The following is a 230,686-nucleotide window of genomic DNA, read 5'->3' as shown; positions in this document are numbered from 1 at the left end:
GCAGCCCACCTCGCAGGGGCAGCCGGCGATGACGCCCAGGGTCCGCTCCAACAGTTCCTCGGCCTGGTCAAAGGCCTGGAATGACAGGCCAACGCCACCGGGTGTGCCATCGTAGACAAAGACCGCCGCCGCCCCCACCTGGGGGTGAAACGGGGTCGAAATACCGCCCAGATCGTTGCGATCGGTCATGACAAGCAGCGGCAGGATGCCTATGGCCGCGTGCTCCAGGGCATGGATGCCACCCATGAAATGCATGTATTCGTCCTCGGCGCGGCGCTGCACCCCACGCGGAATCTCCATCCACAGGCCCTCGGTCTCGAAGGTCAGGGGTGGCAGGTCCAGCGGCACCAGCGTCAGCAGCCTGCCACCGCGTGTACGGCGCTTGTCATAGCCCGTGACGTGCTCGGTGACCTTGAGCCGGCCCTTGAACACACGCATGCCCCAGGCCGAGCGCACACCGTCAATGGACAGAATCTCCGTGGTCTTTTCCGTGCGCACCCGCGTGTAGTAGTCCACCTTGGCCGGGACCACACGCACCGTGCGCCCGCCAATGTCCAGATCATCCACCACATAGGTCTTGCCCCGGTGCAGGTACACGGCCCCGGGATGCGTCTCCTTGTAGGCCCGCTGCTCGTCGATCTGGCCCACGCTGACTTCCTTGGCCGGGTCGGCACCCCCGTTGTCCTGCCCGATGCGGGTCGTAATCTGGAACTGTCCGCCCGAACCGCGCAGATCCACCTCGTAATGGGGACGCTTGCGGTGGGAGTGAATGGTGTCGCCATCCGCGGAGAACAGCAACTTGCCCCGCAACTCCAGGTCGCGCACGATGGGCACTATCCCGTCCTCGGCAAGCCACGGCTCATCTGGCCTCATAGCCAGTTCAGCCGCTGCGCAGACAAGGTGTTTCTCAACGATCTTGGGGTTGTACGGATTGAGCACCGCCTGCTCGGGGGGGCGGGCAAAAAAGTCCTGCGGATTGCGCATGAAATACTGGTCCAGCTGATCTTCGCCCGCGATGAGCGCCACAGCGGATTCCTGCTGCGCCCGACCCACGCGTCCGCCACGTTGCAGGGTCTGCATGATGGTGCCGGGGTAGCCCACCAGAATACACAAATCCAGGCTGCCGATGTCGATGCCCAATTCCAGCGCGCTGGTGGAGATCACTGCCAGCAGATCGCCGCTGGCCATGCGTTCCTCGATGTCGCGGCGTTCCTCGGGCAGGAATCCGGCGCGATAGGCGCTGATCTTGCCCTTGTACTTGCCCGCCCGCTCCGAGGCCCACATGGCGATGAGCTCCGTCATCTTGCGCGAGCCCGTGTAAACAATGGTTCGCATCCCACGCGACAACGCGGCCTTGAGCATCAGAATCGCCACCTGCGACGGACTGTCAGCCATGGTCTGGGCCGGATTCAGGAACAAAAAATGGCGTGCCCCCTGAGGAGCACCACTCTCGGTGACGCCTTCGACCTCGACCCCAGTCAATTGGGCCGCCAGCTCGCGGGGGTTGCCCACTGTGGCCGATAAAAACGCAAAGGCCGGGTCCGCGCCGTAACGGCGACAGACACGTTTCAGCCTGCGAAAGACCTGGGCCATGTGCGAGCCAAGCACCCCGCGATAGGTGTGCACCTCGTCCACCACGATGTGCGTCAGTCCCGCAAAGAACGCCGCCCAGTTCTCATGATAGGGCATGAGCGCCAGGTGCAGCATCTCCGGGTTGGTCAAGAGCACATTGGGTGGGGTCTCTCGGATCTTCTTGCGGAACCATGCCGTTGTATCGCCGTCGTAGATGGCCGCCGTGGGCCGAGTGTCCTTGGGCCAGGCTGCCACCAGCTCCTCGAAGCCCTTCAACTGGTCCTGGGCCAGGGCCTTCAAGGGAAACAGATACAGGGCGCGGCTGTCCGGGTTTGCCAGGACCTGCTCGATGACGGGCAGATTGTAGATCAGAGTCTTGCCACTGGCCGTGGGTGTGGCCGCCACCACGCTACGCCCGCTTCTGAGCACGTCCATGGACCGGGCCTGATGCGAATACAACTGCTCGATGCCGCGCTCGTGCAGCACGCGCTCCACGGTCACGGGCCAAGCGCGGCGGCACTGGCCGTACTCGGCCTCGCGCGCAGGCATAATCTCGTGGTGCGCCACCAGATGCCCCATGCGTTCCGACGCCTTGAGCGCCTCGATGTATTCGCGGATGTCGGCCATGAAACCTTTCGGGAGGGAAGGGAAAAGGGTGAGTTTTGAATATTGCCGGGGAAGGGGCCTTTTTGAGGAAAAGGCCCCTTCCCCGGACCCCATCCCCAAAACCTTTCTCTATTTCAATCAATACTACTCAAACCGTTATCTGGTGAGGGCTGATAGCCGATTCGAGGTAGCTTTTCATATCATCTTCTTCCTGCCACCCTGGCGCAAGCTGCAACGAGGATCATGCCACTAAAAGCTTAAGCGAATCTCCTCTTCACGGGGCGCTCAAAAACTTTGCTTGCAAGACCGCAAGCGAAGGAATTTCAGCGCCCCACCTTAACGCTCTGCAATAACAGTCTCGAACTCCGGCGCATCGATGATGTTCTTCTTGACCGCACACAAATTCATCGCCTTCAAAATCGCGCCCTTGTACTTCTCGGGGAACCCCTCGGGCAGGGTCAGTTCCAGGGTCATCTTGTCCATGTGAAAGGGCTTGTCCGTGAACTCGCACACCGCGCGCAGCTTCATGCCCTCGATGGGAATCTCGCGGTTCTCGCAGAAGCGCACGGCATAGACAGCCGAACAGGTTGCCACCGAGGCCATGAGCAGACCAAAGGGCGTGGGGCCGCTATCCTGCCCACCTTCGTCCCTGGACTGGTCGGTGCGGATGACATGGTCGCCAATCTTGGCTTCGATGGCCACGCCACCTGCAAAGCTCACATCAAAGGTCTTTGTGCTTGTGCCGGACATGGTACTCCCTACTTCTTCTTGGCCTTGGGGCTGGACTTGGCCGATTTGGTGGCTGTCCTGCGCTTGGCGGACTTGACCGTGCTTTTGCGCGGTGCGGTTTTGGCTGTCGCTTTCTTGGGCTTGGGCGGGGCTTCGGACTCTGCCTTGGAAGGTGCCGCATCCTTGGCCGGACTGGTGATCTGCACCTCCACGCCTTCGGTGGAGCCGTGCACCAGCTGGCAGACCTCCGCCAGGGCCTTAAGCGGGTCCTTGTGCTGGAAGATGGGGCGGCCCATGGTCACGCCCGAGGCTCCGGCCTCCATGGCCTCGGCAATCATCTTTTTGGCGGCCTTCCAATTGGGCTGGGCAGGGCCTCCGGTAATGAACACAGGCACAGGGCAGGTGGCCACGCCCATGGCAAAGCTTTGCTTGTCCCCGGAATAGGGCACACAGACCACATCCGCGCCCAACTCGCCGCCCAGACGGATGCAATGCGTGATCAAGCTGGGGTCCAGCTCGTTCACGATCTGCCCGCCGCGTGCATAGATCACGGCCATGACCGGGATGCCCATGGCATGGGCCTCGTCGGTGACCATGCCGAAGTCCTGCAACATGCGGTCTTCCAGGTCGTTGCCGATGTTCACGTGCATGGACACCGCATCCGCCCCCAGGCGCAGGGCCTCGTTCACGGAGCAGACAAGGCTCTGATTATAGGTGGGCAAACCATGCTTGGTGCCAGCGGACAGATGCACGAACACATTCTTGTCCAGGCTCAGGCTGCCCACGGAAGCCCGCGCCAGTCCCTTGTTCAGCACCACACCCTGCACGGGCAGATGCTTCATGCCCTCGATGAGTAGTGGAATCTCGGTCAGTCCGGGAATCATGCCTTCGCTCACGCCGTGGTCCAACGCCAGAATGACGGATTTTGCGCTCTGCGGATGAAACAGGCGACCCAGTCGCCGCATGGTACCGATCATGGTTGTTCCTTTGAGTTTGATAATGGTCCGAATGGGACGATGAACCTCTTCCTTGGCCTATCCTTGGACAGGGCAGCAGGGACGTACCGAGGTCCTTGACTCAGTTCAACCGAAAAGCCCGCACAGGTCAACCGGAGACACTCCCATCGGGTTGCCTCGGCCGGGGAGATGCCCTAGTGTCCCTGCTTTCCAAGAATCATCGCAACCAAGAGAAGCCGCCATGTTCATCGTACTCCTGAACTACAAGGTTCCGCTGGAAACCATCGATCAACATCTACCAGCGCACATTGAATATCTGAAGCAGCAATACGAACTGGGTACGTTCATGGCCTCGGGCCGCCGCGTACCGCGCACCGGCGGAGTCATCCTGGCCCAGGCCGAAAGTAAAGAAGCCCTGCTGGAACAGTTGGCACTGGACCCGTTTTCCAGGCATGATCTGGCAGAGTATGACATCATCGAATTCATCCCCGGCATGACCTGCCCTGAACTGACGTTTCTAGCCACCAGCTAGAGCAGCCAAAAAGAGGCTAAAAGACCATGGATATCCATAATAAAGGCAAGATTTTCGTCACCTGCGCCCGAGGGCTGCAACCCTTTCTGGCCGATGAAATGCGCGCCCTTGGCGTCAAACCCGAGGCCGAGCAACCGGGTGGTCTGCTGGCCAACGGGACCCTTGCCGACTGCATGCGCCTGAATCTCTGGCTGCGCACCGCGCACCGCGTGTTGTTCCAGCTGCACCGCTTCCAGGCCACCAATCCCGACGAGCTGTTCAACCAACTGCTGCCCCTGCACTGGGAAGACATCATCGCCGAGGACGGCTATCTGTCCGTGGAATCCAGCGTGGACAACAAATCCGTGCGTGACTCGCGCTTTGCCAACGTTCGCGTCAAGGACGCGGTGGTGGACCGCATCGCAGAGGTCAAGGGCCGCCGCCCGGACTCCGGGCCGGACAAGACCGGGGTTGTGCTGTTCCTGCATTGGAAACACCGCGACGCGACCCTGTACCTGGACACCTCGGGCACGCCCCTGTCCATGCGCGGCTATCGTTTGCAGCCGCACAAGGCCCCCATGCGCGAGACCTTGGCCGCCGCCTGCCTGCTGGCTGCAAACTACAACGGCAAGGGCATGCTCCTGAATCCCATGTGCGGCTCCGGGACCCTGGCCATCGAGGGCGCCCTGATCGCCACGGGCACGGCTCCGGGCCTGTTCCGATCGAACTTCGGCTTCCAGCACGTACTCGGGCACGATGAGGGAAGTTGGGAAGCCCTGCGCACCGAAGCCCGCAGCAAGATGCGCCCGACCACGGCCCAGCGCATCATCGCCACGGACAACGACCCCGCTGCCATCGCCGCAGCACGAGACAACGCTGCCGAGGCGGGCATGGCCGAATGCATCGAATTCGATATCTGCGACTTCCGTGAATCATCGGTACCGGAACCCGCCAAACGCGCCCTGAACCTCTTGATCTGCAACCCCGAGTACGGCAAGCGCATGGGCGACGAGGCCAAGCTTGAGGAAACCTACAAGGCGCTGGGCGACTTCCTGAAACAGCATTGCCAAGGCTACATGGGCGGTATCTTCACCGGCAACATGAAGCTGGCCAAGCGCATCGGCCTGCGCACCGCCAAACGCGTGCCGCTCATGAACGGCCCTATCGACTGCCGCCTGCTGCTGTTCGAACTGTATGCAGGGACGCGCAAACAGAAAGAACCGAATCCGGACAGTCAATAAACAGGGCTGTTTGCCTCACCACAAAACATGGGCTACAGTCCGCCCGCAAGGGGGGACTATCATGCTCAAATATCTACTCAATTATGTAATTATTTCACTGATTGCAGGGTGCCTTGCGTGCCCTGCACTTGGCGATGACGTGGTCATTGAAAAAGGTGACGGCCCAGTCAAAATTACAATTCGTAATACGAAACCCAAGCCCCCATCTTCCGCGCCCAAAGCAACAGGAAGCCCCCAGCAAAGCACGGGCACGGCCAATGCTGCACCTCTGGATCAACAGACCACCATCAAGATCATCGAAGAAGTGCTGGCCAAGTACTCCGCCAACAACAAGTATTCGGAACTGACGGAAACCCAGTGCAAGCAGATGAGCGAGGCCATTTGGTATCGACTGCGGGTCAAGGGCATCGATGTGCGCCTTGCTGCGGGCAACGTCGGCCGAAGGATCACGGGCCTGGGCTTTGCCCTATACGCCTCCCTGGCCAATCACGCCTGGGTCATGGCCAAGACCCCGGAGAAGGGCTGGCTGGCTCTGGAATGCACCAACGGAAGCATTGTGGAGCGCAAGGAAAACGACCTCTATTATACCGGAGGGGTCTTTTTTGCCACGCCCGAGGCGGTCTACCGCTTCGATGGTCTTCGGCGGAACATCATTAATTCAGCCAAGCGATATGAAACCCTGGCAGCCAAATGGAACAAAACCTACGCGGACAGACGGATCAAGCCCGGAAGCGAACTGGCACAACGCGCAGACGCCGAAAAGAAAACCGTTCTCAAAATCCATGAACAGCTCAACAAACACGTCGCCAATCTCGAAAGCCTCTACAACAGTGCACAGGCGATCAAATAGCCGCCACAGCCATCCGAGGCGTCAGACCATCTCTCCCCGCTCGCCCTCTGTCAGTTCAGGACAGCCTCTTCCTTCGTGCTTGCGCCCCAGCCCATCGAGGCATCAGGACGTGAATCGGGCGGACCAAGGCCGCCCGAAATGAACGAACCAGCCCCGGCAACAAGTGCCGAAGCCCAAGAAATACAAACCCTGCTTAACCAACGGCCTGTATGGCCTGATAACCATTTCTTCACACTCCAGGGGAGAGGAGGAGCCCAGAGGATGTTTCGGGGGCTTGCCCCCCCACCTCCTTTGGTCCCGCTGAAGGCGACCCTATGGAATCAACGCCCAAGCCGTACATCCGCGAAGGCGGCCTCCTCCTCAAGCAAAAGAAAAACCGCCCACGCTTTCTGCGCAGGCGGCCCGAAACTTCAGCCAAACCCGTATTCCATCACGCCGACGGCGCTCGGGGCTACTGCCCCGTCAAATTGTACTTCTTCAGCTTATACTGCAACAGCGACTTGGATATTCCCAATGAGTCCGCAGCTTTGACCTTGACGAAATCGCTTTTTGCCAAGGCCCGGCGCACCAGCGCCGCCTCAATCTTCTCCAGGGTATCGGCCAGATTCAGTTTTGCAGGCATCATATCCACCGCGCTCTTGAACTGGGATTCCTCGTCACGCACCTCGGCGGGCAGATCATCCACACTCACGGTCTCGCCACCGGCCAACACCACGCAGCGCTCCACCACGTTCTGCAACTGGCGCACGTTGCCCGGCCACTCGTAGGTCGCCAGATAATCCAGAGCCTCAGCAGAAAAACCCGTGATGCGGCTATCGTTTTCCTTGGCGTACTTGTCCAGAAAATGTGTAGCCAGCATGGGGATGTCCTCGCGCCGTTCACGCAGCGGCGGCATCTGAACCTGAACCACGTTCAGACGATAGAACAGGTCCTCACGGAAAGTGCCGTTTTCCACGGCCTTGGTCAGATCCGCGTTGGTGGCAGCCACAATCCTGATATCGACCTCGATCTCCTTGGCTCCACCCACGCGCTCGAAACGTCGCTCCTGCAATACTCGCAACAGCTTGACCTGCAACTCGGCCGACAACTCGCCGATCTCGTCCAGGAACAGGGTCCCGCCATTGGCCAGCTCGAATCGCCCGCGGCGGCTGGCCACGGCTCCGGTAAACGAGCCCTTTTCATGGCCGAACAGCTCGCTCTCCAGCACGCCGGGGTTGAGCGCCATGCAGTTCACGGAAACAAAGGGCTCATCCTTGCGCGGCGAGGCAAAATGAATGGCCCGGGCCACCAACTCCTTACCAGTGCCGGATTCACCTTGAATCAGCACAGTGCTTCGGCTGGGGGCGGCCTTGTCGACCATGGTCAGGACGCCACGCATGGCCTTGGAACGGCCAATGATGTTGTGCAGGCCGTAGCGCTCTTCCAGGTTCTCGCGCAGCAACCTGTTCTGCTGCTGCATCCTGGCCATCTTGGCGGCCTTGTCCAACGACAGGAGCAGCTCCTCGTTGGAAAAAGGCTTGGTAATGTAATCAAAGGCTCCCAGACGCATGGCCTCCACAGCAGATTCGATGCTGCCAAAGGCGGTCATGATCATCACCGGGATGTGCGGATAGTTCCGATGCACGTGTTCCAGCACTTCCTGGCCCGTTAAGCCCGGCATCTTCATGTCCGTGACCACGATATCCACCTCGGACTCTTCCAGATAGGCCAGCCCCAACTCGGGATCGTGCAACGCCGTGACGTTGTATCCCGCATCGGAAAGCAGCGCATCCAGGATGAGCAGGTAGTTCTTTTCGTCGTCCAGCACGAGGACATTGCTCGACATTTCTAGTGCTCCCTATCCTTTTTCAAAGCGGACGGTCACTTGTGCGCCGCCCTGGCTTGCATTGGCAAAATCGATCTCGGCCCCATGGCTATCCAGAATATTGACCACAATGGCCAGGCCCAGCCCGGTGCCGCTGTCCTTGGTGGTAAAGAACGGGTCGGCCAGCTTTTCCATGACCTCGGGGGCAAAGCCCGTGCCCTGGTCCGTGAACTTCAGGCAGACCTCGCGCCGGGTGACCTCACCTTCGATGCGCAATTCGCCGCCGTCTTTCATGGCCTGCATGGCATTGACCACAATGTTGTACACCGCCCGGTACAACAAATCCTTGTCGCCCTTGACCATCATGTTCGCCGGATACTCGCACACAAAGTCCACACGGGCTTCCTGGGCTTTCTGATCCAGGAAAACCCGAGCCTGCTCCAGAACCTGCGACAAGTCCACCGGGTCCCGGCGAGGGGTTTTGGGCCGGGCATAGTCCAGAAAATCGTTCACGGTCTGGGACAGACGTTTGATCTCATCGAACATAACCTGAATGATCTGAACCCGTGAGGCGTTCTCAACCTTGGCCTTCTTGAGCAGCAGTTCGGCGCTGGACTGGATGATGCCCAGCGGATTCCTGATCTCATGGGCGATGCCCGCCACCACGCGGCCCATGCTGGCTAGCTTCTCGGATTGGAGCAGCTCGCGCTCCAGCCCCTGCACTTTGGTCACGCGCTGGGCATTGATGGCGTCGGCCCGGCGGATGAAGAGCACCAGCATGAAAAACAGCACAAGTGCGGTGCCCGAAGAGATGGCAGTGATGACCCACTGGAAGTTTACTGCGGCCTTGAAGTCTCCGGTGATGTCCTGAGTGAACTCCAGAATGCCCATGATCTGCACGCCCGGACCGCCCTGGAACAGGCTGCGCTCCGTCTTCAGGGGATAGGTCATGCGCATGATCACGCTTTCGGGTTCCATGTCCAGGCGGAACATGGACCAAAAGGGCGAGACCTTGGAAATGATCTCGAAGCTGTGCTGTTCGGTCTTCAGGGCGTTGGTCACGGCGCTGCCGGCCAGATCCTCGCGCCCCACCAATTCCTCGTTGGTGGAATAGGACACCACCTTGTTGATGTCATAGACCCGAAGCTCCAGCACGTGCTGCCCATGGATGGTATCAGTGACCACCGTATCCATCTGGCGGTACTGTTCTTCGTTCTTCAGACCGATGTAGCCATAGCGCAGCACCGTGGGCACCGTGAACCGCTGGAAGATCTGGTGATTCAGGTTCTCGGCCAGGAGCTGGGCAAACTCGCGCTGCTTGGCCAGCAGCGATTCGCGGGCCGTGTTGGCGATCAGTACCGACATCATCAGGGTCGTGCCCAGAATCAGCACCAGCGAACTCCATGAAAGGAACTTCACCAGCTGGAATGGCCGGGCCGGATCGGAGAATGGCGATACTGTTTTCTTCAACACATGCCTCGCTTGGGTCGTCCGCCTAGGGCAGGATGACCTCGCCCACCTTGTTCAGGGCTGTGATCAGGGTTTCGTCGTCCAGGGCGTAGGAGAACCGCACGCAGCGGTCGTCGCCAAAGGCCGCACCGGGCACCGAGGCTACACCTGCCTCTTCCAGAAGCACGGTACACATGGTCGTGGAGTCGGGCATCTTCTCATTGTACAGGGCGCTGACGTCCGGGAAGATGTAGAACGCACCGTCGGGCCGGGGGCAGACCACACCGGGCCAGGTCGCGACAATCTCCATGGCCTTATCGCGGCGACGCATAAAGGCTTCGTTCATGGTTGCCATGAAGTCCCGGGGGCCATTGAGAGCCGCCAGGGCTGCCTTCTGAGTGATGGAGTTGACGTTGGAGGTGCTCTGGCCCTGTATCTTGCTCATGGCCTTGATCAGGTCTGGATGCGCCAGCACAAAACCCAGTCGCCAACCAGTCATGGCAAAGCTCTTGGACAGGCCGTTAACCACCGCCACATGCTCGGGATGCTTTTCCCACAGCGGAGCCAGAGAGACCGGTTCGGCCGGGGCGTAGATCAGGCGGTCGTAGATCTCATCGGAAATCACAAACACGTCATGGTCCACGGCCCACTGGGCCAGGGCATAGAGCTCGGCCTCGGTGTATTGCACACCCGTGGGGTTGGACGGCGAGTTGAGTAGCAGCATCTTCACATCGGCCGTGTAGGCCGCGTCCAGGTCCTCGGGCGTGATCTTGAAGCCCTTGTCCGCGCCGGCAGGCACGATGACAGGCTCGGCGTCGGCCAGTTTGACCATGGCCGGATAGCTGACCCAATACGGACCGGGAATGAGCACCTTGTCGCCGGGATTGAGAAGCGCCTGCATGATATTATACAGGGCCTGCTTGCCGCCGTTGGTGACCATGGTCGCTTCAAGGGTGGCTTTCGTTCCGTAATACGAATTGAAATATTCAGCCACGGCAGTGCGCAGCTCGGGGATGCCAGGAACCTGCGTATAGCGCGTGAAACCCTCGTCCAGCGCTGCTTTGGCCGCATCACAGATATGCTGAGGTGTACCGAAGTCCGGCTCGCCCACGGACAGGCTGATGATCTCGCGCCCCTGAGCACGCAGGTCCATGGCCTTGGCACTGATGGTCAAGGTCGCCGACGGTTTGATCCTGGAAAGTTTGTTGGAAATCCTCATGTCCCCACCTGATAGCATAAAAATTTCTGTCGATACTCGATCCGAAACCTTGGAAACCCCACGTTCCAATTCGTTCGTTCTTAGGGTAAATTCCCACGAAGGTAAATGGTTGCAGGCCTCGCGTCCAACCTGCCTGTTTCCGCCCCTCACACCAAAACAGGTTCTGACCAATATGACCGATATTCTGCTGCCCTTTCCGGACGGCTGCGTCACAGGCCGCTTCATCCGCCGTGTCAAACGTTTTAGCGTGGAAACCGACGTGAATGGTGAGTCCGTATGGGCACATACAAACAATTCCGGCTCCATGCTGGGACTGCTTCGGCCCGGGTCCGGGGCCTTTCTGTCTCCGGCCCCCAATCCCAAACGCAAGCTGAAATGGACACTGGAAACACTGACTCTGGACGACGTGACCGTGGGCGTAAACACGCTGACTCCCAACCGGCTGCTGAAGGCAGCGCATCTGGCCGGGGCGCTGCCCGAGACACGCGGCTACACCGAGTTCAGGGCCGAGGCCAAGATCGGCGACTCAAGGCTGGACGCCCGTCTGGAAGGCCCCGAAGGCACGCTCTATGTGGAGGCCAAGAACGTGACGTTGGTGGAGGACGACATCGCCATTTTCCCCGATGCCGTCACTACACGCGGGCAAAAGCATTTGCGTGAACTCATCGAACTAGCTGGACAGGGAATCCGCGTGGCTTCGTTCTATCTCATTCAACGCGACGACTGCTCCTGCTTCGGCATGGCGGATATGGTGGACCCGGAATTTGCACGGCTGTTCTGGGAGGCCAAAGAGGCGGGCGTGGAGATCTGGCCGTATCTGGCCGAGGTGACGGAACAAGGCATTGGCCTGGTCAGAAAACTGCCTTTGGCAGAACGGCGATAATCTCGTACTGGCGGCGTTGCTGCGAACGAACTCAAGAACCTCGCATAGGCTTACTATGCGTCGGTCCTTGATTCATTCTTGCGCCTTCCCAATACGATTTCTCCCCGCTCTGCTCAGCTACCGCCCCACTTGTTTAAAAAAATTTCTACACCCTGCTCTCCCTTCCTCCTTCACCCCACCCTCAACGACCACATCATCGCCCCACTTCATCGGGCCATGAGCCACGGCGAAGGCGGACCTTGGCCGCCTGAAGCAAGTGACGAGGCCCGGCAACAAGACCTGCAGCGCCCTAGAGAAACCATTGCAAAACCATTGCCCTGTATGGCCTGATAACCTCTCTGCATAAACTGCTGGGGGGAGGGTGGAGTCCAGAGGAGGTTCCGGGGGGAAAGGTCGCGCCAGCGACCGCCACCCACACCTCCTCTGGTCACGCGAAGCAGGACACCTGAAATAAATATCACCGGACCTCATCCGCGCAGGCGGCCATCAAAATACCAAACGGAGTTCATTCGCGAAGCACACCCTCTCTGTTCCCGCTGAAAGCGGCCTTATGGATTCAGCACCTCCAGCGTACATCCGCATAGGCGGCCCCGACTTTCTCCACTGTTTCCTCTTTCGACAAATAAAAAACGGAGCGCATTCACTGCACTCCGCCCTTCAAAATCGTGTGGCAACACCACAATCGCGCCCCCATGGGCGCCCTTTAATTACATACCCCGCCTCATCTCATCAATCTTCTGATCAGTCCTGTACTGCGAGAGGGCGTAGACCGACCACAAGGCGGCAGGAAGCCAACCAATGAGCGTCAGCTGCAACAGCAGACAGATGATGCCCTGCAAGGGCTTACCAATGGTAAAAAACTGCAGCCAGGGCAGAAAGATCGCAAGAATCAGACGCATGGTTCCTCCTGATCGTCCGTGGGGTGATGCGCGCAAGCTAACAATTCCCCGACATCATTTCAATATTTTCACCCAGCCCCAAAGGCCGAAAAAAAGCAGGGCCGCTCGTGCAGCCCCGCCGTGTCTTTTCTTTCAGCCGCAGACTGTGCCTATTGGTACAGCTTCAGCTTGTCACCGGGGTAGATGCGCGACGAATCCATGCCGTTCCACTGGCGGATGCTCTGCTCCGAGACCCGAAAGCGTTTGGCAATGGCATACAAAGTATCACCGCGACGGACCTTGTAGGTGATCACCTGCTTGGCCTGCTCGGCCTGCTCGGCAGTGCGGAGCGTAGCCGTGGACGATTGATCCGGAATATAAAGACGCTGGCCGATCTTCAGCGAAGAGCGACTGGACAGGCCATTGGCCTTGGCCAGAGTGCCCACGGTGGTGCCGTAATGCTTGGCCACGGACCACAGTGAGTCGCCACTGTGAACAACATAGTTGGAGCGCGACTGAGCCAGTTGGCGAACGTTGGAGTCCGCAGTCACAGGCTGGGTGGCCTTGGCCACAGTCTGAATGGCCAGGGTCTTTCCACCGGGGATGGTCAAGGTCTGGCCCATGCGCAGGCGGGCCTTGCTGGACAGACCATTGGCCGCTGCCAGCTTGCTGACTGTGGTCTTGTGGGCCTTGGCGATGGACCACAGGGAATCTCCGCTGCCCACCACGTACTGGCCTTTGGTGTTGACCTTGCCCGCCAGCACATTCGTCGCATTCTTGGAGCGGGCTTTGCGCTGGCTCTTGATCTGCGCTGCGGTCAGCCTGGTCTCACCCTTACCGGGAATCTTCAAAGACTGACCAGGGCGCAGCAGATTGGAGCGCTTATTATTATAGCCCTTGAGCACTGCGATGGGCACACCGAAGCGACGGGAAATGCGGTACCAGGAGTCACCCTTGCGCACTTTATAAAAACTGTAATAGGCCTTGTATTCCTTGCGCTCGGCACTGGCCAGATACGCCTGGGCGGCCTCGGCCTTGTCCGTGGGCACATAGACAGTGCTCTTTTCATTGGGATGGCTACCCGGCTCGGCATAGGCCGGATTGAAATCCTTGAACTGCTGCCAGGAGAGACCGCTGACCTTGGCAACCTCGCGCAGATCCGTGCGCGGCGGCACATTGACCTGGGCCACGGTGTCGGGTGCGCTCCAGTCCAAGGGCTTGAAGCCCAGAGATTCCAGATTCTGCACGATCTTGATCACCGCCAGCAGCTTGGGCACGTACAGACGGGTTTCCTTGGGCAGGTAATACAGCCTGCGCCCCCGGCGCCAGCGGTTGGTCTTCATCTGGGACAGTTCGAAGAAATCCTCGCAACCGCTCTTCTTGATGGCGCGGCCCACTCGGCCTTCGCCAGCATTGTAGGCGGCCAGGGCCAGATACCAGTCCCCGAACTCCTCGTGCAGCACGGTCAGGTAATCCGCTGCGGCATGGGTGGCTTTATAGGGATCATAGCGCTCATCGACCCACCAACCCACTTCCAGACCAAATTTGCGACCCGTATAGGGCATGAACTGCCACATGCCCTTGGCCCCGGCGCGGGAGCCGGCACGCGGGTTATAACCGCTCTCCACAAAAGGCAAATAGACCAGATCATGCGGCAGCCCGCGCTCGGCAAACACCCGGCGCACGTAAGGCAGATACTTGGCCGAACGTTCCAGCCAACGCTCAAAGTTCTTGCGGCCTTTCTTGTGGTGAGTAAAATACTTGAAGAACGAGCGGACTTCCTTGGTATCGTGCTGGCCCAGATCAAAGCTGATCTCGGGCTCGGATTCCAAGGCCTCTTCTTCCTGTGGGGTCAGGGGTGTGCCGTCCTCGGCCAGGGCCAGGGCTTCGGCTGCTTCCTGCTCCACGGCGTCCAGTCCGGAAGCGTCTTCCGGGGCAATGGCAACTTCAGGGGCATCCGCAGGCTGTTCGGACAGGGCCTGGTTCTGCTTATCAACGGGCTTTTTCACGCAGCCTGCCGGGGCAAGCAGCATAAAGAGCACCAAAATCATCGGTGCCAGTCGTTTGAAACTCTCTGGATTCATGCTCGTTCCATGTGTATGTGTGTGGCGAACAGGGTGACAAAACACCCCATTGTCGCACTGTAACTCTAGGTTCTATCTAAAGAATATCTAGCTTCCGTCAAGAAAATCTTACTGTATCAACGGTTCCAGGGTGGGTTTTAGCCCTTGATCTGGAACCGAAAAAACAAGGATGTCAATATATTGTGACAAATCGCGATAAAAAAACAGACGATCAGGCCATTGTGCCCGGGCGCAAGCCCGTTTTGGAGTTGATCGATGCCTCTCCCGAGAAGATCGATACGGTTTTCCTGCAACAGGGTGCCCATGGCAAGGAAATCGCTGCCATTGTCGAGCGCTGCAAGGCCGGACACATCCGGTTCCGCAACATGCCGCGCCACGAGCTGGACAAAATCTATCCGGGCAACACCCAGGGCGTTGTGGCGCGTCTGGCTTCCCAGGGCTTCATGGACCTCGAAACCCTGCTGGACCAGACCGTGGACGCGCCCCTGCCTGTGCTGGTGGCGCTGGACCAAGTGCAGGACCCCGGCAATGTCGGGACCCTGGCGCGAACCCTGTATGCCCTTGGCGGGGCCGGGCTCATCGTTCCCAAAGACCGCACCGCCTACCTTGGCGGAGCCGCACAGAAAGCCAGTGCCGGGGCTCTGGCCAAGCTGCCGGTGTCCAAGGTCGTGAACCTGGCACGGGCTCTGGATCAATGCCTGGACCGGGGTTTTGACGTCGTCGCCACAACCCTTGGCCCCAAAGCAACCAACATGTATGAGGCCCGGTTGTCAACTCCGACCGTGTTGGTCCTGGGCAACGAGGAAAAGGGCGTACGCCCCAATGTCTTGAAGCGCGCCACGCAAGAACTGACCATCCCCCTGGCCAGACCCTTTGATTCATTGAATGTTGCCCAGGCCGGAGCCATCGTGCTTGCCGAATACGCCAGAAGGCAACGGGATTAAGACTCGAATCAGTTCTTCAGAAAAGATTATCAGGCCCCGCCAGTCATGGACTGCGGGGCTTTTTGTTTTGGATCTTTGATCGAGGCTGGCTCAACCCCAAAGGCTACCGAAATAGTCCCCTTATGAGAATTGGAACAGGCTGATGCTGTGCTGCTCCTACCTGCCCGTCATCACGACAAAGACACCCATAATCCGATAATAGATTTCGGTATTATTTGTGCAGTTTCATTCAGTCAGGCAATTAATTCCCACAAGAAAATGGGGGCAACCATGATCCAACCCATCCAGTCCGGATATGCACCGCAATCCATAGGCACAGACTATGCTGTCCAGAACAGGCAATCACCTCAGCAGGCTATACAGCATGGTGACTCGGTCAATCTTTCCGATTCTGCCCATCTCATTTCAAGCTTCTTTGCAGATCTGGGTGTTGAGTACACTCCCGGCGAAGGCGTTTCGTTGGACGCCCTTGAAGCTGGTCTCAACAAGTCGCAGGACAAGCTAAAATCCGACATTGGTGCCCTGTTTATTCAATACGGGATTTCCACGACTCCCCCCGTGGAACTGACCTCGGATGGTGAGGGTAAAATCCGCGTCAAGGGCGACCATCCCCAGAAGGATCAAATCGAGCAACTGTTTGCGAATAGACCGGAGCTGGCCAATGATTTCAGAAAGGTGAGTGGACTCTCCAGCCTTGTGGAGGCCGGGAAAGAATATCTGGAATTTGCCGAAGCCTATGCCAAAGACGCCTATGCGGCAGTGGCGCAATACAGCCACTTGTTCAATAATATGGAATCAGAGTCTTTCAGCATGATCTTTGGTGAGGATGAGGAGCAGGCTGAAGTATAATTTGTTCTCCTTTGGCAAGCTTCAGCGGGCTAGAGGACACTGAAGGACATGCCCCAAGATGATCCTCCATTATTCATCACGTTTATCGTTTATCAGGCCCCGTCAGTCATGGACTGCGGGGCTTTTTTGATTTGGAAAGGAGAGATGAATTATATTGGAGGAATTGCGGTCTTCTGCGCGAAATACACGGACGGTTTTTCTGTTGGCGACTTTGCGGGAGACCGCCTGCGCGGAACAAATATTGTGGAACTCCCCCAGGTGTCCTGCTTCGCCTGACCAGAGGAGATATGGGGGGGGTCGCTTCGCGACAGATGCCCCGATTAATTTAAATGGCACGATTGGATTGAGAAGCAAAATAACGAGCCTGCCTTTTGCCTTTCGGAGGGTGTTTTGGGATGGGCGAAGACAAGGCGCGAAAGGGCGGCAGGCTAGAGTTGTATTGCTCATACGCGAGAGTCTGACCGCCCTTGCAGCAACAAAGCCTACGTGCGTTCCCGGACAGCCGATAATCAACCGCCTAGCCATACTTGGCGATATATGCCCCCACATCAAACTTCCGCCGACACCCATTCTCGTTCATGTAGCGCACCTTTCCGTACACGGGGCGTTCCTTCCACGGTCGGTCATGGATACCCGCCATGGACCAGAGCACGCCCACATAGCCATTGGGGTCGCGTCCATCCAGTTGATAGCGGTCGTTCAAGGTCAGGGCGGTCATGAAAGCCTGTTCCGGGCTGATCGACCATTCCAGAATCTTCTTGGCCCAGAACATGCGCATGTACCCGTGCATGAAGCCCGTACTCACCATCTGCATCTGCGCCGCGTTCCAAAGGTCGGAGTGGGTCTCGGCCCGTTCGAATTGCTCAAGGGTGTAGAGGTACGGTCGCGGGTCGTCGCGATGATCGTCCAAGGTCTTGATGGCCCATTCGGGCGCTGCGGCAAGGGTTTCGTACTGCGGATTATACAAGCAGAAGTTGTCACTCAACTCGCGGCGCACTACCAGCTGTTCCAGAAAATTCTCGGCGTTCTCATCCCGAGCCCGGCGCGCCGTCTCCAACGCCACGCGCTGGGCCGAAAGTTGCCCGAAATGAAGATAGGCCGATAGCTTGGACACGGCATCGGCGTTGGGGTCGTTGCTGGCCTCGGCATAGCGCAACAACCTTTCATCCAAAAAGGTTACCAGACCATGCAGGCCGTGGCTTTCGCCCGAAGGTAAAGCCACAGGTCCAACCCCTTCGTCCACACGCAATAGAGCCCTCGCCGTGGTCCAGTCCGGACCCGGTAGCTCCAGCGACTTTGCGCAGGGTTCAAGCTCCGGGAAATCCTCCAGATACTCGGGCAGCAGGCGATGGATCTTGGGACGGATGGTGCGCGCGGCGTATTCCTGCTTGTCCGAAGTCACCCAGGCGGGCACCACATTGTGTGCGTCCACCTGCAACAACGGAATATCAACGCGTGAAGCCACGGCCTTCAGCCACTGGCCCTTGATACGCAAGGGGTCGAAGTCCGTAACCAGCAGCCCCGCGCCGATCTGTTCGCACAAGGCCGGAAGCTCCTGCGCTGGGTCGCCCATGAGTAATGCAAAGGGAATATTCATCTCACGCAGGTCGTGGGCGGTCTGTTCCAACCCCTTGAGCATGAAGTCATAATGGCGCAGGGTCGCACCCGGATAGGACGGCACCAGACAGAAGGCCACCACCAGCGCACGATTGCTGCCCGCCAGTTCACGAGCATGGATCAGCGCCCAGTTGTCTCGGCTTCGTTGGTCACGACTCATCCAGTAGACCACCGGTCCACCGGAATCTTCCCCCTGAGCCACGATGCGCGCCCGGGACGGGTTCATGGTCACGATCCGTTCTCCGGAGGCTCCAGACGGCATTTCACGGCCTGTGGAGGCACGGGCTTGGGGCCTTCAAGGATGGTGCAATGGGTCTTGCTGGCTATATTGGCGATCATGCCCCTGAAAACCAGACCATGCAGGGGATAGACGGCCCACCAATACAGCAGTCCAGCCACGCCTCGCGGCAGGAACTTGGCAGTGACCGTGAGCTCTGTATGTCCGGTACCCAATTGGGCCAGGGCAAATTCCAGCAATGCCTCGCCGGGCAGCTTCATCTCTGCCAGTAGCAACAAACGATCCGGCGGTTCCACATCCAGCACGCGCCAGAAGTCCAATGCATCACCCACGGCAATGGTCTTGGGGTCGCGCCTGCCCCGGCGCAGGCCTACCCCACCAACGATGGAATCCAGCCAGCCGCGCAGCTTCCAGAGTCTGTTGCCATAATACCAGCCCGTATCACCACCAATGGAGGACACGCGATCCCACAATTCCTCGGGACAGCCCTCCAGCCGCACCCGGTAGGAATCCGAAAGCACCGTGCCTCCGGCATAGGAGGCATCACCCTGCACAGCCCATTCGGGCGGGGTCAGAGCGCCAGCGTCAGACCAGGACGTGTCCACCACATGCTGCTCCACCTTTTCCAGGGCCCGGCGAATGGCTGTCCGACAGTCCACCAACTCCCGAGGCATGATCTCACGGATGCGATAATCGCGGCACACGGCGCGGTTGCGCAGGCCCATGATCAGCGGCTTGGCCAACGACACGGGAATGGGCGAGACCAGCCCCAGCCAGTGCGAACTTAGCCAAGGGGTCAGGATTGGCACGGGAATGATCAGCCTTTTGCGCAGCCCGGCTTCCTCGGCATACATCTGGAACAGCTTCTCGTAGGTCTCGATGAAGGGTCCGCCAATATCATAGTCCTGTCCGATGGTTGCCGGATGATCCAGACAACCTGCAAGATAGCCCAGCACATCGCGGATGCTGATGGGCTGCGACTCGGTGCGTACCCATTTGGGGGTCAGCATTACGGGCAGGCGGTCCACCAGATAGCGCAGCAGCTCGAAGGAAGCGCTGCCCGAACCCAGGATTACGGCGGCGCGCAGCACGGTCACGGGTACAGGGCCGTCATGGAGAATATCTGCCACTTCGGCTCGCGACCGGAGATGCTCGGAGAGGTTGGGGTCTTTGGGGGTTATGCCCCCCAGGTAGATAATCCGCTCCACTCCGGCCTCTGTGGCGGCCTCGACCATATTGCTGGCAGCCTGGCGGTCCTGCTCCGCATAATCGCTGTTCTTGGAAACCATGGAGTGAATCAGATAATACGCGGATTTGCAGCCCTTGAGCGCAGCCACCAACGAGGCCTTGTCCATAACGTCGGCCTTGGTGATTTCCAGATTTTCATGGTGACCCCAGGAGCGGCAGTGAAGCTTGGTGGCACTGCGCCCCACGGCACGCACGTTCCAGCCCTTTTCCAGCAGCGTGGGCACCAGTCGGCCGCCAACGTAACCGGTAGCCCCAAGCACGGCCACGAGTCCCTTCTCGCAGGCCGGACCTGATTGGACCTCCCTGTCGGGATCGACCCGTGTATGGGCCTGTGCATCGCTTCGCGTCGTGGAGACCGAATCAGACATGATTCCTCAGCTTGAGTTCCATGGGGTGCAGGTTCAGATACCACTGCTCACGCAGATATGGATTGTTGTACTTGCGTACATAGTGGTTAAGCAGGGTCATGGGCACGATGAGTGGAGTCAGTCCCTTGTGATAATGCCCGATGACTTCCAGCAGTTCCTGCTTTTCATCGGCGCTGAGCTGCTTCTTGAAATGACCAACACAATGGGTCAGGGCATTGACGTTTTTCTTGACCGTAGAGCGGTAGGTCAGGCCCTTGGTCAGCAGCTCAAAATAGTCATTCAGCACATCGCCCAATTCCCGCTCAGCGGCGTGGGCCACCAGCCGCCCCATCTCCCGGTACAGCTGCTCATTGTGTACGCGTAACAGAAGCTTATGCCGGGTGTGGAAGTCAACCAGTGCTCCGCGTGAAGCCCCGGCAGCGAGCATGTCTCGCCAGCGCTTGAGGGTGAATATGCGCACGATGAAATTCTCGCGAATACCGGCGTCATGCAGGCGTCCATCATCCTCGAAGGGCAGACTCGGGAAATGATCCATGACCATCCGAGCCCAGATGCCCGTGCCCGTATACAGAGGTTGGCCCGTTTCCTGCCAAACCTTGATCCCGCGCATGCCGTTGGAGGGCGAGCCGTGCTTGAACACATAGCCGCAGAGGTCTTCGGATTCCAGCTGAGCAAGGCGCTTTTTGCCCCAGTCGTGCATGATCTTCGTCCAGTCCTTGGCGCTCTTGGTACCCACAAGCCGAGGCGATTTCTCCTCACCTACCAGGCGTACGGTTTCACGCGGGATGGACATGCCGCATTCCACCTCGGGGCAGACGGGCACCCACTGAACATACTGGCCCAATTCATCGCGCAGGAAACGGTCCAGCTTATGGCCCCCGTTCCAACGCACATCCTTGCCGAGTAGACACATGGCAATGCCAATTCGTATTTTTTCCATACCTAAAGCATACCCCATATACAGGGGCAGGAGCAATGGGGTGGGAAAAATGTGCTGAGCACGCTTATTGGAGGCCGACTGCGCGGATGAGCGACGGTGCGATTGAATCCAGGTGGGTGTCCGCTGTTAGCGGGATCAAATATTGTGAGGGGGAGTTCTTGGACTTAATCAGTTGCACCTGACGACTTGCCTGGAGTCATCCACCCGGTAGGTGGGGACACCCTTATCGAGCATCAAATGTTTCAGCTCTTCGTAATCATTTCCGTTCAGAATCAGCAAATTGACGACACATTTTCCATTCAGAATAATCCCGCAGTAATTGAATGAATCTGCCTGCACCAAGAGTTTCATGGTGGCATTCACCCCTTTCTTGATCCATTTCCCGAATCTGCAACGCTTTTGAATCTGACGCTCAAAGAAAGCAATGTCGAAATCCACTTCCCCCTTCCATTGCCCCAGACATCCTCCCGGGGAAGGGATGCATGAACCATGTCCATCGATGAAATGACTTAATTCCTGAATCGAACAAATTTCATAAGAACTCTCCCCACACACGATGTCACTTGTCTTGCTAAACCTGAGGATACGAGGTTTTTTTTGCACAAGATCACGCAGGCAAAACCACACGCAAAATGCAATGAAAACAGAGGCGATGAGCAACGTCCACACCCCATGAGCAGACATCCCCACTGACCACAGAATGACAAGGACAAGAAGCAGCAGGGCAAAGACATAGCCACCAAAAATGGCGCACGCCAAATTATTATAGTCCTTGATCTCCAGATAGTCTGGCTCTTGGCTCGAATCCATGAGTCCCCCCCAAATAGACACATCACAAACGCGTTTATTGAGCGACTTCGCGCAGTGAATCAAAATCGAATGTTCGATGATAATCTAAAGAATACTCCCAATGCAAGTTTCAATGGCAAATGAAGAAAGCAGACACAATCAAAAAGCAACTTCAATGCATACGAATACAAGGCGTAAGGAAAAGGCAGAATCAAAGCGCATAACCAATGCGCGAGATTTTGCCTTATATGGATCACATCTGAGTTGCAAGTGAAGAGTAAGCTCGATGACTCACTCATTCTTCACCTAACGCAGCAATGCGTACTTTTCAGCCATTTTTACTGAAGATGTTTGAGGCGGGCCTGTATAACCTTGGGATTGGGATAGGTCTCGCGAATGGATTCCAGCAGTTCCCGGGCGCGAGGAATGTCGCCATCGGCTTCGGCCAGTTCGGCCAGCAAATAAGCGGACAGGGCTTTCAATTCAGGGTCGGCGTTTTCCAGGGCCAGCAGCTTTTCCAACCAGGCATGGGACTGTTCCTTGTTCTTCAGAAAACTGTAGGCCTGGGCCAATTCGTACATGCACTGAGCGCGCGAGGCATCGTCCGGGGCAACTTCCATGCAGGACAACATGGAATCCTTGGCCATGGCATAGCGCCCCTGGAACTGATAAATCTTGCCCAAATTCCAGTGCACTTCCCAGGCCTTTTCCTTGAGGACATGTTCCTGGTCAATGAGTTTGATCCAGGTCTCGGAGGCCTTGTCCCAATCGCGCAGATCCGTATACACGCGAGCGAGCCGCCAGAGAATTCCGGCGGCCCGTTCGGTGTTTTCGGTATATTCCAGATATGCAGATTCCAGCAGGGCCGAGCCTTTGCGCTGATCGCCAACAACGGTCAACGAGATCTCGGCCAAGCGCTGCCAGGCCTGCCATCGCCCATCACCCTGAGGATTGGCCTCCAGGTAACGCTCATACAGACTTTCGGCCCGCAGATAGTTGCCTCCGGCGTATTCCTGGTTGGCCTGCCTGAGCATGCCGTCCTCGGAGGCCTGGGAACAACCCATCAGGGCAAGGGCGAAAAGCAGACAGATGAATCTACGCATCGTCCTTGCTATTCTTCACTTCATCGATTTCGTCGTCGCGAACCAGGTCGAATCCAGCCACGCTGCCGCCTTCATTCATGGTCACCAGTCGTACGCCCTGAGTGGCCCTGCCAACCTTACGAACATCGCCAGCCGCCATGCGGATGACCTTGTTCTGGCTGGTCAGCAGGATGATCTCGTTGGACAGGTCCACCATGATCGCGCCAATCAGGCCACCGGTCTTGGGTGTGGTCTTCATGGTGATGATGCCCTTACCACCGCGGGTCTGGATGCGGTAGAGGTCATAGCTGGTGCGCTTTCCATACCCGTTTTCGGAGATGGTCAGGATATCGCGGGTTTCGTCTTCCTTGGCCACCACTCCGGCAACGACCTCGTCATTGCCGCGCAGGGCAATACCCTTCACTCCGGCAGTACCACGGCCCATGGGACGGGCATCCTGGCACTTGAAGCGGATGGCGAAACCATTGCTGGTGACCAGCACGGCCTCGTCGTCATTGCCGATCTCGGTAACCTGCAGCAGTTCGTCGCCATCCTTCACATTCACGGCAATGATGCCCGTGGTGCGACAGTTGGCATACTGCTCGGTTGCCGTGCGCTTGATCATGCCCTTCTTGGTGATGAACAGGAAATAACGCTCGGGTTCGAAGTCACGCACCGTAAGCGCGTAGACCACGGACTCGTCCTTGCCCAGGGGCAGCAGGTTGTTGATATGCGCACCCTTGGCCGTCCGACTGCCTTCGGGAATCTGATGGACCTTCATCCGGTACATGCGTCCATTGTTTGTGAACAGCATGAGATGCTGGTGATTGGAGGTCACCAGGAAGTTCAGGATAAAGTCACCATCAGAGGTATGCACACCGAAGATGCCCTTGCCGCCGCGCTTCTGGGCCGAGTAGTTGGCCAGATCCGTGCGTTTGATGTAGCCGCGACGCGACAGGGTGATGACCACCGGGCTGTCGGGAATAAGATCCTCAATGTCGATGCCACACAGGTCGTCGGTGATAATCTCGGATTTGCGGGGAGTAGCGAAGGTGGTCTTCAGCTTGTCCAGCTCTTCCTTGATCACACCACGCAGGATTTCGGGCTTTTCGAGGATGCTCTTCAGGTATTCGATGGTCTTCAACAGCTCGGTGTATTCTTCCACCAGCTTGTCATATTCCATGTTGGTCAAACGCTGCAGGCGCATGTCCAGAATGGCCTGGGACTGTTTGTCGGAGAGACCGAAGCGCTCGTTCAGTGCAAGCTTGGCATCCTGCGGCGTCGACGACGCACGGATGATCTTGACCACTTCATCGATGTTATCCAGGGCGATACGCAGGCCTTCCAGGATATGCGCACGGGCCTCTGACTTCTCCAGATCGAACATGGTGCGGCGGGTGATGACCTCGCTGCGATGATCCAGGAAGTGGGTCAGGATTTCCTTCAGATTCAACAGCTGTGGACGGTTGTTGACCACCGCCATCATGTTGAAACCGAACGAGGTCTCCAGGGCCGTGAACTTGTAGAGAGTGTTGATCACGATATCCGGGATCACGCCTCTCTTCAGATCAATGACAATGCGGATACCCTTGCGGTCCGACTCGTCACGCAGGTCCGAGACGCCGTCGATGCGTTTTTCGTGCACCAGTTGAGCAATCTTCTCCACCAGGGTGGATTTGTTCAGGGCATAGGGAATCTCGGTGATGACGATGGACTGGAGATCCTTCTTGCGGTCCTCCACGGACAGCTTGCCGCGAATCTTCACGGAGCCGCGACCGGTCTTGTAGGCGTCAATCATGCTGTCGCCAGCATAGACAAACCCGCCGGTGGGGAAGTCCGGCCCCTTGACGTGGGCCAGCAGCTCATCCACCGAGCACTGCCTGTTCTCCAGAATCACCAGCAGCGCATCAATCAACTCGCCCAGATTATGGGGCGGGATATTGGTGGCCATACCGACCGCGATACCCGTGGAGCCGTTCAAGAGCAGGTTGGGGACCTTGGTGGGCAGGACCGTGGGCTCCTGCATGGAGTTGTCGTAGTTGGGCCTGAAATCAACGGTCTTCTTCTCGATATCCGAGAGGAATTCACCGGCCAGACGCGACATGCGGGCTTCGGTGTAACGCATGGCTGCCGCGGCGTCGCCGTCAATGGAACCAAAGTTACCCTGGCCATCCACAAGGGGATCGCGCATGGAGAAACTCTGCGCCATGCGGACCAAGGCGTCGTAGACAGCCGAGTCACCGTGGGGGTGATATTTACCGATGACATCACCGACCACACGGGCGGATTTCTTGTAGGGCCGAGTATAGGAGTTACCCAACTCGTGCTGCGCGAACATAATCCTACGGTGAACGGGCTTCAAGCCATCGCGCACATCGGGGATTGCTCGTCCGATGATGACCGACAGCGAATACTCAAGGTAGGATTTTTGAATTTCCTTTTCGATGCTGATCGTGGATTCCACTCTCTAACCTCGTTTTTTTGAGGAACTCTTTGCAGATTTCCGCACTATTGGAGGGACAGCCGGACAAACACTCGTTTCCGGCCCGCTACAGGCGTTCCCGTCCGCTTTAGATATCAAGATCATCAACCATCAAGGCGTTGCGTTCGATGAACTCGCGCCGCGGTTCCACCTGGTCACCCATCAGCGCAATGAACAGGTCATTGGCCTCGGCAGCATCATCCACGTTGACCTGCAACATGGTGCGCTGCTCGGGATTCATGGTGGTGTCCCACAACTGATCGGGGTTCATTTCACCCAGACCTTTGTAGCGCTGGAACCCAAGGCCCTTATGCGCCTCGTTCAGCACGGCCTCATAGAGATCGAACAGGCTCTTGTAGGTCGTTCTCTCATCCTTGGAGACCAGGGTCAGGTCAAAGCCGCCGCACTGTTCCTTGATGTCGTAGAGTTTGTCGAAGGCCTGCTTGTAGATCTTGGAGTTGAAGAACTCCACACCAATCCGGGTGCGGTGGCCCTTCATGTCCTCGAAGGTCACAAAGCGGCGATGTTCCACACCGTCGTCACTGACCTCCACCGTGGAGCTGAATCCCTTGGTGGCCAAATGCTTCTCAAAGGCGATCCACTCACCGTTGGAGATGGACTGCGGAGTCAGCTTGGTCTCGAAAGCCAGCATGCTCATGAACAGCACATTGGCAATGCTCATGTTTTCGGCTTCATTGAGTCTGGCCCGCAGGAACTTGATCTTGTCCATCAACCTGACCAGATTGGATTTGCGGAAGACCTTGTCATCCGCGCCAAAAACCTCCACTTCACCGGCCACGCGCCCCATCAGGAACTGATGATATTCCTCATCGTCCTTGATGTACTTCTCCCATTTGCCCTTGTGCAGGCGATACAGGGGAGGCTGCGCGATATACAGGTGCCCACGCTCGATGAGCTCGGGGTACTGACGGAAGAAGAAGGTCAGAAGCAACGTCCGGATATGCGCTCCGTCCACGTCCGCGTCAGTCATGATCACGATCTTGTGGTAACGCAGTTTGTCGTAGTCCGTATCGTGCTCACCAATGCCCGCACCCATGGCCGTGATCATGGCCTTGATTTCCTTGTTGCCCAGCATCTTGTCGAAGCGGGTTTTCTCCACGTTCAGGATCTTGCCTCGAAGAGGAAGAATGGCCTGGATGCGCGGATCGCGGCCCTGCTTGGCAGAGCCACCTGCAGAATCACCCTCAACGATGAACAACTCGGATTCCTCGGGCTTCTTGGTCTGACAGTCAGCCAGCTTGCCGGGTAGCGAGTTGTCGGACAATGCGCCCTTGCGGCGGACCAGATCCTTGGCCTTGCGGGCAGCTTCGCGGGCACGGGCTGCGTCCACGGTCTTCTCAATGATGGCTTTCACGTCCTTGGGATTTTCCTGGAAGAACGTGTTCAGGCGATCATAGACAATACCCGAGACCATACCAACAACTTCGGAGTTACCGAGTTTGGTCTTGGTCTGGCCCTCGAACTGAGGACTGGGCAGTTTAATGCTGATGACCGCGCCTAAGCCTTCACGGACGTCATCACCAGAAAGCTTGACCTTGAGCTTCTTGGGCAGGTCGGAATTCTGGACGTAGGTGTTGATGGCGCGGGTCAGGGCAGCCTTGAAGCCCTGCAAGTGCGTACCGCCTTCCTTGGTGCGAATGTTGTTCGCAAAGGTCAGTACGTTTTCCTTGTAGGAAGAGTTGTACTGCAAGGCGAATTCCATGGTCATGCCATCGGCTTCGCCCATGGCGTGGACGATCTCGTGCACACCACCGGAACCGGAGTTGATGTCCTTGACGAACTGAACGATACCACCTTCATATTTGAAGGTTTCACGCTGCTGGGTGCGTTCGTCGCGGAAATCAATCTCAAGGCCGGAGTTCAGATACGCCAGTTCCTGGAATCGCTTGCGCAGGACGTTGTATTCGAACTGGTTGACCTCAAATATTTCCTCATCAGGCCGAAAACGGACAATGGTTCCCGTTTCCAGGGAGGTATCGATGTTTTTCAACTCGCACTGTGGCACACCGCGTTCGTAGCTCTGGAAGTATTTCTGACCGTCGCGATTGACGGTGACTTCCAGATACTCAGACAAGGCGTTCACAACGGAGACGCCAACACCGTGCAATCCACCGGAAACCTTGTAGGAATCATTATCGAATTTACCACCGGCATGGAGCACGGTCATAACGACTTCAACGGCCGGACGTTTTTCCTTGGGATGGATATCTACGGGAATACCACGGCCATTATCCATGACCGTGACCGAGTTATCCATATGCAGATTGACGATGACCTTGTCGCAATAGCCGGCCATGGCTTCATCAATGGCATTATCCACGACTTCATACACCAGGTGGTGCAGTCCGCGGATATCCGTGGAGCCAATGTACATGGCAGGACGCTTCCGAACGGCGGAAAGCCCTTCGAGAATCGTGATGCTGTCTGCGTTGTATGAGTTTTTAGTACCGTTTTGCGTCACTTGCTCGTTCCCCTTTACTGGGTGTTTTCCTCGCTATAGTACGTCTCTTCCACGATCTTCATGGGCATGATGATGACCTGATAATCGGCATCATCGGCGCCCACGACGCCGCAGGGTCCTTCGGCACCGGTCAGCTTGAAAGTTACCTTTTCGGATTGGAAATGATTCAGAATCTCGATCAGGTTACGTGTGGGAAAGGCAATCCTTTCCAGGCCACCGGAGAAAGTCACTTCCAACGATTCCGATGCGGTACCTACATCCTGCCCCTGGCTGTGCAAGGTCAATTCCTCGCCGCCAAATCGGAAGTAGGTGCAACGGTTATTGTCGGTATTGAAAATGATGATGCGTTCCAGGGCATCAATCAGCTCCAGGCGGTCAGCTACCAACTCGGTAATGCCATCCTCGTTGATCTTGGACAGGAACGTGTTGTAATCCGGGTACTGATAGAAGGACAGCGGCAGGCTGAACAACTCCTTCTTGTCCGCAGTCCGGAAGAACAGGCGCTTCTCATCGATGTTCAACTCGATCTCATCAGCGGTCAGCCATTTCTTGAGCTCGGTAATGTACTTCTTCTGAATCAGGACCCCACCTTCGGGCAGCAGATTCTTCAGATCATCATGGAGAAAACGGGACATGGCGAACTGATGACCATTCAGGCCGCAGGTCTCGATATGCTCCGTGCTCTTGGAAGGCGTCAGATTCATGCAGGCAATGGCCTCCATGGTATCCTCATCGCTGATGCAGTAGGCCGTCCTGTCGATGAGCTCCTGCATGAGATCCCCAGACCAGAAAACGGAATTCTCTTCGGGAAATTCCGAAAAATCCTGAAACCAGCTGGTTTCATTGGTGGGCAGCTTGTATTTGCGACTACCCTGCTGAATGGCCAGAAACTGTCCATCCTGATCTGCCTTGAGTACAATCTGTCCGGGAGGCAGCTTGCGAATCAGATCATAGAAAGAACGACCCTGGACACCCACCAACCCCTCTTCCACGATCTCGGCATTGTATTGCCCGCAGAATTCAAGGTTCGAGTCCGTGGACATGATTTTCAGGGTTCCACCTTCCACCTTCAACCAGATGGTCCGCAAAAATGCGGCTCCGGTTTTTGCCGGAATAATGCTGGCGGATTTGGAGAGCCCCTCAATGATGTCATCTCGGAAAACTTTCAGGAACATCGTCAACTCCTTCTTCTTACTAAGAAATATAAAGAGTTTGTAGTAATAGTAAGCTCGTTACTTCTGTTCGTAACAGGCTCAACCTTCTGTTTTTACTGTAATATTTATGATTACGGCTGTCGGTTTCGTTTTTGCTAACCTGGCTGTTTGGAACATCCCTCATTCTGGCTAGGCTTTTGCGAGACATTTTTTCTTCAGTACGGACAGCAGATTTTTCATTTCCGAATTAGATACCTGTAATTTATTAACTTTTTTAACGGCATACAACGCTGTCGAATGGTCACGGTTTCCGAACATGCGGCCCAGTGCCGGATAGGAACTTCCAATCAATTCGCGGCATAGATACATGGCAACCTGTCGGGCCTGAACCACTTGGTGGTGCCGCCTGCTGCCGACCAGGTCTTTGCGATCAACCTCGAAATGTTCGGATACGGTGTCCAGAATAACGTCGGGCCTAATGTGCTTTTTGGCTGTTCCTGCGGTCTGCGCCAGGATCTGTTCGAAGTCACGGTCAGTGAACGTTTTGTTCACAAACTCCTTATATGCGTAAAATTTAAGGAGAATTCCCTGTAGAAAACGCAGGTCCGTAAAGCGCTGGGCCAGGGTGAGGACCTGCTCGCGGGTCAGGGAAATACTCTTGACTCGGCAGTACTGCTCAATGGTCCGCACACGGATATCCAGGTCCGGACGCTTCAGATTAACGATAAGTCCCCACTCCAGGCGCGACTTGAGTTTGGGATCAAGGAATTCATAAGATGGCAATTTATCCGAACAGCAGAAGATCATCTGCTGCTTGTGATCATAGAAGTAGTTGAACAGGGTAATCAGCTCGGACTGGAAATTATTGTATTTTCTGATCTGCTGAAATTCATCAACAAACAGGAAACGGAATTTGCAGATGTGCTTGCGCGCTGCAAAGACATCACCACCGAAATGGCCGTGATAGAGGTTGTAGAGGTCCTCCATATTGCCGAAAAAGACCATCTCGGGGTTGAACTTCTTGCAGACTTCATTGGCCACAGCCTTCAAGAGGTGTGTCTTGCCCGAACCCGCCTCACCACTAACGATGAACGGGTTGAATATGATATCGTTCTGCTTGGCCACTTCCTTGGCCGTGGTCAGCGGAAAGAAATTTTTCTTGTTGGTGATGAAGGCATCGAAGGTGAACTGGTGACCAAAGGGGAAATCGATGGATTTTGAATGTCTATCCTGCTGCTCAAGTTCACCTTGGGCAGCACCCGAATGGGCGTAATTGAGCACATAACCAGACCCCAGGAACTGATGAAGCTCCTGCTCGAATCTGCCCTGGACTGAATCGGAAAACCACTTGGAGAAAAAAGCGTGGGGAAATCCGATGTTCAGGCGCTTTTCCTCTTCACTAAGATCAAGGCGAAGCGGATCATACCACTGCTTCAGTTCCTGATTTGAGTAGGATTTTTGGAGGTGTTGCCTAAGTGTATCCTTCAAGGTCTGACTCATGATTTTCCGGTGCTGCGGGACATTTCGGATGCCACTGTTGAAAAGTGTGTTAAAAGTATAATAAAAACAGCCTAATAGGCTGTAAAAAAATCATGCCCAAATTACTCGATGTATATACCTTAGAATAGGGCTAAAGCCAAGGGAAAAGCGCCTGAAACCCAGGCTCTTCATGAGCTGGGAAAAAAAAGCGTTTGCCATTGAGATCGAATTTCTTCACCATTGTCGGTCCGGACTGATCCGGCAACCCGTCAGAGGAGAAAAACATGGGTAAAACATACGCTGTCACCAAGACCATCCAGGAAATCAACGCGAAGATCAAAAGCGGCAAAGCCGTGGTCCTCAACGCTGAGGAAATGATCGAGATGGTGCGCAAGAGCGGTAAGGAAAAGGCTGCTCAGGAAGTGGACGTTGTTACCACAGGTACCTTTTCGCCCATGTGTTCCAGCGGGATGCTGTTCAATATCGGGCAGAAGAATCCGCCGGTCATCAAATGTTCCAACGCCTGGCTCAATGGTGTGCCCTGCTATGGTGGGCTGGCTGCAGTGGATTCGTACTGCGGTGCCACCGAGTCCACCGAAGACGATCCGCTGAACAAGGTCTATCCCGGCCAGTTCAAATACGGCGGAGGTCATGTCATCGAAGACCTGATCCGAGGCAAGGCCGTGCATCTGAAGGCCAATGGCTATGGCACCGACTGCTACCCGCGCAAGGAGATCGACAAGGATATCACCCTGGCCGATCTGCCTCATGCCTCGCTTCTGAATCCGCGTAACTGTTACCAGAATTACAATGCGGCCGTGAACCTGACCAGCCGCATCATTTATACGTATATGGGCCCTTTGAAGCCCAACGCCCGTAACTGCAACTTTGCCACGGCCGGTCAGATTTCGCCGTTGTTCAACGATCCGTATCTGTCCACCATCGGATTGGGGACCAGGATTTTCATCGGCGGAGCCATCGGTTATGTGCTTGGCGAGGGCACCCAGCACAATCCCAAGCCCAAGCGCAACGAACGCGGCATTCCCCTGTCTCCGGCAGGAACGCTGATGCTCAAGGGTGATATGAAGAAGATGGACGCCCGTTATGTGCGCGGTGTGTCCATTGTGGGTTACGGTTGTTCCCTGGCTCTGGGCGTGGGGATTCCCATCCCCATTCTGAACGAGGAGATGGCCTGGTTCACGGGTGTGTCCGATGCCGACATTCAGATGCCGGTCAAGGATTACGGCTATGACTACCCCAATGGCCTGCCCCGTACGCTGAAGCATGTGACCTTCGAGGAACTGAAGTCCGGTGAGTTCGAACTCAACGGCCAGCAGGTTCATGCCGTGCCTATTACCAGTTACGCACGTTCCCTTGAGATCGCCAATGAACTCAAATCCTGGATCGAGGATGGCAAGTTCCTGCTCAGCGAGCCTCAGGAGCCCATTCTGTCCGAATAAGACGGTGCTGACATCGTAGATATAGGGGACCCCCGCCATGGGAGGTCCCCTTTTTTATTGATCTCGCAGGAATCGGTTGTCAGGTAGGATCGTATTGGTCAAGGCAGGGGAAACAGGGCAGGATGCTGATCATGATCACCCCCGAACAGAAGAACAAGCTGCATCGGCTGGAATATGCCCTCTCGGACATCGAACGCGGTGTGATTGCCGTATCCGGGGGGCTGGATAGTCGTCTGTTGGCCTTTGTGGCGCATCGGGCAGACTTGGACATGCATTGTGTGCACTTATCCGGTCCTCACGTCCCCAGGAGCGAAACACAGTGGGCTGAGCAGTGGCTGCGGAAGCTTGGCCTGGCCTTCACCGTACTCTCCATTGACCCGCTGAGCCATCCGTCGGTTTCGAGTAATGGCCGGGATCGTTGCTATCACTGCAAGCGACTGCTTTTTTCCGCTGTTCGTGACCGATTTCCTGGGGCCGCACTCATGGATGGCAGCAACGCCACCGATCAGCAGGGCTATAGACCAGGGCTACGTGCCTTGGAGGAACTCGGAATACAGAGTCCCTTTGCCGAAAGCAGCATAACCAAGGACGATATTCGGGCCATGGCGCTGTTCATCGGCCTTGATCAGCCCGTTCAACCCGCCACGCCCTGTCTGTTGACCCGACTGCCCTATGATGCACCAGTCCTGGCGCGAGATCTGGAGCGCATCGCTCGTCTTGAAGATGAGTGCCGTGCGTTGGGATTTATGGACTTTCGGGTCCGGCTTGTGGATGGGCACTGCGTGCTCTTTGCCCATGAGGACAATATGGGGCGAATCCCGCCGCAGGGGCTGGCAGTAAACTGGGTCACGAAAGTAAGTGGATATTGGGATCAGCAGCGATAGAAACGGCGTGGCGGAACCCCACAATGATCAAGCAAAATCGTTATTTGAACCAGTCATTAACCAATTGATACGGGCTGTTCCATGCGGGGAGATTGGTTATTATCTCGCCTGACCCCAGTACTATTTTCCAGGCATGAAGATACATCTTTTGGGTGCGTGTCTTGAATCCGTATTTGCTATCTCCGATGATGGGCAACCCGCGTGAGGCGAGCTGAAGGCGGATCTGATGGGTGCGTCCGGTGCGCAAATCGATTTCCAGGAGTGAGCGACCGTCATCGCTGGTCAGGCAGCGGGCCAGAGCCAGAGCCGTTTTGCCCGAACCGATCGTCATGCGCTCATGTCCGTGGGCTCCGGTTTTGTCCATCTCGTCCTGCATCTCGAGAACCGTGCCGGGTTCCACGCTACCCTGAACCCAGGCCAGATAGAACTTGCCGATACTGTGTTCGGCAAAGCCCTGTTGCAGGTTGCGCAGGGCCTCGAAGCTTGCTCCGCACAGCAGAATGCCGGAGGTGTCGCGGTCCAGGCGATGGGCGGGTGTGGGAGTGAAGTCGGCCTCGGCAAACTGAGCTCGCAAGCGCTCGGAAACGGCGTCGGAGTGTCCGGTGCCGGGCTGTACGGGCAGGCCTGCGGGTTTGGCCACAGCCAGCAGGCCTTTCTCCCGGAAGATAATTTCAAGAGGTACGCCAGCCGGAGTTTGCATGCGTTCCTGGACCCGGATGGGTGGGATACGTACATCCTGACCCGCGCTGAGCCGGTCAAAGGGCTTGGCCCGGCCTTTGTCCACCCGAACTTCACCTTTGCGGATGATGCGCATGAGCAGTGATTGCGGCACATCCGGACCCAGCCTGCGACGCAGGAAGTTCAGAAGCTTCTGCCCGCCCTCGTCGGCGCTGACTATGATGTGTTGGACCTTGGGCATCTGCTGCTTCTATCGCAGGGCGAGGTTGGCGTCGAGTGTTGGCAGATGCCCAGTGAACAGGGGGAATGGAGAATGGTTTTGCGTAAAAAACGGGAGATCACACCCAAAGGCTGGTGCGGCAGTCACTGGGTGCTGTGCCGGAAATGTACGGATGGAGCACAGGCTGGAGACTGAAGTTAATGGATGTGCGCGGGCAGGAACAGGACCAGCTGCGGGAAGAGCATCAGCAGGCCGATGCAGATCAGGTAGGCCACCATGAAGTAGGAGATACCCTTGAAGATGCGCTGGATGGGCGTGCCCGGTGCCATGCTCGAGACGATGAATGCGGTCACTCCCACGGGTGGGGTCACTGCCCCCATGGTGGTCACGATGGTCACCAGCACGGCAAACCACATGGGGTCGTAGCCCATGGCCTGGGCCACGGGAAAGAAGATGGGGATGGTGATCAGCAACAGGGCCAGGGCATCCATGATGGCGCCGCCGATGATGTAGATCAGGCAGATGACCAGAATGACGACGAAATTCGGGATATCGAGGCTGGCGACCCAGCCTGCCATCTCGAAGGGCAGCCGGGTTACGGCCAAAAATCGTCCGAAGAGTACTGCACCGGCCACGATCATGAAGATCATGCAGGCTGTGCGCAGGGTGTCACTGATGGCTAGCACAAAGCGCTTCCAGGTCAGTTGCCGGGAAACAAGGCTGATGAAGAGGGCAATGGCCGACCCGGCGGCACCGGCTTCGGACGGAGTGAATAGTCCGGCAAACAGCCCGCCCATGACCAGGCCGAACAGCACCAGCATTTCGATGGATCCGGGCAATGACCGGATCTTTTCTCCCCAGGTCGTCCGAGGGCCGGCAGGGGCCCAATCCGGATGGCGGCGGCAGATGACATGGACCGTAAGCAGGAACAGGAGCATCAGCAGCATGCCCGGGATGATGCTGGCCCAGAACAGTTTGGCGATGGATTGTCCGGTCTGCAGGCCGATGATGATCAGCACCACGGACGGAGGAATGACGACGCCCAGTGTTGCGCCCACGGACACGGCTCCGGTGGAAAGCGTGTCGTTGTAATTGTACTTCTTCATCTCCGGCAGGGCCACGGTGCTCATGGTGGCGGCGGTGGCCGTATTGGACCCGGAGATGGCCGAGAATCCGGCGCAGGCCAGGATGGTGGACATGGCCAGTCCGCCCTGCACCTGTCCGGTCCAGGTGTAGGCTGCCTTGTACAACCGCTTATTGACCCCACATTGGAAACAGATCTGGCCCATGAAGATGAACAGCGGGATCACGGTCAGCCCGTATGAAGAGAAGACCTGCCAGAGTTCCGTACCCAGCATGCCCATGGCGGCTTTGGTGTTGATGACGTGGGCAAAACCGATGAAGCCGACGATGCCCATGGCAAAACCCACGGGCATGCGCAGCAGAAAAAGGATGGCCAACAGGGCCAGGATGCCCAGGATGCCGACGGTCACGAGGCTCATGTGGGTTCCTTCCAGTCGGCCAGGGCTTTCAGACAATCGGTGAGCAGGTTCAAGGCAAGCACGGCACTGCCAAAGGCCACGGCATAGACGAAACCATGAAACGGAATGTTCAGGTCCGAGGACAACTCCCCGAATTCGATGAGTGAGGAGGCGTAGGCGCAGGTCTTCCATGCGATGAGGCTGAAGAATGCGGCACAGGCCAGATTGGTGAAGGCATCGATGTATCGATCCACGACCGGGGGAAATTTGCCTGCAAGCATGGTCAGGGCGATGTGCCCTTTTCTCATCTGTGTGGCGGCCAGGGCAAAGGCACTGACAATGGCCCCGAAGAATCCCATCAGTTCATAGGTGCCGCGGATGGGTGCACTCATGGCCCCACGCATGAACATGTTGGCGCAGGCCAAAGCGACCATGGCCGTGAGCATGACCCCGCCGGCAATGAGCAGGAACCTGGAAAGGAACCGGCCCAGGGCGTCGAGGAGTTGGATGACTGTGCTCATGGGGGTGTTCATGGGAGCCTTAGTGGATGGAAAAAAGCGCCGGAGGACTTGCGTCCTCCGGCGCGGGGGATTCGTTTAACGAGAAGGCTAGTGGTCGTATTTGGCCTTCAGCGCCAGGACTTCGGCCAGTACGTCATCGGCGGCAATGCCCTTGGCTTCGGCCTTTGTCTTCCAGCCGTCGATCATCACGGTCAGCTTCTGCTTGGCCTTGGCGGCTTCTGCTGCGGGCAACTGGGCAACTTCGATGCCGTACTTGTTTTTGGACCATTCGATGGACTCGCGCACATGGGCGTCCAGGTATTTACCGGTCCATTCGGCCTGTTCGGCACCAAGCTCGTCCAGTACTTTCTTCACGTCGGGGGACAGGGCGTTGTAGCTGTCCAGATTCATGATCACCGCAAAGGGGTAGACCACGAAGTTGGTCACGGTCTGGTACTTGAGGTGCTCGGCGAAGTTGAAGTCCTTGAGCATGTCGAAGGAGGACAGGATACCCTTGATCAGACCTTTCTGCAGGGCCTCGGGGGCCTCGGAGGCAGGCATGGAGACAGGGGTGGCTCCGAGCAGTTCAAGGACCTTGGACGCGCCGCCTGAGGCACGTATTTCCAAACCCTTCAGATCATCCAGGGATGAGATGGGCTTCTTGCACATGATGTTGGACGGAGCCGAGGTGAACATGGTCAGCACCTTGACCCGGGCGAATTCCTTGGGCTGGCGCTTGGCGTACAGTTCCCACTGGGAGACACTGGCCGCGGTGGCGCTGGTGAAGCCCACGGGCTGTTCGAAGACGCTCATCATGGGGAACACGCCGGGCTGATAGGCCAGGCTGATGCAACCGATGTCGGCCTGGCCCTGAATCACACCACTCCACATGTTCTTGGCACCCAACAGGGTGGAACCGGGATAGGTCTGGATGTCCACCTTGCCTGCCGTGCGCGTTTCAACTTCCTTGGCCCAGCGTTCCATCTGGATGCAGGGGAAGGTGGGTGCGGGCGGGAAATTGGCGTAGGACAGGCTGACCTCGGCGGCAGCAGCAGGAGTCGGCCACCAACAGGCAATGGCTGTCAAAGCAATGGCAGTAAGCATCAGGGACAATGTCCTGACGGGGCTCATGGCTGTGAGGGTCGTGGCCTGCATGGTGGTTCTCCTGGTTTCGTCGTGTTCAGGTTAATTGGGTTACTCGGCTTCTCTGTCGAGCTTCGTGTTGGTCTTGGACATATCCAGCGGATAGGCCGTGACCGTGGTCCTGCGGGCCTTGATGCCCGTGGCACCGGGGTGCGTATTCAGACAGACGTACATGTCTTGCACGCCATCGTTATTGAGGTCACCCAGACCGTAGTCAACCACGCTGCCCTTGATGCGGCGGGTCTTCCAGGCCAGGGACATGCCCACGCCATCCCAGAACAGGGAGTGAATTTCGCCGTTGGGGAAGAAGCGATAGCTCTTGAAGAATTGGGCTGCGGTGGAGATATTCTTGTTGACCAGAATCTCATTCACGCCGTCGCCATCCAGGTCGCTGATGATCAGGCGCAGCGGGATGTAGTACCAGTTGGTGAACTGGTCCTTGTTGGTGCTGAAGCCCTTGATGGTGTCAGGGATCTCGAAGCCGATGGCAGATCCGGCATATTGATCGTAGGTCACAGTCTGGAGGTCGAAACGCGGGGTGTAGACTTCGATGCGGTCCTCGTTGTTGACCTGCAGCACCTTGTACTCATCACCCTTGGTGGGCAGATAGGTGAAGTTGAAGACATTGGAGTCTTCGGGCAGGGGCACGCGGGTACCCAGAGTGAACTTGCCGCCGATCTTGGTGACTTCGTACACATCACCCACCAGGACGTTGGTCTCGGTGACCTTCTGTCCCACCAGTGTGGGCTGGAACAGGGGTGGCAGCTTGGCAACACGCAGGAACAGCGGAAGATGGGCTTCGGTGACGACAAGCTTGTCGTTTTCGAAATTCAGGATAAAGGAATCGGCCTTCTCGCTGTAGTAACCGGAGATGATGATCTCCTGCTTGCCATCATGATTGATGTCCAGCAGGCTGATATTCAGCAACTCGGTCCGGCCTCCGGGTCTGACTTCGTCAAGCTTCACGAATTTTTCGTCGGCCACGCGGTAAACATAGACCGCATGCTTGGAGATGAAGATCAACTCGTTCACGCCGTCGCCGTCAGGGTCGCCCACGATCATGCCGCGCGAGACAAAGGGCAGGGACGGGCTGCGCCAGCGGCCAGGAGAGTCGGTGCCACCCTGGTAGCGGAACTGCGGGTTGATGTAGAATTCCTGGGTCGGACTGGTCTCGTTATGGATCAGGTCCGGATTCATGCGGTTGATCTGTTCGGAATCGGCCTGGGCTTCGGGCTCGGGGCGTTTGAAGACCCTGGCGCTGATGGCCTTGGCGGTCTTTTCCAGGCTGGGGATCAAGCCACTGATGGAGGTCTGGTCGCTTGCGGGCCAGGTGCTACCGTCAGGTCCGGTGGTGCGCACATCCACGCTGCACTGGTCGCCCATGATGGTTACGCTGCCCCAGACCAGATAGTCGCTGCCCACGCTGGAGCGGGCGGCCACGGCCTGGCTGTCGGAGGTCGGAGCCGTGGTGGTTTCCAGCTTGTCCTTGCCGATATGCTGGAAGTGATCCTCCCAGGTCAGCCTGGAAATCATCATGTCCTGAATACCGCGGGACAGGTAGGCGTACTTGTCCGGGCCGTTGATGGTAAACGGCGTGACGGCAAAGGATTTGGCGGGCTCCTGGGCCCGGACACTCATGGGGGTCATCAGGATGAGAGCCGTGAAAACCGCGGCCAGGATGCGGAAACAAGCCATGTATGCAGCTCCTTGTCGATGGATTGGTGAACGTCTGTTCACTTCATAATCCAAGGCGTTTGTGAAAAGATATGTCCAAAATGTAAATAAATGTGATGTTCCGGGGGTCGGTCCGGTTCATTCCATATAAAATGAAGACCCTGTGTAGCACCTTCTTCATCGGGACGCAAAGTAATCCTGACCCAGCGGATGGGGGGCAAAAGCGTTGTGCTCCGTGGCATTCGAGGCTACCTTTGCCGCTGGCCGGGATCATTGGCCAGAAGGATAATCAAAACAATCATGAACGATTCTGCAATACATCAAGGGCGGACATTCCGCTTGGCCTGTCTGCCACAAGAGGCCGATCTGGCAGACGAATTGCTCAGGGCTCAGGGCTATTCCTGGGCCTCCGAGCCGTTTTCGCCTCTGGCCCGGCGTGTGGTTGACGAGCCTGTTCCCTTGGGCTCCAGCCTGGCGGCCTCCTTTGGCCTGATTTATATTCAGGACAAGTCCTCCATGCTGCCCCCGCTGCTGTTGAACCCGACTCCCGGGCAGCCGGTATTGGACATGTGTGCCAGCCCTGGTGGCAAGACCAGTCTGCTGGGCCTGCTTGCCGGACGCGAGGGGTTTGTGCTGGGCAATGAGCCCAACCGTTCCCGCCTGGAAACCCTTCGTCGCAACCTGCATCGCATGAATTCCGTTTGCAGTGCCACTTGCTGTGAATCAGGCGAGAAGATGCCTCTGGTGTCTGAATCATGGCCCGCCATCCTGCTGGACCCTCCCTGCTCGGGCTGGGGCACGGTGGACAAGAATCCGGGCGTGATGACCATCTGGCGTGAAGAAAAAACCGAGCCCCTGGTCCGTCTGCAGCGCGAGCTTCTGGCTCATGCCGCCGACTTATTGGTCCCCGGCGGTGTGCTGATGTATTCCACCTGCACCACCAATCCGCGTGAGAACGAGGAACAGGCCCGTTACGCCATGGATGAACTGGGGCTTGTGCTCGATCCCATCACCCCGCCCGAAGGCTTTGGCGCCGATCCCACAAGTATTCCCGGCACCGAGGGCGTGTTCCGGGTGGATGGTCAGGCCTCAGGCAGTCAGGGATTTTTCCTGTCCCGCTTCATCAAGCCGGGCAATCCCGATGATGCCGTCCGTCCAGAAACCGCAGAGCTTCCGGGCCGTGCCCTGTCCAGCGCCGAGCAACAGGCTTGTGCCGAGGCTGGGGTTCAGGCCGAAACTCTGCCCCCGGGCCTGATGATGCGCTTCAAGGACAACGTCTTTTTCGTGCACGACCACGCCCGAGCCCTGTTGCCTGCGGCCTTGCGCTGGCAGGGCTATCTGCTGGGTAAATTCACGGGACCCCGCTTCCGCCCCCATCCCCGCGTGCGCGCTCTGCTGCCCACCTCAGGCGCTCCGGTGCTCGATACCTCCGAGGTGGCCGAGATCGAACGCTTGTTATCTGGGCAGAGCCTTCCTGCACCGGGCAAGGGCAAATTCGCGGTATTAGCGTTCAAAGGCGCTCCACTCGCTCGTCTCACCATCAAGGGGGCCCGCGTCCTGTGGTCGGATCGCTGACCGCCGTGATGAGCAGCGGGCATCTGCGGCGTTACTGCAAGCGTCCCCCGACTCTCACGTATGTGTGGATACGCTTCGAGCCGGGGCCGTTTTTGCGCCTGGCATCTCCCCACTGTTGACCACGATCTCGGACCCTTTTCTCTGTCTAGGGTAAGTCTTTTGGGATATAAATGCCTTGCTCGGCCTATGTCAGAACCTATGATTTGTATGGTTTGATAACCATGTTGATATCACATTAGGTGGGTGGAATTGGGCTGTCTGTTTTTTATAGTTAAGGTGTTGAACATGAAAAAAGCCCCTGCTTTCACAGGGGCTTTATAGTTACTTGTTGCCATTCACATCCTTGATCGGCGGGATGCTGTTGCCGTTGGCACCGCTGTCACCGCCACCGCCGTCGGGTCTGGGACCACGACGTCTGGGGCGGCGCCTGCGGCGCCGTTTGGGCTTTGGCTTATCTTCGCCCTCGGGGGCGGCGGATTTGTCTTGCGCGGGCTGTTTGCCCTGCACAGGCTGCTTGGCCTGGGCGGGTTGCCTGCGCGTGTTTTGCCTGGAACCCTGATCGTCGGACTGTTCACGGCGTTGGCGAGGCTGGTCACCCCGTGCAGCGGGTTTGCCCGGTCGCCTGCGGCCACGGCTGCGCTTGGCACTGCCATCCCGTTCCCTGTCCTGACCGGATGAACGCTCGGTTCGGGGAGGGGTGGTGCGAGCAGGGGCAGGACTGGGGGGAGTCACTGGTGCGGTGGTCAGGGTACCCTGGTAGATGTCGTCCAGGAGCATGGCAATCAGTGCCAGGCCGTCCTCGGATTCGCCCAGGATTTTTGCCAGTCCCACGGTGCGCACCAGACGTTCGCGCTGCACGTTGTCCAGGCCACGCAGGCGGGCCTCGAGCAGGGCTGTCATGCGCTCGGTGATGATGCCCTGAACGTCTTCGTCCGTGGGCAGCTCACGTTTGTCGAAGTTGATCTTGTACATCTTGCCGATGCGTTCCAGCGCAAACTTCTCCATGACGTCCACCAGCGAGATGACCTCGCCCGAGGCTCCGGCGCGTCCAGTGCGTCCGGCGCGGTGGATATAGACCTCGTGGTCTTCGGGAGGCTCGTACAGGAAAACGTGGGAGAGGTCCGGGATGTCGATGCCGCGAGCGGCCACGTCCGTGACCACCAGGAAGCGCAGATTGCCCTGGCGGATGCGGTTCAGAACATGCTCGCGCTTGTTCTGGGCCAGATCACCGGACAGTTCGTCGGCATCGTAGCCGAAGCGCTGCAGCACGGCGGTAATGTAATGCACATTCTGCTTGGTATTGCAGAAGATGAAGGCCGAGGTCGGGTTTTCCATTTCGATGATCCGCACCAGGGCGCGGTCTTTCTCCATGGGTTTGACCTCGTAATAGGAATGCGGGGTCTCGGCGATATGCACATTGGAGTGCGACAGACTGAGCAGCTGGGGATTGTCCATGAAGTCACCGGCCAGTCGCATCACGTGCGGCGGATAGGTGGCTGAGGTCATGAACATGTTGACCTTGCGCCCCGGCATATAGCTCTGGACCTGCTTCATGTCCTGATAGAACCCGATGGACAGCATGCGGTCGGCTTCGTCAAAGACCAGAATTTGAATGTCATCCAGAGTCAGGGAGCGACGCAGCAGGTGGTCCAGCACACGGCCCGGGGTTCCCACCACCAGGTGTGCGCCTTCGCGCAGGGCATCCAGCTGCGGTCCGTAACCCGTTCCGCCGTAGACCGAAGCCACGCGCATCCCGGCATCACCGGTCAGGAGCTGGGCCTCGCGGGCAACCTGCTGGGCCAGTTCGCGGGTGGGGACAAGCACCAGGGCCTGGCATTGGGCCAGGCTGGTATCCACGCGGTCCAGAATGGGTAGCAGGAACGAACCCGTCTTGCCGCTGCCGGTGCGTGACTGAATCATCAGGTCGCGCCGAGCCATCAGGTACGGCATGGACAGGGCCTGCACGGGCATCAATTTGTCCCATCCGGCATGCACGCAGGCTTCGCGCAGGCGTTCGGGCAGTTGCTCCAACGTCATTTCGGGCAGAGCATTGTCGGGCTCCATCACCTCGTCGGGGCGGGTCTCTGCAAATTGCTGGGTATAGGAAGCTCGCTCGGCAGCAGGCTCCACTGCGACCGGGGTCTCTTCAGGTACTTCCTCGAAGGTGAACTCCATCTCCGGTTTGTCGTCGGTCACAGGGGCCTTGGGAGTGGGTCTTGGCTTGGCAGGGGCACGCCTGGGGGCGGGCTTCGGTTTCGCGGCCGGGCGTGAGGGAGCCTTCGCTTCTCTGTTTTCGGGTGTCTCGGCAGGAGCCGGTGTCCCATCAGCAGAAGTCTGAGCCTCGCTTGCGGGGCGCTCTTCGGTCATTGGCTTGGCCTTGGACCGTGGGCGTCTTTTGCGCGGTGGGCGCTTCTTTTTTTCCGGAGCAGGGGTCTGTTCGTCCTGGGAGCGGGGGGCCTCGGCGTTGTCCGCGGCCCGCACGGCCTCGTCAGACCGGGGCTCCTGCGTTTCTCTCGAGGCGTCTTTCTGCGGACGCTGGGGCTTTTTCGGGGATCCCGCCTTCTTGGGGCTCAACCCAAAAATACTGCCTTTTTCTGTCATCTGTCCTTTTTCCTCCTTGGACGTTTGGGCACTGCAACTCCCTATCTGCCACGGTTCTCATGCTTTGGCTAGTCACAGCTGACAGTGCCGGGTCGCATAAAGCTGCTTTGCATTTCATCGAAGTGATGCGTAACTAGTGGTACGTTGACAAATCGTCATCAGCTTGTATTTCGATTTGAAGGAGGTTCCACATGCCACGCAAGGTCCGATCAGTGAGGGTTCCCGAAGAACTGGAGAAGCTTGACCTGTCAGGGATCGTTCACGAATGCGAGCGCTATCTGCGTGATCTGGAAAGTGCCACACTCCTGAAAATGGAAGGAAATCAGGAGGCCGCAGAAGCGTTGATCAAGACCCGCCGGGCCGATCTGGGCCGCAAGGTCGGGCTCAAGGTCTGGGAGGCTCGGGTGGCCTATGGCGAAAAACGCCGCGCCGGGAGCAGCTCTGATTAGTCCTTCGTCCTTCAGTTCATTAAAAGATCAGGCTGTTCATGAAGCAACAAGGCGGATTCGTGCTTTGTGTCCTGTCCGTTATGGCAATTGAGCCACGGCAGGCATCTGGGGCAGCACTGCCTCGGCCTTAAGTTCCGAATAGACCTTGGCGGTGCCCGGCATGCCGCGGGTCTCCTCGGTCTTGACCAGGAGTCCGTCCGAGGTGCGGTACCAGTAATAGGATTTCCAGAACAGGCCCTGAAACCCCGGTACCGTGTATTTGTATTTTACGGTCTCGCAGGGCTTTCCGCCAATCATCAGAGTCTCGGTCTCCTGTCGAATCGCCACAAGGGTGATCACCCGCTCTTCCTCGGGTTTGGTCACGATGAATGCGCTTTTTTCCTTCCCTGCCAGCACAGCATCCCGCAACAGGAGCACCGATCCATACCACAGCCCGTCAGCTTCAAAGCTCTTGTCCATGGGCTTGTTGTCCAGTGTTCCCGTCAGTCGCAGTCCGCCGTCTTCACGTCGGAAGGTCAAATGATCTCCAGTGGCGGGGTTGTCAAAGTCCTCGACCTGTGTGTCCAGGTCGTCATCGGTCACGATGACGCGCTTGATGCCCTGATTGAAGAGCACGATGCGGTAGCCACTGGGTGTCTTCTCCACCAGATATTCCTTGGTGCTTGTCACATCCCCGGTCCGTTCCTCGTACATCAGGCGAACGGATTGGCCGCTGAAGGCCTGAGCCGGTGCGGAAGCGTATAGCACGCATAGTGCAAGGATGAGTAGGGAAAGGATATGGCGCATGGGTGGTGGCTCCGGAAACTGTGCCCGGAAACAAACAACCGGACTGCAAAGAGGGATGCTCACCCCAACCCGGTTTGTCAAGTCTGGTGGGGCATGCAGCGCCTTTGAATATTGATTTGTGCTGAGGGGGATTAAAGGCGTTTGAGACCGTGCGGCAATATCTGTTTTCAATAAAGCGACCGAGTCTCTAACGGCTTCAAAGGAATGCAGGTGCAAGGCGTAAGGAACCATCAAGATCGCTGCGTACTCCACGTACGTGAGTTTGGCTCCTTTAAGATATTTGAAACGGTGCGGTAATACCTGTTTTCAATAGTGGGATAGTCTAGTGCTGATAGCGGTCCAAAAGGGCACAGATGCGAGGCGCAAGAAAACGCCAAGACCGATGCGTACTCCAGGTACGTGAGGGTTTGGCGTTTTCGCAGGAACGAAGCAGATGTGCCCTTTTGGGCCGCTAGCCATTGTCGGCGTCAAAGAGACTCATGAACTTGCGGTCAATGTAATCCTTGATCCAGAAGGCCGGCTTTCCACCAAAGACAAGCCCCCATTTGACGAAGATGCCGGTGCCGTCACCCAGGTTGAAGACCAGCAGGTACTTGCCCCCTGTATCAAAGGGAATCAGCTCCCGCCCTTCCAGTTGCGCGGCAAGGTTGTGGACCAGCACCGGGTGCTGACGCACGGCATAGACCCCGACCTTGTCCAGAGGCTGATCCGCGAAGTGGATGCAGTCACCCCCGCCGAAGATTTCGGGATGATCCACGCATTGCAGGGAGCGGTTTACAGTAAGGCCGCCATCGGGGCCGGTGGGCAGATTGCTGTCCGCAAACAGGGTTGGTGGGCGAACGCCCAGCGCCAGGAAGATGACGTCGGTTTCATGCTCTTCGCCTGATTGCAGGATCACCTTTCCGGTCTCTGTCTTTTGGGCGTAACCGGACTCCAGAACCTTGATGCCGCGTTTGGCGAAGTTGCCCAGAACCATGCCCCGGATGCGTTCGGGCAGGTTGCGCAGGAATTTCTTTCCGGCAAAGACTGTGACTTCGGGGATTCGGTTATCAACCCTTACGGAACGGGCGTTCCCGGCAACCTCCAGAGCTGCGGGACCACCACCCACCACGGCCACACGCACAGGCCCCTTGGCCAGAAGTTCCTCGATGCGTTCGCGCCCGATCCACAGGTTCTGGATGGGTTTGACCGTGAACACGTCCTTGCTCTGTTCGGCGCTGTCCTCGGGGGTGGGGATCACGCTGCCCGCGTTGAAGGACAGCACGTCATAGTTCACGCTGTCCCCGGAGGCCAGATGCACGGTGCGGGTGTTCGCATCCACGGAGACCATGCGGTCCTCGATGAACGTGCCGCCCCGGGCCGTGACCATGGCCTTGACCGGAAAGCGGATTTCCTTGGGGCTGTAAGCACCGCCCAGCACACCGGGGCCCATGCCCGAGTAATAATGCTGCGGGGTGGGGTTGATGAGGGTGACCTTGTGCCCCTGCTCCACGATCTTGCCGATATCGAACAGCACGCCAGCGTGGGCGTGGCCGCCGCCAATGAGTACGAGATTTCCCATGGTTCAGACTCCCTTGATGAATAACCCCATTTGTATAGGAAGTTGAGCCCGAGGAAAACAGTTTTGCGAGAAAAGAGTATTGGCTGAGCCCGGAGATTGGACCGCAAAAGGAAAAACCCCCGTCTTCACGTTGAAGACGGGGGCAGGAGTGTGGAAAACCGGGGCAGGCTTTAGAGGGCCTGTTCCGGGGTAATGCTGTCGATGCCCAGGGCCTCGCCCACGGCCGGACAGGTCAGGACGCCGTCCTTGGTGCTCAGGCCGCGCAGCAGAGCGCCGTCAAGTTTCAGGGCGTCCACGCCCTTGTCTGCCAGCTTGATGGCGTAGGGCAGAGTCTGGTTGGTCAGGGCAAAAGTCGAGGTGCGGGGCACAGCGCCGGGCATGTTGGTCACGCCGTAGTGCACAACGCCATCCACCACATAGGTGGGGTCCTTGTGGGTGGTGGGCTTGATGGTCTCGATGCAACCGCCCTGGTCAATGGCAACGTCCACGACCACGGAACCTTCCTTCATGGTCTTGATCATGTCGGCGGTGACCAGCTTGGGGGCCTTGGCACCGGGGATGAGCACCGCGCCCACCAGGAGGTCGGCGTAGGCCACGGCCTTGCGGATGTTGGGCTCGGTGGAGGTGATGGTCATGATGCGGCCGGCAAAGACATCGTCCAGGTACTGCAGGCGACGGTGATTGATATCGATCATGGTGACCTGTGCGCCAAGGCCCATGGCCATTTTGGCGGCATTGGTACCGACCACGCCAGCGCCCAGCACAACCACGGAGGCAGGGGCCACACCGGGAACGCCACCCAGCAGTACGCCGCGTCCACCCTGGGGTTTTTCCAGGAAGCGTGCGCCTTCCTGGGTGGCCATGCGGCCTGCAACCTCGGACATGGGGGTCAGAAGCGGCAGGGAGCCGTCGGGCAGCTGCACGGTCTCGTAGGCAACGGAGGTGGTACCGGCGCCCAGCAGGGCCTTGGTCAGGGCATCCTCAGCGGCCAGGTGCAGGTAGGTAAACAGCAGCAGATCCTTGCGCAGGAATCCGTATTCCTCGGCAATGGGTTCCTTGACCTTGACCACCATTTCGGCGCCCCAGGCCTCTTCGCGGGAGACGAGCTTGGCACCGGCTGCGGTGTATTCCTCGTCCTTCAGGCCGCTGCCCAGGCCGGCACCGGCCTCGATCAGTACTTCGTGGCCGCGGCGGACCAGGGTTTCTGCGCCACCGGGGGTCATGGCAACACGGTTTTCCAGAGTTTTGATTTCTTTGGGGACTCCGATAATCATGGCTGCATCCTCGCTCTTCTGAATTTTTTAAGAAAAAGTATACTACGTTTTACGACTTGGGGCACGCCCCGGCCGCCGTTGACGGCTATTTGAACAAATGCTCGCGCACAGCGCTGGGCAGCGGAACCCATTTGCGTTTGGCCTTCATGACCACAAAGGATTCCGAGGAACTGACTCCGCCCATGTCGGAGAGGTCTTCATTGATGAATGTATAGAGGTCGTCGGTGCCCTGAGTCAGCACGACTTCGGCCACGATGTCGTAGCGGCCCGTGACCACGGCCACCCAGTTGACCCGGTCCAGATCCGCGATGCGTTCCATCATGTCGTCCATCTTGCTGTGGGTCTGGACGTTGATGCCCACCAGAGCGATCTCCAGACCTTTGACCTTAAAGGGGTCAACAAGCCCGACGATCTTCAGGACTCCGGCGCTGATCAGGTTTTTCATGCGGGTGCGTACGGTGGGGCTGGTCACGCCCAGGCGTTCGGAAACTTTGCCAGCAGAGAGCTGGCCGTCTTCGGCAAGCACCGAGAGGAGCTTGCTGTCCTGGGTGCTGAGGTCGAGGAGTTGGTTCTTTTTCATGCCTTGTCCTAGTGAGGTTGTCGGCCTAAATTATCTAATTTGAAAAAACCAATGTCTATTTCTATCTAAACGAGAAATATATTGTCAATATATTTTCGTTCTACTTGTTTTCAATGGCAGGAATCACGTGCTTTTCAGGGCAGGTGATTTTTGAGACAGTAAGATCATGAAAATCGACGTGAAATGTTTTGCCACACTGGCCAAGTTCCAGCCCGAGGTTTCCGATGGCTATGAAGCCAAGGATGGGGCCACCATTGCCGAGCTGATCGATGTCCTTGGCATCGACCCCGCAGAGGTGAAGATCATCTTTTTGAACGGGAAGCACAGCGCGCCCGAGGTGGTCATTGCCCCGGGTGACCGGGTGGGCCTGTTCCCCGCCGTGGGCGGGGGCTGATCATGCCTGGACCAGAGGAGCTTGTGCGGCGCGCTGCGGGGCGTGTCGTGGATGCCCGCAGGCCGGATGGGACCGCGTATCGCAGCCTGCCCGAGGACGTGGGCAAGGTGCTGGCCAGCGAGCTGGGTCTGCCCCTGCGTGAGATTCAGGCCCTGTGTCTGGATGCCGGGATCGTGCCCGAGCGCTATGCGCGCAACCTGAATGCCCATTCCATGCCGCAGCAGGCGCGCCTGCTGCGCAGCCGGGCCGTGGTGGTAGGGCTGGGTGGCCTTGGGGGCCACGTGCTGGACACTCTGTGTCGCATGGGCGTGGGGCGGATTGCTGCCGCGGATGGGGACTCGTTCGAGCAGAGCAATCTGAATCGCCAGTTGTTGTCGTCTGCTGCGACTCTGGGGCAACCCAAGGCTCAGGCCGCGTTGGAGCGCGCTGCACAGATCAACCCCGCAGTGGAGCTGCACGCCGAGCAGGTCTTTTGGGACGAGCGGGCCATGGAATCCATCCTGACGGGTGCCGATATCGTGGTGGATGCCCTGGGTGGATTGGACGACCGTCCGGCCTTGGCGCGGGCGGCCACAGGAGCCGGAGTGCCACTGGTCACGGCGGCCATTGCCGGCCATTCCGGGTATGTCGCCACAGTATTGCCCGGTGAAGCAGGTCCCACAGCCCTGATTGGCACTGGCGCCGCCGCCGAGGACACCCTGGGCAGCCCTGCCCCGGCCGTGGCCATAGCCGCCAATCTGCAATGCGCCGAGGCCCTGCGCATATTGGGTGGAGATAAGCCGGTGCTGGCGGGGAAGATGCTTGTCTTCGATCTCGTCGACATGACCTTCGAAACCATGCAAATCGCTTAGAACGAGTCGTCTACTTTGTTGCTTCGCATGATTCAAATCCTCGCATAGCGCTCACTATGCGTCGGCCTTGGATCACGCTTGCGCCGCGTATCCGACCCCTTTTAAGCGATTTGCAAGGCTAGTGGTGTGTCGCTGAAAAAGGGGTGTCTGCGGCGTTACTTCTCGTTCTTCAAAATCTTGCATATGTTCTTATATGCGTCGATCTTTAAGCCCTCTCGTGCCTTGTATTCAATCCTTTTTGAGCGATCTGCTTCACGCCTTGGGCTGTCGTATACTTTGTTGCTTCGCGTGATTCAAATCCACATAGATATCAGGTGATAGTCTCGCGCCATTTATCCGTATGACTTGATGGTTCACCTTGTGGATGCGACGCTATTCTCTCGTTTCCTTTGCATGCTGAATGATATTGAAGTCCCAGCCGAGGATATGGTCCACCAACCAGGTCTTGAGAAAGACGTGAACCTCACGGGCGGGAGGCTGCCTGTTCAGGAGTTCGTCCAGGCGTCCCTCAATCTCGGCAAGCAGCCGTTGGTGTTCCCGTTTGTGGTCTTCAAGGTGGGGGAAATGGATGCGCGCCATGTAGGCCTCTTCGCATTCGAAGTGGGTGTCAGCGTAGTCGCGTAGCCCACGCAGGCATTCGTCAATCACCTCCGCTCCTTTTCCGGCTTTCATGGCCTCCGTAAAATCATTGATGATTCCGATCAGACTCATGTGCTGGTGGTCAATCTTGGGCTCTCCTGTAGCCAGCAGGTCGTTCCAGATGATTGTTGGCATGGCGCAGACACTCCTTGGCGAGGGTGATCAATGCTCAAAATAAATATGCACGGATTGCAGTTTCCATGCAAGAATTTGACTGTTTGCCATGGGTGCAGGTTTGGTGGGGTCATGAATGGGGCCGAACTTCTTGAGTAGAAGCCAGGAGTGTGACGGTTGATGTCCGCAAGTTGCGGCGGCTATCTTTGGTTGGATCGACTCCGGTTACCCCCTGCGCAGGCCGCGCAGGAACGCGATGCGCGCTTCGTCGCCAAGTTCGGTAGTGGGCGTGGCCAGCCGTGTCAGGGCGGCGACGTTGTTGCCGCGTGGTGTGACCGTGGGGGTCAGGGTCAGGGTTTGTGCGGGCAGGGTCTGCACTGTGAGTAGCCAAAGTCCTCCGCGCTGGATCCAGTCGCCACCGGGACCAAGGCGTGCGGCTAGCATCCCAACGGTCAGTCCCGGCACTCCGAGATATTCGCCCTGAGCGTTTTGCGTGACCACGGGCAGTTCCAGAAAATCTTCGGCAGGCACTGGGCGTGCACCAGGTTTTGGTTCCGGTCCCAATGGTTGCAGGGCATAGCGCTCGTATTCCCCGGATCGGGTGCGGATGCGCACCACGCGCTGGGGGCGCTCGAGGGATGGCTTCTGCAATTCAATGCTCGGAGGCGTATCCGATTTCTGGTTGGTCTCGGCTGTGGCCTTTGATGGCTGTGCAGTCTGTTCTCGGAGAGTGTCAGGGAATGGTTGTTCAGCGGGGTTGGAGGCTGTCTGTCCGTTCTGCCGTTTCAGGGCGCGCAACTCTTCCAGCAGCTTGGGGTGCCCATGCATTTGACCCAATTGTTGGCCCAGGCGTTGCTCAAGCCGTTCAAGTCGGTCGGCAGTGCGGCGTTGGGTTTGCAGCAATTCATGTACGCTACGGGTCAGTTCGGTCAGGGTTTCGCTGTCCGCGCCTGTGGGCAGCTGTGCTGCGCTTCGGCCCGTCCAGGGCAGGGTTTCTTCAAGCAACTCTCGAATTTCAGCGGACGAGAGCCCTTTGCTGTAGCCATCACGAATGATTCGGCAGGCCTCCAGAGCTTCGGGTGCGAAGCGCAGGGGCTTGCCCCGGCTCAAGAGGGGCAGGCTTGCGGGGAACTTCCGACGCCAGCTTTTGATGGTGGGAACAGAGACGCCAAGCGCGGAAGCGAGGTCTTTATAAGTATTATAATCGGTATTCATCGATATCGCCAAGAAGCCTTTGTGATGAGGGTTAGTGCTTAACGATATTCTCATCGTTATCTATGGTCAAGGGGCTGGTTGGCCGCCGCTGTACTTTTGAGGCCCTCCCCGCTCCCGCCTGTTTCCGGTTCTATTGTGCGCCGAGGTTTTCAGCGCGATGCATCGGATAATGGATTGCCTGAACGACTTTGAAATACTTGCTTTTCCATGGGGAGCCGTGCAGAACTTTGCGCATGGATTCTCTCTGGACTGATTTCATTACAGGCTGTGTTTTGGGCTTTTGGGCGGGGATGTCACCCGGGCCTTTGATGACATTGGTGGTGACCGAGGCCGTCAGGGGTGGTGCCCGTGCCGGTCTGCGCGTGGCCGCCGCGCCGCTGATTACGGATTTCCCCATTGTGGCGCTTTCTGTATTCGTGCTGGCGCAGATGGCGCACATGGCCGGAGTGCTTGGTGCCGTGTCTCTGGCTGGTGGGTGTTTCATCCTGCTCCTGGCCTGGGAGACCTGGAAGGCCAGACCGCCGCAGCCCATGCAGCAGTCCGATCTGTCCCGTTCCTTGAGAAAGGGAGTGATCACTAATTTTCTGAGTCCGCACCCGTACCTGTTCTGGATGACTGTAGGTTCCCCCTTGCTGCTCAAGGGCTGGTCCCGAGAGCCAGCAGCGCCCTTTCTGCTTCTGGCAGGATTTTATCTCTGTCTGGTGGGAGCCAAGATTTCCGTGGCTCTGCTGGTGGGGCGGTCCCGCAATTTTCTACAGGGGCGGACTTATACCCTGGTTTTACGCTTCATGGCTGCGGTGCTGCTGCTGTTTGCACTGATGTTCTTCAGGGACGGATGGAGACTGTTGACGGCCGGAACGCTTTAACTGGGCCACTTCAAGACCTGCGCAGTACCTTCACTCGCTAGCGAAGCGCGGATTAACAGTGTGTTTTTTGTGTGAATTGTTACAGGGTGTTTGCGTAACTTTTGAAAACGATTTATGGACTTTGCATGTCGAAACCCCGGATTCTCATTGTTGACGACAGCGTCACCATCCGCAAAGCGCTCCTGAAGCAGCTCAAGAACCTCGATGCCGAGGTCACTCAGGCCGTGGACGGAGTCAAGGGCTTGGAAGCTGCCAATGCCGGAGAGTTCGACCTCATCATTTCCGATGTGGATATGCCGAACATGAACGGCTTCGACATGTGCCAGAAGATCAAGTCCGATCCCAAGACCGGCACCATGCCCGTCCTTATTCTGAGCTCCCGAGACCGCGACGAGGATATCGAACGCGGTTTCCGTGTGGGGGCAGACGGATATCTGACCAAGTCCGGCGGGCCCGGCCAGTTTCTGAACAATGTGCGCGATTTTCTGGACAAGATGGACATCATTCGCGATCGGCGCATGCTGGTGGTGGATGATTCGCCGCTGATCCGCAAGAAAGTCTGTGGCAGCCTGAAGAAGGTGGGCTACAAGGTCATGGAGGCTGAGAATGGTCGCCAGGCTTTGGATATCCTTAATTCCGATACCAAGATCGATCTGATCATCAGCGACATCGACATGCCGGTCATGGATGGCTTGCAATTCGCCAAGGAACTCCAGTCTCAACCGCACCTGAAAATGCTGCCTCTGCTCATCATGAGTTCCCAGGATGATCGGGCCATGATTCGGCGCATGTACCAGCTGGGTGCATCGGCCTATATGGTCAAGCCCTTCAGCATGGAGCAGTTGCAGCATTCCGTGGAAAAGTTGCTCTCCGACCATTTCCAGAATCTGTTGCTGGAAAAGGAACGCCTGCGCCACGAACATAGCATGATGCTCAGCTCCATCACCAGCCTGATTCAGGCTTTGGAAGCGCGCGACGTGTATACCCGCGGCCATTCCGAGGCCGTTGCCGAGATCGCCGTGGGCATGGGATCGGTCATGGGCTTTGCCCCGGATGAGTTGGAAAGCCTGGAGATCGCCGCCAGGCTGCACGACCTGGGCAAGATCGGCATTCCCGACAGCGTGCTCCTGAAACCCGGCAAGCTTACGGTCAAGGAATACGAGGTCATCAAGACCCACCCCACCATCGGTGCCGAAATCCTGAAGCCCATCCCGAGCATGGAGCAGCTGATTCCCGCCGTGCTCTCGCACCACGAGCGCATGGACGGCAAGGGCTACCCCTATGGCATCAAGGGAGACAAGATTCCGCTCTGGGCGCGGATCATTGCCGTGGGAGATATTTATCATGCTCTGACGAGCAATCGCCCTTACCGCGATCCCATGCCCGAGGAGCGCGTGTTGCAGATCATCGACGACGCCCGGGTCGGGCATCTGTGCCCCAACTGCGTCGATGTGTTTCTGAAGTTCATCGAACAATAAGGTGGGCGGTACGCCCCAATTCCCGCGCTGAGTTCGTTTCTTCAAGCCGACTCAAATCCTCGCGTATTTGAATACGCGTCGGGCTTGGTCGCCTTTTGCGCCTGCTCAGCCCGGTTTTGGAGCGCACCGCCGAATTGGAGTCGTTTCGTTGGGCTTTTTGTTTTCACGTGGCTGGCCACGGCCTCGCACTCAATGCCCTGATCGCCTTCGGCGGAACCAGAGGAGGTGTGGGTGGACGGTCGCGTTGCTCCCTTTCCCCCCGGAACCTCCTCTGGACTCCTCCCCTCCCCCCGATAGTTGTTGATGTGGCCTTTCAGGCCTTGGTGGCTGGTGGTTTTGCAGCATCAGCAACAGGGTGGCGACAACCTCATAGCCGGGGCTAGGCGTTCATCTCGGGCGGCTGTAATCCGCTCTCATCACGCCCAATGCCCCGACGAGGTGGCGGGATTGAGTAGGCGGATACTTGATTGGGGAGTTGAGGAAGGTTGAGTGACCTGTGAGAGAAGGATTGAGGCTGCGCTGTCGTTTGCTGTGGGGCGGTCATGGTCCGCCCCGGCAATCGACGATGCGCAGATGATTGTCCTTAGATTGTATGAAGAATCTTGAGATGATTCTTGAATTACGGAAGTTCAGAGAGGGCTGGTGGCAAGCGTGATGAGGAATGATTGTTCCGGGCAGCCTGCCTTAGAAGCCGTACTGTTGATACTGCCGGTCGCGGCGGTTTATGAGCTGCATATAGCGGTAGTTGCCCTTGACCTGCGCTTCCTCGAACAGCTGCAAACCCTTGCCGTGGCAGCGCTCGCAGGCGTCGATGGGAATCTCGATGCCCACGGACAGCGGATTCACCGTGGACCACGATTCGATCTTCAGCACGCCCGGGCAGTTGTCGCACATCATCACCGATTCCACCTGCGATTCACTGATGCCGTCGGTGTCGTAGAAGATGTCTTTGTGGCGCACGAAAAAGCCTTCGGAGACCTCGCCCTTCATCTTGTCCCGCGGCGGGTTGAAGTACAGTTCGCGGGTTTCGGCAGAGAGGCGTTTGATGTAGTCCGTGACCTTTTGCGGCTGACGCAGGGCCTCGGCATTGAAGTTCGGCTCGCGCACCCCGGAATAATCCACCCCGGCCATGGCCAGACAGATTCCCAGATTCACATAGGGCAGCGCGCCTTGGATGGCGTAGCCACCTTCCAGCACCGCCAGGTCCGGGTTGAGCTTCTGGTTGAGCAAGGCATAGCCCTGAGCCGAGAAGTTCATGTTGGTGATGGGGTCGGTGTAGTGATTGTCCTGCCCGGCGGAGTTGATGATCAGGTCGGGTTTGAAATGCTCCAGGATGGGCAGGATGGTGTGATCCACCACATGCAGAAAGCCCTCGTCACTGGTGCCCGGAGGCAGCGGGATATTGATGGTCTTGCCCAGCGCGCCGGGTCCGCCCAGATCCTTGGGGAAGCCCGTGCCCGGATAGATGGTGCGCCCGTCCTGATGCAGGGAAATGAACAGGGTGTTGGGGTCGTGCCAGTAGATGTCCTGTGTACCGTCGCCGTGGTGGCAGTCCGTATCGATGATGGCGACCCGCTTTTGGCCGTAGGTCTCGCGGATCCACTCCAGCATGATGGCTTCGATGTTCATGTTGCAGAAGCCGCGGTTGCCGTGCACGAATTTCATGGCGTGGTGGCCGGGGGGGCGCACCAGGGCAAAGGCCTTTTCCTCTTCTTTTTCCATGACCAGCCGTGCGGCCTTGATGGCCCCGCCAGCCGAGATCAAATGCGACTTGGTGGCAATGCTGGCAACGTCTGGCAGGCAGAAATGGGTGCGCTCCACATCCTCGTGGCTGGCAACCTCGGGCTTGTATTCGGTGATGCCGTCGATATCGAACAGCCCTTCCTCACGCAATTGATCCTGCGTGTAGAGCAGGCGTTCCTCGCGCTCGGGGTGCGTGGGGCTGATGGCCCAGTCATAGGCAGGGAAGAAGACTATTCCTAATCTGTTCTTGGCTTCTAGCATCTATACTCCGGTGGGGCGTTGAAACTCTCCCGCTGACTTTGTTGCTCCGTCACTTTCAAATCCTCACATAGGTTTACTATGCTGCGGCTTGAAAGCAACGAAGCGCCGTGCCAGCGTGATTTTTGAACGCCCCTTGAAGAATCGGTTTGCGTTGCTATTGAACCCGGATTCCACGGCAAAGTGCCACGGAAGTCAACACTCTGATATGTGAGTGGTTAGAACCGATGGGTGAATGGCTTGAATGGGTGTTGTGTTGATATAGTCTTTGGATTTGGACACTCGGGGCATAAGGCATGAGCCGTGCGGATTGGAGCCGCACGAGTGAAGCAGCCAGCCCCGGCAACACGCCCCGCAACTTTAGATAGAAAAAGCCTCGCCAAACGAGAGTTGGCGAGGCTTGATAGTCTTTTGGGCTGAACTCCAGGGGGGAGGGCGGCGAAGTTCAGAGGAGGTTCCGGTGCAATACGTCCCAATTCCCGTACTGATGGTGTTGCTTCGGGTCGTTCAAACTCTCGGATAGATCGACTATCCCTCGAGCTTGAGCTTGCCTCGCGCCGGGCCAGTCCAGTTTTGGAACGTATTGCGGATGCCGGAGGCTTTGCGGCCATCTCCCCCCCAACCTTCTCTGGTCCCGCTGAAGGCGGACGCCTTGAGGCATCTCCACCAAGGTAAATCCGCGCAGGCGGCCCCCAATTAATAACGAGGGCGAAAGCCCTATTTCTTCGCCATATCCCCCAACTGAATCTTCAGGGCGTTGCAGGAGATGCGAATCTCCCTGAGGGACTGCGACAATGATGCCGTCAGCAGCACCAGGCCCACGGTGAACAGCGCTTTGCCCGGAATCTGCCAGCCCAGGAACAGGGCAAAAATGCACAGTACAAAGCACAGCAGCGCACCCATGGAGAATCCCTGCATGGATCGGAGCAACTCCACCCGGCGGTTCAGATTATCGATCTGTTCACGCACGCGTGGGTCATTGTCTGCCTCGTAGCGTTGGTGCAGGCCGCGAATCAGCGAGGCCAGACCCAGAAAACGGTTGGTGTAAACCAGCATCATCAGAGTGATGGCCGGGAACATGATTGCTGGGGTCGTCAGGGTGATATCCATAATTTCGTCTCCGATAAGATTATTGTTTGTGCAATCAATCAAAACTCCGATGCACAAGGCGGGTTAATGACTCCGCTTTACTCAAAAGTCAATTCTCTGATATGTTGGGCCACTTGTTTGAGTTGGGCATAGAATATCAGACATGGTGGATTATAGGAATGGCGATTGACAGCAAGGATAATGACGTTTCTGCACTACTTGCGAAAATTGAGGATTTGCAGGAACGCCTTGAAGATGCCGAGGCGCAGGCGGCTGTGGCCAGCGCTTCGGGCATGTCCCCGGACGAGGCCGCCAGAAAATTCCGATTTATCGCCGATTCATCGCGCGATTTCATGACCCTGATCAATGCGGACTACGAATATGAAGCCGCCAACGCCGCCTATCTCGAAGCCGCAGGTTTCTCCGTGGAACAGCTTGTGGGCCGCAGCGTGGCGGAGGTCTGGGGCGGGGCCGCAATATTCGAGGAGACCATCAAGCCCTGTCTGGACAAGGCCTTTGCCGGTGAGCACACCGGATACGAGACCTGGTTCGATTTTCACGCCCGGGGGCGCGGATATTTCAGCGTCACCTATTCTCCCTACGTCTCCGACAGTGGCGAGATCACTCATGTGGCGGTTATCTCTCATGACATGACCCAATGGAAGTTGACCAAGGATGCCTTGCAGCTTCAGGAGCGACGCTTCAAGTCCATCGTCGACACCATCCCCGACCTGATCTACCGCCTGGACAACGAAGGACGCGTCACCTTCGTCAACAAGGCCATCGTCAACTACGGCTACACTCCCGAAGAGGTTGTGGGCAGGCATATTCTGGAGCTTGTACATCCCGAAGACCGCAAGCAGGCCATGCATAGGGTGGACGAACGCCGCACCGGAGACAGGCGGACCAGCAGCCTTGAACTCAGGCTGATGACCAAGGCCGGAACTCTGGTGGACATGGAGTTGCGTACCGACCGCCTGCAGCCCGAACCGATCCTGCTGTTTGATGCCGAGGGAGTGTACGAGGGAGTCACGCCCGTGCCCGAGGCCTTTGCCGGGACCCAGGGCATGGCCCGGGACGTGACCGAGGCCCGCCGTGCGGAGCAGCTGCACCGCGAGCGCGAGACCCTGTACCGGGTGATGTTCGAGAACACTGGCACGGGCATGGCCAGCATCGGCTCGGATGGAACAATCATCAAGATCAACAGCAAGTTCAAGGAGATCTGCGGCTGGACCAACGAGACGGTGGCAGGCACCAACTTTCTGCAATACGTGGCCCCGGAGCACAGGACGTTTGCCGGTACCAACCATCAGCGGCGTCAGATGGGCGAGGACGTGCCCTCGGAATACGAGCTGGACCTGCTGTCCAAGGATGGTCAGGTCATCCACGCCTTTGTGCAGGTGGGGTTGTTGCCCGAATCCGGGCAGACCATTGTCTCGGTGGTGGACATTACCCAGCGCGTGCGGACCGAGGAAGAATTGCGCCGTGCGCGCGACGTGGCCGAGCAGGCCAACCGCATCAAGAACGAATTTCTGGCCAATATGAGCCACGAGGTGCGCACCCCGCTCAACGGTATTCTGGGTATGGCCGAACTGGTAATGCTGGGCGAGCTGGACGAGGATCAACTCGAAAGCATCGAGATGATTCGTGAGTCCGGGCGCAATCTGTTGGCGATCCTCAACGATCTGTTGGATATCTCGAAGATCGAGGCCGGCCGGCTGGAAACCGAAAAGCGCGAATTCTCCCTGTCCGATGTATTGCGACAGGTCCAGACACATTTCGGGACTCAGGCCGCGCGCCAGGGACTTGAGTTTGACATCCAGCGCGATCCCGACGCCCCGGATGCCCTGCTGGGGGATGATGTCCGCATCCGGCAGGTGCTGTTCAATCTGGTGGGCAATTCCCTGAAATTTACCGACGAAGGGAGCATCATCGTCCGGGTTGACCGGTTGGACACCTCGGCCTCGGACGGGGCGCTGCGGCTATTGTTCTGCGTCGAAGACACGGGCATCGGCATCTCGGATGAATTCCAGCATGTGGTCTTTGAGCCTTTCACCCAGGCTGACGGGTCGTTTACCCGCAAGTATCAGGGCACGGGGTTGGGGCTGGGCATCGTCAAGCGCCTGGTGACGCTGATGGAAGGCTCGGTGACCGTGGATAGTGCCGAGGGCCAGGGTACCAGTGTGTATTTCAGTTTGCCCGTGACCCCGGCTCGCGAGGAGCCCATGGTGCCGCAGGGCCAGCTTATGATCAACGATCTGCCCAGACTCAGGGTGCTGGTGGCCGAAGACAACACCGTGAACCGTATCTATGCGGAGCGGGTGCTGGCGGAGATGGGCCACACAGTCTCGAGTGTTTCCAACGGGCGCGAGGCGGTACAGGCCTTGAGCCAGGAGCGCTTTGATCTGGTGTTCATGGACATTTCCATGCCCGAGATGGATGGCCTGGAGGCGACCCAACTGATTCGCGAAAGCAGCAACGGCATTCTCGATCCCAAGGTGCCTATCGTGGCCATGACCGCCCACGCCATGAAGGGCGACCGCGAGCGGTTCATGCAGGCTGGGATGGATGGTTATGTGGCCAAGCCCATGGAGCGCGATGATCTGGTCATGACCATCCTGCGGGTGCTGTCACGCTCCGTCATGGGGGTGTCCGGATAGACCGGCTCGGGGGGAGAGTCTGATTGATTTGGTTGATGCGTTGGAAATGCAAAAAGCCCCCCGAATTTCGGGGGCTTTGTTGTGTTATAAAGAGCACTGAATCTTCTAATATATTGTGTGCTAGACCCGGGCCCGGGTCACGATGCCGGGTTGGATCTGGCATTTGACGCGGATGTTGCGGCCCACTGTGCCGTGGTCATCCACCATGTTGAAGGAGCCGGATTCGGAAATCTCCGGTTCCGCTGCGGTTTCCCCTCCTCCCATGCCGACCAGGTAATCCTTGAGGGCTTTCTCGGCGTCGCGCTCGGCCTGTTCCAGCGTGTAGCTGGCCGGGATATCCGTGGCGATGCCCAGGCCAGGGATGAACATCCGTTTTTTCTGGGTATCTGCAAACAGCTCCACATCCATGGTGGTCCTGGTCAGGGCCGCGCCAATGGCGTTGGCCACGGCAAAGTGTGCGGGCAGGGTCACGGGCACGCCCAACACCTCTTCCAGTTGCGGTCCCATGGCCTGTGCCGGGCCGCCCATCAGAGAATAGCGCTTGGGGCGCACGGTTTTACCCTTCAGGAGTTCCAGAATGGTGTACACGGGGCGGTCGTTGAGTTCGTCCACCAGATCATTGGCCGCAGCCACAATCTTGTCGCGGGCGTTGTCCACGGCGCGCCGGGCCAGCACCTCGGGTGCCAGGTCGGACAGCTCTGCCAGCTTGCGGATACCACGGCGCGAGGCCTCCACATCGCCGAAGGCGGACAGCCCCAGCGTGTTCAGAGCATCGGTCAGGGCCGGGGAACAGGCTTGTCCTTTGGCGATCTTGCTGTTGCCGCAGGTGGCCAGTGCCGGGCCCTTGCGGTCCGGTCCCACGGTGACCATACCTTCGGAATTGACGCGAATGACCGAATCGCCACCCACGCCGATGGAGCGGATCTTCAAGGATTTGACAAGGGTGGGGTAGGAACCAACGGTCATGCCCTGATCCTCGATCACGGGCGAGCCATCGGCAAACACGGCAATGTCAGTGGTGGTGCCGCCGATATCCAGCAGCACGCTGTCGTCACGCGGATCGCACAGGGCGATCATGCCCATCACGCTGGCGGCTGGTCCTGAGAGAATCGTCTCGATGGGGCGGCGACGCGACACGGCCAGAGGCAGAGTGCCACCATCGGCCTTGAGGATGTTGATTTCGGCTTTCAGGCCACGCCCTGTAAGGCTTTCTTGCATGGCCCAGGCAAAGTCATTGTAGGTTCGCCAGACCGCGCTGTTGAAATAGGCTGTGGCTACCCGGCGTGGAAAATTGAGCACCCCGGACACGCCGTGGCCCATGGTCACGAAGTCCGCAGCGTGGCCCACGGCTCCGGCCATGGCGCGTTCGTGGTCCGGGTTGCGGGTGGAGAATTTGCCCACCGCCGCAAAGACCTTGATGCCCGCCTGTTCCATGGACAGGGCCACTTCCTCCAACTGTTGTTCATCCGGGGCCATGACCTCGGTTCCGCGATGGTCCACGGCTCCGGCCACCACGTGATAGTGCCCGCCCACGCGGTAGTTTTCCGGGTCGATGCCCGGACCGGTGGAGACCAGCACGCCCACGTCTTCGATTTTGTTTTCGACGATGGCGTTGGTGGACAGGGTCGTGGACAGGTTGACCGAGCGGATCTGCGCCGGGTCCATACCGGTGAGCACGGCGTCCAGTGCGCCCTGAATGGAGGAGAGCAGATCGTCGTGATCCGTGGGGATCTTGGCTTCGGCCACTACCCGGCCATCGTCCAGAATGACCGTGTCGGTATGGGTGCCACCAACATCGATTCCAAGCAGCATATCGTATCCTTTTATCGGCAAAAGTCGTTTTCAGCCGTCAATATGTATCAGGATTCAAAGCGGTACGGAAGATTTTCAGGTGAACGGCATCGTTGGGGCGGTCAGTGACGTGGGAGCGTTGAAAATGCCCCGCTGGCGGTGTCTAGATAGGCGTCGGTCTTGGTTGCTTCTCGCGCCTAGCCAGCGGTGCTTTTTAACGCTTTGATTGCTGGTGGGGGCCGCCGGCGGTGTGTTTTCAACCCTTTGCTCGCCTTCGGCGTGATCAGAGGAGGTTGGGGGGCGCATTGGACCGGAACCCTCTCTGGACTCCGCCCTCCCCCCTTGAGTCGATGACGGTTGCTTATCAGGCCATGTGGGATAAGGGTTTTGACTCGATTGTAGCAGGGGGTGTTCTTGCTTGCTGCCGGGGCTGACCGTCTGTTTGGAGCGGCCTTGGTCTGCACGGTCTACGTCCAATGCCCGATAGGCAGGGAGAATGCTGTATGTGGTTTGGTCCTGCTCTCGTAGCAGTTAGAGATGCGGCAACAGAAGAGGTGTCAGAGGTTACAACGCAGTCAGTACGGAAATGGGGAGGCACTGCGCATAAGTGTCGGCTAGCCGACAGTCAGGGGCTTCCCCTCATTGGTAGCTCCGTGTATGGAAGTGGATAAGTAAGGATAGGAGCACATTATGGGTATGAAATTCCTTGAGGAAAATCTCCTTCATTATCTACGGCGTCCCGAATTCGCTGAGCTGCGCGAGGCCTTTCACACCCGTACCTACGCCAAGGGCAGCATCATCTACAGCCCGGGTGAAAAAGAGAATCTGGTTTTCATTGTCTCCACGGGTCGAGTACGCGTTTATCTGGCTTACGAGGACAAGGAATTCAATCTGGGCATTCTGGGCCATGGCGATATCTACAGCTCGCATACTGAAACCTTTGTTCAGGCTCTGGATGACGTCGAATTGCAGGTTATCGACGTCAAGGTCTTTCGGCGGCGCATGGTGGGTGACCCGGAGGTCACCAAGGCCATGGTGCGCGTACTGGGCAACATCCTGCGAGCCTCCTTTTCCATTATCGATGGTCTGGTCTTCAAGGACGCCAACTGCCGCCTCATTGCTCTGCTGGTGACCGAGGCCCGTCGCCACGGCATCATCGCAGAGGACGGGGTGCGTGTGGACCTCGACCTGCCCGTGGAACAGCTGGCGCGCCTGATCGGGGCCACCCGCCAGACCGTCTCTACCCTGCTCAACGATCTGGTGCGAGCCGGGCTGATCTGCAAGCTCTCCCGGGGCCAATACCTGATCCCTGATGTCGAGGCGCTGGATGCTTCGGCTGAGGGTGCCTCCTGCCGCTGATTTTCCGCATTATTCCTGCTGATTCCTGTCAATTCTTGAGTGAAGAACCTCGTTTGTCGGCTGGCTGACATACGTGATCATTTTGGTGGGCTATATTCCGTGCAAGACAGGGATTTCCCGGTGGTTCGGAGTGTCCGGTTCCGGGATGAAGTATCGACCTTCAGCAGGAGGCCACGACCATGGCAAAAGAATTGAAGCCACCCCAAGAGCTTTCCATCTGGGAAGACGCTCAAAAAATGATCGAAAAGGCGCGTCGGGACGGCGTTGAAACCGTCTGGGACCGTTATGAGCAGCAGAGCCCGCACTGTACATTCTGCGAGTTGGGCCTGACCTGCAAGAATTGCAACATGGGCCCCTGCCGCATCAGTCCCAAAGAGGGTGGCAAGATGCAGCGCGGTGTGTGCGGAGCCGACGCCCATGTGATTGTGGCCCGCAACTTTGGTCGGTTTGTGGCTGGTGGAGCAGCCGGACATTCGGACCATGGCCGGGACCTGATCGAGGTTCTGGAGGCCATCGTCGAGGGCAAGGCTCCGGGCTACCAGATCAGTGATGAAGCCAAGCTCAGGCGGGTTTCTGCGGAACTGGGCATCAACGTCGATGGCCGGGACGTTATGGACGTGGCTCGGGATTTGATGGATATCTGCTATGCCGATTTTGGCAGCCGCAAGAAAGAGGTGGGATTCACCTGCCGCGTCCCCGAAAAGCGCAAGGAAATCTGGCGCAAACTGGGCATCATGCCCCGTGGTGTGGACCGCGAAATCGCGGAGATGATGCACCGCACACACATGGGTTGCGACAACGACGCCCCCAACACCCTGCTCCATGCGGCCCGGACCTCCCTGGCCGACGGCTGGGCCGGGTCCATGATCGGCACCGAACTGTCTGACATCATCTTCGGCACCCCCGCTCCTTCGGCATCACGCGCCAATCTCGGCGTGCTCAAGGCCGATCATGTCAACCTGCTGGTGCACGGCCACAACCCCGTTGTCTCCGAGATGGTGCTGGCTGCCGCGCGCGAGCCGGAAATGATCGCCAAGGCCAAGGCCGCCGGCGCGGCGGGCATCAATATCGGTGGCCTGTGCTGTACCGGTAACGAATTGCTCATGCGTCAGGGCATCCCCATGGCGGGCAACCATCTGATGACCGAATTGGCCATTGTCACTGGTGCGGTGGACGCCATGGTGGTCGATTACCAGTGCATCATGCCCAGCCTGGTGCAGACCGCTGCCTGTTATCACACCAAGTTCATCACCACTGCGGACAAGGCCAAATTCACCGGAGCCACCCACGTCAGTTTCCATCCGGACAATGCTGTTAAACAGGCCCGGGTTGTCGTGGAGATGGCCATTGAGGCCTATGAGCGCCGCGATCAGGGCCGGGTCGAGATCCCCTGTGAGCCAGTGGACATCACCACCGGTTTCTCCATCGAGGCCCTGCTCTCTGCCTTGGGCGGGACCCTGGACCCGGTGCTGGATGCCGTCAAAGCCGGCAAGATTCGTGGTTTCACCGCCATCGTGGGTTGCAACAACCCGCGCATCAAGCACGACTCCGCCAATGTCGGGCTGGCCAAGGCCCTGATCAAGAAGGACATCCTGGTCCTGGCCACGGGCTGTGTGACCACCGCTGCGGGCAAGGCCGGGCTGCTGATGCCTGAAGGCGCGTCCATGGCCGGTCCGGGCTTGCAGGAAGTCTGTGGCGCGCTTGGCATCCCGCCCGTGCTGCACATGGGCTCCTGCGTGGACAACTCGCGCGTGATCCAGCTCTGCGCGGCCATCGCCAATGCTCTGGGCGTGGATATCTCGGACCTGCCGGTCTGGGGTGCCTCGCCGGAATGGTACTCCGAGAAGGCCGTGGCCATCGGTCTGTATTGTGTGGCCTCGGGTATCCCGGTGCAGATCGGTACCCCGCCGCACATCACCGGCTCCGACGTGGTCACCAATCTGGCCCTGTCCGGGCTGGAAGACCTTGTGGGCGCAGCCTTCCTGGTGGAAGCCGATCCCGAGAAGGCCGCAGACATCATGGACGAGCGCATCAAGGCCAAGCGCAAGGCCCTGGGCCTGTCCGAATAGCGAAGAACCTCCGGGGCCGGGGGGAGACTCCCGGCCCTGTTCTCTGGCGCTTAGCCAAGGAGGACAACGTGAAGATTGCATTTGCAGGCAAGGGCGGCGTGGGCAAAACCACGCTGGCCGCCTGGACCGCCGATCTGCTGGCCCGGCAGGGCAAGAACGTGTGGATGGTGGATGCGGATACGGCCCTGTCGTTGGGTCAGGCTTCCGGTCTGGCTGCCGGGGCTTTGCCACAGCCGCTGATTCTGCGCGAGGATCTGGTGCGCGAGCGCATCGGCTCCGGCATCATCGACCTGAACCCGGCGGTGGATGATCTGCCCGAGAAGCTCTGCGTGGACGTGCCCGGTGATGGTCCGGGCCGCAAGCGGCTGCTCGTGATGGGTACGGTCACGGGTGCGGGCGGCGGCTGCGCCTGCGGGGCCAATGCCCTACTCAAGGCTCTCCTGTCGCATATCGTGCTGGACCGTGATGAATGGGTGCTGGTGGACCTGGAAGCCGGAGTGGAACACCTGGGACGCGGGACCATTCAGGGCGTGGACGCTCTGGTGGTGGTCAGCGAGCCCAGCCACCGTGGGCTGGAGACCGCTGCCTCCATTGGGCGCATGGCTGGTGATCTGGGGCTGGAAAACCAGATTCTGGCCCTGAACCGTTTCTCCGGGGGCGAGATTCCGGCCCTGCCGGGTTTGCCCGAGACCGTTTTTAATCTTCCCTATTTTCAGGGGCTTGCCGCCAAGCAATTGACGGATGCCTCGGTGCTGGGGCTGCCTGAGATCGCTCAGGTGGATGCATTGGTCATGAATTTACTGACAGCCCTCGCCAGCGGAGCCAAGGCCCAGGCCGCATAGTTCGGCTTTTCTGACGGGAACAACACATGCTCTGTCGCTGCCGTGCAGCGGCGGGGATTGCCAGAGCTCTTGGAATCGGATTTCCCGTGAAACGGGATCGATTGCCACACGTCTGGTTGCCACAGGTCCGGTGGTCGAAAGGCTACCGGGCCTTGTGGTGTCTGGGTTCCGGGCAAGCCCGGAGAGATGGGAAGGGGCAGCTGATGAAGAGTACGCTTGATGTGCCTGCCTGAAAGAGTGATGGTAAAATGAGCAGCTAATAAACTGTGATTGTTTCAATATCTTTGAAAACGGGCTATCGTAGAGATCGAAATCAGAATCAATGGTTCAAAACCTTCTTCAGGAGCACGACATGGAACTCATTCGCATCATCATCTCTGTACTCATTCCCCCTGTGGGTGCCTTTCTCAAGGTTGGCCTGGGCCTGCATTTCTGGATCAACCTGATTCTGACCCTGTGCGGTTATGTGCCGGGGTTGGTGCATGTGATCTGGTTGCTGGTGCGCAAGTAGTGCCGAGCGTTTCTATAGAATTGTAAAAGCACCGCGTTTGTTGAGTCGTGGCCTGTGATTTTCGATATCAAACGATGAGTTTGATTCAATTACACAGGAGACATGTCCGTGAAAAACATCCTGCTCGCGCTTTGCGTATTGGCTATTTGTGCCACCTCGGCCCTGGCTCAGCCTGGTGGCGGTGGTAAGCGTAAGGGGCCGCCTCCAGAAGCGTTTACGGCGTGTGAAGGGAAGAGCGCTGGCGATACGGCCTCCTTCACATCCCCCCGGGGCGACGAAGTCACAGGTATCTGTGTTGAACAGAATGGGAAAATGGTCCTGCGGCCCGACAATCCTCCGGAAAGAGGGAAGAAAAAGCAGTAGGCAAACCCTTTTGGTCCAGCATCAAATGGCCTTGGGTTTGAGTTGATCAGAGTTTCTGGTCGAATCAAATCCTGAGACTATTTGTGTTGTATTCTGTTTGGTCCGCCTTCGCGGAGGCGCGCCGGTGGGATAGCTTTTAGGTGTCCGCTTCGCTCGGACCAAAGGGTGTGTGGGGGGCGCGAGCAAAGCTCGCTTTCCCCCCGGAACACCCTCTGGACTCCGCCCTCCCCCCTTGAGTTTGGTTGGAATGCCTATCAGGCCGCATCAGGTCTAGATTTCGCTTAACTTTCTTCTCCCTGATTGTTCCCCGCGTCGACGGGCCTCGCCACTTGCTTCGGGCGGTCTTGGTCCGCCCTTCGCCGTGGCTAATGGCCCGATGAGGTGGGGTGCAGATGCGTGCGCGAAGAATGGGGGTGGAAGAGTAGGGAGGGAGCAAGCCGGGGGATGAATCCAGGGCGGGGCTGGCGCGCTTGCCGCGGGCGGCCATGGTCCGTCCGCGGCAAGCGGCCTGATGCCCCGAAACGGGGCGTTGGAACGGTTATACTCCTGCGGCTCCAAGTATACCGAAGAAGATGGCGGCCGCGCCTGCGATGTATGCAGGCAGGTAGAGGGTTGATGCTGTGAAGAGTATCTTTGGAATGTTGCTGAAGTAGGATGACCGCTTGAGTATGATAAACTGGACAATATAGAGTGCCGTGGAAGTGATCATCGTCTGCCGAATGTCGAACCAGTTTTTGTCCGCGTGAAGGTAGTACGATGCGATCCATGATGTGGCCGAAATGATGGATATGGCCAAGCAGAAATATATGGATTTTCTTTTGTGGTGATGGAATGTCAACGGCATGAGTCGAGTGCTTAGTGACACAACGAAAAGGGCTGACGCGTAAGCATCAGCCCTTTTGATTCTTTATTGCTTCGACCTTTGCCGAAGGGGTGTTCAGGCGCTGTTCTCTTTATGCCTTTTGAAGGGCGTTCAAAAACCGCGAGGGGTAGGCGCAAGGGTAAACCAAGATCGATGCGTATGAATAATACGCGAGAGTTTGGTTTTGCCGCAGCAACACCGCCATCGCGGGAATTTCAATGCCCTTCCCTACTCCTCGCCGTCACTCATATCCATATCTTCAGTATACTTGCACTTCTTGTTCGGACAGCCCAGGTGCTTGCCCTTGGCGCGGGTGGTCTTCAGCTCCAGGATGGGTGAATCGCATTCCGGGCACGGCTTTTCCACGGGCTTGTTCCACAGGGCGTAGTCGCAATCCGGGTAGCGGTTGCAGGAATAGAAGACCTTGCCCCGGCGCGAGGATTTTTCCACCAGCTCGCCCTGCTCGCACTTGGGGCATTTGACTCCCGTGGAGAACGGCTCGGCATAGGTGCAGTCCGGGTAGTTGTTGCAGGCGATGAAGCGGCTGCCCGTGCGGGCGTGCTTGATGACCAGATCCCCGCCGCAGTCCGGGCAGGAGCGTCCGGTTTTTTCGGGCTCGGCGCGGGTATGCTCCACGATCTCGATCTGGCCCTGCTCGTCGCGCTTGAAGTTCTTGGTGTTTTTGCAGTCCGGATAGCCCGAGCAGGCCAAAAACGTTCCGGCCCGGCCAAACTTGATGACCATGGGCTTGCTGCAGACTTCGCAGACGATATCCGTTTCCAGCCCGGCCTTGACGCGCTTCATGTTGGTGCGCGCCTCTTCCAGAGTGGGGTAGAAATCCTTGGTGAATCCGCTCAGCAGCTTGATCCAGTCCTGCTTGCCTTCGGCCACGGCGTCCAGGCCTTCCTCCATGGTCGCGGTAAAGCCCACGTCCATCAGAGTGATGAAGTGCTCGGTCAGCTGGTCGCTGACCGTGGTGCCCAGGTCCGTGGGGCCAAAGCGCTTGTTCGTGAGTTCCACGTACTCGCGGCCCACGATGGTAGAGATAATGGAGGCATAGGTGGACGGACGCCCGATGCCTTTCTCTTCCAGTTCCTTGACCAGCGAGGCTTCGGAGTAGCGCGGCGGCGGCTGGGTGAACTTCTGTTCCTTGGTGAACTCGGCCAGCTTCAGTTCCTGGCCCTCGGTCAGTTTGGGCAGTTCGTTGGTCTCGTCATCCGGGCTCTGACCAAAGACCTTCAGGAAGCCGGGGAACAGCATGCGTTCGCCCTTGGCGCGCCACATGGTATTGCCTGCGGCAACGTCCACGGTGGTATCCCAGAACTTGGCCATGGCCATCTGCGAGGCCACGAATCGTCGCCAGATGATTTTGTACAGTTGGAACTGGTCGGCAGGCAGGCTGCCTTGCACTTCCTCGGGGGTGATGGTCACGTCAACGGGCCGGATGGCTTCGTGCGCGTCCTGTGCCGAAGACTTGGTCTTGAAGACCCTGGCCTTGGGCGGATAGAAATCCTCGCCGTACTGCTCCAGGATGAATTCCCGGGCGCTGTCGCGGGCATCGTCGGCAATGCGAACGGAGTCGGTACGCATGTAGGTGATCAGTGCGGTAGTGCCCCGGATGCCCAGCTCAACACCTTCGTACAGGCGCTGGGCCGCGCTCATGGTCTTCTTGGCGGAATAGCCCAGACGGCGGTTGGCGTCCTGCTGCAGGGTGGAGGTGATATAGGGCGGCGCAGGGCTGCGCTTGCGCTCCTTCTCGGCCACCTTCTGCACCACAAAGGGGTTGGATTTGACCGTGGTCTCCACGGCTTCGGCCTCGTCAGCAGAGCCCACGGCGGCCTTCTTGCCGCCGATCTTGGCCAGGTCGGACATGAATGGAGGCGGGTTCTCACCCTCCAGGGAGGCCTTGAGCACCCAGTATTCCTCGGGGATGAAGGCCAGACGTTCCTTTTCGCGGTCCACGATGAGCCGTAGCGCCACGGACTGCACGCGCCCGGCGGAGATGCCGCTCTTGACCTTCTTCCAGAGCAGGGGCGAGACCTTGTAGCCCACCAGCCTGTCCAGAATGCGCCGTGCCTGCTGTGAATTGAACAGATTTTCGTTCAGCTCACGCGGGTGTTCCAGTGCTTCGCGCACGGCTCGCGCCGTGATTTCGTTGAACTGGATACGGTGGATATCCTGGTTCTTGTCCTTGATCAGCTCGGCCACGTGCCAGGCAATCGCCTCGCCCTCGCGGTCCGGGTCAGGCGCCAGGTAGACAGATTCCGCCTTGGCCGCTGCATCGAGCAGCCGATTGACGATCTTCTCCTTGCCGCCGATGACGCGGTATTCAGGCTCGAAGCTGTCTTCGTCCACACCCAGTGCTTTGGGCGGCAGGTCGCGGACGTGGCCTACGGAAGCCTCGACCGCATAATCGCGGCCCAGGAACTTCTTGATGGTCTTCACCTTGGCGGGTGACTCAACGATAATTAGGTTTTTACTCATAACGTGTCGGTCCGTAGCTGATGGGTGGCTTCAAGGCAAGCCTTGCTTTTCGGGATGAATTGGTGGACTTTTCCGTGCCGAGACACGAATGTATAGGATATAGCATCCGGGAGGCGCGTCAACCCGACGCGTTCAGTGGGTGTATAACAGGGATTGATCATTACGGAAATGGATAATCATATGGACACGAGTGAAGGCCTTTACAGGTGCGGGACTGTTGTGCTTTTGGGACCTCCCAACGCGGGAAAATCCACATTGCTCAATACTTTCCTTGGTCAGAAATTGGCCATTGTCACCCCCAAGCCGCAGACAACCCGTAATCAGATTACGGGCATCCTGACCGACGACGACAGCCAGATCATCTTTCTGGATACCCCGGGCGTGCACCGCATGCGCGGGCGCATGAACCGTTTTCTGCTGCAATCGGCCTGGGCCGGGGTGGAAGCTGCCGACTGCATTGTGATCATGGCCGATGCGGACCTCTACTCGCGCAAGCCGCAGCTGTTGGCGCGTGAGCTGGACCCCATCGTCAAGGGCGTGCAGCGCGCGCATCAGCCCGTGTATGTGGCCTTGAACAAGATCGATCTGGTCAGGGACAAGGCCGCCTTGCTGCCGTTGATGCAGGTCCTGGGCGAGATGTGGCCCGAGGCCGGAATCCTCCCCATTTCCGCATCCAAGGGCAAAGGCCTGGACGAATTGCTGGCCACGGTCAAGAAACACCTGCCCGAAGGTCCGCCCATGTTCCCCGAGGATCAGTTGTCCACCGTTCCCCTGCGCTTCATGGCGGCGGAGACCATCCGCGAGAAACTGTTCATGAGTCTGAAGCAGGAACTGCCCTACTCCACGGCCGTTGAGATCGAACAGTGGGACGAGGACGAGAACGGGCTGATTCGTATCGGGGCGCTGATCTGGGTGGCCCGCGACAACCACAAGGCCATGGTCATCGGCAAGGGTGGTCAGAATCTGAAGGAAATCGGCAGGGCCTCGCGTCTGGAGCTGAAGCAGTTGCTGGGCGGCAAGGTGCATCTTGAGATGTGGGTCAAGGTCCGGCGCGACTGGACCGAGGATTCCAACTTCCTGCGTACCATAGGCCTGGGTGAATAATCCGGGGCCGGGTATTGGAGTTGAGGGCCGGATGAATTCGTCTGTGGATTATTGGGGTTACGCTGGCCTGACACTTTTCTTTTAGCTGTAACGTGCATAAATAATTGCTTATATTGGTGCTTAGCGCCCCGGGCGGCAGGATGTGCCCGGAAATGCTGGTTTTTTGACGCCGACCCCAGGCCCGAAGGGTGCAATCTGCCGTTGGCTGGATGGTTCGGTTCGTTTTCAGGCTCACAAGGAACAGGTGATGGAACACAACGTAGACGGACAGGCCATTCGTGACCGGCTGGTTGAAACCAGGGGTATGATCGACGATGCTGCCAAGGCCTCGGGGCGCTCTCCCGAAGACGTGACCCTGGTCGCCATCTCCAAGCTGCATCCCGCGCAGGCCGTGGCAGAAGCGGCTTTGGCCGGACAGCGCCACTTTGGCGAGAACTATATTCAGGAGGCCCTGGCCAAGCAGGATGAGCTGGCCCATCTTGACCTGTCCTGGCATTTCACGGGCAAGTTGCAGAGCAACAAGGCCAAGTTTGTGCCCGGTCGTTTCGACCTGTTGCATACCATCGACAAGCTTAAATTGGCCCAGGCTTTGCATAAAAAGCTCTCGGCAGCCTGCGCCCCCAGACAGGACGTGTTGATCGAGGTCAATCTGGCACTGGAAAGCCAGAAGGCAGGAGTCGCCGAACAAGACCTTCCGGAGTTGGCCGAAGAGCTTCTCCGGATGGGGAGTATGAACCTTACCGGGTTGATGCTCCTCCCGCCGTTCGATCTCGATCCTGAAGAGCGCCGCCCGTTGTTCGCCCGTTTGCGCGAACTGCGAGACGGGCTTGAAGTCCGCCTGGGGATGAAACTGCCGGTCCTGTCCATGGGCATGACCGACGACTTTACACAGGCAGTGAGGGAAGGGGCCAGTCTGGTGCGTGTGGGTACACGCATCTTCGGCACAAGGCCCGTACGCACCTAACAGGAGCTTTGAGGGATCTTCCATGGATTTAGCAACCGTTATCGGATTAGTGCTCTCCCTGGGGCTGGTGGCCGCGGCAATCGTGACCGGCGGCAGCCCTGTGGTGTTCATTTCCGTGCCTTCCCTGCTGATTGTTGTGGGTGGCACCATCGGCGCGACCATGGTCAACTATCCTCTGGATAAGATCCTGGGCACCGTGGGCGTGCTGAAAAAGACCTTCTTCTCCTCCCTGGAGAGCCCAGCCGACATCATCGAAAAGTTCATGGACTACGCCAACCGCGCCCGCCGCGAAGGCATCCTGTCCCTGGAGCCGGTGATCAAGCAGCTGGACGACTTCTATCTGCGCAAGGGCCTGCAATTGACTGTGGACGGCCTGGAACCGCAGACCATCCAGGAGATTCTGGAAACCGAGATCGCCTATCTGGAGGCACGCCATGAGGTCGGTGCGGAAATATCCGCAACCCTTGGCATGTTTGCCCCGGCCATGGGCATGATCGGTACGGTTATCGGGCTGGTGCAGATGCTCCAGACCATGGATGACCCCAGTTCCATTGGCCCGGCCATGGCCGTGGCGCTGATCACGACATTTTATGGCGCTGTCCTGGCGAACCTTGTCTTCAACCCCATGGCGGGAAAATTGAAGACAAGAAGCAAGGAAGAGGTGCTTTTGAAGGAGATGGTGATGCAGGGTATCCTGTCCATCTCCAAGGGTGAAAACCCCCGGATCATTGAAGAGAAGCTGTCCAGCTTCCTGCCGCCCAGAGACAGGAAACAGGAAGTCGGCTAGGCGCCGGGGCGCGGGGATACACGCATGGGTGCTAGGAAGGAAAAGGTCAAAGAGCCTGAGGGGCAGCCTGCATGGCTGGTCACCTTCTCGGATATGATGACCCTGATGCTGACCTTCTTCGTGCTTTTGGTCTCCATGAGCGTCATGGATGAGCGCCGCAAGCTGGTGGTCATCGGATCCATCATCGGAACCTTTGGCGTCGGCAAGAACAGCTTCGAGGTTCTTTCTCAGAAAGATCGCAAGCTCACCGTGGAGCCCGGTCCCATGGAGCTGGACAGTATCAACGATCTGGAGCCGCTCAAGGAGATGATTTGGGAGGACGTGGACGAGGATCTGAATTTTGCCTCCAACAAGTTCGTGCAGGTCTTTTCCATCCCCGATGATGTGCTCTTCGAGCCCGGTGGTTATGAGATCAGCCCCGGTGGACGACAGATTCTGGAAGCCGCCCTGCCCGTGTTTCTGCAGGTTCAGGTGCCGCTCTTGCTGGCCGGACACACCTCCAGCCTGCGCGACGAGGAAGGCACCGCATTCCGGGTGGAGGACATGAAGGACACCATGGATTCGTCCTGGAGATTGTCTTTCCATCGAGTGATGAAGGTCTACAAGCTGCTGGTTGATGCGGGCATGGACCCCGGTCTGCTGCGGGTCGAGGCCTTCGGGCGGTTCCACCCCCGCTACGGGGCGCTGACCGCCAAGAACCGTCGCCGCAATCGCCGGGTGGATATCATCCTGGACAAGCGCAACGCGCAGTGGATCGACCGTCTGGGCATGTTGCGTCAGCGCGAAAAGGATGAGGATTTCAAGTACAAGGACTTCATCTTCCGGTTTGAGGACCGGGAGAAGCCGCAGGGGCAGTAGGAGGCCGGAGCCGTGGCACGCAAGAAGAAGAAAAGCGCAGGAGTGGCGGGAGACGCCTGGCTGGTGACCTTCGGGGATCTGGTGACGCTCTTGTTGACGTTTTTCGTGCTGCTGCTCAGTATGTCATCCATGGACAAGAGCGTCCTGACCAAGATCACGTTTTTTTCGGATGACCTGGGGCAACTCTCCGTGCGAAGTGCCGGACGCATCCCCCAGCGGATCAAGATGATTGTCCAGGCTCTGGAAAAGCCCTGGGAGATCCTTGAAAAAAAGGAACGTCTGAAGGATATGTTTTTCCCTGACGACGTGATTCCGCCGGAGATCAGCCGCAGTACGCTGATGGAGAATCTGGAGATCATGCAGCGGCCCGAGGGCGTGGCCCTGGTGCTGACCGACAAGCTGCTGTTCCCCTCCGGAGGTTCAGAGCTGAACCCGGCAGCCAAGCAATTGCTCTCGGTGGTGGGCGAGGTCATGGGATTTATGGATGCGCCGGTCAATGTCTCCGGCTACAGTGACGCCGTGGGCGGAGACTCGGAGGCCAATTATCGCCTCTCCGGGGAACGGGCACTGTCCGTGATGGAATTTTTTCTGGAACTGGGCCTGCGCAATGAACGGTTCTCGGTATCCGGCTACGGCCCCAACTGGGCTCTGGCCGACAATACCACCGAACTGGGACGCAGCCAGAACAGACGAGTGGAAATTTTGCTGAAGACGACCCCGTGGCTCGGGGCTTACGTCAGATAGATTACCAACCCTCAAGGAGTCGATCGTGGCCGATGAACAAATGGAAGCCCCCAAGGAAGAACAGAAGAAAAGCGGCAAGCTGAAGTGGATCATAATCGCCGTGGTGATTCTGGCCCTGCTCGGCGGTGGCGGATTCATGTTCAAGGACAAGATCATGGGCATGATCGGCATGGGACCGGACAAGACCGAACAGGCGGCTGGCGAGAATGGTGAACAGCAGGACCCCCTGGCCGAAGGCGAGATGGACCCTCAGGATACCGTGCTGGTTTCCCTGCCGACGTTTGTGGTCAACCTGGCCGACCCCTTGGGGCGGCGCTATCTGAAGCTGACCCTGGATGTGGAACTGCGCAACCAGGAAGCTGCGGACAAGCTGGCCAAGAACGAGCCCAAGGTGCGCGACGCCGTGATTCTGCTGCTTTCGAGCAAGACCTTTGCGGATTTGTCGTCCATCGAGAACAAGCTCGGGTTGAAGGATGAAATCGTCAAACGTTTGAACCAGATCGTGGGCGGCTCCAATGTGCTCAGGGTCTATTTTACGGAATTGGTCGTCCAGTAGACGGATTTGTTAGCAAGAGAACCCTAACGAAAGGGGATCGATAATGTCCGATGATAAAGATCAGGATGCTTTGGCTGAAGAGTGGGCTTCTGCACTTGAGGAAAGTGGGGATGACGACGCTGCGGCAGATGCCATGGCTATGATGTCCGACGGTGGTGGAGCTGCTCCCGCCGACGCCGGTGGGGTCGATGACGACGCCCTGGCTGATGAATGGGCTGCCGCCCTGGCCACCGAGGAAGAGGAGTCCATCCAGAAGGAGAAGTCTCAGGGCGCCCTGGCGGCCCAGAGCACGGACGCCATGTTCAAGGACCTGACTGACGAGGCCAAGGCCCCCAGGCCCGACGGCACCAAGCGTGATCTGGATTTCATTCTGGATATCCCGCTGGATGTCTCCGCCGAGCTGGGCCGCACCAAGCTGCTGATCAACGAACTGTTGCAGTTGGGTCAGGGGTCGGTCATCGAATTGAACAAGCTGGCAGGTGAACCGCTGGAGATCTACGTCAACGGCAAGTTGGTGGCTCGCGGCGAGGCCGTGGTCATCAACGAGAAGTTCGGTGTGCGTCTGACGGATATCATCAGCCCCATCGAACGCGTCAAGCAACTCGCCTAGAGGTGGTCATGAACTTCCGTCACGTTGTTCGGGCCACCCGTGTCTGGGGTGCTGTCGCTGTCGTTCTGCTGACGCCTGCCATCTGCATGGCCGAGAAGGCTGCGGCCACCGTCAATGATCTGCCAACCACCCCCAGTCTGGGTGGCGAGGCCCTGAAAGTGGCGGGCATCTTGTGCCTGATGCTGGCCTTCATCTTCGCCGGGTTCTGGTTGCTGAAACGCTACGGACACCGCGCAGGGCTTGGGCTTTTGTCCCAAAACGATTTGAAGATGGAAGGCCAATTGGCCCTGGGACCCAAAAAGTATGTCGTCGTGGTCCGCTTCTTGAATAAGCGGATGGTGTTGGGAGTGACCGACTCTCACATCAACCTGCTGACCGAGATGGATGCCGGACATGACGATGACTCAGAAACTGACTTCACCCAGAGCCTGGAAGAGGCTCGCTCCAAGGACCGTACTCCTTAGCCTAGGGCTGCTGGCCCTGTTTGCGGGCCTTGCCTTTGCCCAGGATACCATTCCAAATCTGCAGCTGACGCTCTCCGGCGGTGAGACCGAGCCCGAGAAGATTTCGATCCTGCTGGAGATCCTGTTCCTGATGACCGTGCTTTCGGTGGCTCCTGCCATCGTACTGACGGCCACATCATTCACACGCATCATCATCGTCTTTTCCTTCCTCAGGCAGGCCATGGGCACCAACCAGATGCCCCCGACCCAGGTCCTGGCGGCCCTTGCCATTTTCATGACGGGGATCATCATGCTGCCTGTGGGTACGGCCATCAATGATACTGCGTTGCAGCCGTATCTGAATGAGGAAATCGGCTTCAGGCAGGCCATCAGCAATGCCGAGCAGCCCCTGCGGGGTTTTCTGTTCAAGCACACCCGCGAGAAGGACCTGTCGATTTTCTACACCATCACCAAGCTGGATCGCCCCCATGACAAATCCGAAGTCCCGACGCCGCTGCTCATCGCTTCCTTTGTGATCAGCGAGCTGAAGACTGGCTTTACCATTGGGTTCCTGATCTACATACCATTTCTGATTCTGGATATGGTGGTCGCCTCCATCCTGCTCGCCATGGGTATGATGATGCTGCCACCGGTCATGATATCGATGCCGTTCAAGTTGTTGTTATTCGTCATGGTGGATGGCTGGAACCTGCTCACCGGTGCTTTGGTGAACAGTTTCGCCCTTTGACCGCAGATTTACAGGAGCCTTAGTTATGACCCCCGAATTCGTTATCGGCTTTGCCAAGCAGGCCATTGAGATGGCGCTGATGATCGCGCTGCCCATGCTTGGTGTGGGCCTAACCGTGGGTATTACGATCTCCGTGCTGCAGGCAGCCACCCAGATTCAGGAGATGACGCTGACGTTTATTCCAAAGATCGTCGCGATCTTTCTGGCGCTGCTTGTGGCGTTCCCCTGGATCATGGACAAGATGGTGACTTACACCCGTGAATTGTTTTTGAATCTGCCAAATTACATTCATGGTGGATAAGATGAATTGAGATGACCCTTGCGGGATGCGGTGAGTTGTTGCGCCGGGTCCTGAGAGATTGATAGTGGTTTCCCTACGCCCCTGCATGGATGGTCCATGCAGGGGCGCCGTGTTTTTGGCGAATGTTCTTCTGCAAAGTGTTCAAAATTTTTGTTGGCTAGGCGTGAAATGCAAACAAGACCGAAGCGTATATGTTTAATACGCGAGGGTTTGTTTGTGCTGAAACAACGCCACCAGCTGAGCATTTTCAGTGCTTTGCAAGAGTGATGGGGGGGGTGATCAGGTCGTATTGGGGCAATTTGTGAAAGTGGGCTGGGGCCGCCTGCGCGGGTAGGCGATGGAGGTCTTTATGAAGGTGTCCTGCTTCGCGTGACTCGCTAGTTACCCGCTCTCGCGGATTCGCGATGGGGGCGCTACCGCAGGTGTCCGCTTCGCTCGGACCAGAGGAGATGTGGGTGGACGGTCGCAAAGCGACCTCTCCCCCCGGAACCTCCTCTGGACTCCACCCTCCCCCCTGTCAGTTAGGACGAATGGCTATCGGACCTTGCAGCACAATGGTTAAGCTTATGATGGAGCAGGGTGTTGATGGGCATGTTGCCGGGGCTGGGCGCTTCGTGCGGTCGGCCATGGTCCGACCTTCTCGCGGCTTGATGCCCCGACGAGATCGGTATCGTGCGTAAGGGGTGATGATGCCATTCAGGAATAAGTGTACCGGCTGCGTCAAGCGTCAGGTAAATACTATCTCTGTACACTCTTTGCACAGCTTAATAATATCCCCAAGGATGTGATTCGTAGTAAGGCGAAATCTGTCTACTTGTTATGTATTTTTTAATTATTTTATTTATCTTATTTTCGTGTTGCTTATGGAAGGCAACGATTAAATCTGTTCCAATGATGTCGTAACGACTATGTCGTGAGCATATAGCTGTAAATAATATACTAATATATATTTCAAGGTCTCGTTTTTTTAATTTTGGTAGTTGATCATGTATATAGTACGTATATTTTGATTCTGTGAATTCTATACCGGTTACGTTATCATCAAAAGCTTCCCAATTAATTGTGTCACCTTCATATCCTAAATATCTATAGTAATGGTTTATTAAATTTTCAGGCGTGTCTAGATCGCTGCTGATGTGTATGGAGAAGGAATCGTCTTCCTTTTTGAATTCATCATTGTAATATGTAAATATTTTTTTGTATTGTGTTTTTGCGTTTATTGAGATTTTACCATAATTCAATGCATAGTAGATTGGCCAATGACAACTAATATACAGCTTTCTCAGTGGTCCTCTATAGTATTGGTTTAGGATGAACCCGTAACAATTGTAATATATGTTAGTCATTAGTTTCAGCATGCTACGTGTTTATAGTTTTTTAAGTATTTGATCAACCTCGTTTGTGTTGCTCTCTTTTCCATTTTGCCCCTTTGGTGTGCGCGTGATAATCGATCTATTCACTTCGCAAGACTGGAGAGAGGAATGAGTCAGAAGATCGTCATGCCCGAGGGTGGGAAGAAGTTATTCGGGATCATCGGGCATCCATTGGGGCACACGATGAGTCCGCCTTTGCACAATTGGGGATTCGAGACCATCGGGTTCGAGGGCGAGTATCGCGCCTTCCCCACAACGCCGGACGAGTTGCCAGCGTTCATGGAGCAGGTGCGCTCACTGCCCATCTCCGGCTTATCCGTAACCATTCCTCACAAGGTGGCTGTTCAGCCGTTTTTGGATGGTCTGTCTGAGCGAGTTTTAGCGGTTGGGGCGACTAACACCCTCTATTGGAGTGGAAAACGCCTCCTGGGCGAGAATACGGACGTTTACGGCTTCATGGCACCTTTGACTCAACTCGCCACCCGGCCCAAATCGGCTCTGGTGCTCGGAGCGGGCGGTGCAGCCCGTGCCGTGATAGCCGGACTGCTCGAAATCGGGGTGTCCGAGATCGTGGTCAGCAATCGCAGTGCGGATAAGGCAACCGACCTTGCTGCGGAGTTTTCGGTGAATACTCACGACTGGACCGACCGCCAAAGCGTACAAGCCGAGCTCATCGTCAACACCACGCCGCTTGGGATGAAGGGCGAGCGTGTGGACCAGAATCCCCTGCCTCATGAATTGTGCCTGTCACACAATCAGACGCTTTACGATTTGGTCTATAATCCGACGCGCACAAAATTTTTGCAGCAGGGCGAAGAAAATGGCTGTCGCACCATCGATGGCCTGACCATGTTCGTGCATCAGGCGGTGGAGCAGTTCCGACTCTGGACCGGACAGACCTTTGATCTGGGTGAAGCCCGCAAGCTCATCACCGGGATGCTCGCCCAATCATAATTCGTCAGGTGGAGTACATACATTTCCCCCACTCCTTTTCTGTCTTCCGATTATTACATGTTAAAGCCCCCCGAACGGAATCTCCGTTCGGGGGGCTTTTTTATAAAGGTTCTTGGAAAGGGAGAGGGGTTCGGGGAGAGGGAATAACCTTCTTTCCCAAGAAGGTTGTCTCTCTCCCTGAATTCTCTTGTGTCCCTTTCTCTACGCCATGGCCTTGGCAGCGATCTCGGCCCCGGCATCAATGGCATTGCCATTGGCGGGGATGAGTTTGGCATAGCGCGGGGAGATGACGTTTGTCAGTGCGTCCTTCACGGCCTGCACCGGCATCACGCCCGTGGCCTGCACATAGGCACCGATGGCAACCATGTTGGCCATGCGGGTGTTGCCCAGCTTGTCCGCTGTTTCGTTACAGGGCACGAAGATGGACTTGATGCGTTCGGTCTCGGCCAGTTCCGGCTCGATGAGCGAGGAGTTGACGATGGAGATGCCTCCGTCCGCCATACGCGGCTGGAACTTGTCCAGAGACGGGCGGTTCATGAGGACCAGGCTCATGGGCGTGCGGATGATGGGGGAGCCGATCTCATCCTCGGAGACGACCACGGTGCAGTTGGCGGTGCCGCCACGCATCTCGGGGCCGTAAACGGGGATATAGGTCACGGACAGGCCCTGGTTCATACCGGCATAGGCCAGCAGATTGCCGATGAGCATCACGCCCTGTCCGCCGAATCCGGCAATGATGACGTCTTGGTACAACATCTATTTGCCCTCCTTTTCGGCGAGCTTGTCGGCGTACACGCCCAGTGGGAAGTAGGGCAGCAGCTCTTCTTCCACACGCTCGTTGGCGGCGATGGGAGTCATCTTCCAGTTGGTGGGGCAGGTGGCCACGAACTCCACGAAGCTGAAGCCGTTGCCGTCCACCTGGCACTGGAAGGCTTTCTTGACTGCCTTCTTGGCCTTGTTGATGTTCTTGACGTTGTTCACGGCTACGCGTTCGCAGTAGGTCACGCCACCGAGCATGCCGATGATTTCACTCATCTTGATGGGCATGCCTTCGCGTTCTTCGCAGCGGCCGCCCGGGCAGGTGGTGGTGGCCTGACCGATCATGGTGGTCGGGGCCATTTGGCCGCCGGTCATGCCATAGACCGTGTTGTTGACGAAGATCACGGTGATGTTCTCGCCACGGTTGGCGGCGTGCATGATTTCGGCCATGCCGATGGAGGCCAGGTCGCCGTCGCCCTGATAGGAGAACACGATCTTGTCGGGACGGGCGCGTTTGACGCCGGTGGCCACCGCCGGGGCGCGGCCATGCGGGGCCTCGACAGCGTCCACATTGATATAGTTGTAGAGGAACACCGAGCAACCGATGGAACCGATGGCGATGGTGTTTTCGGCCAGACCCAGCTCATCGATGACCTCGGCCACGATGCGGTGGGCGGTGCCGTGCTGACAACCGGGACAGTAGTGCGTCGGTCGGTCGATGAGGACCTCGGACGGTTCGAATACGAGTTTTTCTTCGGCCATGAGTTAACCCTCCAGGCTCTTGAGGATGGGCTCCTCGAAATCGTCGGGGTTGGGCAGTTCGCCGGGCATGACGCCGAAGAAGTCGGAGTCGACCTTGGTACGAAGTGCAAGGCGCACATCATCGACCATCTGGCCGCAGTTGTGCTCGATGGTCAGGAAACGCTTGCCCTGTTCGGCCAGTTTGACCAACGGCTCATCCGGGAAGGGGTAGAGGGTAATGGGCCTGAACAGGCCAACCTTCTTACCCTGGGCGCGCAGTTTGCGCACAGCGGATTTGGCGATGCGGGCGATGGAGCCATAAGCACAGATGACCAGATCCGCATCTTCGGTCTCAAAGGACTCGTAGCGGATTTCAGCCTTCATGCGCTCGTACTTGGCCATCAGGTTCCGGTTCTGGTCGGCCAGGGCGCCTTCTTCCAGGAACAGGGATTTGATCAGGCGCTTTTCGCGGCCCTTGTTGCCGGTCAGGCACCAGGTCTCGGCGTTGTCGTCGACCTTCTTGCCCTCGTGCGGGATGATGGGTTCCTTCATCTGGCCCAGGATCGCATCGCCCAGAATCATGACCGGGTTGCGGTATTTGAAGGCCAGGTCAAAGGCTTCCATGGTCAGGTCATAGGCTTCCTGACAGGTGGCCGGGGCCAGCACCAGCAGGCGATAGTCGCCATGACCACCACCACGGGTGGACTGGTAGTAGTCGCCCTGTGCCGGGCCGATGTCGCCCAGGCCCGGGCCGCCACGGTTCATGTTGACCAGCACGGCAGGCAGTTCGGAGCCGGCCATGTAGGAGATGGCTTCCTGCTTGAGCGACATGCCCGGGCTGGATGAAGAGGTCAGGCAGCGCACGCCTGCTGCGGCAGCGCCAAGCAGCATGTTTGCAGCGGCCACTTCGCTCTCGGCCTGCACGAAATCACCGCCACACTCGAACATGGCCTTGGACATCATCTCGGGGATGTCGTTCTGGGGGGTGATGGGGTAGCCGAAGAAGCACTTGCAGCCAGCGGCGATGGCGCCGTAGCCGATGGCCTCGTTGCCCTTGATGAATTTGCGTTCAGGAGTCTTGCTGGACATGGCTTACTCCTTCGCCTTGGTTTTTTTCGTCTTGTAGACGGTGATGCAGAAGTCGGGGCACATCTTCCCGCAGGAGGCACAGCCGATACAGTCATCCATATTGGTGACTTCCACGACCTTGTAGCCCTGCTGGTTGAATCTGTCCGACTGGACAATGATCTCCTGAGGACAGACCGTGGTGCAGAGCAGGCAGCCCTTGCAGCGGTCTTCCCGGATGACGATTCGTGACATAGAAATCTCCTTGAAATTCGTTGCCGGAGTTCAATAGTCGATCTCACGGAATGGGACGGTGTGGTCCCTAGAGGATGAGCATGGCGTCGCCGTAGGAGAAGAAGCGGAAGTCGTTTTCCAGAGCTGTTTTGTACGCCGAAAGAGTAGCCTCACGTCCGATGAGAGCGGAAACCATAATAAGGAGCGATGATTCTGGCAAATGGAAATTGGTCAGCAGTTTATCCGCAACCTTGAATTCGTAGCCGGGGGTGATGTAAATCTCCGTCCAGCCTGCATAGGGGGCGATATCTCCCACGGCGGCATAGGCGCCTTCCAGGGTACGCACGCTGGTGGTGCCCACGGCCAGCACGGGCCGACCCTGGGCCTTGGCATTGGCCACAGCCAGGGCAGTGTCGGCTGAGATTTCGATATATTCCTTGTGCATGGAATGGTTGCGGATGTCCGCCTCGCGCACGGGCGAGAAGGTCCCATACCCTACATAGAGGGTCACCTCGGCCCATTCAATGCCTCGTTCAGCCAGAGACTGGCGAACCTCGGGAGTGAAGTGCAGTCCGGCGGTGGGGGCGGCCACGGAGCCCAGTTTGTCGTCTTCGGCGTAGATGGTCTGGTAGCGCTTGGCATCCTCGGCGGTATCCGGGCGCTTGATGTAGGGCGGCAGGGGGTAATGCCCGAGTTCGCAGAACAGGCCGGCCAGTTCACCTTGCCAGTACAGCCGCACCCGGCTTTTGCCAAAATCGCCACGGGTGATGACTTCGAGCCTGAACTGATCTGAGAAGACGATGTTCTGTCCGGTCTTTGGGGGCTTGCTGGCTCGGAGCAGGCCTTCGACCTCGGCACTGGACCAATCGCCTTGGGTTTCAGCGGTTTCCATGAGCAGCGGTAGCGGGGTCAGCAGCAGGAATTCCACCTTGCCGCCGGTCTCCTTGGAGCCGTAGATGCGCGCCGGGAGGACTTTTGAGTTATTGGCCACGAGCAGTGCGTTGTCTGGAATGAGATCGGCAAGTTTCGCGAAAGTGCTGATTTCAAGTTCACCGCTTTCGCGGTTGACCACCAGCAATTTAGAAAGGTCCCTTTTCTGGGCCGGGGATTGGGCAATGGATTCCTCGGGCAACTCATAGCGGTAGGATTTCAGGAGATAATCTTGTTCGTTCACAGTAACCATCTTGATTTCATGAAATTAGTTGTTGTGTTGTCTGGTGCTGGGGCGCATATTCAACGGGCCTGCGTCCTGTGATTTCTCGCCTCAGGGAAAATTGCAGTTTGCGCCAAGCTCGGGTAAGCTAACTCGCTCAATTACAGACAATACGCCGTGACCGTCGAAACGGCGGGCAAAAGTCATCCTGAAGGAGGAGACATGCATAAAATTTTTATGATCACCCTGGCAATGGTTTCCTTGTTAGTCCTTGGTGGTTGCGAGTCCGCACTGCAAAGCCACGGCGAGAACGCCCCGGCAAAATCCACGCAGTCCATGAGCAAACCTGTTGGCATGTATCAGGAATTTGATGATGTGCTGATTCCCAACGACATGGACCTGGATAACAAGGCTTCCTTTGTCTTCGAGACCCCGCAGTTCAAGACCGGCATCGTGACCTACAAGGGCCGTGTGGACGCCGTGTCTCTGGCGAACTTCTTCGAGAAGGAACTGCCCAAGGACAACTGGCGCCTGCGCAGCAAGATGAAGTACAACCGCACCATCATGGTTTTCGAAAAGCCTGATCGTGATTGCATCATCAATATCATCGACGAGACCTTCAATACCATCGTTGAAATCATGGTCGCCCCCAGGCAGGATTCCGGTGCTGTTCCTCAGGAAGTACGCACTGCCCCCATGGAAGAGAACCTGCCGCAATAGCGAGGGATCATGCAACCGCATCTGGCGTTCACCAACTTTCTCGGCAAGCGCATCCATCTGGGTGTGTGCGGGAGTATATCTGCGTTCAAATCGCTGGAGCTCTTGCGTATGCTCCAGCGAACGGGTGCGCATCTGAGCGCCACAGTGACGCCTTCAGCCGCGCGGTTTGTCACGGCCTTGTCCTTCGAGGCCCTTGGAGCCGCTCCTGTCTATGGGGATATGTTCGACCATCGCGATGCTGTGTTCGGGCATCTGGACCCCGGTCAGGACGCGGATGGCTTTGTGGTTGCCCCGGCAACGGCCAATGCCCTTGCCAAACTGGCCTGTGGACTGGCGGATGATATGTTGTCCTGCCAGGCGCTGGCTTTCCCCGGCTCTTTGGTCATTGCCCCGGCCATGAATCCACGCCTCTGGAACGCTGCGGCAACCCAGGAAAACTTGGCCAAGTTGAAAGAGCGTGGGCACGTCTGCATCGAACCGGAATGTGGCGACATGGCCTGTGGCGAAGAGGGCCGGGGCCGGTTCCCGCAACTGGAGAGCATCTACCTGCAAGCCCTGAAGGCCGTGACCAAGCAGGACATGGCCGGGCGCAAGGTCCTGATTACTTTGGGCCCGACTCGCGAGGCTTTTGATTGCGTGCGTTTCTGGAGCAATCCTTCATCCGGCACCATGGGTGCTGCCATTGCCGTTGCGGCCTGGTTGCGTGGGGCTGAGGTGACTGCGGTTTGTGGCCCTGTGAACCTCTGGTTGCCCGAGGGCATAAACCGCATCGATGTGACCACTGCCCGTGAAATGTTCGATGCCGCTTCTGAAAATTTCCCCAGTGTCGATGCCGCCTGCTTTACCGCTGCGGTGGCCGACTACCGACCCGCCAACCCGCAGCAAGACAAATTCAAGAAGGAACAGGGTGGGTTGAACGTCGAATTCAAGGCCAATCCCGATATCCTGAAGACACTGGGGAGCCAGAAAACCGACCGACAATTCCTGATCGGCTTTGCGGCTGAATCTTCCGACATCGAAGGCAACTGCCATAAGAAGCTCAGCGCTAAAAATCTCGATCTCATCGTGGGCAATGATGTGACGGCCGAGGGCTGCGGGTTTGGAAAAGCGACCAACGGAGTGACCGTTGTTGACGCCAAGGGCCGCTCGGAGAGCTGGCCTGTGTTGCCCAAGTCAGAGGTTGGCTGGAGGATATGGGATTGGATGCTTGGTCTTTAGATCTCTCTGAAGATCTCCGCTGCTGGGGAAACCAGGGACTGCGTTCCATCTTGTGCGAACAGGATGTTTCCGCTTTAAAAGTTTCACGTGAAACAGAGTCTTCCTCTGCTCCCGTGGCCTCTTCCTCGGCTGAACCACCCCGTGCGCCGTCCCCACAAAAGTCAGCCCCGACCAGGTCTTGGAAGGCTCCTGCTAAGCAGCCCCGGGCCCCACATGCGGTGACCACACCGGCCCCGACGCTGAAGCCTTCAAGTTCTCCTGTTCAAGTGCCCAGCGGCGATAGCAGTGATCTGACTGTGTTTCCCTATGAGCAATTCAGATCGCGCCTGCGTGTGCCGAGTCGGACCGTGTGGACCTACTGGGAGCTCGGGCAGGATTTTGGAGACAACCCCATGGACGAACGTCGTGAACTGTTCCGTAAGATCCTGCATTTTCTGAAGTGGCCAACCGGAAGCGTCACTTTCTGGCCCCATAGTTTTGAGCATGACAAGGCCTTGATTGCCCAGCCCGGACAGTTTTGGAAAGGCGTGCGCGAAGCACAGGCTAGTGGTGTTGTCGTGTTTGGTCAGCAGGCCTTCAAGACCCTGTTCCCCCGTGAAAGTTTCCATTATTCCAGCTTTGATCATAATGGTCGAAAGATTACCGTGTTGCCTGGGCCAGTAGAAATGCTTGCTGGTGACATGGATGCCAAGCGTTTGGTTTGGAATACCCTCAAAGCTTACCAGTTCTGATTTACAACCCTCCCTATCCCTTCTGTATTAATTCCTTTATACTTGCTGCTCGACGTTTTCTTCTGTGCTTGAATTCATCTCTGTACACGGAGACGGGTGATGGTGAATATGCAGCGGATTTCCCTCATTTTGTTGATGATTTTACTGATCCTAGGTTTCTTTGACCGTGGACGGGCGCAAGAGCAGGAGGTACTTCCACTACCTTCTCAGACTGTGTTGGTCTTTGAACTCGGCGGTGGCATTACACCAGCAACGGTGGATGCTCTTGACGCAGCCATTACTCTCGCTGAATCAGAAGCCTCGGTTTGCTTGCTGATCGAGTTGGACACTCCTGGAGGACTTGTGGACTCCATGCGCAGCATGGTTCAGCGTATTCTGAGCAGCAGGGTGCCTGTCGTGGTCTGGGTTGGCCCTGGAGGTGCACGGGCTGCCTCTGCCGGAGTGTTTCTTGTTGCGGCATCCCATGTGGCAGCCATGTCTCCGCAGTCCACCATGGGTGCAGCCAGTCCCGTGGGGATGGGGGGCAAGGAGATTGAATCCACCATCAAGACCAAGGTCGTGAATGATCTGGCCAGTCTTGTAAGAAGTCTGGCTGAATCCAGAAATCGTAATGCCCGCTGGTATGAAGAGTCCGTTGAGGATGCCGTGAGTATCACTGCTCAGGAAGCTGTGATGAGCGGTGTTGTGGAGTATATTGCATCGGATTCTAATGATTTCATGACTCAGATTGCCGCAACCGGAGGCATTGCGTTCAATGGTTCACGGGTCCCTTTTGAGGGCGCCAACCTCAAGTTCAAGAGTTTCGATCCAGGCTTCAGGCATCATGTTCTTTCATGGCTGCTGCAACCTCAGATTGCCTATCTGCTATTGTTGGGTGGCATTGCCGGACTGTTCTTTGAGTTTACCACTCCTGGAGCTGTTTTTCCCGGCGTTTTCGGAGGGATGTGCCTGTTGTTGGGTTTGTATGCCATGTCCGTTTTACCCACCAATGTCGCCGGCGTACTGCTGATACTGTTTGCCCTGATCCTGCTTGTGCTTGAGGTCTATGTGACCAGCTTCGGCATGCTCGGTATTTCCGCGCTGGTGGCCCTGTTCTTTGGATCAACGATCCTGTTCAGCCCCGGCCACGGCGTTTCGCCTTTGCCCTTGTCGCTCATTGCGTCCACGGTTGCCTCTGTGGCCATACTGATGGGAGTATGTATGGTGTTGATCGTGAAGGTTCAACGCAGCCGTTCTCAGGGTGGAACTGAGGCCATGACTGAAGAAGTGGCGACTGTCCGGGTATGGAGTTCAGGCCGGGGCCGGGTTTTCGTGCGTGGCGAATCCTGGAAGGCGGCAGGACCGGATTCATTGAGGGTTGGTGACAGGGTTCGCATCGTTAGCGTGAAGGGCTTGACGCTCAGCGTTGAGCTTTATGAAACAGATTAGAAATTCCGGAGGAGATCATGTTCACATTTCTACCTGCAGCCGTGTTGATCATACTATTTCTAGCTGCCTCCCTTCGTGTTTTGAATGAGTACGAACGCGGAGTCATCTTCCGTTTGGGGCGCATCATCAAGGCCAAGGGGCCTGGTCTGATCATTCTGATTCCCGTTGTCGATCGCATGGTCCGCGTCAGCCTGCGGGTCATTACTCTGGATGTGCCGAATCAGGATGTCATCACCAAGGACAACGTGAGTATCAAGGTCAATGCTGTTGTCTATTTTCGGGTGGTGGACCCTGTCCGGTCCATAATCGATGTTGAGGACTATATGTACGCGACCTCACAGCTTGCGCAGACGACACTGCGCAGTGTCTGCGGTGGGGTGGAGCTGGATGAAATCCTTGCTCATCGCGATAAGGTCAACAATCGTATTCAGGAGATTCTCGATCAGCATACGGACCCCTGGGGCATCAAGGTGGGGACCGTCGAGGTCAAGTATATCGATCTTCCGCAGGAAATGCAGAGAGCAATGGCCAAGCAGGCAGAGGCGGAACGTGAACGCCGGGCCAAGGTCATCAATGCTGAAGGAGAATTCCAGGCAGCGGATAAGCTGGCTCAGGCTGCAGATATTATCGGCAAGTCACCGGGAGCATTGCAACTCCGATATCTACAGACCATGCGAGAGATGGCGGCAGAAAGCCAAAATTCGACTGTTTTGCCCATTCCTCTTGATTTTTTAGGCATGAACTGGAAGGCTCCCGTTTCCAAAGAATAATGATATGAGTGAATGTTTCATGTGAAACAATAAGAGCTTTCCATGAAGCATGACCTTTTTTCTGAAATATTTTAACCGATCAAGGATGAACATGAAAATTCTCGTCACCGGAGCTGCCGGGTTCATCGGTTCTCACCTTTCCAAGCGCTTCTTGAGTGAAGGTCATGAGGTTGTCGGTCTCGATTGCCTGAATGACTACTATTCGGTGGAACTGAAAATGGCTCGTTTGGCACGGATAGAATCCGAGCCCGGATTCACCCATGTCAATATCGAACTGCAAGACGATGCCGCCATGGACAAGATGTTTGCCGAGCATAAGTTCACCCATGTCGTGAACCTGGCTGCCCAGGCAGGTGTGCGCTACAGCATCGAGAATCCTCGTTCCTACATTCAGTCCAATTCCGTGGGCTTTTTGAATATCCTCGAAGGCTGCCGCCATCATGGGGTACAGCACTGTGTGTTTGCTTCATCCAGTTCTGTCTATGGCCTGAATACGGACATGCCGTTCTCGGTTCACGACAATGTGGATCACCCCATCAGCCTGTACGCTGCCACGAAGAAGAGCAACGAACTGATGGCTCACTCCTATAGCTATCTCTACAATCTGCCCTGTACTGGTCTCAGATTTTTCACGGTCTACGGACCTTGGGGCAGGCCGGACATGGCGCTTTTCCTGTTCACCAAGGCCATCCTCGAGGGCAAACCCATCAATGTCTTCAACCACGGCAAGATGCGCCGCGACTTTACCTACATTGATGACATCGTCGAGGGCGTGGTGCGTGTGACCAAGAGAACTGCTCGGGCCAACCCCGAGTGGGATGGTGCCAATCCCGATCCCAGTTCTTCTCCCTCTCCATACAAGATCTACAACATCGGCAATAATAATGTTGAGGAGCTTGGGCGCTACATTGAAGTGCTTGAAGACAAGCTCGGCATGAAAGCTGAAAAGAATTACATGGATATGCAACCTGGTGATGTTCCAGCTACTTACGCCAATGTTGACGACCTGGTCGAAGATGTTGACTTCAAGCCTAATACCTCCATTGAAGAGGGCATCGGCAATTTTGTTGATTGGTACAGAGACTATTATAAGGTCTAACGCATTGACACTACTCGCCAGGGTTCGGTATGGATGCTTCTATCTCGAACCCTGGTTTTTTTAACTTCAATTTTCGTGAGCGGTCATGCAGTCAGCATTTGCAAACATCTGGTTTCGTTTTCTTCACTGGCCGCTTTCAAATCATTGCATCAAGTTTGCTTGTTGAATTCACCGCTGAGCCTCGGCTGTAGCGGTTGAGTCAGTCTTGTGCCCTTGGCAAAGGCTGTGATCGGGGAGAGATGAACCACTGGCTGGAAAGTTACAGTTAATGTTTCCCGTGAAACAATTTCCGAGACCCAGGAGAGTGCGACGTGGCGCGAGTGATTGTTATCGCTAACCAGAAGGGCGGAGTTGGTAAGACAACCACTGCGGTGAATCTGGCTGCCAGCTTGGCGGTCATGGAAAAGAACGTGCTGGTGGTGGACTGCGATCCGCAGGCCAACGCTTCGAGCGGGTTCGGTATTTTCCCCGAGAATGTGAAAGAGAATCTGTATACCGTGCTGGGTGATCCTGGCCGTGTGCATGATGCGATCTACAAGACAAAGATCCCTTATCTTTCACTCTTGCCCTCGCATCAGGATCTTGTGGCTGCGGATCTGGATCTGGTGAATCAGTCCCGCAGAGAATTCTTTTTGAAGAATCTGCTGGCTCCCTTGAATGGTGATTACGAGTTCATCATCATGGATTGCCCGCCGTCACTGGGGCTCATCACCTTGAACGCCCTGTGTGCGGCGCGCGAGGTTCTGGTGCCCCTGCAGTGCGAGTACTATGCCCTGGAGGGTATCGCCAAGCTCCTGCAGACTTATGGTTTGGTGCGTAAGCGTCTGAATCCGAACATCAGGTTGCTGGGGGTGGTGCTGACCATGTTTGATGGTCGCAACCGTCTGGCTCATCAGGTGAAAAATGAGATTCGCAGGACCTTCCCGGATTATCTGATGGAGACCATTGTGCCGCGTAATGTGCGTCTGTCCGAAGCGCCAAGTTTCGGCAAGCCGGTGATCGGGTACGATATCAAGTCTGCGGGTGCTCTGGCCTATTTGCAGTTGGCCAAGGAAGTGGTCAACCGGAAAGCCAGTTAGTTTTTTGATGTCGTCATACGATGTGATGACAGCGCAGGAGAAACCCCTTGGGGTCCCTCCTGCGAGAACGAAATCATGATGACCGGATGGGCAGAACTATTCGGTGTAAGGAACGGTTTCGCTTTTCAGGCCGTCTTTGAAATGTTTTTTCATGATGCGGGCCTGGCAGGTTTGACATTCAAAAGTCGTCAATCCGCCAAGGCTGGCAGCTTTTAAGCGAAAGAGCCGGGGGGCGTCTTTCTGCCAGTCGTCGGTATGTGCACCACAGTGGTCGCAGTCCACGTCCATGGTCAGAGGGTAGGGCAAGTCCCAGTAGTCAATGAAGCACTGCCAATCTTCCATGGGTTCGGGAAAGACGTCGGGCGCAGCGGCGGGTTCGTCGCAGAGTTCGGAAAGTATAGGTTGTAATTGGTCCTTGGCCTGCTCCCAGAGTTCTGGGGAAATCCAGACGCCGGCACAGTCGCCGTTGTCATCGAACAGGGTCAGGTAGGGTTTTTCAGATAACATGTCGCCTCCTATGGGATAGCGCTTGCATCATGCGACGCAGGCGTGGGCGATTAGACAGAAGCGACAACCTTTTTGTCAAGGAGAGTGCGTATGGCTTCTGCACAGCGTGGATTGGGACGAGGGCTTGATGCCTTGTTATCGGGCTTTGGGGATGACCCCTCAGCTCCCGAGGTTGTGCTTGTCCCCATCGATAAGATTCGGGCAAATCCCAATCAGCCGCGCAGAGACTTCGAAGTGGAGGCTCTGAATGAGCTGGCGGATTCCATCCGCACCAGTGGCATTCTGCAGCCGATTCTTGTGCGCCCGATTCAGGGCGAGGAGTTTTTGTATGAGCTTGTGGCTGGCGAACGCCGCTGGCGTGCTTCGCAGATTGCAGAGCAGCCGGAGATGCCTGCCATCGTCCGCCATTTGGACGACCAGGAAACCCTGGCCATTGCGCTCATCGAGAACCTGCAGCGCGAGGATCTGAACCCCATTGAAGAGGCGCTCGGCTTAAAGCGTCTTCAGGAGCAGTTTGATCTGACTCAGGAAGACCTTGCCGAACGTGTGGGCAAGAGCCGCTCTGCCATTGCCAATACTCTGCGCCTGACGCAGCTGCCCGACGCCATTCAGATGGATATCCGGCGCGGCAACATGAGTGCCGGTCATGGCCGATCCCTGCTGGCGGTGAGTGATGCAGAGGCCCAGGAAGAGTTCCGGATGCGCGTCCTGAACAAGGGCATGTCTGTGCGCGAGGCCGAGGCCATGGCTGCGTACTGGAAGCGCACCGGTGATTTGCCGGGCGACAATGGTACTCCGACCATCGTGCGTAAACCCGGAGCTCCGAAGCCCGTCTCCAATGAGGTTTTGGAACTTGGCCGGCGCATCACCCATGTGGTCGGTGCCAAGGCCATGGTTTCCGGAGCTCTGAACAAGGGCCAGATCATCCTGAAATACGGTAGCCCTGAGGAATTGAATGTCCTGCTCAATTTGCTGGGCGTGAACGAACCAGAAATCCCTGCCGTGCCCGAAGAAGATGGGCCCGAGGTTCCGGGGATTGCCGAGATGCTGAAATAGTCACCCAAGAGTTGAGAAACTACATGACAGATAGAAAAAAACTGCTCGATGCGCTGCCCAGGCTTGCCGGCGGCAAAGTCCTGATCATTGGCGATCTTGTGCTGGACCACTATGTGGTTGGCCAGGTGGCGCGTATTTCACCGGAGGCACCGGTGCCCGTGGTTCACGTGGAGCAGGAACGCTATATTCTTGGTGGTGCGGGCAACGTGGCACGCAACATCAAGGCACTCGGTGGCGAGCCCACCATTGTTGGTATCTGCGGTATGGATACCGATGGAGAACGCATGCGACGCCTGCTGCGTGAGGCCGGGGTCACTGCCCATGCGGTTTGTGATTCTGAACGTCCTACGATTCGTAAGACACGCATCGTGGCCCAGAATCAGCAGGTGGTCCGTGTGGACTACGAAAAGACCCATGTCATGTCCGACGGTGTGACCGAGCAGTTGTTCGATTATATCCGTGACGAAGTGCATGAGGCCGGGGTGATCATCCTTTCTGATTACGGCAAGGGACTGGTCACCGCAGCGTTTATGGAACGCCTGTGGAAGCTTTTGGATTCCATGGAAAACAGGCCGCAGGTCTTTGTGGATCCCAAGACCCGTAACTTCGACCTGTATCAGGGCGTGGACCTGCTGACCCCAAACAGCAAGGAAGCTCAGGAAGGGGCCGGGATCGAGCTGGAGACCGCTGACAAGCATTCAGTGCTGCGCACCGGTCTGAAGATATTCAAGAAACTCAAGAATGCGAATTTGCTGATCACCCTCGGCCCCAAGGGCATGGCCCTGTTCCAGGGACCGGAACATGTGACGCACATCCCCACGGCGGCACGTAAGGTCTTCGATGTCACTGGTGCAGGCGATACGGTTATTGCCATGTTGGGCTTGGCGGTTGCCAGGGGGCTGGATCTGATTACGGCTTGTGAGTTGGCCAACCTTGCAGCCGGAATCGTGGTTGCCGAGGTTGGTACGGCTTCGGCCACTGTGGATGACATCCGGCAGCTATTGGAAGAGGGTTGCGAGTTGCCGCCCCGGAGCAGCTGGTTTGGAGAGGCCGATTAGCATGCAGAGGGCTTCTACAGAGTTCATTTTCCGCATAGTGGTCGTCTGATTTTGCTGCTCAGAGCCTTAATTCCGTCTAAACGTACCTACCCCTCCCTGAACCCCGTTGAGCAGCTCTGTGGCCGTGTCACGGCTTTTGGGCTGTATCCGGGGGGGGCAACACAGAATCAATGTGGAAGTCTGACATGGGCTTTTTGAAAATCATTGACGAGGTCGCTGAACAGGCCATCAGAAAAGCTCAGGAGCGGGGCGAGTTCGACGCCCTTCCCGGCCGGGGTAAACCGTTGGTTTTCGAGGACGATTCCTTTGTGCCCGAAGACTTGCGCATGGCCTATAAGATTCTCCGCAATTCCGGTCATGTACCCCCTGAAATCCAGCAGGAAAAAGACATTCAGCGGGCTGTTGATCTCTTGGAAGCCGCCCCGGACGAGCAGACCCGCCTCAGGCAGATGGAGAAACTCAATCTGCTGGTTGTCAAGATCAATATGGGGCGCAGGCGTCCCATTCAACTGGAAAAGAAGGAGTATTACTACGACAAGGTCGTAGGCAAGGTCAGGGTCTCGGGCCAGGAGAACGACTGACTCTTTTTATGACTTCATGTTCATTTGACGACAAAGTCCACCTGCCCTCTGGCGGGTGGACTTTGTTATTTGAGTATGGTTGTGCGCTGTGCGGGGAGGGGATCAGGTAGGTTGTGGCCTGGGGGTATCAGGTGGCCGGAAGCTTGATGATGAATTTGGCGCCCTTGCCGGGTTCGGACTCCACGCTGAAGGTGCCGCCATGGTTCTGGGTGATAATGAAATAGGATACCGAGAGGCCCAATCCAGTCCCGAGCCCCGGAGGTTTGGTGGTGTAGAAGGGCTCGAAGATGCGTTTGCGAACGTCTTCGCTCAGGCCCGGACCGTTGTCCTCGACTTCAAACACGGAAAATCCTGGTTCCAGACGGCTTCGCAGAATGATGCGAGGTGGATTGTCAGTCTGGTCCGAGTCAGCCATGGCATAGGCAGCGTTTTGCAACAGATTCAGCACAACCTGCTCAATCTCCATCTCTGTGCAGGAGATGGTCACTGGTTCGGGGTGAAATTGTCGTTGGATATCGATCCGGCGGAAATCATATTTCTTCTTCAGGTCGTAATCGCTGGAGGCCAGCTCCACAGCATGATCCACAAGGGCATTGAGGTCACAGACCTTGCGCCGGGACTCGCTGCCCCGGCTGAAATTGAGCATGTTGCGTACGATTTTGGCGGCACGTTCACCTGAGTCCCTGATGCCGTCGAGCATTCTGAGCAATCCCCTGTCCAGCATGTAGCCGCGTACAGCTTCGAGAGTGGTTCCCTGGGCCTCGGCGGCCTTGATATTGGCCGTGAGGTCGGGGGAGAGGCGTCGCTCAATGTTTTGGGCACCCTGTAGGATGCCACCCAAGGGGTTATTGATTTCATGGGCCATGCCTGCGGCCAGGCCTCCCACGGAGATCATTTTCTCGGTCTGAACGATGATTTCTTCGATGCGCACTCGCTCAGACACGTCATCCACCCGCACCACGGCACCGGCGGAACCGCCGTCGTAACCAACGGCCAGCGGGTAGACCACCACGTTTTCATAGATGGCGATTCCATCTTTGTTGCGCACCCGCTTATGTATTTCGCGAACCTTGCCTTCCCGGATGGAGGCCAGAATCATTTCCATGTCACTGGCAAGTTCGGGAAAAGCTTCGTCCAGCCTTCTTCCTTTGATCTGATCAGCAATTTTTCCAGAGGCTTGAGCAGCTTTATCGTTCCAAAGGGTGACGACGCCGAAATGGTCCACACCGATGAGGACCGATGGCATGGAGTTGACGATGCCTTCCACATAGCTTTGGGAAGCCTGGAGTTTGGCAACCATTTCTTCCATGGCCTGGCCCACGATGTTCAGTTCATTGATGCGTACGGGCTGGAAACGGGCCTGGGTGTCTCCTGAGCGGACTTTGTTCGTGTAGTCCAGAAGTCTGTTCAGAGATGGCCGGGTCACACGATGAATAAGCAGGATTGTTCCCAGGAAGAAGACAATGGACAGGGTAATGGTGAAGGCGCCCTTGTGCATGTATGCATTCGTGATGCTGGTGGGGGTGAGATCGGCAATGGCAATGCCGCAGACCAATGGTGCCGGAAACGAGGGCAGGGCAAGGGGCCTGAAAGAAGCAATGAGCTCTCCTGGCAGGCGCACAAAGTCTTCCTGTATGACTCGCTTTCCGAGTTCCCGGATTTCCCTGGTCGCTGCACTGTCTTCAAGGCTAGTGGAGGCCAGGATGCGACCATCTTCAAGCAGTATGATTTCGCGGGATTCCGTGCTCGAGCGGATGCCTTCCACAAGGGTGAAGTTGTCTCCGAGAACGATTCCACCAAAGAGCGTTCCAATCACCTTGCCCGTGTCCTGTCGGACGAGGGGAACGGCGCTCACGAGCATGGTCAGGGAACGGTTATTGGTTTGCAAATGCAGTACAGCCCCGGAAGGAGCGAGGCTCTGCTTGTGTTCGGCGATTAATGGCAGGAAAGGGGACACATCAAGAAAGGGGGCACTGGCGTCGGCCCATATTGTATTATTCTCTGCCGTTGCCATGAACAAAATATCGAGAGAGGAGTCGGTTTGATCCCAGACCACACGGCCAAGTTCAGTCTCCGTGGCGGCCTTTTTTCCGGAATGGATTTTTGAAAGAACCCTGTCCGAGACAGCGATGTGGCTCAGGTTGGCATTGATGAGATCCAGCCTGTGCGTAAGGACGTTACGGGCAATGGTAAAACGTTGGTCAAAATCGAGAAGAAGCTGGGCGTTAACGGCCTTGATGGCGGTATCGTAGGTCCATATCAGTAAGGCCGTCGCAAAAATGACCAGGGTTGCGGAAAGATAGAGCCCGAGAAGGGAGGACAGACTTTGCTGTCGGGGGGACGCCATAGTTCTACCTGCCTGAATAGCGGAAGGCACGAGCCTTGAGTTGTTCGATGTCCAAGGGTGAGATGCCCTTTTCCACCAGTACGAAATCACCGGAATAGATCGTGGGGACAAGCTCCGGTTTGCCCTCAGCATCCAGGCGGATGGCCTCGGCCATGGCCACACCATTGTCGTCGTTCATGCGCATGACTGTGACGTCCAACTCGCCAGCCAGTATGGCTTCAAGTTCGGCGCTGCCGCCTCCCCAGCCATTGATCATTACCTGGTCTGTCTTTCCGGTTTCGCGCAGGGCGTCGATGGCCCCGAGGGCCACCGAAGTGGAACAGGCATAAAGGAAGGCAATGTCGTGTTCTTCAAGGATAGCCAGAGTGGCCTTGCGGGCTTTTTCCTGATTGCCGTCAGTGAAGTAGGCCGCAGCCAGACTTGGGCCTTGTCCTTGCTCCATGAAGCGCGCAAAGGTCTTGCCGCGCATGTCGCTGACATAGCCTGGTCCGAAGAACAGCAGGCCGTATTGTCCGTTATGGGTCTTGGACAGGAAATAGTCGGCCAGGATTCTGGAACCGATGATGTGATCAAAGCCCACATAGAGAAAGGGCTGCTTTCCTTCCCACATGCGCAGTGGAGTGGTGATGTTCTGGAGGATGATCTTGGGGCGGCCCTTGGTAATCAGGCGGCTGAGCAGATGCCTGTGCTGCATGGCATCCAGTGTGAAAACGAGATAGTCAGGGTCGCTTTTTAATGCTTCCTTGAGCTGCATTTGCTGGAGCCGTGTGTCCACCACGGGCTTGGAGAAATATTCACTGAGCTGATATTTGATGCCAACTTCATCCATCCGGTTGCGAAAGGATTTGAGGCTGCGCATCCAGTAATCCGAGACTTGAAGTCCGGGATAGACAAAGGCAATTTTGACGGGCTGTTGCTGTACGCTATGGTGGATGGCCGTGCCTGGCGCTGCCACGAGTTGCTGGAATTCATCCATCACCCGCATCTGTTCGGGGTGGAGATCCAAAAACTCATTGACGGTCATGTAAGGGGAAGGAGGTTGCTCTGCCCGGCAGACATCAGGTGCAAGAAATAACCAGGCAATGGCCAGTATGCAGATGATGATGGAAAGCGGTTTCATAGCTCGGTATCCTCCACGACGCACGGGGCAACCCATTGGGCAATCTCTCTCTCTCGAAAAATGAGGATAACATACGCGGATTCAAATCAACAGATGATAGTGTTGGATAATTCTGGCCCTTTACGGACAAAAGGGCCGATTGTGGTGCGCAATTGGAAGAGCCTTGAAGGTGAGGCAATGGAAAAGGCCACCCGTCGTATGACGGATGGCCTTGGAGAGTCATGTTGAATCCGTTTACTGGATGACCAATCGGGAGATGAACAGCAGTGCGAGAATATAGAGCAGCGCCGGGATTTCCTTGCTGCGTCCGGTGAGCAGCTTCAGGGCCACATACGCCAGTATGCCAAAGACGATGCCTTCGGAGATGGAGAAGGTGAAGGGCATCAGCACGATGGTCAGAAAGGCTGGAATGGAGTCGGTAAAGTCGTCCATATTGATTTCGAATATGGGCTTGAGCATGAACAGTCCCACCACGATCAGGGCCGAGGCTGTGGCCTGGGCCGGAATCAGCAGGAAGATGGGGGCCAACAGCAGCGAAACCATGAACAGCACGGCCACGGTCAGGGCCGTCAGTCCGGTGCGGCCACCCTGGGCCACGCCCGAGGCACTTTCCACATAGGTCGTGACCGTAGAGGTGCCCAGCAGGGAGCCCAGAGTGGTGCCCACGGCATCGGCAAACAGAGCCTGTCGGGCGCGTGGCACCTGACCTTTGCTGTCCAGCATGCCGGCATTGGCGGAAACGCCGATCAGGGTGCCCACGGTGTCAAACATGTCTACGAACAGGAAGGTGAACAGGATTACGGCCATGTCAAAGGTCAGGATCTGGTGGAACTGAATCTTGAACAGTAGGGGTTCCAGGCTGGGTACGGAGAATAAATGCGAAGCGTCGAAATCGGCGATTTGGGTCACACCCAGAGGGATGCCCACCGCAGTGGCGGCCAGGATGCCATAGAGGAGCGCGCCACGGACCTTTTTGGCCAGCAGCACGCCAGTCACGGCCAGACCGAAGAAGGCCACCAGCGGGCCGGGTGCGGTGACATCGCCCAGCTTGACCAGAGTTGGCTCAAAGCCGGTCACGATACCTGCGTTCTTGAAGCCGATCAGGGCAACGAACAGGCCAATCCCGCCGGAGATGGCCTTTTTGATGGGCAGCGGCATGCAGTGCACGATGGCCTCGCGCAGTTTGGTGGCTGTAAGCAGCAGGAAGATCAGACCTTCCAGAAACACGGCAGTCAGGGCCATCTGCCAGGTGTGGCCCATGGACAGAACCACGGTGTAGGCAAAAAAGGCATTGAGGCCCATGCCCGGAGCCAGGGCAAAGGGCAGTCTGGCGTACAGGGCCATGACCAGGGTTGCTATGGATGAGGCCACGGCTGTGGCGGTGAACACGGCTCCGGCATCCATCCCGGTGGTGCTGAGCACGCCAGGGTTAACCGCCAGGATATAGGCCATGGTCATGAAGGTGGTCAGACCCGCCATGATTTCGGTGCGCACTGACGTGCCTGCCTCGGCCAGATGGAAATATCGTTCCAGAATGCCGCTTCCGGGCATGGACGGTTGATTCATTGCTTCGTTTCTCCGCTTGGTTGGTGAAGGAATATGCCGAGGCCCATCAGGACGCGGTGCAGACCCCGAGGGGGCTGAAACTGCAAACTACGAACAGACCGGTTTCGGTTACGTTGAGCTCCGGGATCATCGGAAGACTCAGAAAATAGTAATTGTTTCGCAGAGATTGTCGTGATTCACGAAATCCCTTTGAACATGCCTCAATCATGGGGTCAGAGCAAGATGCCGGGCAATTGGAAGGGATTGTCCGCATCTTCCACGCAATAGGAAAGCCCTTGACTGGCAAGGGCTGATAACCAATTCGAAAGGGGGATTTCTGCTGTTTTAACCCGTGCGTGTCAACCGTGCGGCATAGAAGAATTCATTCAGTGGCGAATCCGGGGGTGTCTGCCACTGCATGTCCAACCCGAACTCACTGTGACGGCTCATGAATTCCTGGACGCGTTGTTCATTCTCGGCTGGATTCAGGGTGCAGGTCACGTAGGCCAGGATGCCGCCGGGAGCCAGGTGCAGGGCAGCATTGTCCAGGATTTTGTCCTGGAGCGCAGCCAGTTTGATCAGGTCGTTGGGCTGGCGCTTCAATTTGGCGTCCGGGCGGCGTGAGAGCACACCCAGCCCGGAGCAGGGCGCGTCCACCAGAATAGCAGGAACAGGTTCATTGAGCGGAGCAGGGCGGTCGGCTCTGACGCGGGCGGCAATGACGCCGGGAACGTCCAGCCGCTGCAACTCGCGCTTCAGGCCGCGCAAGCGAGCCATACTGGGGTCCGAGGCCAGGATGGGACCACCGCCGGCATCGGCCAGAAGCAGGGTCTTGCCACCGCGTCCGCAGCAGGCGTCCCACAGGGGGCGTGGCCAGTTGTCGCAACCCAGAGCAAGCATGGCCTGTTGTCCGGCCAGGCTTTGGCGCAGCACACCGCCGGACTCGAGCAGTTCATGAAAGTCTTCGGGAGTGCGGTTCAGGGCGATGCCGCTGGGGGTGGCATCCAGGCAATGGTCCGAGAAGGTCCACTGCTCCAGCAGTTTGGCGGTCTCGGGGACTCCGGGGCGAAACCGCAGGCCTAATGGAGCTGCTTTGGTGGTGGCAGCAAGATAGTGTTCGGTGTCCTGGTCGCCGTAGCTGTCACACCATAGGTCCGTGAGCCAGCGCGGGGTGGCGTAATAATGCGCCATGAAGGCCCGCTGGTTCGGGGTTCCTGTGCGGTAGAATTCCGGGTCCGAGGCACTGTCTCCCAGGTCCACGATTTTGCGCAGCACGGCGTTGGCCACATTGGCCAGCCCCGGATTGATGCTTGCCTTGATGTGCTCCACGCACCAGTCCACCGAGGCATAGGCCGGGACCTTGTCCAGTTGTGTGATTTCGTAGGCCGCCAGTGACAGGGCCATGCGCATCAGAACGGGCAGGCCGTCGGGGCGGGTGAGATAATGGGCCAGCAGGAAGTCCAGGCGCAGCTTCAGGCGCAGGGTACCGTAGGCCAGTTCGGTGGCCAGGGCTGCATCGCGTCCCACAAGGGGTTCCTGACCGCGTTTTGGCGTCAGGGCAGAGTCCAGGGCGGCCTGGATATCCGCGCCCTTGAGGCAGGCCGTGAGGGCGTCCAGAGCCGCGCGCCTGGCCGGGGGCAGGGCGTTATGAAAATTTGGTCGACGGGACATGGTGGTTCCTAGCGGCTTGGCGCGGGGTTGGTGGCCATGGGCAGCACCGTGGGAGCAGGGGGATCGATGAGAAAGCGTTGCAGGGCCTGCTCCAGATCATGCATGGGCACTCCGGTATCCAGGCACGGGCCGTGCGGGCGCAGGTTCATGACGCCAAACACGGGCAGGGGATAGGTGTCCTGAATACCGCTGGACAGATCGCGCTCGCAGGCCACGGCGATGATCAGCCGGGGCCGGGTCTGGACCACGATGCGCCGGGCGATGGTGCCCCCCGTGGCAATGGCCAAATGAACACCGTATCGCTCTGAGATTTCGAGAAGTTCCTTGATGGGGCATTTGCCGCAGCGCTTGCAGTTGTTGATATCGTAGGTCAGGCGCATGTCGCAGCGGCTATTCTGCAGGCAGTGGGGCATGAGCAGCAGGATTTGCTCGGGCGTGTAGCGTCCTGCCTCGGTCAGCACCAATTCGTTGTTGACCTTGATGAAGGACGAGCGCACCCGCTCCTTGCTGATACTCAGGATTTTTCCGAGCAACACCATCAGTGGCAGGAAAATCTTGATGGTCAGGCCGCGCAGGCGTCGCGTCAGGGGCAGACTGCGACCCAGCAGGATATTCAGGACCAGGCCCAGCGAGGCCCAGCCCACGATACCCACCAGGACGGCCAGGGCCAGTCCAAGAACCCAGGGGGCCGTAGGATGAATCTGTGCCAGCCCGATGTAGGGGATGACCCAGAGCAGAACCAGCAGGCCGCAAATCAGAATCGAGGCTCCGGTGATGAGTCCGATGAACAGGCGCTTGCGGGCGCTCCCTGCGGTCCTGTCGAGGTGATCAAAGGCCTCGACGCGAGATTCCTTGGCAGTCATGGGCAGTGGTCTATCCATTTTGTAATACTAGAGGTAATACATTCTCGTGAGTCCCAATAAAGACTCTGGCGATGATCATGGATTTGAGCAGCAGGCATGGAAAAAGTCAATGTTCGTCACCCGGTTAAAGCTAGGCGTCATCCTCATCCGGGCAGACGACGTTGGGGCAGTTGTCCAGATAGCCGCAGGCAAAGGCCTCGGCCGTGAGCAGTTTCTTGCCCGCAGGCTTGAGCGAGGGCACGAGATAGGCCTTGTCCGTACAGGCAATGGCCAGCATGCCCTCGCAGATGCCAAGGATGGTTCCGGGCTCGGGCTGTGGCTCGGGCAGCGTAAAACCGACACTGCCTGGGGTCAGGACCAGACGCTGTTCCTTCTTGCCCGTGCGCTGGTCACCGGACCAGGTGAAATAGGCTCCGGGCCAGGGATGCATGGCCCGTGCACGATTGTGCACGTCCTGAGCGGGCTGGTTCCAGTGGATTTCGCCTTCGTGTTTTTCCAGTTTGGCGGCGTAGGTGGCCTTGGCATCGTTCTGGGGGATGCGCACAAGCTTGTTCTGACCTTTGCGTTCCAGGGCTTCCACCAGCAGCTTTCCACCCAGTTCGGCCAATTCGTCGTGCAGGGTCTCCGCTGTATCGTCCTTGCCAATGAACAGGGATCGGGCAAAGAGGATGTCGCCGGTGTCCATGCCCGCATCCATCTGCATGATGGTGATGCCCGTGGCGGCTTCATCATTCATGATGGCACGTTGGATGGGTGCGGCGCCGCGGTATTTGGGCAGCAGCGAACCATGGACGTTGATGGCGCCCTCGCGGGGGATGTCCAGTACCCGTTGGGGCAGGATCAGGCCATAGGCAGCAACGATCAGCAGGTCCGGGGCAAGGACCGCGAGTTCCTCCACGGCCTTGTCGGCCTTGAAGTTCTCGGGTTGCAGCACGGGGATATCGTGCTCCATGGCAAAGACCTTCACATCCGAAGGCTTGCACTTGCGGCCACGGCCGCAGGGGCGGTCGGGCTGGGTGTAGACGGCGACGATCTCGGCGCCGTCCCAGGCATGAAGATGCTCCAGGGAGATCCGGGCAAATTCCGGTGTCCCCATGAAGACGATTCTTAGTTTGCCTTCACCTTGTCCTGCTGACGCAGCCATTTTTTCACCTTCTTGTCGTACAGGGACCGCTTGAGGCGGCTGATATGGTCAATGAACAGGACGCCATCAAGATGGTCGAGTTCGTGCTGCAGGCAGATGGCCATCATTTCATCGGCTTCGATGGTGATGTCGTTGCCATCCAGGTCCTGAGCCGTGACCGTGACCCGTTCTGCGCGCTTGACCTTGGCCCGCAGGGCGGCAACGGACAGGCAGCCTTCCTCGGTTTCCACGGTGTCACTGCTTTTTTCGGTGATCACGGGGTTGACCAGGTAGCGCAGGTCGCCGCGTACATCGGGTCCTGTAATATCAATAACTACAAAACGGATGGACTCGCCCACCTGCGGGGCTGCCAGGCCAATACCTTCGCTGGCGTACATGGTCTCGGCCATGTCCTCGGCCAGCTTCCTGAGTTCCGGTGTAATGGCCTCGACCGGCTGGGCCTTCTGGGCCAGAACCGGGTCAGGGTAGACTCGTAGTTCAAGCTTCATATATTCTCCTCGTGCCAGGTACCACAAGGGCTGATAACCTGTTGCACCGGACTAGTCCTTTTTCTTTTCCCGTACTTTGATGTGTAGCTCGCGCAACTGTTTGGCGGCTACGGCACTGGGGGCTTCGGTCATCACGCAGGTGGCCTTCTGGGTCTTGGGGAAGGCAATGACCTCGCGGATGGACGAAGAGCCCGTCAAAATCATGATAAGACGGTCCAGGCCGAAGGCAATGCCTCCGTGCGGGGGAGCGCCGAATTCCAGAGCGTCCAGCAGGAAGCCGAACTTGGCGCGGGCTTCCTCTTCGCCGATGCCCAGGGCCTCGAACATGGCCTGCTGCATCTGCTGGGAGTGGATGCGGATGGAACCACCGCCGATTTCGCTGCCGTTCAGGACCATGTCATAGGCATTGGACAGGACCTTGCCCGGATCGGCCTTGAGCGCCTCGACCCCGCCCACTGGGGCGGTGAAGGGGTGGTGCAGGGCCACGTAGCGTTTGGCTTCGGCGTCGTATTCCAGCAGCGGGAAGTCCGTGACCCACAAGGGGTTGAAGGTCTTGTCGTCGATCAGGCCCAGACGCTTGGCAAGCTCGTTTCTGAGCTGGCCCAAGGCGGTGTTGACCATCTCGGCAGGACCGGCCTGGAAGAAGATGATGTCTCCCACCTGCATGTTCAGGCTCTCGGACAGGCCCTTTTTTTCGTCATCGGAGAAGAATTTGACGATGGGTGACTGCCACTCGCCATCTTCCTTGACCTTGATCCAGGCCAGGCCCTTGGCCTCGTAAATCTTGACGAATTCGGTCAGGCCGTCGATTTCCTTGCGCGACATGGAGGCGCCGCCCTCGACGCGCATGCCCTTGACCAATTCGGCGCTGCCAAAGAGCTTGAAATCACTGCCCTTGACCACTTCGGTGACGTCGATGAGCTTCATGTCGAAGCGGGTGTCGGGCTTGTCCAGACCGTAATCGCCGATGGCCTGGGCGTAGGTCATGCGGGGGAAGGGGTTGGGCAGGTCGACATCCACGGTCTCCTTGAACAGCCTGCGGATCATGCGCTCGGCCATGTCCATGACCTGTTCCTGATCCACGAAGCTCATCTCGCAGTCGATCTGTGTGAACTCGGGCTGGCGGTCGGCGCGCAGGTCTTCGTCGCGGAAGCAGCGCACAACCTGGTAGTAACGCTCCATGCCCGAGACCATGAGCAGCTGCTTGAACAACTGGGGCGACTGGGGCAGGGCGTAGAATTCACCGTCATTGACCCTGCTGGGCACCAGGAAGTCGCGTGCACCCTCGGGGGTGGACTTGGTCAGGATCGGGGTCTCGATCTCCAGAAAGGTCTCTTCGTCCAGGAAGCGGCGGACGCTCTGTACGGCCTTGTGGCGCAGGATGAAGTTGCGCGCCAGTTTGGGGCGACGCAGGTCGAGATAGCGATACTTGAGACGCAGGTTCTCGGAGGCATCCAGGCGATCCTCGATGGCAAAGGGCGTGGTGCGGGCGGTGTTCAGGAGTTTCCACTCGGAGATGACCACTTCGATATCGCCGGTGACCATGCCCTTGTTGTGCATGCCGTCAGGACGCTCGCGCACAAGGCCCTTCACGGCCAGAACATATTCGGTGCGCAGGATGTGAGCCTGGGCATGGGCCTCTTCGTTGTGCTCGGGAGAGAAGACGACCTGGGTCAGGCCATTGCGGTCACGCAGGTCGATGAAGATCAACCCGCCATGGTCGCGACGATACTGGGCCCAGCCCATGAGGCAGACCTCGTCGCCGATATTGTCGGCGGTCAGCTCGCAACAGGTGTGGGTGCGCTGCCAATCTCCGAGGTCGGAAATGTACTTCTGGTGTTCCAACTGAACGTCGTAAGTCTCTTCCATGGGGGGTGTCCTTCTTCGCTTTCGATGTCGCAATGGGCCATGGTTGTCACCCTCTTGTCAATGGCCCCTATGAGGGCCGCTGAGCGCTTTTTGCCTCCCTGGTGATGCAGGGGCCGGAAAATCCGGGAAAACGCGGTACGGGGCGAATATGGCCGTTGCCTGATGCTTGTTGTAATAGTTAATTATATTAGCAGCTTATCGCGTGCAGCCCTGAAATTCTAACTGTCTTTATCGATTAGAAAATTTCTAAACTTTATTTAGGAAATCTATTGTCTCTGTGAGGGGTATGACTGTCTGCTCGCCGGTCTCCAGATTCTTGACGGTCAGGGTATCGTCTGCCAGTTCCGCTTCGCCCAGAATCAGGCAGTAGCGTGCACCGGACTTGTCGGCTGCGCGCATGCGGCTTTTCATGCTGCCGCTGGCGAATCCGGTCTGGCCTTGCAGCCCGGCATCACGCAGGGATTGGGCCAGTTGCAGGGCCGGGGTCGGGCCGTTCTCGTCCAGCACCGCGATGTAGAAGTCCGGTCTGGCGGGTTCTGCGTCCGGGGTCAGCATGGCCAAACGCTCCATGCCGATGGCAAAGCCCGTGGCGGGCACGTCCGCGCCGCCCAGCTGCTTGATCAGGCCATCGTAGCGGCCGCCGCCGGCAACAGCGGTCTGCGACCCGATATCCGTGGAGGTGACCTCGAAGGTCAGGCCCACGTAATAGTCCAGCCCGCGCACCAGCCTCGGGTTCTTGACATAGTCCACCTTGGCGCCGTCCAGAATCCTGAGCACTTCCTCGTAGGAGGTGCGGCAACCGTTGCAGAGGTGATCCTCGATGCTCGGGGCGTCCTTGGTCAGCTCGCGGCAGCGCTCGACCTTGCAGTCCAGCACGCGCAGGGGGTTGGACTCGCTGCGACGTTTGCAGTCGTCGCACAGTTCGTCATACCCGGTGAGATTCTTGAAAAAGTCAGTCAGGGCCTGGCGATGCACGGGGCGGCATTCGCGGCAGCCCAGGGAGTTGACCTCGAAGGTCAGCTGCTTCATGCCCAGTTCACGCAGGTAGGTGTAGAGCATCAGCACCAATTCGGCGTCGGCCTGGGGCTCGCTGGGGCCGATCATCTCCACGTCCAGTTGATGGAACTGGCGCATGCGTCCCTTTTGAGGGCGCTCGTAGCGGAACATGGGGCCGAAGGTGAAGACCTTGGTCACCTTGCCCGGGGCGTGCAGCTTGTTCTCGATATAGGCGCGCATCAGTCCGGCAGTGGCCTCGGGGCGCAGGGTCAGGCTGCGGCCCTTGCGGTCGGGGAAGGTGTACATTTCCTTCTGCACCACGTCGGTTTCCTCGCCAATGGAGCGGGAAAACAACTGGGTCTTCTCGATGATGGGGGTGCGGACCTCATCATAGCCGTAACGGAAGAAGACCTTGCGGGCGGTGTCCTCGAGGAGGGCGAACTTGGTGCTCTCGGGCGGGAAGAGATCGGCCACGCCCTTGATTTTCTGAATTTTGCTCATTGTGTGTGCGTATCGTCTTTGGTTCTAGGGTTCCAAACAATGTCCAAGCCGCATGGAGTTAGTCCATAGCGGCCTAAATGTCAAAACCGACGATCTATTCTAGTGATATTGAGCTGTGCTTACGCCGTTGACTTGGCGAAGGAATAGAGCGGGGTCAAAGGGCGCTGGCCGGCAAAGTCCACGCGGATGGCACCATAGGCCCCAAGGCCAAGCGGATAGACCAGTCCGTTGAGCCAGTTCCAGGGCGGGGTGGCGCGCCAGGTCCAGACCGGACCCGGCAGCACGGAGCCGCATTTGATGGGTTTGTTGCCAAGAGCCTCGGAGATCAGGCGGCGCATCTCCAAACAGGAATACCAGCGGGCCTCGATGAACGCACCCTCATTGCCCTTCCAGGGCCAGCAGGAGGTGCAGCGTGCTCGGCGGTAGAGGGAGTAGCGGTTCAAAAAGCCGATGATCACCCCGTATTTGGCTACCCGTTTGGCTTCGCGCAGGGCCGTGAGCGGGTCCTCGCAGAATTCCAGGACCGTAAGCAGGGAGGCGTAGTCGAATTCGTCGTCACTAAAGGGCAGATGTTCAGCCTTGCCCAGATGGTAGGAGGCATGAGGTCCAAGTCTACGCCGCGCTGCGCCCAGCATATCCGGGGAGTCGTCCAGGCCGGTGATGTCGAAGCCCATTTCCCAGAACAGCTTCATGAAGATGCCTGGCCCACTGCCTATGTCCAGCAGGGTGTTTCCCCGGCGCGGCCATGGTGAAGCCAGCCGTTCCAGAAGACGGCGCTCCTGCACCAGCGCGAACGAACCCTGTGTGGATTCGAACCACGCTTCATAGCGGTCTACCGCGCTGCCGTCCCATCTGGCCATGCGTTTTGGCTCCGGAGTTGTAGGAGGCCTTGCCTGCTCTGGGTTATAGAGAAAAGCTAAACATTTTCAAATAGATATCAATGGCTCATTATCACCTGAATAACGCCATGTAGCAACCTGTTTTGGAGGCTGCGAGGGTGACTACTGCACGCTGCCGAACAAATGGGAGGGGACGCAAGGCCCCCTCCAGATGAACCGCTATTTGTATCTCGCCCCCTGAGCCGCAGAGCGTACTTGTCTGCTGTAGCGTCTGAGCAGCGGAGAATTGAGGACCTTTTCGGGCATGACCAGTGCTTCACGGCGCTTGTCCAGTTCGGTCTCGTCCACCAGAAGCTCCAGTTTGCGGGCCGGGATATCGATCTCGATCATGTCGCCTTCCTGAACCAGACCGATCACGCCACCGTCTGCCGCTTCGGGCGAGACATGACCAATGGCCGCGCCGCGCGTTCCGCCGGAAAAACGGCCGTCGGTGATGAGCGCCACATCTGCACCCAGCCCCATGCCGGCGATATTGGCCGTGGGCGAGAGCATCTCGCGCATGCCGGGACCGCCACGCGGGCCCTCATAGCGAATGACGACTGCGTCACCCTTTTCGATCTTGTTGTTCAGGATGGCCTCGCCAGCCAGTTCCTCGGAGTCGAAGACCCGGGCTCGCGCCGTACGCTGCATCATCTCCGGGGCCACGGCGGATTGTTTGACCACAGCTCCGTCAGGGGCAAGGTTGCCGCGCAGAACGGCGATGCCGCCTTCCTTGGAATAGGGTTTGTCGATGGGCCGGATGACCTCATAGTCTCTGACCACGGCGGACAGGCTGCGCAGGTTGTCTCCCACGGACTGGCCGGTGACGGTCAGGGCATCGAGGTTGAGCAGGTCATGCTTGGCCAGTTCACTCATCACGGCTGGGATGCCACCGGCGCGGTGCAGGTCCTCCAGGTGATGGGGGCCTGCCGGAGAAAGTTTGCACAGGTTGGGGGTCTTTTTGCTGACCTGGTTGAAGATATCCAGGGTCAGATCCAGATCGGCCTCGGCAAAGATGGCGGGCAGGTGCAGCACCGTGTTGGTGGAGCAGCCCAGAGCCATGTCCAAGGTTACGGCATTGGCCACGGACTGTTCGGTGACGATGTCCCGCGGTTTGATGTCCTTGGCCAAGAGGTCCATGACGCGCATGCCTGCGGTCTTGGCCAGGCGCACGCGCTCGGCAGTCACGGCCGGGATGGTGCCGTTGCCGGGCAGGGCCAGACCGATAGTCTCGGACAGGCAGTTCATGGAGTTGGCCGTGAACATGCCCGAACAGGAACCGCAACCCGGACAGGCACACTGCTCCAGGCGCGACAGCTCGGCCTCGTCGATCTCGCCACGCTTGGCGCGGCCCACACCCTCGAACACGCTGATCAGATCGCTACCCTGGGGACCGGCCATCATGGGCCCGCCCGAAACAACCACGGCCGGGATGTTCAAGCGCAGTGCAGCCATGAGCATGGCGGGGACAACCTTGTCGCAGTTGGGGATCAGCACCAATGCGTCAAAGGGATGCGCTGTGGCCATGATCTCGATGGAATCGGCAATGATTTCACGCGAGGGCAGCGAAAAATGCATCCCTGCATGGTTCATGGCGATGCCATCGCAGACGCCGATGACGGGAAATTCCAGAGGTACGCCGCCAGCATGCCGCACGCCTTCTTTGACCGCCTTGGCGATGGTGTGCAGGTGGATGTGTCCGGGCACGACCTCGTTGGCGGAGTTGACCACGCCGATCAGCGGGCGGTCCATTTCTTCTGCAGTCAATCCGAGGGCATAGAGCAGGGAACGGTGAGGGGCTTTTTCCAGCCCTTTGGTAATTTTATCGCTTCGCATAAAATGCTGTCTCCAGTGGATCAAGTTAATCGGACGACTACGATAAAATCCTTTGCCCGGTTGTTCAAGGAGTAATAATCGATTGTGGGTTGGAAATGAGAATGAGCAAGGCTGATCAGGTGTCCATCTCCCAGAGGATCTGGATGAAGGTGCCCTTGTCCGGTGCCGAGTGGATGGAGAAGACGCCACCGGTCATTTCGGCGCGTTCCTGCATGCTGGGCAGGCCCAGACCGCCTGGAACTCCGGGGGTGGGGCCAATGGTCAGGGTATCGAAGCCCTGCCCATTGTCGCGGATGGCCAGTCTGAGGTGCCCATCGCGCCGATCCAGAGCCACGGAGACGCTATCTCCCCTGCTGTGTTTGGCCGCATTGTACAGGCCTTCCTGCACGATACGCAGCAAGACCCCGGCCAGCGCGTCGGGAATATTCTCGTTTTGGAGGGAGATGACCTTGTTTACAGTGATCGTGGGATAGATTTTCTTGAAGTCACTCAGAAACGCATCCAAGGCCACCAGCAGTCCGAAATCCTGCAGGGTGGACGGGTACAGGGCCTCCTGCATCATGCGGATGCGATCCACCAGGGATTTGGCCAGCCCTGCCGCGCTGATAAGCCATTTGCGCAGGCTGTGGTCACCGTTTTCACCCAGATCATAGAGGGCGTTGTCCAGGCCGACCTTGATGGCCAGGAGCGGTTGCCCGAGATCATCATGGATCTCGCTGGCAAAGCGTTTGCGCTGTTCATCCTGCTCGCGGAACAATTCCGCCGAAAGGCGCTTCAGGCGCTGGCGGCTTTCGTCCAGATCGCTATTGAGAAGCATGCAGGACAGGGCGTCGGTCACGCGCCCGCTGATGTCACGAAGCAGATGCTGTTCCTGAGGCGACCATTCGCGCTCGAAACTGCAATGATGCAGGCCCAGGAGCCACGGATCGCCGACATCGGGATGCAGGGAGATGAGCATGGCGGATTTGGCGCTGGCGTGTTCTCTGGCTTCCTGAGGGACATTATTGCCGTGGTCTGGGTGCAGGATCAGCGGCTCGTCCCGCTCAAGGGCCAGGCGGTTGTTGTCCACAATATTTTCGGTGGCGGGCAGATCGGCATCGGCGGGGAAAGTGATGGGGAAATCAGGATGGCAGGACCGATACGGAACCCTGAAAGAGGGACTGTCGGGAGTGCAGGGGTACATCAACCAGGCCTGATCCGCATCAAAGGCTTGGCGGATGGCGTCCACAACCCGGGACATGACCGCATCCAGGCCTCGACCCTTGCGGATGGCTTCCTCGATCAGATTGATTTTTTCGAGATGTCTGAGATCCGCCACTCCGGACGGCCCCTGATCCGGCTGAAATCTGGCCATGAGTTTCAGTTGCTGCCTGAGTTCGGCAAGCTCAAAGAGCAACTGTTCTCGCGGTTTGTCCTGATCTGGAGTCGATTGTACCATGATGTGCCTCGATTTCGGCATTGCACAGGGGCAAGGTGGTTTATTGACCTGTTTATGCTATCCTGCTGCACACTGTTGTCAATTCGTGAATTCCCTGCCTCTATGGCTGATCTCATTTTGCCGGGGCAGGTTTCATTTGACCCACCTCGCTCAAGTGCTATAGGGGCGCCATGCCAACACTGATATTGAAGAAAGGACGAGAGAAATCATTGCTGCGCCGCCATCCGTGGATATTTTCCGGGGCCGTGCAGAAAGTGGAAGGTTCTCCCAAGATCGGCGAGACCGTGGACGTTGTTTCGGCCAGCGGAGGCTGGTTGGCCTCGGCGGCCTATTCGCCGGAGTCACAGATTCAGGCCCGGGTCTGGACCTTTGATCGCAAGACCACCGCTGACTCCGAATTTTTCAGGGCCAGAATCGGTGATTGCATTGCGGCTCGTCGCACTCAGGGGCTGGATATCCCCGAGGGGGCCTGCCGCCTGATTGGGGCCGAGTCCGATGGCTTGCCCGGCGTGGTTGTGGATCGCTACGGGGATTGGCTTTCGGGCCAGTTCATGAGCGCTGGCGCCGAGCGCCACAAGGGTGATATCGCCGCTGCCATGCTGGAGTTGACCGGCTGCAAGGGCTTTTGGGATCGTTCCGACTCTGATATCCGCGCCAAGGAAGGGCTGGTGCCTCACTCCGGCCTGCTCTTGGGTGACGAACCACCCGAGTTTGTGGAGATCGACGAACGCCCGGCCAGATTCCTGGTGGATATCCGCAACGGGCACAAGACCGGATACTATCTGGACCAGCGCGACAACCGCCGCGCCGTGGGCGCGCATTGTCAGGGCCAGGACGTGCTGAACTGTTTCTCCTACACCGGTGGTTTCGGCGTCACGGCGCTCTTGGGCGGTGCGGCCAGTTGCCTCAACCTCGATGTTTCGGCCCCGGCTCTGGATCTGGCCCGGCGCAATGTGGAGCTCAATGGCCTGTCCGGCGAGAACGTGGAGTACCGCGTGGCCGATGTGTTTGCGGCCTTGCGTGAGTATCGCGACGAGAATCGGACCTTCGACGTGATCGTACTTGATCCGCCCAAATTCGTGGAGTCGCGTAATCAGTTGCAACAGGCCTGTCGGGGCTACAAGGATATCAACCTGTCCGCGCTCAGGCTGCTCAGGCCCGGTGGATTGCTGTTCACCTTCTCCTGTTCGGGATTGATCAGTGATGATCTGTTCCAGAAGGTGGTGGCGGGTGCTGCTCTGGATGCCGGGCGTGATGCGCGCATCGTGCGTCGGTTTACCCAGGCTCCGGATCATCCTGTGGCGCTTAATTTCCCTGAGGGCAGCTACTTGAAAGGTCTCTTGGTCCAAGTTATGTAACAGACCGCTGAAAAACAGCCGTCTGCTTCGTTGCTGTGAAAGAATTCAAAATCTTACGTATTGTTAATACGCTGCGATCTTGAATTTTTCTTGCGCCTCGCATCCTACCGTTTTTGAACGGTCTGAAGAGAAATACGATTTAAAATTTTGATTGGAGAAAGAGTATGTCGGAACAAGACAAAAGCTATGAAGAAAGCATTGGCAGCGATATCTTCAACATGATCACGTCCGCCAAGCAGAGTGGTCTGGACTTGGATAATGGTTTCCAGAACGAGCCTTTGTCCACGCCCAAGATGACCATTCGCTACCTGTTCTACGGGAAGAAAGCGCTGACGGCATTGCCCATGCCAAATGACGTCAAAAAGCAGCTCAGGACCGCCAATGTTTTGGGCATGATCGAAGTGAATGGTAAGCCCGTGGGCATTCATCTGATCTGTGTCTTTGCCAAGCCCTTTGGCGATGTTGCCAGCGAGCAGGAATCCATTGCCGCCCTGCAACCCAAGGGCCTCACCGCCTTTGCCACCCAACTCAAGCAGGTCATGGCCGATGAGTTCAAGCAGGCCGAGCAGGATGCACAGTCCGGGGACAAGACCGTTCACTAGCCGTTGCTCGGCTTTTATTGAAATGCGTCTTGTATTTGCCCTCCCCCGGGAAAACCGTTAGTTTTCCGGGCGTATGTCTACGCCAATGGTCCAGGCCCGGCACGTGTCGCATAACTTCGGCACACACTGGGCACTGAAGAATGTCAGTTTCTCCCTGAACAAGGGAGAGTTCCTGTTCCTGTCCGGCCCGTCCGGGGCGGGCAAGACCACGTTGCTCCGGCTGCTGTATGCCTCGCTGCCCCTTGTGCGCGGTCAGGCCGAGGTGGCCGGATTCCAGCTCAAGGACCTGTCTGGTCGGCATGTGGTGCAACTGCGCCGTCAGGTCAGCGTCGTCTTTCAGGACTTCAAGATTTTGAAGGACCGCACCGTGGCGGCCAACGTCGCGTTGCCCCTGGAGGTGCGCGGCATGCCTGCGCGTATCGCCACCAAAAGGGTCAATGCCGTGCTGCGCAGCCTGGGGCTGGAGAAAAAGGCCCTGTGCCGCTGCTCCGAGCTTTCAGGCGGTGAACAGCAGCGCGTGGCCATTGCCCGGGCCATTGTCATCAATCCGCAGTTGCTGCTGGCCGACGAGCCCACCGGCAATCTGGATCGCGATCTGGCCATGCATCTCATGGAAGTTTTCAAACAGTTCCATACCTTTGGTACCACCGTGATTCTGGCGACCCACAACCGGGATGTGGTGGAGAGTGTGCCGGGTGCCAAGCGCCTGGAGCTCGTGGACGGGCATGTGACCAATGCCAACTGGCAGGCCCCGGACCTGGAGATTGCCCAGACCTCTGAACTGCCCAACAGTCGCCCGGGCTGCGGCCCCGACAGCCACAAAGGCGGGAGGCAGTAATGGGCATGCTCATGCGGCTCATTGTGCGTGGATTTTCTGACCTTACGCGCAACCCTCTGGCTCAGGTCATGACGCTGATGGCCGTCACCCTCACGGCTTTTCTGGCCGGGTTGTTTCTGCTGTTCGTGGTCAATCTGAATCAGGAATTGTCCTCGGCCAAGGGGCGTTTTGTCTTTCAGGTCTACTGGCAGGCGGACGCGGACATGGCCGTGGTCAAGAAGCAGTGGCAGGAGTTCCAGACTCTGGACGGTCTGCTGTCCATGAAGACATTTACCCCGGATGAGGCTCTGGCCGATCTTGCCCGCTCTCTGGAGGGCGGTGAAACCCAGATCAAGGGATTGACCGGGGATAGCCCTCTGCCTGCCACGGCGGTGCTGCACTTTGCCTCGCCAGCGGGCGATCCCGAGGCCTTCACCCAGAACATCCTGTCGCGCATTGCGGGCAAGCGCTTCGTGCAGGACGTGCATTACAGCACCATGCAGTTGGGGCTGGCCAAGGCCTGGAAGTCATTTGCGCGCACGGTGCTCTGGCCGCTCATCGCCTGTTTGGGGCTGGTGGGTGCGCTCATCGTTTCCAATACCTTGCGCCTGTCGCTCATCTCGCGGCGCGATGAAGTTGAAATCCTGCAGCTGGTAGGCGCAGGCCGCTGGTACATCCAACTGCCGCTGGTGGTGGGTGGGGCGACCCTGGGCCTTGTGGGTGGCGTATTGTCCCTGGGCATGCTCAAGGGGGTGCAACTGGCCCTGGCTGATCTGTTCAACACCCCACCACTGAATCTATCCATCAGCTTTCTGCCTGTGGAATACGCGGTGGGTCTTGCGGTGGGTATGGCCTTGGTGGGCGCTGCCTCCTCGCTGATGGCCCTGCGCCAGTAGTCCCCGTCGTCCAGCCTAGGGGCGTCGTTTGCTGCCCTGCTGAATCTCTTTCTTTCCGGACAGGGATGTCCCCTTTTTTCATGGCAATCATCGCATTTCGGCGCTCAGTGCGGTCAGGCCTGCGAGCTGGGCGCTGTGGTTGAATATGAATTGGTTGTCTTGTTTGGTTGGCATTGTACTGACCCGATTGCTATCATGTCTCTTTTTTTACAACAGCTCCTATTGAAAAACTTGGACGAAATTGCTCAATTTGAGTGATTTAGTAATTCAGTACCCTGCGGGGCGGCCAAGAACGATCGATAACCGTTTGTTGACATGTCAACAATGAGGGGGTGTGGAGAATGGAAAGGTCGGGGGGATGGGGAAGAGGGTTTGGGCGAGGAGGGACGGGAGATCTTTTGCAAAAGGCACCGTCCCTCCTCGTTCAAGAATAGTTTTTGCGGTCAGCCTTCCACGGCGATCACCGCGCAGACGGTGGGGCCGTGCACGCCCTTGACCACGATCTTTTCGATGTCCGCGGTGGAGCTGGGGCCGGTGATGATGTGCATGGCCGAGGGCAACAGCCCGTCGGCGCGCGTCAGCGAGCGGACAAAGGCCGGAAGCTTCGGGATGGTGGGCACGGCGCGACCGGGCAGGGCCAGGGCGATGTGCACGGGCGGGAGCAGCGATGTCTGGCGTGGGGTGCTGGCTCCTGCAGTGACGATGACCGAACCGGATTCGGGCAGCACGGCCTCGGCACTGGTAATGCCCACATCCGTCCCTGCGCGTTCGGCCAGAGGGGCGTCATGGGCAATGACAGTGATCTTCAGCTCGGCCAGAATTTCAGCCAGACCCAAAGCGTCCAGATCGTGGTGATCCCAGACCAGGGCACTCGTGGCGCCCAGTTCCTTGAGCATGGCCTTCAGTTCGTTGCGGGCGTTCTCAAGGTCCTTCACGGGCACGTAGCGCACACCGCGCAGTTCGGCACGCTCACGCATCAGTTTCCAGTTGTCCTTGCCGTGAGCCCTGGCTCTGGAAGAACGGGCGTGGCGGGGGCAGCTGCCATGGCCTACGCCGCGACGCAGGGCGTCCAGAATGTATTCACGTGCGCTCATGATCGTCCTCCCTGCCGGGTTGTCTTGCCGGGTTTCCACGTCTTGGAGAAAGGCTCCTTGAAGCTGGGCAGGCGGCGTTTGCGTGCCCACAGGGACAGGGCCTTGCCAATACCGGGCATGCGGCGGGCCAGCTTCAGGTTCGGGTCCAGGGTGCGGGCCACGGTGGTGGCCGCTTTCCAGGCCCGTGGGCTGGCCGTGAGCCGGGCAAAGGCCGCTGCTGCCAACGGGGGCAGCGGCGATTGGGTATCGGCATGGCGCGCACGCAGTTTCATCAGCAGGCGTGGGTGATCGATGCGCACAGGGCAGGCATCACGGCAGGCCCCACAGGTGGTGCAGAAGTAGGGGAACTGCGCATAGGGGTTGTCCACGCCCTGAGCCTCGGCCAAAAGTGGTGCGAGGATGGAGCCCATGGGGCCGGAATAGGTTCCCGGGAAGGCCAGACCGCCCACGCGGATATAGGCCGGACAGAAATTGAAACAGGCCCCACAGCGGATGCAGTTAAGGATGGGGCGCATCTCGGGGTCGGCCAGGACCTTGGAGCGACCATTGTCCAGCAGCACCAGATGAAAGACCTCCGCCCCGTCGGTCTCGTCCTCGCGGCGTGGCCCGGTGATGAGCGAGGTGTACGACGACAGCACCTGTCCGGTGCACGAGCGAGGCAGCACCGCCAGGATGGCGGCCATATCCTCCATGCTCTGCACCGCCTTCTCCAGGCTGGCCACGGCCACATGCACCCGGGGCAGGGTGGTGCTCATGCGGATGTTGCCCTCGTTTTCGATGAGGACAACGGTCCCGGTCTCGGCTACCAGCATATTGGCGCCGGTGATGCCCATGTCGGCCTCAAGGAATTTTTCGCGCAGGGCGCGCCGGGCCATGAGAGTCAGTGTGGGGATGTCGTCGGTGATGGGTTCGCCCAGATGCTCGTGGAAGAGCTCAGAGACCTCGTGGCGGTTCTTGTGCAGGGCCGGGCCCACGATATGCGAGGGTTTTTCGTCGGCCAGCTGTACGATCCACTCGCCCAGGTCCGTTTCATTGACCTCAATGCCCTGGGATTCGAGCAGATGGTTCAGCCCGGTTTCTTCGGTCACCATGGACTTGCCCTTGACCACGGCCTTGACCCCTTCGGCCCTGGCGATGTCGGCCACGATGGCATTGGCTTCGGCCCCGGTTCTGGCCCAGTGCACGTGCCCGCCTGCGGCGATGACGTTTTCTTCCAGCATTTCCAGAATAGCGGGCAGGTTCTCCAGGCAGCGTCGTTTGACCTCTTCGGCGCGATCGCGCGCGGCCTCGGGATCGGGCAGGGTGTCCATGCCGTCGGCCCGGCTCTGGCGGAAGATGCGGGCGGCGTTTTTCAGTGTCTTGCGCAGCCTCTTGTCGGCCACGGCCTGTTCGCAGCGGGTGGTGAATGGTCCGGTCATCCTCATGCGCCCACCCCCGAGTCCAGAACCTGTGCGATATGCAGCACGGGTTGCTTGGCTTTGAGTTTTTCCAGTCCGCCGCGGATGTTCAACAGGCAGCTGGGTTCCGCTGTGACCACGATGTCGGCCTGACAGGACAGGATGTCGTCGATCTTGTCTTCCAGAATAGCCTCGGACACGGCAGCGTGCTGTACGGAAAAAGGGCCACCGAAGCCGCAGCATTCGTCGGCAAATTCAAGTTCCACACGGGTCAGTCCGCCCACGGCGTCCAGCAGGGCGCGGGGCTGATCCTTGACCCCCAGGCTGCGGCCCACCTGACAGGAATCGTGATAGGCGGCGCGGGCCACATAGTTGGCATCCACGTCGGTCACGCCCAGCACGTCCACCAGATATTCGCAGAATTCAAAGGTCCGCTGGCCCAGAGCCCTGGCACGCTCGCGCATGCCGGGATCGTTTTCGAACAACTCGGCATAGCTGTGGCGCATCATGTGTACGCAGGACCCGGAAGGGGCCACGACCACATCGGCGTTTTCGAATAGGGTCAGATGGCGGCGCGCAACCTCGCGTGCCTCGTCCAGGCGTCCCGATTTATACACGGGCTGGCCGCAGCAGGTCTGGCCCTTTGGCATGTGCAGGTCAACGCCCAGGCGCGTCAGTACATTGGCGCAGGCCTGACCAACCTCGGGCAGGAACTGGTCCACAAGACAGGGAATGAATAAATTTACTGTAGGCATAGATTCTCCAAGGCGGCGATTATGACCCCTTGGGCTGGCATGTCAATATCTGCGGTCTATGGAGACAGTGCCAAAGGTCTTCCGTGCACTGGACCCGACATGAAAATTCGGTATACTCTGCCTGTAATCTGTTCATTATTCGGGAGAATCGTATGTGGGAAGCCTTTGTAGAACTGAACCCTGTCATGCAGGCGCTGTTGGCCACATGTTTTACGTGGGGCTTGACCGGTGCTGGCGCAGCGGTGGTTTTTCTGACCAAGAATGTGAGTAAACTGACCCTTGATGTGATGCTTGGGTTTGCCGCGGGCGTGATGATTGCCGCCAGTTACTGGTCGCTCTTGGCCCCGGCCATCGAGATGAGCGAACATTTGGGGTTCTGGTCATTCGTACCTGCTGCCATCGGCTTTGTGGGGGGAGCAATATTTTTGCGAGTGGTGGATATGTTCCTGCCACATCTGCATTTGAATACCCCCACCAGCGAGGCCGAGGGCATACCAACCAACTGGAAACGCAGCACGCTTCTGGTGGTGGCCATCACCCTGCACAACATCCCCGAGGGGTTGGCCGTGGGCGTGGCCTTCGGGGCCGTGGCTGCGGGCATGGATTCTGCGACTCTGGCCGGGGCCATGGCTCTGGCTCTGGGTATCGGCATCCAGAATTTTCCCGAGGGCACGGCCGTGTCCGTACCGCTGCGGCGCGAAGGCATGAGTCGGTCCAAGGCTTTTTTGTATGGTCAGGCTTCGGGCATGGTGGAGCCCATCGCGGGTGTGATCGGCGCGGCGGCAGTGCTCTATGCCCAGCCCATTCTGCCTTATGCTCTGGCCTTTGCCGCCGGAGCCATGATCTTCGTCTCCGTGGAGGAGGTCATCCCGGAATCCCAGTCCTCAGGTAACGGTGATTGGGCAACCATGGGGGTGATCATGGGGTTTACCGTGATGATGAGTCTGGATGTGGCTTTAGGGTAAGGACGCCCCAGAGGGGCTGATTGCGGTGTTGCTTCGTGCTGACCGGACCCTCATGTATTGGCATATACACATCGGCCCCGGCCAGCCCTCGCGCCTCGCTTTCGCACCCTTTGCGACGTCCTCAGGCTGGGAGCTGCCCCAGAGGGGGCGCTGCGGGAATGTTGAAAACCTCGCCTATGTCTGAATAGGCGTCGGTCTTAACATCCCTTGTTTTTACCATCCGACTCCTCATGAACGGCCCACGAGACCGGAACATCAAGAAACGAAAGCCAGGTTCGGTGTAAGTCGATCCTGGCTTTTTTGCGCCTTGCTTTCGTACTCTTAGTGGCGGTCTGAAAATCGCGCACGAGAGCATGCCTCTTCTCTATGCTGCGATGACCCCATGATCCCACAAGATTTTGAGGCCGATGCAGATGAGCACAGTGCCACCGAGCAACTCGGCGTATTTGCCTATGTTTTGTGCCTTGGCGGCGGTTTTGCCGAGATGAAGGCCAGCTGTCGTGAAGAGTAGAGCGACGATGCCAATGATCAGGGACGGCCACCACACGGAGACTCCCAACATGGAGAGGCTGAGCCCCACCGCGAGTGCGTCAATGCTGGTCGCGATGGAAAGAACGATCAGGGTCATGCCCTTGGTCGGGTCCTTTCGGGAGTCTTCGTCATCCTCAAAAGCTTCCCGGATCATCTTGTATCCGATGTAGGCAAGCAGGGCGAAAGCGATCCAGTGGTCATATGCCTCAATATAGGAGCGGACCGTAGCGCCCAGAAACCAGCCGAGTATGGGCATGAGTGCCTGAAACAGCCCGAAGTGCCATGCCAGCCGGAACGTTTGGCGTGGGCTGACAGATTTGAGCGTAATGCCGGTTGCAATCGCGACAGCGAAGGCGTCCATGGCAAGGGCGATGGCTATGGTGATGAGTGCTATATTTCCCATGTGTTGTTCCTTAACTCGAATTTTGACAGAGCTACATACGGTCCTTGGCATACACAAGCATTTTCTCAGCATTGCTTTGATTGAAAGGGATGATCAAGCATATGGCAGTGGAGCGATCAGCGTATCGTCTGATGAAGTGAGGAGCGCAATCGGTAATTCGCGGAATTACTCTTTGGACGTTCGGACCGCCGCAGACCCTCACCTCATGATTGTGGTCCCGGCCATGCTTTGCTATCTTCGGCGCCCCGATGCGGGGCAGCAGCCAGCGCCACTTGGCGACGGTCGCCCGCTCGCCGGGCTCAATAATCAACAATTGCCGGATACTCAGCGATGGTCTTTTCCTCGTCAGCCTTTCTCTTCTTTTTTCTGCCCCTGGTGCTCTTGGGCTACTACCTGCTGCCCGTCCGGCTGAAGAATCTGTTCCTGCTTGTCTCAAGTTTGGGCTTCTATGCCTGGGGCGAGGTCTTCTACGTCCTGGTGATGTTGGCCTCCATCGGTGTGAACTACGGCTCCGGGTTGCTGCTGGCGCGTGCCGCCACCCCCCGTGGCAAAAAACTGGTGCTTGGCGGGGCCGTGGTCTTCAACCTCGGGCTGCTGGGTTGGTTCAAGTACGGCGGTTTTGTGGTGGAAAACCTCAACACCGTGCTTGCCATGATCGGCCAGCAACCGTTGCCCGCCCTGCAACTGCATCTGCCCATCGGTATCTCGTTCTTCACCTTCCAGGCCATGTCCTATGTCATCGACCTCTATCGCAACGAGGTCGAGGTTCAGCGCAACCCCGTGAATCTGGCCCTGTACATCAGCCTGTTTCCACAGCTCATTGCCGGACCCATCGTGCGCTATCACGACGTGGCGGCGCAGCTTCGCCAGCGGCGGGTGACCCTGGACGGCTTCTCCGAGGGGGTGCAGCGCTTCATCATCGGTCTGGGCAAGAAGATGCTGTTGGCCAACACCCTAGGCGAGGTGGCGGATCAGATCATGGCCGTGGCCCCCGCCGAACTGTCGGCTCCGGTGGCCTGGCTGGGCATCGGCTGTTACGCCTTGCAGATCTATTTCGATTTCTCGGGCTATTCCGACATGGCCATCGGCCTGGGCCGGATGTTCGGGTTCCATTTTCTGGAGAACTTCAACTACCCCTACATCGCCACCTCCATTCGCGGCTTCTGGCGGCGTTGGCACATCTCGCTGTCCTCGTGGTTCCGTGATTATCTCTACATCCCTCTGGGCGGCAGCCGGGTGGCTCCCTGGCGTGTCATGCTCAATCTCTGGGTCGTGTTCCTGCTCTGCGGCCTGTGGCACGGCGCAAGCTGGAACTTCGTGATCTGGGGCGCGCTGCACGGCCTGTTCCTGGTGCTGGAGCGGACTCGCTTCGGCCTCTGGTTGGACCGCTGCTGGCGGCCCGTGCGCCATGCCTATGTGCTGGTGGTGGTGCTGGTGGCCTGGGTCTTCTTCCGGGTCGAGGCCTTGCCCGATGCCCTGGACTACATCGGTGCCATGGCCGGGTTGGGCGGGGTCACCGCCAAGACCATGGCCGCAGGCACGTATCTGCCCATGGAAAAGAAACTGATGCTCTATGCCGGGGTGCTGCTCTCCATCCCGTGGGCGTTGGTGCTGGCCTGGGTGCGTGAAAACTTTTCCGGGCGTTATCCGGCTCTACTGCGCACACCCCCGAGCTGGGGCCTCGATACGGTCCAGACCCTGGCCCTGATGAGCATTCTGTTCCTGTCGCTGCTGCATGTGGCCTCCGCCACGTACAATCCTTTTATCTACTTCAGGTTCTAGGCATGCGCAGCAACATTCAATCATCACTGGCAAAGCGATTGCGCGTGGGGCTGTTTCTGGCGGCCCTGTTCCTGCCCTTTGGCGGGCTGGTGCTGAATTGGAACACCACGGTCTCTCTGGAGGAGAAGCGCGATCTGGCCCCATTGCCGGAGGTGCCCTCCGGTCTGGCCGAGCTTGCCGAACTGCCGCGCGGGATGGAAAAATTCATCAGCGATCACTTTGGGTTCCGGCAGGAGCTGAGCAGCCTCTACAACCTGATCCAGTTGCGGGTGCTGGCGCCCAAGCCGTCGCGCTGGGTCGTGTCCGGAGACGATGACTGGCTCTACATGGGACAGTCGGTTTCCTATGCCCGCAAGAATGCGCCCCTGTCTGCCAAGCGTTTGGAGGCCTGGGCAACCTTGCTCCGGGCCAAGCGCGACTGGCTGACTCGGCGCGGGGTGCGCTACGTCTTCACGGTGGCCCCCAGCAAGCCCTCGATTTATTCGTCCCAGATTCCCCAGGACCTGGCCCCGGCACCGGTCTCGGCTTTGGATCAGCTGAACGGCGTGCTTACCGGGCAGAGTGACATCCCCTGGATCGACCTCAAATCCATGCTGCTGGAGCAGGTTGCAACGCGGCAGGTCTATCACAAGACGGACACCCACTGGAACGACACCGGGGCGGCGCTGGCTGCCTCTGCCGTGCTGCGTCGGGCGGCCATGCCGGGCGTGACTCCGCCGGGGCTGGATGACTTCAGGCGCAGGTCCGTGTCGGGCATCGGTCTGGATCTGGCCAAGATGCTGGGGCTGCAATACATGCTGACTGAGGACTACGAAGTGCTCAGCCCCTTGGGGTCAAGCCCCGTCGCCATCCGCGATCGCACCTATCTGGGGCGCGACTGGGGGCCGTATCCGGCGCGTCTGTTCAGCACTGCCGGGCGCTCCGGTCGGGTCGCCATTGTGGGGGATTCCTTTGTCATGGCCACGACCTTCACCGATCGCATTGCCGAGCAGTTCGCCACAGGGGTGGGGGTGCATCGCGACAAGCTGTCGCCTGACTCCCCGCAGGATTTGGAACTACTGATCAAAGCGGTTCAGCCTGACCTGATCGTGGAGGAGTTGGTGGAACGCAATCTGATCCGCTTCGCACCCGACCCCAAGCCTTTTCTGGAGGCCCTGGCCGTTCAGTAGGGCAGAGCCAGAGAACGCTCTTTTTGCATGCTTATTGGGTGCATAGACCGATCTGCGGGGGTGATGGGGTTCCAAGGCCTTGAGTTCTTGCTTCGCGCTGAGCGAAGTGGGGGGCTGGCGCTCAGAAATCAAGAGAGCAGCGATGGAACTCTGGGGGGCATTCGCTATCCAGCCACGGGTGGGCGTGCAGTCTCCTCGGTCCCTTTGGGCACGCCGCAGGCGAAAAGCTTTGATAAGTATGCTTGGGCTGGCGATTTCCATAGTTTTTGAGTTCATCCAATGCAAAGAGGCCGATCTGAGCCGGTTGTCTACGGTGGGGTCAACAAGGTGCTAAAAGGCAAATTCATGAAGCCATTGTAGTTTTCTTTATTTGTAGATTCCTACTTTCACTTTGCTGGAGCGAATCGTTTGCGACAACCCCGAAGAGGCTGAAACCGAATGCTGCAGGAATCGCCCAAAGGCTCAGTTAAATACGGTTGAGTACTCTATGTAGTTGACTTGCTTGTATATATGGCAAATAATTGAATTTGAGTTAAAGTGACAAATAACCTGAATAGCATGTGGGATTGATATGATTAATCTAGTCAAACTAACGTGGTGCTTGTTTATATTGTCAGCGTGTTTCGGTTGTGTGCCTAAAAACGCCTCGCAATCTGTGAATAGCGCAGACTCAGTGTCCGTTCAGCAGGAACTCGATTTGAAAGTATACACGCTAGAGCTTATTTCGGCCCCGAAGACTGTCCGCTTTTTCGGGGAAGGATGTACACTTCTTGCTGGTAGTCCTACTCATGTGAGCATTCTTGATTTCAACCAATCTGGCAGTGTCGAGTTTTCCAAAGACAACACGTCGTATGCCTTCTCTGCAAAGTCAAACACGCTTGCATTGGGACAGTCCGGTGGATTGATCCAGATTTTCGACACTGCAACCGGTAAACGACGTGAAGTGCTCAAGGGGGGAGCGACTCCAAAGAAAATCAAGATATCTCTAAATGGTGACTTCCTTGCTGCAGCAAACGGAAACGGAACATCTCTTATAAATCTTAACATAGGAAAAACAGAACATCACTTTCCTGGCGGCGGCTGGCAGTTTGGACAATTCCATTTTTCACCAGATGAACGATATTTTGCAGCAGGAGTCCGCAAATCAGAATCTTCGCTGCAGCACACGGTGTATCAATATGATCTTTCTACAAAGACAATTGATCGTGAGTTTTCAATCGAAGGGACAATCACTCAGCTCCTCTTCTCTCCTAATGGCGAAAAACTTTTAGTTTCAACCACCGATCCCGGAGGAATTGCCTACGAAACTCGACTTCATCTTTTCGATACGGCAAGTGGCAAGGAATTATTTCAATGGGAAAGTGATGAAGGCATCGTTGATGTAGTTTTTTCGCCTAACAGCAAGGTATTGGCTATTGGCACTGCGGCAGGTGCACTCATACAAAATGGGGTTGTTCGCTTGCTTGATGCAAATAATGGCACTGAGAAGGACCGTTTCATGCTGGACAACGTTGTGGTTGATTTAGACATGTCCCCAGATGGACAGCTTGTTTCCGTTGTCTCAGGAACATACAGTATGTGGAAGAAGAAAGCTGTTGTGTTTATATACAATATGAATGAACATCGAATTGTATATAATCTAAATTCGAAAGAATTTTTCAATATGAACAGTTTTTCATCAGATGGACGCTTTCTTGTTGTAGGGGGAAGGGGATCTTCTGTACAACTTCTTGAGTTCAAAAAGAACTGAACGACACGTCAAGCATATAGCACTTGTAACAAGCTGATATTTATTAAAGGCTTAAGGTCATTTGCAAAGAGGCCGGAAGCATCTGCTTCCGGCCTCTTCGGTTGTGCGGTGTGCAAAAGGCGGGAGTTAGTCGCCCATGATTTCGTGGTAGCCGTCGATGAGCACGTCGATGACGGCGGGGTCGGCCAGGGTGGAGGTGTCGCCGAATTCGTCGAACACGCCCGCGGCGATCTTGCGCAGTACGCGGCGCATGATCTTGCCTGAGCGGGTTTTGGGCAGCCCCTCGGCGAACTGGATGGCCTCGGGCGAGGCGATGGGTCCGATCTCCTTGCGCACGTGGGTCCGAAGCTCGACGATCAGTTCGTCGGACTCTTCGATCCCGGCAGAGAGAGTGACGTAGGCGTAGATGGACTCGCCCTTGATGTCATGCGGCATGCCCACGACTGCGGCCTCGGCCACGGCGGGGTGCGAGACCAGAGCGGATTCGATCTCTGCGGTGCCCATGCGGTGACCGGAGACGTTGATCACGTCGTCCAGGCGACCCATGACCCAGAAGTAACCGTCCTCGTCACGACGTGCGCCGTCACCGGACTCGTACATGCCGGGGAAGCGTTCGAAGTAGGTGGACTTGTAACGGTCGGGGTTGCGGTACACGCCGCGCAGCATGCCCGGCCAGGGCTTGCGGATAACCAGGTTGCCGCCCTCGTTGGCGGGGACCTCGACACCTTCGGAGTCCACGATGGCGGCATCGATGCCGGGCAGTGGACGGGTGCAGGAACCCGGCTTCAGGGTGGTGGCATACGGCATGGGAGACATCATGATGCCGCCGGTCTCGGTCTGCCACCAGGTGTCAACGATGGGCAGCTTACTGGCACCGATGTGCTCGTGATACCACATCCAGGCCTCGGGGTTGATGGGCTCGCCCACGGAACCCAGAACGCGCAGCGAGCTCATGTCATGCTTCTGCGTCCATTCCACGCCTTCGCGCATCAGTGCGCGGATGACGGTGGGGGCGGTGTAGAAGATATTGACCTTGAATTTATCCACGATCTGCCAGAAGCGGTCCGGGGCCGGGTAGCTGGGCACGCCCTCGAACATCAGGGAGGTGCCGCCGTTGGCCAGCGGGCCGTAGACGATATAGCTGTGACCGGTGACCCAGCCGATGTCGGCGGTGCACCAGTAAACGTCGTTGTCCTGCATGTCGAAGACGTACTGCATGGTGGAAGCCACGTACGTCAGGTAACCGCCGGTGGTGTGCACGACGCCCTTGGGCTTGCCCGTGGAACCGGAGGTGTAGAGGATGAACAGGTTGTCCTCGGCGTTCATCTTCTCGGGCTCGACAAAGCCCAGATCATCGGCAGCCATTTCGTCGTTCCACCAAGTGTCGCGGCCGCTCTGCATGGGGGCGTCGGACCCTGCGCGGTTCACAACAACACAGCTGGAAACGGTGGGGCAGTCCTTCAGGGCTTCGTCGGCATTGGGCTTCAAGGGGATGGTTCGCCCGGCGCGCAGCACGGCGTCGGCAGTGACCAGCACCTTGGCTTCGCAGTCCTGAATGCGGTTCTGCAGGCTCATGGCCGAGAATCCGGCAAAGACGATGGAGTGCATGGCGCCAATGCGGGCGCAGGCGAGCATGGCAATGGAAAGCTCGGGAACCATGGGCAGATACAGGGCCACGCGGTCGCCGCGTTTCACGCCTTTCTTCTTCAGCACGGAGGCGAACTTGTTCACCTCGTCATGCAGCATCTGATAGGTGTAGACCTTGACGTCCTCGTCGGGCTCGCCCTGCCAGATGATGGCAGCCTTGTTGCGGCGGCCATCGGTCAGATGGCGGTCCAGGCAGTTGTAGGCGACGTTGAGGGTGCCGTCCTCGAACCACTTGACCTCGGGCTTGTTCAGGTCGCTGGTGGAGCCCTTGGTGGGGTCCTTGAACCAGGTCAGCAGGTCCTTGGTGCGGTTCAGCCAGAAGCCGTCCGGGTCGTCCATGGACTGCTTGTACAGGGCCTCATATTCATCGATGCTCTTGACCCAGGCCTTGTCCTGGCCTTCGGTTGGTGGCTCGAAGAGTCGTTTTTCCTGCATCATGCTCTGAATTTTGCTCTGCTCGCTCATTCGGATCTCCCTTATTTTGGTCGTTAAAATATCGGCATCGTTGAATAAGATGCGCCGCGGGCCTGTTCTGGGCGGGCGGCGTGGCCGGTGGCGGTCTCCGGCTTTGGCCGGGGGATTGCTTCGCCTCAAAGAGTACACGTTTTATAAGGGGTTGGAAAATCGAAGGGCAGAATTTTTTGGTAAACGGCATGAAATGGTGGTATGAACGGACGCGTGCTTGATTGCGCGACTATACGCATGCGGCGAACGGTCGAAATCGGGCAGTGAGCCGCCCGAGAGATGCCAGAACAGTGACTAAAAGGTCCCGGAACTCCACCGGAACCCTGCGAGGCCGACGCCCGAATGAATCTCACGAATCTCTCCACAATGTTCAAGCCCAACTCCGTGGCCGTTATCGGCGCAACGGAGGAGCAGGGTCACCCCGGCGCCGTGATCATGAAGAACCTGCTTGCCAGCAAGTTCATCGGCCCCATCATCCCCGTGCACGACACCCTGTCGCAGGTCTATGGACTCCCCGTCTATCGCGAGATCGACACGTTGCCCCTGACCCCTGATCTGGCCATCATCTGCTCGGCCCCCGAGACCGTGCCCGACTACGTGTTGCAGCTGGGGCGGCGCGGTGTGTCCGGTGCCGTGATCCTGGGCAACGGGTTCGAGGACCTGCCCCCGGACGTCTGCACCATGCTGGAGAACGCCATTCTCGGTGCCGCCCGGCAAACGGACCTCCGCTTTCTGGGGCCGGATTCCATCGGGTTCCTGTCCCCCTCCGTGGGCATCAACGCCAGCCTCGGGCATACAGATATCACGTCTGGGCGTGTGGCCTTCATCACGGAATCCGACTCCCTGTTCACCACGGTCCTGGACTGGGCCAAGAACCGGGGCATCGGGTTCTCGCATTTCATTTCTCTGGGCAAGAAGCTGGACTTCGGCTTTGGCGAGTTGCTGGATTTCCTGAACTCCGACCCCGGCACCCGCGCAGTGCTGCTGTATGTGGAGGAAATCCGCAACGCCCGCGCCTTCCTTTCCGCCGCACGGGCCACGGCCCGCAACAAGCCGCTCTTGGTCATCAAGGCCGGGCGCACGCCCGAGGCCTCGCGCCTCATCGCCCGCTACCGTGGCGGCCAGCAGGGCTGGGACGCCGTCTACGAGGCCGCCTTCCGCCGTTCAGGCATGTTGCGCGTGCCGGACATCGATTCCCTGTTCGACAGCGTGGAGACCATTGTCCGCACCAAGCCCATGAAGGGCGAGCGGCTGGCGATCCTCGCCAATGGCAAAAGCCCCGGCATCCTCGTGCAGGACATGATCATCGAGGGCGGCGGCAAGATGGCCGTGCTGGAAGAGGAAACCCGCACCCAGCTTCTGGAACTGCTGGAAGTGGAGTCCGGTGGCCCGGCCAAGCATTTTCTGGATGCCGAGAACCCCGTCAATATCACGGCACATGCCCCGCCCGAGCGTTACGCCGAGGCCCTGAAGATTCTGTTGAAGGCCAAGGGTGTGGACGCGGTGCTGGTGCTGCGCGTGCCCTCGCCGCTGGTGGATGGTCAGGAGGTCGCCCATGCCGTGGCCAAGGCCTCGCGCCGGGCCAAGCGTCCTGTGCTCACCAGTTGGATGGGGGGCGACAACGCCCAGCAGGCCCGCGATATCCTGTCCGAGGCTGGCATCTCCACCTACTGGACCCCGGACAAGGCCGTGCGCGCCTTCCTGAACCTGGTCAACTATCGCCGGAACCAGGAAATGCTGATGGAGACCCCGGCCTCGTTGCCCTCGGAATTCATGCCCGATACTGCCACCGCGCGCATGGTGGTGGAAAGCGCCTTGGAGAACGGGCACGAGTTGCTTTCCGTGCCCGAGGCCATGGATGTGCTGGATTCCTATGACATTCCGGTGGTGGAGACGCGCTTGTCCGGCAATGCCGAAGCCGCCGTGACCGCCGCCGAGGAGATGGGCTATCCCGTGGCGCTGAAGGTGCTTTCGCCCGACAATTTCTGCAAATCACTGGCTGGCGGTGTGGTGCTGGACCTTGAAACCGCCGATGCCGTGGCCGAGGCCGCTCAGGCCGTGGTGGACCGCGTGACCACCGCGCATCCGGACTGCCGCGTGGCAGGCTATGTGGTGCAGCGTATGGGCCGCAGGCCGCGAGCCCGTGAGCTGTTCATCAAGGCGGGCATGGACCCGGTCTTTGGTCCGTACATCCACTTCGGGCAGGGCGGCGCCGAGACCGATATCATCGGTGACCACGCCGTGTCGCTTCCTCCCCTGAACATGAGCCTTGCCAAGGAACTCATCTCTCGCACCGCCATCTCTCGCCTGTTGCGCGGTGGTAAGGGCAGCCCACCGGCAGACATCAATATCCTCTGCCTGACCTTGGTCAAGGTCTCGCAGCTCATTGTGGATATCCCGGAGATCCAGTCGCTGGAGATCAACCCGCTCTTTGCGGATGGGCAGGGGCTGCTGGCCCTGGACGCCGAAATTCGCGTGGCCCCATACAAGGGCGACCCCGGCGCACGCCTCGCCATTCGGCCCTATCCGCGTGAGTTGGAAGAATCCGTGGTTTTGAAGGACGACCGCAAGGTCATCTTGCGACCCATCCGGCCCGAGGATGAACCAGCGCATTGGGAGTTTCTGTCCAAGCTGTCCGTGGATGATATCCGCTACCGTTTCTTCGGGCTGATTCGCGAGTTGCCGCGCTCCGAGATGATTCGTCTGACGCAGATCGACTACGACCGCGAAATGGCCTTCATCGCCACTGCCGAGACCAGCGAAGGCTCGGGCGAGTACGAGACCCTTGGTGTGGTGCGCGGCATGACCAAGCCCGATAACTCGGACATCGAATTCGCCATTGTGGTCCGCTCGGACTACAAACGCCGCGGCCTGGGCGGCATCCTCATGAGAAAATTGATCAGCTACGCCAAGACCCGCAAGACCAAATACATGATCGGCGAGGCGCTGTTGGAGAACAAGGGTATGTCCGTGCTCTCCGAGAAGTTGGGCTTTGAGGTCAAGAAGAACTACGACGACGATCTCTACAAGTTCAAGCTGCTGCTTCACCCGGAGTAGTAGGGCAGTAGGGTGAAGAAGAATTCTTTTCCGGGGGCAGGGGAAAACTTTTTGAGAAAAAAGTTCTCCCCTGCCCCCGGACCCCCATCCCCTCCCAAAAACTTTTATAAACAGAGATAAGAAATTTTATTATGCCGCGAATAGAATGCCCTGTTGACCGTGGCTTTCCGATATTTTATGTCTGAAGGGCTTTCCGCGGGTCATTAATTACTAAAAAACATATTATTGTGGGTTAGTTATGCGTCCAAGAGAGTTACACAATTGTCCAGGGTTGATTGCTTCTAATTATAAAGTTTCTCGAGTTTCGGCAGGTTCTTTTCAGCATGAATTTACACCTAAGACTACGGGAACAATATATGTTGTATATACAAGCAGCAGTGCTCCTGTGGTTGTAGTTGGTCATAGCTACAATGTTGGGTATGTACCACAGGATAATGGCAAACGGTTAGTAGATCAAAATGATATAGTGGAAATCACAGATGTTGATCAGTTGGAAAGGGTTACTTTGTTTGAAGCTTCATTGGCAGAAATGGGAAAGATTTTTGATAGGGAAAAATATAAAAATGATGATCGTGTAAAACCTCATGTACATGGTGGCGAGTATTATTGGGGTAAAAAATATGCGTGGAGAGTTTTTGGTTTACTTTTAGGTAAAGGTGCGTTTCATGCGTACCTTAAAGAAGTTGGTCATCCTCATATCGATTGTGTTGTAGATAACCCCGATGATCGATATCCTGCAGGTCCTTCTTTTGCTTATTTAGAAAATGGCCTTGAAGACGCCATTCGTTCATTGATTGTAACTGCTGTTAAAGAGGGACAATATTATAAATCTCCACTTTATTCTAAACGATTTACAATAAAACCGCTTGGGTCTTTAAGTGACAAGAAATAAGAAAGCCGCCCAAAGGGCGGCTTTCTTATTTCTTGATTCTCGTATCTCACAAATTTCTAACGCTTTTGCACGACGAGTGAAGAATGGGGTCAGGTCTTTTGTTTTAGCGTTTTTCTCGTCATCCTCACTCCTTCCCCTCATCACAACTCCGCACATACTCCACCAGTTCTTTTGCCATGTCCGAGTGCACATGCACGGAGTCATAGCCCGCATCAACGCCATTCAGGTATTGCAGGATCAGGTTTTCACTGCGGTCCGGGCCAGTGCCCACGCCCGCGAAGAAGAAGCCCATGGCCTCGAACTCCGTGCACAGGGTCGCCGTGGCCGGGTCGTGCAAGGGCAGCATCAGCTGGATGGAGCTGATGTTGGCGGAGAGGGCGTTGTCCAGTTCCTTTCGCACCTGAGTAGCGGTGTCCGCTCCATACGATTGGATGCCGATCAGGCTCCAGCCCTCCGCGAAGTTTGCCAGTGTAAAGAGCTGCGCCGGACCCGTGGGGGCCGGGCCTTGCCCCGCGTCCACAAACTGGAAGGGTGCATCCATGTTTGCATAGAGCCGTGCGACCATCTCCCGGTGCCGAGGCGGCACATACAGTTCCAGCGGCTTGGGCGGTTGCAGAAATTTGACATAGACCAGGTTGCCGATGCGCCCCGGCTCACCGCCCTGGTTATCGTCCCAATGACGCGCCGGCGGGCTGGCCGCCAGCAGCAGAGCGCATTCCTTGTACTCCAGATGTTCGATGGCGCGTTGCGAATGGACATGGCTGGTCACGGCAAAGGCCTGTAGCGCGTACACGCCGCGCTCAGTAGCCTCGTCCATCAGAAATTCGGCCAGCTTCGAGGCGCAGCCCTGGCTGCGAAAGCGCGAATCCACCACGCCATAGGTCAGTTCCTCGATGCAGCCGCCGGGCTCCTGCGCCACCAGTGCGCCGTGGCCCATGACTACCCCCGCATCCGTCACCACAAGGGCCGAGGTCATCTCCCCGGACTCGATCATCTCCCGCACGCGTTCGGGGTAGTAGATCTGTTCGCTGAACATCACCGTACCGTGCGAGCGCAAGGCAAGGCGCGAGATGGCTTCGGCGTCCTCGGGACTTGCGCGGCGGATGGAGTGCGTAACTTCCTGCTTGGGCGCGCGGGGTGCCTTGCCATTCTGTTGCACCTCGCTTTCGACCGGGCGGGGGAGAGGCAGTTGCTTGAGCATGGTCACTGTGATCTGCCCATCATCGCGCACAGCGCGCGACACCGTGTCCACAAGCTTTTGGATCAAGTGAAAGCTCAGGCCGGTGGTATCCTGCGCGTCATGGGCCAGGGCGGGATCGTATTGGGGCAGATGCTTCTGGTCCAGGGTCAGGCCGCGGGACCGAAGGATGATCTTGATGCCCATGCTGGCGCGGGTCAGAGAGATATGCAGCCGGTCGTTCGTACCGCCATAGCCATACTTGATGGCATTGGCCATGGCCTCTTCCAGGGCCAGGCAGATGCGGTCGGCATCGCGTGGGGCAAAGCCGAGTTTCGTGGCGCACTGTTTGGCCGCGAAATTGACGGTGGGGAAATACTCTGTGTCAGCCGCAATGCTCAGGGATATCAGTTCTGTTTCTGTCATGGCCGTTTCCGATGCTCGGGGTGAAAGTGCGCGATACCCTTGGGGATGATTCATCCAGTTTTTGTATCGCACTTGGCCGCCTCCCGCCAGATACAGCTGATTATTGAAAATTCTCAAAAATTTTTCGCAAAAAAAGCCGCCTGACGGCGGCTTCATAGATTGGTTTTTCTAGAGGCAGTTATTTTTTCTGTCCATTTTTGGGCGGTGGCTTCGGGGCGATGAGGTTCATCAACGACTGATAGCTGTCGTTCAGATCGCTGCCAACTTCCACGGACTGCTGCAAGTATTTTTTCTGAGGATTGTGCATCTTGATGGCCTGATCGATCTCGGGGTTGGAACCCTTGTTGTAGGCTCCAATGTTGACCATGTCTTCCACCCGGGCATAGGTGGCCAGATGGCGGATAAAGGTCTGCCCCGGGGCCAAAGCCTCGGGCGGGGTCACGTCCGAACGCAGCCGGCTGATGGACTTGAGTACATCGATGGCCGGGTAGTGGCCCTGGTCGGCAAGGTCACGGGTCAGCACGATGTGTCCGTCCAGAATGGAGCGCACCGCATCGGCGATGGGCTCGTTGAAATCGTCACCGTCCACCAGCACGGTATAGATGCCGGTGATGGTGCCCTTGGTGCTGCGGCCTGCGCGCTCCAGCAGCTTGGGCAGCTGGGCGAAAACGGAGGGAGTGTAGCCACGCGTGGTGGGCGGTTCGCCCGCAGCCAGACCGACCTCGCGAGAGGCCATGGCGTAACGCGTGACCGAGTCCATCATGAGCAGTACGTCCTTGCCCTGATCGCGGAAATATTCGGCCATGGTCGAGGCCGCATAGGCCGCGCGCATGCGCACCAGCGGCCCGTGGTCCGAGGTGGCACAGATCACCACCGAGCGGGCCATGCCCTCTGGCCCCAGATCCTTTTCGATGAATTCCAGCACCTCTCGACCACGCTCGCCCACCAGCGCAATGACGTTGACGTCGGCCTTGGTGTAGCGGGCCATCATGCCCATGAGTGTGGATTTACCCACGCCTGAACCGGCCATGATACCCACGCGCTGGCCCTTGCCCAGGGTGAGCAGGCCATTGATGCTGCGCACGCCCACATCCAGCGGTTCCGTGATGCGGGGGCGTTCCAGCGGGTTCAGGGGATTGGCGTAGAGCGGATAATATTGATCGGGGATCGGGGGAGGGTTGTTGTCAAAGGGGACACCGAAGGCGTCCACGCAACGGCCCAGAAATTGGTTGCCCACAGGCAACAGTGGCGGGGTGGAAGTGTTGCGAATCAGGGTGCCGGGGCGCACGCCGCGCATCTCGCCATAGGGCATCAGCAGGCTGGCGCCGTCGCGGAAGCCCACGACCTCGGCATAGACCCCTTCCTTGGAACGCCCATAGGGCAGCAGTTCGCACACCGCGCCAAGGGGGGCCTTGATGCCCTCGCCCTCGGCAATGAGACCCACGACTTTGCAGACCTTGCCATAGGTCATGCAAGGGTCCAGATCCTTCAGGAAACTGATGCAGCCTTTGGGGTTCAGGCTCACAGGCCTGCTCCCTCCTCCGAGGGCGCTGCTGCGGAGCCGTTATCAAGACCCAGTTGATCCAGCACGGCCTCCACGATCTGCCAGCGGCCTTCCATGGAGTTGTCCACCATGCCCTGGGCGGATTCCAGCACCATGCCACCGGGCTGAAGATTGTCGTCAGGGCGAACGCTCCAGCGCTCCAGTCCGGGATGCAAGGCCTTGGCCCGCTCCATGAGTCCGGTCACGGCCTCTTCGTCCACGGGATTGACCTTGATGCGTAATTCCCGCTGGGAGTCGATGGCTTCCAGGGCCTGATCCATGACCGAGGCCAGGATTTCCTCGCGCCGGGAGTCCATTTCAAGATTGATGACCTTGCGTACGACCATGCTGACCAGGGTGACGATATCCTGACGGTGTTCGTTCCACAGCTGGTTCGCCCCCTGTTCCAGTGCCGCCATGGCCTGGGCCAGGGTCAGGGCATGCTGCTCGGCCAGTTCGTCCAGATAGGCCTGGGCCTGATTGGTGGCATCCTGCAGGCCTTCGGCCTTGCCCTGTTCCCGCAACTCGGCCGCTTTGGTCATGGCCTGGGAGATGATCTGCTTGGCCGCACCCGTGGCGCGGTCACGCACACGGGTCATGTATTCCTCCTCGGTCTTGGAGGTCCACTTGGTCAGGTCGCGTTGGCCCTGAAGCTCGCTCAGGGATGTTTCCATCGGTCCCTGAGACCCAAGGCCCATGATGACCCGGCCCGTGTTGCGTGTGGCGTTGTCATTAGACAAAGACATCGCCGCCTCCGCGTCCTACCATGACCCGGCCTTCGGCCTCGAGTCGGCGGACGATTTTTACGATATTCTGCTGGGCGCCTTCCACTTCGGACAGCCGCACCGGGCCCATGATTTCCAGGTCTTCCCGGATCATGGCAGCGGCGCGTTCGGACAGGTTCTTGAAGAACTTCTCCTGCAGGTCCTCGGTGGAGCCCTTGAGCGCCTTGGTCAGGTCCTCGTTGGAGACCTCCTTCAACAGCTCGCGGATGGAGCGGTCGTCCAGGGCGTTGATATCTTCGAACACGAACATGAGGTTTCTGATGTCTTCTGCCATCTGCGAGGATTCTTCCTCGATCTCGGACAGGACTTCTTCCTCGGTGGAGCGGTCCACGGCGTTCAAAATCTCGGCTACTGCCTGGACGCCACCGACCTTCTTGCCTTCCTTGCCGCCCATGGCGATCAACTGGCTTTGCAGGACCTTGTCCACTTCCATCAGCATCTCCTCGGCCACGGCTTCCAACCTGGCCAGTCGCATCAGGATTTCGGGGCGTACGCCTGCGGGCAGAGCCTGCAACAGTTCGGCGGCCTGATCCGGATGCAGGTGGCCCAGGATGAGCGCCAGGGTCTGCGGGTGCTCGTTTCTGAGAATCTGCGACAGGATGCGCGGGCTGACGTTTTCCAGCTCGCGGAACGGGGCCGGGCCGGAATCCAGTTCCAAGGCGTCCAGAATGTATTTCGCGGTCTCGGAATCGAGGTTCTTCATGAGCAGCTTTCTGACCTGGTCAGGTCCGCCCATGAGCATTTCCGCGTTGACCATCAGCTGGTGGTGGAACTCGCGCAGGACGTCCTCCACCTGTTCCTTGGGGATGGTTTCCATTTCGACCATGGCCTTGGAGATCTGTGCGATCTCGGCTCTGTCGAGGCGTTTGAAGACGTCGGCCGTGAACTTCTCGCCCATGGCGAGCATCAGGATCGCTGTCTTATGTGAACCGGTGAGCGCCATTACGCCGGGGCCTCCTGTTTGAGCCAATTCTTAATAATTGCCATGGTGCCGTCCATGTTCTGCTCGGAAAGCTGCAGTGCATGGGCACGAATATCGTCGATCTTGCGCAATGCGTCCAGTGCATCCTCTTCGTCATCGCCCTCGATGAGTGCGATGCGGCCTTCACCCTCGGGCAGTCCGGCAATGCCTTCCACGCCCTCGACCTCGGTCTTGGGTCGGATGAGTGCCATGACTACCGGGCGGACGACCATGACCAGGAACAGGAAGATCAACAGACCGTTCAGGAAGGGCTTGCCGAGTCGCTGTACGTACTCGAGGACCAGTTCCAGAACATCGGGTCTGATTTCCATTTCCGGGCCGCCGAAGGAGATGCTGGAGACCTGAATGGTGTCGCCGCGCATATCATCCACGCCCACAGCGTTGGCAACCAACTGCTTGACGCGGTTCAGTTCCTCGGCGCTACGCGGAGTAAAGGCAAATTCGGTCTGGGTGGCTTCGCCCTCAGCCGCATCCCCGATGGGCTGTTCAGTGTAGATGCCATCCACGATAACTGCAACGGTCAGGCGCTTCAACTCACCCATGGGCGAGATGACTTCGCGTTCGACCTTGTTGATTTCATAGTTGGTGGTACGGGATTCGCGCGAACCCTGCTGGTTGGACGTGGCCGGGCCACCGCCCTCGCCCCGGAAGTTCGGCTCCGGGGAGCCGGACTGGATGTTGGCGTCGCCCTGCTGGGTTTCCTCGCTGCGCTGTTCGCTGCGGACCACTGCAGATTCGGGATCGTATTCCTCGTAACGGGAGGTCTTGCGGCTGAAGTCCAGCTCTGCGTTGACCTTGGCGATGACTCGACCTGGGCCGTAGAGCGGCATCAGCATCTGCTCGATGCGCTGCTCCAGATTGTTCTCGATGGAGACCTTCTGCCCCAACTGGGTGCTGCTCATGCCCTGGGAGGATTCGAGGCCTCTGGGGGTGAAGAGCATCACGCCCGTGGTGTCGGCCACGGTGATCATGTTGGGATCCATGCCCTCGACGGCCAGAGCGATCAGGTTGACGATGCCATCGACTTCCTTGGGCTCCATCTTCTCGCCGCTCTTGAGCTTCAGTACGACCGAAGCCGAAGGCTTGGACTGCTCTTCCACAAACAGGGTCTTGTGGGGCAGCACCAGATGCACCCGCGCCCGGTCGACCTGGGGAAATTCGGAGATGGTTCTGGCCAGCTCACCCTGCAGGGCTCGCTGGTAGTTGATGCGCTGCACAAAGTCGGTCTGGCCGACCTGAACATCGTCGAAGATCTCAAAGCCCAGGCCCTGGCCATGCAGGTTGCCTTCACCGGCGATCTTCAGGCGCAGGTCATAGACCTTGTCTGCCGGAACCATGATGACGGAGCCGTTGTCTTCCAGCTTGTAGGGAATCTTTTCAGCCTGCAGCAGGTTGACGACGGTGGATGCGTCTTCGGGGTAGAGGCGTGAGTACAACACCTGATAGTCCGGCTGGTTGAGCCAGAAAATGAGCAGGAAGAAGGTGACGATGACCGTGGTGGTCAGTCCACCGATCAGGATACGCTGGGAGACGTTGGTCTTGACCCAGAAGTTTTTGGCCTTTTCGGTGATGCTTGTCAGTTCGGGCGACATGGATTCTGCTCCGGGTGCTGGTCGTTGTACTTGAAGTTGGGACTACGTTCTCTGGGCTAGAACGACATCTTCGAGAGTTCTCTGTAGGCGTCCATGACCTTGTTGCGCACGGCGCTTGTCATCTTCATGGCCAGCCCAGCCTTTTGCAGCGAGATCATCAGCTCATGCACGTTCTGCTTCTCGCCCGAGGCGAAGGCTTCGATCATGCTGGTCTTTTCGGTCTGCAGGTCGTTGACCTTCTTCAGAGACTCGGAGACGGTCTTCTCGAAGCTGTTGCCGCTGCCGACACGCATGTGCCCGGAGGTGCCTTGCTTCCCGATCTTGGTCAGGGAATCGGCACCACGCTGGTGGACCTTTCCGGACTCGATGGCGCTGCGGTAAGCATTCATTGCGATATTATTGATAGCCATGATTATTCTCCCTTAAGCTCGTACTTATCTTCCCAGTTCCAGGGCCTTGTTCCACATTCCCTTGACGGATGAGATGGAGGCCACGCTGGCCTCGTAGGAGCGGGTGGTGGTGAGCATGTTGGTCATCTCCTCCACCACGTTGATGTCCGGGTAGGTCACGTAGCCGTCCTTGTTGGCATCGGGATGACCGGGTTCGAAGACCTGCTTCATGCGCTCGGAATCGCGGGAGATGCCCAGAATGCGCACGCCCTTCAGTTCGCGAGTCAGATGATCCTGCATGACCCTGGAGAATCGGGCGTCCACGTCGGTGGTGGCCTTGATCACGCCGCGCCGTTGATACGGTCCGCCTTCGGCGGTGCGGGTGGTCTTGGCGTTGGCCAGGTTCATGGAAATGATATTCAGATTTGTCCGTTCTGCGGACAGGGCCGATGAACCGATGTCGAGTGCTGTCAGGAAGTCCATTACTTACTCGCCTCCGAAATAAGGGTCGTGAGTCCTTCGAAGTTCTTTTTGAGGACAGTGGTCAGGGCGTTGTACATCAAGGTGTTCTTGGCCATGACGGACATTTCCTTGTCGAGATCGACGTTGTCCTGTCCGTGAATGACGCGATGCTTGAAGCCCTTTTCCAAGTCCGCTCCGAAGGAGTCACTGGAAAATACAGAGGGAACGTGAGCGCCTGCGGTGCGGCTCATCTTGCCGCGCGCATCCAGGTTCAAGGCGGACTGCAGATCTTCTTCGAAGGTCAGCCGTTGCGCCTTGTAGTTGGGCGTAGTGATGTTGGCCAGATTGCTCATGACGACATTTTGACGCATGAGCCGCATGTCCAGGACTTTGCCCGTTAACTGAATATGAGTTCCAAAAAGGCTTTTCATGCCCGTCCCTCCTAGGTTCCCGGACGACGCGCCCTTCCTGGGCAAGCTTTTCCTGGTGCAAATCGTCGTTCGGATCGCAAGCATCTGAGCAACCCTTGTGCCAAACGCTGCATCTAGCTGATTTAACGAGATTTATTTGGAGTAGCCGAGGAGGGGGGAGGGGTGGATGAGGGTGTGTAAAGACGAGGACGGTGTCAGGGGACTATGCGTGAGTTGCTGGGCATGATTTTCCGGCCGATATAAGATTGACGATGTCTGCCTGTGGCGTGAGGCGGCGATAAGTTCCCGCCCACTCTAGTGTAAACGCGCGTTCCTTATATTGCGGGGCGGCGGCTGATCATTGTGGCACGGGGTTTGCTAAAGCTTGGCGTATGGCGCTGTCGCGTCAGGATGAGTAGTCGGCTCGGTTGATGCAATAGGATGTGCACCGAGGACCGATTACCCGATGATTCCCAAAGTGGAGGGGAATGTCATGAGTAGCCATCTTGATTACGAAATCAACAAGGAACTTGGAGAGTGTTATCTCTTCATGGGTGATTTGGACAAAGCCGTCGAGTATTACGACAAGGCAGTGCAGTCCAACGGCATCCATCCCGATCCCTATCTGGGGTTGGCCACCATCGCCGTTCAGCAGGGTGAGCTTGAAAGGGCTTACGAGCTGTACAAGAAGGCCGCAGAAATCGAGCAGAGCGATAAGGCTCTGGCCGGTATGGCCCTCGTGGAGATGGAAACCAATCGTCAGAACGAGGCCTTTGATCATTTTTCCCAGGCCCTGGATCAGAACCCCGAAAACATGATCAGCATTTTCATGCTGGTTCAGCTGGGTCATGTGCTGGGTCGCATCGAGGAAGTGATTCCCCATATGGAGAATTACCTCGCCATCGATCCCCTGAAGCATGATGTCCGCTATTCGCTGGCGGGGTGCCTGAGCTGTGTCGGCAAGCCCGATGAAGCACGAGGGCATCTGGAGCGCATCCTGGAGACCGACCCGGACAATGAGTCCGCGAAGGAACTTCTGGAGCACATCAGGTCATAACGGTCCTTCCGGGGTGGTGTTGGGTTCCCTCCCTTATGCCCCGGATCAGACTGAGTGACGATAATCTCCCCTCCCCTGCTTGGTTCCCCAGCCTCAACAAGAGCTGCTGGGGCTGGGGTGCCAAGTACCAGGATGAGGTGGAGCAGTGCGCTCGCTCCTTGCCAGTCACGCACATATTTGGCATCACCTCGGAAAACACAGCGAGGTGAATGCATGGATCTTCTGCCCATTCGGCGCGCCATCCTGAGCGTGACCGACAAGACCGGGTTGGAGGACTTCGCCCGTTTTCTGACAGAAAACGGGGTTGAACTCTTTTCCACCGGCGGAACCCGGAAAATGCTGCTTGATGCGGGCTTGCCCGTGGCTTCTGTCAGCGACGTGACCGGTTTTCCTGAAATCATGAATGGCAGGGTCAAGACCCTCCATCCCCATATCCATGCCGGCGTTCTGGCCGACAAGGACAACCCCGAGCACATGGACACCCTGTCCGAATTGGGCTTGGCGCCTTTCGATCTGATCTGCGTCAATCTCTACGATTTCGCTCGTGCCGCCTCCCAGGGCCTGGACCTGAAGGCCGCCGTGGAGCAGATCGATATCGGCGGCCCCACCATGCTGCGCGCCGCAGCCAAGAACTTCCACTCCATCCTTGTGGCACCCGGCGTCGAGCACTACGACCGCATCATCGACGATCTGAAGGCCAACGACATGAAGGTCTCCCTGCCCCTGCGCAAGGACATGGCCTGCGAGACGTTTGCCAAGACCTCGGAATATGACGCGATGATTACCAGCTACTTGGGCAGTAAAAACGCGTAGGAATCCGTTGAAATTCCCCCGCGGGCTGTGTTGCTGCGAAGTTTTCAATCTCTCACATAGGTCGACTATGCATCGAGTTTGAAAACTTCTGGTGCCTGGCCCGCGTGGTTTTTGAACGGCTTCCGGTTCAGACTCACTTGATCGAAATATAACTTTTGAGTTGCCTCCGGTATTGCCTCACGTAATAGGGTGCTTAAAGCTAGAGGTGATCGGTGTTCTTGCCTTTTTGAGAGCCTGGCGCATCGGAATGCGATCAAAAAATCCGAGGGCCAGTAGCAAGACAAAATCAAGCTCGATGCATATAGAATTCATATGTGAGAGGTTGATTTTGTCGTAGCAACGAACCCAACGAGGAATTTTCAACGCCCCAGCTAAAGGAGCACCCCATAGCAAACAAAGTACAGGGCAACACCCAGGGCCTGAAACCCAGCCAGATGAAACAGCTCTCGCGGCTCTACAACCGCCAGTACCCGACCCATGGCGGCATGGCGAGCGAGCAGGCGCGCGAGTTGGGTATGCTTTCGGCTGGCATGGGCCGTCAGATCGGCCTGCTCATCGATCGCAAGGGCAAGCCCGACATGGTCATGGTGGGTGACGCGCGCGGTATCTATATTCCCGAGTTGACTCGTACGCGTCGCTTTGCAGGTCGTTTGCGCGGCCTCAGGCTGCTGCACACCCACTTGTCCGACGAAGCCCTGTCCCAGGAAGACCTGATGGACATGGTCTTTTTGCGCCTGGACGGGATCATGGCTCTGACCGTGGACGGTTTTGGTCAGCCCGGGAACGTCTATTACGCGCATCTGCTGCCCCCGAATCCGGATGGGGGATTATACGATATTACAGGTCCGGTGCCCTGGCATCGGGTGGACGTGGACTTTGCGGCTCAGGTCGAGGCTCTGGAAGAGGAGCTGGCCCGTGTGGGCACCACTCTGGCGGCCGATGGCGCGGCCATGGGCGAGACCGAACGGGCGATTCTGGTCAGCGTGGATACGACTTCCCGGGAGTTGCAGGAAATCTCCGTGGAGGAATTGGCTGAATTGGCCAAGACCGCTGGGTTGGAAAACGGTGGCACCGTGATCCAGCGCGTGCGCAAGACCAACCCCAAGACCATCATGGGCAAAGGCAAGCTGGCGGAGCTGGAGGTGCGTGCCCTCCAGGAAAACGCGGGTGTGATTCTGTTCGACCAGGAGCTGACTCCCTCGCAGATGCGCAACCTGGCCAATATCACCGAGCGCAAGATTCTGGACCGGACCCAGCTGATTCTGGACATCTTTGCCCAGCACGCCACCACGCGCTCAGGCAAGCTGCAAGTGGAGATGGCCCAGCTGCAATACACACTGCCGCGCCTGGCGGGCACCGGACGTGCCTTGTCGCGCCTGATGGGTGGCATTGGTGGCCGCGGACCGGGTGAGACCAAGCTGGAGACCGACCGCCGCCGTGTGCGTGAGCGCATCACTCGCATCAAGAAAGAGCTGGGCGACTTGCGCAAGCGTCGCAAGGCCACGCGCCTGCGTCGGGCCAAGGCAGGTCTGCCCGTGGCTGCGCTGGTGGGCTATACCAACGCGGGCAAGTCCACACTGCTCAATACCCTGACCGAATCCAAGGTCCTGGCCGAGAACAAGCTCTTTGCCACCCTGGACCCCACCACCCGCCGCCTGCGCTTCCCTCTGGAACGCGAGTTGATCCTCACAGACACCGTGGGGTTCATCCGCCAATTGCCAGATGAGTTGAAGGAAGCCTTTCGCGCAACTCTGGAGGAGCTGGAAGTAGCGGACCTGCTGATTCAGGTGGCCGATGCCGGGCATCCCGAGTTGGAGACTCACATCAAGGCCGTGGACGACATCCTCCTGGACATGAAACTGCATGAGATTCCGCGTCTGCTGGTGCTCAACAAATGGGACAGACTGGACGCCGGGCAGCGCGAGCTGTTGCGCAACCAGTACCCCGAAGCGGTGTCGATCTGCGCATTGAATCGCAAATCCCTGCGTGAGTTGGCTGATGCCATTTGTGTTCGAGCCTTCCCCGGAGTTGATGTGGGGTAGCCGGAGGCGGCTGTTGAAATCACGCCATCTGCTGCGTTAAGTGAATTGTTAGCGAGCTGCGAGCTTACAAGACCTTATGCCCTAGGTATGCTTCAAACCCGGCAAACTCTCACGTATGTTCAGATACAGCGCTGCTCTCTCATCCCGTAAGTCTCGAAGACTCGCCGACGGTCTGAGGCCGTCGAGCTTGCCGGGTTTTTGCGCCTAACATCTGACGTCATTTGAACAGCCATGAGGTGAGGTGTCTTTTTATTTGAAGTGATGACAAATGAGATGGTTTTCCTCGGGCAGTTCCAAAGTGTGCGAGGGCCAGACGCAAGAAAAAGCCAAGCCCGAAGTGTACAGAATGGTACATGAGGGTTTGGCTTTTTTCGCAGCAACGTCGCCATCGCGTGCTTTGGGGCTGCCCTGAGTGTGATCAGCCGTCGGTATATTTATTTTTGAGGAATGATTTTTCCTCGCCCCTGGCCAGTCGCTCGATGTTCTCGCGGTGCCGCCAGAAGACAAGGGCCATGACCACCAGCGCCATCAGGCAGTAGGTGATATTGCCGGTCACGAGCATCAGGATGGGCAGGGCGGTGACCAGGGTCAGGGACCCCAGGGAGACATAGCCCGACTTGGCAATGACTGCGATGCACAATGCCGCCGCAATGATGGCGGAAATCGGGGCCAGGGCCAGGAAGACACCCACGGTGGTGGCCACGGCCTTGCCGCCCTTGCCGTACAGGAACACCGAGTAACAGTGGCCCAGAATGGCCGCCAGTCCGGTCAGGGACAGGAACAGCGAGGAGTCGGAAAAGGTCAGGGCAATGGCTGTGGGAATGAAGCCCTTGGCCAGATCCAGAACCAGGGCCAGTACGCCGTATTTGAAGCCGCACAGCCGGGCCACGTTGGTGGCACCGGTGTTTTTGCTGCCGGCGGTGCGCGGGTCAATGCCGCAAAAAATCTTGCCGACCACCAATCCGAAGGGCACCGCACCCAGAAGGTAGGCCATTGCGAGCCAAGCTAGTGAAGCCATGTGACATCTCCTTCTCTCTCAGGCTGTTGAAAATCAGCCGTCTGCTTTGTTTCATCGTAGAAATCAAATCCTTGTGGATGCTCTTGATACACGTCGGCTTTGATTCCTCCTCGCGCCTCGCATCCAACCGTTTTTGAACAGCCTTGTGACGAGTTTGCTTTTCGCAATGCGGGAGCGGTGATTAGTATATTAAGCGTATAAAATCTAATGAATTAGGTGTGCTTCGCTTGTTTTTGAATAGCCTTTGCCGGCGCCGTTGCTGCTGGTACCTGATCTAACAGCCACGGGATTGCTGCGCAACTTTGGGCTGCGGGTGCTCTAGCGTTTGCCCGCTTATTCTTCCAGTGCTTCCACGACCCGGATTTCGTTGGTCAGTGGGTTGACCTTGTTCAGGCGCACGGCAAAGCGCTGGCCTGGGTAGATCTTGTCGCCCAGCAGGTTGCGCGGGCAGCGCACGTACATCTGCTCCTTGGGCATGGCCAGAATCACCAGCTGTCCGTCTTCCACCACGGTGGTGGAGAACATCTCCTTCTTGCGCTGTTTGAAGTGCACCAGCTTCCAGTAGCGGGGTCGGAAACGCTGGATGCGTCCTGCGGCCTCGGTGCGGGCAGTGATGTGCGGCAGCATGAGCAGCAGTTCCTCGCGGTCCCAGCGGGGGGTATCGTCGTGCTCCAGGGCGTGCAGCACCTGGGTCAGGTTCATCAGGTCCGCATAGCGCCGGATGGGCGAGGTCAGCGGGGCATAGGCCTTGGCTCCGATGGTGGCGTGCAGGCGCGGGGTCAACTCCTGGGTCGTGGGAGCCATCATGCGCACGATGCGATGGGCATCCTCGGGCGTGTCCCAGACTCCGGCGGCATCACCGGGCAGGGTGATGTCCTGAGTGCGGAAGAGCATGGGGATGCCCCTGTCCGCAGCCCACTGGCCGATGCTGGAGTTGGCCAGGATCATGAATTCGCTGACCGTGGCCTGAGCCCTGTCGTAGCGGGGAGAGTCCTCGATCAAGACGCGGGTCTCTGCCCCCTCGCCTTCCAGGGTGATAGTGGGGTCAGGCCTGTCCACGACCACGGCGCCATTGTCGATGCGACGCTGTCTGAGCTTGGCCCCCAATTCGGCCGCAAGGGTCAGGCAAGGGTCACAGTCCGGTGTGTCCAGGGCCTCTTCCATGGCCTGATAGGTAGAATTCTGTTCGATGCGCACCCAGGTGCAGCGTGGCTCCATGGAAAGCATGTTGCCGTTCTCATCCAGGTTGCAGTCCAGCACCAGCGCGGGCTTGGGCTGCTGCTGATAGAGACTGAACAGGCCGATGCCGTAGCGTTCGGGCATCATGTGGCTGGCACCCTCGGGCAGGTACACGGAGCTTGCGCGTTCGCGCACGGCGCGGTCCAGAGGGGAGCCGAACTCCCAGCCCAGGGCCGGGCAGGCCAGGGCCACTTGCAGGCGGTAGCCGTTGTCCGGGCCGGATTGCACGTGAAAGGCGTCGTCGATATCGTGGGTGGAGGCCGAGTCGATGCTGATAAAGGGAGTCTCTTCTGGCTCCTGAGCTAGTGCGGCCAGCCCTTTTTCCAATTCATCCATCTCGGCGTCGAATTCACGGGCCCAGTCATCGCCCCAATCGTAGCCTTCCTGCAACAGCTGCATATTGAAATGTTCGGGAATCACGCCCCAGGTCTGGCCCAGGAACATGGGCAACTGTGGCAGGTCGGGCAGGCCCTTGCGTACAGTGTTCCAGATGGTCAGTTCCGGGGAACCGGAGGTGTCGGCCATGGCAGCAATGAGGATGGCATGCAGAGTCTCCGCCATGCCTTCGGGCGGTTCGGGGGCACTGCGGCCCTTACTGCGGGCTTCCCACAGGGCGTGGAAAAACTGCTGGGCGGCGGTGACAATGTGTTCGCGCTGACGCCGGGTCTCTTCCTCCACGCGGCGGCTCTCCACCTTTTGAGCGGGATAGACTTCGAATTCGGGGGGGTGGAATTTGAAGTGGGTCTTCTGCTCCAGCATGCGGCGGCCCATGGCTGCGATGTGGTCGGCATCGGGCTCGTTCCAGGTCAGGCCCGTGAACCAGGTGATGGAGGCGCGGTCCACATCGCCCTGAGCCAGTTCCCAGATTTCCTCGGGGTCCACTTGTGAGGCCAGTTCCTCGCGCCGGGACTCGTGGTCCTCGAGGATATGCGCGATCTCCTCGCGCGAAGCCTCTGCCGGGTGTGCCGGCCCGGGCCACGGCAGGATGCGTCCGGCCGGGAGTTTCATTTCCCGCCGGTTGATGGTCAGGACGCGCAAGCGCCCGGACTGTTCTTCAAGGACCCAGGCTACATTGGGCTTGTTGCCGTGGAGGAATTCCACAATGCAGCCCGGACCCGGATAACGCACGAGGGTACTCATGGATGAGTTGCCTGCCCTTTGCCGGGAATCTGGAGCCCGGCGTTCTGGCCGCCAGTGTAGCAGCCTGCAAAGTCGAGAGAAAGCCCTTCCTGCCGACGGGCGGCCGGAAGGGCTGGAATAGTGTCTGTCCGGCCCCGCCGGTGGTTGGCTAGTGCTTGAATGAACGCTGGCCCGTGAAGACCATGGCCACCTGAGGCTGAGCCTCGTTGACAGCGGTGATGACCTCCCAGTCGCGGATGGAGCCGCCGGGCTGGGCAATGGCGGTCACACCCTGAGCCACGACCACGTCCACCCCGTCGCGGAAGGGGAAGAAGCCGTCGGAGACCAGTACGGTACCCGGCAGGCCGCCACGCGCCTCTTCGGTGCGTTTCTGGATGTCTGCCAGCTTGGCTGCGGCCTCGTCGTCGGCCTTGGCCTTCAACTGCAATTCATAGATGGAAATGCCCAGTTCGTCGAAGCACAGAATATCGGAATATTTGGTGTAGCATTTGTGGATGGTCAGTTCGGCGCAACCCACGCGGTCCTGCTCGCCGGTGCCGATGGCCACGGTAGCTCCGTCCCGCACGAAGATGACGGAGTTGGACGTCACGCCCGCCTCGATGGCCCACGCAAACAGCAGATCCTCGGCTTCCTGAGCCGTGGGCTGGCGCGCTACGAAATCGGAGCCGTCTTTCTGGGCCGCTGCCGGGATGAAGTCGTCCACGGACAGGATGCGGTTGCGGAACGAAAGCTGAAGCACCATGCCGCCGTCGGACAAGGACTTGATATCCAGGAAGGGCTGGCCCACCAGGGTGTCCAACTCGGCCAGTCCGGGAATCTGGAGAATACGCAGGTTCTTGCGTTTCTTCAGGGTCTCCAGGCTGCTGCCTTCAAAGGCCGGGGCTGCCACCACTTCAAAATAGGAGGAGTTGATGATCTCGGCTGTGGCGTCGTCGATGGGGCGGTTGACCACCACGGTGCCACCAAAGGCCGCGATGCGGTCGGCTTTCCAGGCCCGTTCCAGGGCCACGGCTACGCCTTCGTCGGTCCAGGCGGCGCCACTGGGATTGTTGTGCTTCAGGATGATGGCGGCGGGTTTGGCCGTCAGGTACTGGAGCATGTTCAGCCCATTGTCCACATCGGTCAGATTGATCTTGCCGGGGTGCTTGCCGGCCTGGAGCATGTTTTCTTCGGTCAGCGAGGAGACCAGACCCTGGCCCGGGCCGCGGAACTCAACCCCTTCAAGGGTCAGGCCGCCGCCTGTGAGTTCGAATAAAGCGGCTGGCTGGTCCGGGTTTTCGCCGTATCTGATGCCCTTTTCTTCGCCGTCGATGGTCCAGGTGCGTTTCTTGAAAGTCAGCTCCTGATCACCGATGCGCAGGGAAAGTTCTCCGGGAAAGGGATCATGCAGCAGGGTCTTGTACATTTTCTTTAAGTCGCTCATGGCGGGTCTCCTCGTCGATTTACGTGCCGGGAAAGTGCTGATACCATACCGCTGTCCGGGGGGCAATCAAGCCCCATGTGCCAAACTTGGCCCCGGACCCAAGACGCAACAACACCATATTTCTGAGAGGATACTGTGGAGAAGGCGCTAGAAAAACTGGCCCGCCAATTGATGGCGTTCGACGAGGCGTCCCTGACGTCCATGTGGGAAAAGTACGCCGCCATCGTGCAGAATTTCGAGCCCACCAAGCGTTGGGAAGAGGCCGTGGTCACCTTTGGCCTCATACAGTCCATCCGTTGGAAGAATCAGCTCTTCAACTACCATTGGAAACAGTCCAGCAGCCCCGAAGACCTGCCGGACCAGATGCCGATTATAGGATCGAAATCACCGTTCGAGAAACGGCCGGAACCGGAATCAGAGAACGGAGCCGCTGGAGGCGCTGACAAGCGCGGTAAGCTCCTGCGCTTCCGGTCGCGAGAGGATGACGAGTCCGTGTAGGATATAATGGTAGTAGCGGATGCGCTCCACGTAGTGCACCACTTCATAGCCCTTGGTGTAGCCGTATCTGGAGTCCTTGTAATAACGCTCGTAGCACAGCTTGGGGAACACCGTTTTCAACTCGCGCCATGACTTGCCAGTGCCACCCAGGCGTTTGGCAAGGTCGGTGGCGTCGCGCAGGTGCCCGGGGCCACGGTTGTAGCTTGCCAGGGCGAACAGCCAGCGAGTGTCCGTATCCAGCCCCATGTCGTCCAGCCCGTTGTACAGGCGTTGGAGATAACGGCTGCCGCCGCTGATGCTCTCGAAGGGGTCCATGCGGTTCACGCCCAGGGTCCTGGCCGTGGCTGTGGTGATCTGCATCAGCCCGCGCACACCGGTCTTGGACCGGGCAGCGGACTCGAAGCGGGACTCCTGATAGATGACCGCCACCAGCAGCAGCGGGTCCACCCCTGTGCGTTCCGCGGCCTTCAGGATGGCCTTGCGGTAGCGGGGCAGCTTTTCTTCCACGGTCTTGATCAGGTGATAGAGTTCGAAATAATCGGTCTCTTCAGGCAGGAAACCGAAATATTTGTCATAGAGGTTTGCCAACTGGCCATTGGCCTGAATCTCCGTCCAGAAGTGCTGCAGGGACCCGGCAAGGATGGAGGAGCGTTCGCTCCAGTACCAGCGGTAGTCCAGTTCCCTGTCCAGGGTCTTGGCGGCCTTGATCTTGCGATAGAAGGGCTGCCAGAGGGCGAAGCGACGTTCGTCCACCAGGGCAAAGCGCGCCTGATTGCGGCTCAGGGTGTCCAGCAGCGGGGTCATGCTCATGTCGGCGCTGGAGACGGTGCGTGAGGTGCAGTCCAGTTCATCGGCTTTCTGGCGCAGGCTGTCGGTCATGCCGGTATCGGCCGTGACCAGCACGGGGCGATCAAAGATGTCGCAGTCCTTGCTGACGCCCAGGCGCTTGTTGTTATGCACCAGCACCGGGCGGGTGCGGGCATAGGACGGGCCTGCGGTGACCTTGACTTCCAGGGATGTCGGAGGCTCGGTGCCCAGGCCGATGACGATATCGGCGCGGCCCTTGCGAACCTGTTCCCAGGCCTCGGCCCAGTTTTTGGTTCGAATCCAGGTCCAGCGCAGATTGTTCTGGTTACAGAATTTATCAAGCAGCTCTTTTTCGAAGCCGATGCCGTGGGGGGTCAGTTCGCCAGCAAGCCACTCATTCTCGGGAGCGGCAACGCGCAGCACGGGGTCACCGGCAAAGTGGCCTGCCTGCAATTGCATGACGAAGACCAGTTCGACCAGCACCAGCAGGGAGACGGTCAGAACGACCAGCTCCCAGGGTTTTGCGTATTTTTTCAGAATAGTTTCCATTGTCATGTGTGGGGCAAAGCAAGACCCGGGCCAAAGAGCTCGGTAAAAGATTATTGACTTTGCCGGAACCGTTTTTTAGATAAGGATGCCTTTTGCCGCGCGTTTGAGCGGCGGGCTCAATTTGGAACGATGTTCCTTACAGAAGGAGAGCGAAATGTCAAATACCGTCGTCATGGGTGCCCAATGGGGCGACGAGGGAAAGGGCAAGATTGTTGATATACTGACGGAACAGGCGGATATCATCGTCCGTTTCCAAGGTGGCAACAATGCCGGTCATACATTGGTGGTGGATGGCGAGCAGGTTATTCTGCATCTGATTCCTTCAGGAATTCTGCACGGTAACAAGCAGTGTTGCATCGGAAACGGTGTAGTTCTCGACCCTGTTGTTTTTCTTGAAGAGATCGATAAATTAGCCGCCAAAGGCATCAATGTCAGCCCCGGACGCCTGGTGGTGAGCAAGAAGACACACGTCATCATGCCCTATCACAGACTTCTGGATTCGGCTCGCGAAGCCTTCAAATCCAAGGCCGACAAGATTGGCACCACCGGGCGTGGCATCGGTCCCTGTTATGAGGACAAGATGGCCCGCGTGGGTGTTCGAGCCGGTGACCTGGCAGATCTCGATCTGCTGAAAGCCAAGATCGAACGCGCCCTGGTCGAGAAGAACACTCTTTTCGAAAAGCTGTATGGCGCCGAGCCGCTGACCGTGCAGGCCGTGTTCGACGAGATTCGCCCCGCAGCCGAGCGCTTGCAGGCCTATCTGGGCGACGTGGCGGGCATCACCGGCGAGACCATGGCTTCCGGCAAGAGTGTGTTGTTCGAAGGCGCTCAGGGAACGCACCTGGACATCGACCACGGGACTTATCCCTTTGTGACCTCTTCCAATACCGTATCCGGCAATGCGGCCAGCGGTAGCGGCTGCGCGCCCAATACGCTGGACAGCATCGTGGCCGTGGTCAAGGCCTACACCACTCGCGTGGGTGCTGGTCCTTTCCCCACCGAGCTGGAGGATGAGGCCGGACGCCACATGCAGAGCGTGGGTGCCGAATTCGGTGCCACCACCGGCCGTACGCGCCGCTGTGGTTGGCTGGACCTGGTCATCCTGCGCGAATCCGTGCGTCTGAATGGCCCCACTGGTATTGCCCTGACCAAGCTGGACGTGCTGGGCGGCCTGGCCGAGTTGAAGCTGTGTACCTCCTACAGGTACCGCGACGGCGCCATTGACTATCCTCCCCTGGAGGAGAATGGTCTGGCCTTTGTGGAGCCTGTGTACGAGACTTTGCCCGGTTGGAGCGAAGATATCAGCGGCATCGAGACCTGGGACGCCATGCCCGAGGCCGTGAAGAATTACGTGGCCCGCATCGAAGAGGTGCTGGGCGTGCCCGTGTCCATCGCTTCGGTGGGTCCGGACCGCAAGCAGACCATCATGCGCTAACGCGTGATTTCGATAGATAGTTGTGAAGGCCGCGGGGAGACTCGCGGCTTTTTTTATTGGGGTCGATGTGCGGTTTAGGGGAACGGCAGATCATGCGTGTCCACTGTTTCAGACATGTTCATATCGTGGTGGTTCCGTGACGGATGCAACCGTGACCGGTGGCAAAATGCTTTGATTAATTTGGAGGCATACAGTAGCCTTCCGCTATTATTGATAATGCTTGATTTGGTCTCCCATCGTCCTTTCCGAACAGGGATCGGTTGGAGTTTGAGGGTGTCCAGTCCACAGTGGTGATAGTCTTTTTCAAGCGGAACGGCGAGCAAAGATGAAGATTGAAGGATGGAAGGTTTTGGTTACCGGGGCAGGTGGATTCATCGGTTCACACCTTGCTGAGCATCTTGCTCGCATGGGGTGCCAAGTGCGTGCCTTTGTTCACTACAACTCCATGAATTCATACGGGTGGCTTGATCGTTTACCCAAGGATATCAAGGATTCGATGGAGATATTCTCCGGCGATATCCGTGACCCCAACGGAGTGCGTGAGGCCTGCAAGGGGTGTGATGCGGTGTTCCATTTGGCCGCGCTCATTGCTATCCCCTATTCATACCATTCTCCCGACACCTATGTGGATACCAATATTACGGGGACCCTGAACGTCCTTCAGGCCGTGCGTGATCTCGGTGTTGGGTTGATGATTCATACATCCACAAGCGAAGTGTACGGAACGGCGCAGTCGGTTCCCATTGATGAAGAGCACCCCCTGCAGGGGCAGTCGCCGTATTCGGCAACCAAGATTGGTGCGGATCAGATGGCTTTGTCCTTCTTCCGGTCATTTGAAACCCCGGTCGCAGTGGTCCGTCCGTTCAATACATTCGGGCCGCGCCAATCGGCTCGGGCCGTGATTCCCACAGTCATTTCACAGGTGCTCTCAGGCATGCGCAGGATCAGTTTGGGGGCCTTATCTCCCACTCGGGATTTCACGTTTGTCGAGGACACTGTCGAAGGGTTCGTTGCCGCTGCACAGTCCCCGGCCTGTCTTGGCGAGGTCGTGAATTTGGGCACTGGTTTTGAGCACTCCATAGGAGACACCGCTCGGCTGATTGGTGAAGTCTTGGAAAAGGACCTCGAGATTGTCAGGGATGAGCAGCGTATTCGACCGGAAAAAAGCGAGGTTGAACGGTTGCTTTCCAACAATGAGAAAATGCGTCGTTTGACAGGGTGGCAACCTCGTTATGTCGGTCTTGAGGGATTCAGGCATGGGCTGGACCTGACGGCCCGTTGGATTGCGGCACCGGAAAATCTTGGCCTGTACAAGGCGGATATTTATAATGTCTGAGGCTGAGATCGCGCGCGATTTTGTTCGTGTCTTGAAGTCCGTTCTTGGCGATGCACAGACGCAGGTGCCTCTGCACGCGCCGTTTTTCCCCGGCAAGGAGAAGGCCTATCTGCAGGATTGTCTGGATTCCACCTTCGTGTCTTCCGTCGGTCAGTATGTCGATCGTTTTGAACGTCTGATCGAGGAGTATACGGGAGCGCCCCATGCCGTGGCCGTCGTGAATGGCACCGCTGCTTTGCATGCGGCATTGGTGCTGGCGGGCGTCGGACCGGGTGATGAGGTGATTCTTCCTGCACTGACCTTCGTGGCCACAGCCAACGCCGTTTCCTATTGTGGCTCGGTTCCACATTTTGCAGATTCGGATCGGTTGACCCTGGGCCTTGATCCGCTCCGGCTGGGCAAGCACCTGGAAGCCGTTGTGGAGATGCGTGACGGACAGCCCTTCAACAGCGAGACGCAGCGGCGCATCGCGGCGGTTGTCCCGGTGCACGTGTTCGGGCATTCCGTCGACATGGACCTCCTGCTTGAGGTCTGCGGGAGCTATGGAATCCCCATTGTCGAGGATGCTGCCGAATCCTTGGGGACGTTCTACAAGGGGCGCCATACAGGCCGTCTGGGTCTGTTGGGGACGCTGAGTTTCAATGGCAACAAGATTATCACCACGGGCGGCGGGGGAGCCATCCTGACCGAGGATGCTGAGTTGGCCCGACGGGCCAGGCATCTGACTACCACGGCCAAGTTGCCCCATGCCTGGAAATACGAACACGACCAAGTGGGATTCAATTATCGTATGCCAAACATCAATGCAGCCCTTGGCTGCGGGCAGATGGAATCGCTGGAACAGTTCGTGAACAACAAGCGACGATTGGCTGAACGATATTGTCGGGCTTTCGGAGAAATCGAGGGCCTTGAATGCTATGTGGAGCCGGAGTTTTCAGAGTCGAACTACTGGCTGAATGCCGTACTTCTGAACAGGGCATCAGGGGACACCCTGAGCTCGGTCCGGGCGCTTCGGAATAAAATTATCGGTAGCTGTGCCGATGCTGGTTACATGCTCCGACCAGTATGGAATCTGCTCCCGACGCTGCCCATGTATCAGGACTGCCCGCGTATGAACCTGGACTGCGCCCAGAATCTGGAAGCACGGCTGCTGTGTCTGCCCAGTGGTCCGGGGCTGCTGGCTGACTAGGTTGGTATTTATTTGAGGTAAGGGTTCAGCTATTGATAGAGAAAATGCAGATGCCGTTGACCATGGCTTAAGGCCAGGGAAGGGTTTTGGACGAACCATTCCTGGCTGATGGATTGATAGCTTGCCGGATCAAAGATAATCCGCCCCGTGTGAAATTCTCCTGTGGCTCTTGAAAAACCGGCCTTGAATTTCAGCAATGGATCCTTGGTGCTGTTCGTTAAGCCTCCACCACAATTGACTGTTTTTACACCATTTTTGAGGCATGAAACGAAAAATTCATGGCGCAGAAGGTTTGCTGCTCCCAGTTTTTTCCCCTCAGCATTAGTCGCAGAGAGGTGGATTGAAGAGAAGCCCTCTGAATTGATCGTCAGCATGGCTCCGACGATATTGTCGTCATGCCTGGCGAGAAAGATTCGATGGTGTTTCTTGAGGCTGGTAAACAGGGATTGAAAATATTCGCCGTCGAATCGATAGAAGCTATCCGCCTTGAGATGGGCCATGGAAGCGCTGTAGAGTTGCTGCAGGACCTGCCTGCCAAGCTCGGTGTCCACTTGCTGTACTACAAGTCTTGAACGCATTGCCTTGCGTACCTTGTTCCGTGTTGATGATCGGTATCCTTGGATCAACTCTGTTTCGTTGTTGGGAACTTGGAGTAGGACAACCTGTCGCTCGAAGACCTTTGAGACAAACGTTGGTACCGGGTAGGATGCGTTGTCGAATGCCGGATCGTATCTGATGAAGCCAGCAACGATCCCTTGGGCTTTGGCTACCTTGCGGAGAGCTTCCCATGCTCGCATGTGGAAGGCCGGTTCATCAACACTGGCGAGTAGTCCCCCATATCCATAGGCAGTTTCGAGGCAATAGGCCGGCGAATCATGATAGCCTGCAGGAATGGGTTGCAGCAGATAGGGCATGAAGAAGACATCTGTGCCTTCTCGATACACAAAGGCATGACCACTGGTCTTTGCCTTGGCATACAGAGCGACATAGTCGGGATAGTAGTAGATATGCCCGCACAACCCCGCCCTGCAATCCTGAAGGGCCTTCATCCATTGTTTATGCTGTGTGGGTACCAGGACTCCCGCTTCACTCACTTGCGAATATCCTCCCAAGTGAGAACTTCGTCGGGTTGCAGCTCGCGATTGAGAGTGAATCCAACAAGTGTATCGATGTGGGCTGGGGAAATACCTGTGCCTGGTCGCTTGCAGGTCAGCATTTCTCTGGTCAGGGAATGGCCTTTTGGGATTGTATGGGCCGCCACGACACTGCGTCTGACACTTTGCCTGTTGCGTTCCTCGGCTGCTGTAGGCTGTTTGATGCCGTTCCCAAGAAGGAGCTCGGTGCAGCGGATGGAAGAGATGTAGGTTTTGAGCTCATCTGGCTCCATCGAAGCCTGATGATCCGGACCGCCACCTGCGCGACTCAGTGTAAAATGTTTCTCAATGACCTTGGCTCCCAGGGCAACGGCGGCAATGGCTGCAGCGCTGCCAATGGAATGATCCGAAAATCCGACGGGGACTTGGAAGGCTCTGGCCATGGTCTGCATGGCTCGCAGATTTATTTCGTCGAATGGGGCCGGGTACTCGGTGGTGCAGTGAAGCACCACGATGGGGGCCTTGGTCATTCCTCTCATGGCACTGAGCCCGGCTTCCACCTCGCCAAGGGTGCTTAGCCCCGTGGAGAAAATGATAGGTAGTTTTTGGGACGCGATGCTCTGCAGGAAGGGGATATTCGTGACTTCCGTGGAAGCGATTTTTATGGCTGGAACGTGGAGTTTGTCGACCAGGAAATTAAGACTTTTGTTGCCGTCTGGAGTGGAGAGAAAGAGCAGGCCTTTCTCCTCGCACCGTTGTTTCAGGGTGACGAAGGACTCAAAGGGCAGGGCAAGGCGGCAGGAAAGTTCGTATCGGGATTCGTCTTCAGGGCAGCCTGCCTTCATGTAGTCAGTCTTGAAGGCGTGCCTGCCAGTGCATTCTCCAGGCAGGAAGGTCTGGAATTTAACGGCGTCGGCCCCGGAATCTGCTGCGACATCAACAAGCTGAAGAGCTTTGGAGAGGTCTCCATCATGGTTGACGCCGGCTTCAGCTATGACAAAAACTTTATCTGAATCGAACATTATTTATCTTCTCCGGGAATTGAGAACTTTTTGGTCAATAACTGTTGTCTTGTTCGTTTCTCAAGTGTCGATTTCAGCGCGGAGACAATTGACGGGGATGCTTTGCCGTCTCCATAGGGTTTGCCGCAGGGTGATTTTCCGAGAGCCATGGCTTCTTGCATGGCCCGGAGGATTGAGGCGCTGTCCTGTGCGCAAGAAATGACATTGGAAGAGGCCAGTCTGCCTTTTTGTCGGTCTCCGACATTGACTGCGGGCAGATTGAACGTTGGCGCCTCAATCAGGGCGCTTGAGGAATTGCCGATCATGAAGTCTACATGGAGCAGGGCACTGACGAAGCGGGTTATGCCCAGTGTGGGGATGAGAACACTTCTGTCTCCATGGGCTGCGTCCAGTTTCTGGAAAGATTTGATGATGTATTCGCTCCCCGGGTCGCCGTTGGGATAGGTCAGGACGAGTTGCCCCTCGAATTGGCTGAGGGCTTCGATAAATTGGTTCGTATGCGCCTCTAGATTGAGTGGGTCGAGCGTGGCGGGATGATAGGCTACGAGCGCCGTGGGACGCGCAAGATCCAACCCCAGTTCTTTGCTCAGATCCTCTGTCGTTATCTTTGGTGTGCGCATGAGGCTGTCAATGGATGGGCTGCCCGTGATGAAGACTCTCCAAACCTCTTCTCCCATGTTTTTCAGGCGTTGCCCAAACATTTCGTTGGCGACAAAATGCAGATGCGAGGCTTTGGTGACCATGTGTCGGATTTGTTCATCCATGGCGCCTTCGGTTGTCTGACCACCGCCGATATGAGCCATGGGAATCGTCATGCAGGTACAGGCCGAAGCCACGGAAAGCAGCTCGAAACGGTCGCCCAGTACAAGAATGATATCCGGCTGAAGCCGGTTGAATGTCTCTGCGAGGGACAGGGTTCCCAACCCGACAGTTTTGGCCGTCCCCACCGATGTGGCGGAGGACACAAGCATGTCCACTTCGGCATCAACATGGAGGCCAGTCTCACGAATGGCATTGATGGTCAGGCCATATTCGGGCGAGAGGTGCATGTTTCCCGCAATGAGCTGTAGCTCAAGGCCTTCTGTCTTCTGGATTTCCAGACAAATCCAGTACAGGCGGTCGAAGTCTGACCTTGAACCGGTAAAGACGCATACTTTGCTGGCCATTTATACTCCGCTGAAAGTGCGAGAAAATTTTTGGATATCCAAATTCTGCTCCAGATAACGAAGTTTGCCAATGGCTGAGCGGGAGATGCCGTCCACATAGGTGACGTCCATCTCGAAAGTTTTTCCAAAAATAGGAAAAAGGTCGGTTTTGAGGCGTTGAGTCATGGCTTCGACGCTTTCGGCACAGTCTTGATCCCGGTGAACCTTGAACACCAGATGTCCCGCCCTGGTCTGGTGGACTTGAAATTCGGCGATGCCCCGCCAATCGAAGTCGTTATAGTTGAAAACTGCTGGAGCCAAAGGGACAAGACGCTCGTGTTTGTCCACGACATAATCCTGAAAACGTCCCTCCACGGCTTTCAACATGGGGTAGTGGCGCCCGCAGGTGCATTGCTTGTTCGTGAGCACACCGATATCACCTGTGCGGTACCTGACCATGGGGAACATTTTGTTGTTGAAGCCCGTGGTGACCATCTCTCCGCGTCCGCCTTCTCGCGAAACCGTGTGTCCCTCATCGTCAATCAGCTCGAGAATGCCAACTTGTGGAGGGAAGTGGAGGTTGTCCGAGTCCTTGCAGGCATGGCCAAAGACGCATCCCTCTGTATGACCATAGACGTTATAGAGTCTGGTCTTGAATGCCGATTCGATCACTTTGCGCTGGCCTAGGGTCAGGTACTCACCGTCGGCAAAAATGCTGACCAGCTTGGCGGAAACAGTCAGGCCAAGCTCAAGGATGTAGGATGCAAGAGGCAGGATTGCCGATGGGCGGGTGTGAATGTAATCTGGGCTGTAGGCATTGATCTTATCGACAAAAAGCGGGCTTGTCTCCTTGGAGAAGTGATAGCAGGACATGGTAAGCATTCGATCATTGGCCTGATGCCAAAAGTGTCCCTTGCTCAATTGCTCTTCTGGCACACGGTCGCCATAGAGGCGGATGGATCTGAAGTGGAAAATATCCAGATCCATTGTGCTCATGTAGTACTGTGTATTGGCCTTGTCCCGTGACAGGTGGTCAAGGTCCATGAAAATGGTCAAAGGCATGCCGGTGCTGCCGCCAGTGGATCGATGATAGAGGCGGTCCGCCTTCATGTAGTCAGGGATGAAGCGCTTGGGGTTCTCCTGCATTTCCTGTTTGGTGAGCAACGGCAGTTGCTTGAGGACGGAAAGGCTATCCGCGTCCTGCCAGGAGAAGCCCAGCGATCGGAATAGCTCCCGGTAGTGAGGGACATGACTGCTAACGAACCACAGCTGGTGCTGAAGCTGTTTCAACTGGAACTGATCAAGTTGTTCCTTGTTCCACCATTGAGAAGATTTGAGAAATTCAACACGCTCCGTAAAGAGTGGCGTGTTCAATGGGTTTGGCGCTTCTGTGGTGGGTAGATGTTCGTTGTGCGACATGGCTCTATTTACCCTTCTTTGCTTGGGCAATGCACCGGGCAAGACGCAAATCCAACTCCGTGTCAATATCAATGGAGTCTTCCTGTGTCATCAGGTAGGGGCGCGTGTTTTCGCCAATCAGGGCGCCCTGCGTGATGACAGATGTAAACGAGGCATAAATGGCACCGTTGACCGTGTATGTTTTCGGTAGTTTCTGGCGCTGGTAGTATTGTCCTTCATGGTCGATGAATGGTTTCACCCGGTCGTTTTCGATGGTTCTCATCCAGTATGGGGGGTCGGAAGATTCACAGAGCGAAATCACGGAGTCGCATTCTTCATCGTGCAGTAGGTTCAGGGCTTCTCGAACGTGGGTGCCCGTTCTCAATGGCGATGTGGGCTGGAGAAGAACGGTGATATCCGGCCTGTATCCCGATTTGTCTAGCTCCGCCAAGGTGTACTGGACGGCGCCGAGAACGTTGGCCTCGCAGGTGGCCAGATTGTCAGGGCGCAGGAATGGCACCTCGGCCCCGTGCTGGAGAGCGATGTCACGGATGTCGTTTCCGTCGGTGGAGCAGATGATTTTATCCACTACGCCGGACTCCAGAGCCGACTCTATGGCCCAGGCAATGAGGGGTTTACCCTCGAAATTTATGATGTTTTTTCCAGGCAGTCCTTTGGAACCCTTCCTCGCGGGGATAATGGCAAGAATTTTCCGTTGGGCGGAGTGGGACATGGATCAGGCTCCAAAGGGTTTCTGGGCGACGACAACCCATTCCTGGATGACTTCCGGCCCACCATTGACGCTGCGTATGACATAATCGACGCTTTGTATGGTGAGCTGGGAACCATAAAGGCTATCAAGGTCTCCCCTGGAAGAAAAGCGCACAACGCCGCAGTCATTGCGAATGGCTCCTGCGCTGAGGCTGGAGTAGGTGTTGGGTTCGCCCGGGATGGATTCTCCCATGCCGTTGCCGTGCGTATCGGTGCCGAAAGTCATGGAAAATAGCTTTCCGCTAGGTTTCAGAACGCGAGTGATTTCAGCGACAATGGCCTTGGAGTCCTCCATGCTATTCGCATAAAGGCATTCACAGTCGATAACGGCGTCCATTGAGGCATCAGGATAGGGCAGTGAGTTCACATCGCCCACAGTCAGTTTGGCATCAAGGCTTTGCCCCTCCAGGCGATGGCGTAACTTGTTGATGGCCGATGAGCTTCCGTCTCGGCCATGGGTTGTGAATCCCTCGCGGGCGATAAACCAGAGGTTGGCGCCTGTCCCACACCCTATCTCGAGAATATTGACTGCAGATCTGCAGTCAGCCGAGAAATAGTTTCTGGCGACGAATCTTACGACCTCAATGTCCGGGTATTTGCCCCAGTCTCGAGATTGGAATAATTTTTCCCAACCAGCATCCCACATTTCTGATCCCCCTTCCTTATGCCGTCTTCATTGCTGGCCGAGTTGATATTCTCGAATAGAATCTGGCAATGTGTTTGATGTTGGGGACGACAATTTGTGTCTCCGCCTCTGTGAAGAATTTCCGTTTGCTGGTGCTCCTGTCCTTATCAATGCTGTGCCCGACGAATTCCTCCATTAGAAAGGGATTGAATTGGCCCTTGAACCTTTGCGGAGAGGAAAGCCCGAGGAAGTGATGGATGCATTGGATGTACTGGTCCGGGGCATCCAGAAAATCCTCGAATCGAAGAATCAGGAATTGGTCAGATTTGAGCAACGGATCAAGAAGCTTGTTGGCATATTCAAGATAGGTTTCAAGGCTCTCAATCAGGACGGCAGAAATTCGGTTGTTTTCGCGCTCTTTGGGAAGGGTTTTTTGAGCGTGCAGGAGTCTGGCATAGATCGAGGCGACATTATCCAGGGGATGACGGACGAGAACGATGAATTTTCTGTCTGGATACTCGCGGCTGAGCAGATTGAGGTGTTTGATGTTGGCTGGCATTTTTTCCCCAACCATTTCAAGCTTGTTTCTGTTTTTTTCCTCTGGAATCAACTGGTTCAGAATGATGCCAAAAAATTCCTTCCAATTCGTACCTTGACGGGCAGCCTGAAGAATGGCTTCAAAATCGAGCATATTTCCATAAATGGAATAGCGGCTCATATTTTTGATGAGGGTTTCATTGGTACCCACCGAAAAATAAGCATCGGTGAGGATGGAAAGGTACCATTTGGCCTGATCCAGGCTGACGGGCTCGGTGAAGGAGGAAACGGTGTGGATTTCTGCAAACCGATTGTCCTTGAGCCTGCGCATTTTTTCATTGAGGCGGAGAAACAGCGGATGAACGAGGCTGTCCACGATGGTGAACAGCTTTGGATCCTCACACAGGATCGACGAGACCAATGTAGTGCCGCTATGTCGTGGACCGGTCAGAAAAAAATGAGGGAGTAGCCCGTCTGCCGGCTTTGGTGCTCCGCCCGTGGATTTTGATGGCATATCGGATCTCATGGTTAGTCCAGATTGAATTGTCGTTTGGAGTTCAGCTTGGCCAGGGGAATCCCTTCCCGATATGCCTTGATGATCATCTGCAGCTCATCCTGCGAGGCAAGCGCGTCGATGGAGGAGTTGATCCACTCCTCGAAATTCTCGGGTATAGGGGTGAATTTAGTTCTTAGATAATTGCAGTAGTACAGGTAGTAGAAGCAAATCTTGGCCTCTCGTTGCTGGTCCGCGTTGGTGGGAGGTGCGGATTGTCGGAATTCTCTGATCAGCCGGAAATAGTCATCAGCAGACCGGGCTTTGGTAACAAAGGCCAACTCCGAGTAGTAGACGGGGCTTTCGACCAGTGTGGTCTTGCCCATCATTGCTGTTTCGACGCCCACTGTAGAGGCGTATGGCAGCACGAATTTTGAGTCGGCCACCAGACGGTAGGTATTGACCGGATCGGTTCGCCTGAAGAAATGGAAACGCGGATTTCCGGAGAATTGCTCAACGAGTTTTTCACTCAGAAGGCCGCTGTGGTTGTAGATGCTCGGGTGCTCACGTACGGCGACCTTGCCGCCTTCTTTGAGAATGAATTCGATGGTATTGTTTAGCCAATCCCAGAGTCCGGAAAAGTCCGAGCGGGGCAAAAGCGAGGCGGTGTCGCATTCCACGTTAAGCGGTATGAGGGCATCGAATTGTCTGTCCGTCGAATCCTCATCGAATGTTACGGGTTGGAACTGGCGGTCATCCTTGCGGGCGAGTCTGTTGCTGAATTCCTGCTCGGACAGTTTCAAGGCCTTTTCAAATCGTGGGAAATCGTCAACAGCTTTGACCAAACTCGGAATATCCCTGAGATATCCGGCAACATCATTTGCGCCCATGAGGAATTCGTTTGGCCCTGAATCGTAGGTGCTGGTGCGGACTCCACAGGATTTGCCTGCCCTGATAAAGAGGCCGGAGTGACCTGCCAGGCCACCGGGAATGACTACTGCCTGCATGGGAACGGTATTGAAGACACCTTTGATTTTGGGCATGACCTCGAGAAAATCTTGGAAAATACGAGCCTGAGTCTCCAGAACTTTTGCCGTGGGGACCGTTGTGCGGTTGATGTAGAAGGCATTGAGTTTGGCGTTGTCCTGCAAAAAATCCAGGTCGCTCTGGCTTGCCTCAACATTGGACATCTCGGACAGGTGGACCAGAGGCATGAATGACAGTTGGGTGAGGATGGCGTTGAGCAGGGCGCTTTCGTGATGGTGATCGCCCGGGATAATGTTTTCTGTCATGTCGTCATAGATCAGAACGACATCGGTCCCGGCGGCGCGTAGCATCAGGGCCAGGGCGAGATTGAACCAGGGAACGGTATTGCAACTCCAGCGGGTAATGACCACGCCGATTTTTTCTCCCTGAGGATGCTGGGCAAGGATGGAGGGCAGGCTCCGGTTGACGAAGCTCGCAAAAAGCTCCGCTTGCCTGTGGAAAGGTATCATGTGGTTACCGCCTTCGGAGTAGCTTCTGGTCTGTATTCGGCTCGTCGCCGCAGTAGCAGATCTGCCATGATCAGGTCATCTTCGGTGTCGATGTCAAGGGAGCGGCTGCGAGGCATCACGTAGGCCAGCGTCTGCTTGGTGTGAAAGCTTTGTGTTTTCAGGAAATGGGATGTTTCAGCCATGAAGACAGCCCCGTTTGGCATATACACAGGGGGAATTTCCTGCCGCCGTTTAGTTAAATACTCTGATTGAATCAGGGGAGAGATGGTGTCGCTTTCGTCAAGATTGTACATCCAGTAAGGCGTATGCTCGCATTGGGTCACGGTAACACAGGTCTTGCTGGAACGTTCGATACACAGGCGGATGCAGCCGTCGATGTCCTCTACCGATCGCAGAGGGGTCGTGGGTTGAAGGACCAGCACGTAATCGTATCCGGACATCCGTTGCAGAATGTCATGCACGACTTGTTCACTGGTAATATGGTCCAAACCCAATCTGCGCGGTCTGACAAAAGGTGCATCAAGTCCCATCGATTTCCCGGCATCTATGATCTGGAGGTCGTCGGAAGAGAGAATTAATCGGTCGATAAAGCGTGATTTGCGCGCTTCCTCGGCGGTCCAGGCCAGCAGAGGCTTGTCCGCCACTGGTCGAATATTCTTGCGGGGGACCCCTTTAGAGCCGCCTCTGGCCGGGATGACGGCGAGTATCTTCCTGTTTTGGAACATGACCTGACTATCCTTGTCGATAACTCATGAATTGGCTCAAAAGGCCATTACCCTTGTACGCAAGGGGTTAAGCAAAATGTGTACCCTTCGCACACTATCCTTGGGAAAATTCAGCTGGACAATGAGGAACAGATTCGGGTGGCAATAATCTCAAGATTAGGGCTGACCAGCTGTTTCGTTTGTTCGTAATAGTTGCGTGCGGTCTTTTCCGACAATGAGTCAGACAACAGGCCTGGCAATTGAGCTTTATCAAGAAGCCAGTGCCCGATGCCCTGCTTTGCCGGTGGCAGCGCATCCAACCCGGTAACTTTCTGCATGAATTTCAGTGTGCTGGGTTCGGTCATGAGGTAAATCAGGCTGCCCAACGGGCGAGTGCTGTGCCTGGACAGGTGGCTGTGGTCGAGCCCGCATAACGAGAAAGGGGTGACGACGAGATCGCAGGCGGACAACCATAGCTCGGTTTCAAGGGAACTGGTGGTATCAAAAACTGTCAGGCCCGCCTGGCCGGCATAGTCGATGGTTTGCTGCTTATCTTGTTGGAACTTAGGGTGCTGGCGTAAGAGTAGTGTTGGAGAAGGGTTCTGCTCGGTCAGAACATTGACGAGTGTATGAAGGAGTTGTCTATGGCCCGGTATGGAGGGGGATTGGCCGAACCATCCTACAAGGGATGCGTTGTGATCGACACCGATTTTCTCGCGGGCGGCTTGACGCATGACCGAAGGATCAAGCTGTTCATAGAGGGAGTATTTCACGGGGCCCGTTACGACACAATCCTCGATTCCCCAACGTTTTTGGGTCAGCTTTGCTGCGAAGTCGTCAAGCACGAAGTAGGTGTCTGCAAAATGCCCCAGCCGCGGATTGGCGTCGCCCCAGAAATCCTGAAAGGTGAAGCTGGGACCGTTGAACAGAGCGGCAACGGCCTCGTCGATACCTGCGCCATACGAGGAAATCGAAGTCAGTACAGCATTGGGTCTGATGCGTTCCAAAAGACGAGCTGTGGCATCAAGAAGTGCCTCCGGAGATGTGTTTGGATCAATGTGACTGCTGCCATTCGGCAGGATGAATTCCGGGTGATCACCAAGTGACTGCCGGAGTCTTGTATGTGCGGGGCCGCTGGTTGCAAGATAGATTTCGAGGTCGGATTCCTTGCGAAGTCTGAGGACGATGGCTTCGATATGCCCAACTGCGCCGGGATCCCGGGCGGTGATAAGAAGTCGACGGCTCATGAGTTCGCCCCAAGTGCTCTGGCCTGACGTTCAAGAGCGATGAATTTCTCATATTCCGAAAAGGGAGTCATGAGATTCTCATACGCCCTGGCATGGATGATATGGATCATGGATAGTCTACAGATTTGAGTCATCATCTCAGCAAGAGGCGGGAATGTTGCTCCATATGACTGTTCGGAGATTCTGAGACGTTCATCCAGGAGACGAGGGGCAGGCTGGTCTCGCATCAGGAAGCGTTGGACAAAGAACGCCAAGTCGTAACCGGGGGGGGCAAAAGTGTGGGGCGCTTCTTCAAAATCGACGAAGACGGCCCTGTCGTTGTGATGGATGACGTTTGCCGGGTGTATCTCACCATGCACGCATTGCGCGTTCTCAAGTGCCTCAAACCGGGGGCGGAAGCCCTGGATCATTTCTTTGAGGATATCGATATGCTCAATAGCCCAGAATTCGTGCTCCTTGAAGATCTCCGTGCGCTCAGAGGCAAGATCGGTCGCGATGCGATTTTTCATGATTTCGAAATGGGAATAACGGGCTGTGGCGATGGCCTTGATTTGTGCACTGCCAGGGTAGCTCTTCAAGAGGCGATGTGTTTTTCCCAGTGAGTCCGCAATACTCCGGATCTCGGCGCTGGTTCCCGTGAAATGCCGGCCCGCGAGGAATGGCCGAATGTCTGCCCGGAAACGCTCTGCACGCCAGTCAATCCATCCCGTAGCAAGGATGGGATTGACGTGGGCTCCGCCTTTGGCAAGATATGAAAGAAGTTCCTTCTCCGTCTCGGGCTGTCCAGGCCGGGTGCTGATGCGCAAGAACAGGTCCTGGTTTTTCGTGAGAACTCGATAACGGCCCGCAAGGGAATCTGTTTGCCTGAGGGCATGAAGCTCTGCATCACCGCCAGCTTCCACACCCAGCGCAGCCAAGACTTGCTGGATGCCTTTTGCCTTTTGCTCATTCACTGTGGCCGTGAACTCCAACTCCTCGGGCGCATCACCCCCCGGCCAGGCCATCTCGGCGGCCTTGGGTGGGAGATTTTGGTCCGATTGTGGGGGAAGCATGACAATACCTCGTGTTTAGCGGAAGTCTTCGGGGTTGAGGATCGAGTATTGTGGGATGTCGCGGAGTGCCTTTGTTCCCTCGACTTGAGGCCACTGCGAAGCGGGCATGCCTACTGGAGGGATGGCAAATCCGACATTATGAATTCCCAGCGTGTCGCCTTCCTGGATATTCGTCCAGGCAATCAGGCATTTCCAGCAGCTTTCATCCCGGGGTGAAGAGACCTCTGGTAGATCCTGCCCCATCGCGGCCGCACAGTTTTTTACTTGGCGGACGGTTGTTGCTAGTTCGGCCAGCCGGGTTGCGGATACGAGATCCTGTTCCGGGCGGTCGGGGTCCTCATCAACACCTTTCTCAATGATATTGACCCCCGCCCCAACGGCGGCAAACATGATCTCATTCCCCTGATAGTGGCAGGCCAGACCAACGGGTGCTTTGAAGATGCGCTTGTAGGTGGCGAGGGAGTGCAGATCGTGTGCCTCGGGGGGGGCTGGGTTGGCTGCGGGATGGTGGTTGATGATGACCCCGCCCTGGCCTGCGTCTCGAGCAGTTTGGACCGCCAGGGCCAACTCGTGCAGGTGAACATCCCCAGCGTCAAACAAAATGGGGAGATCAGTGCCGGCAGCATAGGCGATCAACCCGAGATTGGAGATGTTGTCCCGTGATATTTTGAGCCCGTGCCCCTTCTGAGCCATGACGAAATCGATGCCATCCTTGTCGTACACGCTGCAGACTATGGGAAGTCCGAGTTGATGGCAGGAGGAAAACAAGCGAGCATAGTCCTTGAGAGGGACCACCTTGCGCTCTACAAGAGCTCGATAATCCTCTTGTGTTTTGCCGCTGTTGTGATTGTAGGTGCAAACGAGCCCGGTGTTTTTCAGGCAGATTTCTGGAGTATGCAGGATTTCCGTTTTCAGGATGTCGGCGCCACTGTCCTTGATCCGGTGCAAGTAATCCAAGGCTAGGTCGATATCCTGGTTGAAGAACGTGCCGATTTCGGCCATGAAAATGACGGGATGCCGATCTCCGACCGGGATATTCCCGATGGTAACTTCCTGGTATTCGTTTTTCATTTGTGCCTGCCTCTCCTGCTGCCGGAGCCGCTAGAATCGTGCATTGCGCCAGGATTATCCAATGAATGGCCTGACAAAGTTGTTCAGTTGTCTGTCACGCAGGGATTGTCCGATTTCCCGGGGTGAGGGCAGCTCATCCAGATATTTCCGAGCCACCTCATCGGTGAAATCCGCATTTCGGGTATAGCGGATTTCCCGGCGACGATTCTGCATGACGGGTTTAATGGTGTTCATGGTACCTGCCTTGAGGTGCTGGACAAGGCTGTTGTGAGCACTTCTGACCGCGAGCATTCCCAGCTCGAAAGGATCGGTGTCTTCGGCTGGTGGCAGAGCGTGGTAAAGCATATCGCCCGAGTCCAGACCCTTGGAAATGTAGTGGATGGTTGCTCCTACATATTCCGGGTGACCATCGAAGGGAGCCCAGAAATTGCACGAGCTGCCCCGATAGTATGGGGATATTCCCATATGGATGTTCAGGGCTTGTTTTGCAATGAGTTTGTCGATGAGAGGGGCCTTGATCCAGCTGGAGCCGAAGATGATGAATTGATCGGCAGCAAGAGCCGGGCTCAAAGCCTCCATGTTGATCATGTTCAAATCTCCGGCACTCATGGGCATTTGGTGCACATTGGCAGGCCCGAAGCGGTGTGTTCCGAAGATTTTGTGTTCGGCCTCAAGAACACGGGTGAAATACTGTTGCATGGTTTGGCTGCGTTTGAAGAAGCCTTTAACTCTGCCAGGGAAAAGCGTGTTGCATTCCTGAATGGCGTAGACCGTGTCGGCAATTTCAGCCAGGGACTCGATAAGGGCCATATGCCGGGGCTGATTTGATGTGAAGACGGTGATGTTCATTGAGCGAGGCTCCTGGCGATATTGGAATGGTCTTCCCGGGGGTGTTCTAGGTGTGATCCCCCGGAAGGGGCCGTGTCTGCTCGGAATCCCAGCGTTATTCCCAACTTCGTCAGGATGCTCAGGGTGTGGCCTGTGTAGCGGTTGCAGGGATGGGACATGGTCGTGGGCGGTTCCCCTAAAATCTCAGTCAGTATGCGGTGGTTGGTGGCATACTCTTGATGTTGCTCGTCTTCTGTCAGGCGCTCCATGTTCATCGGGTGGGAATGTGAGTGCAGACCGATGACATGCCCCTGTTGATGAAGCTTCTGGAGATGCTCAACCTTCATCCACAAGGCTTCTGAGATGGCGGACAGATCCTGCCCTGATGCTGCGATGAGATCATCCATGAGCCTGTCATATTCCCAGGCACTGAGGACCTGATCGCGGAGGTAGCGAAAGATCCGGTCGCTGGTTGAATAGAAGGGATAGTCCGAGAGATAATCCTGTGGGGAAAAAGCCGCTAGGGGGGCGATGACCTTTGTCCCGAAAGTGGTCTCTGCGGCACGGAAAAAAGTGCTGTAGAAGTCTTCGATGTCCTCGTAGCAACTGTTGCGGAAATGGCGATAGACCTCAAGACGCTCAACGTGTCCAGCCATTGGCGAGGTGTACACAAACCAGAATGCCGTTAACCCCAGATCGCTGAGGACCGGCATGGCCAGATCGTACTGGCAGCGAAGAGAATCGTCGAAGGTCAGACAGGCATGAGAGGACCCGAGGGAGTCGTCTTGAGCCCGGTTGAGGTACTCTTTGGCTGGAAGTAGATCATAGGTCAGTTTTAGATACTCAAGTATCTGCTTGAAGTCATGCTGGCTGATGGAACCTTGTCCGGGAAGGTGTCCTTGCCCGTGAAAGTGGTGGAACATGATGCCGAGGGGACCGTTCATGGCTTGCTCCACGTCGTTTCAGGAAAGCACCACCGATCAGAGTTGATATCATTACCCAGGTCGCTGTTGGGCAAGCGACAAGAGCCGAAACCTGTATGGTGCGGCCCGGTAATGATGTCGGACTCAATTTCAGAGAGAAGTGGCCTTTGTAGCCAGTAATCCCCCCGACCTCCTGTGACAACGCAGATAGTCTTGGTCATGGATGTCTCTGTTGGAGAAAATCGTGGTGATTATTAGGATACCTGTTGCCTGAGCTTCCACTCGTTTCCTTCCCGCTTCCAGATGTGCTCCGGACGGAAGGAGTCGATGATTTCCCAGAACCGGGATTCATCGAGGCTGACGTACTTCAGGAAATCCTGGAAGTATTTCTGCGGGAATTCGCCATCGTAGCGTTGAACGAGGGCGACTCCTTCTTCGCGAGTGAGGTGCCCGTTTCGAATCTCCAGTGCGGCATCCTCGGTGGCTCGGCCGCGGCCCGTCTTGATGAACCATGTGAAGAAATGGAAGCCGTCGACCTTGTCATCGAGACTGCAGTACTTTGTATAGGTTCCTTCAGTCCGGCCATCGGGATTGACTTCGAACCCCGTGTGTTCGGTGGAATAGTAGTAGGCCCGTTGAGGATCGTAATTCAGATAGTACGGCAGGAAATGCATCTCGATTCCTGACTCGGACAACCTGTTGACCTCAAGCGGCAGATAGGGATGCAGGTCCCTGGTGGTAATGCCATGGCGAGGCAAATCGTTGATATGCACGCCGCTCAGATACAGGTCCTGCTTTTCGGTGCGGGTGAAGAGCCGTGTATCGAAGCTCTTCTGGGTGAAATCCACATCCGAGCCGATGCCTTTCTCGGGGTAGAAATCACCATAGAAAATGAGCTTGATATCCTTTTCCATGGCCACCCGGGGGGCCACATTGTATTGGCCCAGCACAAAGGGCTGGAAGGGATGCAGTAGATTCTCGAAGGCGAGGCGGGTGAGGGTAGAATGCACTTGGCCGTTGGGGGTATAGAGGATGTTATCCAGGCCGCTGTGAATCCAGGAGATGAGATTGCGCCAGCCGATGTCGGTGTAAATATGGGGTGCCCAGGTCACGGTCAGCGGATTCATGTTGTATTTGTGCTTCAGGATATGCGCAGTGTAGCGGCTGTCCTTGCCCCCGCTGCCGGGGACCAGCACGTCGTAGGAGCCGTCTGTGCGGCGATGCCTGGCCAGAAGCTCCAGAAGCTCTTCTTCGCGCTCTTGCCAGTTGATGGTTCTCTTATACTCGAAGTAACGACACGCCGAGCAGACCCCTTCATCATCGAAGATGATGTGGTCCTTTTGGGAGCTTTTCTGGTCGCTATGTGGGGCGGAACCGATGAACCGCTGGTTGGATTCCACGCACTTGGTGCAGTATTTAACCTCTAACGGCAGACCATTTTTTGAAAAGCCCAGATTTCCGACTGTCGTAACTTCCTGTTTCGACATGGTGTCTCCTTCTTTAGTGAATGGCTCGGCAGGCAAAGGCCCGGTACACGCTCATCCCTTCCGGGCCACTGCGTTCGGGGTGAAACTGGAATCCCCAGATATTGTCCTTGCCGAGGCCGGAGCAAAAAGTCGTCCCTGCGTATTCCGTAGAGGTCAGGGCAATACTCTGATCCTCGGGAGCGACATAGTAAGAATGAACGAAATACATCTTAGAGCCAAGGGGAACCTGTTTCAGCGGCGTGTTTTTCCAGGGATTGTCAGTCGATGATCCCCGAGGCGGCGAGACCTGGTTCCAGCCGATGTGTGGGACTTTCAGTGTCCTTTCACCTTGAGCCGACGTTTGCAGTTTGTTGACGGATCCTGCAAAGATCCCGAGCCCCTCGTGGGTGCCGAATTCATGGCTGACGCTCATCATCAGCTGCATCCCAAGGCAGATTCCCATAAATGGTTTGCCCTGCTCCACTGTTTTTCGCAGAGTAGTGATCAGTCCGCGCTGTCTGAGGGCTTCCATGGCCTGACCGTAGGCGCCGACGCCGGGCAGAATCACGGCACAACTTCGCTCCACTTCCTGTGGGGAGTCCGTGATGCGGCTGTCCAGGCCGACCTTGTCGCAGGCGCATTTCACGCTGTACAGGTTGCCCATCCCGTAGTCGATGATGCTAACTCGCTTTGCAGACACAGTCTGTCTCCTGTGATGCGGGGGCCAGAACGTCACGTCCTTCATAGCCGTGTTCGGACAAGAAGTGCTTGAGCTCGGGCAGCGACGTGTAGGCCATATGCCGAGGCAGGGTCAGATTCCGCAGGAAATCGACATTGCCCTCGGTGAACGATTCCAGATCCTGCTGGAGTGCCTTGGCGATAGGGTAGTGCAGGATGGAGGCGACGCTGACGGCGTCGGCCAATCCTTCCTCGATGACTTGCCAGATGTGCTGAGGGCTCCCGGCACCTCCGCAGGCAATAACTGGGATAGAGACGTTTTCGGAAATCTTTCTGGTTAGCGCGAGATCGAATCCTTTGCCGGTCCCTTCATTGTTTACGGACGTTAGGATGATTTCTCCTGCGCCGAGTTCCGCGGCCTGCTCTGCCCATTGGCAGGCATCAACGCCTGTGGGAGTCCGACCATTGTCGGTAAAGCATTCCCAGTTTCCGTTGGGGCGAAGGATCGCTTCGATGGAGACGACGATGGAAGACGACCCGAAACGCAATGATGCCTCGCGAATCAGCTCGGGACGTTTAATGGCGGCGGTGTTCAGCGCCACTTTGTCCGCCCCGGAGCGCAGTGCGCTCTGGATGTCGTTCAGGCTGCGCAAACCGCCCCCCACAGTCAGTGGGATACTGATTTCACGGGCGGTGCGTTCCACGATGTGCAGCAGACTGTTGCGCTGGTATAGGCTGGCCACGATGTCCTGGAAAAGCAACTCGTCCGCACCGTTTTCATAATAATGGCGGGCGAAGTCTTCAGGCTTACCGAGTACTCGCAGACCCTCAAGCTGGACGCCTTTGACAAGGTTGGCACCCTTGATGTCCAGTCTCGGTATGATTCGAATATTCACCGTTTTTGCTCCTCAACCATTATCCCGTCGATGCACGGCGGCCAATACCCTCCGGCGATCAGGTATTGATGCATAATATCTGGAGTTCCAGGTTTTTGAGTCCATTCTTCAAAATTCGATTGCCCTCGGCAGTGGTCTCGGTCCAGCTCCGGATGGGATCATCCGCACGATAGGGCAGGTCGAATGGGAGTTCAAAGTCCACGTAGGTGTGAGATGATACTCTTGGGTCGGCATCCAGATGTGCAGAGATGGAGGCTTTCGAGAAGTGGTTCCAGCCCAGGTTGTATTCCCCGTTGTCTCCGCTGTAGCGCCATCGTAAAAGGGTATCAATGGGATAGTCGTTGAACGAGCTGAAGATATAAGCCGCGCCGCCTTTGGCGGTGACTCTGATCAATTCGTCCAGAGGCTCGGTGAAGTCGTCAAAGATGGAGATGACGCCGAGCATGGTGGCGTAGTTGAAACGGCCATCCTCAAACATTGAGAGTTGCCTGGCATCACCGCAGACGAAATGCGCCTGGGGCACCTTGCTGCGTCCGATGTTCAACAGGTCTTCGGAATAATCCAGGCAAAAGGCTTCCAGACCATTGAAGCGGGTTAGCAGATAATGGACAAATTCTCCATTGGCTCCACCGATGTCAATCAGCGCAAAAGAGGAGTCTTCGGCTTGGCGTTGCGCAATCATTTCTCCAAGCATTTTGAAAATATGCTTGGGATTGTCATGGTTGCCCTTGTGATAGACCGCGGTTCGCTTGTCGTATGTGGCCTTCTGCTCAAAGGCATCTGCCATGGGAGTGTCTCCGTTGTTGTGTCGGGGGGGAGTTATTGTGTCCCTGCGTAGGCGAAGGGGTCGTTGCTGCCCTGGCAGTCGGCCAATTCCGCATATTCGCCATTTGCTTTTTCATAGTCATCCATCTGTCCGATATCGAGCCAGAATTCCCGGATCGGGAAGACTGTGGCACCGCGACCCTGCTTGAGCAGGGTCTCGAACAGAGTGGTCATATCGTAGTAGGTGTCCTTGGGAATCATGCGCACGGCCTCCGGCGAGAGAACATAGATTCCCGCATTGACGAAGAATTTTTCCAGAGGTTTTTCCCTGATGCTGCGTAGTTCGTAATTATCAACATCCACGACTCCATACGGAATCTGGATGGCGCTCTCGCAGACACCAATGGTGGCTGTGGCATTGTTCTCTCTATGGAAATCCAGCAGGTGCTTGAAGTTAATCTGGGTCAGCAGATCTCCGTTCATGACGATGATGGGTTCATCCATGGGGGGGAGCAGGCTGAGGGCTCCGCCAGTGCCAAGGCGTTTTGACTCCCGTAGGTAGGAGATGTCAGCGCCCCACCGGCTTCCGTCACCAAAATGACGTTCGATCATCTGAGCCTTGTAGTTGACCGAGAAGAAGAAATTCTTGAAATGCTGTTGCAGCAGGTTTTCCAGTGTGATTTCCAGAACAGGCTTTCCACCCACCGGCAGCAACGGCTTGGGGCAGGAGTTGGTCAGTGGGCGCAGGCGAGTGCCCAGACCACCAGCCATGATAACCACGGGGGCACTGATGCTTTCCACCTGCAGTAATTTTCTGAGAAGCTCCAGGCGTACGATTTTTCCGTCCTTGTCAAGGATAGGTAACTGTCTGACATAGTTCTCTTTCATTTGCCTGCGAATGGCATCCATGTTGTCGGAGGTTGAGGCGGTAATTGGCGTGGTGTTGGCGATGTTCATTACCGATTTATCAAGGTCCACGTTGCGCAACAGGCCCCGTCGGATATCGCCGTCAGTGACGGTGCCCAGAAGCCGGTTCTGAGAATCAACGACAAGAGCAATGAGATAGTTGTTGCTGTCGATGACCTGCATGGCGGTCTTGATGGTCGAGTCTTCACTGATGATCGTGTCTTTCCAATCACACATGTTCTGCCTCCCGTGTCTGGGAGTTAATTCGTTGAGGAGAACCGTGGAGGAGGTAATGCAACAAGTGCACCAAGCTGCCAGCAGAATACCGAGTCCCCTTGGCCTGGGCGAAACGGTCGTGGAGGTATGACTCAGAACTGGCGATGCGGGTGGGGAGCATAGTCCGGGCATGACTCCTTTCTGTTGCCAGCCAGATTGTTCGAATGGAGGTGGTGCGATGTTGTCTCCGGGCCGATGATTTTTTGTTCTTATCAGAAACGTCCGGCGGGAAGATTCTTCCGCCCGGAGTGGTGGATTTCTTTCCAAGGGCAACGCGGGGCAAGTTGACCGGTTTTCGATTTCCAAGAGGGGAGCGGAGACCCTGCCGGTGCTTTCCAATTTGGGAATTGGTTGAATCGGTCATCGTCACGGGCTCTTCTATACTCCGCCAAAGGGTAGGAGCTCAAGTGGTTGTCCTAGCCTACAAAGACTGCGGCCCGAGGGAGCATACCTTTCAATTGGATTTCCAGATGTCTCCCTTCAACGGGGTTGCGCAGTCGGGACAAATGAGATTCTTGGCCTTGTCAAAGCGCAGTTGCTCTTCACAGCCGGGGCAGACGATGCGCAGCACCATGTCGCCCCATTTGTCGTACTTCTTCGTGTAGGTGAATCCGGAATCGAGCCGATCCAGGGCAAAATAGGATGTGGCGATATCAAGGGGGCTGAGATCACCCTCGGGCAGTCGATTTTCGAATAGGAGTAGAACCCGGAAGGACCAGGCTTCTGGCACGGGGTAATAGAGGATGGTCACATTGCGGAAGTACCCTTGGAATGACTGGATGAAGTTGTGGAGTGTATATCCCTCGGGCTGTCTTTTACCCACCCCGTTGGGCATGAATTCCACAAGCAGTCTGTGCGTTGTGAGGGAAGAAATTTTTTCGACAATGGTCGGGAAGGGCAGCTTTCGGGTTACGGCAAGGTGATGAGTCAGAGCAAAGGCACATGCCATGTCCCCTTGGATGTCGGGATTGATTGCCTGCCTGAAGTCGTAACGATTGGCAGTTAACGTCCCGAATAGGCCTTCAACGCCTATGGAAATGTGATAGCGGGGCGAAAGCTGCTCCACGTGGTTCTCGAAACGCATGATGGCTGTCTCATCAATGTCAAAGCCGTATGTCTGGACCCCTTCGTGGGCCATCATGAGAGAGAAGCGGCCCGCGTTGCATGCGATATCAATGGCCTTTTTAGGTTTTAAGTCCTTGATGATTTCGTGGATGAGGTGTGATCGGGTGTCAGGAGATTGTTCAAACTCCAAATTCAGGAAATCGGCATCTTTGTGGTATTTTGCCCACTTGGTCTCTTGTTGGTCGACGGTGATTTCATTGATGATATTTTGGAAGATATCCAGGCACTTTGACCGTGAAAAATAAGGGAAGTCATACTCGCGCCCAAGGATTTCTTTGAGCTCGTAGTTGCGTATAGAACCGACTTTGAAAAGGATGTGGCGCAGAGCATTGTGGAGATTGGGTTTTTCCATCTGCACCATGAGCACATTCAGGAAGCAGATCACGAACTGCTTCAGGGAGGACTCCCCATTGTTGATACTGGTCAGTGGCAGGATGGAGCCCAGGTCAATCCAGACAGGCTTGTGGTTATGGATGAACTGGATGTTTTCTTGATGCCCATCAATGGTGCCCAAGCCATAGTCCAGCAGGAAACGGTTGAGGTCCAGATATAGCTGGGCCGCCCGTTTTAATGCCGTGAATGACCACGTTGCCGGTCTGGTGACAAATGGGATGGTTTCATGCCTGAGGATGAGGGGGGAGGACTCCATGTGAAGATCGGTGATCCGCGTGTCGATCAGCAGATTGTTTTTGATGAGTTTGGGGATCAAACCGCTCTCAAAGTGTTGCAGGACATACTGTTCGGCTTCAGGGAAGATGGCCCGATAGATATCGCCCTGATACCGGAAAACACGACCGAGACGGTCGGCATGTCGGAATCCTGTGATGATCCATTCGACGTTTTTTTCATCGATTTTTTTCATGAACGACCTACTCTTCAATGCCTCGAACCGTTTCAACGGCTCGATACTGGATGGGGGTTTCAAAGCAGATATGAGTTTCCATTTCTAGATGCATTCCCCCCGCCCCGCGAGTAAGGGGGGGAGTTTCGATTGCTTTGAAGTGTGAGAGAGAATGTACCGATATTCTTCCCGAGAAGGCAGGGGCGTTCTTGTGCGGGCCTCCATGATGGCCTGCTGCTGCTGCTCGGTCACCGCCGCTTCCCAGGTGTTGGATTCGGGATTGAACATCTTGATGATCCTGGCGGGGATGCCGACGACAATTGAAAATGGGGGGACATCACGATTAATGACAGCGTTGGCTGCTATAACGCTTCCTCGGCCGATGACGATGCTACCGGTGACCACGGCGTGGATGCCCAGCCAGCAATTCTCTTCGACCACAACCCGTCCGGCAGTGAAGCCCTGCTCGCTGTAGGGACGGGTGATATTGTCCACCACATGATCTGCGTCGGAGACAAAAACCTGAGGACCAAACAGGCAATGGTCGCCGATTTCAAGTTGCCCCCCGGAGGAAATGAACGACTGACGGCCGATCAGGACGTTTTGGCCTATGACCATGCGGGTTTGGTCGTCTCTGTCACAGACGTTCAGCCAGCAGTTGTCAGCGATGACACTCCCGGAGCCGATTCTGGTATTGGCGAGGCCAAGAATCTGGACGTTGTTTCCGAAGCTGACATCGGGGAATTTTGCTTCCAGCGGCGTTGGGCTGTGTGTGGTCGAGCTCATTGTCTGTCCGTCTTTCCTGTAAGAAGCTGAAAATGTCTGTCTACTCTACTGCGAATACTGAAAGTATTCGAGAGCGGGGGCAAATACAGTGTTCAATGTGGCGATGGTTTCCGGAGCCAGTTTTTCCTTGTAGTCTCCGGGAACCATTTTGCGCTTATGCCGGTGCACGTCCTCGGGCACAATCTTGAACTCATCCTTGAAGGCCACCAGGCAGTGCGTGAAAAGAGGGCGGATGTCTTCGCCGGGAGCGAGGTGCTTGAAGCTCATGAGGTATTGCATAAGCCAGCGGTCGTAGTTCAGGACCATGTCTTCGTATTTGACCAGATTGCAGTGTTTGAGATTTTGATGGAGCTCGATGATGGTCTCATATCTTTTGGTCCAGGCTTTTGTGTAGCCAAGGACAAAGCTGTCGATCCCCTCGTTGATCCACTGCAGTCTCGTTTGTTCACTGGGCTCGAAGACATTTTTCTTGATGGGGTGGCTGTATGCTGCTGAAAAGAAGAGAGAAGTCAGGACGTCCCTTGGGTCTCTGGCATGGAAGATGATGGAGTGATCTTCGGGGATGTCGGGAATATTCGGGAGTGCCTCACCGATGCGAATGGGCCCGAAGACTGCGCATTCGTTTCGTGTTTCGATGATGGTCTTCCAGCTTTTCTCCCTGATTTCAGTCTTGAAATCATCACCATTGATTGAACACGGTATTACACCGAGGAATCTTGCGATTTCGTCGTTTATCTTGTGGATAAACATGGATGCAGCTTTGTGAATCGTGTAGACAAGAACTTTTTTCATTGTATATCCAGTGCCTGATCAGGAGTCTGTTATTCGTGGTGCTCGAACGTGCCAAAGCCGTTGTCCAGGCAAAGCCTGTCCTTGGCTGCGAGCATCAGATCGGAAACAACCATCTCACGAACCATTTCCTCGAAGCTGATACGAGGTTCCCAGCCAAGTTCCCGACGGGCTTTGCCCGGGTCACCCAGCAGGGTTTCAACCTCTGTGGGGCGATAGTAGCGTGGATCCACTTCAATGATTGGTGTTCCGGGCTCGGGTGCCTGGGCCTGGATGGTGGCTCTGACCAGATTCTGGAATCGTTCCTGGTCGATCCTGTCGATGACACCGACTTCAGCCTCGCCTTTACCCTGCCAGGCGATGGACAAGCCCATGGCCGCGGATGCGGTTTCCACCAGGTGGCGGACTGAATACTGGCGGCCAGTTGCAATGACATAGTCCTTGGGTGTGTCCTGCTGCAGCATCAGCCACTGCATCTCCACGTAGTCTTTGGCATGACCCCAATCGCGCTTGGCATCCATATTCCCCAGGAACAGCTTGGGTTGTAAGCCGAGCATGATTCGGGTCAGGGCGCGGGTGATCTTGCGGCTGACAAAGGTTTCGCCGCGTACCGGGGATTCGTGGTTGAACAGGATGCCGTTGCAACCATAGATGCCATAAGCTTCGCGGTAGTTGATCGTGATCCAGTAGGCATAGAGTTTGGCCACAGCATATGGAGAGCGAGGATAGAACGGAGTCCGCTCCGTCTGTGGCGTTTCCTGGACGAGACCATAAAGCTCCGAGGTGGAAGCCTGGTAGAACTTGGTCTTTTTTTCCAGGCCCAGAATGCGGATGGCCTCCAGGATTCTGAGCGAGCCCAACCCCACGGTGTCCGCAGTGTATTCGGGGGTCTCAAAGGAGACTTTGACATGGCTCTGGGCACCAAGGTTGTAGACTTCATCGGGCTGGACCGCCTGCATGATCCTGATGACGTTGGTCGAGTCGGTCAGGTCTCCGTGATGCAGGATGAACCGTCGATTGTCGACATGTGGATCCTGATACAGGTGGTCGATGCGGCCGGTATTGAATGACGAGGCGCGGCGAATGATGCCATGGACCTCGTAGCCCTTGTTCAGGAGAAATTCAGCGAGGTACGCGCCGTCCTGGCCCGTCACTCCCGTGATCAATGCTTTTTTCATGGAGCCTTCCTTTGCTCTCAGGTGTCGAGTCTGCCGTAGATATCTTCGAAACGGACGATGTCGTCTTCCTCCAGATACGGACCGGTTTGAATCTCGATGAGTTCAAGATCGATCTTGCCCGGATTGGTCAGGCGGTGCACCGTCCCCAGGGGGATGTACGTGGATTGGCTTTCGGCCAACAACAGCTCAGTATCACCGTTGGTGACCTGTGCGCTTCCTCTGACCACCACCCAGTGCTCGGCACGGTGGTAGTGCATTTGCCGTGACAGGGACGCTCCGGGTTTGACCACGATGCGTTTGACCTTGAATTGGTCGCCCTTAATGATGTTGGTAAAATTCCCCCAGGGGCGATAATCCGTCGTATGACCGAGTGCCTCAGGGCGATGGCGCCTGACAAGTTCATCGATCATGCCCTTGACGTTTTGAGCCGCGTTCATCGTGGTCACGAGGACCGCGTCAGGTGTTTCTACCACCACGGCCTTTTCCAGGCCCACGGTGGCCACCAGACGGCCTGTGGAATGAAGATAGCAGCCATTGCTGTCCTGCGCCACCACATCGCCCACGGTCACGTTGCCGTTGGCATCCTGCTCGCCATTCTCATGGACGGCTTCCCAGGCGCCGAGATCGCTCCAGGCGGTGTCCAGTTCCACGACTTTTAAATTCTTTTCTTTCTCCAGGACGGCATAGTCGATGGAGTTGGATGGGCAATTCATGAAGGCTTCACGTTCGGGCCGGATGAAATCCATATCCGGAGCGGAGGATTCCATTGCGTCCCTGCAGGCCTTGAGAATGTCCGGACAGTGGGTCTCAAGAGCCTTGAGATAGCGCGAAGCAGTGAACAGGAAGATTCCGCTGTTCCACAGGTACTGTCCACTTTCCACGTAGTCCCGGGCGGTATTGCTGTCTGGTTTTTCCACGAAGGCCTTGACGTTGAAGACGTCATTCCCCTGAGATTCTCCCTTGAGGAGATAGCCATACCCGGTTTCGGGGCTGCGGGCTGCAATGCCTAGACAGACAAGATCGCCTTGACGGGCAGCGCTTGCTGCCTGGGCGATGGCTTGTGCAAAGGCTTGCGTGTCGGGAATGCGATGATCGGCGGGCATTACAACGAGGATCGGGTCATCTTCTTGTGTCATCAGCGCCGCGAGGGCTGCCGCAGGAGCTGTGTTGCGCCCTGTGGGCTCCAGCACGATGCGCCCAGTGATGTTCTTGCTGCGCAACTGCTCGGCGGCAAGGAAACGGTGGGCTTCGTTGCAGATGACAATTGGCTGACACCCCGGGTCAAGGGCCGTCATCCGATCGAGTGTGGCCTCGAAAAGGGTCGCGCCCGGAAGAAACTCCATGAACTGTTTTGGATACAGTTCCCGGGACATGGGCCAAAGCCGCGAGCCTTTTCCGCCGCAGAGAATGACAGGACAAAGCATCTCAATCCTCGTTCTATTGCAGGTCGTCACCAGCGGTTGCAGTGCCACCGGCTTTGCATGGAGATCGGGTTCCGCCAGGCGCTGATCGCTTGGGGATCGATATCCACCTTGTCGAAGATGCAATATATGTTCCGATCAAGAGTCCTGTCTGAGTCTTCTTTTTGGGATGCGCGGGTCAGTTGCAAACAGTGGAGATCAATTGTCCGAGTCGTATGGACACGGCGTTGATTCCAAAGTGCTTGGCCAAAGATGATTTGGCGTTGCTGGCAAGCCGGGACCAAAGGTCGTCATTTTGCAGCAGGAGCAGTGTCTTGAGGGCAAATTCAGCAGGTGCATCAGCAATGAAGCAGTGGGTGCCGTCCTGAAAGGGAAATCCCTCGGCTCCGATGCTGGTGGTTACGATGGGCAGTCCACATGCCGCGGCACTGCCGACTTTCCCTTTCATGCCTGCTCCATAAGGCATGGGGCAGATGAAAACGCGGAATCGGGACAGGGCCTCATCCACATCGGGCACGAAGCCCACGGGGATGACGTTTTGTCCTTCCAGATGTCCAAGGCCTTCTCGTGCATTGTGACCCAGCAGGTGCAATTGTACTTCGGGTTTCTTTTCCAAAATGGCCGGGAAGATGGCGTGGACGAAGTGTTCCACGGCATCCACGTTGTGCTGGACGGCGTAGTTACCCAGAAAGGCCAGCCCGGATCGGTCAGTAGGAGAGGCCTCGGTTGCTCTGACAGGATGCACATTGGGGATGACTGTCACAGGAGCGCTGCCGGGGATGTTTTGTTCGATATCGTTCTTTTCCTCTTCGGAGACCGTGATGACATGATCACCCAAGGAATACAGAATCTGCTCCAGTCCCAGGAATTGCTCTGCGGTTTGCAGATCGTTCTGGTCTTGGGACATCTGGAATTTGCGTAAGTGTTTCTTGGCATGAAAGTCCATGGTGTCGAGGATCAGACAGGGGGTGTCCAGTTCCTCGCGCAAGGAGGCGCAAAGCAGGGTCATGGCATTGACGTAATGAATGTTCCAGAGGTTGGTGAGCCACACGGCCTGGGGTTTGAGCCTCTGGATATGCCGCAGAATCCGGGCCGGGTTCAGGGGAACGAACCTGAAATCGAAGTTCGGGCCGAACATGGCTGCGTATTCGTTGTCGCGGGGGTCACTCGCACAATACAGATAGGTGACTTTGCAGCCGTTGGCCTCAAGCATTTTCAGCAGATTGAAGATGCGGAAATTGGATGAACTGGCATCATGGCGGGGCATGAAATCGCTGACCATGACCATGTGCAGACCGTGGCATGGAAACGTGGTGATGGTATTGGACAGAATCGGATTCATCGGGAGACTCCCGCAGGCGATGTGGCAGGGGTGCGAAGCGGGATCTGAAGCTGTTTGTACTCCCGGTTCCAAGTGTCCAGAATCCTGTCGAGTTCCGGGTGTTTGGATTCAACGTACGCCCTGGACTTGGCCTGACGTTCCCGCTTCATGGTCAGATGCTGTTCACTGGAACTGTAATCGTGGTGCAGAACCGGGCCAGGGGTATAGATCATGCGCTCGGGTTGGCCGTAACGGTCCAGCAGGCGGCAGGAGAGTTCGACCCCCCCGTGTCCGAAGAAAATGGCTTCATCCCATCCTCCAACTTCGCGAAAGGCAGCTGTCAGGATGCTGACGTTGCCTTCAAGGTCGCAGTACCGGGGGAAAGGGTTGTCTCCCAGATAATAGTGCCCGGCAAAGCGATTCAACGGTGAATCAGTGCGGGGGCGGTAGACGCCACGGGCCATGAGAATGTCGAATCTGGCGTGGTCCTGTAAATGGGCTGCAACGAGATCGGGTTCGGGGAGGCCGTCGTCTTCCAGAAAGAGCAGGATGGGAGCATGAGCGAAAATGGAGCCAATATTGCGGGCGAAATAGGCGCCGGTATTGGTTTTGAGCCGCAGCACGGTGTCTGCATGGGGGTACAGCTCAGGAGCAAAGCCATTGCTGGAGCCATTGTCCACGAGGATGACTTCGATTTGTTGCCCCGTATCGCTCAAGGTCCGGCGTTGGGCTTCAAGGGAAAGAAGGGTTTGTAGAGCTCGCTCGTCCGGTTGCCAGGAGATGATGACCACGGAGATGGCCGGCTTCCGAATCGCTGACATGCAGATCAGGGAGTCCAGTGCCTGGACATAACTGGATTGCCGGTCTCTCCAGCCTGTGGCATGGATCATTTGGGAGAGTATTGTCGTACTCTGATCAGGTGTCCCGGCCTTATCTGGGCTCATGGTGGTCCTGCCGATGTTTTGTATTGGCCTGGAGCAGGGTCAGAGCCTGAACCATCCCGGTGCGTGCCGCCATGTCATAAGGGGCCAGTTTTGAGGCCCGTTTAAAGGCCTCGGCAGCCTCTTGAAACCGGTGCATGCGGGTCAGTTGATCTCCCAGAGATTTGTGAAGCGAGGGATTGTCGGGGTGCCGGGTGACGGCCTGGTGGGCGTGTCTGAGTACTGCCTTGGCAACGTCTCCGTTCGCACACTGGATTCGTGAATGTTCGTGGATGGCGTTGACCAACTGCCGGTGCTGTTTGTTTAGGGATTGCCCCAGAACGGTGAAGACTGTCGCATTGTCGGCATTGGCGAAGAGTCCGGAGAGATAGTTTGGCAGGAATTCGGCTGCCGGGGAGTCGGGATACCGGCTGATATTCAGAAAGAAATCATTAAGGAATTTCGATTGAGCCAGCCGCAGCAGAAAGGAATCGATCTGCGGGCGAAGCTGCTGGGGCGTTGCTGTTTTCAGCTCGGTCATGATGGAGTCGAGTTCTCCTAAGCCGTGGCGATCATAAAAGGACTGCTCAAAGTCGTAGAGTTCGCGCTGTTTGTTGGTGAGATAATCGGCAAAGCGTTCCTGGCGTTGCTCGAACTCCGACAAGGCCTTTTCATCAGACCCGGCTTGCAGAAAATCAAACAGGGAGCTGAGCGTGGTCCTGATGCCTTTGCCCAGGAACAAACCATTGTAATCGACCATCAAGGCCTCTGTCCCTTCGGGCAGGTTGCGGAAGGTTAGGAGCATCTGGGTGAATTCCACGAGGGCATAGAGCCCGGTCATGCCACGATGCCAGCCCGCGTCCTCTGTGTTGAGCGCTCGGGCATTCCACGAAAAGGCCGTGTGTGCCGGATTGCGATAGGTCCAGATCAGCCTGGCGGGTTGTCGTTGCAACAGGGAAGGCAACGAGATGTAGTATCTGGGTTTTTTGTTGCCCAGGGCCACAAGCTCGGTTTTGGGTTGGACAATGGCTAGATTACGCTCATGGAATTTTGCATCCGGGACCTGGGGATCGAAAAAATCATCAATGCAAAAAGGATAGACTGCCTTTTCCAGGGGCCAGTCGAAGCGCTCGATGCCGCAGAAAATAGCCGGATGCCTGTTCAGGGCATCGGCCAGGGCCGTGGTGCCGGAACGGGGGACGCCCATCACCAGAAACAGGGGTGCCTCAGGGTTTTGCATCACCGGACATTGATCGTTTTGCGTGCACAGCATGTTCGGCTACCGGTTTTCGAAAAGGGTCTTAAGGGTTGATGAAATAGCCCGGGGACTGAACCTTTCGGCCACGGCAAGCACACCCTGAAGGCTGAAGTTGTACCAGGTAATGCGATCATCATAGACCTGCAGGGTCTTCAGGGCGAATTCTTCGTGGTCGTCGGTGATGAAGCATTCTACCCCGTCAGTGAACCCAAAGCCTTCCGCCCCGATGGATGTCGTGATGATGGGAATGCCCAGAGAAGCGGCCATTCCGATTTTCCCCTTGAGGCCCGAGCCATAGGTCATGGGACAGACAAAGGCTCTGTAGCGCGACATGGTCGCGGCCAGATCGGGGACATAGCCGACGAGTTTCACGGCAGGGGCACGCAGGTCCTGCAAAGCTGTCTGGGCATCCTGCCCGACCAGATGCAGGCGGATGTCGCTTCTGCGTCTTACGATGTGGGGCAGGATCTTGCTGACGAAATGGCGCGCCGCATCGGCGTTATGGTTCACGCTGTAGTTGCCCAGGAAAACAATGTTTCTTCGGTCATGCATCGGCGTGATATTTATGACAGGAGAATGGATATTGGGCACCACCGAGACAGGGGCCGAGTCGGGGATTTCAGTCAGAATGGCTTCCCGTTCCTGCTCTGAAACGGTCAGAATTCTATCTGCCAGGGGATAGGTCTTTCGCTCCAGGGCCAGAAATTCACGAGCCGTTTGCAGGTCTTCCGCCTGCTTGGAGAGCAGATGGCGGCGCATGAACTTGCGGCTATGAAAATCCATGGTGTCCACAATGATGCTTGTTTGAGGGGCGGTTTTGCGTACCTCAAGCAGGGTTTGGAGCTGAAGTCCCAGGAACTGTGTTGTCCAGAGATTGCTCTGCCAGAGGACATCGGGGCGGGTGCCTCCGATGATCCGGGCCGCAGCCTCGCCGGAAGCGGGGAGCTTGTGGCAAGGAAGCCCGAGGTCCCGCGCATAGCGCTTATCCTGCTCAGTGGCGAAGAAATAGTAGTATTCGATTTCTGCGCCACCCTGTTGCAGCAGGTGCAGGATACTCAGGAGGCGGTGGTTTGCAGCGGAGACGTCGTGGCGCGGCAGGAAGTTGCTGATCACGGCGATGCGCAATCCTTTGACGTGCATGTCTTCCATAAGCCCGGGGTCCAGTTGGCCCTTGAGGCGGTTCTTAATGTCGTCCGGAATGACGAATCCGGGAGGGCCTCCCTGGAAACAGAAGCTTTCGCGGACCTCGGCCCCTTCGTTAAATCCGCGCTTGTGCTGCAGCTTGATGACTTCGCGGTGCAGTTTGTCGCGGTCGGCTGTGGTCTTGGCGTCCGGATGGATGAGGGCACTGGCCCAGATACCTTGACCGGAAACAAAAGGCGCATGCTCTAGCATCTGGAAATACAGGTCCTGGTCCATGCAGTAGTGCAACCCGACATCCACGCCAAAGCGCTTGGCCAGGGCGGTGTCGATGAAACACGCAGGCTGATAAATCTGACGGCCATTCCAATTCTGGCCAAGGTTGGAACGCCCTAGGCTGTTGGGATAGACGACGTTGAGCTGGTAACCTTCGGGATCTACTCTCTGGCAGGCCCCGACCCAGCCCGCGGCACCGCGGTTTTCCCGCCAGGTTTGCGCCACGCGGAACAGGGCCCCGGGCTCCAGCCAGTCGTCCGAGTTGATCCAATTGAAAATTTCACCGGTGGCGAGGTTCAGGCCCTTGTTGATGGCATCGGATTGACCGTCGTCAGGGGCACTGACCCAGTGGTCGATGTGTGCGTCGTACTTGCGAATGACTTCGACTGTCTGGTCCGTACTGCCGCCATCCATGATGATGTATTCCAGGTTGGGATAGCCTTGATCCAGGATCGAACGGATTGTTTTCTCGATGTACTGCCCTTGATTGAAGGACGGTGTAACGATGGTAATTCGGGGCCAGTGGGAGGCAGTAGCCTGCGGATTGGCTCCGGGAGGAGTAGCGAGGTCAATGGGAATGGAACGAGTCTGAATCTGGTGCAATACGGAGTTGGCGATGTCCCTGCACAGCTGAAGGGTTTCATCGTTCCAGCCTTGAAGGGGGATCATCTCTGGTGAAAGACCTGGAATACCGAGGCCTCGCACGGCCTCCCGTGTCAGGCGAACATACCAGTCCCACGACCATGCCAGTTCATGCATGGGATGGTAGGCCATGGGAGTGCGAACCTGTTTGGCTGGAAATCCTCCGAGAATGGGGATGAGGGCGATCCAATAGTCCCACCAGGGAGCACCGATGCAGAATTCCGTTTTTTTGTACAGGGGCAGCAGCTTTCGATCGAAGAAAAAGAAGTCGAAGCCCTGGCTGTACATGTCGCCATGCGTGGCATGCTCGTCGGGCACATCAAGACGAGAGCCGAACACGAATGATCCTTCAGCTTCCGATTCAATCCGTTGCACAAGGTCGGGGGCACCGCGCAGGATGATGTCCGAGTTGACGGTGCCACAGATCTGGCGGCCTGAAGATGAAAAATGGGCAAAGAGATCATCAAGGTAGACCAGTGGCTTACCCAGCGTTTCTTTGGCGCTTCGGGCCACGGGGATGAACCGGACCTCCGGGAAATGGGGTTGGACCAGAGGAATTTCTTCGGGTGGGTTGAGGGATTCGACTTCAAACCCAACTCGAGCCAACTCAGGACGGCGCGACGCTGTTTGGGGATACCCTTTGGGGCGATGCTGGTCGTGATCGTCAGCGCGTTGCCACTGGACCGTGTATGTTTCGGAGCGGAAATGGTTTTCGGGGCTGCGGAAAACAGTCTGACGCCTTCCTTGGCGATGCGGAGCAACTGCAGGCCGAACAGGCGAATGCGTTGGTCTGCATCACGTCTTGCCTGTTCCTCCTGCTCCGTCCCGTGGGTGGGGATAAGGGCCTGCGAATTTGTCAGGAGCTTCTGGGTCAGGTCGGCGGGGTCGCCAGCCTTGAAATAGATGCCGTGCTCGGGCGCTTGTTCCTGATGCACATCGATATCTGAAAGAAAAATGGTCTTGCCCAGAACGCGACTGTCCTCCACCACCGTGCTCCAGCCTTCAAACAGCGATGGTTGAATCACTCCCAGGCTGCCGCGTAGCAGCTGGATCTGGTCATTTCTGTCGATACGGCCGAGGATATGCACAAGCTCTTCGATCCCGAGGGCCTTGAGCAGACCCAGAAGCTCGTTGAAGTATCCTTTGTTGCGGTAATCCTGTGTGGGGCCCGTGCAGACCAGGTGGATGGGCTTGCCCATTCGCTTGAGCACGGAAATGGCACTGAAGAGCGTCTTGTGGTCCTTGTGCATCCAGAACTGGTTGCAGCAGATCAGAAAGTGTTCCGGGAGGCCGAAGTGCTTGCGGACATCGTCCGGGTTGCCCTGGAACCAGCTCTCTTCGGCGATGGTGGTGAAATGCAGGATGGCGCCCGAAGCTTGCGAATCCGGGAAAAAACAGCGGAAGTCATTTTGGGCCGCCTCGCTGCTGAAGACAATATACCGGGCTCGTTCCGCAACCATGCGGTCCACAATATCCCGTTTTTCCAGCTCTGCCTTGGGGCAGAATTGAGGTAAGCGCCGGTGTTGGAAGTCAGGAATCCAGGAGGCTGCGGGCCAGCCCTCGAGGACATTGCTGTGTACCGGGAACAGGAAGTCGATGTGCTGGTAAAGTTCTGCTTCGGTGCTGCAGGTGATGACCGACGGCCCGAGAAGCTGTTCGGCAAGCTGCCGGTCGGCTGTGCGCGCAATAATGGTGTCCGCCAACGGCAGGATGCGTCGATGTTCGGTGATGGCTTGTTCCCTGAGGAATTTTTCGGGAATCACCAGGATAAGTCGGGGACGCAGGTCCTCGGGAAGGGAACATCCAGCCAGAAAGAGATGGATGACATAGTTGACCCCCCCCAGCCATGTGTCCGCGATGACGGGGATACCAATTCTTGGAGAGCTATTCGGCGTCATGGTCCTGCCTTTGATACCAAGCGGCGTACTCGGCGATACCCTGTTCCAGGGGAGTGCGAGGTTCGAATCCAGATTGCGCCAGTCGTGAGACGTCGGCCTGCCAGTACAAGGGGTCACCGGGGCGCGAATTTCCATTGAAAACAGGGGCGATGTCAGACTGGGGCCAAGCTTCACAGAGCAGTTGTGCGATGCGTTTGACGGAAGTCTGTTTTCCGCTTGCCAGATTGAAGAGGCCGTTGTTGATTTGCTGATTCAGCAAGTGCTCCACGGAGCGCGCTACATCATCGACATGGATGAAGTCCCTGGTTTCGTCCCCGGTCCCGAACAGATGCAGGTGTCTCTGGCGAATCTTGCTGCAGACGTCCCACAGCAGCTGCTTTTTCAAGCCCGGGCCGTAGCAGGAAAAGATGCGTAGGGTCACGCAGTTCAGGCCGTATATGGAACTGAATTCTTGAAGTACTTGTTCGGACATAAGCTTGTGATAGCCATATGGAGAGATGGGCGCGGTCGGGCTGTCTTCGGAAATGGGTAGAGCTTTGGGGTTTCCGTATACTGCAGCGCTCGAGGGGAAGAAGACGGAACAGTCCGGGGTGGTCTTGCGTATGGCGTCGAGCAAATGGAAGAGGGTAACTGGGCCTGCCTGAAAATCATGGGAGGGGTATTCCAGAGAGTGTCCCACCGAGGCCGAGCCAGCGAAATGGAGGCAGGCTGAGGGTTGTTCTCTGCGCAGAATGCCTTCGATATCTGTATCGGGCAGCATGAGTTGGCAATATCTGTCGGTTGTCCCATGGAGATCGATGGAATTCGTGTCAATTCCCACCACGCGCCAGCGTTTTTTGAGCAGGCGCGCAATGTGGCTGCCAATGAATCCGTTGACGCCGGTGATGAGAATAGACTGATCGCTCATCTCAGCTCCTTCTGATCGCAAAGGCGACACCATATCCAAGGTCGGTGAATTTGAATGAAGAGAAAAATGGGCGCGAAGCCACGGCTCGGTTCCAGATGTCCATCAGATAAGTATGCTGGGGATGAACGATGTCGTCAAAGACGATCGCTCCTCCGATGCGTAACCTTGGGATGACAGTGAGCAGGTCTGCCATGGCCCCTTCGGGGCTGTGGTCGCCATCAACGGTGATCAGATCGAACGTCGCATCGGGGTTCTGTTCGAAGTAGGCGGGGACGGTGTCATGGGAGTTGCCGGAGACGAAGTCCAGAGAGCCCTGGAATCCAAGATTGCTCATTTCTTGGCGGACGAATTCAGGCCCGGGATTTTCCAGACCAGCATAGTTATCCATCCAGAGGTCGAACCCCACAATGCTTGCTTGCGGGCAACAGCCTGCTACCATGGACATACTTCTACCGCGTCGCACGCCGATTTCAAGGTAGTTATCCACTTTGAGGCTGTTGCTTAAGGCAAAGAGGGCTGTGCAAATGTCTGCATAGCGCCATTGGCTGCCGTGGGTCTCGATGCCTTTGGCGATGAATTGGGAAATGAAAACGGCGTATTCGTCGGGTGTCAGCTTGTCGAGAATGGCTCCCACACCCCGGTGTGTGGCGGTGTCGAAAAGAATCTGTGAAAGGGTCTCTGCCCCGGCCAGGAGGGGGGGATACCATTTGGCTGACAGGCCATGCACATTGGCGCGGACGACATCTTTGCAGAGGCTGTTTGGGTGGGACATCTTCGGCAACACCTTGGTTGAGTGAATAAAAGAGGAAATAATTAAAGCAAGAACCACGCCAGTGGGGTGTCATCCGTGACTTAGGGAGAGGGCGCCCGTCCTGTGGTTTTGGGGTCTGGAGCTTGTTGTTCGTTTCTGGCCAGGAGTTGCCATCGCAGAAGAGAGAGTCCGTCCTTGATGAGCAGGGCATGTTCTGCCGGGAGTCTCCAAAGGTCATGGGCGAGGTCCTGATCCGGGCTTTGAGGAAGGGGAGCCCTGAACAGACTTAGGCTACCGTCGGGCTGGGCAAGGGGCGGAAAGTCTTGCCTGCCGGTGATGTCTTGGCCCCTCAGGTCCGTGACTCGCGTCGAGCTTCGGTCCCAATCCCAAGTTGCTCCTATGGGAACGTATGGTAGCAGGAATCGTGCAGGTCCGGGAGCATCTGTGGGAGTGATCAAGCCCCAGCGTGTGGAGTCGGGGAGAGCGAAATCGGAGGGGAGAGTGAAACAGGCCCGGGAGTCTGGGCCTGTCGTGTCCTGCGAAAGAATGATTTTTCCGCCCCTCCACATCAGGACCAGCAGGGTCTGTGCCGGAAGTCTGCTCTTGATATGGACGACTTGCCGCCCTGTGGAATCGCCGCCAAGGGTGGCGCCGTCATGGAGCGGGCGAAATGGAGCATGCAGGGCGTAAAGGGTTTTGCCCTGGCATGGGTGGTCTTCTGGAGGGCGGGCACTCAGCAGGTACATGGCTTCGGTGCGACTGAACTGATCAAGGGCCGAGGTCAAGTCCTGACAGGTCAGAGTTGGATTCCGCGGGTTGAGGATTGCCGCGGGTGCTGTTGCTGATGGGTGGGCACCAATGAGGTCCAAAGCGAGTTGTGACCCGTGTGGCAGGAAATGGAAAAGTGCAGGTACAGAATCGTATTCACCCGCCTTCACGAACTCGACTCCCGTAGCCTTGAACTCACTGATGATCTGTGCCGGAAGTTCGGAGTAGACAACGCTGATCAACGTGGATTCGGATAACGATGTTGCTTTGATCGCAGTTCGGGCGGCCTGCACCGTCAATTGATGGAACAGGTCCGGAAGGCCGGAGAGGTATTCCTCGGGGTCGATGATTGCCGGGATGATGATTCTCATTGCCGGGCTCCGTTGGGGAACAGCCCGGCCTCGACCACGGCATTGGCCAGTCGCAGGTCTTGCTCCGTGTCGATGTCAATGAGTTGTACGGGGTCGTCCACGACATGCAGACAGAAATGTTGCGTTGGCTTTTTGACGGTTTTTCCTTCGTACAGCCCATAGGGCCGGTAGGCTGGCCGGAGTGATTGGGATTGGTCCGGAGTTATGAATCGATATCCTGTGCCTGTGGGGACGGACCATGTGCAGGGTGCTGTGTCGAGTTGCCGGGCCGTTACGACTTTGCTTCGGGTGTCGACAAGCAGGGCAGTCAATTGGTCGATCAGGCCCGGGAGACGGAAAGGATGCGTGGGATAGAGCGCGCAGTAGGCGTCGGGCGAATAGCCTTCCCTGTGTTGCAACTCAGCCAGTACATGCTTGATGCCCTCAATGACATTGCTGCGGTCACCTGCCAACTCTGCAGGCCGCAGAAAGGGAACCTCGGCACCCCAGTTGCGGGCGACTGCAGCAATCTCTTCATCATCCGTGGAAACAACCACACGTGTTATCCGCTTGGCCTCCAGGGCCGCACGAATGCTCCAGGCCACAAGGGGCATCCCCCCCAGCGGCAGGATGTTTTTGCGGGGCAGGCCCTTGGAGCCGCCTCGGGCAGGGATGATGGCCAGTACTTCGGGGCGACTGCCCTGTTTGTTCACGTTCCCTCCACAATGCAGTTCAGATACACACCCTCGGCAATCCAGAGGTTGTGGTAGGCTCGCCATGATTCGGCTTGCTGCGGATCCACAACGTGATCCAGGCGTACTGTGTAGGGATGCGGATAGCGGGAGCGGACCTCCTCGCCCAAGGCGCGCAATTCCAGTTTGTCCGGGTTCTTGATGGTCTCGTTGAAGTCGAAGTGGGTGGTCTGTGGGGCCAGAGGTGGTCGCGATCGGATCAGCGCGTTGTTGTCCAGCTGTTCGGTCCGGCGGTGCTTGAAGTTGCAGTGCTCGTGAACCCGGTAGCGATAGAGCTTCTCGGGCAGGAACAGGGTTTTGTCCGGACCGGCGGCCTCGGCCATGGGCAGATACAGGGACAGATCCCCCGCTGCCCGGAAAAAATGACCATCCTCGTCCCGGAACATGTCGTCCGTCAGGCTGCCCAGCAGATAGCCCTTGAAGGTTCGCAGGTGCGAGATGCACCACAGCTGCTTGCGTGGTGGCACCCCGTCCATCATCTGTGCGCCCAGAGAGTCTTTGGACCCGTCGATGCGCATGTCGGTGTAGACGAGGTCATAGCCCTTGGCGTGAGCTTCCATGACATGAGAAAATGCATCTGGTAGCAAGTGGTCGTCACCGTCCACCACGGCCACGACCTCCGCCGGGGCGGGGGCAAGTTCGCGCAGGCCCGCCAGCAAGTTGCCCATCAGATGGGCGCGCGGCATTCCGCGGCGTACTGTAATCCTGGGGTCGGCATACCGTTCAGCAATGCCGCAGGTGTTGTCCGTGGAGGCGTCATCGGCCACCAGCAGTCGCCAGTTACCGAAATCCTGTTTCAGGATGGAATCAAGGCATTCGCTGATGAATTCGGCACAGTTATGGCATGGGACTAGGACGACGAGTCCCGTTGGGTGCAGGGCGCTTTTCATGACGATGCCTTGGCTTACGGGATTATCCGGTTAATCCGGTTGGTTGAAACTATCGGAAAAGAATGATCCAGTCCATAGGATGTGGATTGGCCGTCGATTGTTTGACGGCAGGTGTCAGCCCCCTTCTCTTACAGGGGGATTGGAGGAACCAGTGGCAGAATCAAGAGCGCAGTCATTTGCCAATTTGGCTCACCATTACAGGGCCAAGGGCGAGATTGAAAAAGCTGAGAAATACGAGGCGAAATGCCGCGATTTGCAGGGAGACCCCGCAGTTCCTGTCGGGCAGGCCCGCACAGAGGACTCTCCTTCGGAGGCGGAACTGATGGAAGTCGTGACCATGGTCTCCATGGGGGTTCATGACGCCTTGATCAAGCGGTTTGGCAATGACATCAGACAGGGCATTGCCAGCGCGGTCAGCACGGCTTTGATTCGCTCGGGGGAGAATGAGCGAGCTCTAGAGTATCTGTCAAAACTGCCGGAGACTCAGGAAGTCAAACTCAAGCACAAGGCGCTGGAGCTGCTGGAAGAAATGCGGAATGTGGATTTGAGCCCCGAGCCTCGGGTCCATCTGTTGCTCTTGTCCTACAACCGGGCAGATTGTCTTGAAAACGCACTGCGCCAGTTGGCAGCCACTGATTATTCCAATTACGCGGTGTACATTGCAGATAACAACTCACAGGACGGAAGTTGGGATATCCTGCAAAAGGCCCGTGATATATTCCCCGAGGGCGTCGAAGTCTCCATTGAGCGTTTTCCCACCAATATCGGGCGTCCGGCGGGGCATAACTGGCTGCTGGAGAAGCACGATCATTCGGCGGCCGAGTTCATCGCCATCGGTGATGACGACCTGCTGGAGATTCCACCTTCCTGGCTGAAAGACATGATCAAAACCTCCCGCGTCTTTCCCAAAGCCGCAGCCATTGGTGGCAAAGCGCTGAATCCTGGTGTGCCCAAGGTGATCCACGGCGGAGTCCGAAGATTTACGAGCTTTGGCCCCACTGAGATCGAGCTGACCAACAACGATGAGGTCGTCGATTATGGACAGTTCGACTTCGTGGACCGTGTGGATCACGTCATCGGTTGTTTGCACATCTATCGGCGGGATGCGTTGCTTGAGGACATCGGTCTTTTCGATATCCGGTTTTCGCCGTGCCAGTATGTGGACATTGAGCATCATCTGCGTCTGCGGATGAAGGGCTACGAGGTGATCTACAACGGGTTTATCGAATTCCGTCATTTGCGGGGCATGGGCAAGCAGGCCGCTGCCGACAGGGCGCTGGGCGGCAACAGTCATGGCAACCGAATCAAAATTCTGTACAAGTACGACCAGCAGGAAGTGATTGCCATGCTGCGCGAGGAAGCCAGACGCTATGATGCCTGGCTCGACAGCCCCTCGTTGGTGTGATGGGTACCCCAAAGCGAGTGTTGCGAGACGATGCGCCAGCAGGACGCTGGAAACGATTGGCCAGGAGGGCTTATGTTTCTTGATTATATGAAGGTGATGACCGGAGGCTTGGCTGGCCAGCTTGAACGCCAGACCAATGCCGAGGTCTATCAACGACTCCAGAATTACATCTGCAGCTTTGCCTTAGAACCGATAGTAATTTCTTGCTATATCAATCGTTTGTTGATGAACGAAAAGGCCTTTGATCAGGATGCCGCGTATTGGGCAAAATATATCCTGGGCAAGTTTCTGCAGCGCAGGCCTTTTGAACGCAAAGCCCTGGAAATCGGGGTGTTGTTTTTTCCCGAGGGCAAGGTGCCACAGCTCAAAGCCATGGTGGAGCGAACCGATATCTCTCAAGCCGAATGGCAGAGCTTTAGCGAGGCTGACGCCGATTTTGATGAGCGCGAGCAGTCGCGGCGTGAGTTGGCCATGATGCTCAAGAACAACCCGTCCAGCTTGGGCGTGGCCTCAATGCTGCTTGAATATTGCCGGCGTGATGCTTTGGATCCCAAACGATACCTGACGGCCTTTCGGCCACCAGAGGAAGTATTGGCCGAGTGGAAGTCGGCGCTGTTTCAGCACTACGCGCAAATCGGGCGGGATGACATCGCCATGAAGCTCTGGGGTGAGTTGAGTACGGGGTCGTTGAACGAGACCGAACTCAATCTCGCGGCCGAGTTGTTCATCCGCGCCGGGCAGCTCGGCCGAGGTATTGCGTTTTATGAACGCTCGCTGGCCCTTGATCCGTTGCAGACGCCTGTACGTCTGCGGGTGAAGGAACTCAGAAATCCCTTTGTCCCTGATCATGAACTGATCGAGAAGCGTAAGGTTTGCATTTATCTCTACACATGGAACAAGGCCACCATCTTTGAGCAGACCTTGGATAGCCTGAGCAAAACCCGCCTGGGCAACGCCAAGATCAAGGTGCTGATCAACGGATGTACTGACAGAAGCCTGGAGGTCGCCAAGGCTGCCCGGGAAAAGTTCCCGAACAACGATTTCGAGATCATCGAGACCCCTATCAATATCGGTGCGCCTGCGGCCCGCAACTGGCTCATCAATCACGGTGATACCTGGGAATCCGACTACGTGGCCTTCCTGGATGACGATGTGACAATCCAGGAGGATTGGCTGGATCATTTTTTGACAGTGATGGAGTCCGACAGTGGGATAGGTGTGGTTGGCGCCAAGATTGTAGCGCCGGGGAGTCCGGTTAAACTCCAATATCTTTTCAGGCATGTGGATGTGGCGACCGAGACTATGCTCAAGATGAGTCTTGAATCACCTATCGGAGAATATGACACTGGTCTCTACAACATCGTGCGTGAAGCCCGAAGCGTCATGGGATGTCAGCATATGTTCCGGGTGGATGCCTTGAAGCAGGTTCCTCAGTTCGATATCCAGTTCAGTCCTTCCCAGGTGGATGACATCGAGCATGACCTGATGCTTTGTCTCAAGGGTTTCAAAATCATGTACACCGGACACGTGAGTTGCATTCATCATCAATCCTCCGGGGTGGGGCAGAATGCCTCTTCCCTGACGATGAAGAAGATGGGCAACGCCATCGGCAATGATTTGAAACTCTGCTTCAAGCATTTTGAGAATCTGGGGAAATTGGCCAAAATGGACAGTCTGAGTCTTGTTGGCCCGCTTGAAGGACTTCAGGTAGGAGCAGCGAGAGCATCATGATTACTGAATTGAAACAGGTTCTGCATACCCTCGGTGAGTGTGCGGAAAAGGACCATGGCTTGTTCCTGCAGAATTTTTATACCTTATCCAGAACGTTGGGGGCGTTTGAGACCAAGCCCAACTCCCTGTGGGAAAAGGAAAAGCGTCAGGCCGTTCTTGAAGGACTCCTGCGTACCGAGCATCTTGATGGAGATGTTGCCGAACTGGGTGTCTTTCAGGGGGGGGGACGTTTATACTGGCAGATATATTAGATATTTTGGATTCTTCGCGCAAGATCTTTGCCGTGGATTCCTTTGAAGGGCTGCCTGCTCCGCGTCAGGAAGATTCCATCCCGAGAATGGGAGGCAAGACGCACTACGTCGAAGGCATGTTCAAGGAGACGTCCTACGCGCAGTTGCAATATCTGCTCGAAATTTGGGGGAAAAACCAACGGGTGCGTCTAATAAAAGGTTTTTTTGAGGATGTGCTGCCTCCCGCTTTTCCTGCAAGTAAGCAATTCTCCATGGTCATTCTGGACAGCGACCAGTATTCGGGCACCAAGTTTGGTTTGGAATTTTTTTACGACCGGATTCCCGAGGGTGGAATGATCTTCGTGGATGATTACAATGGAACCTACGCCGAGGGTGTGACCGTGGCCGTGAATGAATTTTTGGCCGACAAGCCTGAGCAGATGGCGCAGGGCGGCAAAACCATGTGGTACTGCGTCAAGCAGGGTTGAGGAGAATCATTGTGCCGACGCATCAACCACCCCGCTGGCCCATGCTGCCCTCGGATCTGGGCATGTACCTGACCACCTGCACCTCGGGGAAGTTCTTCAGCATCCATGCGGGGAACCAGTTCGTGGAGCGGGGCGCTGCCCCGGAATCCAGAGGGCGCGAGCAGTTGTTGGCTATCGGCTTCGACCAACTGCATCAGGCCTGGGACACCGATCCTGGAGATCCGACCCTGGCCCATCAACTGATCAATCTGGATCAGACTCTGGGGGGCATCCTGTCGCCTGCAAAGCGCGAGGCCATTATCAGCATGGGTAACACCTTCCGAGGTCCGGTGAGCTGGCGCGACAGGCGCGGCGAACTGTTGGCCCAAGGCGGGGACGCCATGCGCGATGCCGTGGAGCCTGAACTGCGGGCCGAGCCCGGCAATCTGCACTGGTGGTGGCAGGCCTCGGAATGCGCCAGTGAACACAATCAATGGGAGTGGCTGCTGGACATGGCAAGCACGCTTCCGGCTGGCTTGTGCTCCGTGTATGCCCAACGGGCCAGGGCCGATGCCCTGTTCCACCTTGGTCGCTATGCCGAGGCCTTTGAAGGCTATCGCCAACTGACCGGGGCCATGGAATGGCCCGGTTTGGACCTGCGCGTGGGTGAGTGTCTGCTGCGCAGCGGCGATCGTGCCGGGGCCATTGCCCTGTGGCGGGATTCCGTGCTGACCAAACCCTGGCAGACCAACCTTGTGCTGCATCTGCACGACGTGTTGACCGGGGCTGATGCTCCTGGGCCGGCACCCGATGGGCAGACCTTCCTGTTGCTCTATTCCTGGAACAAGGGCGAGAGCCTGAACAATACTTTGGCATCCCTGGCCGAGTCCGACCTGAGCGACGCGCGCATCAAGGTACTGGACAACGGCAGTACGGATTCCACCCCCGATGTGGTACGGGTCTGGGCCGAGCGTTTCGGAGCCGACCGTTTCGAGGCTCTGTCGACCCTGGTCAATGTGGGTGCACCTGCGGCCCGCAACTGGCTGATGCATCTGCCCGACGTGCGCCAGGGCGACAATGTGATCTACATGGACGATGATATCTACCTGCCCACGGATTGGCTGGGCTCCATGGGCGCGGCCCAGCGGGCCTACCCCGAGGCCGCGGTCTGGGGCTGCCGCGTGGTGGACAGCACCCGTCCGCACATCGTTCAGCATGCCGACGAATTTCTTGGTGCCCCGCGCGAGGAAGACAACATCAGTGTGGGATTCTGCTGTCAGTGTCTGGATGTGCTGGATTACGGGCAGTTCTCCTACATGCGGCCCTGTACCTCGGTCACGGGCTGCCTGCACATGTTCCGCACGGCCGAGCTGCATGAACTGGGCGGGTTCGACCTGCAGTTCTCGCCCTCGCAATTCGACGATGCCGAGCACGATCTGATGCTTGTTTCCAAGGGGCGCACCCCCGTCTATCAGGGGCATCTGCGCATCCTGCACGAGCGCAACACCGGTGCCCAGTGGAACGATCGCGACAAGCCCTATGGCATCGACGGCAACTACTACAAGCTGAACAAGAAATATTCGGGGGATGCGGTACGCGAGATTCGTACCCGATCCTATGCCACGGTGCTCTCGGACCTGCGGCGTAAGCTCGCGGTCATCGCCGATCAGTAGGTTCGCATCTCCAATCGTTCGATTCATGCAAATTGAATGATCTGCGATTCGTCTTGCGCAAAAGACATCCTCCTCCGGTAGCCCTGCTGCCGGAGGATTTTTTTATGCAAAGGTGCAGGAAAAGACGTGCAATGATTCTGTCACCTTTGGTATATAGGGTACCAAGATGAAAAAGAGTTACGATAACCTCGCAACAGGGAGAATACAGAAATGGCAGTCAAAAAGATTCTGATGCTGGTTGGCGATTTTGTGGAAGACTACGAGGTCATGGTTCCATTCCAGATGCTGACCATGGTCGGTCATGAGGTGCATGCCGTGTGTCCGGACAAAAAGGCCGGGGATCAGGTGGCCACCGCTATCCATGATTTCGAAGGCCACCAGACCTACACTGAAAAACCCGGTCATAATTTTACTCTCAATGCGGACTTCGGCGCCGTTGACCCGGCGAACTACGATGCTCTTGTGGTCCCCGGTGGTCGTGCCCCGGAATATATCCGTCTGAACGCAAGGGTGATCGAGATCGTCAAGGCCTTTGACGAGGCGGACAAGCCCATTGCTGCCGTGTGCCATGGCCAGCAGGTGTTGGTGGCCGCCGGAATCGTGGATGGCAGAAGTTGCACTGCCTATCCCGCCGTGCGCCCTGATATCGAGCGCGCAGGTGGCTGCTGGATCGATCACAACGAAACCTTCAGCAATGCGGTGGTGGACGGCAATCTCGTGACCGGTCCGGCCTGGCCTGCTCATCCTGAATGGATGCGTAAGTTTCTGGAGGTGCTGGGTTCCATCATCAAACCGTAGTCAAGCGGCCCGAATTCTCCTGCTGGCTGCGTTCCATTGCGGAGGGCAAATCCTCGCAGATGAGAATGGATAATAAAACGGGCGCTCCCCCAGGGGAGCGCCCGTTCTCTTCGTGTCGATTCCTCTTGGGTTGAGGTTTGCGATCTATTCAAAAGCCTGCTTGGTCTTCCAGACCTTCCAGACATTACCCACAAGGTCCGGCCCGGGTTTCAGGGTGTCCTTGCCCGGGAACCAGCCCGAAGGCGTCGCGTGTTTGCCTTTGCCCTTGCGCACCAGCTGGAAGGCTTGAATCTGGCGGAAGGTCTCGCTCACGTTGCGGCCCACCGGCGGGGTCAGGACTTCGTAGCCCTGGACCACACCATCGGGGTCGATCAGATAGCGGCCACGGTTCTCCACGCCCGCTTCAGGGGCGTAGCAGCCGTAAACGGAGCCGACCTTGCCACCACCGTCGGAGACCATGGGGAAGGGCACGCCACCCTTGACCATCTTGGACAACTCGTGGTCGTCCCACATCTTGTGCACAAAGACCGAGTCCACGCTGACGGAGAGGACTTCCACGCCCAGCTTCTGGAATTCGGGATACTTCTCGGCGACCGCCGAGATTTCAGTGGCTCAAACAAAGGTGAAGTCACCCGGATAGAAGCACAACACCACCCACTTGCCCAGATAGTCGGACAGTTTGACGCTGGTGAACTTGCCCTTGTGATAGGCCGGGGCTGCAAAGTCCGGGGCCTTGTGCCCCAGTTTCATGGTCATGGACGGCGACGTGGCGGCAGGTGCCGCAGCGGCGGCTGCTTCCTCGCTGGGTGCTTCGCCGACCGGGCCGCCGGTTGGGCGGGCGCAACCCACGGCTTCTTCTTTTTTCTTGGCAGGCATCAGAGTGTCCTCCTGATAGCTTTAGGCTATAGTTTTATAGAATTGCTATTAATAGAACTGATTCCTATCAAGAGGTCAAACGAAACTTTCATGGCGGCAATAAATGTTGTTCGCCAATGAAAAACGCCACCTTGCGGCGGCGTTCTAACTTGCTGATAAGGCGGTTGGAGGCTGTCTCGAGCACAGCCTTCCATGGTCAGCGCTTGATTTTTTCATCAAACATCTCCAAGGCCGCCAGGATGGTGGTGTCCATGTCCAGGTATTTGTAGCCACCCAGTCGTCCGCCGAACAGGACGTTTGTCTCTGTTTCGGAGAGCTGTCGGTATTGCTCCAGGCGTTCGATGTCGGCAGGGGTGTTGACCGGGTAGTACGGGTCGTCCTGCCCTGCGGCGTGGCGTGAAAATTCCTTGAAGGTCACGGTGCCCCCGGCCTTGTAGTCACGCTCCGGGTGCAGGTGCCGGTATTCGTGGATACGCGTCCATGGTGTATCCGGATCGGCGTAGTTCATGACCGAGGTGCCCTGATAGTCGGATACCGGGTGCACCTCGCGCTCGAAGTCGATAGTACGCCAGGCCAACTCGCCAAAGCGGTTCTCGAAGTAACGATCGACCGGGCCCGTATAAATGACTGTGGCGTCTGCCGGAATCATGTCGCGCACGGCGAAGTAGTCCGTGTTCAGGAAGACATGGATGTTCTCGTGGGCGTGAATGGCCTTGAACATCTCAGCGTAACCGCCCAGGGGGATGCCCTGCCAGGGGTCGGTGAAGTAGTCCACCTCGCGGCTGTGTCTGAAGGGCAGGCGGGTGATGACCTCGGCGGGTAGATTCTTCGGGTCGGTCTCCCACTGCTTCAGGGTGTAGCCGCGGATGAAGGCCTCGTAGAGCGGGCGTCCCACCAGCGAGATGGCCTTTTCCTCGAGGTTGGCGGGTTCCTCCACCCGGTCGCGGGCTGCTTCGGCAAGGACGAAGGCCTCGACCTCGGATGGAGCCAGATCAATGCCATAGAAGCTGTTGATGGTGGTCAGGTTGATGGGCATGGGGAAGACGCGTCCGTCATAGCGGGTCAGCACCTTGTGTCGGTAGCTGTTGAACTGCGTAAACTGCGTGATCCAGTCCCAGACCCGGCGGCGCTTGGTATGAAAGATATGGGTGCCGTAAACATGACACTCGATGCCCGTGTCCGCATCCGTGACGGAATGGCAGTTGCCCCCGATATGATCCCGGCGATCCACGATGGCGACGGGAAGCCCCATGTCGCTGGCAATACGCTCTGCCACGGTGGTTCCGAACAGGCCTGCGCCCACAACAATATACTTGAAACCCGAAAGATCCATGCTCAACATCCTTGTTGGGTGAATACGGCTTTGAGCCGTCATAAGTCGCAGTCGAAATTGTTGCAAACCTCATACCGCCGCACGACTTGCAAGGCGGTGGCGGAACCTCTATAAGTTTCGGTTGCGCCGGGGCGATGAATTCCCGGAGTTTTTCAGCAAGAACCCGGCCGGAGTCTCCGGCGGTTGGAGGATAGATGCTCGATCTCAAGTTTATCAGAAAGAATCTGGATGTGGTCCGTGAATCCGTGGCCCGCCGCCGCGCCAAGGTGGACGTGGATGCCTTTACCGGTCTGGACGAACGCCGCCGTGCGCTCATTGCCGAAGCCGAGGTCCTGAAGGCCGAGCGTAATACCGTGTCCAAGGACATCGGCAAGCGCAAGAAAGCCGGCGAGGACGCGGCCGATCTGGTGTCCCGCATGGGCGAGGTGGGCGACCGTATCAAGTCTCTGGATGAGGAGCTGCGTCAGGTGGACGCCGAGGTCCGCGACTGGTTGGAGTCCGTGCCCAATATTCCGCACGAGAGTGTGGTGGATGGCAATGACGACGCTGATAATCCCGAGGTCTTCCGCTGGGGCGCGAAGCCCGAATTCGATTTCACGCCCAAGGAGCATTACGAACTGGGCGCCAATCTGGACGGGCTGGACTTCGAACGCGGAGCCAAATTGGCAGGGAGCCGGTTTGTGGTCTATCGCGGCTGGGCCGCTCGTCTGGAGCGCGCCCTGGCATCCTTCATGCTGGATGTGCAGACCCTTGAGCACGGCTACAAGGAGATCATGCCCCCGGTCATCGTCAATACCGAGACCATGACCGCCACGGGCCAGTTGCCCAAGTTTGCCGAAGACCTGTTCAAGCTCGAGGGCACAGATTATTACCTGATCCCCACCGCCGAGGTGCCGGTGACCAACCTGCACCGTGAGGAGACCATTGCCGAGGATGAGCTGCCGCTGAAGTACACGGCCTGGACTCCGTGCTTCCGCTCCGAGGCCGGCTCCTATGGCAAGGACACCAAGGGCCTGATTCGTATGCATCAGTTCCAGAAGGTGGAGATGGTGCGCTTCGAAAAGCCCGAGGATTCTTTTGCCGCGCTGGAAGAGATGCGTGAACACGCCGAGAATATTCTGAAGAAGCTGGGCCTGCATTACCGGGTCGTGACCCTGTGCACCGGCGATCTGGGTTTCTCTGCCACCAAGACCTACGATCTGGAAGTCTGGCTGCCCGGTCAGGACAAGTTCCGTGAGATTTCGTCCTGCTCCAACTGCATGGATTTCCAGGCCAGGCGAGGTGGTATTCGTTTCAAGCGCAAGGGCGCCAAAAAGGCCGAGCTGGTGCATACCCTGAACGGCTCCGGGCTGGCCGTGGGCCGGACTCTGGTTGCCGTGCTGGAGAACTATCAGCAGGCCGATGGCAGTATCGTCATTCCCGAGGTTCTGCGGCCCTACATGGGCGGACTTGAGGTTTTGAAATCAGAATAGCTACAGGGGTCCTTCACATCTGCTCCTCGATCTCGATGTTTTTGAAGAGTATGTGAGGTCGGAATTGATTTTTTTGAATGAGTTCTGAGAAAGGGAGCCCGGCCCTGACTGGTGTGATATCGCCTGCTTGGGCAGAAAAAACAGGTTCTGGTTGCAGATGTTCTTCGGTCAAGGGTATATTTCCCTTGACAGACGGAGGCACCCTAGATATCAACTGCTTCCCCGCGTGGGCCGTTAACTCAGTTGGCAGAGTATCTGCCTTTTAAGCAGAGAGTCGTTGGTTCGAGCCCAACACGGCCCACCACAGAGAATAATCCCCCGATCGTCGCAAGGCGGTCGGGGGTTTTTGTTTGTGTCAGGAAGGAGGAGGTGTGATTTTCTGCTCTGTGTCGTGGTCAGATCATTCCGGTTCCAGGAGAAGATGCCCCGTGTTTAGATGTCGGGGCTTTTCCATTGTTGGGCGATTAAAACCGAACAGGCCTGAGACTGCATATGGTTTTTGTATTTTGTATGATCTTTAGAGGTGTCATGAATCCGACACGCTGCTTTTTTTTATGCCTTTCACACAAGGCGATGCAGTGCAAGAATCGCTGGTGTGATTTTTACTGCTCCCGAAGTGGCGGTTTATGGAGGGCCGAAGCAGAAGGAAACCGTGCAAGGCGGTCTTGATGTAAGGTGAACGGCATTGATTTTGCTATACTGCGGTGAGGGGGCAACGTTCTGCATTAATTGCAGGGTAGCCAGAACAAGGGATTGGCCTTGTCATCGCTTTTTGAGTTTCATTAATTTTCGCCAACGCCGCCGAGACTGGCATCCTCCTCCATATTCTCTGACCCTGGGATGGGCATACAATGACCGGCAGATTTGCTGGGCTTCGTCTGTCTGGCTGGGACAATGAAAGGATGGGTGGTATGAAAACCGTGTATTTACATATCGGATATTTCAAGACCGGAACCACTGCGCTGCAGCATTTTCTGTGGCACAACCGCGATGCCCTGGCTGAGCAGGGCGTATTGTATCCCGAGACAGGATGTCTGGAGCAGAATGGGCATGTTCACCTGGTCTCTTCGATTTTCCAAAAGCATGGGCACAAGATACCGGTTTGGCTTAACGAGACATTCAAGCCCGAAGCCATTTGGAGTGCCCTGCGAGCAGAAATTGACTCCTCGGATTGTCAGGATATCGTGCTGAGCAATGAGCATTTCTGCAGTTTCTGTCATAATTATAGTGTTGAGCCTCTTCTTGCAGAGTTGGGGTCGTTGCTCGAGGGATATAATGTTAAAATAATATCATATCTACGTAGAATTGATGACTATATTCTCTCCTGGTACAATCAGATAATCAAGATGGGGAATTGTACCATCTCTCTGAATAGATATATTGATTTGTTGCTTGGTAGGCGGGACCATCATCTTTATCACGGTCGCATTCTGAATCTCTTTGCCGGGCAGTATGAGCAGGAAAACATTATCGTTCGTCTTTATGACCGTGATCATCTGAAGGATGGCGATGTCGTGGCTGATTTTATGTCCCTGTTCGGTGTGGACGCGGGTGAATTCAGCGGGCGCGAGCAGAGCCTGAATTCCAGTCTTGCTCCTGAATACATTTCCCTGCGCCAGCATCTCAATGTGGGTTGGCAATCGTGTGATACGGGACGGTATTATCACGAGAACGTTAATGATGTTCTGCGGAATATGGCCCAGATGGATGCAGACGCCAATCAGGGTAAAATCGATGTCGAGGAAATGCTGACCACCCTCTGGCCTCATATCACCGAAATTGCCGAACGCTATTGTCCCGAATATCTCTCGCTGTATGATGACCGCCTAGCGGTGCAGGAAAAGTATGAGAAGATCAGTAGTGGTTTGGATCAGGAACAGCAGCAGCGATTCGTTGTGTCCTCCATGAGCATGTTATGTAAGGAAAATGCGCAACTTAAGCTCGAAATTCGAAAGCTCCGTGCAGATAGCGATCTGCTTGTGGCTGGTCTGCAGAGGCAGACCAGCCAGCTCAATGAGCTTACGAAGTTGTTTACTCGGGCCTTGGGCTCGGGCATGCAGCCACCTCGTAGAACTGTGAGTCATCTAACCGCCACAGGTTCATAGATATTCTCCGGTTTCCGGGAGTTCCCCTCTGTTGATTAATGTTGCTGAATACCCATCCCCTGCACCGCTACGGAGATCGAGCAGGTTCTGTTGAATCTGCTGCGTAACGCAGCCCATGCCATGATTGACCGTGATAGTCCCACTGGGCCGCCCCGCATCATCGTTTGGACCCGCAACGAAAACGAGTCTACGGTTGTCGAAATCGAAGACAATGGGCCCGGGATGGATGAGGACATTCGCAAGCGGGTCTTCGAGCCGTTTTTTACGACGAAGCCTCCGGGCAAGGGCACCGGGCTTGGGCTTTCAGTGTCCTATTTTATCATCACCCAGAATCATGGTGGCGAGTTCAATGTGGAGTCCACCCTCGATCAAGGGACGACGTTCACCATCCGGCTGCCACAAAAATCGTAAGCCTGAGGCAAAAGCGTGCCGAGTCAAAAGTGCTGGGCAGTGCTGCTAATATGCCGCTGAGCAAAGAGGTGAAAATCTGGTCACTATGCAGCTCTCCTGGATTTGTTGGTAAAGGAGCGAGGCCGGAATTTTTTGCATGATTATTTGAATCTACCGTGGAGAAACGCCCTTGGTCATCGAAAGATGACCGAGGGCGTTTGTTTTGGGCCGTGCGTATGTCGTTGCGTGTCTGAGGAACGAGCTGCTCTGGAACTGGATTGGCGGTGGATGGTTGGGGTGAATCTGAGTGGGATAAAAATGGCTTGACCTAATGTGAAACTGGTATACATTAAAAACAAATAAATCGCCTTTAATGAGTAGATATACTCTTTTATTGAAGGTGAGTGCGTGCAGCAAGGAGCGGAACATGAAGATCAGTCAGGAAAAAAAGATCGAAAATCGACAGGCGATTATCCAGTCTGCTGTGGAGCTTGTCATTGAGAAGGGGCTTAAGGCGGCGACCATGCGCGGTATCGCCCGCGGAGCGGGGTGTGGGGATGCCACAATCTACAACTACTTTCCCACGAAGGAAGCCATCCTGTATGCCTACTACGAGGACCGGTTCACTGCTGCGGTGTCGGATTATGAAGGCATCGACGGTCTGGCGGAGTACACGCTTCAGGAGCGCTTGCAGGCCTTCTTCGAGGTGTTTCTGGATGGCTGTCTGGCTGACCGGGAATTTCTTCAGGCAACATTCAAAGACATCTTCTTTTCCATGCCACCAAATCCCAAGGCGCTTCGGCCGGTTCGGGAGTGTTTTTTCGGGATCGTGAATCAGGCTTTTGAAGCGGCTCAAGGCAACGGAGAGCTTGAGGAACAGATGTTCGGGGATTTGCTGGCTCGGTTTTTCTGGGATTATTTTTTGGGGATCGTCGCCTATTGGCTCCGGGATGATTCGGAACAATTTGCGGCCACAAGTTCGCTCATTGATAAGACCATGGGGCTGGCCTGCGCCATGATCAAGGCTGGAGTTGTGAGCAAGGTCTACGACATTTGCACGTTCCTATTCAGAAACCATGTTCTCGCTCATCTTGAGACTTGCAAATATGGGATTGACGCTTTGGAGAACATCACCAAGGTCTTAAAGGAAGAGTTCAATGAAAGACCAGATACCCAAGGGTAAGCTCAGGCGCAGCGTCATTGGTGGGAAAACCGCCGTGAGGGTTGGCGGTCAGGTCCTTGGCTACATGGCAAAGAAGCCATTTCTATCGAAGCACGCCAAGCAGGCTGCACGTCAAAGGCTTGATGAATCCAGTGCACAAGCCGTGTTTGCGTGTCTCAGCCTGCTCAAGGGAACGGCCCTCAAGGTCGCCCAGATGTTGAGCATGGAATTGGAGTTGTTTCCCGAGGCCGTATGCCGGGAATTGCAGAAATCATACAATCAGGTGCCGCCCATGAACCGGGCTCTGGCCAGCAAGGCAGCGACCAATGCCTTGGGCAAGGCTCCGGGGCAGGTGTTTGAAGCCTTCGAAACAGAGGCTTTTGCCGCTGCCAGCCTTGGTCAGGTCCACGCTGCGCAAGGATCCAACGATAGGGCGCTGGCCGTGAAGCTGCAGTATCCGGGGATCAATCGGACCATTGAAGACGACATGCAGCTGATCAAAAGGCTCCTGCGGCCATTGCCTGATTTTGTGCTGATAGGGCCGGTGCTGAACGAGATCGAGGCCCGGCTCATGGAGGAGATCGACTACGAAGCCGAGGCACGAAACATGACGTTTTTTCAGGAGCGCTTGGATCTGACTGGAGTCTTGGTCCCCGAACCCTGGTTGCCCGGTTGCTCCGGGACCATTCTGAGTGCCACGAAGCTTGATGGACTCCCCCTGAACCAGTGGTTGGAGACGAACCCGGATGTTCATGAACGGGAGGTGGTTGCTGAGCGGCTTAACGATATTTTCATTAAGAGCTTTTACGAGTTGCGCTGCATTCATGCCGATCCGAATCCTGGCAACTACATCGTTGGGCCGGACTTGAGCGTCGGTCTTGTGGATTTCGGATGCGTCAAGACATTCTCTGTGGAGTTCGTGGAAAACTACCGGCAGCTGATCAGGATCGTGTCCACGGGGCAACGGGACAAATACTTCAGTCTGTTGCGAAGGATGAAATTCATCCAGGAAGAACTCGACGAGGACACGGAGGAGGCCATCTTTCAATGTGCCTATGGCTTTGGAGGCTGGCTGGGCAGGCTGTATGAGTCCGAACGGTTCGATTTCGGAGCGGTTCCGGGTTATATCGCAGAAGGCCGGGAATGGTCACGTACCCTGCTCAAGTACCGCAGGTCTTTCACGCCGAATCCGGATTTTGTTTTTCTGGACCGCACCCGCTACGGTTTGTTGCGTATTTTTGAGCAATTCAAATGTTCCGTCCGGCTACGTAATCCCTACGAGTGTGGGGATGAGCAGCCGTCTGCAAAGGGTCTGATGACAGGGGGAGGTCAGGGCAATGAGAAGTGAACACGGTCAATGTGCCAAGGTTGGCGGCTTCAGCTTGAAAGAGAAACTCTTTGCGCAGGGGACGTTTAATCTTGCGGTGATTATTGGTGCCTATGGGATGTGGGTATTGAGTCCGATCCTTGCCCTAGGGTATCTGGTCTACGCATTAGGCAGTTTCACGCTGCTTATGCGCTATACCATTTGTGCGCGATGTCCACACCTTCTCCAGGCCGGAGACTGTCTTTTCCTGCCTGCGTCACTGGCGAGAAAGATCATCGCTACAGACAGGTCCGGCCCCTTGGGCTTGGGAGAGAAAATCATCCTTTACGCTGCGTTTGTTGGCACATTCCTGACCCCGGTCATCCTTTTGTCGAGTCCGCTGCTGTTCTGGGGATACATTCTCTTTGCCGGGGGATGTCTGGTGGGGCTGGTGCTGCATTTTTGCAAGCATTGCCACAACGCCGTTTGTCCGTTGAACAGGCGTTGCGAAAAGGTGAACTGATCTGTTCTTGAAGGCCGACTGGCAAGTTTGAAAAGCCATGAAGCAATGCGGGGCGTGATCTGTCTGAAACTATTCGTTTGGTACAACGGAAAGAACAAGTCCCCTCGACGCCATAAGCGGTCGGGGGCTCTACAGCCGCTTTTGGAGTGAGTTGTTCCTCTGGCTCTAGCCCTGCTTGAATTCCATTAGCCTGCCGAATTTGCGGTCTTCGGTCATGATGTGGTCGATGAGCCAGTTCTTGAAGAAGGTCACGAATTCCACATCCGGGTTGGGGATACCCGCCTTGATGCGCATGGCCTTGGTGCGGATTTCATTCAACAGTTGGCCGTGCAGCAGAGCGTGGTGTTCCAGTTCCGGGAAATCCTCGTCCTTGTACCAGCCAAGCTCACGGCTGAAGTGCTCCGTGGTGTAGTGAATCAGTTCATCCAGAGCCTCGCCGATGGCCCCCTGCCCCTTGTTTTCGGTGATGCATTTATGGACCTCTTCGGCTTTTTCAAGCAGCTCCCTGTGGTCGTCATTCTGCTTGGGCACGCCCGTGCTGTATTCCTCGCGCCAGGTAAAGATGCTTTGCCCGGTTTCCGTGGCTTCCACGATGGATCGCATGCGTCGGCGGAAGGTCTCGAACAGTTTCCAGCGCACCACAGGAACATCGCGCAGGATGCCGGCGTGAATGTGCAGTACGTCTAGTTCGGTCACGGCGATACCTGTTGTGATGCAGGGGGTTTTGAACAGCACGAACCCCTCGCCGATGAATTCGCCGGGGCCGATGGTCTCCACCACTCGATCCTCGTAGCGGACTTCGGCCTGCCCCTTGTGGATGATGTAGATGGCGGGGGCAGTGCCGTGCCCCAGGGCCTGCCCCGGTTTGAATTTGAGGGAGAGCATGCTGCCTGCGATTTTATCCTGCACTGTCGAGGAGGTGGCCCCGCCAAACAGCCAGGTCTGGCGCAGGAAGTCGCGCCAGGTGCGCAGGTTGTCGAAGTAGGCTTCGAGCTTGTTGTCCGCAATGACCTGTTTGAACAAAACAGCAGGCAGGCGCAGGGCGCGGACATGGGTCAAGGCCCGGTAAGTGGCGGCGCAGGGCTGGCCCGCCAGGCCGGACAGTTCGGCCAGCAGTGATCCGGCGGAACATTGGTTGGACAGGCCCTTTTCGCTGTCGATGCGCTCTGTCACCCCTGTGACCATGAGGTAGACATCCGTGTGTGTCTGACCCCGGCGCAGCAGGATGGATCCCGGGTTCAGGCTGATCATTTCGCTGTTCATGAGCATCCGCAATTCATGGTCTTTGACCACGGGCAGATTGCGGCGCAGCTGTCGGTAGGCGCTGGCACGCAGGAAATCCTGGTCGCCCTCGATGAGCCTGTCGACCATGCCGAAGGACGCCCCGGAGCCGATTTCACGCTCCGTATCATTCAGCGGGCGGGCTGTATGCGAGAGGATGATTTTGCCCGAGTTGTCCTGGCTGAAGTCTTGGGCTTCGCCGTGGATGAGCCCCCCACCGATATCGAGCTTCTTGACGTCTACGCAGGTCAGGTAATCTTTCCAGACCTTGTCGTAGAGCGACCTGGAAAGGCCGGAGGCGTTATCGTCGTCGGTCAGGAAGTTGTCCAGCACCCGGCGGCTGGAGATGTCCGCCAGGTGGGCGTAGGTGCGGTAGCCGCTTTCGGACCGGGCGCGGAAGAACATGATGGTGGTTTCCACGGGGTGTGGCGAGAAAACCGGTTTGACTTCCAGCCCCAGGACATCGTTCCACTGGTCCTCGATCAGGTCGTGCAGTTTGAAGTAGGAGGCGAACTCGCTCTCGGGTCGGGCCAGCAGGGCCGCCCATTTCTTGGCCACGGAAGCGCGCACGTGTGGGGTTGCGAAATGCAGGATGCGGTGGTCGGCCTGCATGAGTGTGGTCAGGCCACAGAAATGGTCATCGTGGGCATGGGTGTGGAAGATGCCCCGGATTTCGTTGACCCCGATGCCCAGTGCGGAAAGGGTGTGCTGGATGTTGGGGCCAGCGTCGATCAGGTAGACCTCGCCCTGATACATGATCACGCTGGACATGGCCGGTCGGTTGACGTCCCAGCCGTCTCCGTCACCGGAATGGATGATGTCGAAATAGCCGCGCCCGACATCCTGGAAGCACAGGGGGTAGGGTGAAGGATACTGTGTGCCCTGGGGCAGGTGGAGATCCACTTCCACGGTTTCATCGCCGTAGGAGAATTCGTACAGGTTGTGTCCCTTGCGACAGATGCCGACCCCGTTGCGGACTTCAACGCAGGTCTCGCCGATGGACAGGGTGTCCAGAAATTCCTCGGGTTTTTTAATGTCATCGAAAGCGAAGCGTAGCTTGATGCGCATTTCGGCATTGACCCGGTCGGGGCTCAGGCCCGTGGCGATCAGCTCCTGTTCGTTGAACAGGCCGTAATTGCCTCGGTGGATATAGCGCAGTTGCGATTGGACCTGCGATTCAGAGCCCATGAGCAGGGGCTTTTGCCCTGTATTGTTAGGATGTCCGGGCAGGATGATCCCCTGGCGGTAGAGCATCTGCAACACGGGAAATTCCGCAAGATTGGAGAAGGCTCCATTCTGGATCAGGGTGTCCGAGAGCAGAATGACGTTGGGGCCGGTTTCGGTTTGTTTTCCGTCTTTGATTTCGGGGATGATCAGACCCCGTTTCATGAGATGCTTCACACTGTCGGCCGGACAACCGCAGAGGATATAGAGATCGGCTTCGCGAATCTCCACCCAGTGAACCCCTGGGATGACTTCGATTTTGCGGATGGCGGGCATATATCCTCACAGCAATTTGGGATTATTAGTTATATACTTTAGCAGTTCTTGGGCGTTTGGAAAACCATTGGATGATTTGTGGCATGGGGATGATTACGGGATGGGGAATGAGGATGAAAAATGCCCCTCTTGAAGTGATGGGGACGTGAACGAACCGCTGCCGCACCCGGTGCTGCTGTTGACGGGACAGGTAGTGACTGGGAAAATCAAGCGGTTCATGATAAAAAGATGTTGACAATAAGGGCGCGATTCAGCAAAAAGACGGTCCGCGACGTGGTGCGAACTACGTGCGTCAGGGCGTCCCCATCGTCTAGTGGCCTAGGACTCCGGCCTCTCACGCCGGCAACAGGGGTTCAAACCCCCTTGGGGACGCCAAAGAAATTCAAACGGTTACAGCTAACGCTGTGACCGTTTTTTTCGTTGCGTGTCGACGCTGTGTACCTTCCTGTGATGAATAGTCTCATCAGTTCAAAACGCTAAAATAAAAGACCTGACCCCATTGTCACACTTCAAGAATAGCCCCCTGGCCGTCTCGTGTCGGGGAATTGTTTTGCGATTTGATACTGGAATGCGTATATTGTGCTGAAATGAAAGCATGTTTTTGGTCGTTTTGGCTTGTGGAGCATTGAGTGGATTTCGAAGCGAATGGATGTTTTTGTGGCTAAAACGCTAAAATAAAAGACCTGACCCCATTCTTCATTTAAGCGTTTGGGAGCTAAATATGGATCAAGTAAAGAATCTCATAACTAGAGGAAGGATGTAATGGTAGGCTCGCATATATATACATATATTGATATAATTAGGTGCTTTACTAGGCACAGAATTAATGCAAAAGATTTTGCGAATGTATACACTATAATATATTTAAGATGCTCAGGAAAGATGAAACACGAAGAATATGAAGCACTTAACAACCTGTACTATTATGTTGAGGATTACTACGACGACCCATCGATGAGAGATGAAGGTGATCCTGATGAAACAAAATTATTAAAAGAGGCAGCAGAAACACTACATAAACTCGAAAAATTGCTTTAGAATTAGGAGAATTAGGAGAATTAAGGAGAATTAGGGGGACACCATACCTATTTCTTGACTTCTGATATGATATCGGTTTTCAGTTTTTCATGCCCAGAATCCGTCGTATCGTTCTTCCCGGTGCGAATTAGGGGGACACCATACCTATTTCATGACTCTATGTTCGATATCGCTCTCAAGCTAAGTCTTGCCTAGAGCGCCACGCAGAGTCCTTCCCAGCGCTTCCCTTCCTTCTCCCCCATCGGACCGAACTGGTCCATTATAAGTTTTAAATCAAAAGGCTCCGGTATTATCTACCGATGCCTTTTGGTTTTATGGCGCGTCAGGAAATTCCAGAGAAAAGGGTAAAATAAAAACCTGCCTCCATTCTTTCCGCTTAACAAGCTTGCTGTTGTCCTCACAGTGCAGTTTGTGGGCGTTGCTTTGCTTGTCGTTTGGTAATGACCGGTGGAAAACAATAATGAAAAAGGACAGAGCGGCGACCGGTGATGCGGATGGGCAAAGTGAGAGCTCTGATTGTATGCTGTAATCATCACAGTGCGAACGGTTCAACGTCTTTGTTTGTGGGCGGTTAAGGGCGTGCGCGATTTAGCCTTGCCATTTCTCTGCGTACGTATATAGCCTCCCGCAGAATGAGTGAGAGTGCTAACGACGTGTGCCAGGCTCTTTCTCGCGGACATACAAATCGGATAATGACGGAGCCGATCATGATCGAAGAGACTGAACACAAATTGCAAACCCGCAATCTGCGCATGGACGACTACGAAGCTCTGCGTGGTATCTACAAGCGGGTCTACAAAGGGCTCGACACTCCCTGGACGCGGGAGCAGATCGCTCTGCTGATCAGCCTCTTTCCCGAAGGGCAGGTGTGCATCGAGGACAATGGAGAGCCTGTGGGCATCGCCTTGTCCATGATTATCGATTTCAGCCTTTTTGGTGATCAGCACACCTATAATCAGATTATCGCCAACGGAACCTTCAAGTCCCACGACCCGGAAGGCGACTATCTCTACGGCATTGAGGTCTTCGTGGACCCGGAATACCGGGGGATGCGGCTTGGTCGTCGCTTGTATGATGCGCGTAAGGAAATCGCCGAGAATCTCAATCTCAAGGGCATCCTGCTTGGCGGGCGCATCCCCGGCTATCACAAGGTCTCAACCGAGATGACGCCGCAGGAATACATCCTGAAGGTCAAGAACCGCGAAATCTACGATTCTGTGCTCACCTTCCAGCTGTCCAACGATTTCCACGTTCGCAACCTGCTCGACGACTACTGGCCCGGTGATCACATGTCTCGCGGCAACGCCGTGCTTCTTGAGTGGATCAACATCTACTATCAGAAGAGGACGCGGCTGGTGGGGCGGACCAAATCCATTGCCCGTCTCGGCGTGGTCCAGTGGGAGATGCGTCGCTTTGACTCATTCGATGACTTCATGCAGCAAGTGGAATTCTTCGTGGACACGGTCAGTGCCTACAAGTCGGACATCATTCTCTTTCCGGAGTTGTTCAACGCTCCTCTCATCCGCATGTACGAGGGGATGAGCCCGTCCGATGCCATGCGCCATTTGGCGGAGCACACCGCAGGCATGCGCCAGGCCATGACGGAAATGGCACTGAGCTACAACATCAATATCGTCACCGGTAGCGTGCCCCAACTTCAGGAAGACGGCACCCTGCACAATGTCAGCTTTCTGTGCCGCCGCGACGGAACCTGGGACAGCCAGACCAAGCTGCATATCACTCCGGAAGAAGATGCCCATTGGGGCTTTACCGGCGGCCATGACCTGAAGGTTTTTGACACCGACGTCGGCAAAATCGGGATACTCATCTGTTACGATGTTGAGTTCCCGGAGTTGGCGCGACTGCAGACCCTGAAGGGCATGAAGATGCTGCTGGTACCGTTTTGGACCGATACCAAGAATGGTTATCTGCGGGTCAGGCGTTGCGCCCAGGCCCGGGCCATCGAAAACGAATGCTTTGTTGCCATCTCCGGCAGTGTCGGCAATATCCCCAAGGTCGAGACCATGGGTATCCAATATTCCCAATCCGCCATCTTCACGCCGTCGGATTTTCCCTTCCCCCATGATGCCATTGCCTCAGAGGTCACGCCGGGTATCGAGACAACCCTGATCACCGATGTCGACCTTGACCTGCTCAAGGAGCTGCGCACTCAGGGCAGCGTGCGCAACGTCACGAGTCGGAGGTCTGATCTGTACGAGCTCCGTTGGATTGGAGACAAAAAATAGAACTCGTGGTCATCTGGTAAGGGTGTTCCGCGCTGCCTTCGCGAGGCCGGGTAGGGGATGATGATTCTGTCTGCTCTTCGTGGGTAGGCTGTTGGCTTATGCCTTGGGTATTGTTCTCTTGATGCTTTTGTCATTGCCCGGTGCGGGTGGGCTTATTGATTATCCTTCCTGCCGCCCCTCCCCAACAGGTTTCAGAGCTTCGTAGGGCGCGTCGAGCTCAATGCCGAAGTAGGTTTCCAAGGCGTCCAGATAGCCCTGGCCTTCGGGAAGCTCGATCTGCTCTTCCTGTCCGTCTCGATCCAAAGTGAGCCTGTTATTGAACAAGAGGGCCATACCGCCATCGAAGGGTTTCATGGCAACACGGGCGGAGGTGAAGAATGTACTCGGATGTGTCGATGTGTAGTGATTTCCATAGTTGATGTCGGCCTGGCAGACATACTCCATGTCAAAGCTGTACAGATTTTGCCACTGACCATTGACGGGTGCCTGGAGCATGGTCCCGAATTTGCCCCCGTCGATCAGGCGGATTGATTTCCCTCCGATCTCCTGAACCGTATCTCGTTCCAGCAGAAATGGTCCGCGCGGGTTGTTCTTGCCAAACCCCACATCAGCCAGCCACCTGCGACCGTCCACATCGACAAGGGCGAGTTGATGACCACGCCCGGAGGGTTCTCCTGACAAGTGAACTCGCGCCAGAAGCGGACGGGCTTCGAATCCGAAGGCATGCAGAGCCATGAGGAACAAGCCGTTGACCTCAAAGCAGTAACCGCCTCGGGGGCGGCGTACGAGTTTATCATAGAGGTGTGCCGGCTCAAGGTTGACGCCCCGGCCTAATTGGATGTCAAAATTCTCGAAGGGAATATGCTGGAAATGTGCCCGCTGAAGAGTGTGCAGTCCTTTCGTTGTCGGCGAGATGTTTTCGGAGAGATGCAATCGTTTGAGGTAGGCGGTTGTATCGAATGCGAAGGTTTCCATGTGAGCCCCTGGTCTTCGGTGAGAGGAGTTACCCTGAGAGTACATACTCGTTCGAAGAGATTCAAGATGACGATGCTTGCTCGGTTCTCTGAATGACGGAAGCTGTGCCTGGAGTGCCCAGGGGCACAGGCTGTGGTGCTGTCCTTTGTCATATTCAGGCATGAGAGCACACCAAACCGGGCGGAATGGAGAAGGCGTCAGCGCTGGTTTGCCCTTGCCCATGTGCACAGGGCAGGCCGCGCGACAAGGGGGGCAGCAGTGAGGTTCTTTGGTCTATGGCTGGTTCGGTTCCCACTCGCTGGCGAGCTCTTGGGCCTCGGCAATTTGGGCAGGGGTCATGAATAACTCAATTTTCTCCAGGGTGTCTCTGGCCCTTTGATCTCCCTGAGCGCTGGCCAAGTGTATCCACATGTAGGCCATGACCGGGTCGGGGTTGACTCCTTCTGCTAATGCGTAGGCCAACCCCAGGTAGTACTGTCCGTCAGCGTTGCCCTGCCTGGCAGCTCTGCAATACCATGCCGCAGCCTGCGCTTTGTCCTGCGCAATCCCTTCACCCAAATCGTAGGAAATCCCAAGGTTGATTTGGGCTTCGGCATCGCCTTGCTCCGCGGCCTCGCGATACCACCGCACGGCCTCTGTCCTGTCCTGCGCAACACCGTTTCCGTAGTCGTACATGACGGCAAGGTTGAATTGGGCCTCGGCGTTTCCTTGCTCTGCGGCCATGCGATACCACTTCACCGCCATGGCTTTATCCTGCTCCACGCCTTCGCCATCGTCGTACATGACGGCGAGGTTAAACTGGGCCATGGCATCTCCCTGTTCAGCAGCCTTGCGAAAAGAATTTGCAGCGAGGGCATACTCCCCCTTGTTATAGGAGGTTATCCCCTCTTGATATGGGTCCGTCGCGGTGGAGCATGATATCAATGCCAGAGAAAAAAGGATGAGAAAGCAAGTGTAGAGTGACGTGGGGATTCTGTTGAGGCTCATCATTTCGATCTCCATGGGCGTATGTTTTTCTCGGCTCCATGGGTCAGTAGCAAAATTGGTGGAATGAATCGAGGGTCTTCCTTCTTTTTGGTCGTCTCAATTTCTCTTGGTACGGAGCCCCCTGATGGTTTTGGGACCTTGAAATACCGGTATGGAAAAAGGACAGTGGCCCCACCTTCGCCAGCGATTGAACCTTGGATAACGAGTTGGGGCACTCGTTATAGAAATGCGTGGTTCGGTACGCGTCACGGCTTTGATCAGGTCTATTTCAGCGACACAGATTGTCAGTTCTACCCTTCCTGACAGGTGTCTCTCCGCGCGTTCCGTGCGCCGCTGCTTGCCAACCAAATATCGCCGCAATACGCCTTCTTTCCACTTAATTTATGCCGGGGCTTTTCATTCGCCGCTCTTTTTGTAAACATCCCCCTCCTTCGACGAGCATAGGCCCGCCGCAATATATTCTGGAGGCCAATGATGATGACCAAAATCGGGCGTAACGATCCCTGCCCCTGTGGCAGTGGCAAGAAATACAAGAAGTGCTGCATGGGCACGGCAAATGCGGAGCAGCTGAATTTGTCCGAAATCTTCCTTGAACGATATGAAATCCGCCTGAAGACGCCAGAGCAGATCGAAGGCATGCGCCGCTGTGGCCAACTGGTCATGCAGACCTTCGAGGTCGTCAGGGACCTGATCAGACCCGGGGTGCAGACCGAGGAGATCAACCGGGCGGTGCACGAGTTCACCATCAAGAACGGCGCCATCCCTGCGCCGCTGAACTACCAGGGCTTTCCCAAGAGCGTGTGCGTTTCGCCCAACGAGGTCATCTGTCATGGCATTCCCGGAAAATATGCCCTCAAGGATGGCGATATCGTCAACGTGGACATCACCTCCATTCTGGATGGCTATTATGCCGACTGCAATCAGATGTTCTTTGTGGGAGAGCCTTCCCCGGACGCGCGAAAAATCGTCGATGTGGCTCGCGAGTGCCTACGCCTCGGCCTCGAACAGGCCAGGCCGGGCAACATCATCAATGACATCTCCGCCGCCATCCAGACCTATGCCGAGGGGCAGGGCTGTTCGGTGGTGCGCGAGTATATGGGCCATGGCGTTGGCCTCGATTTTCACGAAGCCCCCTGTGTTCCCCACTTCCGTTCCAACTTGGGCAACGTGCCCCTCGCGCCGGGCATGACCTTTACCATCGAGCCGATGATCAACCTCGGCAAGAAGGATGTGCGCGTGCTCGATGACGACTGGACTGCCGTGACCAAGGATGGCTCCCTGTCCGCCCAGTTCGAACAGACCCTCGTCATCACCGAGGATGGCTTTGAAAGCCTGACGCCGTTCTATCTGTAAGGCCCAAGACTTTCAGGAAGAAATTATTCCATTTAAAGCGTTCAGATCGGGGAACTTAAGCAGTTCCTCGATCTGTGCCTGTACATCCCACCTCCACAGCCTTGAGGATCGCGCTGAAATCCCACTTTTTCAGAGAGCATGCGTGCCTGTTCCGGAGGGCTGATGCATGGGCTCTGGCTATGGAATTTGGCAAAGATCTCAGTGTTTTTTGATCGAAATGCAGGCTGTCGTATTTGAGCAAACACAAAGGAGCTTGAGGGATATTTTGCAGGGTCTTGCCTTGAACATGCAAGTCTATGATGGGTGATATGAAAACCTATAAAGAGGGCTGGTATGTTTAAATAAATTGTTGCGACAAAGCCCTTGAATTTAGTGCCAGCTAGACTTTTTCTATAAAGGATAGTAGCGGGTATTCTACTTTCGATATTGAAGGGGGTGTTGATGTCGTTGGTTGGAAAATGCATTGTAACTGCTATGGCCTTGTTGTGTTTTTGCGGCTTGTCCCAGTCGTTTGCAGGAGAATCGAGAGGTATTACAGAGTTCTCTTTGGGGCCCGGTGATCAGATTGATGTTTCCGTATGGAATGATCCCGTGCTTTCCAAAAATTTGCTGGTTCGTCCTGATGGGATGATTTCGTTTCCACTTATCGGCGATGTTTCTGTTGCGGGTAAGACAGTTCCTCAAGTTCGCAAGGTTCTTGAGGAAAGCATCTCCAAATTCGTGCCTAATTCCCCCGTTACCGTGATTCTGGTTACCCTTGGCAGCGCCAAGGTCTTTGTGGTGGGCAAGGTCGCCTCGCCGGGCGAATACGTGATGAATGGTCGGACAACGGTCATTCAGGCCATTGCCATGGCCGGGGGGCTGACCACTTTTGCCGAGCGGGAGGGGATCTCCGTGCTTCGGGAAGCGCCTGAAGGGCTGGTGGCCTTCCCCTTTGATTATGCGGAGATCGAGGCCGGCAGAAATTTGCGGCAGAACATGGAACTCAAACCGGGTGATACGGTCGTCGTTCCGTGAGCTTGCCCCGGAACATCCACAGCAAGCCGGGGAGCGTCGTCTCTCCGGTGATGTTCCTGGGCTGGAATTTTGTGGTCGTGCTTGTCTTGAGTCTGCTGCTTCCGGCAGTCGCGCAAGCCGAAGCAGGAAGGCTGATGGTCGTGCGCGAGGCGGCCAATGTCCGCAAGGGACCGTCCATCGATACGCCTCGGCAACTGGTGCTGTATCCCGGAGACCGTGTGGTGGCGACATCGCACGGCGGGCAGTGGCTGGTGGTTTCGCGGCCAGCGCAGAATGAAGGTAGCCCTCCCATGCTGGGATATGTGTATGCCTCGTTGCTTGAAGATGCTCCAGGATCGGCAGGTGGGAGCGCCAAGGCGGTTGCGGACCGCCCAAAGGTCAGCCCCTGGAAGCTGGATGATGTTCCGGGCCTGGAGTTCACCCCTGCGGTGGAGATGCGTCTGGGTTGGGATGACAATATTTTTTTCAAGGGTGATTCCGGTTGGGAGGGGCTGATTCGACCGAGTCTTGAGGCTGTGCACGAAGCAGAACGCACAACCCTTGCCCTTCGGGCAGACCTGGAGAGTTATTCCTATCCCGGCAACACACAATACGATCATATCAACCAACAGTATTCCCTTGATCTGTCGTATGCATTGTCTCCCCGAACTTCGGCGTTTGCCTCGACCGGGGCGATGTTCGACAGCTCCTTCGAGTCCGCCCTTGAAGAGTCCGGGAGCGTGGTGGACAAGCAGGACCGTCGTGTGCTGGATGCCTCTGCCGGATTCAGGATCTGTCCTGATGACAGCAATGCCCTTGTCCTTGAAGGAGAGGCACAGACGATTCGTCATGAGGATGACGAATCCGATCGTTCGGAACTGGGGCTGACGTTGCGCTGGGAGCATGGACTGAGCCGACGTCTCGTCACTGCGAGCGAGATTCGGACAAAGCAATATGATTATCGTGAAGGAACCCAGCGGGTGCATCAGGCAACGCTTGGGCTCACATACAGGCTCAGTGATACGCTGACAGTCTCAGGGCAGGCGGGTGGCGCCGTGAGCGATTCCTCGTTCGACGTCGCTGGCGGAGAAGTCGATGAGCGGTCCGTGGACGCGGTGGCTTCGGCTTCTGCAACCTGGATGACGGAACGCAATACCCTGAAAGCCTCTTTGGCGCTGGAGCCGGTGGGAAGCACACAGGGCGAGAATATGCGCCGAATGCTGGCCCGGGTGAGTGTGTCTCGGCAATTGACGGACCGCCTGACGCTTCGAGCCACGGCCATGGCCAATAGTGCCGAGACCAAGGGATACGTCAGCCTGAAGCGTAACCGCGCCGCAAAGTTCGATACGGAGTTGCGCTACCGCATCAGTGAGCAGGTCGATGTCAGTCTGGGCTATGCCTACACCAGTACCAAGGACAGGGAGACAGATCAGAAAGATGAGCGGAACCAGGCTTTTATCGGATTTTCCTGGACGTTTTTACAATAGTCAGCGGCCATTGAGCCCGGATCAATAATTATGCAAATACTGACCTTCATCTGCAGAAGACGCATGTACATCGCCATTCCTTTGTGTGTGTGCGCGTTCCTGACCATCGGGGTCACTGTATCCCTGGACTCCTTGTATCAATCCTCGGCAACCATCCTCATTGAGCGCCAGGGGACAACCAAGGAAATGGCGGCTTCGGCAGCGGGGGGATTTCTTGAGGAACGCTTCCGCTCCATCGCTGCAATTGTTCAGGCCCGCAAGCCCCTGGAGGCCATTATTGAAGAGCAGGACGTCTATCCCGAGCTCAAGGAGAAGATGACTGTTCAGGCACTGGTGAGCAAGATGCGCGAGGATATCGTCCTGGAGCAGGTCAAGGACGACGATGGATCGTTGTCCATGGGGCGGCAGCCACACAATACTCTGACCTTTGTTCTTCGCTTTCAGCACACCAACCCCGAGACCGCTGCCCGGGTCGTGACTGCCATGACCAAGCTGTTTTTCGAGAAGGATGAATCCTCCCGCGAGAGCAAGGGGATTTCGAAGCTGGCCTTTTTGTCAGAGCAGGTGGAGCAGAATCAGCACGAGATCGACAGAGCCGAACGTAATCTGACCACGTTCAAGAACGAGAACCTGCTTTCACTGCCCCAGTTGATGGACGTCAACATGAAGGCCATGGACGATCTCCAGCGTGAGATCAAGATCAAGGAAATTCAGCTCGTGTCCGCACGGGACCGGTTGATTTATCTGGAGGGCCAGTTGGCGGTCATCCCGCCTACCCAGAAGCCCTATATGAGCGAGAATGGCAGGATTCTGTCCATGGAAGATCAGCTGGAGGCCCTGCGCAGCCAGTACTTGAATCTCAAGGCAACCCATTCGGATCAGCATCCGGACGTGGTACGACTTCGCTCCCAGATCGATGCCCTGGGTAATGCCTCCAGCCTTTCCGGGCAGCTGCAACAGCTCCACCAGCGGCTGGAGGAAAAAGAGACCAGTCGTAGCCTTCTGCTGGAGCGGGTTTCTCCCGAGCACCCGGACATCAAGGCCGTGGAGCGGGACATCGAGACCGTGCGTGGGAAGATTGAAGCTCTGGTGCGGGATCGCAGCGAGTTCGGCGATCAAGACTCGGTGGAGCCCGATAACCCGGTCTACATCAGCATGCTCACCAAGTTGGAATCCGCCAAGCTAGAGGTGGGTAGCCTGGAACGAATTGTGAGCGACCTGACTGGCAAGCTCGATGAGTATCAGGCCCGTATTGAGCAGATGCCACGGGTTGAGCAGGCGTTTCTGACCTTGCAGCGGCAGTACAACTATCTGTTGGATCAGCATCAGGAGAATTACCGTCGCTATCAGACGGCGCGCGAAACCTTCGATCTGGAATTTCGCAATATCAGTGAGACCTATACCCTGATCGAACCTCCCATTGTGGCTGAGAAACCCATCAAACCCAACCGACCGCTGCTGTTTGTTCTGGGGATGATGTTTTCCATGGGGGTTGCCGGGGCGGTGAGCATTACTGCCGAATATCTGGATCACAGCATTCATACTCCCACCGATTTGGCGGAAATCACCGGGGTTCGTGTCCTGGGGTCGGTTCCTGTCATCAGCATGAAAAAGAAACGCAACATGAAATGCTTTTTTCTGCGTGGGGATAGAGAGTCATGAGCAAGATCAGCAAAGCGCTGGAACGTGCCAGGCAACAGCGGGAACAGGTGATGGAATCCGCAGGGGCAGTGCTCTCCGCGACCCCGCCAGCGGTGCAGCCACGAGCGAAAGCCAGTTCTCCCTCCTCGTCCCACAGGGTTCCCTACGACCATGAAGTGAGTACCCCCAGCCGTGAAGGCTCGGGCCGTTCCTGTCTTCTGGCACCACCCTTTGGCAAGATCATTTCGGATGGCAAGGAGGCCTATGGTTTCTTTTCGCCAGCCATGGCTCCCCTGTTGAAAGAACGCCAGGAGCTGCTCAAGAAGAATCGCATCATGACCTTTCTCGATCAGTCCTACATCGATCATTACAATTACCTGCGAACGCAGGTGCTGCAGCGAACCCTTGCCGAGAACTGGAACACCCTCATGGTGACCAGCGTCAATCCGGGCGAGGGGAAGACCACGACGGCGATCAATCTGGCCCTTTCCATGTCCCGGGACGCGTTGCAGACGGCGTTGATCGTTGATGCCAATCTGCGCAAACCCTCCGTGGCGCAGAAACTCGGGCTGGCTGAAAACGCTCTGGGGCTATCGGATTATCTGTTCAATGACCTTGATGTGCAGGACCTGATCATCAACCCCAGATTGGGAAACATGATTCGGGTGCTGCTGGCGGGTAAGCCACTGGTTGAGTCCGCCGATATTCTGAGCCTGCCCAAGATCAGAAATCTCATTCAGGAACTCAAGCATCGCTATCCGGATCGGTATGTGATTTTTGACTGCCCTCATCTGAAGCACATGCCGGATTCGCTGGTCTTTTCCTCCTATGTGGACGGCATCATCCTGGTGGTTGAAGCGGGGAAGACGACCAGAGAGGATTTGATGGAAACGTTGAATCATTTGAAACACGGCAACATCGTGGGACTTGTGTTCAATCGGCATGCAGAAAAGTAATCATCTACTTCTGGAATAACGCCCATGTACCTTGACTATTATGGACTGAGAGAGCGCCCCTTCAGCCTCAGCCCGAATCCCAAGTTCTTCTATCCCAGCTCGGCCCACAGTGCGGCGCTGGATCATCTGGAGTATGGGCTGACGCAGAATCTTGGGTTCATTCTTCTGTCCGGAGAGATCGGTTCCGGCAAGACCACCTTGCTCAGGCGTGTGCATTCCCATCTGGGACCGGAAACCGAGATTGCCATTGTCTTCAACACCAATCTTTCCCCCAGCGAGTTGCTCAAACTCGTGCTTCAGGAATTCGAGCTGGATTCTTCCGGCGACAAGGCCGATCTGCTGGATCGTCTCAACGACTATCTGATCTCCCGTTTTGCGGCGGGCAAGAACACGGTCCTGGTCATCGATGAGGCTCAGAATCTTTCCATCCCTGCGCTGGAGGAGGTTCGCATGTTGTCCAATCTGCAGACCGAGACCACACCGCTGTTGCAGATTGTCCTTGCAGGGCAGCCCGAGCTGGCTGAACGCATGCGTTCGCCGGAATTGCTGCAACTCGCACAGCGGATCACCGTGCATTATCATCTGACGCCTCTGTCCCGTGAGGAAACCGGTCAGTATGTGAACCATCGTCTGCTTTCGGCGGGGCGCACCGGTAATGGCCTGTTCGACTCCACGGCTCTGGATCTGATCCATGCCGAATCCGGCGGAATCCCCAGAATCATCAATAATCTCTGCGATGCGGCTCTGGTCGCCGGCTTTGCAGATGGGCTGGAGACACTGAGCGGGGATGTTGTGCGTGAGGTTGTGGAAGAGCGCAGAAAAAGCGGCTGCCCCATCAGTGTGCTGCTGGCCGACGGGCGCAAAGACGTTGCCCTCGGACATGTCGATGATTCCCGGAGTCCTGTCCTGAATCACGAGGAGCTGACCCCGGGCGCGGCGCCTTCCGGCCTCGGCTCCGAGTCGCCAGTCAGTGCCGTGGTGGAACCTCCATTGGCTCCACAGGATGAATCGTGGACCGCCAACGACACGCAGCCCAGCGCCAGGTTCTGGGCGAGATTGCGCAGGCGTGTCATCCGCAAGCGGAGTTGAGCATGGTCAGGCGGGTCTGTCTTTTCCTTGTTTCCGTCCTGTTTCTGTCCTGCCCCGCAGGGGCAGGACAGAACTGGGCGAGTGATAAGGGCATGGTCATGCCTACGGTTCATGGTCCTGTTGTGGATGGCATTCGGCTGGATATTCCCCGGATACTTGAGAATCGCAGATTGGCCACTCTTGGGTATGTGGACGTTAGCGCCGGGCCATTCTTTGCCGATCCCCTTGGTCGGCGCGATTCCACAGACGCCATTCAGCGGGCGGTGAATTTTAGCCGGGACCATCAACTGGTCTGTTTTTTCCCTCAAGGGGAGTACCTGATCTCCGACACCATCCGTTGTGTGCAGCCGTTGTATGAACGCTCCAATGGCAAGGTTTTGGGGGCGCGGCTGCATCCCTGCGTTTTGGTCGGGTCGCGTGCGGGCAAGCGCCCCGTGATCCGGCTGGCTGCTGGTTCGCCGGGGTTTGGCGATGCCGGCAACCCCAAGTACGTGATTCATTTCTGGGCCCGATCCACGCGCGATCCACACAAGCCTGAGCCTAATATTTCCATGAACCAGATGCTGGTGAATCTGGATGTGGTCATTGGCAGGGAGAATTCCGGCGCCGTGGCCATTCGTCACCGCGCCGCTCAGGGTTCGGGGGTGCAGGAATGCACCATTGATGCGACCCACGGTTTCAAGGGGCTGGAAGGCGGAGCTGGTTCCGGGGGACTGCATGCCGGCCTGACCGTCATTGGCGGAGCCATCGGGTTGGATCTGGTGCAGACTCAGCCCGCTCCGACCATTGCGGGGGTGACACTTGTCGGTCAGCGAAAACGGGCCATTGTGTATGCCGGTCGTCAGGCTCTGTCCGCCGTGGGGGTGGATATCCGCATGAATGGCCCGGGCCCGGCCATCGAAACCCGGCCCGTCTCCTGGAATCCGCATCATGGTCAGATGAGTCTGGTGGATGCCCGACTGGTGATGAACCATCCCGAGTCCACGGCCATCTCTGCCGGAAGCAGCCTGTATCTGGAAAATGTCTTTATCAAGGGTGCGGCCATCGCCGTGCAGGGCCCCGGCGGCGTCGCTGTCCCTGGAAATACCATGAACGGCCGGCTCATTGCACGATTGGCCCGGGGGACATCTCCGCCTGCCTGGAAGGGGCTTCGCTATACAGCACCGGTGCTCCTTGATGGTGATGTCGTTGCGGGAGGGCTGGTGCGGCTGTCCCCCGGAGAATCGTTCGAGGGATTGTCTGACCACCTGTGGCCCAGTGATTTCCCCGGGTTCGAGACCGCGGGTATCATCAATGTCCAGCATCCTCCCTATAACGCAGTCGGAGATGGACGCAGCGATGACCATGCGGCAATTCAGGCTGCCCTGGATTCCGGTGCCCCTGTTTTCTTGCCCAAGGGCTATTACGCCCTGTCCCGTCCCCTGGAACTGCCCCCGGGAGCAACCCTGGTGGGCACGGCTGCCCATCTGTCGATACTGATGCCCCTGGCCGACACCAAGGCCTTTGCCGATGCGGCCCATGCAGCTCCATTGCTGCGCACTTCCGCGGGTACTGAGCAGGGAACCATCGTGGCGTTTCTGGGGTTGTACACGCCCCCCGATACGCCGGGGGCCACGGCCCTGCATTGGCGTTGTGGCGGTGATTCCGTGCTGCGGGCCGTGACTACGGCCACTTCTCCTCCCCGGGGTGGACACAAGCGTCCGGGGAATCCGGCCACGCGTGCTGTACCATTGGTGCTTGTGGACGGAAATGGCGGCGGCAGGTGGTTCGGTTTTCATCAGGAGAGCTGGAAACCACATGGTCCCGGGTATCGGCATCTGCTCATCCGGGAGACGCAAGGCCCTCTGGACCTATATCAGTGCAACCCGGAACATGGCCGGGGTGAGGCCAATATGGAGATCCGCAATGCACGCAACGTGCGAATCTTCGGGCTCAAGGGCGAGGGCAATCGTCCCATTCTGCTCCTGTCCGGCAGTCGGGGGATACGGGTCTATGGCTACGGTGGGAATGGTGCGGCCTTCGAGGGGAACGCCCTGTTCGAAGTCAGGGACAGCACAGATGTGATTTTGGCTTGTCTGGTGGATCATCCGCGCCTGGCGGGGCAGGGCAGTGACGATTTCTTTGCCGGCAGAGGGGTGGACCCGACACTGTGGCATATGGTTCGCGAGATTACCGAAGGGCGGAAAGACAGGATGACGGCACCTCTGGTTCGCCCGACGGCCTATATCCTCGGACCCATCGACGGGAAGCGGCCATGAAGAAACTGCCTGCCTGTTTCTACGCCTTTGTTTTCATCTCGGTCGTGTCTCTGCTGGGGTATTTGAGGCTTTCGGATCTGTGGGCCATCGAGGGGGTACGGCTGGGTGCGCTGATGGGGTTGTCTGTGATGGGCCTCATTTTTTTGATTACGAATCAATTGATGCTGCTGTGCCTGACCCTCGCCTTTTTGCCCTTCACGCGAGGGCTGTTCCAGTTCGAGATCGGCCCCGTGACGTTCAGCCCCTTCTCCATGGGGTTGATCGTGATCGGCATGTTTGGTGTGCTGATGGTGTTCACGGGACGCAGGAAGTTTCATTTCGGCGGATTTGATGCCGCCCTGGCTCTGCTCTGCGCCTTCTATCTGGTTTCCACGTTCCTTTCTTCGGATGTCATGGATAGCGGCTTTTTGGCCTTTCATACCCTGTTTCTGCCCGTACTCTCATATTTCTGCATCAAGCTGCTGGTCGATACCCGCGATAAGCTCGACCTGTGTTTCAATTTCTTCGTGGCGGGAATCACCGGGTTCAACGCGGTGTGCATTCTGCAGTATATCATTCTGCAGGAGCGGGTGACCCTGCTCGGCGTGCCTCCCATCAGCATCGCCACGTTGTCCATTCTGCCGGTCATGTGCCTGCTGTATTCCGAGCGTCCCAAGAATCTGCTGAGCATTGTGGCCATCGCCGTCTGTCTGGTTGCATTGTTTTTGTCATTTTCACGCATCTACCTGCTCAGCCTGCTGCTGAGCCCAGTCTTCATGAAGCTCATCCGGCGCGGGCACGGTTTCGGGATGTTTACCCTGATGATCGTCTTTTCGTTGGGCCTGACCCTGACCCTCCCGTTTCTGGGGCCCAAGGTCCCGGACTCGACCACAAATTACGGTCGGGCCTTGGGGCTGGACGCTGAGTTCAAGCGCAAGGAAAAATCCCTGGGGCGTGTGACGGACTTGGGGCACATGGTGAAATCATTGGAATTGCGTGCTCTGACTTATCGTGTTGGCCTTGAGAACTTCCTGGCCAAGCCACTGTTCGGCAACGGCATGCACAAGGGCAAATACATGGTCACCCAGCATAATTTTCATGTGGAGTGGCTGGAATTTGGCGGTGTGCTGGGGTATGTGGCTTATCTTTCTGTTTTTATCTGTTTTTTCAGGAGTTTCGGTGTGCTTTCCGTAGAGCATTCCGAGCTGGCCCCTTATGTCCTCACCGTGTTCATTATCCTGTGCAACAGCCTGACCAACGGCTTCATGCATGGATTCTTCTCTTATGTGACTTACATCGCCTTTGGTTTTGCGTTTGCGGCGCGAGATATTCTGTCCGGCCGGGAGAGAATCCCGGCTGTTGTCCCCCGACCGTCCTGGGAGTCCACTTCATGACCCTACCCGGTATCGTTATTGCCGGAGCGCCCAAATGCGCCACCACCTCGTTGTTCAGATGGCTTTCGGATCATCCTGAGATCTGTCCGTCCCTGACCAAGGAGACATGCTATCTCGTGGACCGGGAGAGTCCCCTGCTGCCCGGCGAAAATGTGCACACTCACGGGATTGAGGGCTACGCTGGTCTCTTTGCCCATTGCCCGCCCGGTTCTGTGGGCATGGAGGCCACCCCGGATTATATCGATCAGATTACCCCGCCCTGGGTCCTGGCCAGCCTCGACCCTCGGCCCCTGGTGGTTTTCGTGCTACGCGACCCGGCGGTTCGGCTGCTGTCGGCCTACAAGTTTTATGCCGGGCACAAGGCTGCTCTGCCTGCCGGTATGGGCTTCGCCGCGTATGCGGAGGCGCTCCTTGCCGGCAGGACTTTTGGTGGCAGGCTGGGCCCGCTGGTTTCGGGCACCCTGGCTGCCGGGCATTACGCCCTTCATCTGCAACGTTGGGCGGGTGTCATGGGACGAGAGGCCCTAAGCATCCACAGTTTCGAAGCGATGGTGCGTGATCCTTCCGCCTTCATGAACGGGCTGTGCCAGAAGCTTGGGCTGGACCCCTCTCCCTTTGGTCCGAAGTATGATTTCCTGGCAAAGAACATGTCCTATGGTGTCCGCAGCAAGGTGTTGCACCGCTTGCGCAACACCGTTGCGGACCGACTGCCGGAAGGCTTCTACCGGAGGCTCACCAGCCGGGTCTATCGTTGGCTGAATTATGATCCGGGCGGATATCGGCTTACCGACGAAGATCGAAGGGCCCTGAAACGGGTGGCGACACACTACGCCCCGGGCAACAGGGAACTGGGGAAGTTATTCGATCTGGATGTTTCAGATTGGGAAAAGGCCTGGGAGATCGATAGTGGCGTTTAGCATTCTGTACGTTACTCGCGAAGATCATCCCTCATTTCGGGTTGATCTTGCGGTCCTGTTCGGCCGGGCTCTGCCCCGTCTGGGCATTACCAGTACCTTGGTGGCTCAGCGAAACGGGAATCCCGAGAGCCCGTGGCCCGGAGGACAAGCGGTGACGGTTCCGGCCTCAAAAGGCCTGTTCTCTCGCCATGTGGGGGGCTTGCTGCATGGTGTGCGCAGCGTGGCGAAGCTGGCAAAAGATCACGATGCCGTGCAGGTGCGCAACAAGATCGTTACAGGGCTGGTGGCTCTGGTTCTGGCCAGGCGAGCCTGTCGGCCTTTTTTCTATTGGATGACCTTCCCCTTTCCACAGGACGATCTGCTGCGGGCCAGGATTCAGGGCCTGACTCTGGGGCCGTTGCGCTTGGCACTGACCTTTGTGCGTGGGCATGCCACACGCTGGCTGCTGGAGCGGCTGTTGCTGCCGCACTGCGACCATGTGTTCGTGCAGAGCGAACGCATGAAGCAGGACCTGATGGCTGTCGGCCTGTCCGCAGAGAAGATGACTCCGGTTCCCATGGGCGTGGACATGGATGCCATGGATGCCTTGCAGCCCGCTCCACAGGCCCTGCCCTTTGAGCCGCAGGCTCGGGTTCTGGTGTATCTCGGAGCCTGCGACCGGTCGCGTGGGATCGAGTTCCTGCTGGACGTGCTGGAACGGGTGCGGGCGCAGCAACCGCAGGCCGTGCTGCTGGTGGTGGGCGATGCCGCAGAAGCAGCTGATCATGAGCATTTGCAAACCCTGATTCGGTCACGGAGTCTGGAAGAGGCCGTGCATGTCACGGGCTGGCTGCCCCGGGAGCAGGCTCTGGGACTCGCTCGGGCTTCGGAGGTCGGCGTATGTGCGTTACCGGCAGATTTCATCTTTGATTCCATGTCGCCCACCAAGGCCGTCGAATTGATGGCGTTGGGGCTGCCCGTGGTGGTGACGGAGCATCCCGACCAGGGGACCCTGGTACGGGCCGGGGGGGGCGGCTTCTGTACGGACTATGATCCCCGGGCCTTTGCGCAGGCCGTGCTCTCGCTGCTGGATGATCCGGACATGGCTCGGGCCATGGGAGAGCAAGGCCGGGAATATGCGCGCGAGCATCGCTCCTACTCGCATCTGGCCGAGGCCCTGGCCGCTCAGTACGGGAAGCTTGCCAGCGAGTATGCCAGGGGGCAGGAGTCGTGACAGGCTCCCGTTCGCAGCCAGCAGAAATCGGTGGTTACGGTCGCCGAAGCGTTCGCAACGCCGGGTATCACTTCCTGATGGGCAAGGCTCTGGCTTTTGTTGCCGGGTTGTTGGCCACCTTGTTGGCTGCGCGCTGGATGTCTGTCCCTGATTTCGGGGCGTACATGCTCGTGGGCGGGATTTCCCTGTTGCTGGGGATTGCCTCCTCTCTCGGGCTGCGGGAAGTGGTGCAGCGTTTTGTGCCCGAACTGGTGGCTCAGGGGCTGTCGCGCTGCGCGGGGAGATTGGTCTTCCGGCTGCTGGCCGTGCGGGCTCTGGGATTGGCGATGGCCGTGGCATTGCTGTATCTGAGTGCCCCCCAGGTTTCCATCTTCTTTGATATGCCGGGGCGTGTTGCCGGCATCCGGGCTGCCTGCCCTGCCCTTGCGGCGATGACATTGTTCAGTTTTGCAGCCCTGTTGCTGGAAACCCTACTCCAGCAGAAGCATACGAAGTGGCTGTGGCTGCTGGCCGCCCTGTTGCGTCTGGGATTGATGCTGGCTGTGGCCGGAATGGGCGCTGAACTCACATTGGGAACCATGCTGGCCGTGGATGCCCTGGCCTTTGGACTCGTCTTTGTGGGGGCCTTGTGGCTTCTGGTTCGTTGGACCATGCGCGAGCAGAACGGGACCGGTGCTTTCCCCGAGGGGCGTTTGTTTTTGAACAGGGTGCTGTCCTTTGGGGCGTATAATTACCTGATGGTCCTGTCTTTGGGATTGCAGGGCGGGGCGGTGAACAAGATCGTTGCTGCCAAGTATTTGCCTGTCGTTGCTCTGGCCGGATTTGCCTTTGCTCAGACCCTGGCGGATACAGTGCAGCGTAATCTGCCGAATATGTTGCTGATCAACTTGGCCCGTCCGGCCCTGATGGCCAGCTATAGCCGTAGCCGTGACCCTTTGGCCCTGGCTGCCAGTTCCACGCTTTTTTTCAAGATCAACCTGTTTGTACTGGTCCCGATCCTGGCCTGGGTGGCGGCCTGTGGAGAGCCCTTGGTGACCCTCTTGTCCGGAGGGAAATATACCTCGGTGGGGCCACTGTTTGGAGGGCTTCTGGTCCTTGTGGGACTGGGTTGTCACTACCGCAGGCTGGAGTTTATCTGCCATGCTCTGGAATGGACCCGGTTGTTGTTCTTGGCCAATCTGGCCGTGGTTGCCGCAGTTATTCCGGCCGCACTCCTTGCTTCGCATATGGGTCCCTGGGGCATTGTTTTGGCCCTGATTGGTGGCTGTGTGCTGCGCGATGTGATGCTGTCCCTGGCCCTTGCACGACAGGGCGTCGCTTGTGGCAACGACTGGGGCGGTCTGCTCAAGTTGGGGGGCTGTGGTCTGGGTGCCTGGCTGGGGGCTTGGCTGGTTTCTCCTGCGGGAGGAGGCCTTGTTGGCGCAGGTCTTGGGGCCATGGCGTCGGGATTGGTGTTCCTTGGCATGGCGCGTCTTGTCAGACCTTTTTCCCGCTCGGAGAGAGTTGTGGTCAACGGGTTCCTGCCCAAGCCGGTGTTTGTATGGTGATGGAGAGTAGATGAGACTTGTCGTCGCAAATTATCGCTATTTTGTTTCCGGCGGTCCCGAGCGTTACATGTTCAACGTTATGGACGCCCTTGCCGCCCGGGGACATGAATGCGTTCCGTTTTCCATCCGCTATGACAGGAATCGTCCTTCGCTCTGGGCCGATTATTTCGTGCCGCCTCTGTCCGGCTCTGGAGAGGTGTATTTTCGCGATCACGGGCTGCGTCCCGGAGCGGTTTTAAGGACCGTGTCCCGCCTGTTCTATTCCCCCGAGGTTCGGCGAGCCGCATCACGCCTGGCCAAGGATAGCGGAGCCCAGGCCGCTTACGTGCTGCATTATCTGCGTAAACTCTCCCCCTCGCTCCTTGCCGGTTTCAAGGATCAGGGGCTGCCGGTGGTGGTTCGGGTTTCGGATTTCGGTATGCTTTGTCCCCAGGCTCATTGCCTTCGCGGCGGAACCCCCTGCACCCTGTGCGCCATGGGGCGCCTTGGCCCCAGTGTTCGCCATCGCTGCGTGCAGGGCAGTCTGGGAGCTTCGGCGCTCAATGCCCTGGCCACATGGTGGCACCGCAAGCGCGGTTTCTTTGATCTGGTGGATCGTTTCGTGACCACGACGGCCTTCATGCGCTCCATGATGCTCGAAGCCGGTTTTCCCGCAGAGAAGGTCGTCCATATCCCGACCTTTGTGGACACCGCGGCTTTTTCTCCAGGACAAAGAAGGGATGAACCGGGACGTGCGATTTTTGTCGGTCGCCTGGACCCTCTGAAGGGAGTGGATGTGCTGCTGGAGGCCATGGGCCTGCTGGGAGACTCCGCCCCACTGTTGGATGTGGTGGGCACTGGAGATGAAGCCTATGTGGCCGCATTGAAGCAGCGAGCGCGGGCTCTGGGACTGGAGAGTCGGGTGCGTTTTCTGGGGCGAGTGGAGCCGGAACGGATTCCCGATCTGCTACGCGAGGCGTTGTTCAGCGTTGTCCCGTCACGCTGGTTTGAGAATCTGCCCAATGCGGTGTTGGAAAGTCATGCCAGTGCCACGCCGGTCATTGCCTCGGATATGGGTTCATTGCCCGAATGCGTGACCCATGGCGAAACCGGGTTGCTGGTCCCCCCCGGAGATGCCTCCGCTTTGGCCGAAGCCCTGCGCACTCTGGCCGCAGCCCCTGATCGCGCCAGGGAAATGGGGCGGCGTTGCCGCGAATATGCCTTGGAGGCCTACGGTCCCGATGCTCATCTAAACGCCCTGGGAACACTTTTCAACGAGGCGATGTAAATCATGGAAGCCTGTCTCATTGTCACCTACCGCTGCAATGCCCGATGTCATATGTGCGATACTTGGCAACATCCCAGCCGTCCGGACGCGGAGTTTTCGCCTTCTCTGCTGCACAAATTGCCGGATGGATTGCGTTTTATGAACATCACCGGCGGCGAACCCTTCCTGCGCAGTGACTTGGCCGAAATCGTGGAGATCGCCCTGCGCAAGTCCAAGCGCGTGGTGGTGAGCAGTAACGGGTATCTGACGGACCGGATTCTGGCCCTGGCTGACCGGTTTGGCCCTCGACTCGGGATACGCATCTCCATCGAAGGATTGCCAGCGGCCAATGATGAACTGCGTGGGCTGAAGGACGGGTTCGACCACGGTCTGCGCACGCTGCTGGAGCTCGGGGCCAGAGGATTCAAGGACATCGGGTTTGGCATTACCGTCTCCGATCGCAATGTGCACGACCTGATGGAGTTGTATCGTCTGGCCGATGCCATGGGCCTCGAATTCGCCACTGCCGTGACCCATAACTCGTTTTATTTTCATAAAACGGACAACGCCTTTGCTGTTCCCGAACGCATCACGACCGAATTCGAGCGGTTGGCCGGAGCCCTGCTGTCGACGCGTTCACCCAAGAAGTGGTTCCGGGCCTATTTCAACATGGGGCTGGCCAACAAGGTGCAGGGAGGGGAGCGCCCGTTGCCCTGCGAGGCGGGAACGGACGTGTTCTTCCTGGATCCGGCAGGTAACGTCATGCCCTGCAATGGATCGGCCGAGCCCATGGTGATGGGCTCGCTGCATGCGCAGGACTTTGAATCCATATGGAGTAGCGACCGGGCGCGTGAGGTGCGTGGTCAGGTCGCTACCTGTTCTCAGCAGTGCTGGATGATCGGCTCCGCAGCTCCTGCCATGAAGAAGCGAATCACCGTGCCCGGAGCCTGGGTGATCAGGAATAAACTGCGTCAGTTCAGGCTCGGAAACGGTGGAGGCCTTGATCCTGTGGGCTTTGTGAGCGGAGAAAGGGAATAATCATGGCCCCATTGAAGATTGCGATGGTCGGCCTGCGGGCGATCGGAGGGGATTGCTCCGGCGGCATTGAGACCCACGTCAATGAGCTGGCCCCTCGGGTGGCTGCCCTTGGCGCCGAGGTCACGGTGTTTTGCCGTGCGCCCTACGCCGGACATCTGGGAAAGACCTGCCGTGGGGTCAACATCGAGGTCGGCCCGTGCATCAAGAGCAAACATCTCGAGACGGTGACACATACCGGTCTGTCCTGTCTGTCGATGCTGTCGGGCTACGACGTCGTGCATTTCCACGCCATCGGCCCGGCGTTGTTCTCCTGGCTGCCGCGCCTGAGCGGGCGTGGTGTGGTGACCACGGTGCACGCCATGGACTATCGGCGTGCCAAATGGGGGCCTGTGGCCCGGGCGGCCCTGAAGCTCGGTGCCGGATGTGCAGCTCTGTTTTCGCACCGGCTGATTACTGTCTCTCGCGGGTTACGCGATGGTTTTCAGCAGCGGTACAAGATTCCCGTCAGCTATGTGCCCAATGGTATTGCCCGCCCTGAATCAAGGCCCCTCGAAGCCCTGCGTCGGTTTGGAATCCGGCCCGGCTATGTCCTTTTTCTGGGACGATTGGTGCCCGAAAAGGGGGTGCATACCCTGCTGGAGGCCTTTTCCAGGTTGAAGACGGATGCGCAGCTTGTGGTGGCTGGTGCCCAGAGTCATACCCGGGGGTATGCGGACCGGCTGCGACGATTGGCCCGGGGGGATGAGCGGATCGTGTTCACCGGTCCCTTGTATCGGGAGGACAAGGCCGAAGCGTATTCCAATGCAGGATTGTTCGTGCTGCCTTCCGAGCTGGAGGGCATGCCCATCACGATGCTGGAGGCGGCAGCACATGCCTGCCCGGTGCTGACAAGTGATATTCCGGAATGTCTGGAGCCCTGCCAAGGCGGCAGCGAACCGGCCCCACGGGGCGTGTTCAGCTCTTTTGCCGTGGGGGATGCCGGGGCGCTGGCCGAGGCAATGCAGCGGATGCTGGCCGATCCCGACCTTCCCGCCCGTGGGGCCGCAGGGCGTGACTTTGTGTTGGAACGGTACGACTGGGACCGCATTGCCCGGGAAACATTGGATGTGTACCGTGCTGTAGCCCGGCGCAATGAAGCAGGACAACATCACCAGAACACCGGAGATGGCGATGTATAGAAAAGAGATGCAGATCCTTGTGGGGGCGATGATGGGGGTCGAGGCTCTTTTGGCGCCGCTGGCCTGTTACACCACCTGGGTCATCCTGCATGTATTGGACTTGATGGGGAGTAGCCTCGGTAGCACCAGGGTTGCCGGGCTGATGTTGCTCATGGTGTTCATCAACAATCAATTGCTGCTCAAGGTCGGGTTGTATTCCTCGCGCTGGCCCGGTTCGTTGTGGGCCATGGTGGAGAAGATCACCATGGCTTTGGGGCTGGGCATGGTCGTGACTCTGGGCGGACTCTTTGTTCTTGGCTGGGGCGATATGCCGCGTTTGTTCGTGGTGGGAACGTATCTGCTGGCCTTTGCTT

The 230,686-nt window shown here is 57.1% G+C and carries 196 protein-coding genes and 2 tRNA genes (2 of these 198 only partly in view); 90 read left to right on the top strand and 108 right to left on the bottom strand.

Going from position 1 to position 230,686, the window contains the following annotated elements; genetic code table 11:
* The 3 genes from EL361_RS13610 to EL361_RS13600 all read right to left on the bottom strand — a co-directional run.
* Nucleotides 1–2,199, bottom strand: partial view of a DEAD/DEAH box helicase gene (locus EL361_RS13610; RefSeq protein ID WP_232034788.1) — the 5' portion only. The gene continues 939 nt to the left of window position 1, outside the view; 2,199 of the gene's 3,138 nt are visible here — the first part of the coding sequence; it begins with the start codon at nucleotides 2,197–2,199; the stop codon falls past the left edge of the window.
* Between the two features lie 315 nt (nucleotides 2,200–2,514).
* Nucleotides 2,515–2,928, bottom strand: a complete 414-nt coding sequence (locus tag EL361_RS13605; protein WP_126380431.1) for an OsmC family protein — start codon at nucleotides 2,926–2,928, stop codon at nucleotides 2,515–2,517.
* Nucleotides 2,929–2,936: 8 nt separating this feature from the next.
* Nucleotides 2,937–3,884 carry a class I fructose-bisphosphate aldolase gene (locus tag EL361_RS13600; RefSeq protein WP_126380429.1) on the bottom strand — a complete coding sequence of 316 codons (948 nt, stop codon included), beginning with the start codon at nucleotides 3,882–3,884 and terminating at the stop codon, nucleotides 2,937–2,939.
* A 220-nt stretch (nucleotides 3,885–4,104) separates the two neighbouring features.
* On the opposite strand from EL361_RS13600, the gene EL361_RS13595 reads away from it, so the two are divergent.
* The 3 genes from EL361_RS13595 to EL361_RS13585 all read left to right on the top strand — a co-directional run bounded on the left by EL361_RS13595 (nucleotide 4,105) and on the right by EL361_RS13585 (nucleotide 6,465).
* Nucleotides 4,105–4,395 (top strand): YciI family protein, encoded by a 291-nt coding sequence (locus tag EL361_RS13595; RefSeq protein ID WP_126380427.1) that lies wholly within the window; start codon nucleotides 4,105–4,107, stop codon nucleotides 4,393–4,395.
* A 26-nt stretch (nucleotides 4,396–4,421) separates the two neighbouring features.
* Nucleotides 4,422–5,615, top strand: a complete 1,194-nt coding sequence (locus tag EL361_RS13590) for a THUMP domain-containing class I SAM-dependent RNA methyltransferase (protein WP_126380425.1) — start codon at nucleotides 4,422–4,424, stop codon at nucleotides 5,613–5,615.
* Nucleotides 5,616–5,676: 61 nt separating this feature from the next.
* Nucleotides 5,677–6,465 carry a transglutaminase-like domain-containing protein gene (locus EL361_RS13585; RefSeq protein WP_126380423.1) on the top strand — a complete coding sequence of 263 codons (789 nt, stop codon included), beginning with the start codon at nucleotides 5,677–5,679 and terminating at the stop codon, nucleotides 6,463–6,465.
* A 451-nt stretch (nucleotides 6,466–6,916) separates the two neighbouring features.
* On the opposite strand, the gene EL361_RS13580 is transcribed toward EL361_RS13585, so the two are convergent.
* The 3 genes from EL361_RS13580 to EL361_RS13570 are packed head-to-tail and all read right to left on the bottom strand — an operon-like array spanning nucleotide 6,917 to nucleotide 10,937.
* Nucleotides 6,917–8,290 carry a sigma-54-dependent transcriptional regulator gene (locus EL361_RS13580; RefSeq protein ID WP_126380421.1) on the bottom strand — a complete coding sequence of 458 codons (1,374 nt, stop codon included), beginning with the start codon at nucleotides 8,288–8,290 and terminating at the stop codon, nucleotides 6,917–6,919.
* 12 nt (nucleotides 8,291–8,302) lie between these two features.
* Nucleotides 8,303–9,739: an ATP-binding protein gene (locus EL361_RS13575; RefSeq protein ID WP_232034787.1), complete on the bottom strand. Its 1,437-nt coding sequence runs from the start codon at nucleotides 9,737–9,739 to the stop codon at nucleotides 8,303–8,305.
* Nucleotides 9,740–9,764: 25 nt separating this feature from the next.
* Nucleotides 9,765–10,937, bottom strand: a complete 1,173-nt coding sequence (locus EL361_RS13570; protein ID WP_126380419.1) for a pyridoxal phosphate-dependent aminotransferase — start codon at nucleotides 10,935–10,937, stop codon at nucleotides 9,765–9,767.
* 172 nt (nucleotides 10,938–11,109) lie between these two features.
* Here EL361_RS13570 and sfsA point away from each other — a divergent pair, with 172 nt between their 5' ends.
* Nucleotides 11,110–11,820, top strand: coding sequence for a DNA/RNA nuclease SfsA (gene sfsA / locus EL361_RS13565; RefSeq protein WP_126380417.1), 711 nt, complete (start codon nucleotides 11,110–11,112; stop codon nucleotides 11,818–11,820).
* A gap of 707 nt (nucleotides 11,821–12,527) precedes the next feature.
* Here the strand turns inward: sfsA and EL361_RS13560 are convergent.
* The gene (locus EL361_RS13560) at nucleotides 12,528–12,719 is read right to left on the bottom strand and encodes a YqaE/Pmp3 family membrane protein (RefSeq protein WP_126380415.1); all 192 of its coding nucleotides are present in this window, start codon (nucleotides 12,717–12,719) and stop codon (nucleotides 12,528–12,530) included.
* A 149-nt stretch (nucleotides 12,720–12,868) separates the two neighbouring features.
* Nucleotides 12,869–14,782, bottom strand: coding sequence for a LysM peptidoglycan-binding domain-containing protein (locus EL361_RS13555; RefSeq protein ID WP_172961760.1), 1,914 nt, complete (start codon nucleotides 14,780–14,782; stop codon nucleotides 12,869–12,871).
* A 182-nt stretch (nucleotides 14,783–14,964) separates the two neighbouring features.
* On the opposite strand from EL361_RS13555, the gene EL361_RS13550 reads away from it, so the two are divergent.
* From EL361_RS13550 to EL361_RS13540, 3 genes are all read left to right on the top strand, one after another.
* Nucleotides 14,965–15,726, top strand: coding sequence for a TrmH family RNA methyltransferase (locus EL361_RS13550; RefSeq protein ID WP_126380413.1), 762 nt, complete (start codon nucleotides 14,965–14,967; stop codon nucleotides 15,724–15,726).
* Between the two features lie 270 nt (nucleotides 15,727–15,996).
* Entirely contained in the window at nucleotides 15,997–16,575 is a 579-nt protein-coding gene (locus EL361_RS13545; RefSeq protein ID WP_126380411.1) for a hypothetical protein, read from the top strand.
* Between the two features lie 48 nt (nucleotides 16,576–16,623).
* Complete coding sequence (locus tag EL361_RS13540; protein WP_126380410.1) at nucleotides 16,624–16,851, top strand: hypothetical protein; 228 nt, start codon at nucleotides 16,624–16,626, stop codon at nucleotides 16,849–16,851.
* Nucleotides 16,852–17,092: 241 nt separating this feature from the next.
* On the opposite strand, the gene EL361_RS13535 is transcribed toward EL361_RS13540, so the two are convergent.
* From EL361_RS13535 to EL361_RS13495, 10 genes are all read right to left on the bottom strand, one after another.
* Complete coding sequence (locus tag EL361_RS13535; protein ID WP_197723467.1) at nucleotides 17,093–18,418, bottom strand: deoxyribodipyrimidine photo-lyase; 1,326 nt, start codon at nucleotides 18,416–18,418, stop codon at nucleotides 17,093–17,095.
* 2 nt (nucleotides 18,419–18,420) lie between these two features.
* Nucleotides 18,421–20,046: an SDR family oxidoreductase gene (locus EL361_RS13530; protein WP_126380406.1), complete on the bottom strand. Its 1,626-nt coding sequence runs from the start codon at nucleotides 20,044–20,046 to the stop codon at nucleotides 18,421–18,423.
* Nucleotides 20,039–20,986, bottom strand: a complete 948-nt coding sequence (locus EL361_RS13525; RefSeq protein WP_126380404.1) for a YbgA family protein — start codon at nucleotides 20,984–20,986, stop codon at nucleotides 20,039–20,041. The genes EL361_RS13530 and EL361_RS13525 overlap by 8 nt, the downstream gene beginning before the upstream one ends.
* Before the next feature lie 168 nt (nucleotides 20,987–21,154).
* Nucleotides 21,155–21,796, bottom strand: a complete 642-nt coding sequence (locus EL361_RS13520) for a hypothetical protein (RefSeq protein ID WP_126380402.1) — start codon at nucleotides 21,794–21,796, stop codon at nucleotides 21,155–21,157.
* 317 nt (nucleotides 21,797–22,113) lie between these two features.
* Nucleotides 22,114–22,878, bottom strand: coding sequence for a tetratricopeptide repeat protein (locus tag EL361_RS13515; RefSeq protein WP_126380400.1), 765 nt, complete (start codon nucleotides 22,876–22,878; stop codon nucleotides 22,114–22,116).
* Nucleotides 22,871–25,321: a DNA gyrase subunit A gene (gene gyrA / locus EL361_RS13510; protein WP_126380398.1), complete on the bottom strand. Its 2,451-nt coding sequence runs from the start codon at nucleotides 25,319–25,321 to the stop codon at nucleotides 22,871–22,873. Before gyrA ends, EL361_RS13515 begins: the two co-directional genes overlap by 8 nt.
* Nucleotides 25,322–25,427: 106 nt before the next feature.
* The gene (gene gyrB / locus EL361_RS13505) at nucleotides 25,428–27,821 is read right to left on the bottom strand and encodes a DNA topoisomerase (ATP-hydrolyzing) subunit B (protein WP_126380396.1); all 2,394 of its coding nucleotides are present in this window, start codon (nucleotides 27,819–27,821) and stop codon (nucleotides 25,428–25,430) included.
* 14 nt (nucleotides 27,822–27,835) lie between these two features.
* Nucleotides 27,836–28,996, bottom strand: coding sequence for a DNA polymerase III subunit beta (gene dnaN, locus EL361_RS13500; protein ID WP_126380394.1), 1,161 nt, complete (start codon nucleotides 28,994–28,996; stop codon nucleotides 27,836–27,838).
* Between the two features lie 19 nt (nucleotides 28,997–29,015).
* Nucleotides 29,016–29,183: a hypothetical protein gene (locus EL361_RS17390; protein ID WP_420810669.1), complete on the bottom strand. Its 168-nt coding sequence runs from the start codon at nucleotides 29,181–29,183 to the stop codon at nucleotides 29,016–29,018.
* The gene (locus EL361_RS13495) at nucleotides 29,165–30,475 is read right to left on the bottom strand and encodes a helix-turn-helix domain-containing protein (protein ID WP_126380392.1); all 1,311 of its coding nucleotides are present in this window, start codon (nucleotides 30,473–30,475) and stop codon (nucleotides 29,165–29,167) included. Before EL361_RS13495 ends, EL361_RS17390 begins: the two co-directional genes overlap by 19 nt.
* 263 nt (nucleotides 30,476–30,738) lie before the next feature.
* Here EL361_RS13495 and EL361_RS13490 point away from each other — a divergent pair, with 263 nt between their 5' ends.
* Nucleotides 30,739–31,914, top strand: coding sequence for a homocysteine biosynthesis protein (locus tag EL361_RS13490; RefSeq protein WP_126380390.1), 1,176 nt, complete (start codon nucleotides 30,739–30,741; stop codon nucleotides 31,912–31,914).
* Between the two features lie 131 nt (nucleotides 31,915–32,045).
* Complete coding sequence (gene larE / locus EL361_RS13485) at nucleotides 32,046–32,798, top strand: ATP-dependent sacrificial sulfur transferase LarE (RefSeq protein WP_126380388.1); 753 nt, start codon at nucleotides 32,046–32,048, stop codon at nucleotides 32,796–32,798.
* A 40-nt stretch (nucleotides 32,799–32,838) separates the two neighbouring features.
* Here the strand turns inward: larE and EL361_RS13480 are convergent, their stop codons facing one another.
* The 5 genes from EL361_RS13480 to EL361_RS13460 all read right to left on the bottom strand — a co-directional run bounded on the left by EL361_RS13480 (nucleotide 32,839) and on the right by EL361_RS13460 (nucleotide 38,515).
* Nucleotides 32,839–33,717 carry an RluA family pseudouridine synthase gene (locus tag EL361_RS13480; RefSeq protein ID WP_126380386.1) on the bottom strand — a complete coding sequence of 293 codons (879 nt, stop codon included), beginning with the start codon at nucleotides 33,715–33,717 and terminating at the stop codon, nucleotides 32,839–32,841.
* A gap of 176 nt (nucleotides 33,718–33,893) precedes the next feature.
* Nucleotides 33,894–35,198, bottom strand: coding sequence for a TRAP transporter large permease (locus tag EL361_RS13475; RefSeq protein ID WP_126380384.1), 1,305 nt, complete (start codon nucleotides 35,196–35,198; stop codon nucleotides 33,894–33,896).
* Nucleotides 35,195–35,698 carry a TRAP transporter small permease gene (locus tag EL361_RS13470; protein ID WP_172961759.1) on the bottom strand — a complete coding sequence of 168 codons (504 nt, stop codon included), beginning with the start codon at nucleotides 35,696–35,698 and terminating at the stop codon, nucleotides 35,195–35,197. The genes EL361_RS13475 and EL361_RS13470 overlap by 4 nt, the downstream gene beginning before the upstream one ends.
* A gap of 87 nt (nucleotides 35,699–35,785) precedes the next feature.
* The gene (locus EL361_RS13465; protein ID WP_232034786.1) at nucleotides 35,786–36,832 is read right to left on the bottom strand and encodes a TRAP transporter substrate-binding protein; all 1,047 of its coding nucleotides are present in this window, start codon (nucleotides 36,830–36,832) and stop codon (nucleotides 35,786–35,788) included.
* 39 nt (nucleotides 36,833–36,871) lie between these two features.
* Nucleotides 36,872–38,515 (bottom strand): FG-GAP repeat domain-containing protein, encoded by a 1,644-nt coding sequence (locus tag EL361_RS13460; RefSeq protein ID WP_126380380.1) that lies wholly within the window; start codon nucleotides 38,513–38,515, stop codon nucleotides 36,872–36,874.
* Nucleotides 38,516–38,794: 279 nt separating this feature from the next.
* Between EL361_RS13460 and EL361_RS13455 the strand changes: the two genes are divergently transcribed.
* Nucleotides 38,795–40,069 carry an NOL1/NOP2/SUN domain family protein gene (locus EL361_RS13455; protein ID WP_126380378.1) on the top strand — a complete coding sequence of 425 codons (1,275 nt, stop codon included), beginning with the start codon at nucleotides 38,795–38,797 and terminating at the stop codon, nucleotides 40,067–40,069.
* A gap of 321 nt (nucleotides 40,070–40,390) precedes the next feature.
* Here the strand turns inward: EL361_RS13455 and EL361_RS13450 are convergent, their stop codons facing one another.
* Nucleotides 40,391–42,244, bottom strand: coding sequence for a DEAD/DEAH box helicase (locus EL361_RS13450; protein ID WP_126381489.1), 1,854 nt, complete (start codon nucleotides 42,242–42,244; stop codon nucleotides 40,391–40,393).
* Between the two features lie 617 nt (nucleotides 42,245–42,861).
* On the opposite strand from EL361_RS13450, the gene EL361_RS13445 reads away from it, so the two are divergent.
* Nucleotides 42,862–43,119: a hypothetical protein gene (locus EL361_RS13445; protein WP_126380376.1), complete on the top strand. Its 258-nt coding sequence runs from the start codon at nucleotides 42,862–42,864 to the stop codon at nucleotides 43,117–43,119.
* Nucleotides 43,120–43,197: 78 nt separating this feature from the next.
* Here EL361_RS13445 and EL361_RS13440 read toward each other — a convergent pair whose 3' ends face one another.
* The 4 genes from EL361_RS13440 to EL361_RS13425 form a co-directional block, all read right to left on the bottom strand.
* A complete protein-coding gene (locus tag EL361_RS13440; protein WP_126380374.1) occupies nucleotides 43,198–43,905 on the bottom strand; it encodes a hypothetical protein in 708 nt (235 codons plus the stop codon).
* 451 nt (nucleotides 43,906–44,356) lie between these two features.
* A complete protein-coding gene (locus tag EL361_RS13435; protein ID WP_126380372.1) occupies nucleotides 44,357–45,466 on the bottom strand; it encodes an NAD(P)/FAD-dependent oxidoreductase in 1,110 nt (369 codons plus the stop codon).
* A 170-nt stretch (nucleotides 45,467–45,636) separates the two neighbouring features.
* The gene (gene ald / locus EL361_RS13430) at nucleotides 45,637–46,740 is read right to left on the bottom strand and encodes an alanine dehydrogenase (RefSeq protein ID WP_126380370.1); all 1,104 of its coding nucleotides are present in this window, start codon (nucleotides 46,738–46,740) and stop codon (nucleotides 45,637–45,639) included.
* An 85-nt stretch (nucleotides 46,741–46,825) separates the two neighbouring features.
* Nucleotides 46,826–47,320, bottom strand: a complete 495-nt coding sequence (locus EL361_RS13425; RefSeq protein ID WP_126380368.1) for an Lrp/AsnC family transcriptional regulator — start codon at nucleotides 47,318–47,320, stop codon at nucleotides 46,826–46,828.
* 166 nt (nucleotides 47,321–47,486) lie between these two features.
* Between EL361_RS13425 and EL361_RS13420 the strand changes: the two genes are divergently transcribed.
* On the top strand, nucleotides 47,487–47,714 hold the full coding sequence (locus EL361_RS13420) for a MoaD/ThiS family protein (protein WP_126380366.1): 228 nt from the start codon (nucleotides 47,487–47,489) through the stop codon (nucleotides 47,712–47,714).
* Between the two features lie 2 nt (nucleotides 47,715–47,716).
* Nucleotides 47,717–48,565, top strand: a complete 849-nt coding sequence (locus tag EL361_RS13415; protein WP_232034785.1) for a HesA/MoeB/ThiF family protein — start codon at nucleotides 47,717–47,719, stop codon at nucleotides 48,563–48,565.
* A 372-nt stretch (nucleotides 48,566–48,937) separates the two neighbouring features.
* Here the strand turns inward: EL361_RS13415 and EL361_RS13410 are convergent, their stop codons facing one another.
* Together EL361_RS13410 and EL361_RS13405 are read right to left on the bottom strand one after the other, a co-directional pair.
* Nucleotides 48,938–49,339 (bottom strand): bacteriohemerythrin, encoded by a 402-nt coding sequence (locus tag EL361_RS13410; RefSeq protein ID WP_126380364.1) that lies wholly within the window; start codon nucleotides 49,337–49,339, stop codon nucleotides 48,938–48,940.
* Nucleotides 49,340–49,543: 204 nt separating this feature from the next.
* Complete coding sequence (locus tag EL361_RS13405; protein WP_172961758.1) at nucleotides 49,544–50,533, bottom strand: MerR family transcriptional regulator; 990 nt, start codon at nucleotides 50,531–50,533, stop codon at nucleotides 49,544–49,546.
* A gap of 233 nt (nucleotides 50,534–50,766) precedes the next feature.
* Here EL361_RS13405 and EL361_RS13400 point away from each other — a divergent pair, with 233 nt between their 5' ends.
* Both EL361_RS13400 and EL361_RS13395 read left to right on the top strand, forming a co-directional pair.
* A complete protein-coding gene (locus tag EL361_RS13400) occupies nucleotides 50,767–51,399 on the top strand; it encodes a LysE family translocator (protein WP_126380360.1) in 633 nt (210 codons plus the stop codon).
* Nucleotides 51,400–51,524: 125 nt separating this feature from the next.
* Nucleotides 51,525–52,877 (top strand): response regulator, encoded by a 1,353-nt coding sequence (locus tag EL361_RS13395; protein WP_126380358.1) that lies wholly within the window; start codon nucleotides 51,525–51,527, stop codon nucleotides 52,875–52,877.
* Between the two features lie 684 nt (nucleotides 52,878–53,561).
* Here the strand turns inward: EL361_RS13395 and EL361_RS13390 are convergent.
* On the bottom strand, nucleotides 53,562–54,881 hold the full coding sequence (locus EL361_RS13390) for a histone deacetylase family protein (RefSeq protein ID WP_126380356.1): 1,320 nt from the start codon (nucleotides 54,879–54,881) through the stop codon (nucleotides 53,562–53,564).
* 714 nt (nucleotides 54,882–55,595) lie between these two features.
* Nucleotides 55,596–55,988: a DUF2721 domain-containing protein gene (locus tag EL361_RS13385; protein WP_126380354.1), complete on the bottom strand. Its 393-nt coding sequence runs from the start codon at nucleotides 55,986–55,988 to the stop codon at nucleotides 55,596–55,598.
* 158 nt (nucleotides 55,989–56,146) lie between these two features.
* On the opposite strand from EL361_RS13385, the gene EL361_RS13380 reads away from it, so the two are divergent.
* Nucleotides 56,147–58,627 carry a PAS domain S-box protein gene (locus EL361_RS13380; RefSeq protein ID WP_172961757.1) on the top strand — a complete coding sequence of 827 codons (2,481 nt, stop codon included), beginning with the start codon at nucleotides 56,147–56,149 and terminating at the stop codon, nucleotides 58,625–58,627.
* Nucleotides 58,628–58,747: 120 nt separating this feature from the next.
* Here the strand turns inward: EL361_RS13380 and EL361_RS13375 are convergent, their stop codons facing one another.
* Nucleotides 58,748–60,439 carry a hydantoinase/oxoprolinase family protein gene (locus EL361_RS13375; protein WP_126380350.1) on the bottom strand — a complete coding sequence of 564 codons (1,692 nt, stop codon included), beginning with the start codon at nucleotides 60,437–60,439 and terminating at the stop codon, nucleotides 58,748–58,750.
* 669 nt (nucleotides 60,440–61,108) lie between these two features.
* Here EL361_RS13375 and EL361_RS13370 point away from each other — a divergent pair.
* From EL361_RS13370 to EL361_RS13350, 5 genes are all read left to right on the top strand, one after another.
* Nucleotides 61,109–61,777 carry a Crp/Fnr family transcriptional regulator gene (locus EL361_RS13370; protein WP_338031043.1) on the top strand — a complete coding sequence of 223 codons (669 nt, stop codon included), beginning with the start codon at nucleotides 61,109–61,111 and terminating at the stop codon, nucleotides 61,775–61,777.
* Between the two features lie 179 nt (nucleotides 61,778–61,956).
* Nucleotides 61,957–63,846 (top strand): anaerobic carbon-monoxide dehydrogenase catalytic subunit, encoded by a 1,890-nt coding sequence (cooS, locus tag EL361_RS13365; RefSeq protein ID WP_126380348.1) that lies wholly within the window; start codon nucleotides 61,957–61,959, stop codon nucleotides 63,844–63,846.
* Nucleotides 63,847–63,914: 68 nt separating this feature from the next.
* Nucleotides 63,915–64,688 carry an ATP-binding protein gene (locus EL361_RS13360; RefSeq protein ID WP_126380346.1) on the top strand — a complete coding sequence of 258 codons (774 nt, stop codon included), beginning with the start codon at nucleotides 63,915–63,917 and terminating at the stop codon, nucleotides 64,686–64,688.
* A gap of 352 nt (nucleotides 64,689–65,040) precedes the next feature.
* On the top strand, nucleotides 65,041–65,199 hold the full coding sequence (locus EL361_RS13355) for a YqaE/Pmp3 family membrane protein (RefSeq protein ID WP_126380344.1): 159 nt from the start codon (nucleotides 65,041–65,043) through the stop codon (nucleotides 65,197–65,199).
* Nucleotides 65,200–65,307: 108 nt separating this feature from the next.
* Complete coding sequence (locus EL361_RS13350; protein ID WP_126380342.1) at nucleotides 65,308–65,562, top strand: hypothetical protein; 255 nt, start codon at nucleotides 65,308–65,310, stop codon at nucleotides 65,560–65,562.
* 1,090 nt (nucleotides 65,563–66,652) lie between these two features.
* On the opposite strand, the gene topA is transcribed toward EL361_RS13350, so the two are convergent.
* Nucleotides 66,653–68,908, bottom strand: coding sequence for a type I DNA topoisomerase (gene topA, locus EL361_RS13345; protein WP_126380340.1), 2,256 nt, complete (start codon nucleotides 68,906–68,908; stop codon nucleotides 66,653–66,655).
* A 180-nt stretch (nucleotides 68,909–69,088) separates the two neighbouring features.
* Between topA and era the strand changes: the two genes are divergently transcribed.
* The 11 genes from era to aroE all read left to right on the top strand — a co-directional run bounded on the left by era (nucleotide 69,089) and on the right by aroE (nucleotide 78,350).
* Complete coding sequence (gene era / locus EL361_RS13340) at nucleotides 69,089–70,012, top strand: GTPase Era (RefSeq protein WP_126380338.1); 924 nt, start codon at nucleotides 69,089–69,091, stop codon at nucleotides 70,010–70,012.
* A 247-nt stretch (nucleotides 70,013–70,259) separates the two neighbouring features.
* The gene (locus tag EL361_RS13335; protein ID WP_126380336.1) at nucleotides 70,260–70,976 is read left to right on the top strand and encodes a YggS family pyridoxal phosphate-dependent enzyme; all 717 of its coding nucleotides are present in this window, start codon (nucleotides 70,260–70,262) and stop codon (nucleotides 70,974–70,976) included.
* Nucleotides 70,977–70,998: 22 nt separating this feature from the next.
* Entirely contained in the window at nucleotides 70,999–71,763 is a 765-nt protein-coding gene (locus EL361_RS13330; RefSeq protein WP_126380334.1) for a motility protein A, read from the top strand.
* A 24-nt stretch (nucleotides 71,764–71,787) separates the two neighbouring features.
* Nucleotides 71,788–72,621 (top strand): OmpA/MotB family protein, encoded by an 834-nt coding sequence (locus EL361_RS13325; protein WP_126380332.1) that lies wholly within the window; start codon nucleotides 71,788–71,790, stop codon nucleotides 72,619–72,621.
* Between the two features lie 12 nt (nucleotides 72,622–72,633).
* Nucleotides 72,634–73,365 carry an OmpA/MotB family protein gene (locus EL361_RS13320; protein WP_126380330.1) on the top strand — a complete coding sequence of 244 codons (732 nt, stop codon included), beginning with the start codon at nucleotides 72,634–72,636 and terminating at the stop codon, nucleotides 73,363–73,365.
* 25 nt (nucleotides 73,366–73,390) lie between these two features.
* Nucleotides 73,391–73,921, top strand: a complete 531-nt coding sequence (locus tag EL361_RS13315) for a flagellar basal body-associated FliL family protein (protein WP_126380328.1) — start codon at nucleotides 73,391–73,393, stop codon at nucleotides 73,919–73,921.
* A 43-nt stretch (nucleotides 73,922–73,964) separates the two neighbouring features.
* Complete coding sequence (gene fliN / locus EL361_RS13310; protein WP_420810668.1) at nucleotides 73,965–74,531, top strand: flagellar motor switch protein FliN; 567 nt, start codon at nucleotides 73,965–73,967, stop codon at nucleotides 74,529–74,531.
* Between the two features lie 8 nt (nucleotides 74,532–74,539).
* A complete protein-coding gene (gene fliO / locus EL361_RS13305; RefSeq protein WP_232034784.1) occupies nucleotides 74,540–74,995 on the top strand; it encodes a flagellar biosynthetic protein FliO in 456 nt (151 codons plus the stop codon).
* Entirely contained in the window at nucleotides 74,931–75,722 is a 792-nt protein-coding gene (gene fliP / locus EL361_RS13300; protein ID WP_420810667.1) for a flagellar type III secretion system pore protein FliP, read from the top strand. The genes fliO and fliP overlap by 65 nt, the downstream gene beginning before the upstream one ends.
* Before the next feature lie 25 nt (nucleotides 75,723–75,747).
* Nucleotides 75,748–76,023, top strand: a complete 276-nt coding sequence (fliQ, locus tag EL361_RS13295) for a flagellar biosynthesis protein FliQ (RefSeq protein ID WP_126380321.1) — start codon at nucleotides 75,748–75,750, stop codon at nucleotides 76,021–76,023.
* Between the two features lie 1,481 nt (nucleotides 76,024–77,504).
* A complete protein-coding gene (gene aroE, locus EL361_RS13290; protein ID WP_232034783.1) occupies nucleotides 77,505–78,350 on the top strand; it encodes a shikimate dehydrogenase in 846 nt (281 codons plus the stop codon).
* Nucleotides 78,351–78,551: 201 nt separating this feature from the next.
* Here the strand turns inward: aroE and EL361_RS13285 are convergent, their stop codons facing one another.
* The 5 genes from EL361_RS13285 to queA all read right to left on the bottom strand — a co-directional run bounded on the left by EL361_RS13285 (nucleotide 78,552) and on the right by queA (nucleotide 82,332).
* Nucleotides 78,552–79,106 carry a 2-oxoacid:acceptor oxidoreductase family protein gene (locus tag EL361_RS13285; RefSeq protein WP_126380319.1) on the bottom strand — a complete coding sequence of 185 codons (555 nt, stop codon included), beginning with the start codon at nucleotides 79,104–79,106 and terminating at the stop codon, nucleotides 78,552–78,554.
* The gene (locus EL361_RS13280) at nucleotides 79,107–79,871 is read right to left on the bottom strand and encodes a thiamine pyrophosphate-dependent enzyme (protein WP_126380317.1); all 765 of its coding nucleotides are present in this window, start codon (nucleotides 79,869–79,871) and stop codon (nucleotides 79,107–79,109) included. It lies immediately after the preceding gene.
* 3 nt (nucleotides 79,872–79,874) lie between these two features.
* Nucleotides 79,875–80,939: a 3-methyl-2-oxobutanoate dehydrogenase subunit VorB gene (locus tag EL361_RS13275; protein WP_126380315.1), complete on the bottom strand. Its 1,065-nt coding sequence runs from the start codon at nucleotides 80,937–80,939 to the stop codon at nucleotides 79,875–79,877.
* A 3-nt stretch (nucleotides 80,940–80,942) separates the two neighbouring features.
* Complete coding sequence (locus EL361_RS13270; RefSeq protein WP_126380313.1) at nucleotides 80,943–81,170, bottom strand: 4Fe-4S dicluster domain-containing protein; 228 nt, start codon at nucleotides 81,168–81,170, stop codon at nucleotides 80,943–80,945.
* Between the two features lie 67 nt (nucleotides 81,171–81,237).
* Nucleotides 81,238–82,332, bottom strand: coding sequence for a tRNA preQ1(34) S-adenosylmethionine ribosyltransferase-isomerase QueA (queA, locus tag EL361_RS13265; protein ID WP_126380311.1), 1,095 nt, complete (start codon nucleotides 82,330–82,332; stop codon nucleotides 81,238–81,240).
* Nucleotides 82,333–82,524: 192 nt separating this feature from the next.
* On the opposite strand from queA, the gene EL361_RS13260 reads away from it, so the two are divergent.
* From EL361_RS13260 to EL361_RS13230, 7 genes are all read left to right on the top strand, one after another.
* Nucleotides 82,525–83,022, top strand: a complete 498-nt coding sequence (locus EL361_RS13260) for a hypothetical protein (RefSeq protein ID WP_126380309.1) — start codon at nucleotides 82,525–82,527, stop codon at nucleotides 83,020–83,022.
* Nucleotides 83,023–83,031: 9 nt separating this feature from the next.
* Entirely contained in the window at nucleotides 83,032–84,240 is a 1,209-nt protein-coding gene (coaBC, locus tag EL361_RS13255; RefSeq protein WP_126380307.1) for a bifunctional phosphopantothenoylcysteine decarboxylase/phosphopantothenate--cysteine ligase CoaBC, read from the top strand.
* Between the two features lie 392 nt (nucleotides 84,241–84,632).
* Nucleotides 84,633–84,971: a hypothetical protein gene (locus tag EL361_RS13250; protein ID WP_126380305.1), complete on the top strand. Its 339-nt coding sequence runs from the start codon at nucleotides 84,633–84,635 to the stop codon at nucleotides 84,969–84,971.
* A 99-nt stretch (nucleotides 84,972–85,070) separates the two neighbouring features.
* A complete protein-coding gene (locus EL361_RS13245) occupies nucleotides 85,071–86,399 on the top strand; it encodes an NfeD family protein (RefSeq protein ID WP_126380303.1) in 1,329 nt (442 codons plus the stop codon).
* 17 nt (nucleotides 86,400–86,416) lie between these two features.
* Nucleotides 86,417–87,169, top strand: a complete 753-nt coding sequence (locus tag EL361_RS13240) for a slipin family protein (RefSeq protein WP_126380301.1) — start codon at nucleotides 86,417–86,419, stop codon at nucleotides 87,167–87,169.
* A gap of 91 nt (nucleotides 87,170–87,260) precedes the next feature.
* A complete protein-coding gene (locus tag EL361_RS13235; RefSeq protein ID WP_126380299.1) occupies nucleotides 87,261–88,268 on the top strand; it encodes an NAD-dependent epimerase in 1,008 nt (335 codons plus the stop codon).
* 311 nt (nucleotides 88,269–88,579) lie between these two features.
* Entirely contained in the window at nucleotides 88,580–89,347 is a 768-nt protein-coding gene (locus tag EL361_RS13230) for a ParA family protein (RefSeq protein WP_126380297.1), read from the top strand.
* Between the two features lie 96 nt (nucleotides 89,348–89,443).
* On the opposite strand, the gene EL361_RS13225 is transcribed toward EL361_RS13230, so the two are convergent.
* Complete coding sequence (locus EL361_RS13225) at nucleotides 89,444–89,854, bottom strand: hypothetical protein (protein WP_126380295.1); 411 nt, start codon at nucleotides 89,852–89,854, stop codon at nucleotides 89,444–89,446.
* Nucleotides 89,855–89,944: 90 nt separating this feature from the next.
* On the opposite strand from EL361_RS13225, the gene EL361_RS13220 reads away from it, so the two are divergent.
* From EL361_RS13220 to EL361_RS13210, 3 genes are all read left to right on the top strand, one after another.
* Nucleotides 89,945–90,910 (top strand): ParB/RepB/Spo0J family partition protein, encoded by a 966-nt coding sequence (locus EL361_RS13220; protein WP_126380293.1) that lies wholly within the window; start codon nucleotides 89,945–89,947, stop codon nucleotides 90,908–90,910.
* 23 nt (nucleotides 90,911–90,933) lie between these two features.
* Nucleotides 90,934–91,968, top strand: a complete 1,035-nt coding sequence (rfaE1, locus tag EL361_RS13215; protein WP_126380291.1) for a D-glycero-beta-D-manno-heptose-7-phosphate kinase — start codon at nucleotides 90,934–90,936, stop codon at nucleotides 91,966–91,968.
* Nucleotides 91,969–92,153: 185 nt separating this feature from the next.
* The gene (locus tag EL361_RS13210) at nucleotides 92,154–92,549 is read left to right on the top strand and encodes a DnaJ family domain-containing protein (RefSeq protein WP_126380289.1); all 396 of its coding nucleotides are present in this window, start codon (nucleotides 92,154–92,156) and stop codon (nucleotides 92,547–92,549) included.
* 127 nt (nucleotides 92,550–92,676) lie between these two features.
* Here EL361_RS13210 and EL361_RS13205 read toward each other — a convergent pair whose 3' ends face one another.
* The 12 genes from EL361_RS13205 to EL361_RS13150 form a co-directional block, all read right to left on the bottom strand.
* Nucleotides 92,677–94,896, bottom strand: coding sequence for an ATP-binding protein (locus tag EL361_RS13205; RefSeq protein WP_172961756.1), 2,220 nt, complete (start codon nucleotides 94,894–94,896; stop codon nucleotides 92,677–92,679).
* Between the two features lie 4 nt (nucleotides 94,897–94,900).
* The gene (locus EL361_RS13200; protein WP_172961755.1) at nucleotides 94,901–96,016 is read right to left on the bottom strand and encodes a substrate-binding domain-containing protein; all 1,116 of its coding nucleotides are present in this window, start codon (nucleotides 96,014–96,016) and stop codon (nucleotides 94,901–94,903) included.
* A gap of 234 nt (nucleotides 96,017–96,250) precedes the next feature.
* The gene (locus EL361_RS13195) at nucleotides 96,251–97,582 is read right to left on the bottom strand and encodes an NCS2 family permease (protein WP_172961754.1); all 1,332 of its coding nucleotides are present in this window, start codon (nucleotides 97,580–97,582) and stop codon (nucleotides 96,251–96,253) included.
* 324 nt (nucleotides 97,583–97,906) lie between these two features.
* The gene (locus EL361_RS13190; protein ID WP_126380284.1) at nucleotides 97,907–99,232 is read right to left on the bottom strand and encodes an RsmB/NOP family class I SAM-dependent RNA methyltransferase; all 1,326 of its coding nucleotides are present in this window, start codon (nucleotides 99,230–99,232) and stop codon (nucleotides 97,907–97,909) included.
* 8 nt (nucleotides 99,233–99,240) lie between these two features.
* Complete coding sequence (locus EL361_RS13185) at nucleotides 99,241–100,095, bottom strand: DUF116 domain-containing protein (protein ID WP_126381478.1); 855 nt, start codon at nucleotides 100,093–100,095, stop codon at nucleotides 99,241–99,243.
* Nucleotides 100,096–100,225: 130 nt separating this feature from the next.
* Entirely contained in the window at nucleotides 100,226–101,239 is a 1,014-nt protein-coding gene (gene fmt, locus EL361_RS13180; protein ID WP_126380282.1) for a methionyl-tRNA formyltransferase, read from the bottom strand.
* On the bottom strand, nucleotides 101,203–101,727 hold the full coding sequence (def, locus tag EL361_RS13175) for a peptide deformylase (RefSeq protein WP_126380280.1): 525 nt from the start codon (nucleotides 101,725–101,727) through the stop codon (nucleotides 101,203–101,205). Before def ends, fmt begins: the two co-directional genes overlap by 37 nt.
* A gap of 51 nt (nucleotides 101,728–101,778) precedes the next feature.
* Complete coding sequence (aspS, locus tag EL361_RS13170; protein ID WP_126380278.1) at nucleotides 101,779–103,596, bottom strand: aspartate--tRNA ligase; 1,818 nt, start codon at nucleotides 103,594–103,596, stop codon at nucleotides 101,779–101,781.
* A gap of 246 nt (nucleotides 103,597–103,842) precedes the next feature.
* Nucleotides 103,843–105,093, bottom strand: a complete 1,251-nt coding sequence (gene hisS / locus EL361_RS13165) for a histidine--tRNA ligase (RefSeq protein ID WP_126380276.1) — start codon at nucleotides 105,091–105,093, stop codon at nucleotides 103,843–103,845.
* Between the two features lie 119 nt (nucleotides 105,094–105,212).
* Nucleotides 105,213–105,953 carry a class I SAM-dependent methyltransferase gene (locus tag EL361_RS13160; RefSeq protein WP_126380274.1) on the bottom strand — a complete coding sequence of 247 codons (741 nt, stop codon included), beginning with the start codon at nucleotides 105,951–105,953 and terminating at the stop codon, nucleotides 105,213–105,215.
* A gap of 198 nt (nucleotides 105,954–106,151) precedes the next feature.
* Nucleotides 106,152–107,807 (bottom strand): dihydroxy-acid dehydratase, encoded by a 1,656-nt coding sequence (ilvD, locus tag EL361_RS13155; RefSeq protein WP_126380273.1) that lies wholly within the window; start codon nucleotides 107,805–107,807, stop codon nucleotides 106,152–106,154.
* Between the two features lie 115 nt (nucleotides 107,808–107,922).
* Entirely contained in the window at nucleotides 107,923–109,245 is a 1,323-nt protein-coding gene (locus EL361_RS13150) for a GAF domain-containing sensor histidine kinase (RefSeq protein ID WP_172961753.1), read from the bottom strand.
* 170 nt (nucleotides 109,246–109,415) lie between these two features.
* Here EL361_RS13150 and EL361_RS13145 point away from each other — a divergent pair, with 170 nt between their 5' ends.
* The 4 genes from EL361_RS13145 (at nucleotide 109,416) to EL361_RS13130 (ending at nucleotide 112,918) form a co-directional block, all read left to right on the top strand.
* A complete protein-coding gene (locus EL361_RS13145) occupies nucleotides 109,416–110,603 on the top strand; it encodes a class I SAM-dependent rRNA methyltransferase (protein WP_126380269.1) in 1,188 nt (395 codons plus the stop codon).
* Between the two features lie 164 nt (nucleotides 110,604–110,767).
* Nucleotides 110,768–111,205 carry a hypothetical protein gene (locus EL361_RS13140; protein WP_126380267.1) on the top strand — a complete coding sequence of 146 codons (438 nt, stop codon included), beginning with the start codon at nucleotides 110,768–110,770 and terminating at the stop codon, nucleotides 111,203–111,205.
* An 85-nt stretch (nucleotides 111,206–111,290) separates the two neighbouring features.
* Nucleotides 111,291–112,043 (top strand): cell division ATP-binding protein FtsE, encoded by a 753-nt coding sequence (gene ftsE / locus EL361_RS13135; RefSeq protein ID WP_126381476.1) that lies wholly within the window; start codon nucleotides 111,291–111,293, stop codon nucleotides 112,041–112,043.
* Nucleotides 112,043–112,918, top strand: coding sequence for a cell division protein FtsX (locus EL361_RS13130; protein ID WP_126380265.1), 876 nt, complete (start codon nucleotides 112,043–112,045; stop codon nucleotides 112,916–112,918). The genes ftsE and EL361_RS13130 overlap by 1 nt, the downstream gene beginning before the upstream one ends.
* A gap of 443 nt (nucleotides 112,919–113,361) precedes the next feature.
* On the opposite strand, the gene EL361_RS13125 is transcribed toward EL361_RS13130, so the two are convergent.
* Genes EL361_RS13125 through EL361_RS13115 form a run of 3 tightly spaced genes read right to left on the bottom strand, consistent with a single transcriptional unit; the run spans nucleotide 113,362 to nucleotide 116,164 of the window.
* Nucleotides 113,362–114,012, bottom strand: coding sequence for a LutC/YkgG family protein (locus tag EL361_RS13125; RefSeq protein WP_126380263.1), 651 nt, complete (start codon nucleotides 114,010–114,012; stop codon nucleotides 113,362–113,364).
* A complete protein-coding gene (locus tag EL361_RS13120) occupies nucleotides 114,009–115,436 on the bottom strand; it encodes a LutB/LldF family L-lactate oxidation iron-sulfur protein (protein WP_126380261.1) in 1,428 nt (475 codons plus the stop codon). Before EL361_RS13120 ends, EL361_RS13125 begins: the two co-directional genes overlap by 4 nt.
* Nucleotides 115,433–116,164, bottom strand: coding sequence for a (Fe-S)-binding protein (locus EL361_RS13115; protein ID WP_126380260.1), 732 nt, complete (start codon nucleotides 116,162–116,164; stop codon nucleotides 115,433–115,435). Before EL361_RS13115 ends, EL361_RS13120 begins: the two co-directional genes overlap by 4 nt.
* Nucleotides 116,165–116,316: 152 nt before the next feature.
* On the opposite strand from EL361_RS13115, the gene EL361_RS13110 reads away from it, so the two are divergent.
* Complete coding sequence (locus tag EL361_RS13110) at nucleotides 116,317–117,129, top strand: ZIP family metal transporter (RefSeq protein WP_126380258.1); 813 nt, start codon at nucleotides 116,317–116,319, stop codon at nucleotides 117,127–117,129.
* Between the two features lie 364 nt (nucleotides 117,130–117,493).
* Here EL361_RS13110 and EL361_RS13105 read toward each other — a convergent pair whose 3' ends face one another.
* Nucleotides 117,494–118,063 carry a manganese efflux pump MntP gene (locus tag EL361_RS13105; RefSeq protein WP_126380256.1) on the bottom strand — a complete coding sequence of 190 codons (570 nt, stop codon included), beginning with the start codon at nucleotides 118,061–118,063 and terminating at the stop codon, nucleotides 117,494–117,496.
* 330 nt (nucleotides 118,064–118,393) lie between these two features.
* On the opposite strand from EL361_RS13105, the gene EL361_RS13100 reads away from it, so the two are divergent.
* The 3 genes from EL361_RS13100 to EL361_RS13090 all read left to right on the top strand — a co-directional run bounded on the left by EL361_RS13100 (nucleotide 118,394) and on the right by EL361_RS13090 (nucleotide 122,764).
* Nucleotides 118,394–119,845 (top strand): MBOAT family O-acyltransferase, encoded by a 1,452-nt coding sequence (locus EL361_RS13100; RefSeq protein ID WP_126380254.1) that lies wholly within the window; start codon nucleotides 118,394–118,396, stop codon nucleotides 119,843–119,845.
* Between the two features lie 2 nt (nucleotides 119,846–119,847).
* Nucleotides 119,848–121,014 (top strand): alginate O-acetyltransferase AlgX-related protein, encoded by a 1,167-nt coding sequence (locus EL361_RS13095; RefSeq protein WP_126380252.1) that lies wholly within the window; start codon nucleotides 119,848–119,850, stop codon nucleotides 121,012–121,014.
* Between the two features lie 673 nt (nucleotides 121,015–121,687).
* A complete protein-coding gene (locus EL361_RS13090; protein ID WP_126380250.1) occupies nucleotides 121,688–122,764 on the top strand; it encodes a WD40 repeat domain-containing protein in 1,077 nt (358 codons plus the stop codon).
* A 126-nt stretch (nucleotides 122,765–122,890) separates the two neighbouring features.
* Here EL361_RS13090 and acs read toward each other — a convergent pair whose 3' ends face one another.
* On the bottom strand, nucleotides 122,891–124,876 hold the full coding sequence (gene acs / locus EL361_RS13085; RefSeq protein ID WP_126380248.1) for an acetate--CoA ligase: 1,986 nt from the start codon (nucleotides 124,874–124,876) through the stop codon (nucleotides 122,891–122,893).
* Nucleotides 124,877–125,218: 342 nt separating this feature from the next.
* On the opposite strand from acs, the gene EL361_RS13080 reads away from it, so the two are divergent.
* Nucleotides 125,219–127,933: a bifunctional acetate--CoA ligase family protein/GNAT family N-acetyltransferase gene (locus EL361_RS13080; protein ID WP_126380246.1), complete on the top strand. Its 2,715-nt coding sequence runs from the start codon at nucleotides 125,219–125,221 to the stop codon at nucleotides 127,931–127,933.
* Nucleotides 127,934–128,171: 238 nt separating this feature from the next.
* A complete protein-coding gene (locus EL361_RS13075; protein ID WP_126380244.1) occupies nucleotides 128,172–128,825 on the top strand; it encodes a hypothetical protein in 654 nt (217 codons plus the stop codon).
* Nucleotides 128,826–128,949: 124 nt separating this feature from the next.
* Here EL361_RS13075 and EL361_RS13070 read toward each other — a convergent pair whose 3' ends face one another.
* From EL361_RS13070 to flgB, 8 genes are all read right to left on the bottom strand, one after another.
* Nucleotides 128,950–130,428: a GNAT family N-acetyltransferase gene (locus EL361_RS13070; RefSeq protein WP_172961752.1), complete on the bottom strand. Its 1,479-nt coding sequence runs from the start codon at nucleotides 130,426–130,428 to the stop codon at nucleotides 128,950–128,952.
* A gap of 178 nt (nucleotides 130,429–130,606) precedes the next feature.
* Nucleotides 130,607–131,899, bottom strand: a complete 1,293-nt coding sequence (locus EL361_RS13065; RefSeq protein WP_338031078.1) for a FliI/YscN family ATPase — start codon at nucleotides 131,897–131,899, stop codon at nucleotides 130,607–130,609.
* Between the two features lie 50 nt (nucleotides 131,900–131,949).
* A complete protein-coding gene (locus EL361_RS13060; RefSeq protein ID WP_126380240.1) occupies nucleotides 131,950–132,717 on the bottom strand; it encodes a FliH/SctL family protein in 768 nt (255 codons plus the stop codon).
* Nucleotides 132,704–133,699, bottom strand: a complete 996-nt coding sequence (gene fliG, locus EL361_RS13055; RefSeq protein WP_126380238.1) for a flagellar motor switch protein FliG — start codon at nucleotides 133,697–133,699, stop codon at nucleotides 132,704–132,706. Before fliG ends, EL361_RS13060 begins: the two co-directional genes overlap by 14 nt.
* Entirely contained in the window at nucleotides 133,699–135,330 is a 1,632-nt protein-coding gene (gene fliF / locus EL361_RS13050; protein ID WP_126380235.1) for a flagellar basal-body MS-ring/collar protein FliF, read from the bottom strand. The genes fliG and fliF overlap by 1 nt, the downstream gene beginning before the upstream one ends.
* Before the next feature lie 56 nt (nucleotides 135,331–135,386).
* On the bottom strand, nucleotides 135,387–135,740 hold the full coding sequence (gene fliE, locus EL361_RS13045) for a flagellar hook-basal body complex protein FliE (RefSeq protein ID WP_126380233.1): 354 nt from the start codon (nucleotides 135,738–135,740) through the stop codon (nucleotides 135,387–135,389).
* 24 nt (nucleotides 135,741–135,764) lie between these two features.
* Entirely contained in the window at nucleotides 135,765–136,202 is a 438-nt protein-coding gene (gene flgC / locus EL361_RS13040) for a flagellar basal body rod protein FlgC (protein ID WP_126380231.1), read from the bottom strand.
* Nucleotides 136,202–136,612: a flagellar basal body rod protein FlgB gene (flgB, locus tag EL361_RS13035; RefSeq protein ID WP_126380229.1), complete on the bottom strand. Its 411-nt coding sequence runs from the start codon at nucleotides 136,610–136,612 to the stop codon at nucleotides 136,202–136,204. The genes flgC and flgB overlap by 1 nt, the downstream gene beginning before the upstream one ends.
* Nucleotides 136,613–137,084: 472 nt before the next feature.
* Between flgB and EL361_RS13030 the strand changes: the two genes are divergently transcribed.
* The 3 genes from EL361_RS13030 to hflX all read left to right on the top strand — a co-directional run bounded on the left by EL361_RS13030 (nucleotide 137,085) and on the right by hflX (nucleotide 140,503).
* Nucleotides 137,085–137,648 carry a tetratricopeptide repeat protein gene (locus EL361_RS13030; protein ID WP_126380227.1) on the top strand — a complete coding sequence of 188 codons (564 nt, stop codon included), beginning with the start codon at nucleotides 137,085–137,087 and terminating at the stop codon, nucleotides 137,646–137,648.
* A gap of 213 nt (nucleotides 137,649–137,861) precedes the next feature.
* Nucleotides 137,862–138,461, top strand: a complete 600-nt coding sequence (locus EL361_RS13025) for an IMP cyclohydrolase (protein ID WP_126380225.1) — start codon at nucleotides 137,862–137,864, stop codon at nucleotides 138,459–138,461.
* 434 nt (nucleotides 138,462–138,895) lie between these two features.
* Nucleotides 138,896–140,503, top strand: a complete 1,608-nt coding sequence (gene hflX / locus EL361_RS13020; protein ID WP_126380223.1) for a GTPase HflX — start codon at nucleotides 138,896–138,898, stop codon at nucleotides 140,501–140,503.
* A 418-nt stretch (nucleotides 140,504–140,921) separates the two neighbouring features.
* Here hflX and plsY read toward each other — a convergent pair whose 3' ends face one another.
* The 3 genes from plsY to EL361_RS13005 form a co-directional block, all read right to left on the bottom strand.
* Nucleotides 140,922–141,521 (bottom strand): glycerol-3-phosphate 1-O-acyltransferase PlsY, encoded by a 600-nt coding sequence (gene plsY / locus EL361_RS13015; protein WP_126380221.1) that lies wholly within the window; start codon nucleotides 141,519–141,521, stop codon nucleotides 140,922–140,924.
* Nucleotides 141,522–141,854: 333 nt separating this feature from the next.
* The gene (locus tag EL361_RS13010) at nucleotides 141,855–143,900 is read right to left on the bottom strand and encodes a ribonuclease catalytic domain-containing protein (protein ID WP_126380219.1); all 2,046 of its coding nucleotides are present in this window, start codon (nucleotides 143,898–143,900) and stop codon (nucleotides 141,855–141,857) included.
* 148 nt (nucleotides 143,901–144,048) lie between these two features.
* On the bottom strand, nucleotides 144,049–145,323 hold the full coding sequence (locus EL361_RS13005; RefSeq protein ID WP_126380217.1) for an IMP cyclohydrolase: 1,275 nt from the start codon (nucleotides 145,321–145,323) through the stop codon (nucleotides 144,049–144,051).
* A gap of 135 nt (nucleotides 145,324–145,458) precedes the next feature.
* Here EL361_RS13005 and EL361_RS13000 point away from each other — a divergent pair, with 135 nt between their 5' ends.
* Nucleotides 145,459–145,821, top strand: a complete 363-nt coding sequence (locus EL361_RS13000) for a hypothetical protein (RefSeq protein WP_232034782.1) — start codon at nucleotides 145,459–145,461, stop codon at nucleotides 145,819–145,821.
* Here the strand turns inward: EL361_RS13000 and EL361_RS12995 are convergent.
* A complete protein-coding gene (locus EL361_RS12995) occupies nucleotides 145,738–147,177 on the bottom strand; it encodes an MltF family protein (RefSeq protein WP_172961751.1) in 1,440 nt (479 codons plus the stop codon). The two genes, EL361_RS13000 and EL361_RS12995, sit on opposite strands and share 84 nt — an antisense overlap.
* Before the next feature lie 154 nt (nucleotides 147,178–147,331).
* On the opposite strand from EL361_RS12995, the gene EL361_RS12990 reads away from it, so the two are divergent.
* The 3 genes from EL361_RS12990 (at nucleotide 147,332) to EL361_RS12980 (ending at nucleotide 151,137) form a co-directional block, all read left to right on the top strand.
* Nucleotides 147,332–148,612, top strand: a complete 1,281-nt coding sequence (locus EL361_RS12990; RefSeq protein ID WP_126380213.1) for an adenylosuccinate synthase — start codon at nucleotides 147,332–147,334, stop codon at nucleotides 148,610–148,612.
* A gap of 325 nt (nucleotides 148,613–148,937) precedes the next feature.
* Entirely contained in the window at nucleotides 148,938–149,948 is a 1,011-nt protein-coding gene (locus EL361_RS12985; protein ID WP_126380211.1) for an NAD-dependent 4,6-dehydratase LegB, read from the top strand.
* On the top strand, nucleotides 149,941–151,137 hold the full coding sequence (locus EL361_RS12980) for a LegC family aminotransferase (protein WP_126380209.1): 1,197 nt from the start codon (nucleotides 149,941–149,943) through the stop codon (nucleotides 151,135–151,137). Before EL361_RS12985 ends, EL361_RS12980 begins: the two co-directional genes overlap by 8 nt.
* A gap of 29 nt (nucleotides 151,138–151,166) precedes the next feature.
* Here the strand turns inward: EL361_RS12980 and EL361_RS12975 are convergent, their stop codons facing one another.
* The 34 genes from EL361_RS12975 to EL361_RS12810 form a co-directional block, all read right to left on the bottom strand.
* A complete protein-coding gene (locus tag EL361_RS12975) occupies nucleotides 151,167–152,231 on the bottom strand; it encodes a GNAT family N-acetyltransferase (RefSeq protein ID WP_126380207.1) in 1,065 nt (354 codons plus the stop codon).
* A complete protein-coding gene (gene neuB / locus EL361_RS12970) occupies nucleotides 152,228–153,253 on the bottom strand; it encodes an N-acetylneuraminate synthase (RefSeq protein ID WP_126380205.1) in 1,026 nt (341 codons plus the stop codon). The genes EL361_RS12975 and neuB overlap by 4 nt, the downstream gene beginning before the upstream one ends.
* Nucleotides 153,253–154,419 carry a UDP-N-acetylglucosamine 2-epimerase gene (neuC, locus tag EL361_RS12965; protein WP_126380203.1) on the bottom strand — a complete coding sequence of 389 codons (1,167 nt, stop codon included), beginning with the start codon at nucleotides 154,417–154,419 and terminating at the stop codon, nucleotides 153,253–153,255. The genes neuB and neuC overlap by 1 nt, the downstream gene beginning before the upstream one ends.
* Entirely contained in the window at nucleotides 154,420–155,817 is a 1,398-nt protein-coding gene (locus EL361_RS12960; protein ID WP_126380201.1) for a phenylacetate--CoA ligase family protein, read from the bottom strand.
* 4 nt (nucleotides 155,818–155,821) lie between these two features.
* A complete protein-coding gene (locus tag EL361_RS12955; RefSeq protein ID WP_126380200.1) occupies nucleotides 155,822–156,529 on the bottom strand; it encodes an acylneuraminate cytidylyltransferase family protein in 708 nt (235 codons plus the stop codon).
* A gap of 3 nt (nucleotides 156,530–156,532) precedes the next feature.
* Complete coding sequence (locus EL361_RS12950; protein WP_126380198.1) at nucleotides 156,533–157,213, bottom strand: class I SAM-dependent methyltransferase; 681 nt, start codon at nucleotides 157,211–157,213, stop codon at nucleotides 156,533–156,535.
* A 16-nt stretch (nucleotides 157,214–157,229) separates the two neighbouring features.
* Nucleotides 157,230–158,243: a sulfotransferase family protein gene (locus tag EL361_RS17385; protein ID WP_172961750.1), complete on the bottom strand. Its 1,014-nt coding sequence runs from the start codon at nucleotides 158,241–158,243 to the stop codon at nucleotides 157,230–157,232.
* Nucleotides 158,244–158,257: 14 nt separating this feature from the next.
* Nucleotides 158,258–159,718: a hypothetical protein gene (locus EL361_RS12940; protein WP_126380194.1), complete on the bottom strand. Its 1,461-nt coding sequence runs from the start codon at nucleotides 159,716–159,718 to the stop codon at nucleotides 158,258–158,260.
* Entirely contained in the window at nucleotides 159,715–160,443 is a 729-nt protein-coding gene (locus EL361_RS12935) for an acylneuraminate cytidylyltransferase family protein (protein WP_126380192.1), read from the bottom strand. Before EL361_RS12935 ends, EL361_RS12940 begins: the two co-directional genes overlap by 4 nt.
* A gap of 110 nt (nucleotides 160,444–160,553) precedes the next feature.
* Entirely contained in the window at nucleotides 160,554–161,669 is a 1,116-nt protein-coding gene (locus EL361_RS12930) for a hypothetical protein (RefSeq protein WP_126380190.1), read from the bottom strand.
* The gene (locus EL361_RS12925; RefSeq protein WP_126380188.1) at nucleotides 161,666–162,721 is read right to left on the bottom strand and encodes an aminoglycoside phosphotransferase family protein; all 1,056 of its coding nucleotides are present in this window, start codon (nucleotides 162,719–162,721) and stop codon (nucleotides 161,666–161,668) included. The genes EL361_RS12930 and EL361_RS12925 overlap by 4 nt, the downstream gene beginning before the upstream one ends.
* A 15-nt stretch (nucleotides 162,722–162,736) precedes the next feature.
* Nucleotides 162,737–163,792 (bottom strand): N-acetylneuraminate synthase family protein, encoded by a 1,056-nt coding sequence (locus tag EL361_RS12920; protein WP_126380186.1) that lies wholly within the window; start codon nucleotides 163,790–163,792, stop codon nucleotides 162,737–162,739.
* 54 nt (nucleotides 163,793–163,846) lie between these two features.
* A complete protein-coding gene (locus tag EL361_RS12915; protein ID WP_126380185.1) occupies nucleotides 163,847–164,641 on the bottom strand; it encodes a formyltransferase family protein in 795 nt (264 codons plus the stop codon).
* On the bottom strand, nucleotides 164,638–165,564 hold the full coding sequence (locus EL361_RS12910; RefSeq protein ID WP_126380183.1) for a polysaccharide deacetylase family protein: 927 nt from the start codon (nucleotides 165,562–165,564) through the stop codon (nucleotides 164,638–164,640). Before EL361_RS12910 ends, EL361_RS12915 begins: the two co-directional genes overlap by 4 nt.
* A 233-nt stretch (nucleotides 165,565–165,797) precedes the next feature.
* Nucleotides 165,798–167,030, bottom strand: a complete 1,233-nt coding sequence (locus tag EL361_RS12905; protein ID WP_126380181.1) for an N-acetyl sugar amidotransferase — start codon at nucleotides 167,028–167,030, stop codon at nucleotides 165,798–165,800.
* Nucleotides 167,031–167,043: 13 nt separating this feature from the next.
* A complete protein-coding gene (gene hisH / locus EL361_RS12900) occupies nucleotides 167,044–167,709 on the bottom strand; it encodes an imidazole glycerol phosphate synthase subunit HisH (protein ID WP_197723437.1) in 666 nt (221 codons plus the stop codon).
* Nucleotides 167,690–168,583, bottom strand: coding sequence for an imidazole glycerol phosphate synthase subunit HisF (gene hisF, locus EL361_RS12895; RefSeq protein WP_126380177.1), 894 nt, complete (start codon nucleotides 168,581–168,583; stop codon nucleotides 167,690–167,692). The genes hisH and hisF overlap by 20 nt, the downstream gene beginning before the upstream one ends.
* Before the next feature lie 58 nt (nucleotides 168,584–168,641).
* Entirely contained in the window at nucleotides 168,642–169,370 is a 729-nt protein-coding gene (locus EL361_RS12890) for a class I SAM-dependent methyltransferase (RefSeq protein WP_126380175.1), read from the bottom strand.
* A gap of 32 nt (nucleotides 169,371–169,402) precedes the next feature.
* Nucleotides 169,403–170,491 carry a nucleotidyltransferase family protein gene (locus EL361_RS12885; protein WP_126380173.1) on the bottom strand — a complete coding sequence of 363 codons (1,089 nt, stop codon included), beginning with the start codon at nucleotides 170,489–170,491 and terminating at the stop codon, nucleotides 169,403–169,405.
* Nucleotides 170,492–170,984: 493 nt separating this feature from the next.
* A complete protein-coding gene (locus EL361_RS12880; protein ID WP_126380170.1) occupies nucleotides 170,985–172,517 on the bottom strand; it encodes a class I SAM-dependent methyltransferase in 1,533 nt (510 codons plus the stop codon).
* 84 nt (nucleotides 172,518–172,601) lie between these two features.
* Nucleotides 172,602–173,282 carry an acyltransferase gene (locus EL361_RS12875; protein WP_126380168.1) on the bottom strand — a complete coding sequence of 227 codons (681 nt, stop codon included), beginning with the start codon at nucleotides 173,280–173,282 and terminating at the stop codon, nucleotides 172,602–172,604.
* Nucleotides 173,283–173,327: 45 nt separating this feature from the next.
* Nucleotides 173,328–174,074 (bottom strand): sulfotransferase domain-containing protein, encoded by a 747-nt coding sequence (locus tag EL361_RS12870; protein WP_126380166.1) that lies wholly within the window; start codon nucleotides 174,072–174,074, stop codon nucleotides 173,328–173,330.
* Between the two features lie 29 nt (nucleotides 174,075–174,103).
* Nucleotides 174,104–175,249 carry a GDP-mannose 4,6-dehydratase gene (gmd, locus tag EL361_RS12865; RefSeq protein WP_126380164.1) on the bottom strand — a complete coding sequence of 382 codons (1,146 nt, stop codon included), beginning with the start codon at nucleotides 175,247–175,249 and terminating at the stop codon, nucleotides 174,104–174,106.
* 17 nt (nucleotides 175,250–175,266) lie between these two features.
* A complete protein-coding gene (locus EL361_RS12860) occupies nucleotides 175,267–176,673 on the bottom strand; it encodes a mannose-1-phosphate guanylyltransferase/mannose-6-phosphate isomerase (protein WP_126380163.1) in 1,407 nt (468 codons plus the stop codon).
* A gap of 175 nt (nucleotides 176,674–176,848) precedes the next feature.
* Nucleotides 176,849–178,012: a glycosyltransferase family 4 protein gene (locus EL361_RS12855; RefSeq protein ID WP_126380161.1), complete on the bottom strand. Its 1,164-nt coding sequence runs from the start codon at nucleotides 178,010–178,012 to the stop codon at nucleotides 176,849–176,851.
* Complete coding sequence (locus tag EL361_RS12850) at nucleotides 178,009–178,935, bottom strand: glycosyltransferase family 2 protein (protein WP_126380159.1); 927 nt, start codon at nucleotides 178,933–178,935, stop codon at nucleotides 178,009–178,011. The genes EL361_RS12855 and EL361_RS12850 overlap by 4 nt, the downstream gene beginning before the upstream one ends.
* Nucleotides 178,922–180,184: a sulfotransferase gene (locus EL361_RS12845; protein ID WP_126380157.1), complete on the bottom strand. Its 1,263-nt coding sequence runs from the start codon at nucleotides 180,182–180,184 to the stop codon at nucleotides 178,922–178,924. Before EL361_RS12845 ends, EL361_RS12850 begins: the two co-directional genes overlap by 14 nt.
* A 6-nt stretch (nucleotides 180,185–180,190) precedes the next feature.
* On the bottom strand, nucleotides 180,191–182,254 hold the full coding sequence (locus EL361_RS12840) for a glycosyltransferase (RefSeq protein WP_232034933.1): 2,064 nt from the start codon (nucleotides 182,252–182,254) through the stop codon (nucleotides 180,191–180,193).
* 47 nt (nucleotides 182,255–182,301) lie between these two features.
* Nucleotides 182,302–184,125: a glycosyltransferase family 4 protein gene (locus tag EL361_RS17275; protein ID WP_232034780.1), complete on the bottom strand. Its 1,824-nt coding sequence runs from the start codon at nucleotides 184,123–184,125 to the stop codon at nucleotides 182,302–182,304.
* The gene (locus EL361_RS12830) at nucleotides 184,112–185,032 is read right to left on the bottom strand and encodes an NAD-dependent epimerase/dehydratase family protein (RefSeq protein ID WP_172961749.1); all 921 of its coding nucleotides are present in this window, start codon (nucleotides 185,030–185,032) and stop codon (nucleotides 184,112–184,114) included. The genes EL361_RS17275 and EL361_RS12830 overlap by 14 nt, the downstream gene beginning before the upstream one ends.
* 1 nt (nucleotide 185,033) lies before the next feature.
* The gene (locus EL361_RS12825; protein WP_126380149.1) at nucleotides 185,034–185,804 is read right to left on the bottom strand and encodes a class I SAM-dependent methyltransferase; all 771 of its coding nucleotides are present in this window, start codon (nucleotides 185,802–185,804) and stop codon (nucleotides 185,034–185,036) included.
* Between the two features lie 80 nt (nucleotides 185,805–185,884).
* Complete coding sequence (locus EL361_RS12820; protein WP_126380147.1) at nucleotides 185,885–186,922, bottom strand: hypothetical protein; 1,038 nt, start codon at nucleotides 186,920–186,922, stop codon at nucleotides 185,885–185,887.
* A complete protein-coding gene (locus tag EL361_RS12815; RefSeq protein ID WP_197723436.1) occupies nucleotides 186,919–187,614 on the bottom strand; it encodes an acylneuraminate cytidylyltransferase family protein in 696 nt (231 codons plus the stop codon). The genes EL361_RS12820 and EL361_RS12815 overlap by 4 nt, the downstream gene beginning before the upstream one ends.
* Nucleotides 187,611–188,543: a glycosyltransferase family 2 protein gene (locus EL361_RS12810; RefSeq protein ID WP_126380143.1), complete on the bottom strand. Its 933-nt coding sequence runs from the start codon at nucleotides 188,541–188,543 to the stop codon at nucleotides 187,611–187,613. Before EL361_RS12810 ends, EL361_RS12815 begins: the two co-directional genes overlap by 4 nt.
* Nucleotides 188,544–188,694: 151 nt before the next feature.
* Here EL361_RS12810 and EL361_RS12805 point away from each other — a divergent pair, with 151 nt between their 5' ends.
* The 6 genes from EL361_RS12805 (at nucleotide 188,695) to EL361_RS12780 (ending at nucleotide 194,847) form a co-directional block, all read left to right on the top strand.
* Nucleotides 188,695–189,948, top strand: a complete 1,254-nt coding sequence (locus EL361_RS12805; RefSeq protein ID WP_172961748.1) for a glycosyltransferase — start codon at nucleotides 188,695–188,697, stop codon at nucleotides 189,946–189,948.
* A 72-nt stretch (nucleotides 189,949–190,020) separates the two neighbouring features.
* A complete protein-coding gene (locus EL361_RS12800; RefSeq protein WP_172961747.1) occupies nucleotides 190,021–191,679 on the top strand; it encodes a glycosyltransferase family 2 protein in 1,659 nt (552 codons plus the stop codon).
* Nucleotides 191,676–191,930: a hypothetical protein gene (locus EL361_RS12795; RefSeq protein ID WP_126380137.1), complete on the top strand. Its 255-nt coding sequence runs from the start codon at nucleotides 191,676–191,678 to the stop codon at nucleotides 191,928–191,930. Before EL361_RS12800 ends, EL361_RS12795 begins: the two co-directional genes overlap by 4 nt.
* Before the next feature lie 5 nt (nucleotides 191,931–191,935).
* Nucleotides 191,936–192,397 (top strand): TylF/MycF/NovP-related O-methyltransferase, encoded by a 462-nt coding sequence (locus EL361_RS12790; protein ID WP_232034779.1) that lies wholly within the window; start codon nucleotides 191,936–191,938, stop codon nucleotides 192,395–192,397.
* 11 nt (nucleotides 192,398–192,408) lie between these two features.
* Nucleotides 192,409–194,049: a glycosyltransferase family A protein gene (locus tag EL361_RS12785; protein WP_126380133.1), complete on the top strand. Its 1,641-nt coding sequence runs from the start codon at nucleotides 192,409–192,411 to the stop codon at nucleotides 194,047–194,049.
* 210 nt (nucleotides 194,050–194,259) lie between these two features.
* Nucleotides 194,260–194,847: a DJ-1/PfpI family protein gene (locus EL361_RS12780; RefSeq protein ID WP_126380131.1), complete on the top strand. Its 588-nt coding sequence runs from the start codon at nucleotides 194,260–194,262 to the stop codon at nucleotides 194,845–194,847.
* Between the two features lie 144 nt (nucleotides 194,848–194,991).
* Here the strand turns inward: EL361_RS12780 and prxU are convergent, their stop codons facing one another.
* Together prxU and glf are read right to left on the bottom strand one after the other, a co-directional pair.
* Entirely contained in the window at nucleotides 194,992–195,723 is a 732-nt protein-coding gene (gene prxU / locus EL361_RS17270; RefSeq protein WP_126380129.1) for a thioredoxin-dependent peroxiredoxin, read from the bottom strand.
* A gap of 196 nt (nucleotides 195,724–195,919) precedes the next feature.
* A complete protein-coding gene (gene glf, locus EL361_RS12770; RefSeq protein ID WP_126380127.1) occupies nucleotides 195,920–197,056 on the bottom strand; it encodes a UDP-galactopyranose mutase in 1,137 nt (378 codons plus the stop codon).
* 194 nt (nucleotides 197,057–197,250) lie between these two features.
* Between glf and serS the strand changes: the two genes are divergently transcribed.
* The 7 genes from serS to EL361_RS12735 all read left to right on the top strand — a co-directional run bounded on the left by serS (nucleotide 197,251) and on the right by EL361_RS12735 (nucleotide 204,014).
* Nucleotides 197,251–198,528: a serine--tRNA ligase gene (serS, locus tag EL361_RS12765; RefSeq protein WP_126380125.1), complete on the top strand. Its 1,278-nt coding sequence runs from the start codon at nucleotides 197,251–197,253 to the stop codon at nucleotides 198,526–198,528.
* A 228-nt stretch (nucleotides 198,529–198,756) separates the two neighbouring features.
* Nucleotides 198,757–198,832 (top strand) — tRNA-Lys (locus tag EL361_RS12760).
* Nucleotides 198,833–199,439: 607 nt separating this feature from the next.
* Nucleotides 199,440–200,633, top strand: a complete 1,194-nt coding sequence (locus EL361_RS12755) for a hypothetical protein (protein ID WP_126380123.1) — start codon at nucleotides 199,440–199,442, stop codon at nucleotides 200,631–200,633.
* A 90-nt stretch (nucleotides 200,634–200,723) separates the two neighbouring features.
* Nucleotides 200,724–201,044, top strand: coding sequence for a sensor histidine kinase (locus tag EL361_RS12750; protein WP_338031042.1), 321 nt, complete (start codon nucleotides 200,724–200,726; stop codon nucleotides 201,042–201,044).
* Nucleotides 201,045–201,450: 406 nt separating this feature from the next.
* Nucleotides 201,451–202,206 carry a TetR/AcrR family transcriptional regulator gene (locus tag EL361_RS12745; protein WP_172961745.1) on the top strand — a complete coding sequence of 252 codons (756 nt, stop codon included), beginning with the start codon at nucleotides 201,451–201,453 and terminating at the stop codon, nucleotides 202,204–202,206.
* Entirely contained in the window at nucleotides 202,181–203,533 is a 1,353-nt protein-coding gene (locus EL361_RS12740; RefSeq protein ID WP_126380117.1) for an ABC1 kinase family protein, read from the top strand. Before EL361_RS12745 ends, EL361_RS12740 begins: the two co-directional genes overlap by 26 nt.
* Nucleotides 203,523–204,014 carry a hypothetical protein gene (locus EL361_RS12735; protein WP_126380115.1) on the top strand — a complete coding sequence of 164 codons (492 nt, stop codon included), beginning with the start codon at nucleotides 203,523–203,525 and terminating at the stop codon, nucleotides 204,012–204,014. The genes EL361_RS12740 and EL361_RS12735 overlap by 11 nt, the downstream gene beginning before the upstream one ends.
* Before the next feature lie 165 nt (nucleotides 204,015–204,179).
* Here EL361_RS12735 and EL361_RS12730 read toward each other — a convergent pair whose 3' ends face one another.
* Entirely contained in the window at nucleotides 204,180–206,795 is a 2,616-nt protein-coding gene (locus tag EL361_RS12730; protein ID WP_126380113.1) for a bacteriohemerythrin, read from the bottom strand.
* Nucleotides 206,796–207,094: 299 nt separating this feature from the next.
* Here EL361_RS12730 and EL361_RS12725 point away from each other — a divergent pair.
* The 3 genes from EL361_RS12725 (at nucleotide 207,095) to EL361_RS12715 (ending at nucleotide 210,079) form a co-directional block, all read left to right on the top strand.
* A tRNA-Glu gene (locus EL361_RS12725) sits at nucleotides 207,095–207,170 on the top strand.
* 387 nt (nucleotides 207,171–207,557) lie between these two features.
* A complete protein-coding gene (locus tag EL361_RS12720; protein ID WP_126380111.1) occupies nucleotides 207,558–207,833 on the top strand; it encodes a colicin immunity domain-containing protein in 276 nt (91 codons plus the stop codon).
* A gap of 707 nt (nucleotides 207,834–208,540) precedes the next feature.
* Nucleotides 208,541–210,079 carry a bifunctional GNAT family N-acetyltransferase/carbon-nitrogen hydrolase family protein gene (locus tag EL361_RS12715; RefSeq protein ID WP_172961744.1) on the top strand — a complete coding sequence of 513 codons (1,539 nt, stop codon included), beginning with the start codon at nucleotides 208,541–208,543 and terminating at the stop codon, nucleotides 210,077–210,079.
* Between the two features lie 159 nt (nucleotides 210,080–210,238).
* Here the strand turns inward: EL361_RS12715 and EL361_RS12710 are convergent, their stop codons facing one another.
* Together EL361_RS12710 and EL361_RS12705 are read right to left on the bottom strand one after the other, a co-directional pair.
* A complete protein-coding gene (locus EL361_RS12710; RefSeq protein WP_126380107.1) occupies nucleotides 210,239–211,054 on the bottom strand; it encodes an arylamine N-acetyltransferase family protein in 816 nt (271 codons plus the stop codon).
* A gap of 273 nt (nucleotides 211,055–211,327) precedes the next feature.
* Entirely contained in the window at nucleotides 211,328–211,861 is a 534-nt protein-coding gene (locus EL361_RS12705; RefSeq protein WP_172961743.1) for a tetratricopeptide repeat protein, read from the bottom strand.
* A gap of 651 nt (nucleotides 211,862–212,512) precedes the next feature.
* On the opposite strand from EL361_RS12705, the gene map reads away from it, so the two are divergent.
* The 15 genes from map to EL361_RS12630 all read left to right on the top strand — a co-directional run.
* The gene (gene map / locus EL361_RS12700; RefSeq protein ID WP_232034778.1) at nucleotides 212,513–213,394 is read left to right on the top strand and encodes a type I methionyl aminopeptidase; all 882 of its coding nucleotides are present in this window, start codon (nucleotides 212,513–212,515) and stop codon (nucleotides 213,392–213,394) included.
* 591 nt (nucleotides 213,395–213,985) lie between these two features.
* Nucleotides 213,986–214,411, top strand: coding sequence for a polysaccharide biosynthesis/export family protein (locus EL361_RS12695; protein WP_232034777.1), 426 nt, complete (start codon nucleotides 213,986–213,988; stop codon nucleotides 214,409–214,411).
* Nucleotides 214,408–215,877, top strand: a complete 1,470-nt coding sequence (locus EL361_RS12690) for a porin family protein (protein WP_126380103.1) — start codon at nucleotides 214,408–214,410, stop codon at nucleotides 215,875–215,877. Before EL361_RS12695 ends, EL361_RS12690 begins: the two co-directional genes overlap by 4 nt.
* A 30-nt stretch (nucleotides 215,878–215,907) precedes the next feature.
* A complete protein-coding gene (locus EL361_RS12685; protein WP_126380101.1) occupies nucleotides 215,908–217,539 on the top strand; it encodes a GumC family protein in 1,632 nt (543 codons plus the stop codon).
* Complete coding sequence (locus tag EL361_RS12680; RefSeq protein WP_126380100.1) at nucleotides 217,536–218,474, top strand: AAA family ATPase; 939 nt, start codon at nucleotides 217,536–217,538, stop codon at nucleotides 218,472–218,474. Before EL361_RS12685 ends, EL361_RS12680 begins: the two co-directional genes overlap by 4 nt.
* A 24-nt stretch (nucleotides 218,475–218,498) precedes the next feature.
* On the top strand, nucleotides 218,499–219,563 hold the full coding sequence (locus EL361_RS12675; protein ID WP_126380098.1) for an ExeA family protein: 1,065 nt from the start codon (nucleotides 218,499–218,501) through the stop codon (nucleotides 219,561–219,563).
* Nucleotides 219,485–221,821, top strand: coding sequence for a glycosyl hydrolase family 28-related protein (locus EL361_RS12670; RefSeq protein WP_126380096.1), 2,337 nt, complete (start codon nucleotides 219,485–219,487; stop codon nucleotides 221,819–221,821). Before EL361_RS12675 ends, EL361_RS12670 begins: the two co-directional genes overlap by 79 nt.
* Nucleotides 221,818–223,194: an O-antigen ligase family protein gene (locus EL361_RS12665; protein ID WP_126380094.1), complete on the top strand. Its 1,377-nt coding sequence runs from the start codon at nucleotides 221,818–221,820 to the stop codon at nucleotides 223,192–223,194. The genes EL361_RS12670 and EL361_RS12665 overlap by 4 nt, the downstream gene beginning before the upstream one ends.
* Nucleotides 223,191–224,111 carry a sulfotransferase domain-containing protein gene (locus tag EL361_RS12660; protein WP_126380092.1) on the top strand — a complete coding sequence of 307 codons (921 nt, stop codon included), beginning with the start codon at nucleotides 223,191–223,193 and terminating at the stop codon, nucleotides 224,109–224,111. The genes EL361_RS12665 and EL361_RS12660 overlap by 4 nt, the downstream gene beginning before the upstream one ends.
* A complete protein-coding gene (locus tag EL361_RS12655) occupies nucleotides 224,101–225,324 on the top strand; it encodes a glycosyltransferase family 4 protein (RefSeq protein WP_172961742.1) in 1,224 nt (407 codons plus the stop codon). Before EL361_RS12660 ends, EL361_RS12655 begins: the two co-directional genes overlap by 11 nt.
* Nucleotides 225,321–226,871 (top strand): lipopolysaccharide biosynthesis protein, encoded by a 1,551-nt coding sequence (locus EL361_RS12650; protein ID WP_126380089.1) that lies wholly within the window; start codon nucleotides 225,321–225,323, stop codon nucleotides 226,869–226,871. The genes EL361_RS12655 and EL361_RS12650 overlap by 4 nt, the downstream gene beginning before the upstream one ends.
* Nucleotides 226,872–226,881: 10 nt before the next feature.
* Nucleotides 226,882–228,138 (top strand): glycosyltransferase family 4 protein, encoded by a 1,257-nt coding sequence (locus EL361_RS12645; protein WP_126380086.1) that lies wholly within the window; start codon nucleotides 226,882–226,884, stop codon nucleotides 228,136–228,138.
* Between the two features lie 3 nt (nucleotides 228,139–228,141).
* Nucleotides 228,142–229,155 carry a radical SAM protein gene (locus EL361_RS12640; protein WP_126380084.1) on the top strand — a complete coding sequence of 338 codons (1,014 nt, stop codon included), beginning with the start codon at nucleotides 228,142–228,144 and terminating at the stop codon, nucleotides 229,153–229,155.
* Between the two features lie 2 nt (nucleotides 229,156–229,157).
* Nucleotides 229,158–230,333, top strand: a complete 1,176-nt coding sequence (locus EL361_RS12635) for a glycosyltransferase family 4 protein (protein WP_126380082.1) — start codon at nucleotides 229,158–229,160, stop codon at nucleotides 230,331–230,333.
* A protein-coding gene (locus EL361_RS12630) for a sugar transferase (RefSeq protein WP_172961741.1) crosses the window boundary here: on the top strand, nucleotides 230,326–230,686 show its 5' portion. Its footprint extends 1,055 nt past the window's final position; the window shows 361 of its 1,416 coding nt (coding positions 1–361); its start codon is at nucleotides 230,326–230,328; its stop codon lies off the right edge, out of view. The genes EL361_RS12635 and EL361_RS12630 overlap by 8 nt, the downstream gene beginning before the upstream one ends.

Source organism: Desulfovibrio ferrophilus, from assembly GCF_003966735.1.
In the GTDB taxonomy this organism is placed as follows: domain Bacteria; phylum Desulfobacterota; class Desulfovibrionia; order Desulfovibrionales; family Desulfovibrionaceae; genus Desulfovibrio_Q; species Desulfovibrio_Q ferrophilus.
The sequence above is the reverse complement of the archived record's forward strand: the minus strand, read 5'-3'. Positions and strand labels throughout refer to the sequence as shown.

Bases quoted from the DNA above. Each gene is read 5' to 3' on its own strand.
- EL361_RS13605 (WP_126380431.1), bottom strand. From the start codon at position 2,928: ATGTCCGGCACAAGCACAAAGACCTTTGATGTGAGCTTTGCAGGTGGC.
- EL361_RS13600 (WP_126380429.1), bottom strand. From the start codon at position 3,884: ATGATCGGTACCATGCGGCGACTGGGTCGCCTGTTTCATCCGCAGAGC.
- EL361_RS13595 (WP_126380427.1), top strand. From the start codon at position 4,105: ATGTTCATCGTACTCCTGAACTACAAGGTTCCGCTGGAAACCATCGAT.
- EL361_RS13590 (WP_126380425.1), top strand. From the start codon at position 4,422: ATGGATATCCATAATAAAGGCAAGATTTTCGTCACCTGCGCCCGAGGG.
- EL361_RS13585 (WP_126380423.1), top strand. From the start codon at position 5,677: ATGCTCAAATATCTACTCAATTATGTAATTATTTCACTGATTGCAGGG.
- EL361_RS13580 (WP_126380421.1), bottom strand. From the start codon at position 8,290: ATGTCGAGCAATGTCCTCGTGCTGGACGACGAAAAGAACTACCTGCTC.
- EL361_RS13570 (WP_126380419.1), bottom strand. From the start codon at position 10,937: ATGAGGATTTCCAACAAACTTTCCAGGATCAAACCGTCGGCGACCTTG.
- sfsA (WP_126380417.1), top strand. From the start codon at position 11,110: ATGACCGATATTCTGCTGCCCTTTCCGGACGGCTGCGTCACAGGCCGC.
- EL361_RS13560 (WP_126380415.1), bottom strand. From the start codon at position 12,719: ATGCGTCTGATTCTTGCGATCTTTCTGCCCTGGCTGCAGTTTTTTACC.
- EL361_RS13555 (WP_172961760.1), bottom strand. From the start codon at position 14,782: ATGAATCCAGAGAGTTTCAAACGACTGGCACCGATGATTTTGGTGCTC.
- EL361_RS13545 (WP_126380411.1), top strand. From the start codon at position 15,997: ATGATCCAACCCATCCAGTCCGGATATGCACCGCAATCCATAGGCACA.
- EL361_RS13540 (WP_126380410.1), top strand. From the start codon at position 16,624: ATGCCCCAAGATGATCCTCCATTATTCATCACGTTTATCGTTTATCAG.
- EL361_RS13535 (WP_197723467.1), bottom strand. From the start codon at position 18,418: ATGAACCCGTCCCGGGCGCGCATCGTGGCTCAGGGGGAAGATTCCGGT.
- EL361_RS13530 (WP_126380406.1), bottom strand. From the start codon at position 20,046: ATGTCTGATTCGGTCTCCACGACGCGAAGCGATGCACAGGCCCATACA.
- EL361_RS13525 (WP_126380404.1), bottom strand. From the start codon at position 20,986: ATGGAAAAAATACGAATTGGCATTGCCATGTGTCTACTCGGCAAGGAT.
- EL361_RS13520 (WP_126380402.1), bottom strand. From the start codon at position 21,796: ATGGATTCGAGCCAAGAGCCAGACTATCTGGAGATCAAGGACTATAAT.
- EL361_RS13515 (WP_126380400.1), bottom strand. From the start codon at position 22,878: ATGCGTAGATTCATCTGTCTGCTTTTCGCCCTTGCCCTGATGGGTTGT.
- dnaN (WP_126380394.1), bottom strand. From the start codon at position 28,996: ATGTTCCTGAAAGTTTTCCGAGATGACATCATTGAGGGGCTCTCCAAA.
- EL361_RS17390 (WP_420810669.1), bottom strand. From the start codon at position 29,183: ATGTCTCGCAAAAGCCTAGCCAGAATGAGGGATGTTCCAAACAGCCAG.
- EL361_RS13495 (WP_126380392.1), bottom strand. From the start codon at position 30,475: ATGAGTCAGACCTTGAAGGATACACTTAGGCAACACCTCCAAAAATCC.
- EL361_RS13490 (WP_126380390.1), top strand. From the start codon at position 30,739: ATGGGTAAAACATACGCTGTCACCAAGACCATCCAGGAAATCAACGCG.
- larE (WP_126380388.1), top strand. From the start codon at position 32,046: ATGATCACCCCCGAACAGAAGAACAAGCTGCATCGGCTGGAATATGCC.
- EL361_RS13480 (WP_126380386.1), bottom strand. From the start codon at position 33,717: ATGCCCAAGGTCCAACACATCATAGTCAGCGCCGACGAGGGCGGGCAG.
- EL361_RS13475 (WP_126380384.1), bottom strand. From the start codon at position 35,198: ATGAGCCTCGTGACCGTCGGCATCCTGGGCATCCTGGCCCTGTTGGCC.
- EL361_RS13470 (WP_172961759.1), bottom strand. From the start codon at position 35,698: ATGAGCACAGTCATCCAACTCCTCGACGCCCTGGGCCGGTTCCTTTCC.
- EL361_RS13465 (WP_232034786.1), bottom strand. From the start codon at position 36,832: ATGCAGGCCACGACCCTCACAGCCATGAGCCCCGTCAGGACATTGTCC.
- EL361_RS13460 (WP_126380380.1), bottom strand. From the start codon at position 38,515: ATGGCTTGTTTCCGCATCCTGGCCGCGGTTTTCACGGCTCTCATCCTG.
- EL361_RS13455 (WP_126380378.1), top strand. From the start codon at position 38,795: ATGAACGATTCTGCAATACATCAAGGGCGGACATTCCGCTTGGCCTGT.
- EL361_RS13450 (WP_126381489.1), bottom strand. From the start codon at position 42,244: ATGGAGTTCACCTTCGAGGAAGTACCTGAAGAGACCCCGGTCGCAGTG.
- EL361_RS13445 (WP_126380376.1), top strand. From the start codon at position 42,862: ATGCCACGCAAGGTCCGATCAGTGAGGGTTCCCGAAGAACTGGAGAAG.
- EL361_RS13440 (WP_126380374.1), bottom strand. From the start codon at position 43,905: ATGCGCCATATCCTTTCCCTACTCATCCTTGCACTATGCGTGCTATAC.
- EL361_RS13435 (WP_126380372.1), bottom strand. From the start codon at position 45,466: ATGGGAAATCTCGTACTCATTGGCGGCGGCCACGCCCACGCTGGCGTG.
- ald (WP_126380370.1), bottom strand. From the start codon at position 46,740: ATGATTATCGGAGTCCCCAAAGAAATCAAAACTCTGGAAAACCGTGTT.
- EL361_RS13425 (WP_126380368.1), bottom strand. From the start codon at position 47,320: ATGAAAAAGAACCAACTCCTCGACCTCAGCACCCAGGACAGCAAGCTC.
- EL361_RS13420 (WP_126380366.1), top strand. From the start codon at position 47,487: ATGAAAATCGACGTGAAATGTTTTGCCACACTGGCCAAGTTCCAGCCC.
- EL361_RS13415 (WP_232034785.1), top strand. From the start codon at position 47,717: ATGCCTGGACCAGAGGAGCTTGTGCGGCGCGCTGCGGGGCGTGTCGTG.
- EL361_RS13410 (WP_126380364.1), bottom strand. From the start codon at position 49,339: ATGCCAACAATCATCTGGAACGACCTGCTGGCTACAGGAGAGCCCAAG.
- EL361_RS13405 (WP_172961758.1), bottom strand. From the start codon at position 50,533: ATGAATACCGATTATAATACTTATAAAGACCTCGCTTCCGCGCTTGGC.
- EL361_RS13400 (WP_126380360.1), top strand. From the start codon at position 50,767: ATGGATTCTCTCTGGACTGATTTCATTACAGGCTGTGTTTTGGGCTTT.
- EL361_RS13395 (WP_126380358.1), top strand. From the start codon at position 51,525: ATGTCGAAACCCCGGATTCTCATTGTTGACGACAGCGTCACCATCCGC.
- EL361_RS13390 (WP_126380356.1), bottom strand. From the start codon at position 54,881: ATGCTAGAAGCCAAGAACAGATTAGGAATAGTCTTCTTCCCTGCCTAT.
- EL361_RS13385 (WP_126380354.1), bottom strand. From the start codon at position 55,988: ATGGATATCACCCTGACGACCCCAGCAATCATGTTCCCGGCCATCACT.
- EL361_RS13380 (WP_172961757.1), top strand. From the start codon at position 56,147: ATGGCGATTGACAGCAAGGATAATGACGTTTCTGCACTACTTGCGAAA.
- EL361_RS13375 (WP_126380350.1), bottom strand. From the start codon at position 60,439: ATGCTGCTTGGAATCGATGTTGGTGGCACCCATACCGACACGGTCATT.
- EL361_RS13370 (WP_338031043.1), top strand. From the start codon at position 61,109: ATGGGTATGAAATTCCTTGAGGAAAATCTCCTTCATTATCTACGGCGT.
- cooS (WP_126380348.1), top strand. From the start codon at position 61,957: ATGGCAAAAGAATTGAAGCCACCCCAAGAGCTTTCCATCTGGGAAGAC.
- EL361_RS13355 (WP_126380344.1), top strand. From the start codon at position 65,041: ATGGAACTCATTCGCATCATCATCTCTGTACTCATTCCCCCTGTGGGT.
- topA (WP_126380340.1), bottom strand. From the start codon at position 68,908: ATGAGTAAAAACCTAATTATCGTTGAGTCACCCGCCAAGGTGAAGACC.
- era (WP_126380338.1), top strand. From the start codon at position 69,089: ATGGACACGAGTGAAGGCCTTTACAGGTGCGGGACTGTTGTGCTTTTG.
- EL361_RS13335 (WP_126380336.1), top strand. From the start codon at position 70,260: ATGGAACACAACGTAGACGGACAGGCCATTCGTGACCGGCTGGTTGAA.
- EL361_RS13330 (WP_126380334.1), top strand. From the start codon at position 70,999: ATGGATTTAGCAACCGTTATCGGATTAGTGCTCTCCCTGGGGCTGGTG.
- EL361_RS13325 (WP_126380332.1), top strand. From the start codon at position 71,788: ATGGGTGCTAGGAAGGAAAAGGTCAAAGAGCCTGAGGGGCAGCCTGCA.
- fliN (WP_420810668.1), top strand. From the start codon at position 73,965: ATGTCCGATGATAAAGATCAGGATGCTTTGGCTGAAGAGTGGGCTTCT.
- fliO (WP_232034784.1), top strand. From the start codon at position 74,540: ATGAACTTCCGTCACGTTGTTCGGGCCACCCGTGTCTGGGGTGCTGTC.
- fliP (WP_420810667.1), top strand. From the start codon at position 74,931: ATGACTCAGAAACTGACTTCACCCAGAGCCTGGAAGAGGCTCGCTCCA.
- fliQ (WP_126380321.1), top strand. From the start codon at position 75,748: ATGACCCCCGAATTCGTTATCGGCTTTGCCAAGCAGGCCATTGAGATG.
- aroE (WP_232034783.1), top strand. From the start codon at position 77,505: ATGAGTCAGAAGATCGTCATGCCCGAGGGTGGGAAGAAGTTATTCGGG.
- EL361_RS13285 (WP_126380319.1), bottom strand. From the start codon at position 79,106: ATGTTGTACCAAGACGTCATCATTGCCGGATTCGGCGGACAGGGCGTG.
- EL361_RS13280 (WP_126380317.1), bottom strand. From the start codon at position 79,871: ATGGCCGAAGAAAAACTCGTATTCGAACCGTCCGAGGTCCTCATCGAC.
- EL361_RS13275 (WP_126380315.1), bottom strand. From the start codon at position 80,939: ATGTCCAGCAAGACTCCTGAACGCAAATTCATCAAGGGCAACGAGGCC.
- EL361_RS13270 (WP_126380313.1), bottom strand. From the start codon at position 81,170: ATGTCACGAATCGTCATCCGGGAAGACCGCTGCAAGGGCTGCCTGCTC.
- queA (WP_126380311.1), bottom strand. From the start codon at position 82,332: ATGGTTACTGTGAACGAACAAGATTATCTCCTGAAATCCTACCGCTAT.
- EL361_RS13260 (WP_126380309.1), top strand. From the start codon at position 82,525: ATGCATAAAATTTTTATGATCACCCTGGCAATGGTTTCCTTGTTAGTC.
- coaBC (WP_126380307.1), top strand. From the start codon at position 83,032: ATGCAACCGCATCTGGCGTTCACCAACTTTCTCGGCAAGCGCATCCAT.
- EL361_RS13250 (WP_126380305.1), top strand. From the start codon at position 84,633: ATGGACGAACGTCGTGAACTGTTCCGTAAGATCCTGCATTTTCTGAAG.
- EL361_RS13245 (WP_126380303.1), top strand. From the start codon at position 85,071: ATGGTGAATATGCAGCGGATTTCCCTCATTTTGTTGATGATTTTACTG.
- EL361_RS13240 (WP_126380301.1), top strand. From the start codon at position 86,417: ATGTTCACATTTCTACCTGCAGCCGTGTTGATCATACTATTTCTAGCT.
- EL361_RS13235 (WP_126380299.1), top strand. From the start codon at position 87,261: ATGAAAATTCTCGTCACCGGAGCTGCCGGGTTCATCGGTTCTCACCTT.
- EL361_RS13225 (WP_126380295.1), bottom strand. From the start codon at position 89,854: ATGTTATCTGAAAAACCCTACCTGACCCTGTTCGATGACAACGGCGAC.
- EL361_RS13220 (WP_126380293.1), top strand. From the start codon at position 89,945: ATGGCTTCTGCACAGCGTGGATTGGGACGAGGGCTTGATGCCTTGTTA.
- rfaE1 (WP_126380291.1), top strand. From the start codon at position 90,934: ATGACAGATAGAAAAAAACTGCTCGATGCGCTGCCCAGGCTTGCCGGC.
- EL361_RS13210 (WP_126380289.1), top strand. From the start codon at position 92,154: ATGGGCTTTTTGAAAATCATTGACGAGGTCGCTGAACAGGCCATCAGA.
- EL361_RS13205 (WP_172961756.1), bottom strand. From the start codon at position 94,896: ATGGCGTCCCCCCGACAGCAAAGTCTGTCCTCCCTTCTCGGGCTCTAT.
- EL361_RS13200 (WP_172961755.1), bottom strand. From the start codon at position 96,016: ATGAAACCGCTTTCCATCATCATCTGCATACTGGCCATTGCCTGGTTA.
- EL361_RS13195 (WP_172961754.1), bottom strand. From the start codon at position 97,582: ATGAATCAACCGTCCATGCCCGGAAGCGGCATTCTGGAACGATATTTC.
- EL361_RS13190 (WP_126380284.1), bottom strand. From the start codon at position 99,232: ATGTCCCGTCGACCAAATTTTCATAACGCCCTGCCCCCGGCCAGGCGC.
- EL361_RS13185 (WP_126381478.1), bottom strand. From the start codon at position 100,095: ATGACTGCCAAGGAATCTCGCGTCGAGGCCTTTGATCACCTCGACAGG.
- fmt (WP_126380282.1), bottom strand. From the start codon at position 101,239: ATGGCTGCGTCAGCAGGACAAGGTGAAGGCAAACTAAGAATCGTCTTC.
- def (WP_126380280.1), bottom strand. From the start codon at position 101,727: ATGAAGCTTGAACTACGAGTCTACCCTGACCCGGTTCTGGCCCAGAAG.
- aspS (WP_126380278.1), bottom strand. From the start codon at position 103,596: ATGGAAGAGACTTACGACGTTCAGTTGGAACACCAGAAGTACATTTCC.
- hisS (WP_126380276.1), bottom strand. From the start codon at position 105,093: ATGAGCAAAATTCAGAAAATCAAGGGCGTGGCCGATCTCTTCCCGCCC.
- EL361_RS13160 (WP_126380274.1), bottom strand. From the start codon at position 105,953: ATGGCCAGATGGGACGGCAGCGCGGTAGACCGCTATGAAGCGTGGTTC.
- ilvD (WP_126380273.1), bottom strand. From the start codon at position 107,807: ATGCGAAGCGATAAAATTACCAAAGGGCTGGAAAAAGCCCCTCACCGT.
- EL361_RS13150 (WP_172961753.1), bottom strand. From the start codon at position 109,245: ATGGTACAATCGACTCCAGATCAGGACAAACCGCGAGAACAGTTGCTC.
- EL361_RS13145 (WP_126380269.1), top strand. From the start codon at position 109,416: ATGCCAACACTGATATTGAAGAAAGGACGAGAGAAATCATTGCTGCGC.
- EL361_RS13140 (WP_126380267.1), top strand. From the start codon at position 110,768: ATGTCGGAACAAGACAAAAGCTATGAAGAAAGCATTGGCAGCGATATC.
- ftsE (WP_126381476.1), top strand. From the start codon at position 111,291: ATGGTCCAGGCCCGGCACGTGTCGCATAACTTCGGCACACACTGGGCA.
- EL361_RS13130 (WP_126380265.1), top strand. From the start codon at position 112,043: ATGGGCATGCTCATGCGGCTCATTGTGCGTGGATTTTCTGACCTTACG.
- EL361_RS13125 (WP_126380263.1), bottom strand. From the start codon at position 114,012: ATGAGCGCACGTGAATACATTCTGGACGCCCTGCGTCGCGGCGTAGGC.
- EL361_RS13120 (WP_126380261.1), bottom strand. From the start codon at position 115,436: ATGAGGATGACCGGACCATTCACCACCCGCTGCGAACAGGCCGTGGCC.
- EL361_RS13115 (WP_126380260.1), bottom strand. From the start codon at position 116,164: ATGCCTACAGTAAATTTATTCATTCCCTGTCTTGTGGACCAGTTCCTG.
- EL361_RS13110 (WP_126380258.1), top strand. From the start codon at position 116,317: ATGTGGGAAGCCTTTGTAGAACTGAACCCTGTCATGCAGGCGCTGTTG.
- EL361_RS13105 (WP_126380256.1), bottom strand. From the start codon at position 118,063: ATGGGAAATATAGCACTCATCACCATAGCCATCGCCCTTGCCATGGAC.
- EL361_RS13100 (WP_126380254.1), top strand. From the start codon at position 118,394: ATGGTCTTTTCCTCGTCAGCCTTTCTCTTCTTTTTTCTGCCCCTGGTG.
- EL361_RS13095 (WP_126380252.1), top strand. From the start codon at position 119,848: ATGCGCAGCAACATTCAATCATCACTGGCAAAGCGATTGCGCGTGGGG.
- acs (WP_126380248.1), bottom strand. From the start codon at position 124,876: ATGAGCGAGCAGAGCAAAATTCAGAGCATGATGCAGGAAAAACGACTC.
- EL361_RS13080 (WP_126380246.1), top strand. From the start codon at position 125,219: ATGAATCTCACGAATCTCTCCACAATGTTCAAGCCCAACTCCGTGGCC.
- EL361_RS13075 (WP_126380244.1), top strand. From the start codon at position 128,172: ATGCGTCCAAGAGAGTTACACAATTGTCCAGGGTTGATTGCTTCTAAT.
- EL361_RS13070 (WP_172961752.1), bottom strand. From the start codon at position 130,428: ATGACAGAAACAGAACTGATATCCCTGAGCATTGCGGCTGACACAGAG.
- EL361_RS13065 (WP_338031078.1), bottom strand. From the start codon at position 131,899: ATGACCTATGGCAAGGTCTGCAAAGTCGTGGGTCTCATTGCCGAGGGC.
- EL361_RS13060 (WP_126380240.1), bottom strand. From the start codon at position 132,717: ATGTCTTTGTCTAATGACAACGCCACACGCAACACGGGCCGGGTCATC.
- fliG (WP_126380238.1), bottom strand. From the start codon at position 133,699: ATGGCGCTCACCGGTTCACATAAGACAGCGATCCTGATGCTCGCCATG.
- fliF (WP_126380235.1), bottom strand. From the start codon at position 135,330: ATGTCGCCCGAACTGACAAGCATCACCGAAAAGGCCAAAAACTTCTGG.
- fliE (WP_126380233.1), bottom strand. From the start codon at position 135,740: ATGGCTATCAATAATATCGCAATGAATGCTTACCGCAGCGCCATCGAG.
- flgC (WP_126380231.1), bottom strand. From the start codon at position 136,202: ATGGACTTCCTGACAGCACTCGACATCGGTTCATCGGCCCTGTCCGCA.
- flgB (WP_126380229.1), bottom strand. From the start codon at position 136,612: ATGAAAAGCCTTTTTGGAACTCATATTCAGTTAACGGGCAAAGTCCTG.
- EL361_RS13030 (WP_126380227.1), top strand. From the start codon at position 137,085: ATGAGTAGCCATCTTGATTACGAAATCAACAAGGAACTTGGAGAGTGT.
- EL361_RS13025 (WP_126380225.1), top strand. From the start codon at position 137,862: ATGGATCTTCTGCCCATTCGGCGCGCCATCCTGAGCGTGACCGACAAG.
- hflX (WP_126380223.1), top strand. From the start codon at position 138,896: ATGAAACAGCTCTCGCGGCTCTACAACCGCCAGTACCCGACCCATGGC.
- plsY (WP_126380221.1), bottom strand. From the start codon at position 141,521: ATGGCTTCACTAGCTTGGCTCGCAATGGCCTACCTTCTGGGTGCGGTG.
- EL361_RS13010 (WP_126380219.1), bottom strand. From the start codon at position 143,900: ATGAGTACCCTCGTGCGTTATCCGGGTCCGGGCTGCATTGTGGAATTC.
- EL361_RS13005 (WP_126380217.1), bottom strand. From the start codon at position 145,323: ATGAGCGACTTAAAGAAAATGTACAAGACCCTGCTGCATGATCCCTTT.
- EL361_RS12995 (WP_172961751.1), bottom strand. From the start codon at position 147,177: ATGGAAACTATTCTGAAAAAATACGCAAAACCCTGGGAGCTGGTCGTT.
- EL361_RS12990 (WP_126380213.1), top strand. From the start codon at position 147,332: ATGTCAAATACCGTCGTCATGGGTGCCCAATGGGGCGACGAGGGAAAG.
- EL361_RS12985 (WP_126380211.1), top strand. From the start codon at position 148,938: ATGAAGATTGAAGGATGGAAGGTTTTGGTTACCGGGGCAGGTGGATTC.
- EL361_RS12980 (WP_126380209.1), top strand. From the start codon at position 149,941: ATGTCTGAGGCTGAGATCGCGCGCGATTTTGTTCGTGTCTTGAAGTCC.
- neuB (WP_126380205.1), bottom strand. From the start codon at position 153,253: ATGTTCGATTCAGATAAAGTTTTTGTCATAGCTGAAGCCGGCGTCAAC.
- neuC (WP_126380203.1), bottom strand. From the start codon at position 154,419: ATGGCCAGCAAAGTATGCGTCTTTACCGGTTCAAGGTCAGACTTCGAC.
- EL361_RS12960 (WP_126380201.1), bottom strand. From the start codon at position 155,817: ATGTCGCACAACGAACATCTACCCACCACAGAAGCGCCAAACCCATTG.
- EL361_RS12955 (WP_126380200.1), bottom strand. From the start codon at position 156,529: ATGTCCCACTCCGCCCAACGGAAAATTCTTGCCATTATCCCCGCGAGG.
- EL361_RS12950 (WP_126380198.1), bottom strand. From the start codon at position 157,213: ATGTGGGATGCTGGTTGGGAAAAATTATTCCAATCTCGAGACTGGGGC.
- EL361_RS17385 (WP_172961750.1), bottom strand. From the start codon at position 158,243: ATGCCATCAAAATCCACGGGCGGAGCACCAAAGCCGGCAGACGGGCTA.
- EL361_RS12940 (WP_126380194.1), bottom strand. From the start codon at position 159,718: ATGATACCTTTCCACAGGCAAGCGGAGCTTTTTGCGAGCTTCGTCAAC.
- EL361_RS12935 (WP_126380192.1), bottom strand. From the start codon at position 160,443: ATGTTCCAAAACAGGAAGATACTCGCCGTCATCCCGGCCAGAGGCGGC.
- EL361_RS12930 (WP_126380190.1), bottom strand. From the start codon at position 161,669: ATGAGCCGTCGACTTCTTATCACCGCCCGGGATCCCGGCGCAGTTGGG.
- EL361_RS12925 (WP_126380188.1), bottom strand. From the start codon at position 162,721: ATGCTTCCCCCACAATCGGACCAAAATCTCCCACCCAAGGCCGCCGAG.
- EL361_RS12920 (WP_126380186.1), bottom strand. From the start codon at position 163,792: ATGAAAAACGAATACCAGGAAGTTACCATCGGGAATATCCCGGTCGGA.
- EL361_RS12915 (WP_126380185.1), bottom strand. From the start codon at position 164,641: ATGAACATCACCGTCTTCACATCAAATCAGCCCCGGCATATGGCCCTT.
- EL361_RS12910 (WP_126380183.1), bottom strand. From the start codon at position 165,564: ATGAACGGTCCCCTCGGCATCATGTTCCACCACTTTCACGGGCAAGGA.
- EL361_RS12905 (WP_126380181.1), bottom strand. From the start codon at position 167,030: ATGTCGAAACAGGAAGTTACGACAGTCGGAAATCTGGGCTTTTCAAAA.
- EL361_RS12890 (WP_126380175.1), bottom strand. From the start codon at position 169,370: ATGGCAGATGCCTTTGAGCAGAAGGCCACATACGACAAGCGAACCGCG.
- EL361_RS12885 (WP_126380173.1), bottom strand. From the start codon at position 170,491: ATGTGTGATTGGAAAGACACGATCATCAGTGAAGACTCGACCATCAAG.
- EL361_RS12880 (WP_126380170.1), bottom strand. From the start codon at position 172,517: ATGAAAAAAATCGATGAAAAAAACGTCGAATGGATCATCACAGGATTC.
- EL361_RS12875 (WP_126380168.1), bottom strand. From the start codon at position 173,282: ATGAGCTCGACCACACACAGCCCAACGCCGCTGGAAGCAAAATTCCCC.
- EL361_RS12870 (WP_126380166.1), bottom strand. From the start codon at position 174,074: ATGAAAAAAGTTCTTGTCTACACGATTCACAAAGCTGCATCCATGTTT.
- gmd (WP_126380164.1), bottom strand. From the start codon at position 175,249: ATGAAAAAAGCATTGATCACGGGAGTGACGGGCCAGGACGGCGCGTAC.
- EL361_RS12860 (WP_126380163.1), bottom strand. From the start codon at position 176,673: ATGCTTTGTCCTGTCATTCTCTGCGGCGGAAAAGGCTCGCGGCTTTGG.
- EL361_RS12855 (WP_126380161.1), bottom strand. From the start codon at position 178,012: ATGAATCCGATTCTGTCCAATACCATCACCACGTTTCCATGCCACGGT.
- EL361_RS12850 (WP_126380159.1), bottom strand. From the start codon at position 178,935: ATGAGCCCAGATAAGGCCGGGACACCTGATCAGAGTACGACAATACTC.
- EL361_RS12845 (WP_126380157.1), bottom strand. From the start codon at position 180,184: ATGCTGTGCACGCAAAACGATCAATGTCCGGTGATGCAAAACCCTGAG.
- EL361_RS12840 (WP_232034933.1), bottom strand. From the start codon at position 182,254: ATGATCCCCCTTCAAGGCTGGAACGATGAAACCCTTCAGCTGTGCAGG.
- EL361_RS17275 (WP_232034780.1), bottom strand. From the start codon at position 184,125: ATGACGCCGAATAGCTCTCCAAGAATTGGTATCCCCGTCATCGCGGAC.
- EL361_RS12830 (WP_172961749.1), bottom strand. From the start codon at position 185,032: ATGAGCGATCAGTCTATTCTCATCACCGGCGTCAACGGATTCATTGGC.
- EL361_RS12825 (WP_126380149.1), bottom strand. From the start codon at position 185,804: ATGTCCCACCCAAACAGCCTCTGCAAAGATGTCGTCCGCGCCAATGTG.
- EL361_RS12820 (WP_126380147.1), bottom strand. From the start codon at position 186,922: ATGAGAATCATCATCCCGGCAATCATCGACCCCGAGGAATACCTCTCC.
- EL361_RS12810 (WP_126380143.1), bottom strand. From the start codon at position 188,543: ATGAAAAGCGCCCTGCACCCAACGGGACTCGTCGTCCTAGTCCCATGC.
- EL361_RS12800 (WP_172961747.1), top strand. From the start codon at position 190,021: ATGTTTCTTGATTATATGAAGGTGATGACCGGAGGCTTGGCTGGCCAG.
- EL361_RS12795 (WP_126380137.1), top strand. From the start codon at position 191,676: ATGATTACTGAATTGAAACAGGTTCTGCATACCCTCGGTGAGTGTGCG.
- EL361_RS12780 (WP_126380131.1), top strand. From the start codon at position 194,260: ATGGCAGTCAAAAAGATTCTGATGCTGGTTGGCGATTTTGTGGAAGAC.
- glf (WP_126380127.1), bottom strand. From the start codon at position 197,056: ATGGATCTTTCGGGTTTCAAGTATATTGTTGTGGGCGCAGGCCTGTTC.
- serS (WP_126380125.1), top strand. From the start codon at position 197,251: ATGCTCGATCTCAAGTTTATCAGAAAGAATCTGGATGTGGTCCGTGAA.
- EL361_RS12755 (WP_126380123.1), top strand. From the start codon at position 199,440: ATGAAAACCGTGTATTTACATATCGGATATTTCAAGACCGGAACCACT.
- EL361_RS12745 (WP_172961745.1), top strand. From the start codon at position 201,451: ATGAAGATCAGTCAGGAAAAAAAGATCGAAAATCGACAGGCGATTATC.
- EL361_RS12740 (WP_126380117.1), top strand. From the start codon at position 202,181: ATGAAAGACCAGATACCCAAGGGTAAGCTCAGGCGCAGCGTCATTGGT.
- EL361_RS12735 (WP_126380115.1), top strand. From the start codon at position 203,523: ATGAGAAGTGAACACGGTCAATGTGCCAAGGTTGGCGGCTTCAGCTTG.
- EL361_RS12730 (WP_126380113.1), bottom strand. From the start codon at position 206,795: ATGCCCGCCATCCGCAAAATCGAAGTCATCCCAGGGGTTCACTGGGTG.
- EL361_RS12720 (WP_126380111.1), top strand. From the start codon at position 207,558: ATGGTAGGCTCGCATATATATACATATATTGATATAATTAGGTGCTTT.
- EL361_RS12715 (WP_172961744.1), top strand. From the start codon at position 208,541: ATGATCGAAGAGACTGAACACAAATTGCAAACCCGCAATCTGCGCATG.
- EL361_RS12710 (WP_126380107.1), bottom strand. From the start codon at position 211,054: ATGGAAACCTTCGCATTCGATACAACCGCCTACCTCAAACGATTGCAT.
- EL361_RS12705 (WP_172961743.1), bottom strand. From the start codon at position 211,861: ATGGCCCAGTTTAACCTCGCCGTCATGTACGACGATGGCGAAGGCGTG.
- map (WP_232034778.1), top strand. From the start codon at position 212,513: ATGATGATGACCAAAATCGGGCGTAACGATCCCTGCCCCTGTGGCAGT.
- EL361_RS12685 (WP_126380101.1), top strand. From the start codon at position 215,908: ATGCAAATACTGACCTTCATCTGCAGAAGACGCATGTACATCGCCATT.
- EL361_RS12680 (WP_126380100.1), top strand. From the start codon at position 217,536: ATGAGCAAGATCAGCAAAGCGCTGGAACGTGCCAGGCAACAGCGGGAA.
- EL361_RS12675 (WP_126380098.1), top strand. From the start codon at position 218,499: ATGTACCTTGACTATTATGGACTGAGAGAGCGCCCCTTCAGCCTCAGC.
- EL361_RS12665 (WP_126380094.1), top strand. From the start codon at position 221,818: ATGAAGAAACTGCCTGCCTGTTTCTACGCCTTTGTTTTCATCTCGGTC.
- EL361_RS12660 (WP_126380092.1), top strand. From the start codon at position 223,191: ATGACCCTACCCGGTATCGTTATTGCCGGAGCGCCCAAATGCGCCACC.
- EL361_RS12645 (WP_126380086.1), top strand. From the start codon at position 226,882: ATGAGACTTGTCGTCGCAAATTATCGCTATTTTGTTTCCGGCGGTCCC.
- EL361_RS12640 (WP_126380084.1), top strand. From the start codon at position 228,142: ATGGAAGCCTGTCTCATTGTCACCTACCGCTGCAATGCCCGATGTCAT.
- EL361_RS12635 (WP_126380082.1), top strand. From the start codon at position 229,158: ATGGCCCCATTGAAGATTGCGATGGTCGGCCTGCGGGCGATCGGAGGG.